Consider the following 230,686-nt stretch of genomic DNA (forward strand, 5'->3'; position numbering starts at 1 on the left):
AGGACGGTTACCACGGTGTGATTCATGACTGGGGTGAAGTCGTAACAAGGTAGCCGTAGGGGAACCTGCGGCTGGATCACCTCCTTAATCGACGACACAGCCACCCATAAGCACCCACACGAATTGCTTGATTCCTTGTAAAAGACGATAGAAGCAGCTTCAAGCGGTCAGCTTTAAGCTACAAGCTCGAAATTGGGTCTGTAGCTCAGTTGGTTAGAGCGCACCCCTGATAAGGGTGAGGTCGGCAGTTCGAATCTGCCCAGACCCACCAATTTTGTGTGGGAATGCCTGTAGAGATACGGGGCCATAGCTCAGCTGGGAGAGCGCCTGCCTTGCACGCAGGAGGTCAGCGGTTCGATCCCGCTTGGCTCCACCATTCCTGTTCTGCTTCTGCTGTTTAAAGCTTAGAAATGAGCATTCCACCGACACGGTGCCTGAATGTTGATTTCTGGTCTTTGACTGGATCGTTCTTTAAAAATTTGGGTATGTGATAGAAAGTTAGACTGAATAGCACTTTCACTGGTGTTTATTCAGGCTAAGGTAAAATTTGTGAGCTGTTCCTAGAACAGAAGTGCGAATTTTCGGCGAATGTTGTCTTCACAACCGTAATCCCGAGATTGCTTGGGGTTATATGGTCAAGTGAATAAGCGCATACGGTGGATGCCTTGGCAGTCAGAGGCGATGAAAGACGTGGTAGCCTGCGATAAGCTTCGGGGAGTCGGCAAACAGACTTTGATCCGGAGATCTCTGAATGGGGGAACCCACTCAGCATAAGCTGGGTATCTTGTACTGAATCCATAGGTGCAAGAGGCGAACCAGGGGAACTGAAACATCTAAGTACCCTGAGGAAAAGAAATCAACCGAGATTCCCTTAGTAGTGGCGAGCGAACGGGGACCAGCCCTTAAGTTGGTTTGAGATTAGCGGAACGCTCTGGAAAGTGCGGCCATAGTGGGTGATAGCCCTGTACGCGAAAATCTCTTGTCAATGAAATCGAGTAGGACGGAGCACGAGAAACTTTGTCTGAACATGGGGGGACCATCCTCCAAGGCTAAATACTACTGACTGACCGATAGTGAACCAGTACCGTGAGGGAAAGGCGAAAAGAACCCCGGAGAGGGGAGTGAAATAGAACCTGAAACCGTATGCGTACAAGCAGTGGGAGCAGACTTGTTCTGTGACTGCGTACCTTTTGTATAATGGGTCAGCGACTTATATTCAGTGGCGAGCTTAACCGAATAGGGGAGGCGTAGCGAAAGCGAGTCTTAATAGGGCGTTTAGTCGCTGGGTATAGACCCGAAACCGGGCGATCTATCCATGGGCAGGTTGAAGGTTAGGTAACACTGACTGGAGGACCGAACCGACTACCGTTGAAAAGTTAGCGGATGACCTGTGGATCGGAGTGAAAGGCTAATCAAGCTCGGAGATAGCTGGTTCTCCTCGAAAGCTATTTAGGTAGCGCCTCATGTATCACTGTAGGGGGTAGAGCACTGTTTCGGCTAGGGGGTCATCCCGACTTACCAAACCGATGCAAACTCCGAATACCTACAAGTGCCGAGCATGGGAGACACACGGCGGGTGCTAACGTCCGTCGTGAAAAGGGAAACAACCCAGACCGTCAGCTAAGGTCCCAAAGTTATGGTTAAGTGGGAAACGATGTGGGAAGGCTTAGACAGCTAGGAGGTTGGCTTAGAAGCAGCCACCCTTTAAAGAAAGCGTAATAGCTCACTAGTCGAGTCGGCCTGCGCGGAAGATGTAACGGGGCTCAAACCATACACCGAAGCTACGGGTGTCACGCAAGTGACGCGGTAGAGGAGCGTTCTGTAAGCCTGTGAAGGTCAGTTGAGAAGCTGGCTGGAGGTATCAGAAGTGCGAATGCTGACATGAGTAACGACAATGCGAGTGAAAAACTCGCACGCCGAAAAACCAAGGTTTCCTGCGCAACGTTAATCGACGCAGGGTTAGTCGGTCCCTAAGGCGAGGCTGAAAAGCGTAGTCGATGGAAAACAGGTTAATATTCCTGTACTTCTGGTTACTGCGATGGAGGGACGGAGAAGGCTAGGCCAGCTTGGCGTTGGTTGTCCAAGTTTAAGGTGGTAGGCTGAGATCTTAGGTAAATCCGGGATCTTAAGGCCGAGAGCTGATGACGAGTGTCCTTAGGACATGAAGTGGTCGATGCCATGCTTCCAGGAAAAGCTTCTAAGCTTCAGGTAACCAGGAACCGTACCCCAAACCGACACAGGTGGTTGGGTAGAGAATACCAAGGCGCTTGAGAGAACTCGGGTGAAGGAACTAGGCAAAATGGCACCGTAACTTCGGGAGAAGGTGCGCCGGCGAAGGTGAAGGGTTTACCCCGTAAGCTTTTGCCGGTCGAAGATACCAGGCCGCTGCGACTGTTTATTAAAAACACAGCACTCTGCAAACACGAAAGTGGACGTATAGGGTGTGACGCCTGCCCGGTGCCGGAAGGTTAATTGATGGGGTTAGCGCAAGCGAAGCTCTTGATCGAAGCCCCGGTAAACGGCGGCCGTAACTATAACGGTCCTAAGGTAGCGAAATTCCTTGTCGGGTAAGTTCCGACCTGCACGAATGGCGTAACGATGGCGGCGCTGTCTCCACCCGAGACTCAGTGAAATTGAAATCGCTGTGAAGATGCAGTGTATCCGCGGCTAGACGGAAAGACCCCGTGAACCTTTACTATAGCTTTGCACTGGACTTTGAGCTTGCTTGTGTAGGATAGGTGGGAGGCTTTGAAGCGTGGACGCCAGTCTGCGTGGAGCCAACCTTGAAATACCACCCTGGCAACCTTGAGGTTCTAACTCAGGTCCGTTATCCGGATCGAGGACAGTGTATGGTGGGTAGTTTGACTGGGGCGGTCTCCTCCCAAAGAGTAACGGAGGAGTACGAAGGTGCGCTCAGACCGGTCGGAAATCGGTCGTAGAGTATAAAGGCAAAAGCGCGCTTGACTGCGAGACAGACACGTCGAGCAGGTACGAAAGTAGGTCTTAGTGATCCGGTGGTTCTGTATGGAAGGGCCATCGCTCAACGGATAAAAGGTACTCCGGGGATAACAGGCTGATACCGCCCAAGAGTTCATATCGACGGCGGTGTTTGGCACCTCGATGTCGGCTCATCACATCCTGGGGCTGAAGCCGGTCCCAAGGGTATGGCTGTTCGCCATTTAAAGTGGTACGCGAGCTGGGTTTAGAACGTCGTGAGACAGTTCGGTCCCTATCTGCCGTGGACGTTTGAGATTTGAGAGGGGCTGCTCCTAGTACGAGAGGACCGGAGTGGACGAACCTCTGGTGTTCCGGTTGTCACGCCAGTGGCATTGCCGGGTAGCTATGTTCGGAAGAGATAACCGCTGAAAGCATCTAAGCGGGAAACTTGCCTCAAGATGAGATCTCACTGGAGCCTTGAGCTCCCTGAAGGGCCGTCGAAGACTACGACGTTGATAGGTGGGGTGTGTAAGCGCTGTGAGGCGTTGAGCTAACCCATACTAATTGCCCGTGAGGCTTGACCATATAACACCCAAGCAATCTGTGCCTGCACAGAGCGCGGTGGTGAAGACGCATCCGAAAAGACGCACACTCACACATCACATACCCAGATCTGCAGCCGCGTGAACACGAGGCCGCAACCCGAATTTCTTGACGACCATAGAGCATTGGAACCACCTGATCCCATCCCGAACTCAGTAGTGAAACGATGCATCGCCGATGGTAGTGTGGGGTTTCCCCATGTGAGAGTAGGTCATCGTCAAGATTCAAACCCAAAACCCCTGGTCGCCCTGCGATCAGGGGTTTTGTCTTTTCAGGCCGTTTCAAATACGCCACGCATGCCACCCTGCCACCCTGCCACCTTGCGACCTCCCGCCAGTAATGGCATGGTCAGCCTCTTTCTTGATACTGAGCTACACAATGTCTGCAACAGCGTCCATCACACCAGGGTTCATGGTTATCCATGGAAATCGGCCAGATGACCTGAGAAGCCTGGTGGTGGAGTGGATGCGTCTGTATCCCTTGCTCCCCCTGCAAAACGAAGTGGCGCTGGTGCAAAGTAATGGCATTGCCCAGTGGCTCAAGATGGCGCTGGCCGAGGACCGTGATGAAGGCGGCTGCGGTATTGCGGCGGCCATTGACGTGCAATTGCCAGGTACCTTCATGTGGCAGTTGTACCGGGCAGTGCTCGGCAAAAACGAAATTCCCGAAACGTCCCCCTTGGACAAAACACCGCTTACCTGGCGGTTGATGCGCTTGCTGCCCACGGTTATCGGCCAGCCGACCTTCGAACCCCTGGCACGTTTCCTGGGTGACGACATAGACATGCGCAAGCGCTACCAACTGGCTCAGCGCTTGGCCGACCTGTACGACCAATACCAGGTATACCGCGCCGACTGGCTGGAAGACTGGGCCAATGGCACGTTCCAGTTACGCAGTGCGCGTGGCGACATGAGGCCCTTGCCAGAAGGCAACTGCTGGCAGGCGGCGTTATGGCAGGCATTGCTGGAAGACGTGGGTGCGGAGGGCATGGCCCAAAGCCGAGCCGGGGTACACCAGCGCTATATGGATGTGATCATGGAGGCCGAAACAGCGCCCTCCAACCTGCCTGAGCGCGTGATCGTGTTCGGTATCTCTTCACTGCCAGCCCAAGCCCTGCACGCCCTGGCAGGCCTGGCCCGGTTTACCCAAGTGCTGCTGTGTGTGCACAACCCCTGTCGCCACCACTGGGCAGACATCGTGGCCGACAAAGACCTGCTGCGCAGGGAGTACCGTCGCCAACAGCGTAAGGCAGGCATGCCGGCCGAGATGGACATCGAAAGCCTTCACCAACATGCGCACCCGTTGTTGGCCGCTTGGGGTAAACAGGGGCGAGATTACATCAGCCTGCTGGATGAGTTTGACAAGCCCGACAGCTATCGCGGGGCCTTCAGCGACGGCAAGATCGACCTCTACAGTGACGATGAAAGCCCAACACTGTTGAGCCAGCTGCAGAATGACATTCTTGAGCTTCGGCCGATGCAGGAAACCCGGGAGTTATGGCCCGCAGTTGATCCCCTTCAGGATACGTCCATACGCTTTCATATTGCACACAGCCCACAGCGCGAAGTTGAAATTCTCCATGACCAACTGTTGCAACGCTTCTCGGCCAATTCCCAACTTCGGTCCCGAGATATCATCGTCATGGTCCCCGACATCAACGCGTATGCGCCCTCCATTCGGGCTGTGTTCGGGCAGGTGCCTCGTGAGGATGCCCGGCACATCCCCTTCACCCTGAACGACCAAGGGCAACGAGGGCGTGATCCGCTGTTGATCGCCCTTGAACACCTGCTTCAATTGCCAGACAGCCGCTTTGCCGTGGGTGAGATTCTAGACCTGCTGGATGTACCGGCACTGCGCGCCCGGTTTGGCATTCCCGAGCAGTCTTTGGCCATTCTTCATGGTTGGATAGAAGGCGCCGGCATTCGCTGGGGCCTTGATGCAGGCCAGCGCACCACCCTTGGCCTACCCAGCGGCATGGAGCAAAACAGTTGGCGCTTCGGCCTACGGCGCATGTTGCTAGGCTATGCCGTGGGTGGCGGGGCAGGGTTCGACGGCATTGAACCCTATGACGAGGTAGGCGGGCTTGATGCATCCTTGGTAGGGCCCCTGTACGCGCTGATTGACCGACTCGACCATTGGTACCAAGCCTTGGCCACGCCGGCGTCGCCTCAGGTTTGGGGTGAGCGCTTGCAGCAATTGCTGGCAGACCTCTTCCTTGCACAGGACGAACACGCCGAATACCTGTTGATCCAGCTGGATGAATTGCGCGACCAATGGCTGCAGGCCTGTGAACGGGTAGATCTCAACGAAGCGTTGCCGCTGACCGTGGTGCGTGAGGCCTGGTTGGCAGGGCTTGACCAGGGCAGCCTGAACCAGCGCTTCCTGGCCGGCTCGGTAAACTTCTGCACCCTGATGCCCATGCGGGCCATTCCGTTCGATGTGGTGTGCCTGCTCGGCATGAACGATGGAGATTACCCCCGCGCCCAACCCCCCTTGGACTTCGACCTCATGGCCGTGGACTACCGCCCCGGTGACCGGTCGCGGCGTGAAGACGACCGCTACCTGTTACTTGAGGCGGTGCTGTCTGCACGCGATCAGCTGTATATAAGCTGGGTAGGCCGCAGTATTCGTGATAACACCGAGCGCCCGCCCTCGGTGCTGATTGGTCAGCTTCGGGACCACCTTTCGAGCGGCTGGCGGCTAACGGGTACCGAACAGTACGACCACCACCTGATCGAAGCCCTGACCCTGGAGCACCCGCTGCAACCCTTCAGTGCGCGCTACTTCGAAGCCGGTAACCCTGATGTGTTCAGCTACGCCCGAGAGTGGCAGCGGGTACACGAAACCGCTTCCACAGTCGCGCCTTCGCCAGCGTTACCTGCTCAGGCCCCAGACGCCCCTATTGGGCTTGAGGTGTTGGCCAATTTTCTGCGCAACCCCGTGAAGCACTTCTATACCCAGCGCCTAAAGGTCTATTTCGAAGACGTGCAGGGTGCCCTTGAAGAGGCTGAGCCTTTTACCCTCGACGGTTTGCAGCACTACGGGTTGAGCAAGCATCTGCTAGAGGCAGCAGTGCAAGGAGAGGCGGACGGCCTTGAGGCCTTGCTGCAGAATGAGGCGCAGCGCCTGCAGGCGGCAGGCCGGCTACCCATGGCTGGCTTTGGGGCACTGCTGCAGGCCGAGCTGATCGCCCCGTTGCCAGACCTGGTGACGCGGTACCAGGCCTTGCTGATACGCTGGCCTCACCCTCAGCAAAGCGCATTGCCTCTGCAGTTCGAAGCCCATGGCATCACGGTTGAAGGCTGGCTTGGCGGCGTACATGAAGGCGAAGGCGGCTCGCTTCTGGCCGTTACCCTGGTCGCAAACGCTATCAATACCCGAGGCGGGCGCAAATGGTCACGGCTTATCGACAGTTGGGTACAACACCTGGTGGCCTGCGCCGAAGGCCTGCCCCTGCACACGGCCATTGTCGCCACAGACACCTCCTTGTTGCTCGCACCTGTTGAAAGAAGCACCGCCACTGCAGCGCTCGCCGACCTCCTGAAGGCCTGGCAACTGGGCATGTGCCAACCGTTGCCCGTAGCGCCACGTACCGCCTTTGCCTTCCTGGCGGCAAAAGACCGTGAGAGCGGTTTGAAAGCCGCCCAAACCACATACGATGGCAGCGATTTCGGCGCGGCCGGCGAGCGCACCCGAGACATGGCGCTGGCCAGGCAGTACCCGGATTTCACGGCCCTGAGCCGGGATGAAACCTTCGAAGGCTGGGTGGCGACCTTGTATGAACCACTGTTCAAAGCCCCCTGGGTTGACCTTGCACAGGAGGCTACACAATGAGCCGCCCCCTAGCCCTCACCTTCCCCCTGCACGGCAGCCAGTTGATCGAGGCCAGTGCCGGCACGGGCAAAACCTTCACCATCTCGGCGCTTTACTTGCGCCTGGTATTGGGCCATGGAGAAGAAGACAGCGGTTTTGGCCGTGAGCTGCTGCCGCCTCAAATCCTTGTGGTCACCTTTACGGACGCGGCTACTAAAGAGCTGCGCGATCGCATTCGTACCCGCCTGGCACAGGCCGCGCAGTTTTTTCGGGACGAGCTGCCTGCACCTGATGAACTGGTAAGGCAGCTGCGCGAGGACTACCCCCCGGCCCAATGGCCGCTGTGTGCGAGCAAGCTGGATGCCGCAGCACAATGGATGGACGAGGCGGCGGTATCTACCATTCATGGCTGGTGCCAGCGCATGCTGCGCGAACATGCATTCGACAGCGGCAGCCTGTTTACCCAAAGCCTGGAGACAGACCACAGCGAACTGCTGGGCGAGGTGGTTCGCGACTATTGGCGGCAATACTGCTATGGCATGGCAGGTGAAACCCTGGCGTGGGTACGCGACAACTGGAAATCCCCTGCCAGCCTGCTACTGCGGGTGAGGTCACTGTTGGGCGCCGCCGAGCCTGTTGAGGAAGGTAGCCACCCTGGCCACCACATCGAAACGGGGCTACAGCGTCGGCTGGATGAACTGACACGGCTCAAACAGCCTTGGGGCGACTGGGTCGAACAGGTGCGTGGCCTGCTGCTGCAAGGTATCGCCGACAAAACCGTGGATGCGCGCAAGCTCCAAGCGCGTTATGTGGAGCCTTGGTTGCAGGGGATTGCCCAATGGCACGCCGACCCCCATGCGCACCACCTCGACATCGGCAAAGGCTTCGAGCGGCTTACCCCCGAGGGCATTGCTGAAGCCTGGAAAGGTACGCCCCCCACCCATGAGGCGTTCGACGCCATGGTGACCCTGCGCGAGCAGCTCAACGCCTTGCCAGACCCTGGCGCCGAGGCCCTGCAGCACGCGGCGGCCTGGGTGGCGCAGCGCTTTGAAACGGAAAAGCGCCGGCGTGCGGAAATGGGCTTCGACGACATGCTGCTGCGCTTGAATGCCGCCCTGCGGGGCGAGTCTGGTGAAGCCTTGGCGCACATCATCCGCGAGCAGTTTCCCGTGGCGCTGATCGATGAATTCCAAGACACCGACCCCATTCAATACAGTATTTTCGAACGCATCTACCAGATCGGTGACAACCGCAGCGACCTGGGCATTTTCCTGATCGGCGACCCCAAGCAAGCCATTTACGCCTTCCGCGGCGCGGACATTCATACCTACCTGCGCGCACGCCGGGCCAGTGCAGGTCGCCTGCACAGCCTGGGCACCAACTTCCGTTCCACCCAGGCCATGGTGGCCGGCGTGAACCGGGTATTCGAGCAGGCCGAGGGCCGAGAGCAGGGGCGGGGTGCGTTTCTGTTCCGAGAAGCAGACGACAACCCTGTACCCTTTCTGCCCGTGGCCGCTCAAGGGCGAAAGGATCGGTTTCAGGTGGCCGGCAGCGACCAGCCGGCCTTGACCTTCTGGGCCTTGGCCAGCGACAAGCCGGTCGCCAACGGTAATTACCGGGATCACTTGGCCCCAGCCTGCGCGAGCGAAATTGTGCGGTTGCTGGCGCTGGCCAAGGAAGGCCGGTGTGGGTTTACCAGCGAAGCGGGGGACACTCGGCCACTGGCCCCGGCCGATATCGCGATTCTGGTGCGCGATGGCGGCGAAGCACGGGCCATACGCACGCAATTGCGGGCACGGGGCGTGCGCAGTGTGTACCTGTCAGACAAAGAGTCCGTGTTTCGCAGCCAGGAAGCGCTGGATGTGCTGGCATGGCTACGCGCCTGCGCCGAACCGGACGCCGACCGCTTGCTGCGGGCTGCGCTGGCCAGCGTGACCCTGGCCCGGCCATTGAGTGAGCTGGAAGCGTTGAACCGTAACGAACTCACCTGGGAAGCACGGGTGATGCAGTTCCGCGAATACCGCACGCTCTGGCGCACCCAGGGCGTGCTCAGCATGCTGCGCCGCCTTCTGCACGATTTCGACCTGCCCTTGCAGCTCACCGACCGCCCGGAAGGTGAGCGTATTCTCACCAACCTGCTGCACCTGACCGAATTGCTGCAGCAGGCCTCTGCCGAACTGGACGGTGAACAGGCCTTGGTGCGTTACCTGGCCGAACGCCTTACCAGCACCCAGGACGGCGGCGAGGAGCAAGTGGTACGCCTGGAAAGCGATGAGCAACTGGTCAAGGTGGTGACCATTCACAAGTCCAAGGGCCTGGAATACCCCTTGGTGTTTCTGCCCTTCGTGTGCAGCGCACGGCCTGTAGACGGCAGCCGGTTGCCAGTGACCTGGCATGGCCCCCAAGGCGAAGTGCGTGTGTCCATGTCACCCGATGAGGCTGCCATTGCCGCTGCCGATGATGAACGCCTGGGGGAAGACTTGCGTTTGCTCTACGTCGCCCTCACCCGTGCCCAATACGCGTGCTGGCTGGGTGTTGCAGACCTCAAGCGAGGGCGCGAGAGCAAGTCTGCCTTGCACCGGTCTGCGCTGGGTTACCTGCTGGGCGGCGGTTCGCCTCTGGCCGAATCCGAACAGCTCAACCAGTGGCTTGCCAACGTACAAGGCGGAAACCCGGCGTTGGCGGTCGTTCCCGTGCCCCAGGTTACCGAACAGGCCTACGTGCCGCCCAAGCGCGACCAACAGTTACAACCGGCGCGTGTGCCTGTTCGGCGGGCCGCGGAGCACTGGTGGATCGCCTCGTACAGTGCGTTGCGCATCGCTGAAAACGTGGACGGTGGCGGCCTGGCCCCCGACAGCTTGCGCGCGCAGAACCTGCTGGACGACGAACCGCTCAGTAGTGCTGCGGCCCTGTTCCCTTTGCAGGGCTCGATCCATCAGTTTCCCCGTGGCCCGCACCCAGGCACGTTTCTCCATGGCTTGCTGGAATGGGCCGGGCGCGAAGGCTTTGGGGCCTTGGCCGCCCACCCTCAGCAGTTGCGCGATACCCTGGCCCGGCGCTGTGCCACCCGGGGCTGGAGTGGGTGGATTCCCACCCTGGAACAGTGGCTCAATGGCCTGCTGCAGGTGCCCCTGCCACTGGCTGAAGGGCACGCGGTACGCCTGGTAGACCTGAACACCTACCGCTACGAAATGGAGTTCTGGTTTGCCAGCCGCCAGGTGGATGTGCACCGGCTCGATACCCTGGTGCGTCAGAACACCCATAACGGTGCCCCACGTGCCGCCGCGGAAGGCTATCGGCTCAACGGGCTGTTCAAAGGCTTTATCGACCTGTGCTTCGAATACGAAGGCCGCTACTACGTGGCCGACTACAAGTCCAATTGGCTGGGGGCAGACGACGCCAGTTATTCACCGGCTGCCATGGAAGTCTCGATTCTTGAGCACCGCTACGACCTTCAATACGTGCTGTACCTGCTGGCCCTTCACCGCCAACTGCAGGCCCGGCTCCCGGACTATGACTACGACCAGCACATGGGGGGCGCTTTGTTCATTTACTTGCGAGGGTTGAGCGCCCGTACCCGTGGCGTGTATTTCAGCCGCCCGCCCCGTGCCCTGATCGAACAGCTGGACCTGCTGTTCCAAGGCAAGCTGGAGCAGCGCGACACCGATGCACAGGCTGACCTGTTCGGGGGCGCACCCGTATGACCGACCTGTTTTCTACCGAGCCGGACACTGAGCTGGACAAGCCCAACCCCCTGGCCACTACCATAGGCCTGTTCGAGCTGCTCAAGCAATGGGTCGCCCGGGGCTGGCTTCGGCCACTGGACGAAGCACTGGTACGGTTCTTTGCCGAGCGCGTGGCCACGGCTCACCCATTGGTACTGCTGGCCACGGCGCTGACCAGCCACCAACTGGGCCATGGCCACGTGTGCCTGGACCTTGAGCAAACGCTGCTGGAACCTGACTTCGCCTTATCCTTGCCTCCAGAAGGGGATGCGACCCTGAACAGCGAAGTGCTGCCATCCAAAGTGCTGGCCCACTTGGACCTGGCCGGGTGGCAGCACGCCTTGCGCGCCGCCTCACTGGTGGCCGAAGGTGCGCAGGGAAGCGCGGAGTGCCCACTGGTGCTCAGCGGCAACAGGCTGTACCTGCGCCGCTACTGGAATTACGAGCGTGCCGTAGACACCGCCATGCGCCACCGCCTGGCTGCCCCGGCCGATGTACCTGGCGACCTTGCAGAGCGGCTGGCGGCCCTGTTCCCAAATGCAGGCGGCGAGCGCATCGATTGGCAAAAGCTGGCCTGCGCCCTGGCCACACGTGCAGCGTTCAGCATCATTACCGGCGGCCCCGGCACCGGCAAAACCACCACCGTGGTACGCCTGCTGGCGCTGTTGCAGGGCCCGAGGGTAGAGGCCAATCGGCCCTTGCGCATTCGGTTGGCGGCACCCACTGGCAAAGCTGCGGCGCGGCTAACCGAATCCATTGGTGTACAGGTGCAGGGCCTGGACGTGGCCGACGCCATCAAGGCCCGTATACCCACGGAAGTGACCACGGTGCACCGCTTGCTGGGCAGCCGGCCAGGTACCCGGCACTTCCGCCACCACCGGGGCAATCCTTTGCCGCTGGACGTGCTCGTGGTGGACGAAGCGTCCATGATCGACCTGGAAATGATGGCCAACCTACTGGAGGCCCTGCCACCCCATGCGCGCTTGATTCTGCTGGGTGACAAGGACCAGTTGGCCTCTGTGGAGGCCGGCGCAGTGCTGGGGGACCTGTGCCGCGATGCCGAACTGGGTTACTACTCCCAGGCCACCCGCGCCTGGCTCGAAGCCGTGGCTGGCCAAAGCCTGGCCGCCGCCCAATTGCACGAGGGCGATGCGCAAACCCATGCCCTGGCACAGCAACTGGTAATGTTGCGCCACTCCCGCCGGTTCGGTGAAGGCAGCGGTATCGGTGAGCTGGCCCGCTGCGTGAACCAGCAGCGGCCCGAGGACGCCCGCCGTCTATTGGGGGACCGTAGCTTCCAGGACATTGCCACCGTTCGGCTGCAAGGCGAGCAGGATCAAGCCCTGGAGCGCCTGTTGCAAAACGGCGTGGCCCGGGGCAGCGGGAACAAGAATGGCCCACATGGCTATCGGTATTACCTCACCCTGCTGAACACTCACCGGCCCGTCGCCGGTACGCCCTTGGAAGCACATGATTGGCTGGCCTGGGCGGCGCAGGTGCTGGCCGCTTTCGACCGCTTCCGCCTGCTGTGTGCCGTGCGTAAAGGCCCCTGGGGTGTCGAGGCCGTCAACCAGCGCGCTACCAAAGCCTTGTATGCCGCTGGCCTGATCGAAAGTGACCACAGCTGGTACGAAGGCCGCCCTGTGTTGATGACCCGTAACGACTATGGCTTGGGCCTGATGAACGGGGACATCGGCATCGCCTTGCGCCTGCCCGAAGCCGAGGGCTCGTCCACCCTCACGTTGCGCGTGGCCTTCCCGCGCAACGACGGCCAGGGCGGTGTGCGTTTCGTGTTACCCAGCCGGCTTACCGACGTGGAAACCGTCTACGCCATGACGGTGCACAAATCCCAAGGCTCCGAATTCGAACACACAGCGCTGGTGCTGCCGGATGCACTGAACCCTGTGCTTACCAAAGAATTGATCTACACCGGCATCACGCGCGCGCGCGATTGGTTCAGCCTGATCGAACCACGGCCCGGCATCTTCGAAGAGGCCGTGAAGCGCCGGGTAAGGCGCTTGAGTGGGCTGATGCTTGAGCAGGCGGGTTGACCCAGGTAGGTAGTGGTCCTAGCGCTTAAGGTATCTCGAAGATTCCTACAGAAGCTTCGGACGCGGTCCGACATACAGGGCCGGCGCTCATGGTTAACCTTGGTCCGACTTCGTTGAAAGGCTCGGATCATGGACACGTGCAGTACCAGCCTGATGCACTGCCTGCAGGCAATCGCCCGCTTTCACCAATGCCAGGTAAAAGCACCGGCTAATCCAAGCGTCACATGGCCTGGGCTGCTCAAGGAGGCAAAGGCCTATGGCTTGGTGGGTCGCTACCACCCATGCGCTGCCCACACGCTGCCCACGGAGGCACTGCCGGCCATCGCGCTGGGCGTGGACGGGAAGGGCTTCATCCTGGCCGCCACTCGAAAAAACGAAGTGCTGGTGCATTACCCGGCCACTGGGCGTTCTGAAACCTGGTCGCTGGCACGGCTAAGCGAACAGTGGTCAGGCCAATTGCTGGTGCTGCGCGGCGGGCAGGCGAGCACGGGTAGCCTGGCTCGTTTTAACTTCACCTGGTTCGTTCCCGCATTGGTCGAACACCGCAAGTGGCTGGGGCAAATCCTGCTGGCCGCCTGCGCGCTGCAGGTGTTCGCGCTGGCTTCTCCGCTGTTTTTCCAGGCGGTAATGGACAAAGTGCTGCTGCACCACAGCCTCCATACGCTGGAGGTACTGGTGCTGGCCCTTATCAGTGTGGCGGTTCTGGAAAGTAGCTTGAGCGCTATCCGTACCTACCTGCTGGAACACACAGCCGCCCGCATCGACGCCAAATTGGGTAGCCAGCTGTATCGTCACTTGCTGGCGCTTCCCCTTCCTTACTTTCAAGCTCGCCGCTGTGGGCATATTGCTGCTCGCCTGGGCGAGGTTGAAACCCTTCGGCATTTTCTCTCCGCTCAAACCCTTGGTGCTCTGGTCGATACCGTGTTTTTCGCCGTTTTCACGGCCGTTCTTTTCTACCTCAGCCCCACCCTGGCCGCTGTGGTGTTCTGCTCGCTTCCACTTTACGTCTTGCTGGCGGTGTGGCTTACGCCACATTTGCGTCAACGGCTGGAACAACAGGCCAACAAAGGCGCAGAACAGCAGGCTTTTCTGCTGGAAACCCTGCGAGGCATGGACACACTCAAAACACTGGCTGCCGAGCCCCAGTTGAAACAACGCTGGGCCCGCTTGCAGGCACATACCTCTTTGGCAGGGCTACGCGCCGGCAATGTCTCCACCCTTATGCAAGAAGCCGTAAGCCTGGTCGGCAAGCTCACCACAGCGGCCGTACTGGGTATTGGCGCCTGGCTGGTGATCGCCTCCTCACTCACCCTAGGGCAACTCATTGCCTTCAACCTTATTGCTACCCGCGTCGCCCAGCCCGTACAACGGCTTGCACAGCTGTGGGTGCAATTCCAGCAAGCCGGTATCGCTATGCACCGCCTGGCGGACGTACTGGATACCCCACGCGAAGACCACGACACCTCGCTGGTGGCACTGCCTGACGTGGCTGGGCATATCGAATTTCGTGACATTACGTTCCGCTACAGCCCAGGCCAGCCCCCTGTGCTCGAACACTTCAACCTCGTAGTGCAGGCGGGGGAAGTGGTGGGCATTCAAGGGCCTTCCGGCTGCGGCAAAAGCACGCTGGCCCTGCTGCTTCAGAAACTCTACGTGCCCGAGCAAGGGCAAGTATTGATCGACGGTATCGACCTCGCCGGCCTACAGCCGCTCTCGATCCGGGAACGCGTTGGGGTTGTTGTTCAGGAGAGCGTACTGCTCAGCCGCACCGTGCGCGAAAACATCGCCCTCAACGACCCTGGCGCGCCGTTGGATACGATTGTGGCTGCCGCCCAACTCGCTGGCGCGCACGGCTTCATCCTCACGTTACCCCGCGGCTACGACACCCTGTTGCAGGAAGGCGGCAGCTCCCTGTCAGGCGGGCAACGGCAACGTATCGCACTGGCACGAACGCTATTTACCAACCCGAAAATATTGATCATGGACGAAGCCACTAGCGCGCTGGATGCCGAGGCCGAACAACACATTCTTAGCAACATGCCGGAAATAGTTAAGGGCAGAACGGTGCTGATTATTGCCCATAAGGCACAGGCGTTGAAGGCGGTGGATCGGGTTGTGGTGTTTGAATAACAAAAGTTAGTTATGGGTTCGTGATTTTCCGCGTAGCGACGTTAAAGGATTTTTAAAATGAGCCGGGTAGCTAAATGCTTTGCCGCTTTCGGTAGAAATTTTGAGTTTCTCACCAGAAAAGAAATGCGCCTGCTTTTTATTGGTACGGCAACTCTATTTTTTTTCACGTTTTTTTCTCCGGCACGTTTGTCAGCTTTATTCGGATGGCCAGATAGTAGAACGCCGATGGGAAAATGGGTTGATCATTCCAGAGCACGCTCCAGTTATTGCGGTGTGTTTGGGCGGTATGTTTATGATTTTCCGAGAAATATATTAAGGTGGACTGTTGAATACGAGGGTGAACCTTCTTGGGGAGGTGAAAGGGACTGGAGGATTAAAGGTTGTTCTGATCGCTTTAAAAGGGCTGGTTTTGATTTCAAGCTTCCGAACGTTTCTTTAGCACAGCAGCCAAACCATGTGGAAAATAACCTGAAAGTCAGCGTTAGCCTATCCCAAAGTAATAATCCCCATGCGACTAGGGACATGGTAAGCCACTATCGAGGTTTGAAAGTAGGTGGGATACCATCTGGCGCTTTCGATATAGATGTAGGATTGCACTATTTCGATGTTGATTTGGGCTTTCGCTATCTGAATATGGAAAGCATTTCCCGGAATAGAATATTTTGGGGTTTGGACAACCCCTCAGAAGATGATGTTTATATTTCCTGCTCTATAGATGCGCTTGTTCCCCAATGTAGCTTTCATTCCGCTAGCTCAAAGCTGGGGGCAAGTTTGGTTATCTCTATGGCGATGAATCATTTGTCCGATTGGAAGATGATAAAAGATAGAGGCGAAGCACAGCTTTTACCCTACAAAGTTCAATAAAAAGAAGGAGTTAGTAAGTGAATATAACAATAAAAGATTTGGACGAGGCCGATGCGCTGCTTCGTGCCCATGGCCCGGCAGCAGCTTACGACTTTCTTACTCAGAAAGGTTCCAAATACGCTGTTTTGGCAAATGGGGTAGCGAAGGCTGACACATTAGCTGGTGTTTCTGCGATTTCGTATATGAAGGAGCGATATTTTGAGGGCCAAGTTGTTGAAATGCTCGATAGTCTTTTAATTGAAGTAAAGGGTAGGAGAGCTCCTGATGAAGAAAGGCCTATTCGTGCTGCTAGTTGTCGTTGTGATGGTTGCTATCCGATTGACTTACCATCCAGAGCTGTTGCTTTTCCTAAATCATGATGGGAAAAGTGAATACCATATTTCAGAAGCGCGGATAGATTCAGGTTATATCTGCGGCACGATCGGGGATTGGGTTTATCGCTTTCCGAAGGAAATATTCGGACCAATAGCGCAGTACGTAGGTGACGATCCTTGGGGAGGAGATTTTCCGAATCCTAACCGTGGGTACGCCGACCAACTGACTGGACTCATATTTCGTATGTGTATGCCAGGGTATGAATTGGTGAATTTCGACGTAAGGTCAAACAAGGACTGCTTTGTAAGAGGCGGTATTTCGCTGACAAATAATAAACGTTATTTAGAGGACTTAGTGGCCATTCGAAGGGCGTATAGATTGGATGCGAGCAAGGAAGATAGTTATGAAAAGAATTTGAGATTATTTAGGTTTGACGTAAAAAATGGTTGGGCTGAACGCATATTTTGGAAGCCTGGTTCCAAAGAAAATCCCTATATTTTTGGTAGATGCAGTATTGGTTTACCATTCCCACAATGTAGTTTTGAAATGTATAGCCAAAGGCTTAGTGCGTCAGTAGATGTAGGGTTTTCAATGGAGCATATTGAAAGGTGGTGGGAGTATCTGTCTTTGGCGGAATCCCAGTTGAATCACTATAAGTATGCAAGACTTAGGGGTAAGCAGATATGAAATTTGTATCTTGGCTTTCGCCAGGGTAATAGCTTGATTTAAGCAATGGTTTTCTACAGTGGGCTATTTTTCTACTGCTGTTACTCGGTTTTCTTGCGCCCGTTAGGGGCTAAAGTCTGGCGCCAATGCGCCTGCGGTTTCCAGTTTAAAGGCAAAGAAAATTGAAAGTGCGGATGGGCCCAATTTAGAGTGGGGCGGCGAATGGGCAAATTGACTACTTTGATGTTGGGGCTTGTTCCTGTGCTGATCTGGCTTGGCTGGTGGGAAGGCAAGTATTTCATGGACGCAGAAATCTGCACGTTTTATCAGCGCCCTAATCGAGCGGTTGCAAGTATAGCGGTTAGTAAAGAGGAGTGCTCTCTTATAGAATTTGACGGAGGCGGGTACATAAATATTTTTCTCGACGTCCGTACAGGTAGGCTGCTTCCAGAAAAGAGAGGCCCTGATGTAATACGGGTATTGGTTAGCCTAAATTATGAGTTATCTAGTAATAGGCCAGTGGTTAAAAAAACCAAGAGGTTTCTAGAGAATCCGCCGTTTCCAGATATTCATAAAGAAAGTTTTGAATGTTTGGGAAGTGACGGCGAGCTGCTATCTGCTGCTTCATATCCAGCAGGCTGGGCTGTGCGTAGAAGATATAAAGATATAACGCTTCGTTACTCATACGGGTATAACGTTGCGCCTATAGAGTATGTTGACAGGGTTGTTCTTAATTTTTTCAAAAAAATGAATAAGCTAGGAGCTTTTAATGAAAATTTCTTTGACTGAACAGCAGATTGGCGAAATAAAAAGGCTGCAGGACGGTGTTCGTTATCCTGAGATGTATGGCTATCTTGGTAGTTTGGTTGCTACTGCCGCAGAAGCGGCCGAAAGTTCCGAGGCGAGAGAGGACCACCTGCGGCTGTATACCTGGCTGGGTACTGCAAAATCAATTAATGCGAATGACAAAAGTTTACTAAGCGAGGTGGTAAGAGGATCAATGCAATCCGCGTCCCTTCACCAAGGTCTGGTTCTGACTGAGGCTGGCTTCCAAAGTGCATCAGATAAGCTTGCTCAAGAGGTTGGGTCCATGATATTGAGTAATGGTTTTATACCTCCGGCCGGAGAGATTATAGCTACGGATGTTAGGCAGGCAGTTAATGGTTTGAATCTTGAGGCATGGCAGTGGGCAGGCACAGCAGGTGACCTGTTACCTCCACCATTTGGTCTAGGTAAAGACTATCAAAGTTTTCCGTTGGACATTGATTTTCCAAAAACTGTGATAAAGGCAGTTTTACAGAATATAGGAGGGCTTAGGAAGTATTTTCGAGAGTTGCTGCCGGATGTAATGGGGCAGCAAGATGCCTATGGCCAGATTGCCTTGGATACTATAGTTGGGTTGCTTACTATCCCCCTCGATACAGAAAAGTCAAAAACATCACTCTCGATAGAAATCAATACCAATCCTGCACCTAAAATTGAAATTACGGACGAAAGCGCTGCTGCACAAAATGTGCAACAAGGCTTCGTATTCCAGTCCGCTACAGATTCTATTGCACTAAAGCAAGGCGAGCTGGACAGTACCGCTTTCTTCGCTTCCCAAGCTGCCAGCCTGGCCACCGGCGGCATTCGCCCAGGCGAAACACAAATCGATCCAAACGTCCGCCCCAGTGAATACCTTCAGCAGTCCTTTATCGATAAGGGCGAGGCCTGTACGCCGACCGAACGGCTGCAGAACAGCCTTCTCCTGAACAACCTCGGTGCTAACACCACCCATAACGTTTATGTAGACCCGTTGTTGCTGGACCTTACAGGCAATGGCGTAACCATGACCTCGATCACACAGGGCACCGTTTTTGATATCGACAACAGTGGCGCTGTGAAACGTACCGGGTGGGTGGGGGCAGGTACTGGCGTGCTCGTAGTGGATGATGGCGATGGCCTTATTCGGCACGGTGGCGAGTTGGTGTCTGAGTATATGGGAGGTGCCACCGGCCAGAACGGCCAGGCCGGGGAGGTGAGGTTCACGGATGCGTTTGCTGCACTGGCCACGTTCGACAGCAATGCAGACGGCGCTATAACCGCAGCTGATGAAAAGTGGCAAGCATTAAAAGTATGGTCAGATGAAAACGGAAATGGCAGCAGTGAGGCCGGTGAGCTCAAAACCCTAGATGAGTGGTCCATCACTGAAATAAGCCTGGCAACACAGCCCGCGAATACCGTCGATGCCACCGGTAATACCGTACGCGCCGCAGGCAACTTTACTGTGGCCGGCCAACAGCGCCAGGCCTTGGCGGTCAATTTTCTCAGCGATGCTGTGAGCCATGTGGTCACGGCTGACGAAGCAGGCCAGCGTATCGAAAGCGCGGTGCTCGACACCAAGCGTACAAGCTACGTAACGCTCAACGATGCGGGAGTAATCCTTGATGCTCAGGCATTGGGCGTGCAAACGGTCCAGGGCGGCTTGGGTGATGACACGCTGAAAGCTTCCCCCGGAGGTAGTTGGCTTGTCGGGGGCGGAGGTAATAACCGCTATGAGGGCGCGGCAGGCGACGATGTGTTCCTGATCAGTGCCAGCGATGATACGTCCCATATCACCGGCGGCGGTGGCCGAGATGCAGTCATTGTGATGGGTGACGGTGCTGTGTCAATTAACCTGGGCAAAGCAGGTGTACTCATGGCGCAGGGTGGGCGTGGCCATGATGTGTTTGTGAGCGGCAGCGAGCACGGCGTATTCATCAAGGGTGGCGAAGCAGGTAGCACGATCTTTGGCGGGGGCGGTGAGGATGTGCTGGTGGGCGGCAAAGGTCGCAACACAATTATTGGTGGTTCGGGTAAGTCCGTTATCTATGCCGGGCCAGGCAATGACCTCATCTATGGCTCGATACAGGGCAGCATCATCTACGCAGGCGCTGGCAACGCCACCATTACCGGCCGCGACGCCGACGACGTGATTGAAGCAGGCAAGGGCAATGCCACCATCGACGGGGGCGGGGGTACCAACCTGGTCACCCTTCATGGCGATCATGGGGACTACGTGATCACGCCCATCGACAACGGTTACCGCATCGAAGACAAGGTCGCTGGCCGCGACGGCACCCTTACCCTGACGCGCATCCAGAAACTCAACTTTGCTGATATATCCGCCGTGAACCTTGGCGGGCCGAATGCAATGCCGGTCACGGATACGGTACGCACGGATGCCGCAGGCGCGCCCTTGACGCGAAGGGAGGGCGCACGCGTGATTGCGGCAGCCGCTTTGTTAGCAAACGATCAGCCTATGGGCAGCCAAGGCCCGTTGCGCATCAGCGAAGTCAGCGATGGGCTAGGCGGCACGGCTGTGCTGAATGAACAGGGCGATGTGGTGTTCACCCCCAACCCTGCCAGCCAGGGCGCCATGGGCTTCAAGTACGCCTTGGTGGACGCCGCGGGCAACCCGGCCATGAATGTGGTCAGCCTTAAGACGGGCGAAATGGCGCCCATGCGTGGCGAGGTGCACCTGCTGACTGACCAGGCCCCCACTGACCCGCTGGCGGCTCGCCAATGGTACTTGGGGGATGTGGGTGTATTGCCGGTGTGGGAGCAGTACAGCGGGAAAGGCGTACGCGTCGGTATTTTCGAGCCGGGGGGAGAGTTCGCGGTAGAGCCTGAAACCTTCGACATCCACCATCCAGACCTGGCACCCAATGTTGACCCAGGGTGGCTGGCCGCCCAACGCAAAGCAGGTACCTTGCCAACGCAGTTCTCCAACCATGCGACCCAGGTAGCAGGCGTAGTGGCCGCCGCGCGGGACGGCCAGGGTGCGGTGGGGGTGGCACCTGGCGTTACCCTCGGCGGGCATTACTTGGCCAACCGGGGCGATGACCTTACCAGCCTGTCCAATACGTCCCATTACGACGTGGCCAATAACAGCTGGGGCTTTACCACAGACTTTGCCCTGACCAACCTCACCAGCGGCAGCATCACCACCGAAACGGCCTTGATGCTCAATGCCCAGTACGCGGCACGCAATGGCCGCGGTGGCTTGGGCACTGTGATGGTGACGGCAGGTGGCAACGCGCGGGCCAGCGGCGGTAGCGCACAGGGTTCGCTCACCAATAGCCATCGCCACGCCATCCAGGTAGGCGCCATCAATGCTCAAGGGGACCTATCAACCTTGCAAGTGGGTGCTGCGCCGTTTTCCAACCCAGGCACAAGCCTGTTGGTGTCCGCCCCCGGCAGCAACGTGCTGTCTACCAGCCGCAAACTGGACACGGAGCGCGGCTCGGTATTTGGCAGTGATTACAGCGCCACGCAAGGCACCAGTTTCGCAGCGCCGATCGTGTCGGGCATCGCCGCGTTGATGCTTGAAGCTAACCCCTCCCTAGGTTACCGGGATGTGCAACGCATCCTGGCGCTGTCTGCCACGTATGTGGCCGATCCCACCACGCACTGGGCCTACAACGGTGCGAAGGCCGTAAACGGGGGTGGCCTGCATAAGAGTGATGACTATGGCTTCGGCAAGGTCGATGCCCGTGCCGCGGTAAGGATGGCGGAAAGCTGGTCTGCCAGCAGTACCTTGGCCAATGAGCAGAGCGTAGGTGTGGTGAATACGCCCGTTAATCTGGCCATTGGCGCTGGTCAATCGGTTCGGTCCGAGCATGTGCTCACGGCAGGTGTGAAGGTTGAACACATTGAAGTGGACATCTACAGCGAGGTCGGCCAGCTGGGTGACTTGCAATTGCGGCTTACCTCACCGGCAGGTACGCAAAGCCTGTTGCTGGACCGTGCGGGCAAGAAACGCTCTGGGGAAGGCGCCGGCGACGCTGACCGTGGCAGCGACCGAGCCGGCGCCTTCAACTATACGTTCACCTCAACCCAGCATTGGGGTGAATACAGCCAGGGTGCGTGGACGCTGGAAGCCGTAAATGCCGCCGACGGCAAACCCATCACACTCACGAGCTGGGGGATGCGCGCGTATGGCGAAGCGGCCTCTGCCGATGACCATTACGTGTACACGGATGAGTTTGCCACCTTGGCCATGGAACCGGGCCGGGCCGTGCTGGACGATGCCGTCAACGGAACACCTGGCGGCGACAACACGCTCAACGCCGCCGCGCTTTCAGGGGACGCACGCATCGACCTTCAACAGGGCAGCGCCACCTTGGCGGGCCAGGCCTTGAGCATTGTGTCACCCGCTAGCATGGCCCATGTGATCACAGGCGACGGTAACGACACCTTGATCGCTTCTAGCCAGGGCACGGTACTGGAGGGTGGGCGAGGCGCCAATACGCTGGTTGGCGGGGCTGGGAAAGATCTGTTCGTGGTGCGCCAGCGTGCGGGCGGCCAGGACAGGCTTGAAGGCTTCGAGGCTGCCAGGGGCGAATTGATCAACCTCAGTGGCGTGGGCGTTACTGCTTTCACGGAACTGGCCGTTACTCAAGCCGACGCGGACACACTGGTCAGCCTGCCCAACGGGCAGCGCATCACCTTGGCTAATACCCAAGCCGCCAGTGTGTCGGCTGACCACTTCCGTTTCGACCGGCAGGTAAAGCGGCCTGAGGGGTACTTCGCGGGTGAAGCGCCGGTACCGCCTGTGCCGCCGGCAGCAGGGGTGGGGGAGGTTGTGCTGAGCGGTGGTGGGAAAGGGGTAGGGCTTAACTTTGGCCCCAGTGGCGCCGAAGCGAAGCTGTTGGGAACCGTGTACGAGCGCAGTGGGCCGGGGCCCGCGACGTTCATAGCGGCGCGTCAGGAAGGCGAAACCGAGCTACGAAACACCCTACGTGGCTTCAACCCTTCAACTGACAAGATCGACCTTGCCCAGTTGGGGATTTCGAATTGGGGTGAGTTGGTGCTTGAGAAGCGAGAGCGCATTGTCATCAACGGCTTGCCGCTGGCTAACGGCACGTCGATCAAGACAGCCCCCAATGCTGAAGGCAAGTTCATTGACGTGATGTACATCGACGGCCTGGACCCTAGCCAGCTGGCCGAGCAGCACTTTGTGTTTGCGCCTGCTGGCAGTGCTCCCTATTTGCCAGACCCCAAGCCTGCCATGGCGCAAGCCTTGGTCAGTGCGGCCGAGCCCGCTGAAAGCATTGCCGCCTTGGCGCCTGCTTCGCTTGTTCAGGCGATAGCAGCGTTTGCACCGGAAGCCGCCGGCAGCACAGGCCTGCCCTGGGACCTGCGCCAGTCGGCCAACGTGCCGCTGATGGCCCAAGTCGCGTGACACGCCTCCTCACTTAACGCGCCGCTGTTTACACACGGCGCCTTTCACCTGGTTTTTCTCATGAACAGTCATCCTGCTATTGAGCATGGGGTGGATACAGCGCTGTGGGCGTTGGTTCAGCTGGCTCGCCATTACCGCATCCCCGCCTGTGCCACCCAGCTTGCGCACGAACAGGGTGAGCACGGCCACGCACTGAATGATGACCAGCTGCAGTTGGCTGCCCGGTCACTAGGGTTTGATACACGCATCTTGCACAGCACTCGCCCTGTGCGCCGGTTGCCTTTGCCCGCCATAGGGCGTGATCGCCGTAACCACGCCTATATCCTGTGGCGGCAAGTAGGCGACAAAGTATGGATTCAAGGCGCCAATGATCCTGAGCCCTTTGCAGTGAGCCATACAGGTTGGCGCAGCCGCAGTAACGGCCGGGTGCTGTTGGCTCGGCCTGTCGCCACGCAAACGGTGGCCTCGTCCCAAAACGGTTTTCAATGGTGTTGGCCAGTCCTGCGCAAGTACCGCCACCACGTGCTGCGCGTGCTGGTTGCCGGGGTCGGCCTGCTGGCCTTTTCAATGGTCACGCCGCTTTTTTTCCAAGTGGTTATGGATAACGTACTGGTCCACAACAACCTGTCCACGCTCCAGGTTGTAATGCTTGGGTTGGTGGCGACCCTGCTGTTCGAAACGGCATTCAGCGCAGCCCGATACGGCGTGTTTGCTTACCCGCTGGCGCATATAGACGCTGAGTTGAAGGCCGCTTTGTTTAACCACGTAGTGGCCCTTGCCCCTGGTTTTTTCTCAGTAAGGCCTATTGGAGATATTGCCTCGCGCTTGCGTGAACTGGACACCGTTAGGGATTTTCTCACCCATCACTGCCTGGCCGTGGTGCTCGATGGCCTGTTTTCCTTTGTCTTTCTGGCCATCATGTTTGCCTACAGCCCAGCGTTGACGGCCGTGGTAGCAGCCTCATTAGTGGCCTATGGCGCCATTGCGCTGGTGTGGGGGCCTGCCTTGCACAGGCAAGCCACCGGCGCTCAGGCCTTGTCGGCGGATAACCAGGCCTTTCTTGTTGAAAGCGTCAATGCTGTGCGCACCCTGAAAGGCTTGGCCGCTGAACGCTGGAGCGCGGCGCAGTGGGACGACCGGCTGACCCAGGCCACCCTGGCGCAGCGGCGCTTGGGCTTGTCCGCTGCGTCGGCCCAAGAAACCATTGGGCTGGTGGGCAAGCTCGTGACTGCAGCAACGCTGTGGTGGGGCGCGCAGGCGGTGATGTCCGGCGCCCTGACCGTTGGAAGCTTCATTGCATTCAACCTGTATGCGGCACGGGTAGCACAGCCCGCCCTGCGTATGGGCCAGGTGTGGGGGCAGTACCAGCAAACCAGGGTTGCCCTCCAACGCCTTTCGGTGATTCTGCAAGCACCTGTGCAAGTGGCGCCCGGCGCAGTACCTGTACCTGCACTTAGCGGCCGCATTGACGTGGATTCCGTGTGTTTTCGCCATGAGGCAGATGGGCCCTATGTACTGAACCACCTTAGTTTTTCGGTCCCTGCGGGCCAATGCATCGGCATCACGGGGCCTTCCGGCTCTGGCAAAAGTACCGTGCTCAAGCTGCTGCTAGGGTTTGCCTCGACTGCCAAAGGCCATATCCGTATGGACGGCTACGACATCGCACTGGCGGACATTGCAAGCGTGCGCCGGCAAGTGGGTGTTGTGATGCAGCACCCCTTTCTGTTCCAGGGCACCGTGCATGAAAACATTGCGCTAAGCCTGCCGGGCGCGAGCAGGGCACGGGTGATACAGGCGGCGCAGTTGGCAGGTGCTCATGGTTTTATCCAGCGGCTGCCCCAGGGGTATGACACGCGCCTGGCCGAAGCAGGTAGCAACCTCTCAGGCGGCCAGCGGCAGCGCTTGGCCATCGCCCGGGCCTTACTGCCTGAGCCGCCTGTTCTGATTTTCGACGAAGCCACCAGCGCGCTGGACAGTGAAGCCCAAGCGCACCTGCAATCCGCGCTGCCCGCTATTTGCCAGGGCCGGACGGTGATCATGATCGCCCACCGCCTCGAAACCCTCCAGGGGTGTGATCAGTTACTGGTACTTGATAAGGGGCAGGTGGTAGAGCAGGGAAGGCCGAGCGATTTGGCGCTGTTACCCCAAGGGCATTATGCGCGCCTGTTACGGCTGCAGCAGGAGGCCGGGGCATGAGGCGTTGGCGAACCAGGTTGCAACGCTATAGGTCGGCCTGTCGCGGTGCCTGGCAGCACCGGCGCCCTGCCAATATTGGGCACACCCCCGAGTGGGCGTTCATGGCCCCTGTGCTTGCCTTGCAACACCGGCCGCCGCCCGCGTTTCCCCGCTTGCTGCAGGGGCTGATCCTGACGGTTCTGGTGGGTGCAGTGGTGTGGGCAAGCGTCAGCCACATTGATGTGGTTGCCAGCGCTACAGGGAAAATCGTGCCTAACGGGCGAAGCAAAGTCATTCAGCCCAGCGAGACGGCTGTGGTCAAGGCCATTCACGTTCAGGACGGGCAAACGGTTGTCAAAGGCCAGGTGCTGATCGAGCTGGAGGCCCGTGGCACTGCAGCTGACCTGGCACGGCTTGAAGCGGACTTGTTATCTGCACAGATCGATGCTGCCCGTGCAGCCGCCATGATCGCCAGTGTGGACCACGTGCAACCGCCAGCCCTGCCTGTTGAGGCGTTGGCAGGGGCTGACGCGTTGAAACGGCAAGCCGTTCAGCGCTGGCTGGAGGGCCAGTACCTTGAGCTGCGCAGCCAGCTGGACCAGGCCGACGCAGACATTGCGCGCGCGGGGTTTGAGCGGGATTCCTTGGCTGTCTCCATCCGGGCTTTGCAGGAGGCGATTCCCATCGCCCGGGAGCTGGCCGAAGACTACGCGGCGCTTCTGGCCGAGCAGGCCGTTGCAAAGCACCACTACCTCCAACGCAAGCAGGAATACCTGCAACAGCAGCGGGAGCTGGAACAGTTACGGGCCCGTCGCAAGGAAATTGCCGCCGCCCTGCAAGCGACCACGCACCGGCGCATGAGCATCCTGGCGCAGCACCGCCGCAGCATGCTGGATTTACAGCAGGACGCGGCGTTGCGGGCAAATGCTGCAGAACAGGAGTTGAAAAAAGCCCACCTGCGGCACGGCCTTCGCACCCTGGTAGCGCCCGTGGACGGCACCGTGCAGCAGTTGGCTGTCCACACCCAAGGCGGTGTGGTGACCGAAGCGCAGGCCTTGATGGTGATCGTGCCGGCAGACCAGCTCATGGAGGTGGAAGCCTTCCTGCCCAACAAAGACATCGGTTTCGTGCAAGCGGGGCAGCCAGCACAGGTGAAGGTCGAGACGTTCAGCTACACCCGCTATGGGCTGGTAAAGGGCGTGGTTAGCAGCGTTTCACACGATGCCATCGAGGACCCGCAGCGTGGCCTCACGTATGCCGTGCGTATCAGGCTGGACAGCCACCTGCTTGAGCGCAGCGGCGCACCACCCCTTGCCTTGGCCCCCGGCATGGCCGTCACCGCCGAAATCACCACTCGGCAACGCAGGCTGATCAGCTATTTCCTTACGCCGTTGGAAGTTATGGTTCGTGAAAGCCTTCATGAGCGTTAGTAATTGCGCTATAGGCGGCCAAAGCTCGCTCCCATTACTCGCCCATCAAAAACCCCCGCCTGGCCTCCGTCTCCGCCCGGATGTAATCCCACAGCAGGGTAATCCGCTTGAGCTTGCGCAAATCCTCCCGGCAGTACATCCAGAACGACAAGAAATTCAGGTTAACCCAATGAATACGGGGGCTAACCGCCATGAACACCCTTGCAGAGCATCGTCCTGTTACAAGTACTGTCACAAGATTTGCCGTGTGCCTGAGGCCGACAACGAGGCTCGCTAAGCCCTACCACTACAGACGCAATGGCATCTACTACCTGCGCCTCAGGTCAACGGGTAGTGCGGTTGAGGCTGCATCGGTTCCGCTTAAGACCAGTAACAGACGGGCCGCTATGGACGCATCTGAGCTGCTTTCGGGGCTCGTCCGGGCTTTCCATATGGATAACCCTGATTCTCCATGGAGCGAGCTGAAGGAGTATTTCCGCGTAGTATCGGTGGAGTTGCTTGCATCCACGCACGCTGACAGTTCAAGTCATTTGTGGGGCGGATTGCACGCTGATGCGACCAATCGGACCCTTGACCATATAAGTCACTCGGCAGGTCCCGTGAATTACCTGAGAGACGGTTTCCGGTCTCAATCGGTTGTGGAGCCACCACTGGTCTTTGAGAATCTTTCGAGCCTCTATTTGGCCGACCGTGCCGGAGAACAGAAGCCCACCACGCTCAGCTCCACCAAGTTCATCCACGGGGTCCTAAGCGAAGTACTGGGGCAATTGGACCTCAGGACGCACAGTCGTGAGGACCTCGTAGCCTTGAGGGAACAACTGGCAGCCACACGTAAGCCATCAACGGTAAATCAGATGCTGATGAAGCTGTCGGCGGTTTTGAAGTGGGCATTGGAGAACGGGCACATCGAGAAGTCTTTCGACAAGAAGCTGAAGTTCACCAAAGGTCTTGAGTCGAGTCGTAAGGTGTTCTCTCACGCTCAGGTGGGTAAGTTGATGAGCTACGCTAACAACCTCCCAGAGACCTTATGGAAGCGTTGGTTGCTTAGTCTCGGGATCATCACTGGCGGGCGACTCAATGAAATCTCACAATTGAGCGTTGGTGACGTCCAGACCCTTGAATCAGGTGTAACCGTCATCCACATAAATGAATCAGGTGAGGGGAAGTCGATCAAGAATAAACGCAGTGAGCGGATGGTGCCGTTAACAGACGGAGCTTACGGATTCGACCTCGCTGCATTCTTGAGGTACGTCGATGTGTGCTGTCGCAGCGGGCGTGGATCGTTGGCACAGATCGGGTACAGACCATCAGGCGAGTGGGTCAACCAGCAGGCAATCCCAGCGGCTCTCGTGGATTCCTATGAACGAGGTTTGGTGTTTCACTCATTGCGTCACTCGCTGGCGTCACTGATGCAGGTCAAAGGTGTCCCGACGACTCACGCTCAGGCTGTTATGGGGCAGGCTTCAGGTACGATTACCTTTGACACTTATGGCTCTGGAGTACCCGTAGAAACCATCGCAAAGCTGCTCAAGGAGCTTTTCGCGGCAACAGTAGGTTGAGACCGCTCCGCCAGCTAACAGCCGTAGCTGGGTAGTTGCTTTCCCACGGCTTTTCTTTCGGCATTCCTTGATCTAGTCAACCTGAGCCCTCTCAGACATAATCACGATAGTCGCCCTTAGCCATAAGGAAATGGGGTGTGACTGATGGATGTCGAGGTTGATGTGGTAGCGATTTCTGTAAGCTTGATCAATATGAAAGGCGGGGTGGGCAAAACTACTCTTGCTGCACAATTGGCTCATGCTGCCGATAGGAAGAATCTTAGAACTCTCGCGATTGATTTGGACCCTCAGTCAAATCTAAGTCAAGCTATAATGGGGGCAAGAGGTTATGTCGAGCATCTTAATAAAAAAAGGCCGACAGTAGTTAATTTGTTTGAGCAGTACCTTCCGCCTACTATCAGTTCGCCTAGTCCTAAGAAAGTTAGTATTGATGACGTCATCATCAAAGAGGCGGGCTACTGGAATGGGACAACACTTGACCTTATTCCCAGTCGTCTAGAGTTATCAAACACTCTGAAAAATCCCACTGGTAAAGAGCGAAAACTCGCTAAAGCTCTAGCGTCGGTTAGTGATAATTACGACCTGATACTTATTGATTGTGCACCAACTGAATCCATTCTCACGGATGCTGCATATCATGCTAGTCGTTATGCGCTTGTTCCTGTAAAGCCTGAGTTTTTGGCTACCATTGGTCTACCATTGCTTGCTAATTCGGTTGTTCAGTTCAAAGAAGAAAATAGTGATCATGCTTTGGATATATGTGGGATAGTGTTTAATCATTCCTCATCTTACTCGGATGGTCCAGAAACCAATGAGTCAGTCGCGGAGGTAATGGAGGAGGCGGTTAAACATTCTTGGCACGTTTATGGAACCCATGTTAGATATTCGCGGTCTTACGCTAAGGCGGCTCGTGAAGGCACTCCAATTGGGTCTACGAGCTATGTAAGAGGAAATGTTCAACAGCAGTTTGCCTCTTTTTCTGACGAGTTTTTCAAATCGATAGGTTTTAAATAAAATGACAGCCAAAGAGCTCGTAGATATTGATGTTAGTTTGATTCTGCTCAGGTATGGCAGGGCGGCTGTTTTGAACGCAATAGCTCATCGGGTTGGCGTGTCTGAAGAAGAGTTGGTTGGAGAGATAGAGAGACTTCGTGTTGCGAAGGAAGTTTCGATAGCTAAAAAGAAAAAGTTGGGTGGTAGGTTTAATTTGGAGCCTATTCTTGTTGGGAATAATGAGAAGGCTGAGTGCCTTAATAACCTTTCGGAGCGATTTGATAATCGAACTTTTCTTCCTGAGCTAAAAGATTTGAAGCGTTTTTTTGAGCGGCATGGAAGTTCTGCATCAAGTATTAAGTCTCGTGCAAGTGCTCAAACTAAGCTTTTCAGGATGTTGGCTACATTCAGCAAACGGGACCTTGAGAAAATTTTGGCTGAAGCGCCCGATAGGCCTAGGGTTTCTTCCTTGGGGCTGATTTCTGATGAGATACTGGGACGTAGTAGGAAAAGCGGGCCTCAAAAAGAAGATGTTACAGATAAATGACATTTCGCACGGGTGTCAAATGCGTCGTCGTAGGAATTATGATGTGAGAGTGATTGAGGTTTAGTAAATTCTTGCCCCCGCGCCGCGAGAGTCATGTACTTTTTTGGGGGGGGTGATTCAACTCCGGGAAAAATAACGATTGGGGAAGGTGGTTTTGCTAGTGCTATCAAGTGGCGAATAGCGGCCTCAGTCTGAGCCGCCCAAAGGGGAACCAAAAATAAGTTGGTCCAATGCTACCCCAATCGTGATGATGCGTGATGGCGAGCCTCAGGCGGCTTGTAGTGTTGGGGTTTAACCGTTGCGACGTAATAGGTGCAGATGTCACACGATGTCCCAAGAGCAGAAACGACATCAGACTGTCTCTGTTTCTCGCTTTATCCGGTAAACGGTAGCAACGCCACAGTCAGCTAGCTTGGCAAGCTGATCAGCAGACATGGTTGGATGCTTCCGCATCAGCGCCTGTACCTCAGCCCACTTGGCAGCGTTCCTGCCTTTGCCTGCTGGCTTCCATTCAGGATCAGCAGCCTTCTTGTTTTCCAACCCTTGTTTGATGCGTTCCACACGCTTCTCTTGATCCAGTCGTGCCATGGTTGCCATCAGATCAATCAACATGTTGTTAATCACATCCATGATTTGCCCAGTGATCCCTTTCGCTTCAACCAGCATATGACTGGTGGGCAGGTCAGCCACAACCAAACGAAGTCCTTTGGCCTTGATCGTGCCCTTTAGAGTGTCCCAGTCAGCTTGTGAGAGGCGGCTCAGGCGGTCTACAGACTCAACCAATAGCACGTCCCCACTTTCGGCAGTACCCAGCAGAGCAAGCAACTCAGGACGGTTGAGCTTGGTGCCACTGATGCTTTCTGCATACACGCCAACGATGTTCAAACCCTTCTCTACAACGAACGCTTCCAAGGACGCCTTGGCACGATTGGCATCTTGGTCTTTGGTCGAGGCTCGGAGGTAAAGGTGGGCATTCATGGCGGACTATCCTTTGCTATTGAATTCGATAGAACAATGATAGTTTAATCGTATATCTATCCACAATAGGTATTTGATAGCGACTCATGAGCGGCTACGGGACTACGGGATAGGTCTACTTTTTTGATAGCGATTATTGCCGAAGCTTTTGGATTTTCGGCCTAGATGACTTCGGTGTTTGAGTCCACTGATTCCAAGGCTGAGGCGACGCTTTCGTTGGCGTCTACCGAATCTCCTGCCTTTTTCATCACGCTGGACACTTGATGTGGTTGCAGGTAGCGTCAGCTCACTTAGTCGAGATGACAGGAATACAATCATGGCAGATAGGCACCCGTACTCCGGTATTGCAGGGCTGACACAGACCGTTACTCAGCTCAGAAAATCGTTCCCTGTCCAATTTGGCGCAGACACGATGAAAAAACTAGGGATAGCACCTAACAACGAAAGCTATGTATTGAACACGCTGCGATTTCTTGGTGTGCTCGATGAGGATGGGAAAAAGGGGCAAAAAGTTGGTTCCGTCTTCAGTCAGCACGAAGATGATGAGTTTCAGCGAGGTTTCTCGGAAATCGTCTCTTCAGCTTATAGCGAGCTTTTTGAGTTGCACGGAGAGGGCGCTTGGACGCTACCGTTGCCCAAGTTAATCGCTTACTTCAGGCATACAGACAACACTAGCGACATTGTAGGAAAGAAGCAGGCCGCGACATTCCAAGCACTTGGTGTGCTCTCCGGTAAATTGGATGGGAACGTACGGACGCCCACACCTAAATCGAAGACGAGCGACACATCCGCTCCTACTCGTACAGTACGCCCTAAGCCTGCTAAAGCTACTCCGCAACTACCTAAAGCCGAAATCCCCTTGCCCATTCAATCAGCTACTCCGGTACCTCAGTCTTCCGCCATGGCGCTTACCGTTAGGGTAGAAATTAACCTACCCGCTGGTGGTGACCAAGAGACCTACGACCGCATCTTCAAAAGCATTAGAGAGAATCTGCTGAATGGCAACATATCTTAATCTCTTCGAAGAAATAGTCCGCAGGACGACAGGGGCGTCTTGCGGCGAAAGTGAGGTCCAAAATATTTTCCTGCATCCATTTGAGCTAAGAAATATTCATCAAGCTCTTTATGGGAAGGTCAAAAAGCTTTTCGACAATGGTCACTGTGCAGAGTCTACCTTCGAGGCATTTAAGCTTATAGATAAGCTTGTGCAGCGATTATGCCAAGTGGATGAGTCGGGCTTTAAGCTCATGATGAATGCCTTTAATGATAGTAAGCCACTACTCACTCTTGCCGACTTATCGACCGCAAGTGGCCGAGATGAGCAGAAAGGTTACAGCTTTCTTTTCAGTGGAGCAGTGATGGCCATTCGAAACCCCAGAGGGCATGAGATAAACCTCAGTGACGATCCAGACACCTGCTTAGATCATCTTGCATTCGCCTCTCTGTTGCTTAGAAGGCTGGAGCAGAGTGGTTTTTCCTGAGTGCAAAGACCACTTATTTCCAGCAGCACATGCTGCGTAAGTCCAGCACCTCAACCCGGCAACCGCCGCTCGATCAATTCTCTTCCAGAGATCGTTCAAACTCAGCGACCAATTCTGCCAGACCAATGCCGAGAACCTTGCACAAATCGCGGAGCTGAACAATATCCAACCGGCGTGTCCCGCTTTCAACGTCACTCATGAACGACTGTGGACGCCCCAGAGCCTTTGAGCACTGTACTTGAGTTAGTCCAGCCGCCTTCCTGTGTTTCTTCAGTAGGGTCAGCAGGACTGCGTGTTCGGGTTTGTAGATCGTCTTAGGCATGGTTGGCACTGCGAGATGAGCAGCTTCCAACCTATATCTGGTTTTCAGATATCTGAATTTGGGATATTGTTGTCGCTACCTGCCATACCCAAGGAACGCTTGATGAACACCTTTACTCGCTTGGTGTGCCTGCTGCCCGTGATCTCATCTCCAGCAATGGCCGACACCTACCCCAAAACGGACACTCGTCGCAGGCTCAATGGTCTGCTTCAAGGCTGGTGACTGGACTAAGATGGTGGAAGCGTCGCTTGATCAAGATGAGGATGAGGCTGGCCGCCTGATTGAGTCAGGTAAGTGCAGAACAATCTCAACTGCAACCAAGGTGAATTTCATCGAAGGTCCCAAGGACGGAGACAAGTCAGCATTGATTCAGCTACCAAGCGGCAAGACTGCCATGACAGCCAATGGTTGGTTGCGTTGATTTCTGTCCGAGAACTGACCTGAATCAACCACCTCGCTCCAATCGAATTGAACAAGGACGAACACGAACGATCAGCTCTACTATCTGACCAGTCAAAAGAGAAAGACCAATCACATCTTGCACCTACTGCTTTGCATTCCGACTTGCGGTCTGTGGATATTCATCTGGGGCATAACCATGCGTAGCAATGATTGGCACAACAGAAAGATTGACAAACAAATCAAGCAGATGATGAGCAAACGGTAAGGTTGGAACTCATTAAATTCAGTCTGTTGTACAAGAGAATAGGAGCGAAAGCTGTGCACGCTATCGCTCCTTTGCTAGCTAGTGTTGATACTGGAACGTAGAAATCATCGCGTCAGCATTGGACCGAAGTCGATCAGCGTACTTAATCAGTGCTCGTACAACACGGAGATCAGGCGCAATCTCTCGCAGGTAATCACGAAGATGATCGTCAATCACATCAGCTTTCATTCTCTGCCAGTCGCAGTGGGCTTCCAGTGCACCTGTTCTCCATTCTCCGATGTGGCTCGAACCCTTATGCATTACCTCAGCTTGGAATCCGCCACCAAACATAGTTACACCCGGATACCCTGATCGAGGTGTTTCTCTCCGCCATCGCACTGCCATATTAATGGTCGGAGGTACGAAGCAGCAGGTATCGGGGCTGTAGACTCTGTTACCCAGTACAAGAATATCTTTGTCCAACTGGTAGGCGATGATAGAGTTCTGGTCAAACCAGACCTTGAAGTCAGAATACCTATGCCAGCACGGCGCTACGGTGCAATCAGTGTAGGTTGCACGAGACCTTGTTGAGTTTTCGTTATAGCAACGATCAAGCATTCCTTCCCAAACGTTGTACGACCAATCGTTTGTATCCGGATCGCCTGTAAAGTCATCTATGCCCACACCGAACAACAAATCACTTTTCAATTTGTTGGAGACTGGTTTTGGTATCGTAAAGGCTATTGGTGCGTAGTCTGGGGTTCGTGATCTTGAACCCTTACCACGAGAAGGAAGGGTTTCTGTTGCTTGTGTTTCGTATGTTATGAACATATGGACTCCTTGTTGTATTGTGGGTGTTATTCCTCTTTTGTTTGATTGAGGCATGTTCGACATGCCCACCGAAAGGTCTTTCTATATTAATAGAGGTCTTTGTTAATAGGGCTTTTCACAAGCCCTTGTATTACGTGGCTTGCAGGCGACTTCTTGCGTAGTTTTTTCTAAAAAGTTACGTGAAGCTACGCTGCGATCCTGAACGTAGTCTTGGCAGAATTAGGCTTGTCGGTTGCAAGATTCAGATACCAGTGCTTCATGTACCGCTCCTGCGCGTGACCATCGCCCCGGAAGATCAACCTAGGATTAATCGCTAGCTTGATCTCGCCCTTGCGAATATCACCTTTCCTTGATGTGCTGATCCGTACCATATTGGCATCGACCAATGTGTTCAGCTTCTTCATCAGATTCGATTCTGTCGTGCTCAGTGCTTTCGCCAAATCAGCTTGAGGCATGATGATGACGTTATGGTACTGAACCAGTTCATGCAGGGTGCTGAGGGTGTTCATCATCGGCAGCGTGATACGACAATCCACGCCTGTACGGCGCCACACGCCGTGGGCAATGTCTTGTGCGTCGATCAGTGGGTGCAGCGTATGTGAAGGCAGCTTGCGTCGGTCAACGTGCTTCAAAAACGCATTGAGATCGTCAGCACTCCGACACTTGCTCAGTCCAGGCTGGTGATCAGGGCGTTCGTAGAAAACCGAGCACTTGTCGTCGTAGCCGAAGATTTCGCCGGTTGTTGGACTGATCAACAGTCCATCGACGTGAAGGAAGGGTGTTGCGGTAAAAGCAGGGCAGTCGAGTGCCATTGTTCATTCTCCTGTTCAAGTTCGTTTTGATAGGCGTTACCTCGGGTATTGCCGGTTTGGTTTGGTAAATCACAGGTGTTAAAAAGCCCCCTTGCAAGGCACCTGTTCGGTGGTCGCGACGGAGGCTTCTACGATGTCTGTCTACCTGCTGGGTAGGGCGAGGAGTATACACGATTTCGATGATCGGTCAAGATCAGCTATTGACTTTTGCGACGGCCCGTTTTCAAAAAAACTGTTTTCCAAAGCGGAGAACGGGCATTGCTTAGTCCAGACCACTCATTCGCTCCGTAAACGTTGGTTTGAAATGAAGAGTAGCTGGACAGCATCGGTTTGAAGGCAAGTCTGAACCGGGGTTTATCGATGGTTATTAGGGGTTATTGAATGTGCGTCAACGCCTCGGCCATCGCTTTGATTGGAGCCCTACTCCGTAGATGCCAAAGGTGACAGAGCTGTCTTCATGGCCCACCAATCGCTTGATCAATGCATCTTGGACGCCATTATCACGGAGGTCATCGAAGCGAATGTCCTCCGGTGTTACAAATCGTGTATCAACCCCCGTCACAAAAGTTGGCAACGACCCGCTACCTCGTTACGATGGGCCACCCTGATTTCTTGTCGGACAGATCACTCAGCAAACCTCATCTCCCGCGTTTGCCCCATCAACAACCCTTGGTTCTGCTCCGTCACCTCACGGATGTAATCCCACAACAACGTAATCCGCTTCAACTTGCGCAAATCCTCCCGGCAATACATCCAGAACTGCCGCGTGACCGACACCTGCTCGGGCAGTACCGGCACCAGCTCAGGCGCTTCACACGCCAGGAAGCAGGGCAGTATGGCCAACCCATGCCCCTGGCGCGCTGCGATCATCTGGGCCACAACGCTGGTACTGCGCAGCCGTGCGTTGGCCGTAGGCAGCAGGTGGCTCAGGTACAGCAGCTCGGCGCTGAAGGCCAGGTCGTCCACGTAGCTTACAAAGGGGTGCCCGGCCAATTGCGACACGTCAGTGATAGGCGGGTGGCGGGCCAGGTAGTCAGCAGTGGCGTACAGTTGCAACCGGTAGTCGGTGAGTTTGCAGCACACATAAGGGCCATGTTCGGGCCGCTCCAGGGCAATCACGATATCGGCCTCGCGTTTGCTCAGGCTGATGAAGTGGGGCAGCGGCAGAATGTCGATGGAAATGGCCGGGTAGGCCTCCACAAAGCGGCTAAGCACGGGCGTGATAAAGAAACTGCCAAACCCTTCGGTACACCCCATGCGCACATGCCCGGACAACGCCAGGCCCGAGCCGGTCACTTGCTCGCAGGCCATGTGCAGCGTGCTTTCAATGGACTCGGCATACCCCAGCAACCGCTGCCCTTCTGCTGTGAGGCTGAAACCGTTGGTGCGGGACTTCTCGAACAGCAACGTGCCCAGGGAGGCCTCAAGGGCGGTAATTCGGCGCGACACCGTGGTGTAGTCGACCCCCAACCGCTTGGCCGCGCTGCTGGCTTTGCGCAGGCGTGCCACTTCCAGGAAAAACTTGAGGTCGTCCCAGTTCAGGCTTGCCAGTGACGTGATGTGTTTCTGCATGATGGTCTGGCTTATATCTGCGTTCTTGTTGGAATTTTGCCTACCTATACTGGACCTAGGCTGCCAGTGCCACCCCTACCAAGGGCGTATGCCCTAGGCTGCGTACGAAAAGTCCTGACACTCGGTGATGCTGCGTTGAAAGCAGGTGGGGCCGCCTAGGCTCGGAATGCTCATTTACAATCAGTAAACCCGAGTGCGGGCCCAGTCCGCTTCCTCGCCTGTTTTCGCCTTGCCTGCGCGGCCCGGCCTGACCTTCGCGTCAAAACTTTTCGTACGCAGCCTAATAACAACAATGACGATGGAGGTTTACATGAATGCGTCCCTACCAGGCGACGGTGCACGGGTTGAGACAGTCAAGCTGCTGATCGACGGGCAATGGGTAGATTCCCAAAGTGGCGATTGGCAAAACGTGGTCAACCCCGCCACCCAAGAAGTGCTGGCTCGGGTGCCTTTCGCCACCCCTGCGGAAGTCGATGCCGCCGTAAGCGCCGCGCAAGCGGCCTTTGCCACCTGGCGCACCACGCCCATTGGCGCCCGCATGCGCATCATGCTCAAGCTGCAGGCGCTGATCCGCGAGCACAGCAAACGCATTGCCGCGGTATTGAGTGCCGAGCAGGGCAAGACCCTGGCCGACGCCGAAGGCGATATTTTCCGGGGCCTTGAAGTAGTGGAGCACGCCTGTTCGGTCGGCAGCCTGCAGTTGGGTGAATTTGCCGAGAATGTGGCTGGCGGTGTGGACACCTACACCCTGCGCCAACCCATCGGTGTGTGTGCCGGTATCACGCCCTTTAACTTCCCGGCCATGATTCCGCTGTGGATGTTCCCCATGGCCATCGTGTGCGGCAATACCTTTGTGCTCAAGCCCTCCGAGCAGGACCCGCTCTCCACCCTGCTGCTGGTGGAGCTGGCCCTGGAAGCCGGTGTGCCGGCAGGGGTACTGAGCGTGGTCCACGGCGGCAAGGAGGTGGTAGACGCCCTGTGCACCCACCCCACCATCAAAGCCGTGTCGTTCGTAGGCTCAACGGCCGTGGGCACCCATGTGTACAACTTGGCGGGCCAGCACGGCAAGCGCGTGCAAGCCATGATGGGGGCGAAAAACCACGCGGTAGTGTTGCCAGACGCGAACCGTGAGCAAACCCTCAATGCCTTGGTAGGCGCGGCGTTTGGCGCGGCTGGGCAACGTTGCATGGCGACGTCGGTGGCGGTCATGGTGGGCAATACCCGTGAATGGATACCGGACCTGAAGGCACTGGCGCAGCAATTGAAGGTAAACGCCGGCAGCGAGCCGGGCACGGACGTAGGGCCGGTGATCTCGACCCGGGCCAAGGCACGAGTCGAAGCCTTGATCGAAAGCGGCGTACAGGAAGGCGCCACGCTGGAGCTGGACGGGCGTGGCGTGCAGGTGCCGGGCTTCGAGCAGGGCAATTTCGTGGGGCCCACGCTGTTCAGCGGCGTGACCACGGACATGCGTATCTACACCGAAGAGATTTTCGGGCCCGTGCTGGTGGTGCTGGAGGTGGCCACCCTGGACGAGGCCATCGCCTTGGTGAACCGTAACCCCTTTGGCAATGGCACAGGGCTGTTCACGCAAAGTGGCGCGGCAGCGCGCAAGTTCCAGAGTGAAATCGACGTGGGCCAAGTAGGCATCAACATCCCCATCCCAGTACCGGTGCCGTTCTTCAGCTTTACGGGTTCACGTGGGTCCAAGCTGGGCGACCTGGGGCCTTACGGCAAGCAAGTGGTGCAGTTCTACACCCAGACCAAAACCGTCACGGCCCGCTGGTTCGACGATGCCAGCGTGAACACGGGCGTTAACACCACCATTCATTTGCGCTAAGGGGTTGTCATGAAAATCGCCTTTATCGGCCTGGGCAATATGGGCGCGCCCATGGCCCGCAACCTGATCAATGCCGGCCACAGCCTGGTGCTGTTCGACCTCAACCAGAGCGTGCTAGGCGAGCTGGGCCAGTTGGGCGCCGAGGTGGCAACGTCCCCCCGCCAGGCTGCCCAGCAGGCAGAACTGGTGATCACCATGCTGCCCGCGGCCGCCCACGTACGTGCCGTGTTCCAGCAGGAAGATGGCGTGCTGGGGGGTGTTCGTGCCGGTACGCCGGTGGTGGATTGCAGCACCATCGACCCGCAGACGTCCCGCGACCTGCACGCTGCGGCGGCGAAGCAGGGCGTGGACTTTGCCGATGCACCGGTGTCAGGCGGCACCGGTGGGGCCCAGGCGGGCACTCTGACATTCATGGTAGGCGCCAGCCCGGCATTGTTCGCCACCTTGCAGCCGGTGCTGGCGCAGATGGGCAAGAACATTGTGCATTGCGGGGAGGTGGGCACGGGGCAGGTGGCGAAAATCTGCAACAACATGCTGCTGGGCATTTCCATGATTGCCGTGTCCGAAGCCATGGCCTTGGGTAACGCCTTGGGCATTGATACGCAGGTGCTGGCCGGGGTAATCAACAGTTCCACCGGCCGGTGCTGGAGTTCTGAAGCCTATAACCCCTGGCCAGGCATTGTGGCCACAGCGCCTGCCAGCCGGGGCTACACCGGCGGTTTCGGTGCGCAGTTGATGCTCAAGGACTTGGGCCTGGCCACAGAGGCCGCGCGCCAGGCCAAGCAGCCCGTAGTGATGGGGGCGCTGGCCCAGCAGCTGTACCAGGCCATGAACCTGCGGGGTGATGGTGGGCTGGATTTCTCCGCCATCGTGCAGGGGTATCAGGCCGCTGAGTGAGTGGAAGAGGCTGGGCTGAGCATGCGAATGGTCTGAACCTTCAGGTCCTGCTCCAAGTAGTCCATGCGCTGCTCGGCGAAGGCTGTCATGTGGGGCAAGGCGGCATGCACGTCCAGCGCGGCCTTGCTGGCCCACACTTCATAGAAGATGAACAGGGTTGGGTCCTGTTCATCCTGCAGCATGTGGTACTCGATACAACCAGGCTCTTCGCGGCTGGCCGCTACATACCCTTCGAACAGTGCCTTGAAGGCTTCTGCTTTTTCAGGGCGGGTTTTGGCGGTGAGGATGAATGCATAGGGGGTGCTCATAAGGTGCCTCCAATGAAGAGATGGTTAGCCTGGCGCAACAATACCTAAAACATTCGTGCATCGGCGGAACAAGCCAATTGCGTGAACCTGCCTTTTTCCAAGCGCTCATGGCCGTTAACCTGCGCCCATTCGAAACGATTGAGGTGCAGTACATGAACGTGCTTTTACTGAATGGCGGCAAGCGATTTGCCCACTCCGATGGCCGCTACAACGAAACCTTGCATGAAGCCGCCCTGGCCTGGCTACGCCAAGCGGGCCACACCGTGAACGATACCTTTATCGACGGTGGTTATGACACCGCCGCTGAAGTGGAGAAGTACCTGTGGGCAGATGTGATCATCTACCAGATGCCCGGCTGGTGGATGGGCGCGCCCTGGACGGTCAAGCAGTACCTGGACGAGGTCTTCACCCAAGGCCACGGCAGCCTGTATGCAAACGATGGCCGCACCCGCTCCGATGCGTCTCAACGGTACGGGAGTGGGGGGTTGCTGCAGGGCAAGCGCTACATGATTTCCGCCACCTGGAATGCGCCGCAGCAGGCCTTTGACGACCCGGCGGACTTCTTTGAAGGCAAAGGCGTGGATGCCGTGTATTTCCCCTTCCACAAGGCCAATGAGTTTCTGGGCCTGGCTGCCTTGCCCACCTTCCTGGCTGTGGATGTGATGAAGCGGCCCAACATCGAAGCCGACGTGGCGCGCTATCAACAGCACCTGGAGACTGTGCTAAAAGGGCTGTGAACCACAACAGAGCCACCTATGTGAAAGCCCGGTCCGACGAACTCCAGCTGTTTATCGCAGTGATCGAAAGCGGCTCCCTGTCAGCCGCCGCCGAACAGGCCGGGCAGTCGCCCTCAGCGGTAAGCCGAACCCTGGCGCGGCTGGAAGGCAAGCTGGGCACCACCCTGATCAACCGCACCACCCGGCGCATGAGCCTGACCGAGGAGGGCAAGTACTTCTTCGAGCGGGCCAAGGCCATTCTTCAGGACATGGAAGCGTTAGAGGAACACCTTGCCCTGCGTCAGCAGGCACCGTCTGGCCGGCTGCGTATCAACGCGGCGTCACCCTTCATGCTGCATGCCGTGGTGCCCCACGTGGCCGAGTTCCGGCAGCGCTACCCCGATATCGTCCTTGAGCTGAACACCAACGACCTGATCATCGACCTGCTGGAGGAGAACACCGACGTGGCGATTCGCATCGGTGCGTTGGCGGACTCGACCCTCCGCGCCCGCTACCTGGGCAGCAGCCCGCGCAATGTCCTGGCCAGCCCGGCGTACCTGAAGCGCCAGGGCGTGCCTGTTGAAGTGGACGACCTGGCAAGGCATTCCTTGCTGGGCTTCACCCGTAACGAAGGCCTCAACCAATGGCCTTTGCACCACGCCGGGGGCGACCGCTTGCCCATCAACCCGGCGGTGTCGGCCTCCAGCGGCGACACCCTGCGCGAGCTGGCGCTGGCGGGAGAGGGCATCGTATGCCTGTCCCACTTCATGACCCACCACGACATTCAGCAGGGCCGTCTGCGCGTGCTGTTGGCCGAACACAACAGTGGCTACCCGCAGCCCATTCATGCGGTGTACTACCGCAATACGCAGCTGGCGCTACGCATACAGTGCTTCCTGGACTTCATGCAGGACAAGCTCAGGGCATACGCCCGGTAAAAAGCCCCCGCTATGGAAATTGCGGCACTGCTTTGCCCCTGCGCCGTTTATAAGCCTTAATGGGAGAAGGATTTCCCACACAAGGACAACCCATGCGTCTTGTACTGTGCAAAACCCTGCTGTCCACAGCAGTGCTTGTTGTGTCTTCCACTACCTGGGCCAGCGTGCTGCCCGCTGGCGCAGTCGCCTCCCCAGACCGCTACGGCGCGGAAGTGGCCGAGGCCATTCTCAAGCAAGGCGGCAACGCCGTGGATGCGGCGGTCGCGACGGCCTTTACCTTGGCCGTCACCTACCCTGAGGCCGGCAACCTGGGCGGTGGTGGCTTCATGACCTTGTTCGTAAAGGGTAAGCCTTACTTCCTGGATTACCGGGAAACAGCCCCCAAGGCCGCCACCAAGACCATGTACCTGGACGACAAGGGCGAGGTGGTGCCTAACATGAGCCTAGTGGGGGCCAAGGCGGCGGGTGTACCCGGCACGGTCATGGGCCTGTGGGAAGCGCATCAGCGTTTCGGCAAGTTGCCTTGGCGTGACTTATTGATCCCGGCCATCGGCTATGCCAGGCGTGGCTTTATTGTGGCTGAAACCCAGTACCAATACCGTGAAGACGCGTTGGGGCTGTTCAACGGCAGCACCAACTTTGGCGACTATTTCGGCAACCTGAAAACCGGCGAGCGCTTCAAGCAACCGGAGCTGTCGCAAACCCTGCAGCGCATTGCCGACCATGGCGTGAGCGAGTTCTACCAGGGCACCACCGCCAAGCTGCTGGTCGCGCAAATGCAGCACGACAAGGGCCTGATTACAGCAACCGACCTGCGGGGCTACAAGGCCCACTGGCGCGAACCCCTGGCCATCGACTGGCGCGGCAACACAGTGTACACCGCGCCGTTGCCCAGTTCGGGCGGCATCGCCCTGGCCCAGTTGCTGGGTATCAAGGAACGCCGCAGCGAGGACTTCAAAGGCGTGCCGCTGAATTCCGCGCGCTACATTCACCTGCTGGCCGAGATCGAAAAGCGCGTGTTTGCTGACCGTGCCGACTACCTGGGCGACCCGGACTTTAACAAGGTGCCCGTGGCTATGCTTACCGCACCGGCTTACCTGGACCGCCGTGCCGCGGAGGTCAACCCTACCGCCATTTCGCCTACCGACAAGGTGCGCCCTGGCCTGGAAACCCACCAGACCACGCACTTCTCCGTGATCGACAAGGACGGTAACGCGGTGAGCAACACCTACACCTTGAACTTCGACTACGGCAGTGGCGTGGTGGTGAAGGGCGCAGGCTTCCTGATGAACGATGAAATGGACGACTTCAGTTCCAAGCCTGGCGTGGCCAATGGTTTCGGCGTGGTAGGCAGCGATGCCAACGCCATTGCCCCAGGCAAGCGCATGCTGTCGTCCATGAGCCCTACCATTGTCACGCGCGATGGCAAGGTCACCTTGGTGGTGGGCACGCCAGGGGGCTCTCGTATTTTCACAACGGTGTTCCAAGTGCTGAACAACCTGTACGACTATCACCTGTCGCTGGTGGAAGCCGTGACCGTGCAGCGGGTGCACCACCAGTTGCTGCCCAAGGACACGATCTACTACGACGCCATGGCCCCCTTGAAAGGGCCGGCAGCGGACGAACTCAACGCAATGGGCTACACCCTGAAAGACCAGGGCTGGCTGATGGGGAACGTACAGGCCATACGGGTGGATAACGGCACGGTTGAAACCGCGTCAGACCCACGTGGGCGGGGAGAGGGGCGTATCGTTAAGTAGGAGCAGGGTGGCTGCCCCGAAAGGCGGCCACCCGTTCAGCTCAGCTCAGCGCTCAGGCGATGGGCTGGGTGCTCCACTCGCCGTTCACCAGGCGCTGCAGGCCCAATGGGTTGGCGTTTTGCAGGGCTTCAGGCAACAGCGCATCAGGGTAGTTCTGGAAGCAGATCGGGCGCAGGTAGCGGTCGATCGCTAAAGTACCTACCGAAGTGCCGCGTGCATCAGAGGTGGCCGGGAATGGGCCACCATGCACCATAGCTTCACACACTTCCACACCGGTCGGGTAACCGTTCACCAGAATGCGGCCTACCTTGTGCTCCAGAATCGGCACCAGCCACTGGTAAGTGCTCAGGTCCGACTGCTCACCAATCAAGGTTGCCGTCAGCTGGCCACGCAGGCCCAGCAGGGCTTGCTTGAGCTCAGCATCATCCGCCACTTCCACCACCACGGTGGTAGGGCCGAACACCTCTTCCTGCAACAGGGCATCGCCATTGAGCAACAGCGACACGTCAGCCTTGAACAGCTGAGCCTGCGCCTGGTTGCCTTCCTGGGCGTTACCGGCCAAGTGGGTAATGCCAGGGTGGCCGTGCAGGTGTGCCACGCCGCCGCTGTAGCTCTTCAGACCGCCCGCGTTGAGCATGGTCTGTGCCGCCTGGCCGCCGATCTCGGTTTTCAGCGCGTCCAGGAAGGTGGTGAATTCGGCAGATTTAACACCGATCACCAGGCCTGGGTTGGTGCAGAACTGGCCCGCACCCATGCACACCGAACCGGCCAGTTCCTTGGCGACAGTTGCGCCACGGGCTTTCAGGGCCTCCGGCAGCAGAATCACCGGGTTGATGCTGGACATCTCGGCAAACACCGGGATGGGCTCGGGGCGCTCGGCGGCCATCTTGCACAGCGCCGTACCGCCGCCCAGGGAACCGGTAAAGCCCACGGCCTTGATAGCCGGGTGCTTGACTAGGGTTTCGCCTACGCGGTTACCGAAGATCATGTTGAACACGCCCTTGGGCATGCCGGTTTTTTCGGCAGCACGGGTAATGGCGGTACCAACCAGGTCAGCCGTGGCCATGTGGCCGCTGTGGGCTTTTACCACCACCGGGCAGCCGGCTGCGAACGCCGAGGCGGTGTCACCACCGGCCGTGGAGAAGGCCAGGGGGAAGTTGCTGGCACCGAACACAGCCACTGGGCCCACACCAATGCGGTACTGGCGCAGGTCCAGGCGTGGCAGAGGCTTGCGGTCCGGCAGCGGCAGGTCGATGCGGGCACCCAGGTAGTCCCCACGGCGCAGCACTTTGGCGAACAGGCGCATCTGGCCACTGGTACGGCCACGCTCACCCTGGATACGGGCAGCAGGCAAGGCCGTTTCACGGCACACGATGGCCACGAACTCGTCGCCAAGGGCGTCCAGTTCATCGGCTACAGCGTCCAGGAACTCGGCGCGGCGGGCCGGGCTCAGCTGGCGGAATTCTGGGTAAGCGGCGTCTGCGGCTTTGGCAGCAGCGTCCACTTCAGCGTCTGTGGCTTGGCAGAACGCATAAGGCAGGGCCTCGCCGCTGCTAGCGTCTATGCTTTGAAGGCTGGCTTGGCCGGCGGCGCTACGGGCACCGTTGATAAAGTTGTGTCCGAGAACGTCAGGCATTGTTGTCTCCTTGTTCGGTTAACGGTAAGAAGCTTAGGCAATGCCAAGGTAAACGCCCTCAGGCATGGCCGCTTCTAGAGGTGTTGCCGGACATCATACAACTGCAGGGGCTGATGTCCAAGCCGATGCTATAAAGGCCAGCGTGTGTAGTGAAGCACGCATGGCAGTTTTTACCTGTAATCGCTACACATGCACCAAAGCGCTGGCGCGGTGCCGCCGCTCTGTTTACAGTGCCGCAAGCCTCTACCTGCAGGGCCTTTAACGGGACTAACTCTCAATGGCTGTTGTACCTCTGCTGATTTGTGATGATTCAAACATGGCGCGCAAGCAATTGCTGCGCGCTTTGCCCGAAGGGCTTGAGCTGTCCGTGACCCAGGCCGAAAACGGCCAGCAGGGCCTGGATGCCATTCGACAGGGGCTGGGCAAGGTCGTGCTGCTCGACCTTACCATGCCTGAAATGGACGGGTATGAAGTGCTGGCGGCCATCCGCAAGGAAGGGCTGCAGGCGCAAGTGATCGTGGTGTCCGGCGATGTGCAGGATGAAGCCGTACGCCGGGTGCTGGCCCTGGGGGCAACGGCGTTCCTGAAAAAGCCTGCCAATGCCGACGAGCTTCGCGCAGCCTTGGCCCGGTGTGGCCTGCATAGCCAGGGCCAAGGCATCGCCGGGCAATTCGGCGCGGACATGTCCGTGAACTTCAATGACGCGTTCCGGGAAACCGTCAACGTGGCCATGGGCCGGGCTGCCGCCTTGCTGGCCAAAGTGCTCAATGTGTTTATTGAGCTGCCCATTCCCAACGTGAACGTGCTGGAGGTGGGGGAGCTGCACATGGCCCTGGCCGACGCGCAGCGCGGCAACCAGCTTACGGCCATCTGCCAGGGCTACCTTGGTGAAGGCATCGCGGGCGAGGCGCTGCTGATGTTCCACGACAGCAATCTGGCAGACATGGCTCGTTTGATGCGCCAGGACTATCAGGAAAGCACCGCGTCCGAAATGGTGCTGGACCTGTCAGCCCTGCTGATCGGCGCCTGCCTGAGCGGCATCGGCGAGCAGATCGACGTAGGGTTTTCCTTCAGCCACCCGCAATTGCTGGGCGAGCACGCCCGCATCGAAGACCTGATCAGCCTGAACCGGCACCGCTGGAGGCAGACCCTGGCCGTGGAAATCAGCTACAGCGTGGAGGGGCACGACGTTCATTTCGACCTGCTGCTGCTGTTTACCGAAACCTCGTTGCCTAGACTCAAGGGCAAGCTTGAGTACATGATGAACTGACATGAACAGAACACTCGACATCACCGAGCTCCACTGGCTGCTGGCAATTGCCCAGACCATCGACGTGGGCGTGGTTGTCTTCAACCGCTCCTACAACGTTTCCGTGTGGAACACGTTCATTGAAAACCATTCGGGCGTGCCCGCACGTGAAGCCCAGGGCAAGTCCTTCTTCGACCTGTTCGAAGAAGTGGACCGGGCCTGGTTTACCCGCAAGGTGGACAGCGTGGTCACTCTGGGGTCGCCTACCTTCACCATCTGGGAACAGCGCCCTTACCTGCTCAAGTTCGACACCTACAGGCCCATCACCGGCTCCGAGCCGTTCATGTACCAGAACACCTCGCTGTTCCCCCTGCGCTCCATCAACAACCAGGTGGAGCACATTTGCCTGGTGGTATACGACGTGACCGAAGTGGCCACCAACCGCCGCCAGTTGCAGGCCGTGAACGCCCAGCTGCAGAAGCTTTCCAGTACAGACAGGCTCACGGGGCTGTACAACCGGGGCCATTGGGAAGAGGCCCTCAAACACGAGTACGCCCGGCACAGCCGCTACGGCAACGACTGCACCATGATCATGTTCGACATCGACCACTTCAAGCAGGTGAACGACACCTACGGGCACCCTGCCGGGGACCGGGTGATCCAGCGCGTGGCGGATGTGGTGCGCGAGCATGTGCGGGATTCGGACATTTGCGGGCGCTACGGCGGCGAAGAATTTGCGCTGCTGCTGCCAGACACAAACAAGGAGGGTGGGCAAATCCTTGCAGAGCGGCTGCGTGCGTCCATCGAAGAGCTGGTGGTCACCCACGACAACCAAGCCATTCGGTTCACCATCAGCCTGGGCGTGGCAGACCTGCGCCGCCCCGTGGCGGACTACCAAGAGCTGATCGAACGCGCCGACCAGGCCCTGTATACCTCCAAGCGCAGCGGCCGAAACCGGGTAACGGTGTTCGCGTAAACGGTGCGGTGGTCACAGCGATCAAACTTTCCGCGCAGGGTGGGGGTCCACAAAAGACCTGAACGCACCTTGAGGAAACATTGATGAGCTTCTTTAAAGACATCCTGAGCAAGCTGGGCATCGGCCACGACGACACCCAGCCCACCACCGCCTCTACCGCGCCTACTCCTACTGGTACTGCACCCGTCAGCGTAGACGGTGGTGTTCCGCCTATGACCGGCACTACCACCCCACGTACCGACAGCGCAGTAGACGTCGGCGCCAAGCTGGACGGCCTGGCCCAGGCTCACACTGCTGAGAAGCTGAACTGGCGCACCTCAGTGGTCGACCTGTTGAAACTGCTGGGTATCGACAGCAGCCTGGAACACCGCAAAGAGCTGGCCAACGAACTGGGCTGCCCTGCGGACAAGCTGGGCGATTCTGCTGAAATGAATATGTGGCTGCACAAAGCCATTCTGCAGAAAGTATCCACCAACGGCGGTACGGTCCCTGCCGACCTCCTGTAAGGAGCACGACCATGGCTGTGAAAATTCAAAAGCTCGAAGGGCGTGACATTCCTTGCGAAGCCCAGCGGAAAGACAAGTCGGTGGCCTTCAAGATCACTGACGAGGCTGGACACAACGAGTACCGCTACGACGACGTCGAAGCGGCCAAGCGCGTTGTTGAACTCAGCGAGCGCGACCGCACCGAATCTCGCAGCCGCGGCTAATTGCACGAAATACCCTGTAGGAGCGGCCATAGGCCGCGAACTTGACCACCGGTAACGCCCAAATTCGCGGCCCTTGGCCGCTCCTACAGCAGTACGCTCAAAGATTGCTTGCATACCCTGTAGGAGCGGGCAGAGCCCGCGAACTTAGCGCCCAGTGACGCCCAAGTTCGCGGCCTATGGCCGCTCCTACAGTAGTACGCCCCACCCCTCAACTATCCCCCAATCCGATCCCCACCCAGTGCATCCCGCTGCATGGATTCCAAATTCTTCTCGATGGTCTCGCAAATCTTCTCCATCTGAATCTGGTGCTCGCTGGATTTGAACGGGCTTTGCAAATCGGTACCAATCCGCTCGATGGCCAGCAGCATAAAGCCCACCACCGTCGACGCCGCCGGCGTAAACCAGCCCAGCGACTCCACCAGCCCCACCGGCACAATCACACAAAACAGCGAAATGAACAGCCGCGGGAAGTACACGTACGGGTAAGGCAATGGCGTATTGGCAATTCGCTCCATACCGCCCTGGCTGTTGGACAACTCCACCAACGTGGACTCGATCCGCGACAGGCGAATGCTGTCCAGGCGCCCGGCCTTGTATTCTTGTGCCAGCAACGCCGCCGAACCATTGAGAATGTCATTGGCAAAGTTATTGGTGGCGCCACTGCGCGCAAACTCATCCGCCGGGATAAATGCCCGCACTTCCTCTGGGCACTTCTGGCCTTGCAAGTGGGCCGCCAGGCAGTTCACGTAGGCCACATGCCGCCGCAGCAGCTTGGCCTTTATAGGGTTGGCCTCACCCTGCGGGTCATCCAGGAAGGTCAACACCTGGCGGGCAAAACTGCGCGAGTTGTTCACCATGGCGCCCCACAAGGTACGCGCCTCCCACCAGCGGTTATATGCGCTGCTGTTACGAAAGCTGATCAACACAATCAATGCCGAACCCAACAGGGTCAGCGGCATCAGCGGCAAATTAAGCTTGCTGTCCAGGAACAGCATAAAGTCCACGGTAACGGCCACGTCCCAGAGCAACAGCCAGAACAACGCCCAGCCCACATAGCCCATGGTTTTGATAATCAATCGGTACTTCTTGGCGATAGCGTCTTTCAAATCAGCACCTCACAACAAACGTAAAAACGTGCCTAGCTCCGACGCTCAAGGGCAGAGAAAGGTCCGGGTAAGGGCAGAGGAATAATTACAAGACGTAAATCGATTCAGCGATTTCTTGTGTATCAGGAGGGTTTAACGGGAGCTGTAGGCGCCAAGCTCCGCTTGCGCCCGTCATCGCCAGGCGCAAGCAGACCTCATACGGTTACTTCTTCTCAACAATCTTGTACAGCGTGGTTTCCAACGCAGGCTTCTGCTTAGGGTCAAAGAAACTCATGTCCGGAATGCGCGAGTCCGTCACGTACACCGTACCGTCTGGCCCTTGGGTAAAGGTGTCTGGCCAGCGCATGTCCTTGTCCTGCAGCAGCACCTTCACGTCACTGCCATTGCGCACCTTGATGGAATGGTCTTCCACCGAGCTGATGTACAGCGTGCCCTTGGCGTCCATCAACAGGCCATCAGCCGGGCCATTCTCGCCCACCTTCTGCACCTTGCCTGGCAGGTCCGCCAGGGTGGCCGTCTGCAACGCGCTGGTAGGCACGCTGTACAAGGTATTACCCTTCACCGCCTGCCAGTACAGGGTGTCGCCCGCTGGCGACAGCGCGATGCCGTCTGCGGAGAACTGCACACCGCGCCCGTCTGGCCGCATGAGCGGCTTGCCGTCCGCCTTCACCATCACGCCTTTCTCGAACTGGGTACTCGGCGCACCGTCCAGGGCGCGGCGAGCCTTGCCGGTCTCCAGGTTCACCACCACGATCGCGCCGCTGGTGCCTGAGTCCGTGATGTAGGCGAACTTACCGTCGGGGCTAAGGCGCACGTCATTCAGGTAGCTGCCCTGGGGCGCCACGTCCAACCCAAAGGGGTACACCTTGGCCACGGCATTGGTGGCCAGGTCGATCTTCACCAGCTTTGGTGCACCGGCTACTACTTGCGCCTGGGCCGGCGCGCCTGCGTCGATTACCCACAGGCTGCCTTTCTTGTCCGCCACTACGGACTGCACACACACCCAATGGTCGCCCGCGCTCATGCTGTCCGCCTTGGCATTACGCCAGGCGTTCCAGTTGGCATCCGGGAAGCTTTTAAGGTCACCGTTGGGCATCAGCTCCGCCACGGACACTGCCGAGTCTTCGGTCCAGCGCGGGAAGTTGACGAACATGCGGCCGGTTTCACTGGCCGTAACACCCGTGACCTGGTGATCGAAACTGGCCACCTTCTTCAGGCTGTAGCTTGGGTCCGCCACGGCGCCTTGGGCGAAGGCCAGGCCAGACATCAGGGCAAAAAGGGCAGTAGGGGCAAAGTTGGCGCGTCGAATCATAAAGGCTCCAAGAACATGCAGGAAAAGTCTGTTGATTGGTGGAGCCTGCGCGCCCTGGCTTGGTTCCTATTTTCGTAGGGGCTGGGGGGTTATAACGCTTCCAGCCGCGCCTGCACCGCGTCGTCGAACAGGATGTACATGGCTTCCACTTGCGGGCCGCGGAGTTTCTTGGCGGCCACCTGGGCCTGCACGAATTCGATCTGGATCTCGGCCTCGCGGTTGACCTCGGCCTTGTCAGCAGCTTCGTCCAAGGCCCGCATCAGCCGCTCGATGGGCGTGCGCAGGTCCTTAGGGATGCGGAGGGTGTCGAGTTGGTCAGTGAGGGACATGTGGGGCTCTGAGGTAAAGGAATGTACGGGGTTGGACAGTGGAATGGGGCGTTTGATGGGGCGGGTTTGGGGGCTGCCTTGGAATGGGTAACCTAGTAGGGAAGCCTGCAAATCTTCAGGTTTTTGATACGTTGCGATCATGGAGGACCCAGGAATGTTTACGTACCAAGATGCACTGAAAAAAGCGCAAGAATATCTCGATGACTCAGAGATACCCTTACAGATAACGGAAGAAGGGGAGTTTGCTGGCGGATGGTTTTTTTGCTTCCAGTCAGCGGAGTTTTTGAGAACAGGAGATCCCTCGGACCAGTTGGCAGGAAATGGCCCATTTCTAATTGATCGGAATACCGGGGAGCTGGTTGAGGTGGGTACTGCTGAGCCGCTTGAGAGCTATTTAGAGCGCTACATGACTCTTAGGTCGGCGCCTCTACCAAAGGGATCTGCGGAGTAACAGGCCAGAAGGGCAGTCATGACAGACCGCTATGAGATGCTCGCCCAGCGCTGGGCGATGGTTGGGCAGGACAGTGCTGCCCAACCGGGGCTTGGCAGGTGGAAGCTTTAGGCTGAGGCTGAATGCTGTACGTGCAAGGCTGCGTCCAGCTTGATTCGGGCCATGTCGATCAGGTGCACGACGGCGAAGGCATGGTCTCGAGGAGCGCCTTGCTGATGATCGGCGGTTTCGTAGGCAGTGGCTTTTGCGCAGCGAAGCAGCTCGTCCGTGTCGTTGAGGAGTTGTTCGAGGGTGGGGGTGGAGATTGTGTTGTGCATGATGGGGCTCCCAGAGTTGGTGACGCTGCCACGGGCCTTCCTACGGGCTTTGGGTGGCAACTGTACGCGGGGTAGGAATACCGGAACTCTAGGCAACCGGCCACGCGCGAGCGTGCCCGCGCACAGCTGCCATAACGAACGCAGAGGCGGGTGACCGCTTGCGGTTGATACGGTGGGCACGTGCGCGCCTAGTTTTGTTCCGGGTTCCTACGCCCGACCGCTGAGGTGCAGCGGCGGGGGTAAGGGTAGCGGGGGGTGGGGTTAGGGGCAATAGGATAAATACATCAGGGTACTGGGGCTTGTAGCAGACCCGCCTTCGCAGAAAGCGGCCAAAAGTGCTGTGGTGTTTGCTTTGGGATCCGTTTTCGGGCAAATTGCCAGCAGTTGCCTAACAATTGAAGTGTCTGCTGGCCTTTTATTGGCTAAGGACCATATCGATTGCCAGGCATTTCTACGGTGGGTAGTACATCCACCCGGCCAGCGTGTCATAGGTGCCCAACTCAATGTTCAGCAGGCCTCCAGCAAGTTCAAACACTGCTTTTATCAAGCGCCAGTCTTCAAGCCTATGCTTCCAATTGATTGTGATGACCAAGTTCTGGATAGATGCATGCCCCCGCGACACTCTTCACAGCACGGATCGAAAATCTTCGCGCAATTATCATTTTCGATAGCAGTGTAATCCTCAGCGCCTATACCTGCTTTTTGAGCACTCCTCACGCAGGCTGCACTTTTTGTCGTAATCATTGAGCAGGGAATGCCCGTTTTATGCCTCCACTTCCTCCACCCCAAGGCCTGATATTCGATCTTGAGGTGGTGCCACCCAAGAACAATCAACTTACCCAGATCTTGATGGTAGGCGCTTTTCGACCTGACTCGGGAGCGGAGCTAGAACTAAAGGTTTCCGGAAACCCATCTTCGGCATTGCAGCAGTTGGACGCATTGTCCGAAGGGGCGAGTTTCGTGCTAGGACACAACATCATCGACCATGATCTGCCTATCCTGCATGAACACCTGCCCGGTATGGCTTTGCATACGCTACCTGTGATCGACACGCTGCGCCTGTCGCCGCTGGCATTTCCTCAAAACCCTTATCACCGGCTGGTTAAGGATTACAAGCTTATCCGCGATAGCCTTAACTCGCCGCTGTCCGATTGTCGTTCGACACTCGTTCTTTTTCAGGACCAGCGCCAGGCTTTCACGCAGTTGAACGAGACCAGCCAGGCGGAGCTTCTCTGCTATCAAGCGTTGCTGGCGCCGAACATGAAAGGCGATCTGGGAGCCTTCTTCGCGTCTTTGACTGGGCAGCCTTCGGTATCTCTATCTGAACTCCGAGCGCGGCTTCCACAATTGCTTCAGGAAACAGACCCTTCGCAACCGCGGAACTTGAAGGTATGCCGCGCAAGGCTTGAACAACTCCTAGAGAAGGATTTAAACCTGGAGGATCAGCATTGGCCTTTGGCGTACGCACTGGCCTGGCTTCGGGTCTCTGGCGGTAATTCGGTCCTAGCGCCTTGGGTTCGTCATCAGTTCCCAGAGGTTAGGCGACTAATCGCCGAGCTGCGTGATGTGCCTTGCGAGCGCGAGGATTGCCAGTACTGCCAGACGACTCATGACCCACGCCATGAGCTGCAGCGTTATTTCGGCTTCCCTGACTTCCGCTACGAGCGGCCTGGGGAGAGCCTTCAACACGACATTGTGCTGGCCGGCATGCGTGGCCAACATGTACTGGCCATTCTAGCGACCGGCGGGGGTAAGTCGCTATGTTATCAACTGCCGGCCTTGAACCGTTTCCACCGGAACGGCAGCCTTACTATCATCGTTTCGCCGTTGCAGTCGCTTATGAAGGATCAAGTTGACGGACTGCTGGAGCGCAACGTCCAGTGCGCCGCAGCGCTGAATGGCCTACTGACCATGCCGGAGCGTGCCGAGATACTGGAGAAAATCCAGATGGGTGATGTCGGCATTTTGCTGGTATCGCCTGAGCAATTCCGCAATAAGGCTTTCCGGCGAGCGATCCTCCAGCGCCAGATCGGTGCTTGGATTTTCGATGAAGCGCACTGCCTGTCGAAATGGGGTAGCGATTTTCGGCCAGATTACCTTTATGTGTCCCGTGTCATTCGTGAATACACGGGTGGTCAAGAGTTGGCCCAGATCGGTTGCTTTACCGCAACAGCCAAACCCGATGTGCTTGCGGATATCCAGAGCCACTTCAGGGAAAGCCTGGGTATTGAATTTAAAGTATTCCCAGGGGGCCACGAACGAACCAATCTGCATTTTGACGTCCTGCCCTGCATCAAAGCAGAGAAGTGGTCGCGCACGGATGGGCTATTGCATGAGCACTTGAACGCAAAAGAGGGCGGTGCAGTCGTTTTTGTTTCGAGCCGCAAGAATGCTGAAGACCTGTCCGATTTTCTGATTGGCCAAGGCTGGCCTTGCAAACATTTCCACGCCGGTCTTGAGCCCAACGCCAAGACGGATATTCAAGACGATTTCAAAGCTGGCCATTTGAGAATCATCGTTGCCACCAACGCTTTCGGGATGGGCGTGGACAAGGCTGATATCCGTCTTGTCGTACATGCTGACATACCGGGTTCGCTTGAGAACTATTTGCAGGAGGCTGGTAGGGCAGGGCGTGATCAGAATGATGCGCGCTGTGTGCTGTTATATGACCCGCAAGACATCGAAACTCAGTTCGGCATGAGTGAGCGCTCGAAGCTTAGCATTCGCGACATCCAGCAAATCCTGCGTAAGTTGCGTAGCGAGAGCAATCGACGCAAGGGTGGCAAGCTAGTTATCACAGCAGGCGAAATCCTGTTAGACGATGAGGTTGAAACCAGCTTTTCCGCGGACGAACGTGATGCCGAAACCAAAGTCGTTACAGCGGTTGCCTGGCTAGAGCGGGGTGATTATCTCAAACGTGAAGAGAACCATACGCAGATTTTCCCGGCACGGCTGGATGTCAATGAGGAGGAGGCTGAGAAACGCTTACTCAAAGCCAAGCTGCCGCAACGCCGACTGGAAGAATTCAGGGCCATTCTGCGATTTCTTTATAGCGCCAATGCCGATGAACGGGTGAACACCGACCAATTGATGCAACTGACCAGCTTGGAGTCAGAAGAGGTTGCTAGCGCACTCAAGCAGTTAGAGGAGATGGGGCTGTTAGTTAATGACTCGCAGATCACTTTGTATGTGCGCCATGGTGTGACCGGGGCTTCCAACCAACGGCTACAAAACTCTTTGGCTTTGGAGAGAGCATTGTTGAAGTGCTTACCAGAGCAAGCACCAGATGCCGAGCAGGGAGGCTGGCAAGATCTGAACCTTCCAGCACTGGCCGCTGAGCTCAAGGCCGCTACCAAGCAAGAGAATCTCCTGCCACTCCAGGTGCTGCGCTTGTTACGCAGTTTGGCCGACGATCACGATGCCAATAGCCAGCAGCGTAGTAGCTTCGAGCTCAGGCAATTCAATCGCGATTACCTAAAGTTGCGCATCAAGGGTGGCCACTCCTGGCGACAGATCGAACGTTTTGGTGAAAAGCGCCGCGCCCTGGCCGGCGTATTAATGGAGTTTTTGATCGGTAAGCTCCCACCTGGCTCGCGCAATAAGGATCTGCTGGTTGAGACGAGTTTCGGCGAGCTGGTTAAGGCATTGGAGTGTGATATTGAACTGCCTCATCTCATTGCGCCAAATCAGCGACGCAAAGCCGTTGAGCATGTTCTGCTCTATCTGCATCGACAGGACATTTTGACCCTTAACCATGGCATGACGGTCATGCGCCGGGCTATGACCGTAGAGGTTAAGAAGGAAGACAAGCGCAAGACCTTCCTCAAGGAAGACTACTTACGACTCGATGAGCACTACCGCGAAAAGCGCATCCAGGTCCATGTGATGCGTGAGTATGCAGAGGTAGCGCTGAAGGAAATGGCCGAAGCGTTGCGCTTGGTTTTGGATTACTTCACCAACTCCAAACAGGCGTTTATCAAGCGGCATTTTAATGGGCGTGAGGACGTACTTAAGCTGGCAACCAGCGAGGATTCATGGAAGTCGATCATTGAGTCGTTGAGTACCACCCAAAAGCTGATCGTCGCCGACGATGATGACATCAACCGGCTAGTACTTGCTGGGCCGGGCTCTGGTAAGACGCGTGTGATCGTACACCGCATCGCTTACCTATTGCGGGTGCGGCGAGTGCCAGCAACCAGCATCGTGGCGCTGACCTTCAACCGTCATGCTGCGAACGAGATCCGCAAACGGCTGTTGGCTTTGGTCGGAGCCGACGCCTACGGTGTCAGTGTTCTGACCTATCACAGCATGGCTATGCGCTTGACCGGCACCCGGTTCGAGCGAGGTATGACGGTCGACGAGCAAGCGCTCAAGCAGGTATTAAGCGGCGCCGTCGAGTTGCTGGAGGGTAAGCGCAATGTCGAGGGCGAGGACGACCTCCGTGAACAGCTACTGCGCGGATACCGTTACATCTTGGTTGACGAATACCAAGATATCGACGATGTGCAATACCGTTTAGTCAGTGCGCTGGCTGGACGGCATGCCGAAGAAGACGGTCGGCTATGCATTATGGCGGTAGGTGACGATGACCAGAATATCTATGCCTGGCGTGAAACCAATAACCGTTATATCGAGCGCTTTCGTGAGGACTATGAAGCGTCGATTAGCTTTTTGATCGACAACTATCGTTCTTCCCTAAGCATCATCGAGGCGGCTAACCAGCTGATTGGCCAGAATCCAGCCCGCCTGAAAGAGGCTAATCCCATCCGAATCGACAGAGCTCGGCAGGAGCAGCCTGCAGGGGGAGCATGGGAGGAACAGGACAAGCAGCGCAAGGGTCGAGTACTACGATTACTGATCGACCCAAGTGACAGTGAGCGTGGCAATCTACAGGCTCAGGCGGCCATGGCAGAGTTGGAGCGGTTGCTTGCGCTTGAACAGAGAAGTTGGAACGGCTGTGCAGTTCTGGCACGTACTCATCGGTTTCTATGGCCGATCCAGGCCTGGTGCGAGCAACGCAATATTCCTTATTTCTTGGCAGCAGATAAGGAAACGACGTTACCCATCACTCGGCAGCGCGGCTTTGTGGCTGTAATAGACCATCTACGAGAAACAGAAAGCGCTTCGTGCGCAGCTGATGCATGGGAGCGTTTGTCGGGTAGCAATCAGTTAGCAGACTGTGAGTGGATGAGTTTTTTCCAAATCGCCTTTGAGCAAATGCGAGGCGAGCTGGGCGACTGCCAACTGGGTAGAGGGGCCTTAATAGACTGGCTGTACGACTACGCCCGAGAATTACGTCAGCAGCCAAAGGATGGGCTTTATCTAGGCACCGTACATTCGGCCAAAGGGCTAGAGTTCCGCCACGTTGCCTTACTAGATGGCGGCTGGAATGCCCAGGCTAATACCCTGGCCGATGAGCGGCGGTTGTACTACGTGGGTATGACGCGAGCTGAACAAACCCTGACACTGTGCGAGTTCACTGATGACAATCCATTCAGCCGCAGCCTAATGACAGACGTTCAGCAATACGTTTTCCAGGGCAGACATCTTCCCGAGCTGGAGGCGCGCTTTCAGCAACTTACGCTGAAGGAGATCGACATTGGTTATGCCGGTCGTCAACCACCGCATGCCCAGATACATAAAGCGATTGAGGGCCTGCGCGAGGGCGATCCGCTGACATTGAAAAAGGAAGGGACCTGCTATCGACTGCTCGATAAGCAAGGCAACGTGGTCGGGCGAACAGCCAAGTCATTCCAGCCAAAGATTGGTTTCGATCAATACGAAGTCGCGGCCATCACGGTACGGTTTGCCGAGGATAGTGAGGCGCAATATAGGGATTTGAATAAGTGTGATCGATGGGAGGTGGTTGTGCCAAGAGGTCGAGGGTAACGGGGGTAGGTAAATCGGGCTGACTCTATTTCTCTTTGAATTTGCCCAAACTAAATTTATATGCTTTACGCTCAAAAAATACCGGGGTGCGCCTGTGAGTGATCTGCAAGGAAACCTGTTCAAGGCCTGGTTAGTCGATACCGGTAAATCACCTAATACGGCCAACAGCTATCGCTCCGGCATCAATACCGTCAGCAGGCACCTTGGCCGTGACGTGCTGCTGATAACTGATGTTGAAGAGCTAGAGGCCCTGTTCAAGCAGTACGGCCCCGGCGGGCAATTCGCGGCGCTTGGCGAGAGCAATAGCTACAACGTGCAGAACGGGCTGAGGCAGTGGCTTGAGTACCAACGGCAGCTCAAATACGGGGCAATCCCCAAGTATGCCGATGAACGTGTATTACAGCTGATGAGCAAGGGCACGCCTGAGGATCAAGCTTGGGCCTGGACGTTATTGAAATGCTTTAAACACCGATACCTTCAGGCGGACCATTGGACAGTCAATACCACGCCAGTGGAGATCCGAATTGGCGTGCGTGAGCAAGGCAGCCTCAAGGGAAAGCCTGCCTTTATGCTGTATTGGTACGGCGGTGAAATAGGGTGTTCAGTTCGCGACCTAGCTGACCACCATGCATTGATAGAAGCGCAGGGGAAAAGGTGGGAAATCACTGCCCAACGCTGCCCGACTCAAGCAGACATGGAAGCCTGGCTGAGCACAGTCGAGCAGGTGCTTGAGGGTAAGACATTACCGCTCAATGGTAGAGGCTTAGTACCTAGGGACTATGGCCAAACTGAACAGGAAGGACCAGACGCCGTGATCGACTTGCCAGCCACCCAGCCACCGCTTAACCAAATCCTGTTTGGCCCACCCGGTACTGGCAAAACCTACGCCACTATCAACCAGGCCTTGGCAATTCTCGCGCCTGAGTTTCTGGCCCAAAACAAAGATAACTCTCCTGAAACCCGCCAGCGATTGAAAGCTGAATTTGAACGCTTTGCCTCCGATGGCCGCGTGCGCTTTGTGACCTTCCACCAAAGCTTCAGTTATGAGGATTTCGTTGAAGTCATTCGCGCGGACTCCGATAGTGAAACGGGGCAGTTGCGCTACCCCATTGAAGCGGGGGTGTTCAAGCGTATATGTGATGACGCAAAGACGCAGCCGGTCGCAGACCTGGGCATTCGCCCAAACGCCGCGATCTGGAAGGTCTCAATCGACGGTTCAGGCATGTCACCCAGCAAAAGCTACTGCTTGACGCACGGTGAAGCACGCATTGGGTGGGGCCAAAGCGGGGACCTGCGCGAAGACTACGAGGCCAACGCGTTTTACCAAGGTTTAGGAAAGGGAGATAAAGGCACGCTCCATTATTTTTCCGAGCAAATGGCCGTCGGAGATATCGTGTTGTGCATCCAGTCGGCCGACACAATCGGCTCCATCGGGGTGGTCACGAGTGAGTACCGTTTCGAGCCAAAAGTACCTGCGGGGTTGAACTCAAACTATCAACACGTAAGGTCAGTGCGTTGGCTGTATCAGAACATCAATCTCTCCATCTTGCCCATCAACGACGGCCGGCAGTTCACATTGAAAACGGTTTATGCCATGAACCGCTTCAGTTGGGCGGACTTGCTCACGTACCTGCAGCATGAAGGCGTAAAGCCTGTCGAGCCTTCGGCCTTATCTACGCCTACAGATTTGCCCTACGTGCTCATTATCGATGAGATCAACCGCGGCAATGTGTCGCGTATTTTCGGAGAGCTGATCACCCTGATCGAACCCTCCAAGCGCGAAGGTGCAGATGAGGCGCTGAGCGTGCAACTCCCGTATTCAAAAAAACCATTCAGCGTGCCTAGGTGCGTGTACCTCATTGGTACCATGAATACCGCAGACCGTTCGTTGGCTGGGTTGGACATCGCGCTACGTCGCCGCTTTGTGTTCAGGGAAATGTTGCCTGAACCAAAGTTACTTGATGGCATAACCGTGGAAGGCGTACGGATTGGCGAACTGTTGAGGGTAATGAACCAGCGCATCGAGGTTCTGATGGACCGTGAGCACTGCCTGGGGCATGCGTACTTCATGCCGTTGGTGAACAGCGGTAGCCTGGCGCACTTAGAGATCATTTTCCGCAATCAAGTGCTGCCGCTGTTGCAGGAGTACTTCTTCGAAGACTGGGAGCGCATTCGGTGGGTATTAAATGACCACCGCAAGCCGCGTGAAGACCGCTTCATCGTACGCGAAAAACAAGATCATACGGCCCTGTTTGGCAAAGATGTGCCGGAACAGGATCAAGCCCAGGTATGGCGTATCAACAGGTCAGCGTTCAGCCGGCCGACAGCTTACGCCGGTGTGATCGCCAGTAATGCCACTGCTACGAATGAGATCGCTTTCGAGGAGCAAGGGGTTTGAGCACCCATGTGGTTGTCCGGGAATACGCCAAACTCACCACGGCGGTTGTGCCGGCGGGGAATCTGGATTGCGCGCATATCTCGGAAACCGCCTTCGACTGGCTGTGTGAATTAAGCGCGAGCTTTAACAAGGCTGGCGCTAGGTTGCTGCAGGTGGAGGGTAGACGGTCGCTGAAGTGGGACAGCTATGTAGGCGTGATCGAAACCTCGTGTGGTACCCGGCTGGAGATACTGCCCAAGCATTTTGAGCAAGATGACTGCTTGCTGAAAAGCCGAGCGCTACTGTGCAAGCTGATTCAGGCGGCACTGTCGTTAAAACCAAGGCAGGTATCGGTCACGTCGCTAGAGGTATTCAAGGCTCCGCTTACCGAATGGGTGATGGCGCAGTTCCTAAGCGAGCTGGATGTATTGGTGAAACGTGGCATCCGCTTCGACTATAAGCGCGTTGAGGAGCAGCAGCGTTACCTGCGCGGTCAGCTCAATGTGGTAGCCCAGCTTCGCCAGCCTCCAGGGCGACAGCATCACTTCCAGGTTCGCCATGATGTGTACCTTCCCAACCGACCAGAAAACCGCTTGCTGAAATTTGCGCTGGAGCAAGTTTGTAAAGCTACTAAAGAACCTACCAATTGGCGCCTTGCCAATGAGCTACGCATATTGCTGGGCGAGATACCTGCCACCCAAGACACGACACAGGACTTGCGCCTTTGGAGCAATGACCGCCTGATGGCGCATTATCAAGCCGTCAAACCCTGGTGCGAACTGATCCTGAACCAGCAAATGCCGATTGCGGTTAAAGGGGCTAGGCGAGGCATAAGCATGCTGTTCCCGATGGAGCGGCTGTTTGAGCGTTATGTGGAGCAGTGGCTTAGCAAACACTTAGCGCCGGGTGCCAAGCTGACAAGGCAAGCCGCCACGGCGGATCTGTGTAGTCATAGAGGGCAAGGGATGTTCCGCCTGAAGCCGGACATGCTGGTTGATACCCCCCAGCACCGTTGGGTGCTGGACACGAAATGGAAACGCATTGAGCAACGTGGCTTGAAGCAGGGTTATGACCTTAGCCAAAGTGATTTCTACCAACTGTTTGCGTATGGGCATAAGTATCGCAAAGGTGACGGTATGCCGATGCTGGTGCTGATTTATCCACGTTGGGCGGGGCTTCAGCGGGCATTGCCGGTGTTTGATTATGGGGGCGGAATGCGGCTGTGGGTTTTGCCGTTTGATTTGGAGGAAGAAGGGTTGATGGGTGCGGATTTGGCGGGTGTAGTGTTCAGGAGGAGCGATATGGCGTGGGGCGGTATGGGATTTGAAGACGCTTCGCCCACAAAGGATGCACGGATGTGACTGCGCCGGGGGAGATGAAAATATGCCGTAGCAGTCTGTTTTTGTTGGCTAAAAATCAATCAGATAAATAGCTTGGAATACCAGATAAAATGCCGGGTTGATCTGGCTTTCGATGGAATGGTGCTTTTTGAACTCAGCCGAGCGACTCGTCAAAGTAATCACTGTCGAGCCTAGGCACCTTGTAAAGCTGCGAGCTGACACCGACCTCGTGATCCAACATCAGATTAACCAAGCGTTTACCGTCGACCAGCACCAGCCCCTCGACCGAGCGAGCGAAGTCAACGGCCTGGACGGTGTAGCCGGAAGTGGTGATGAATACACCGCGTTTGGCCTTCTGCCCGGCCAGGGCGCCATAAAACGCCTGCAGGTCGGGGCGGCCCACGGTGCTCTGCCAGCGCTTGGCCTGCACGTAGACCTTCTCCAGCCCCAGCGCGTCGAGCGAGATCACGCCGTCAATGCCTCCGTCGCCACTACCGCCGACTTGCTGCAGCGCTTGACGGTTCGCTCCGTAGCCCAAGCTGTGTAGGACGTCGAGAACGATGTGCTCGAAGCGCGTCGGGCTCGCTTGCAACAGATTGTCTAGCAGGTCGCCCGCGACGCTGGTGCGCAACTCGAGGATGGCTTGGTTTAAGCGCTCCTGCGGGCTGCTAGTGGCGAGGTCGGTCTTGGCAATTGACGTCGAAGTGTCGCTGTTTTCATCCAACGAGGCGGCATCCGGTGCTGTCTTTAGCTTCACGCTCATGAAGTTCACAGCTAGATGCTCGACTAGTTCTGTGCTCAATGGGGTAGGGTTGGCCTGAGCGAATGCGCGGCCGGTGTCGGTCAGCTGCCAGTAGCCACGCTTTGCGCTGCTGGAATAGCCGGCGCGCTTCAGCCGATCATGCGCCCAGCCTGAACGATTCTTATAGGTGGCCTGGCCGCAGGCGATGGTCTCCTGCCGCTGTGCCTCGCTTAGGCTAAGCGTGACGGCGGCCGCTTCGTGGGCCTCGCCCGCAGTGGCGCCTTCCGGATGGGCTGAGAGAAAACGCAGGACGGGCTCGATGAACTGGTCGTAGGTCGGGACAGACATGGTTGTTTCTATTCCTGGTAAAGGCTTAGCTCAACGTAACGGCTCGGCGACCGCGCTTTGCCTTAGGCGCGATGGCGCGTTGTGCCTTGATGCGATCCAGCAGCACGCTGGCCGGTTCATCATTCGAGTCCTGGGGCACCAGTTCGCCTCGGAAGGCCTTGGCTAGGATGCTTTGGGTCAGGCGGTCGATGCTCGTCTGGGCTACTTTGACGCGGGCTTCGAGTTGGTCGGCGAGGAGGAAGAGCTGCTTGACGCGGCGGACAATTTCGGTTTGCTCGGCCTTTGTTGGAACCGGGATCAATAGGTCACTTACGTCACCGACCCTGTAATGCTTAACTCCCGTGCCGACGGCAAGCTTCTCAGAACGCGCCTTGAATTTCGGGTCGCGAAGAGCTAGCAGAACGAACTCTGTTGAGGTGCATTTTTCAATACATCTAATAAGCATGGTCCGCTGACCTAGGCAGATTATTTTACCTTCTGGGATTATTGCCGCCTCGCCCATAGGGGCCTCTCTGGTGAATACAATGTCTCCCGGCTCTGGAACGCAGCGGCGAGACCAAGATCTATAGGTTTCTTCATTTACATAGCGAAGGTCTGTCCATTGAAAACTGCCATCGCGAATATTGCTTGTTCTTATTAGTGGGATACCTTCTTTCTCATATGGTGCAGTTTTGTTATGGCAGTCAACTATAAGAAGTGATACATCTTCGAGTTCTGCCCAACACCAAGAGACAGGAAGATCAGTCTGTTCCAATTTTTTTTTCGCGAACTCAGACAGACGTTTCTTTACACGCGCTACTTCGTTATGCGATTTATTGCTCTCAGACCAATCGCTCTTGAGGTCAGCTGTTTCTGCCATCAGCTGGATTCCCGTCTCGCGCGGCCCAAGATTTTTTGATCGCCACTCTTCCGTCAACTGCCCGGAAACTGCAGCGGCGAGGACGGATTGGCGGAAGCGTTTGAGCAGCGCAGGGATGCCGTCGATACGGGTTTTCAGGGTATCGACCTGGGCCAGTAGTTCGTCGAGCTTGGCGGCGATGCGGGTTTGTTCGTTGAGTGGCGGTAATCTAAACGGCGCGCCTTTGGCTTGCTGGGTGCCAAGACGTGGCATCCGCATTCCATGAGATGCGTCATTTACATAATCAATAAAGTTCGGAGATCGTATCGAGAAAAAAAGATAGCTTGGGTCGAGCAAGCCTGGTGATATGGCGATTATTTCGCTAGAGCAAAAACCGCTTTTCTCGGCTTTAACAACTTTATTAAGGTAAGGTCGCAGCTTTCCATAAAGTACGTCCCCGGCACGGAATCGATTCTTAGAGCTTTTTGGGAGTCGCTCTCCCACAGTTTTCCATTCCAGTACTTTGCCCGTGTCGCGCTGGATGTCTTCCAATTCTAGAAGCCAAGCCTCAGGCGGCATGTCGGTTGGGTCAACAGTTTCGTTATCTGCATAGTTAACAACCTGTCCCAGAGTGGTTGAAATCCACCCTTCTGGTAACTCACTCATCCCCATTCTCCTGAGCCACTTCCAACCCCATCACTGCTGCCATCAATTGCCTCTGCGCCATCACTTCATCCCCCGCCCCCAGTGCCTTCATCAGCTCTTCCAGCTCACGCAGTGCTTCGGTCAATTCAGCCATCGCCTCACCGGCCAGGACTTCTGGAGCGGGCAGGTCGGCGGCATCCAGGCGGCTGTCGTCCTTTAGCCAACTGATATCCAGCGAGTCACTACGCTCGTTGCGGATATAATCGCGGGTAAAGCAGCGGAAACGACTGTTTTCACCGATACCTTCAACGTTCTCTGCGCGTGGGCTCTCTCCATCGGGCGTGTCGCCATAGGCTTCCTCGAACGGTTTGAGGTGCGTGGGGCCGAATGGCGTGCGCTTGCCGAAACTGGGCATATTACTGCGCAGGTCATAGATCCAAACGCGCTTAGTGCAACCTTCCTCCTGCCGCGGGTTTTCCACGGTGCCCTTCTGAAAAAACAGCACGTTGGTCTTCACGCCCTGTGCGTAGAAAATACCGGTGGGCAGGCGCAGGATGGTGTGCAGGTTGCACTTGTCCATCAGGTCGCGACGCACGTCGGTGCCAACGCCGGCCTCGAACAGCACGTTGTCCGGCAGCACCACGGCGGCGCGGCCGCCCGGCTTGAGGGCACGGTAGATGTGTTGGAGAAAGGCCAACTGCTTGTTACTGGTGCGGTAGGTGAGGTCATCACGAGTCGGGCCACCGCCACCCTTGGCCGTGCCGAACGGTGGGTTGGAGAGGATGACGTCGACCTTGGGTAAGTTGGCCCCGGTCTGACCTAGGGCGTTGCCCAGGTGCACCACGCCTTCTTCGTCGCCTTCCATGCCATGCAGCAGTGTGTTCATTAGTGCCAGACGGCGAGTGCCGGGCACCAGTTCTACACCGACAAAGGCACGATTGCGCTGGAATGCCTGGGCTTTGGCGTCGAGGTCGTAGTAATCGTCGGTTTGACTTTTGATATAGGCGTCAGCAGCGATCAAAAAGCCCGCAGTACCGGCGGCCGGGTCTTGGACGGTCTCGCCCGGCTGCGGCTTGATGCAGCGGATGATGCTGTCGATCAGCGGGCGCGGGGTGAAGTACTGGCCGGCGCCGGACTTGGTCTCGCTGGCGTTCTTTTCCAGCAGGCCTTCATAAAGATCGCCGAGGCCGTCTTGGCGGGCGCTGAACCAGTCGATGCCGTCGAGGCTTGTGATCAAATGCTCGAGGTGGCGCGGTTCCTTGAGGCGCGTCTGGGCGTCGGCGTAGATGGCGGCGATCAGAGGGTCAGGGTTTTTGCCAAGGTCCAGCAGCATCTGCCGGTAGTGATCGAGCAGGTTAACGCCGGACTTGCCAGCCAGGTCTGGCCAGCGCGCGCCTTCGGGCAGCTTGTGGCCGAAGCTGTCGTTGTTCTGCACCTGTTCGTATTCCATCTTGATGAACAGCAGAAGCACGAGCTCGGTGACGTAGTCGCTGTAGTTGATGCCATCGTCGCGCAGGACGTCGCAGAGGTTCCAGAGTTTCTGGACGATATCGGAGTTGGTCATGAAGTACCTTTGGCGAAATGTGTAAAGCGCCAGAGTGCGCTGGCCCAAAGACGTGGTTGTCTGGGCTCAGTCGTCTGACGAGCGTTGTTTGGCTTTTAGCGTCTTGCCGACCGCAGTCAGGCGATAGCGTTGTTTACTGCTGTTGGGCTTGTCTGGAATGGTCATCTCGACCACGCCAAGCGCCAGCAGTGGGCCCAGAACCTGATCGCGAAACTTGGTGCGGTTGTTCCGCCCAACGAAAGCCATCAGCTCTGGCACCGTATGTTCATTGGTGATGCTGCGTATCAGCGTTACCTGCTCTGGCTGCAAAGATATACCTTCTAGCGCCGGTTTAGTCCCCACTTGGTCCCTACTTGGTCCCGACTTAGTCCCTACTTGGTCCCCGCTTAGGCCCTCAAGAGGCCCGCTTTCAACAGCGCGCTGAATCACCACCTTGAACTGATTACTCTGCCGGTCGTCCTCAAGCCGGATCATTGGCCAGGCATCTATAGCACGCGGGATGCCTGTACCTAACCCGCGATAGGGGAGAATGTGCACTGCATGGGAGGTGAGCGTCGGATTACGACGGTTGGACAGGCCGAATCGAATTTTCTCGGTATCGAGCACGTCAGGCAGGTGCCCGGGGCTGATCAATTCGATGCGATCGGCGAAGATCATGATCCGGATGGAGGCGCTGACGAAGTAGTCGCGGTGGATCAGAGCATTCACCAGCAACTCCTCGAACACCTCCTCCGGCACTTCCAACTGCCCAAGGGTATTGAAGCCCTGCCCGCGCTGCACATGGCGTAGGTTGCGCTTGATGAAGGCAAGGCTGCGTCGGTATTGCTCCAGCAGGTTACCGTCGATGTCTTCACTATCGAGGTAATGACGGTCATGTAGCACTGTTCCGGGAAACGCAACCGCTTTTATGTCGAACGCCGGGCGCAGCCGCTGTGGGGCCTGGCCGAACAGCAGCAGGCCAGCCAAATTGGGTGTGTTGTTACTGGCGAGCCCAAGATTTTCCAAGATGCGGATGGTTTCCAAACCTGTCTGTTCGGGGCTTTGCCGAAAGCGCCTTTGGAAGTAGTCGCCAAGCGCTTTGATGTCGATATCGGCCTCGCTGCTACCCCTGACCGGTACAGCATCGGCGCACACCAGGCCTGCCTGTTGAAATAAGCGTTGCAGCTCTTCACGGGCGGTGACCCGGCGCTTATCGGCACCGCTTTTCACCCAAATGCGTCCTTGGCTATCAACATAAGGCTTGTTCAGCCCCTGCTCGACACTCACCACCATGACCAGCCCTTGCTCGGTATGGAGATTGCTGGTCAGCGGATTAATCGCCGGGCGAACATTCTGCGACGCCGCATTCGAGAGCAACTGATTAAGCCGTGATATATCGTCGCTGCTCAGCCCGCTAACCGCGCCAGAGTCGTCTACACCGATCAGCAGATAGCCACCGGACGTGTTGGCAAACGCTACCAACTCGGCTGCCAAAGCATCGATATTGGTGAAGTCGCGCTTGAACTGATGGCGACTGTCCTCACCTCGGGCAAGGGTTTGATGAAGCTCGGCAAGAGTCATGAAGCGTCTCTAAGTATCGCGGGCAACTGAGTGTATAGCGGGGGGATTATCCCTTATAGACGAGCCCCGTGGCTAACTTAGCGCGCGTGGTTGGCCTCACCCCGTTTGAGCCCACAGGTTGTCATTCAGGGCCTCCAATACCACGGTGAGGTTGCCACCGAGCATCTTGTCTAGCCGAGTGCTACCGCCATCGCTTCTGAACGCTTCGCCAATCTGTTTTTCGTCAATAACGACCTCGTGAACCAGTTGCTTGGCCAGGCGGTCCAGCCACTTACGCTGGACAGGCGTCCAAGGGTGCAGGCTGTAGATCGCCACCATCGCCTTGGCAACGCGCTGCTCGAATGGCAGCAAGGCTTCCCCAAGGGCTGCGCGCCGGATAAAACCGACAATGCTGGCCGCAATTTCTTGGTTGGTTTGGTTACGCCAGGCGCTCTGCAAGTTCACCTCGCTGTATCCGTGGCCGTCGAGCAGCAGGCGTACCTCGCGCAGTTGCTCGCGGGTGAGGTCTTGTGGGCGGTTGACTACTACGCCAAGGGCCACCGATTGGTTCAACTGGTTCTTGATGAAGTCGTTGAAGCTTTCCAAATAGTCGGCGGGCTTCTGGTAATCGCCGTAACTCTGCTCACGAACCATCAAAGCGTCCGTATGCTGGGAGATCACCGGGTAGTTCAGTGACCCCAATAGGGTATTGACCATAGCGAGCTGATTGAGCAATTGAGAATGTTGTTGGATGAACTGGGCAGCTTGCTGCGGGCCGAGTTGGTGCAGATGCTGATGCAGTTTATCGGGGGCCACGCCCCAGGTGGTTTCTAGCTCAGCAAGTTTTTCCTTGAGAAGCGGCTTTTGCTCGGCTTTATGGGTAGCCTTGCGCAGAATACGCATAACCCGCTGGCTGAGCTGGTCAAGCACATCGTGGGCATGGCTGGTATCGGGCTGGTTGCCCGGGGCATCAAAGCTTGCGGGGTTATTCAGGTCATCAACCAGTTGTTCCAAGCTGATGCTCGGATCCTTCACCAGCGGCTTCATCGTATCGACAGGCTCGAGAGCCGCGTACAGGTCAACTGGGTCGTAGATCTTGAATACCGTTTTGCCGATGTCATCACAGCGGCGAGTTGCACGCCCTTTCATTTGTTCGTAGAGGATGCGTGAACGAACCCGGCGCATGAATACCAAATGGCAGATTCGGGGTACATCGATACCGGTGGTCAGCAAGTCGACTGTAATGGCGATGCTCGGGTAGCGCTCGTTCTTGTACTGGCGAATCAGCTGTTTAACCTTGTCACTTTGCCCGGTGATGATCTGTACAGCAGCTTGGTTGTAATCCTCGCCATGAACGTCTTTAAAGGCTTCGTCGAGGAGGTTTTTGACTCGCTCGGCGTGGGCTTGGTTAACACAAAAGATCATCGTCTTTTCGTCGCCCGACGGGTCGAGCTCTTGCGCCAGTTGCTCGCAAATGACCTTATCGAAGCCAGGTGTAATCACGCGGCGGTTGAAGGACTCGATCTCGAAGTCGAGCTCGTCTTCTAGCTCCGCAACATCTACTTCGCCACTGCTGGTATCAACGACGTTGACTTTCTCGCCTTTGGCAAAGTGGATGCCTCTCTGGCTGAGCAGGGTCTGGTAACGAACCGGCGGCTCGTGATCGATCAGCCAGTCGTCAGCCACGGCTTCCCGGTAGCTGTACGTGAATATCGGTGCACCGAATACTTCACTGGTGTGCTTTGCCGGTGTGGCGGTGAGCCCGATGCGGCAGGCGTCGAAATAGTCGAGCACTCGGCGGTACTGTGATAAGTACTGGTTAAAGTCGCGTATCGCCAGCTCGCCCTTGGTCATGTCCTGGTCGAGGGTGTAACCGCGGTGAGCCTCGTCGACGATGATGCAGTCGAAGGCATCAATAGGTGGCGGAGTGTCCGACTGGAAGATGCGCTTGACCATGGCCTGCACAGTGGCGACCTGGACCCGCGTTTCAGCTTCGGCAGCCATGTCACCTAATTCTTTGATGTCGTAGATCTGCGCCAGCGTGTGGTTCTGTTCCAGCGTCGCCTCATTGAAGGCTTCGATGGCCTGTTCCCCCAAAGCGCTACGATCGACCAGGAAAAGAATGCGGCGAAAGCGCTCGGCCTTTAGCAGGCGGTACATCAAGCCAATGATAGTGCGCGTTTTACCGGTTCCGGTCGCCATGGCCAGCAGGCAGTTGCGGCGGTTGTCGGCCAGAGCCAGCTCGACGGCACGTATGGCGTTTTCTTGGTAATTACGTAGTTTGAGGTAGGCGAAGCCTTCCTTTTGAAGCGCCGCCTCGGCTTCTTCGCGGCTGCGCTTGAGCAGGTCGAGTAGGCCACTCGGCGTGTGGAAGTCCTGCAGTGCTCGGCGCAGGTTGGCTGGGCTGCGCAGGTCGCGAAACCATATGCCAGACAGCTCTGCGAGCTGCTTTATGAAGGGGCGGCCATTGCAGGCAAAGGCAAACGGAACCTTGAAATGACCGCCTTGGCCGTCTGGCCAGCCTGCAGTAGGGCCGGCTAGTTGGAAATCGTTGGTAATGACCAGTTGCCGTGAATAGCGCTCTGCTTGAGGGATGCGGTTCGCTATGTTGACGCGCTTGCGTTTGGCTTCGACGATGGCAACAGGCACAAGGCCGGCGAACAGTACATAATCAGCATCCTCTTTAGGCTTGCTGGTTGGCCACTCGGCGATGGCCTTGTTCTTGCCCTTCTCTGGCCGCGCGCCCTTACCGTAGGTAAGCTCGAGCGAATCAGCCTCCCAGCCGGCATCGTTCAATTGTTGATCGATGAGAATACGGGTGAGGTCTTCGTTAAGGTCAAACTGGCTGCTTGCTTGCTGAGTTTTGCTGGTGACCTGCTTGACGGCTTGGGGCTGATTTTCAAGCTGTTGCTGCAGCACTGTCTGCCGCGCTTCGAAATCGGCTCGCGCTTTGGATAGTTCTGCTTCACGTTCCAGAGCAATCAGCTCGTAGACGCGTGCCTCCTCGTTCATCTGCCCGGCAAGGCTGGCATATGCTTGCTTTTCTTTCGCCAGCAGTTCGGCTAATTGCTGGTTGCTCTCCAATTGCTGGCGACTGTCACCTAACTCCGCGCGAAGCTTTTCGATCTGCCCCTGTAGCTCACGCAGAGGCTCGCTCGGATCTGCGGGAACCATGAAAGGCCCAGGTTTGAAAGTGCTGCCTGCCTTGCCGAATGACTGGTGATACCAGATCGCCAAGGCGCGGGCGACTCTGAGCCCGTCCAAGGCCCCGCGATGCTGGGTTCGGAATTCGTGGGTGGCCTTGTTGCCTTCGACGCGCAGCGTATGGAACAGGTTGCGGATATTGCCGTCGAGCTGGATTTCACGACTCAGGCGGAACAGCAAGTCAGCTTGGGATGTGGTGGCGTCGAACTCGATGCCCGCTCTAACCGCTAGATCTTGGGCGAGCGCTTCGCCCAACTGGCGCAGTTTGATCAGCGTCGTGTTGGGGTCGCTGGAAAAAACGCGCTCGGCTGCAGTGGCGAGTTGGAAGAACACTGGATCGTGCTCTTTGAAAAAGGCGAAGTTGCTGTTCTCTGCCATGTTCCATCCCTTGAGTTTGTCGCCGGCCATCTCGAGAGTTGCGGCGCTATAACGGCATAATGCCAGACGAAGGGTGGCTCGGGTATAACCTAATGCCGGTGGTGCGCAGTGATCAGCTACTTGCCGAGGTCTAGGTATTACGCTTAGATGTGATGAGACAGCGGTAGGTCGAGTTCGCACAGAACACCGCAACAGGCGCTGCCGGTTGCAACACTGGCATTGCCAGTGCTGCGCTTACCCGGCATGGTCAAGGTCGGGTTCGAAGCGGTAGCCGTGTCATCATTGAGCGACGCAGCGCGGCCCCTGAGTTGCTGGCAACGTTCGCAAGCGTAGACTGCGCGCAGTTAAAGAAAGCCTTTGAGCCTACACCGATGCAGAATATCGCGGGCGCGAAGCATCCTTGGCTCCAAAAATATACGTAGCTTTCGCGATTTTCACATAATCCAGATGGATGATTGGGCTAGCGCATTGAACCAGAAAGATCCAAGGTTCGTCGAGATTTCCTTGATTGTTGGGTACAAATCCGGGATTGCAGCATTAATCAAGTAGATCGAAATCAACATGTACAGCAGCAAGCAAATCAACCACGTTCGCCAGAAAACTCTGCGTCCGGCGCGAATCTGGTGCTCCACCAATTTCTTCCAGTCACTATCTGAGAGAAAGCTATAAAGCTTGTTGCGCCAATCCTTTCGGCTCAAGTCTGCCAGATGATTGAAACGGCACGCCGACCAGCCACTCATCAAAACACTGAGCAACAGCAGCAGAGCGGTGGCCAGATAGATGGGGCGAATAACACTGGTCTCCAACCCCACAATTCCTGGTGTTTTCAGCACTAACAGTACGCCCGCAATCGCGAAGTCTCGCCATACAGCTGAGATGAGATCTCGTGACGACGTCTGCGTTTTCGCCACCTCTTCCTGCAAGCCTTTACGCAAGTCACCCAGGCCTTTGACCGCTTCTTTGCTCTGATCCAAAAGATGGAATGCGAAGGCCTCCTTAGCGCCGATCAGGCTGTTTTCGAGCACCTTGCGCGCGCCTTCTGGCCAGGTCTGCCCAATTTCCCAGTTCACCGCGATGTGGTTATTCAACAGAAGGAATTTGGTTTCGGCCTCGCGCGGCGTGCCGTACACCCAGTGGCATGCCTCGGAAAACAGCACATAATCGGTCAGCGTATAGGTGATATCTGCAATCTTTAGCGGTATTGTCCTGCCGCCCTTGAACAAAGCCTCGAATTCACCGTCGCCTGCTCGCACCTCGGCCGGCAAGCAAAATGCCAATTGCTTGGCTGCCTGTATCCGCCACGCATCATAGGCGTCACACGGGTCTAAGGGTGGTTCCCCTAAGAGCAGCCAGGGCGCCAGGGAAGTAGGAGTTTTCTTGTGGGTCAGATCACGTACCAACTTCCAGGGCTTTTCGGGGAGGACTGCGACATTGGGCAGCTCCCTGTCGGCCCCAAAGGACTTGACCGTAAACAAGTAGGTGGAGAATGTTTCCACAGGTTGCGCGATCCAGACACATTGCCGTGGCGGAGGTTGATTCTTATCAGCTCCAAGCTTCGCCAACCAGCCCTCAAACCCGGCGACTGACAAGAAATAGCGCCACTCTGGCGTCAAGTTTTTCTTGACGATCACCCGGATGGGCTCATCCTCAATGTCCGTATGTTCAACAGCGGCGAGATTGAATGGGCTGGACTGAAACTGGCCATGAATCTCGAGAGTGCCCAGCGCATGCTCCGTAAGGTAATGCTTGAGTGCCCGCGCCTGGACGAGAAAATCAGATACCAAACCATTCGCTCCGTCCACACGAATCTGCTCTGGAGTCTCGGAAAATTTCCCTTGCGTCGCAGCCCACTCCTGAGAAAAAAAATCCCGCAGCTGGCTCCCATCATTGATGCTCATAGGTAGTCGAGGTGCTCAGTGCGGATGATTATCTCAGTGCCGTCCTCATTGATGTCATACCACTGCTCTGCGCCGGCTGCGATATGCACTGTAATTCCCTCACGCGTGCGTAACCGGGTCAGCCCGCCAACTGGGAGAGCATCAGGGACATAGGTAAATACCTCACCTCCCAAACCGTTTTTTTCCAAGTGTGCGGTGAAGGTTTCGCGGACCTTTGCATCTCCTGACGCGCCAAAAAACTGGTCAAAAAAAACCGTCTCATTGAAATCATTCTGCTTTTCGGCAATGGCACGGACCGTATCCGCCGCCTTATAACCCAAGGCGCTGGGCAGCGTCTCAGCATGCTGGCTGACGGTCTGTTTGACCGCTTTTAGTAGCGATTTTGTCAGCTCGGCTTCTTCCCGGGAGCGCTCGACGCCGAGAAATTTTTTAAAAATATCACTGATGCCTGCACGCTTTTGCACGTCGATAATAGCGATGTTGTGGCTTCGCTCGGAAAGGTCGATCAACGCGGACTTCTGCAGCGCCTTGGGCGAGTCCGTGAAATTCTGGTTGATCTCCTGCAGCACCGCTTTCGCCCCTTTTCGTGCAAAGGCCACCACGCGACTAGAGTCATACTTGACCAATGAATAAAAGGTGTGTGCGCCAGACGTTAGCAGCATCACAATGAGCACGCCTGGCGTGTTGCGCTTGTCGCCCAAACCGTGAAAATGCCGGGCTAGGTCCTTCGACATATCGACGAACGACAGCTTTTTGGCCTCCCATTTTTTCAATGTAGCCCGCACTTGCGACACGGCTGTAAAATCAAATTTGTTTCCCCTAAGTGTTTCCTTTATGCGCTCGATGAAGAAGTCTTCGAACCCATCGAGCGAGACCTCATCAAAAAGTCCAGGGGCCTGCTCGCCATGATGGACGACGTGAAAAATGAAGTGCTTGATCTGCAGGTTGGCGATTTGTTCAGCGGTCAGTGTGGTCAAAGTGTCGTCTCATCTCGCACGCGCTGGCATAGCGCAATGACATCGGACGAATATAATCACTTTTGGATCGCATTTCCAAGGCCGTTCTCTAGCACTATACTGTATGTATAGCCAGTAATCAAGCTCTATGCCTCTTCAAGGTAGGTTGCTCACATGTGATGGAGACCTGGTAAGCGGACATCCTTGCGTCACTTGAGTAGCTGAGCACCTGACATTGATCCTGGGCGGGTATTGTTTACACTTTCAGAGCGCTACTCAGCATAAGGTGGGGCGAGGGCAGCTATCAGCCGGAAGCAGTCGGTGCCAAGGCACACTGAAGGTAAAGGATGCAGCTACCACTCAGTCCAAGGCAGCCAATACGGCAGCCGAATTCTCCGGCAGAGGCTGTGGCGATATCGTTTCAAACAGAGCATGAGTCGGCGTGTTAACTGTCACGACAATGTGCCAATGGATCGGCTATTTCGTAGTTTGAAAACTAATGGATACCGACGGTGGGCTACATGAGCGCTGCGCTGGCGAAGCAGGACATCGGTCGGTGCCTCATGCAGCAGTACAACTGGCGGCGATCGCATCAGTTCAATGACGGATTAGCGCCTTCGGTCTTTGAGGAAAAAACTTAACTCAGTGTCCGGGATCAGTTGACCACTACAAACCAAGCATAGGTGTGCCTTGTTTGATACGGCCTTTTGTATTTTACTCAAGTCTCTTAACCCCCTCATGCATATGGATGATGCGACGATCACTGTAGCCAGAAATTTCTGGCCTTCTGCCGAAAAGCTGTCATAAAGTTATAATTTTGCCGAGGAATCTACTGTGCGCATGGCAATGAAGGTTAGTAAAACGGAGCAAATTCGCCCTGTATTTGGAGATCTGGCGGTAATTATGGCTATAAGCCTGCCATACGCTTATCTTTTGGGATTCATAGAAATGGTAGACTTTTTTCATCGTCTAGAGGCGCCGTGGGTTAACTCGCTTATTCAGCCGTCTGATATATTGTCACATAGTTTAGTAATGATGTTCTCCATAGCTATGTTTACTATTATGCTTCTTTATCTTTCATTTTATGCTGAAAAAGCTTTTTTGTGGATGGAGAGAATTGTTATTCCTATGGGCATTACACCTATGACTTTTAATACCGCCGGACAAGCTGGTACGGATTTTTTTGATGGGGTAAAATGGCTACCTGTGAGCTACGTAAATAATGCTGTCTTTGCTGTTAGTATTTCCGTGATTTCTATATGTCTTGCAGTAATTGCTCGCGCATGGTTTTATCCGGCTAAAAGGCTATCACGGTCTTGGGGTGTTTTTGTGATAGGCTTTTTTGTTCTCGATTCACTTGCTATGCCGCAATATTATGCTGCAATGAGAATAAGCAAGATAATCGAACAGGAAAAATCTCAGAACATCTTCATATCAGACAAGGATGAGCTTGATAAACGTTTATTAATTGATAAGGTTGGTGGAAGTTATTTGGTTCGCATAGAGTCTCCCGAAAATAAAAAGGGATTCGCAGTAATGTCTAATCTAGACGGGTATACTCTTAAATAGCCGATCTCTTATTTCATAAGAAAAGGCCATTGTAGCTTTCATTCCAGCTTCATTATCAGCGGTAGGAAGCCAGCGCCCGTACACCAGCGCGATCATCGTCCAGTGGCGTTCAGCCGTCCGAACTCTGCGGCGTGCGTCGCAACCAGCTGATCGTAAGCATGGGCCGCTTCTTGAGGGGTGATGAAGTATCCGCGCTTTCTACCGGTACCGCAGACGGTGAGTCGGGCGTACCATTTGCCTCTCTGGGCATTCCAGAAAACGCCCTTGTACCCAGAGCTGTTGGTCGACGAGCGATCACGGTTCAGACTGTTTTGAGTCCTAGTGGCTACACGCAGATTGCTTCTGAGATTGTTGAGACCATTCCCATCTCGGTGATCGACGTCCATTCCTTCGGGAAAGCCCATCAGAAGTCGATGGAGATAGTGTTTCGGCTTCCGCGCTGCCCCGGTTCCTTTTTCTTGTGCCCGAACGTACCAAGTACTGCCGCGTCGGTCCGCTACCAAGCTGTACTTTTCTACCGCCCAGGCATCCTGGTCATCCAACAGCAGGATCAGATCTCCCCTTAACTTTATTTCCATCATCTGTTTTTGCACTCCAAAGCTCTTCTGCTTTATTGCCCGCACTGACGTCCGCTGAAGGCATCCAGCGTCCGTACACACGGCCAATCATTAGCCAGTCGGTATGCCCCATTTGCTTGGCCACCCACATAGGGTGCTCGCCTGCCGACAGCATCATTGACGCGTATGTGTGCCGCGTTTGGTATGGCCGGCGATACCGGACACCAGCCTTTTTCATTGCTGGCACCCAGATCGTTTTACGAATTGGTCCGTCTCTAGCCCAGCGCTCAAGCGTGCGCGGGTTCTGGAAAACCTCTGCATCCGCCAAAAATGTGTGCGCTTTCTGAGCCTTCAACGCTTCCGTCGCTGGCCGCAGCAGCTTCACACTGCGTCGCCCCGCTGCCGTCTTGGTCATCTCAGCCTTCCCTCGGGCTGCCTGGATCATTGCGCGGGATACGAGCACCTCTTCTCGCAGCCAGTCGATATCGCCCCAGTCCAGGGCCACTAGTTCGCTAGTGCGCAGGCCTGTCCACAGCGCGAACTGCATCATGTTGCGTGCCTGGCCGGAGAGGGCACCTAGAACCGCTTGCTGCTCTTCAGGGGTGAAGGGATCGACGTCATCCTCCCTCGGCGGCGCCTCCTTCCTCGAGTACGTCCAGCCGGCAAGCGGGTTGATATCAATCAGCTCTTCCTCGGCAGCATCACTGAGGGCGGAGCGGAGACAGCTCTGTATGTTGCTCAGCGTCTTGTTGCCGATCTGCAGGGTGTCTAGCCAGTCGCGCACGGTCTTGCGTTTCAAGTCGATCAGCATGTGGTCGCCCAGGGCAGGTATCAGGCGCTGCTGGACAATCTTGCGATAACCTTCGAACGTGCTGCTGGCTACGTGCTTCTGCTTCCCCTCCAGCCACCTAGTCAGGAATCCATTTACGGTCTCCCGCGAGGCCTCCGGCGCAAACTTCGCCGCCCGGGCGGATCGCGGGAAGGTCACCGCATAGTCGAAGGCCCCAAGCGAAATTGCATGCTCGATCGCTGCCTTGTGCTGCTCGGCCTTCTTCAGATTAGTGGCGGTGGGCTTGAGCGCGATACGCTCCCGGCACCGGACGCCCCGATACATGAACGTGATTTCGATACTCGTATCGGAGACAGCCCGAACTCCCCGCCCATCTCTACCCATCTTTCATACCCTTCTACGTCGATTAGGGTCCGGCCATCCGGCGCCCTGTTCCATATCTCACCGAGCCGCCAGATACCATCACGGATCTTCGAGCGGATCGCGTCCTCTGTATAGCCAGACTCAGTGGCGAATTTCCTGACGGTCATGTAGCGCATTGGTGCTGCTCCTGGCTACGCCTCGAATGTAAACAGCGCTAGGGCACGCTGGCAGTTGGAGTGATCAGCCAGCACCTGGCGTCTGCCTAGCCCATATTTGGCTGACATGCTAAGCACGTATCTAAAGGTGGTTTCGCATCGCAGCAGGGTTGCTTACAGAGCTAGCAGTTTCTGAAAAAGGGAAGGGCGGTCCATGGCTGCGTCTGAATGGCAGCCGATACTCAATGGCTGAATGGTGCGTACGTGCAGGGCGTCCCGCCAGCAACTATTTGTCCCAAGCTTGCTTTTATCGGGCCCCATGAGATGTACGCATTTGTGCTGGTAGGCGTGACTGAATTTTAAACACGTCAAGCTTCATGCTTGCAGAGGACGCATTGGAAGAGGGTTGTGAGGTCGTAAATCCCCCCCTGCGGTTGATGACGTGATCGAGAGGGATGAGCGAGGGCTTTTCGGGACCGTCTTCGACAATCACGACAGCTGCAACATGGGCGCATCAGAAATGCTCAGCCTGGATACAACACCGGCTAGGGCGTTAGGCTTTGGAGGGGCGTCGCGATTTTGGGCCTTGTTCGCGGGCTTTGCCCGCTCCTACATGCCAAAACCGGCGGCATGGATTAAATCGCAGGCACAAAAAAAGACGTCCGTGGACGTCCTTTTTTGATCATTTGGTGGAGCCGGGGGGATTTGAACCCCCGTCCGCCAGTACTCCGCTGTCGGTACTACATGCTTAGCCCGTTCTACTAAGTTAACCCGCGGCCGCCCGAGGGGCAGGGTGCGTTGGGCGAGTCGTGTAAGTTTTAGCCGCGTCGTCCACGACGTACTAGGCGGCGATCCTGTTCTATCTGACAGTCGTTTCGGGTTTACAGGCATCCCCTAGCGACTGCTGGTACCGAAGTAGCCAGAAGCTCAGGTTCTAGTCGTCGCAATTAAGCGGCGAGTGCGAATTCCTGGCCGTAGGTTTCGTCATTGGCAACTATAAAAGTTGCAACAGTGGATTTACGAGTTCTGTTACCAACTCGGCATGCACCTAAAGTTTCATCACCGGCGTCGAATCCTGATCGGCCCCGAACCTGCTGCCAGCGGCGGCAGGTGAGTGAATCATACGCGCTTTGGTCGGGGAAGTCGACCACCTGCGCAAAAGCGGTGCATCAGTTACCAGCTGCGCCGCCTTTCTTGGTGTAGTTGTCCAGCTCGGTCAGGATCTTGCCGGTGGTGGCAATGCAGTCCTCGGTTTTATTTTTGGCTTGTTCAGCCTTGGCGGCGTCGATCTGGCCGCGCATGGTTTTTTCCAGGGCAGGGTTGGTGCCCTTTACGGTGGTCATGGTGTCGTTGATTTTCTGCAGGTTGGCTGCACACAGGTCATCGGCAGCGAATGCCTGACCAGCCAGCAAAGCCGAAGCGCAGAAGGCAAGGGCAGGGATAAGGGTACGGGTCATGGGCATATCTCCTTGAAAGAAGTCGCGCATTGGCCAATGCCAGGGCGCCAGAATCGCCCATGCGCTGGGCTTAAACCATTGACCTGCACAACTGCCTGGAGGTTCTATTTTTTGTACACGAATTACCCGCGCACGTTGCCTAATCGATAGCCGCGTGTTCGCCTCCTTTTGGGGCAGTATCCCAGCCGGTAGCGTGCACGGTTTTGGGGCGGGATACGCGGTCTACCAGGTACACCAAGCTGTGGTAATCCAAGCCACTGTGCTCGCTCAAGCCCACCTCACAGGTGCGGCTGGTGGAAATGCCTTCGCTGCAATGCTGTACGGCCCTTCGCAAGGTACGCAGGGCATGGGCGTTCAGTTCGGGCTGAGTAAAGCCCTTGTCGCCTGCAAAGCCGCAGCAGTGAATCCCTTCCGGCACCACCACCTGCTGGCTACAGCGCTTGGCAATCTCCAACAGTGCCTGGCTTTGGCCTAGGTGCTGGGTGCTGCAGGTTACGTGAACGGCTACAGATGCGGCTTGTGGGGTGATGTCCAGTTTGTCCAAGAGGTGGCTGTGGATAAATGCCACGGGGTCGTACAGGTTCAGGCGAGTGTCGGTAGTGTTTTCCACCAATCGCAACGTGCAGGGGCTGGTGTCGCAGTACACCGGGTCCAGGCCGCCCCGGCTGGCTTTCAACAGCGCGGCCATCAGTGCCTCCCGCTTGGCGTTGCCTTGGGTGGCATAGCCTTTGGAGGTGAAGGGCTGGCCGCAGCACAGGGCCTCCAGGCCTTCGGGGAATATCACTTGGTAGCCGGCTTTCTCCAGTAGCTGGCAGGTTTTTTCCACAAGGGGCGTCTGCTCGCGGTCCGTGGCCGCTGGCCCCATGGCACGGGCCACGCAGGCGGCCAGGTATACCACCCGGGGGCGGGTACTCTGGCTCGCATTGGGTTCGGGCAGGGGCGTGGCCGGTTGAGGCATTGCCAGGGGCCAGTGGGGCAGGGCGCCTTTGCTCAAGGTGCGCAGGCGCGCTGCGTAGCGGGCTATCCGAGGCGCACCCAGCAGCCGTTGGGCGCCGTCGATCAGGCGCAACCCCATGCGTGCACCGGCCAGGGCGGTTGTGAAGTGGTCGGCGGCCCAAGTGGCGACGCGTGGGTGCCGGGCGGTGGCGCCGCGCAGTTGCCGGATAAGGTCCCCGGTGTTGATGCCGACCGGGCAGCGTTCGGCGCACAGGCCGGTGGCGGCGCAGGTGTCAATGCCCTGGTACTGGAACTGATGTTCGAGGCGGCTGACGTCTTGTCCGTCGCGGCGGCGTACCTGAATGTCTCGCCACACCACAATGCGCTGGCGGGGGCTGAGGGTAAGCCCGCGGGACGGGCACACCGGTTCGCAGAAGCCGCATTCAATGCATTTATCCACAAGCGTATCGGCGGCGGGCATGGGCTTGAGGTGTTTCAGGTGGACTTGTGGGTCTTCGCTCAGCACCACGTTCGGGTTGAGGATGCCGAGCGGGTCCAGCAGGCGTTTGAGGGTCCACATCAGCTGGTAGGCCTGGGTGCCCCATTCCAGTTCCACGAAGGGCGCCATGTTGCGGCCGGTGCCATGCTCGGCTTTTAACGAACCGCCGAATTCCACGGCCACCAACTGCGCCACGTCGGCCATCAGGGCTTCATAGCGGGCGACCTCTTCTGGCTGGCTGAAGCCTTGGGTGAACACGAAGTGCAGGTTGCCCTCCAGGGCGTGGCCGAACAGGATGGCTTCGTCGTAGCGGTGGGTGTCGAGCAGAGCCAGCAAGCGGTTAACGCCTTCGGCCAGGCGCTCTACGGGAAAGGTCACATCCTCGATGATGACCGTGGTGCCTGTTTCACGCACGGCGCCCACGGCGGGGAAGGTGCCTTTGCGGATGGCCCACAGTTGCGCGTATTCAACAGGGTCGGTTGTGAAGGCAATGGATTGTTCCACCTCGAAAGCCGCGAGGGTGGCCATTACCTCCGCCACATGAGTGTGCACGCCTTCTACAGACGTGGCTGCGCATTCGATCAGCAGGGCGCAGGCGCCTGGGGATAAGTCTTTGACGAAAGCGGGCATGCCGGGTTTGTGCTGCACCGAGCGCAGGCTGCGGCGGTCCAGCAGCTCCACGGCCTCCACCGGGCAGCAGCGCAGGGCAGTTACAGCAGTGCAGCAGACCTCGACGCTGGGAAATACCACCAGGGCTGTGGCCTTGTGGGGCAGGTCCACCACAGTGTTGTAGGTGACGGCGCTGATAAACCCCAGGGTGCCTTCAGAGCCCACCAGCAGGTGGCTCAAGATATCCACAGGGTCGTGGTAATCCACCAGGGCGTTGAGGCTCAGGCCGGTGGTGTTTTTAAGCCGGTACTTGTGGCGAATGCGTGAAGCCAGGGCGTGGTCGGCACGTACCTGCTCGCCCAGCTGTTGCAGGGTGGCGAGCAGCGGGGCGTGGCTCTGCCGAAAAGCCGACACGCTGGGCGGGTGTTCCGTGTCCACGCAGGCGCCATCGGCCAGGACCATCCGCAGCCCGGCCAGGGTGTGGTAGGTGTTGTGGGCGGTGCCGCAGCACATGCCGCTGGCGTTGTTGGCCACGATACCGCCTACCTTGCAGGCGTTGAGGGAGGCTGGGTCTGGCCCTAGCTTGCGGCCATAGGGCTTGAGCCAGGCATTGGCCTGGGCGCCGATCACGCCGGGTTGCAGTCGGATCTGCTCGCCTTGGTGGCGAATGCTGTGGCCGTTCCAGTGATCACCCAGCACCAGCAGCACTGAATCGCTCACGGCCTGCCCCGACAGGCTGGTGCCCGCGGCCCGGAAGGTGACGGCCACGCGCTCGGCAGCTGCTGCCCGCAGCAGGTCGATCACTTCGGCCTCGTATTCAACGCGGATCACCAGCTTGGGCAGCAGCCGATAGAAACTGGCGTCGGTGCCGTAGGCCAGCAGGGCCATGGGGTCGGTAAAGCGGCGTGCCACGGGAATCAGCCGTTCAACCATGGCCATGAATGCGGCTGGCAGGCTCATGCATCCTCCAGAATCAATACCACCAGGTCTTTCGGCCCGTGGGCGCCGTAGGCCAGGACCTGTTCGATGTCGGCGGTTTTCGACGGGCCGGACACCAGCAGCGCGTTCGTGGGCATTTGAGTAGCCCAGTTGAAGCGCTGCATCACCTCATACAGGTTGCTGTGGATCTCACTAGCCTTCAGCAGGGCGAAATGCACCGGGGGCACCAGGCTCATCAGCCGGGGCTCGTCGGCGGTGGGCCACAGGATCAGGCTGCCCGTGGCGGCAATGGCACCCAGGGTGCCGGTGAGGCTGGCCGGGGTGTCGTTGAACAGCTTGGCTTTCCACTGTTCGATGGGCCGGTCGTAGGCGTGGGTGTGTGGGGCGTCGGGCAGGTCTTCCCAGGCGCAGAGCAATTGGCGGCCATGGGCGGTGGCGGGCGCAATAAGCAAGCTGTCCACCGCCTTGGTGTGCATCAGTTGGGCGAGCAACAGGGGCCAGCGGCCGGTGGTGGTGAGGTGGGTTTCGGTGTGCACCGTTTCCATCAGTTGACGCAGGCGAGCGATACGTTCTTCGGGTGGGTAGGTCCAGGGTGCAGTCACCAAGGCGGCATCGAAGTTATCCACAATGGGGGTGGTGCCCTGCAGGCTGGCGCGCAGTGTGTTGAGGATGCTGTTCCGCGCACTCATGGCGTTTTCCTGTTCAGGTGCTCGGCCGCCAGCTCATGCAGGGACCGGGGCGCAGGCGTTGGCGCGCTGTGGTGCTGCGTCCAGGGGCCTGCGGCGGCAGGGGCCAGTGCGCGCAGGCGCGTGGTCATTTTCAGGAAGGCGCGGTACAGCCGTGGCGAGCTGTTAAGCCGCGCCCAGGTGTTCCAGGCCAGGCGCTCCTTGCGTGAGTATTTGCTCCCTTGCCCGCGCAGCAGCGGTGCACCTTCGGTAGGCGCTTTGACGTTCTCTTCTCGCAGGCGGCGCAGCAAGGCCGGGATGGGAATCTTGACCGGGCACACTTCGCCGCAGGCACCGCACAGGGACGAGGCGCTGGGGTGGTCGGGGGCATTTTCCAGGCCCACCATGTGGGGGGTGATGATTTTGCCGATGGGGCCAGGGTACACCTGGCCATAGGTATGGCCACCCACGCGGGTGTACACCGGGCAATGGTTCATGCAGGCGCCGCAGCGGATGCAGTTGAGGGTCTGGCGCAGTTCGCCGTCGGCAAAGGCCTGGCTGCGGCCGTTGTCCAGCAGCACCAGGTGCACTTCCTCGGGGCCGTCCAGCTCCCCGGTCTTGCGCGGGCTGGAGATCATGTTGACGTAGGTGGTGATAGGAATGCCCAGCGCCGAGCGTGTGAGCAGGGACAGCAGCGGCACCACGTCGCGCAGGTTTTCCACCACCTTCTCGATGCCGGTGACCGCGATATGTACCGGGGGCACGCTGGTGACCATGCGGCCGTTGCCTTCGTTTTCCACCAGCAGCAGCGTGCCGGTTTCGGCGACAGCGAAGTTCACGCCAGACACGCCGATATCCGCCTCGAAGAACTTCTGCCGCAGCACGCGCCGGCCGATCTGGATCAGCGCATCTACGTCCTGGGTGTACTCCACCCCCAGCTTGCGCTCGAACAGGGACGCGACCTGGCCGGCATTCTTGTGGATGGCGGGCATGATGATGTGGGAGGGTTTTTCGTGGTCCAGCTGCACGATGAATTCGCCCATGTCCGCTTCCAGGCATTCGATGCCTTGGGCGGCCAGCACGTCGTTCATCTCCATTTCCTCGCTGACCATGGACTTGCCCTTGATCACCTGGCGCGCTTCATGGGTGGCTACAATGCCCAGCACAATCTCGTTGGCCTGTTCCACCGTTTCGGCCCAATGCACCTGAATGCCTTGGCGGGTGAGGTTGCGTTCCAGGGCTTCCAGCAGGTCGGGCAGCTTAGAGAGCGCGCGCGCACGAATAGCGTTACCCAAGGTGCGCAGTTGCTCCCGTTCCTCGGCGTCGGCGAAGGCTAGGGCGCGCTTGGTCATGAGTGAATCCATGGCTGTGCGGAAGTTGCTGCGCAGTTGGCTATCGCCTAGGGCTACATGGGCGCGCTCACGAAAGGTGCTGGGTAGTTCCTGGGCGGGAATACGGGTGGCGGTGCTCATTGGGCACCCCCGGTGCGTTGCCACAGAAAGCTGGCCAGGTGTTGCCCGCGCAGGGGCTGCTGCTGTTTCTCCAGGGCACCGTTGATGTTCATCAGGCAGCCGCAATCGGCGCTGATGACCTGGTCGGCGCCGGAGTCCATCAGGTAGCGGGTTTTGTCGGCGACCATGGCGCCGGAAATGTCCGGCATGCGTACGCTGAACGTGCCGCCGAACCCGCAGCATTCGCTTTCGTGGCTGTGGTCCACTCGCTCCACCTTGCTCAATTGGGCCAGCAGCGCGCGGCCGTGCAGGTGCGTGTTCATTTCGCGGCGGGCCGAGCAGGAGGTGTGCAGCGCGACCTTGAGGGGGGCACCTTGGTCGTTCAGGGTGACCTGGCACACGTGCAGCAGGAACTCCGCCAGCTCATAGGTACGGTCGGCCAGGGCCAGGGCCTGTTCACGCCGTACCGGGTCGCCCTTGAACAAGGTAGGGTAGTGCTCGCGAAACATGCCCGCGCAGGAGCCGGACGGCACCACCACCGGCCAGGGTTCGGCAAACAGCGCCAACTGTGCGGCGGCCACGGTACGGGCCTGGTCGGTGTAGCCACTGGTGTAGGCCGGCTGGCCGCAGCAGCTTTGGTTTTGGGGGTAGTCGACAGCGATGCCTTCGCGCTCCAGCAGCCGGATAGCGTCCAGGCCGGCACTGGGGAAGAAAATATCCACTACACAGGTGCCGAACAGGTACACCCGGGCGGGTTTGGCCGTGGGGTACGTTCGTGTGGGTGCTACAGGAGCGGCCACGCGGGTCGCGTTAGGCGCGGCGTTGTAATAGAGCTCGCTCATCAGGTGTGTGCTCCGCAAGGGCCCGGTTTGTTATAGGTAGGCGCGGGCGCGTTTGGCTCGAATGGGGCTGCCCATTCACACGTGCTGATATGAGGTTAGTTCGACCTTGTGCGGCGTTCTAGTGAGATTGCGAGGATAGACCGCTGTAGGAGCGTGCGAAGCGCGCGAAAGCGTGTTCGCAGGCTGTCGCCAGCTCCCACAGAGCACGTGTGTAGCGCGCGAAAGCGATATTCGCGCGCATACGAAAACATGCGCGAAGGGCTATTCGTCGCCCTTGCCCTTGTTGCGCACGGCGCGCTGGATCTCGCGGGCGGAATCGCGTTCGCGCTCGGTGTCGCGCTTGTCGTATTCCTTCTTGCCCTTGCCCAGTGCTATTTCGCACTTGATCAAGTGCTTGCTCCAGTACAGCGCGGTACACACGGCAGCGTAACCTTTCTGCTGTACCGAGGAATGCAGGCGCTCCAGCTCTTTCTTGTTGAGCAGCAGCTTGCGCGTACGGGTAGGGTCCGCAATCACGTGGGTGCTGGCGGCGGTGAGCGGCGTAAAGTGCGAGCCGAACAGCCAGGCTTCGCCGTCCTTGAGCAGCACATAGCTGTCGACCAGCTGCGCCTTGCCAGCCCGCAGGCTTTTGACTTCCCAACCGGCAAGTACCAGCCCCGCTTCGAAGCGGTGCTCGATGAAATAGTCGTGCCGCGCTTTCTTGTTCAGCGCGATTGTCCCCGTAGGGTGCTTCTTTTGCTTGGCCATAGGGCGCGCATTATAGGGGCAAGTTTGACGCTCGGCTACGGTTTGTGCGCGTTTCAAAGGCACTACGAGCGGTTGAGCCGCCACGACGAATCCCGGACAATGCGCGCTCATTTTTGTTCAGGGGCAGTAAACGGATGTCGAGTGAAAAGGTATCCGTCCATGGAAGCTGGGCCAGCCGCTGGGTATTCATCCTGGCAGCTACCGGTTCTGCGGTCGGGCTGGGTAGCATCTGGAAATTCCCTTACATGGTGGGCGAGTACGGCGGCGGTGCGTTCGTGCTGGTGTTTCTGGCGTGTATTGCGTTGATCGGTGTGCCGGTGATGCTGGCTGAAACCCTGATCGGCCGCCGTGCCCGGCAAAGCCCGGCCAATGCCCTGGCGTCCCTGGCGCGGGATGTGGGCCAGCCTGCCGCTTGGTCCTGGGCGGCCTTTGCCGGCATGCTCACGGCCTTGCTGATCCTGTCCTTCTATAGCGTGGTGGGCGGGTGGTCGTTCGACTACATTTTGGACATGGCCAAAGGGGACTTCCAAGGCGTCACGCCCGATCAGGTGGGTGCCTATTTCGGCAATGTCATCGGCGATCCGCTACGGCTGATCTTCTGGCACAGCGTGTTCATGTTCACCTCCGCCGTGGTGATTGCCAAAGGCGTGGTAGGTGGCTTGGAGCGCAGCCTGCGCATCATGATGCCGCTGCTGTTTGTGCTGTTGGTGGTGCTGCTGGGTTACAGCATGACCACCGGGCACTTCATGCAGGGCCTGCATTTCATGTTCGACTTTGACGCCAGCAAGGTGCTGGACGGGTTGCTGCCCGCCATGGGCCATGCGTTCTTCTCCCTAAGCGTGGGCGTGGGCTCGATCATGATCTACGGGGCCTACATGCCCAAGAGCGCGTCCATTGGCGGCACCATCGTTTCCGTGGCCCTGCTGGACACCTTCGTGTCGCTGCTGGCAGGTGTGGCGCTGTTCCCCATCGTGTTCGCGGCCGGGCTTAACCCCAGCGAAGGGCCAGGCCTAATGTTCGTGACCCTGCCTTATGCCTTCGGCAGCGTTCCCTTCGGCCAGGTGATGGGTGTGGTGTTCTTTATTCTGGTAGGGGTCGCTGCCTGGAGCTCAGCCATTTCGCTGCTCGAACCCATGGTGGCGTACCTGGTGGAGCGGCACAAAATCTCCCGCGCCTGGGTCTCCACCTGGCTGGCGCTGGCCTGCTGGCTGTTCGGCCTGGGCACCGTGTTTTCCTTCAACCTGTGGAAGGAAGCCAAATTTTTCGTGAACGATGCCGCCGGCTTTCACCTCTATCAATGGGGAGCCCAGGCAGGCCTGGACTTCTTTGGGGTGGTGGATTTCTTCACCTCACGAATCATGCTTCCGCTCGGCGGGCTGTGCTTTGCGGTATTCGCCGGCTGGGTGATGGGGCGCGCTGCGGTGCGCGACGAGCTGGCCATGCGGCATCCGCTGGCCTTCGAGGCGACCTTCTTTTTGATGCGCTATGTGGCGCCGTGCGGCATCCTCATCGTATTTGCTGCCCAGCTTTGGAAATGACGCGTCCATGACAACCCATATTCAACGTTCCGCCCTGCTTCCTTATCCCGCCCAGGCCCTGTACGACCTGGTGAACGACGTTGCGCGCTACCCGGAATTCCTGCCGTGGTGTTCGTCCACCAAGGTGCTGGACAGTACACCAACGTCCATGCGCGCCAGCTTGGAAGTGGCCAAGGGTGGCCTGAGCCAGCGCCTGGTGACCCGCAATGAGCTGGTACCAGGCGAGCGCATCGAGATGAACCTGGAGGAGGGGCCTTTCACCCAGTTGCATGGCATCTGGGTATTCAAGCCCTTGGGTGAGAAAGCCTGCAAGATCAGCCTGGACCTGGCCTTCGACTATGACGGCCCCATTGTGCGCGCCACCTTGGGGCCACTGTTCAACCAGGCGGCCAACACGCTGGTGGATGCGTTCTGCCAGCGCGCCAAACAGCTCAATGGCTGACGCCAGTCGTCGGCAAAGCGAAGGCAAAAAAAAGCCCGGTGCATGAGCCCGGGCTTTTTTTTGCAGGTGCATGTTACCGCGGCGAGCTTTCGATCGGCTGCGGGCTAGGCACGGGAATCGGCTTGGCCTGGTCCACATCACGCTGGATGTCTTCAAGCAGCGACCCTGGCTGGGGCGGTGTTTCTGGCTGCTGCTGTGGCTGGGCAGGTGCCTGGTCGGCAGGGGCGGCGCTGTCCTTGCCCAGAATGGCGTCGTCGCGGCTCACACCTGGCATGAAGTCACCCGACAGGCTGGCCAGCTGGTCGTTGCCATTGAAGAACACGCTCACGCGCTCCTGCTGCCGACGGGCGCCACCTTGCTGCATGCTGTACAGGTAATCCCAGCGGTTGGGATGGAAGGTGTCCACCAACAGGGGGTTGCCCATGATAAACCGCACTTGCCGCCGGGTCATTCCAGGCCTCAACTGGTCTATCATGTCCTGCGTGACGACATTGCCCTGCTGGATGTCGATCTTATAAACCCCGGGGAACGAACAACCGGCGAGTGCGAGCAGGCTCACGAGGGTGAGGCTGGTAAGCAAGTGCTTGGTGTTTTGCATCGGTGGGCGACTTCCACTATCTTGGCTGGGTCAACAAAGCCCCGATCATACCCGCATTGAATCAAGCTGCGAAGCAGCATCGGCGAGAAAGCTGACCATGGTTGAAAACAACGAATTACGAAAAGCAGGCCTCAAGGTGACCCTTCCACGGGTCAAGATCCTGCAAATGCTTGACTCGGCCGAGCAGCGCCACATGAGCGCTGAGGACGTGTACAAGGCCCTCATGGAAGCGGGAGAAGATGTTGGCCTGGCCACGGTGTACCGTGTACTGACCCAATTCGAAGCTGCCGGGCTCGTGGTTCGCCATAACTTCGATGGTGGCCATGCAGTGTTCGAACTTGCCGATGGCGGCCACCATGACCACATGGTAGACGTGGAGTCGGGCGAGGTGATCGAGTTCTTCGACAGTGAAATCGAGAAGCGCCAGAAGGAGATTGTGGCCGAGCACGGCTTCGACCTGATGGACCACAACCTGGTGCTGTACGTGCGTAAGCGCAAGTCGCTAGGTTGACCAACAAACCCCGCTTTCAATGCGGGGTTTTTGTTTGGCGAGAGGCTGGCTTCTGCCAACAGCCGTAGGTATTTACAGGCAAATAGCGTGCACAAGGTTCCGGGGCTACGCCTTCGGCTACGACCGGTCCCACAGCAAGCAAGCGGCTTAAAGCACAGCTTTGCTGATCAACCCTTGGCGCTGACCACCATTTTCTTGGCATGGGCAATGGATTCCTTGGTCAGGTCCACCCCACCCAGCATGCGCGCCACTTCCTCGATACGCTCGGCCTTGGCCAGGCTGCGAACGGCGGTGCGTGTTTCGTCGCTGCCACGCAGTTTGTGCACGAACAGGTGATGGTGCCCTTGAGCGGCTACCTGGGGCAGGTGCGTCACGGTCAGTACCTGGCCGCGATCACCCAGCCGGCGCAGCAACTGGCCTACGATCTCTGCGGTAGGGCCGCCGATGCCCACGTCCACTTCGTCGAACACCAGGGTAGGGGTGCGCGAAGTTTGAGCAGTGATCACCTGGATGGCCAGGCTGATACGCGACAGCTCACCCCCCGACGCGACCTTGGCCAGGGACTTGATAGGCTGGCCGGGGTTGGCGCTTACCATCAGTTCCGTGCTTTCCAGGCCATTGGGGTGCAGGTCCTTGCCGTCATGGGGTTTCAATTCGATACGGAAGCGGCCACCCGGCATGCCCAGCCGGTGAATTTCTTCCTCTACCGCCCCTGCCAACCGTTGCGCCGCTTCGGTGCGCAGAGCGCTGAGCTCGGCCGCCTTTTCCTGATAGTGCCGGGCAAAGGCCGCCAACTCGCCTTCCAGGCGCTCGATAGACTCGTCGCACGCTGCCAGGCTTTCCACTTCGTCGAACAGCTTTTGTTGCAGGGCCGCGACCTCGGCCGGCTGAATGCGGTGCTTGCGCGCCAAGGTATAAATAGTGTCCAGGCGCTCTTCGACCAGTTGCAGGCGCGCAGGGTCGGCTTCGAAGTTGTCTACGAAGCGGTTCAGTTCACCCACTGCTTCTTCGACCTGAATCTGAGCCGAGGCCAGCATGTTCGCCGCTTCCTGCAAGGCGCGAGGCGGGTTGTCCACTGAGGTAAGCCGGTTCAGGCAGGCACTGAGTGCGTCCATGATGTTGCCCGCGTCGCTTTCCGAGCACTGCTCCACCACTTGCCGGCTGGTGGCGAATAGCCCCTCGGCATTGGCCAGGTTTTTCTGGGCGTCTTCAAGTTCCTGCAGTTCGTTTTCGCCCAGCGCCAGGTTTTCCAGTTCTTCCAACTGGTAGCTGAGCAACTGATGGCGGGCACGTTGTTCATCGCTGGTGCTGGATAAACGGTGAATTTCCTGGCGGGTTTGCCGCCACCGCTGGGCTGCCAGCATTACCTGCCGGGCCAGGTCGCTGGCGCCGGCGAATTCGTCCAGCAGGCGGCGGTGCGTGTCTGGCTTGAGCAAGGTCTGGTGCTCGTGCTGGCCATGGATGTCGATCAGCAGCTCACCCAACGCCTTGAGGTCACTTAACGGGCTGGGCGTGCCATTAATGTAGGCACGGGAACGGCCTTCGCTGGTGATCACCCGGCGCAGAATGCAGTGGGCGTCGGTTTCCAGGTCCCGCTCGGCCAGCCAAGTGCGCGCATCGGGGATGTCGGTCACGTCGAAGGTGGCCAGCACATCCGCCTTGTCAGCACCAGGGCGCACTACGCCGCTGTCTGCACGGGCGCCAAGCGTGAGGCTCAGGGCATCGAGCATGATGGACTTGCCGGCACCCGTTTCACCGGTGATTACGCTCATCCCGCGTTCCAGTTCAAGGTCCAGGTGTTCGACGATGGCGTAGTTGTGAACGGACAGGTGTACCAGCATGGTCACGATCCCCAAGGCGTGAAGGTCTGGTTATTTATACAGTGCTATTGGGGCGCCTGACAATCCCATCTGCAAGGCGATCCGATAGCCGTTCAGCGCCTGACTGAGAATTTGCTCACGCCTTAGCCCTTGAACCTCGCAATCACGGCCCCCATATAGCCGGCATCCAGCGAGGTATTGCTCGCCGACGTACTCAAAGGAGAATTCCATGGCTGAAGAAAAGACTCTGGACGAACAGAACCCGGACCTCACCCCGGCACCAGAAGCCACGGGCGATGACCTCGCTGCACAGGTGCAGGCGCTCGAAGAGCAACTGGCCGCCGAGAAGGACAAGGCACTGCGCGTTGCCGCTGATGTGCAGAACATCCGCCGCCGTGCCGAGCAGGACGTGGAAAAGGCGCACAAGTTTGCGCTAGAGAAGTTTGCCGGTGACCTGCTGCCTATCGTTGATAGCCTTGAGCGCGGCCTGGAGCTGTCCAGCGGTGAAGACGAAGCCCTGCGCCCCATGCGCGAAGGCATGCAACTGACCCTGAAAATGTTCGCTGATACCCTCAAGCGCTACGGCGCCGAGTCGGTAGACCCGCACGGCGAGCCGTTCAACGCCGAACACCATCAGGCCATGGCCATGCAGGAAAGCGCCGACGTCGAGCCCAACACCGTACTCAAGGTGTTCCAGAAGGGTTACCAGCTCAACGGCCGCCTGCTGCGCCCGGCCATGGTTGTGGTCAGCAAGCCTGTGGCACCGGCCACGCCTTCGATCAACGAGAAGGCTTGAAATCCGTAAAGCGGCCCCCATCTAGTCGTCAAGCGTTCGAGTGCTACCGCGTACAGCCACCACTGGCGCGGCAACCTAATTCAAAGTTTCGGGAGAGTTTCATACATGGGCAAGATTATCGGTATTGACCTGGGGACAACCAACTCCTGTGTCTCCGTGCTGGAAAACGGCAAAGCCAAAGTTATCGAAAACGCGGAAGGCGCGCGTACCACGCCGTCCATCATTGCGTACGCCAACGACGGCGAAGTGCTGGTAGGGCAGTCGGCCAAGCGCCAGGCGGTCACCAACCCGCACAACACCCTCTATGCAGTAAAGCGCCTGATCGGCCGCAAGTTCGAAGAAGAAGTCGTTCAGAAAGACATCAAGATGGTGCCGTACAAGATCGCCAAGGCTGACAACGGCGATGCGTGGGTCGAGGTGAACAGCCAGAAGATGGCACCGCCACAGATCTCGGCTGAAGTGCTGAAAAAAATGAAGAAGACCGCCGAAGACTACCTCGGTGAGTCCGTGACCGAAGCGGTCATCACCGTGCCGGCCTACTTCAACGACAGCCAGCGCCAAGCTACCAAGGACGCCGGCCGTATCGCGGGCCTGGACGTCAAGCGCATCATCAACGAGCCAACTGCAGCAGCCCTGGCCTACGGCATGGACAAAGCGCGCGGCGACCACACCGTTATCGTCTATGACCTGGGCGGCGGTACCTTCGACGTGTCCGTGATCGAAATCGCGGAAGTGGACGGCGAGCATCAGTTCGAAGTACTGGCCACCAACGGTGACACCTTCCTGGGTGGTGAAGACTTCGACATCCGCTTGATCGACTACCTGGTAGACGAATTCAAGAAAGAAAGCGGCATGAACCTCAAGGGCGACCCGCTGGCCATGCAGCGCCTGAAAGAAGCCGCTGAAAAAGCCAAGATCGAGCTGTCTTCGTCTCAGTCCACCGACGTGAACCTGCCGTACATCACGGCCGATGCCACCGGGCCGAAGCACCTGAACGTGAAAATCTCCCGCGCCAAGCTTGAAGCGCTGGTGGAAGACCTGGTTCAGCGCACCATCGAGCCTTGCCGCATTGCTTTGAAAGATGCTGGTATCGACGTGGGCTCCATCCACGACGTGATCCTGGTAGGCGGCCAGACCCGCATGCCACTGGTCCAGAAACTGGTAAGCGACTTCTTCGGCAAAGAAGCACGCAAGGACGTGAACCCGGACGAAGCCGTTGCCATGGGTGCTGCTATCCAGGGCGCCGTACTGGCTGGTGACGTGAAGGACGTGCTGCTGCTGGACGTCAGCCCGCTGACCCTGGGTATCGAAACCATGGGTGGCGTGATGACGCCGCTGATCGAGAAGAACACCACCATCCCGACCAAGAAGTCTCAGGTGTTCTCTACCGCCGACGACAACCAGAGCGCTGTGACCATTCACGTGCTGCAGGGCGAGCGTAAGCAGGCGACGTCTAACAAGTCCCTGGGCAAGTTTGACCTGAGCGAGATTCCACCAGCACCGCGCGGTGTTCCTCAGATCGAAGTGACCTTCGACATCGACGCCAACGGCATTCTGCACGTAGGCGCCAAAGACAAGGCCACTGGCAAGCAGCAGTCCATCGTGATCAAGGCCAACTCTGGCTTGTCCGAGGAAGAGATTCAGCAGATGGTGCGTGATGCCGAGGCCAACGCCGAGGAAGATCGCAAGTTCGAAGAACTGGCCTCTGCTCGCAACCAAGGTGACGCGCTGGTGCACTCTACCCGCAAGATGGTCAGCGAAGCCGGCGACAAGGTAACCGCTGAAGAGAAAACCGCCATTGAAACGGCTGTTGCCGCACTGGAAACAGCAGTGAAGGGTGACGACAAGGCGGCCATCGAAGCGCGTATCGAAGAGCTGTCCAAGGTGACTGCACCTGTTGCTCAGAAGATGTACGCCGACGCCGGTCAGGAAGCCCCTGCCCAGCCCGCCGGTGAAGAGCCGAAGAAGCACGACGACGTAGTCGATGCCGAGTTCGAAGAAGTGAAAGACAACAAGTAAGTACTGCTTGTGATCGGCCGGTTTCCTGCATACGTGTGGTGACTGGTAGCATGTCGCCGCGCGGGGGCCTTGGCTCCCGCGTTGGCGTGTCTGGGGTACAGGAATTTCAAGGTTCCCCAAAGCCGCCTGTAGGCGCCAAGCTTTGCGCCTGCATGGTGAGTACGTAAGGAACCTGCCTGCCCGCTCGCACAGCGGGCATTGGCGAAATCTATTCAAGGTGTGAACAACCATATGGCTAAGCGTGACTATTACGAGGTACTGGGGGTAGAGCGGGGCGCAAGCGAAGCCGAGCTTAAGAAAGCCTATCGCCGAGTAGCGATGAAGCTTCACCCGGATCGCAACCCGGGTGACAAAGCGGCAGAAGAAAGCTTCAAGGAGGCCAACGAGGCCTATGAAGTGCTGTCCGATGCCAGCAAGCGCGCTGCCTACGACCAGTACGGTCATGCTGGGGTAGATCCCCAGATGGGTGGCGGTGGTCAAGGCTTTGGCGGTGCTAACTTCTCCGACATCTTTGGCGACGTGTTCAGTGACTTCTTCGGCGCTGGCGGGCGTGGGGGTGGCCGTGGCGGCGCGCAGCGTGGCAGCGACCTGCGTTACACCCTGGAGCTGGACCTCGAAGAAGCCGTGCGCGGCACCACCGTCAGTATCCGTGTTCCCACTTTGGTCAACTGCAAGGTCTGCGACGGCAATGGCGCCAAGAAGGGTTCCTCGCCCATCAGCTGCCCTACCTGTGCCGGCATTGGCCAGGTGCGCATGCAGCAGGGCTTCTTCTCGGTGCAGCAGACCTGCCCGCGCTGCCATGGCCAGGGCAAGATCATTTCCGACCCGTGCGACGCTTGCCATGGCGAAGGGCGTGTCGAGGAATTCAAGACCCTTTCCGTAAAAGTACCGCCAGGGGTCGATACAGGCGACCGTATTCGCTTGTCCGGTGAGGGCGAGGCGGGCGCGCAGGGTGGCCCTACCGGCGACCTGTATGTGGTGATCAACGTGCGCGAGCACGCGATCTTCCAGCGCGACGGCAAGAACCTGTTCTGCGAAGTGCCCATCAGCTTTACCGATGCCGCCTTGGGTGGAGAGCTGGAAGTGCCTACGCTCGACGGTCGAGTGAAGCTCAAGATCCCGGATGGCACGCAAACCGGTAAGCAGTTCCGCCTGCGTGGCAAGGGTGTGGCGCCAGTGCGTGGCGGCTCGCCAGGTGACCTGCTGTGCCGTGTAGCGGTGGAAACGCCGGTCAACCTGGATCGCCGTCAGCGCGAGTTGCTGGAAGAGTTCCGGGCATCCCTGGAAGGCAACACCACGCATTCGCCCAAGGCCAGCGGCTGGTTCGAAGGTATGAAGCGCTTCTTTGGCGACCTCTGAAGCCAACGATCAAAAGGATTCACTGATGCGACGTATAGCTGTGATGGGGGCCGCTGGCCGTATGGGGAAAACCCTGGTCGAGGCCGTGCAGCAGGCGCCTGGCGCCGGGCTCACTGCCGCCATCGACCGGGCGGACAGCACCCTGGTAGGCGCTGATGCGGGTGAGCTGGCTGCGCTGGGGCGGATCGGCGTGCCGATTTCCGGTGATCTGGCCCGCGTGGCGGAAGAGTTCGATGTACTGATCGACTTCACCCACCCCACGGTCACCCTGAAAAACCTGGCCTTCTGCCGCAAGGCGGGCAAGGCCATGGTTATTGGCACCACAGGGTTCAGTACCGAGGAAAAGGAACGCCTGGCCGAGGCGGGCAAAGATATCCCCATCGTGTTCGCCGCTAACTTCAGCATCGGCGTGAACCTGTGCCTGAAGCTGCTGGACACCGCCGCCCGTGTACTGGGCGATGACGTGGACATCGAGATTCTGGAAGCCCATCACCGCCACAAGGTGGATGCCCCTTCAGGTACAGCTGTCCGCATGGGAGAAGTGGTGGCCAAGGCCTTGGGCCGGGACCTGGAAAAAGTGGCCGTGTACGGCCGCGAAGGCCAGACCGGTGCGCGCAAGCGCGAGACCATCGGCTTTGCCACCGTGCGCGCCGGGGATGTGGTGGGGGACCATACCGTGCTGTTCGCTGCCGAGGGCGAGCGTGTGGAAATCACCCACAAGGCCTCTAGCCGCATGACGTTTGCCAAAGGGGCCGTTCGTGCTGCCCTGTGGCTGGATGGGCGCGCACCAGGGTTGTACGACATGCAGGATGTGCTGGACCTGCATTGAAGAAGGGCCGGTATTCAGTCAATTCAAGTGGTGCAACCTGGCATTTTTGTCAGGTTCACCCAGTGGCCTTACATGCTTTAATTGAAGCGTGAACGACACTGGAGTGCTCTGATGCGTCAGTACAGCCCGCAAGCCGCATTGCTAGCGACCGACATAGCCCAATCCGTGACTAGGCGTGGGCAAGCGCTTCGGGTCTATACGCCTTTTGGTTATGTACCTAGCCAACGAGGCGAAGCTGGGTTTGCGGGGCAATTGAACGAGTCCTCCCTCTATATGTTAGGTAATGGCTACCGAGCCTACCTCCCTACGCTGGGGCGTTTTGTTTCCCCAGACGCGGTTAGCCCTTTTGGGCAAGGTGGGCTGAACGCATATGCCTATTGTGATGACGACCCTGTAAACAGGCGGGACAACGAAGGAGACAGCTGGCGTTTCCTCCTGGGCAAATTTGTCTCGAAATCGAAATCCGTCAAGTCAGTCTATAGTGCTCTTGAGTTACGCTATGCTGGCCCAGGCCCAGGCAAGGTGCTGCGTTTCGCTACCAGTGAAGTGATGGATCCCACGCTGATGTACAAAGCCCTGGGTACTCACCTCTCCGGTTCTCAGGGCGGCTTTGGTGTAATGATGCGTAACGCTGAACGCGTCAAAGCCAGTGCCAAAGGCTTCGAGGCAATTCCAGGGTATGCGCCCTTGCGTGATCCCTCATTGTTCGAGCAGGCTATCGAGCGGCAACATGCATCGGTGTGGGGTAATGAAGCGATCAAGCCCGTTGGCCCAGGTGATTGGCCTGCGTTACGGCAAGGGCCGCTTGATCTTGACGATGGCGATGCGCGACGTGTTGTGCTGAGTTACCTGTATTACCAGGAGCTGGCCAATCCACAGATTGTTAAAATACGTGGCAGGGTTGATCCGTGGAGCAATGGCAGAGCCTGAGGGGTCCTATAATTAAACGCGCCCAGTGGGTGGACCAAAATGTCGCTTTTCTGTAAGCTACAGCTTTAGTGTGTCCACTAAAAGCGCGCAGATAATTCGATGAAGAAGCGGGGCGACGTGTCTATACGTCTCTCCGCTTTTTTACAACCTGCGATCGCCCCTTCAGGCTAGATTTATCGGAGGTCTTCTTGACTAAGCCAGCCATACTCGCCCTTGCCGACGGCAGCATCTTTCGCGGTGAAGCGATTGGAGCCGACGGCCAGACCGTCGGAGAGGTGGTCTTCAACACGGCCATGACCGGCTATCAGGAAATCCTCACAGACCCTTCCTACGCCCAGCAGATCGTCACGCTCACCTACCCCCACATCGGCAACACCGGCACCACGGCGCTGGACGCCGAAGCCGACCGCGTATGGTCTGCGGGCCTGGTGATCCGCGACCTTCCGCTGATTGCGAGCAACTGGCGCAACACCCAGTCGCTGTCCGACTACCTCAAAGCCAACAACGTGGTGGCCATCGCCGGCATCGACACCCGTCGGCTCACGCGCATTCTGCGGGAGAAGGGCGCCCAGAACGGTTGCATCCTGGCCGGTGACGACATCACTGAAGAGGCGGCCATCGCTGCCGCGCGCGGCTTCCCAGGCCTGAAGGGCATGGACCTAGCCAAAGAGGTCAGCACCAAGAAAACCTACCCGTGGCGTGAAGGTGTATGGGCATTGGCGACCGACAGCCATGCTCAGCCTAAGGATGAAGAGCTGCCTTACCACGTAGTGGCCTACGACTACGGTGTGAAGCTGAACATCCTGCGCATGCTGGTGGCTCGCGGCTGCCGCCTTACGGTAGTACCTGCCCAGACCCCGGCCAGCGAAGTGCTGGCACTCAAGCCAGACGGCGTGTTTCTCTCCAACGGCCCTGGGGACCCGGAGCCGTGCGACTACGCCATCAAGGCCATCCAGGACGTGTTGGAAACCGACACGCCGGTGTTCGGCATTTGCCTGGGTCACCAGTTGCTGGCGCTGGCAGCAGGCGCGCGCACCGTCAAGATGGACACTGGCCACCATGGTGCCAACCACCCGGTCCAGGACCTGGACACCGGTGTGGTGATGATCACTAGCCAGAACCACGGGTTTGCGGTGGACGAAAGCACATTGCCCAGCAACGTGCGCGCCATCCACAAGTCGCTGTTCGATGGCACCTTGCAAGGCATCGAGATTACCGGCAAGGACGCGTTCAGCTTCCAGGGGCACCCGGAAGCCAGCCCTGGCCCGACCGACGTTGCGCCATTGTTCGATCGCTTCATCGAGTCGATGGCCAAGCGCCGCTAACTGCTGCACGCCCTGGCCGCCCCACACCTGTGCGGGCCGGCCCGGTGCCGCCCATGATTGTTCGAGGCAGCCTGTTCACCCGGGCCTGCCGACCGAAATGCGGAATTGAGTGACCACCATGCCAAAACGTACAGACATCAAAAGCATCCTGATCCTCGGCGCGGGGCCTATCGTTATCGGCCAGGCCTGTGAGTTCGACTACTCTGGCGCCCAGGCCTGCAAGGCCCTGCGCGAAGAGGGCTACCGGGTGATCCTGGTGAACTCCAACCCGGCCACCATCATGACCGACCCGGCCATGGCGGACGCGACCTACATCGAGCCGATCAAATGGCAGACCGTTGCCAAGATCATCGAAGCCGAGCGCCCAGACGCACTGCTGCCGACCATGGGCGGCCAGACCGCACTCAACTGTGCGCTGGACCTGGAGCGCGAAGGCGTTCTGGAGAAATTCGGTGTGGAAATGATCGGCGCCAATGCCGACACCATCGACAAGGCCGAAGACCGTTCGCGCTTTGACAAGGCCATGAAAGCCATCGGCCTGGAATGCCCGCGTTCCGGCATCGCCCATAACATGGAAGAAGCCAACGCCACCCTTGAGCGCCTGGGCTTCCCGTGCATCATCCGCCCTTCGTTCACCATGGGCGGGACCGGCGGCGGTATTGCCTACAACCGCGAAGAGTTCGAAGAAATTTGCGCCCGTGGCCTGGACCTGTCGCCCACCAAGGAACTGCTGATCGACGAATCGCTGATCGGGTGGAAAGAGTATGAAATGGAAGTTGTCCGCGACAAGAAGGACAACTGCATCATCGTCTGCTCCATCGAGAACTTCGACCCCATGGGCGTCCATACAGGTGACTCGATCACCGTGGCCCCAGCGCAGACGCTGACCGACAAGGAATACCAGATCATGCGCAACGCCTCGCTGGCGGTGCTGCGTGAGATCGGCGTGGAAACCGGTGGTTCGAACGTGCAGTTCGGTATCTGCCCAGATACCGGCCGTATGGTTGTGATCGAAATGAACCCGCGTGTTTCCCGCTCCTCGGCGCTGGCCTCCAAGGCCACCGGCTTCCCGATCGCCAAGGTCGCCGCCAAGCTGGCCGTGGGGTACACCCTGGACGAACTGCAGAACGACATCACCGGCGGCAAAACCCCGGCCTCGTTCGAGCCGTCCATCGACTATGTGGTCACCAAGCTGCCACGCTTTGCGTTCGAAAAATTCCCCAAAGCCGACGCCCGCCTCACCACCCAGATGAAGTCTGTAGGTGAAGTTATGGCCATCGGCCGTACCTTCCAGGAGTCGTTGCAGAAAGCCTTGCGCGGGCTGGAAGTGGGCGTCTGTGGTCTGGACCCTAAGGTAGAACCCAGCAACCCCGAGTTCCACAGCATCCTCAAGCGTGAGCTGACTGTGCCGGGCGCCGAGCGTATCTGGTATGTGGCCGATGCATTCCGCGCGGGCATGACCTGTGACGAAATCTTTGCCCTTACCAGCATCGACCATTGGTTCCTGGTGCAGATCGAAGACCTGATCAAGGACGAAGAGAAGGTAAAAACCCTCGGCCTGGCCGATATCGACAAGCAGTTGATGTTCCGCCTCAAGCGCAAAGGCTTCTCGGACCAGCGCCTGGCCAAGTTGCTGGGTGTGACCGACAAGAACCTGCGCCGCCACCGTCACAAGCTGGAGATCTTCCCAGTCTACAAGCGCGTGGACACCTGTGCTGCCGAGTTCGCCACCGATACCGCCTACCTGTACTCCACGTACGAGGAAGAGTGTGAGGCCAACCCGTCTACCCGCGACAAAATCATGATCCTGGGTGGCGGCCCCAACCGTATCGGCCAGGGCATCGAGTTCGACTATTGCTGCGTACACGCGGCACTGGCGCTGCGTGACGACGGTTATGAAACCATCATGGTCAACTGCAACCCGGAAACCGTGTCCACCGACTACGATACTTCGGATCGCTTGTACTTCGAGCCGCTGACCCTCGAGGACGTGCTGGAAGTGGTGCGGGTCGAGAAGCCCAAGGGCGTGATCGTGCAGTACGGTGGCCAAACCCCACTGAAGCTGGCCCGTGCCTTGGAAGAGGCAGGTGTGCCCATTATCGGTACCAGCCCGGATGCCATCGACCGTGCCGAAGACCGCGAGCGCTTCCAGCAAATGGTGCAGCGGCTGAACCTGCTGCAACCGCCGAATGCTACGGTTCGCAGCGAAGAAGAAGCCATTCGGGCCGCAGGCGTTATTGGTTACCCACTGGTGGTTCGCCCATCCTATGTGTTGGGTGGCCGCGCCATGGAGATCGTCTACGAGCTGGACGAGCTCAAGCGCTACTTGCGCGACGCGGTTCAAGTGTCCAATGACAGCCCTGTGCTGCTCGACCACTTCCTCAATTGCGCCATCGAAATGGATGTGGATGCCGTATGCGACGGTACGGATGTGGTAATCGGCGCCATCATGCAGCACATCGAGCAGGCCGGTGTTCACTCCGGTGACTCGGCGTGCTCGCTGCCGCCGTACTCCCTGCCGGCTCATGTACAGGACGAAGTACGCGAGCAAGTGAAGAAGATGGCACTGGAGCTGGGCGTGGTTGGCCTGATGAACGTGCAGCTGGCCTTGCAGGGTGACAAGATCTACGTGATCGAAGTAAACCCACGTGCTTCGCGTACCGTGCCGTTCGTGTCCAAGTGCATCGGCACCTCGCTGGCCATGATCGCCGCCCGCGTGATGGCAGGCAAAACCCTCAAGGAACTGGGCTTCACCCAGGAAATCATCCCCAACTTCTACAGTGTGAAAGAGGCAGTGTTCCCCTTCGCCAAATTCCCTGGCGTGGACCCGATCCTTGGGCCAGAGATGAAATCTACTGGTGAAGTGATGGGTGTGGGTGACACCTTTGGCGAAGCCTTCGCCAAGGCACAGATGGGCGCCAGCGAAGTATTGCCCACCGGTGGTACCGCCTTCATCAGCGTTCGCGATGATGACAAGCCTTTCGTAGCCAGCGTTGCTGGGCAATTGATCGACCTGGGCTTCCAGGTGGTAGCCACTGCGGGCACTGCGAAGGTCATCGAGGAAGCAGGCCTGAACGTGCGCCGGGTAAACAAAGTGACTGAAGGCCGCCCGCATATCGTGGACATGATCAAGAATGACGAAGTAACCTTGATCATCAACACGACCGAAGGGCGCCAGTCGATTGCCGACTCGTACTCCATCCGTCGCAATGCCTTGCAGCACAAGATCTATTGCACCACCACGATCGCTGCCGGTGAAGCCATCTGCCAGGCGCTCAAATTCGGCCCTGAGAAGACCGTACGGCGCTTGCAGGATCTACACGCAGGACTCAACGCATGACCAAATACCCCATGACCGTCCAAGGCGCTCGCGCCTTGGAAGAAGAGCATTTGCACCTGACCAAGGTCGTTCGCCCCAAGCTCAGCCATGACATTGGTGTGGCGCGGGAATTGGGCGACCTGAAGGAAAACGCCGAGTACCATGCGGCCCGCGAGCAGCAGGGCATGGTAGAAGCGCGTATTCGTGACATCGAGGGTCGCCTGCAGAATGCGGTGATCATCGACGTCACCACCATCGAGCCCACCGGCAAGGTGATTTTCGGTACTACCGTGGAAATCGCCAACACCGAAACGGACGAGCGCGTGGTCTACCAGATCGTGGGCGAGGACGAAGCCGACATCAAGGCGCGGAAGATTTCCAGCGGCTCACCTATCGCCAAGGCGCTGATCGCCAAGGAGGAGGGTGACATCGTGGTAGTGAAAACCCCGAGCGGTACTGTCGAGTACGAAATTATCGAGGTACGGCACATCTGACCTTGCCCGCCGGCTATGCCGGGCTCCTGTAGGAGCCGGCCCAGCCGGCGAAGCCTGGTCAGGCGAAACGATGTATGTTTGAAAGCTGCTTGTTCGGCTGCGGATTGCGGCGGTACACCAGGGCCATCTTGCCGATGACCTGAACCAGGTCTGCGCGGCCTGCGGTGCACAGGCTGTTGATCATGCCCAGGCGCTCTTCGCGATCCAGGATGTTGACCTTTACCTTGATCAGCTCGTGATCAGCCAATGCACGTTCCAACTCTGCCGCGACGCCTTCCGTCACGCCATTCTCAGCTACGATCAATACCGGCTTGAGGTGGTGACCGATGGATTTGTACTGCTTTTTCTGCTCTGGTTTGAGCGGCATAACCTGACCCTTTGATTGAAACTGTATGAAAATGGCGGCCATTTTACCCGAGCGCACGGTGCTACGCACAGCGACACGCAACGCCGCCCTACTTCGAGGTGCCCAGTGGCCCGTTCCAAGACAAGCCATAATTGGCTGAAAGAACATTTTAACGACCCGTATGTGAAGATGGCGCAGAAGGACGGCTACCGTTCGCGCGCCAGTTACAAGCTGCTGGAGATCCAGGAAAAGGACAGGCTCATCCGCCCTGGCATGTCAGTAATTGACCTGGGCGCAGCGCCCGGTGGCTGGTCCCAGGTCACCAGCCGGCTGATCGGCGGGCAGGGCCGGCTGATCGCTTCGGACATCCTGGAAATGGACAGTATTCCCGATGTCACCTTCATCCAGGGGGACTTCACCCACGATGCAGTGCTGCAGCAGATTCTGGAAGCTGCAGGTGGCAACCCGTTCGACCTTGTTATTTCCGACATGGCCCCCAATATGAGTGGATTGAGCGCAGTGGACATGCCCCGTGCAATGTTTCTGTGTGAGCTGGCGCTGGACCTGGCCGGCCGGGTACTCAAGCCAGGCGGGGATTTTCTGATCAAGATTTTCCAGGGGGAAGGGTTCGACACCTACCTCAAGACCGTTCGGCAGCAATTCGACAAGGTTCAAATGCGTAAACCGCTGTCGTCACGGGACCGTTCTCGCGAACAATACCTTCTGGCGCGCGGCTTCAAGGGCTGACAGCTACACTCATGGCAGCTTCGTGGTGGCCGATAGCTTTTTTCAAATGGTGATTGCTACGGAGCATAAGCGAGCATTGCGCAGTCAAAAGTTTCACAAAGCGTTACAAGCAGCCTCTGCGCATGCCTAGGGTTGTGTAGTAAGTTAGGCCGATGGACATCATACGAAGCCTGGCGCTAGGTCCCAGAGACTGGCTTCAGAGGGTAGCGAATTGAACGATATGGCAAAGAATCTCATACTGTGGCTGATCATCGCCGCCGTTCTCGTGACGGTGATGAACAATTTCTCAAGCCCAAACGAACCGCAAACCCTCAATTATTCCGACTTCATCCAGCAAGTGAAGGATGGCAAGATTGAGCGCGTGCAGGTAGACGGCTACGTCATTACCGGCAAGCGCAACGACGGCGACAACTTCAAGACCATCCGCCCCGCTATTCAGGACAACGGCCTGATTGGCGACCTGGTGGACAACAAGGTCGTGGTCGAAGGCAAGCAGCCTGAGCAGCAAAGCATCTGGACCCAGCTATTGGTCGCCAGCTTCCCTATTCTTGTGATCATCGCCGTGTTCATGTTCTTCATGCGGCAGATGCAAGGGGGGGCGGGCGGTAAAGGCGGGCCTATGAGCTTTGGTAAAAGCAAGGCACGCTTGCTCTCCGAAGACCAGGTCAAAACCACCTTGGCAGATGTGGCTGGGTGTGACGAGGCCAAGGAGGAAGTTGGTGAGCTGGTGGAGTTCCTGCGTGACCCAGGCAAGTTCCAGCGCTTGGGCGGTCGTATCCCCCGTGGGGTGCTGATGGTAGGCCCGCCTGGTACAGGTAAAACCCTGTTGGCCAAGGCCATCGCTGGCGAGGCTAAAGTCCCGTTCTTCACCATTTCCGGTTCGGACTTTGTGGAAATGTTCGTGGGGGTGGGCGCCAGCCGCGTACGCGACATGTTCGAGCAGGCTAAGAAGCATGCGCCTTGCATTATCTTCATCGACGAAATCGATGCGGTAGGTCGCCACCGTGGCGCCGGTATGGGCGGCGGTCATGACGAGCGCGAGCAGACGCTCAACCAGTTGCTGGTGGAGATGGACGGCTTTGAAGTGAACGATGGCATCATCGTGATCGCTGCCACCAACCGTCCCGATGTGCTGGACCCGGCATTGCTGCGCCCTGGCCGTTTCGACCGCCAGGTGGTAGTAGGCCTGCCGGATATCCGCGGGCGTGAGCAGATCCTGAAAGTGCATATGCGCAAAGTGCCGGCTGGCGAAAACGTCGACCCGGCTGTAATTGCACGCGGTACACCAGGGTTCTCGGGTGCAGACCTGGCAAACCTTGTGAACGAAGCGTCCCTGTTCGCCGCTCGTTCAGGCAAGCGAATCGTGGAAATGCGCGAGTTCGAGCTGGCCAAGGACAAGATCATGATGGGCGCAGAGCGCAAAACCATGGTCATGTCCGAGAAAGAGAAGCGCAACACGGCATACCACGAAGCCGGCCATGCCATTGTGGGTCGCATCGTTCCCGAGCATGACCCAGTGTACAAGGTGTCTATCATTCCTCGTGGCCGTGCCTTGGGTGTAACCATGTTCCTGCCCGAGGAAGACCGTTACAGCTTGTCCAAGCGTGCGCTGATCAGCCAGATCTGCTCGCTGTACGGCGGTCGTATCGCGGAGGAAATGACACTGGGCTTCGATGGTGTGACTACAGGTGCCTCGAACGACATCATGCGCGCCAGCCAGATCGCTCGGAATATGGTCACCAAGTGGGGCCTGTCCGAGAAAATGGGGCCTCTGATGTATGCCGAAGACGAGGGTGAGTCCTACCTGGGTCGTGGCGGCGGTGGCCAGAATGGCAGCCTGTCGGGCGAGACAGCTAAAATGATCGACTCTGAAGTGCGTAGCATCATCGACCATTGCTACACCACGGCCGGCCAGATCCTTACGGATAACCGCGACAAGCTGGACGTTATGGCCGAAGCGTTGATGAAGTACGAAACCATCGATGCCGATCAGATCGAGGACATCATGGCCGGAAGGCCTGTGCGTGAACCTCGTGACTGGACAGGTGGTTCTGGCTCTTCAGGCACTGCAGCCAAAGGTAACGAGCGCCCAGAGGCGCCGATTGGTGGCCCAGCCGCACAACACTAAGGCTTTACATGAGCTCTACGCTGCACTCGACCCGGTTGCCTTGCGGCAACCGGGTTCTTGATTTATCCCATACCCATGTCATGGGTATCCTCAATGTCACGCCGGACTCGTTTTCGGACGGCGGCCGCTTCAAGGGGCGGGACCGCGCCCTTGAACATGCCCGTGAAATGGTCGAGGCGGGCGCTGCGCTTATAGACGTAGGTGGGGAGTCCACTCGCCCTGGCGCTTCTCCCGTGTCCGTTCAGGAAGAGCTCGATCGGGTATGCCCTGTGGTAGAAGCCATTGTGGCCGAGCTGGATGTGATCGTTTCGGTGGACACCTCTACCCCTGAGGTCATCACGCAGGCCGCACAGCTGGGCATGGGGCTGGTCAATGACGTACGGGCGTTGCGTCGCCCTGGCGCCTTGGAGGCGGCCGCCAGTACTCAAGCTGCGGTGTGCCTGATGCATATGCGAGGCGAGCCTGGGGATATGCAGGATGCGCCTGCCTACACCGACCTGGTGGGCGAAGTTGTCGATTTTCTCGCGGATCGGTTGCTGGCCTGTCAGAATGTGGGCATAGACGCGTCCCGGGTTGTGCTGGACCCAGGCTTTGGCTTTGCCAAAACCCATGCCCACAACCTTAGCCTGTTCAAGGCGCTTGATCGCCTAGGTACGCTTGGCCGGCCATTGCTAGTGGGGGTGTCCCGCAAAAGCATCGTTGGCCAGGCGCTGGGTAAACCCGTTGATGGCCGGCTGTTCGGCAGCCTAGCGCTGGCTGCCCTGGCCATGGTCAAGGGGGCGAAAATTCTCCGTGTGCATGACGTGGCGGAAACCCTGGACGTGGTGCGCATGATCGCAGCGGTCAACGCAGCGAAATAAGAACGAACGGAGCACCTATGAGCAAAAAGTTTTTTGGCACCGACGGCATCCGTGGCCGAGTCGGCCAGTACCCCATTACGCCAGACTTCATGCTCAAGCTGGGCTGGGCTGCGGGCATGGCATTCCGCAAGCTGGGTGCCTGCCGCGTACTGGTAGGCAAAGACACACGCATTTCCGGTTACATGTTCGAGTCGGCACTGGAGGCAGGCCTGTCGGCCGCAGGTGCGGATGTGATGTTGCTAGGGCCCATGCCTACACCTGCCATCGCCTACCTCACGCGTACCTTCCATGCCGAAGCAGGCATCGTAATCAGTGCGTCTCATAATCCCCACCACGATAACGGCATCAAGTTCTTCTCCGGGCAAGGTACCAAACTGCCCGACGATATCGAATTGATGATCGAGGAGTTGATGGAGCAGCCCATGACAGTGGCTGAGTCCGGCAGTCTTGGGAAGGTATCGCGCATCAACGATGCGGCGGGGCGCTATATCGAGTTCTGCAAGAGCAGCGTGCCCAGCAGTACGGACTTCGCCGGGCTCAAGCTGGTAGTGGATTGCGCTCATGGCGCTACCTACAAGGTGGCGCCCAACGTTTTCCGGGAGCTTGGGGCTCAGGTTACCGTTATCTCGGCGCAACCCGACGGCCTTAACATCAACGAGAACTGCGGTTCCACGCACATGGAAGCCCTCCAGGCTGCGGTATTGCTCGGGCATGCGGACATGGGCATTGCCTTCGATGGAGACGGAGACCGGGTGCTGATGGTTGACCATACCGGTGCCATCGTAGACGGAGACGAGCTGCTGTTCATCATTGCACGAGACCTCAAGGCGCGCGGGCGGCTGGAAGGTGGCGTGGTCGGTACCCTGATGAGTAACCTGGGGCTGGAGCTAGCCCTGCAGGACCAAGATATTCCGTTCACGCGAGCGAACGTCGGCGACCGCTACGTGATTGCGGAAATGGCAGAGCGCGGCTGGCCACTGGGTGGTGAAAACTCTGGCCACATCGTGTGCTCCCAGCACACCACCACGGGGGATGCCATTATCGCCTCGCTGCAAGTCCTGCTTGCCCTCAAGCGCCGGGGAGAAACCCTTTCTCAAGCGCGCCACGGGTTGCGCAAATGCCCTCAGGTGTTGATCAACGTACGTTACGCTGGCAGCGACCAAAACCCTGTAGGCCATCCTTCGGTCGAGCAGGCGTGCGAGCGTGTCACCCAGGCCATGGCCGGGCGGGGCAGGGTACTGTTGCGCAAATCCGGGACCGAGCCTTTGGTGCGGGTCATGGTTGAGGGCGACGAAGAAGCGCAGGTACGGCGGTATGCAGAAGAGTTGGCCGGGGTTGTGGCAGAAGTTTGTGCATAATGCGGTGTTGAAGGCTTGCCACTCGCGGTTGTTCTGGGTAACATCTGCGCCCACTTTGACCGACGGAGTAAAGCATGCGTCGCTTGATGGTAGCTGGTAACTGGAAAATGAACGGTACCCGCGCCAGCGTGGCGGAGCTGCTCAAGGGGTTGAAAAGTCAGGAGTTTTCAGCGACAGTAGAGGTCGCGATTTTCCCGACGTTCCTCCATGTGAACGAAGCGGTCGAGGCGCTGCAGGGTACCTCTGTAAAGGTAGGTGCGCAGAACCTTGCAACACAGTCCGAGCCTGGTGCTCTGACAGGTGAGGTTTCAGCCAGCCAGCTGACGGACGCCGGTTGCAGCCTTGTGCTGATCGGGCACTCGGAACGCAGGCAGCTCCTCGGCGAAGCAGAAAGTGTGCTGGTGGAGAAGTTCAAGGCGGCACAGGATGCAGGGCTGGTTCCCGTACTCTGTGTCGGCGAAACACTGGCAGAGCGTGAGGCCGACCAAACATTCGATGTGGTAGGCGCCCAGCTCGACAGCATCATGGATTCGCTCGGTGTAGAAGTATTCTCCCGTGCAGTCATCGCTTATGAGCCGGTATGGGCGATTGGTACAGGTTTAACGGCTACGCCAGAACAGGCGCAGGATGTGCACAGCGCCATCCGGGCCAGGCTGGCAGCCAGGAATGCCGAAGTCGCACAAGGCGTGCGGCTTTTGTACGGCGGCAGCGTAAAGGCGGCCAATGCGGCTGAGCTATTCCGCATGCCGGATATCGACGGGGGGCTGATTGGTGGTGCTTCCCTGAATGCAGATGAGTTCGGTGCGATCTGTCGCGCCGCGGGAAACTGACAACATGCTGGAAAATGTCGTTGTAGTGTTTCATCTGTTGGGTGCACTGGGTGTAGTCGTGCTCGTGCTATTGCAACAGGGGAAAGGTGCAGAAGCAGGCGCATCTTTCGGCGCAGGTGCTTCAAATACTGTGTTCGGAAGCCAAGGTTCCTCTACCTTTCTGAGCAAGTTTACTGGTATACTCGCGGCATGTTTCTTCATTACCAGCTTGGGTTTAGGGTTCTTTGCTAAAGAAAAAGCTCACCAGTTGAGCCAGGCAGGCCTCCCGGATCCAGCAGTAATTGAAGCGCCGAAGCAGAAGCCGGCTACAGATGATGTTCCGGTGCTCCAAGAGCAAAAAAGCGGTTCGAACACTACTGATGTTCCTCCGGCTCAAGAGCAGAAGTAACAGATTTAAAAGTTTTGCCGAGGTGGTGGAATTGGTAGACACGCAACCTTGAGGTGGTTGTGCCCATAGGGTGTAGGGGTTCGAGTCCCCTTCTCGGTACCATATACAAGAGGCCCGCATTTTGCGGGCTTTCTTGTTCCAGAGCTGTTGATTGACCGTTCGAAGCTGAGCCCGTATACTTTGCGGCCAGTTATGTCGCGGGGTGGAGCAGTCCGGTAGCTCGTCGGGCTCATAACCCGAAGGTCGTTGGTTCAAATCCAGCCCCCGCAACCAGTTTCAGCGGAGCCCCTGTTCAGGGGCTTTTTGTTAGCTGATCAGCACATGCGTCGCGTTCTTGCGGCGTTTCCAGTGTGGGCGTTTCGCCCATTTTTTTATTTTAAAAGCATGCACGAGGGGGTTCAGGTGTCGAGCAAGCTAGAACAGTTGCAGGCCTTGCTGGCCCCGGTGGTCGAGGCGCTTGGCTACCAATGCTGGGGTATCGAATACATTTCCCAGGGCCGTCACTCACTGCTACGTATTTTTATCGATAAGGAAGGCGGCGTCCTCGTTGAAGACTGCGAGGCTGTCAGCCGTCAGGTCAGTGGGGTTCTGGATGTAGAAGACCCCATCGCTGTCGAATACACGCTTGAAGTGTCCTCTCCAGGCATGGATCGCCCGTTGTTTACGCTGGAGCAGTTTGCTGCCCATGCAGGCGATCAGGTAAAGATCAAGTTGCGTACCGCCTTCGAAGGCCGTCGCAATTTCCAGGGCCTGCTTCGCGGTGTGGAAGAACAGGATGTGGTGGTCCAGGTCGATGACCATGAATTCTTGTTGCCGATCGATGACATCGATAAAGCAAACATTATTCCCAGTTTTGACTGAGACGTTTCGGGTTGCGCGCATTCGCGCAACCCAAAGGCTTGCGAAAGGCGAGGCGTACGATGAGTAAAGAAGTACTGCTGGTTGTTGAATCGGTATCCAATGAAAAAGGCGTACCGGCCGGAGTCATATTTGAAGCATTGGAAATCGCCCTGGCGACTGCTACCAAAAAGCGGTTCGAGGACGAAGTAGACCTGCGCGTTGAAATCAACCGTCACACAGGCAGCTACGAAACCTTCCGGCGCTGGGCTGTTGTCGAAGATGAAAACTTTGACGACCCGGCCATCCAGCTGGCAGTCGACCAGGCCCAGGCTCGCAAGCCGGACTCGGTCGCTGGCGACATCATCGAAGAAAAGATCGATTCGATCGAATTCGGCCGTATTGCCGCGCAAACCGCCAAGCAGGTTATCGTGCAGAAAGTGCGCGAGGCCGAGCGTGCCCAAGTGGTCGATGCCTACCGTGAACGGGTAGGCGAGATCATCTCCGGCACCGTCAAAAAGGTCACCCGCGACAACGTGATCGTGGACCTGGGTAACAATGCCGAAGCCTTGCTGGCCCGTGAAGACATCATCTCGCGGGAAACCTTCCGGGTAGGTGTGCGCCTGCGTGCGCTGCTCAAGGAAATCCGCAGTGAAAACCGCGGCCCGCAACTGATCCTGTCCCGTACGGCGCCGGAAATGCTCATCGAGCTGTTCCGCATCGAAGTCCCGGAAATCGCCGAAGGCCTGATCGAAGTCATGGCGGCCTCTCGCGATCCAGGCTCTCGTGCAAAAATTGCCGTTCGCTCCAAAGACAAACGCATCGACCCTCAGGGCGCCTGCATCGGTATGCGCGGCTCCCGCGTACAAGCCGTGTCTGGCGAGCTGGGTGGCGAGCGTGTCGACATCGTCCTGTGGGACGACAACCCTGCACAGTTCGTCATCAATGCCATGTCGCCTGCTGAAGTAGCGGCGATCATCGTTGATGAAGACGCGCATGCCATGGATATCGCCGTGGGTGCTGACAACCTTGCCCAGGCCATCGGCCGGGGCGGGCAGAACGTTCGCCTTGCCAGTCAACTGACCGGCTGGACGCTCAATGTCATGACCGAGTCCGATATCCAGGCAAAACAACAGGCCGAAACCGGCGACATCCTGCGCAATTTCGTCGAGCAACTGGAAGTTGACGAGGAGCTTGCCCAGGTATTGGTGGACGAAGGTTTCACCAGCCTGGAAGAAATCGCCTACGTGCCTTTGGAAGAAATGCTCAACATCGATGGGTTCGATGAGGAGATCGTCAATGAGCTTCGTGCTCGGGCCAAGGATCGCCTGTTGACTGCAGCCATCGCTTCCGAAGAGAAGCTGGCGGACGCCCAACCGGCGGACGACCTGCTTTCCCTGGAAGGCATGGACGCAGACCTAGCGAAGGAATTGGCGGTACGCGGCGTAATCAACCGCGAAGACCTGGCCGAGCAGTCTATTGACGATTTGCTCGACATCGACGGCATCGACCAAGAGCGTGCCGGCAAGTTGATCATGGCCGCCCGAGCCCATTGGTTCGAGTAACTGGCGCGGCCTGAGGAGAGAAGTGCATGACGCAAGTCACGGTGAAAGAACTGGCCCAAGAGGTCGCCGCACCGGTGGAGCGCCTGTTGCAACAGATGCGTGAGGCGGGGCTACCACATACCGACGCCGGCCAGGTTGTGACCGATACCGAAAAACAAGCGCTGTTGGCGCACCTGAAAAGCAGTCACAAGGCAAAAGTGGAAGAACCCCGCAAAATTACCCTGCAGCGCAAGACTACCAGCACACTTCGTGTGGCTGGCAGCAAGACCATCAGTGTCGAGGTCCGCAAGAAGAAGACCTTCGTCAAGCAAAGCCCTGAAGAGATCGAGGCCGCACAGCGCCGCGAACTCGAAGAGCGCCGTGCGACTGAAAATGCTGCTCGCGATAAGCTGAACGACCAGGTTCGCCTGCGCGCCGAGGAAGAGGCTCGCAAGGCTGCGCCCGCGGCAAATGCCAGCCAGCCTGAGCCTGCCGCAGTGGTCGAGGCACCGGCTCCGCGTGCTGCGGAGCCTGCGCCTGAGCGTGCGCCTCAGCCGGCAATGGTTGCTGAAGTTCGCAAGCGCGACGACGCACGTCGCCCTGACAAACCCAAGGCAACTACCGCTGACGACGACCGCCGTGGCGGCGACCGCAAGAATCAGCCACACCGCGCAACCGTCAAGGAAAAAGCGCCTACCCCGCGTGCTGCACCACGCACCACTGAGGAGGAAAGCGATGGCTTCCGCCGTGGTGGCCGTGGCAAGTCCAAGCTCAAGAAGCGCAACATGCATGGCTTCCAGAGCCCGACTGGCCCGTTGGTCCGTGATGTGGTGATTGGCGAGACCATCACCGTGTCGGACCTGGCGCAGCAGATGTCCGTGAAGGGCGCTGAAGTCGTCAAGTTCATGTTCAAGCTGGGCACTCCGGTCACCATCAACCAGGTGCTGGACCAGGACACTGCGCAACTGATCGCCGAAGAGCTGGGCCACAAGGTCAAGCTGGTCAGCGACAACGCGCTGGAAGAGTCGCTGGCCGAGTCCCTGCGGTATGAAGGTGAAACGGTCGCTCGTGCACCGGTTGTTACCGTCATGGGTCACGTTGACCACGGTAAAACCTCGCTGCTCGACTACATCCGTCGTGCCAAGGTGGCAGCTGGCGAAGCCGGCGGCATTACCCAGCACATCGGTGCGTACCACGTTGAAACCGACCGTGGCATGGTTACCTTCTTGGATACCCCAGGTCACGCCGCGTTTACCGCCATGCGTGCCCGTGGTGCCAAGGCGACCGACATCGTCATCCTGGTGGTTGCAGCAGATGACGGCGTGATGCCGCAAACCATCGAAGCGGTCCAGCATGCCAAGGCGGCAGGCGTTCCTCTGGTTGTGGCGGTGAACAAGATCGACAAGCCGGGTGCTGACCTTGATCGCATTCGTAGCGAGCTGTCGGTGCAGGGCGTTACGTCCGAAGAGTGGGGGGGTGACACGCCCTTCGTTTCGGTCTCCGCGAAAATGGGTACCGGCGTTGACGAACTGCTCGAAGCGGTACTGCTTCAGGCCGAAGTGCTTGAGCTCAAGGCCAGCCCAGCTGCGCCAGGCCGCGGCGTCGTCGTTGAATCTCGCCTGGACAAGGGCCGTGGCCCCGTCGCGACCGTGCTGGTTCAGGACGGTACGCTGCGCCAGGGCGACATGGTACTGGTCGGCTCGAACTTCGGTCGTATCCGCGCCATGCTTGATGAGAACGGCAAGAACGTCAAAGAAGCCGGCCCATCCATCCCTGTCGAGATTCTTGGCCTGGATGGTACCCCAGACGCTGGCGACGAAATGAGCGTGCTGGCTGACGAGAAGAAGGCACGTGAAGTTGCCCTGTTCCGTCAAGGCAAGTTCCGCGAGGTCAAGCTCGCCCGTGCACATGCTGGCAAACTCGAGAACATCTTCGAGAGCATGGGCCAGGAAGAGAAGAAAACCCTCAACATCGTACTCAAGTCCGATGTGCGCGGTTCGCTCGAAGCCCTCCAAGGCGCCTTGGGCGGCCTGGGCAACGATGAAGTGCAGGTACGTGTCGTGGCAGGCGGTGTAGGTGGTATCACGGAAAGTGACGCCAACCTGGCCCTGGCTTCCAACGCAGTCGTGTTCGGCTTCAACGTGCGTGCCGATGCCGGTGCTCGCAAGATCGTCGAGCAGGAAGGCCTGGACATGCGTTACTACAACGTGATCTACGACATCATCGAAGACGTCAAGAAGGCCCTCACCGGCATGCTTGGCAGCGATGTCCGCGAGAACATCCTGGGCATTGCCGAGGTACGTGACGTGTTCCGCTCGCCGAAGTTTGGCGCGGTCGCTGGCTGCATGGTGCTTGAAGGTATCGTCCACCGTAATCGCCCGATTCGCGTACTGCGCGAAGACGTGGTGATCTTCGAAGGCGAACTCGAATCGCTGCGCCGCTTCAAGGACGACATGTCCGAAGTGCGTGCAGGCATGGAGTGCGGTATTGGCGTCAAGAGCTACAACGACGTCAAGGTCGGCGACAAGATCGAGGTCTTCGAGAAGGTCCAGGTCGCTCGTACCCTCTAAGCTGTTCAGGGCGTTTTGCGCGCCCTTCACGCAACGCCCGGTCCGGCCTACGCCGTGCCGGGCGTTTGCCGCTTTCAAGCTGCCTGCGGTGCGGGCGGTCGATACAGGTAGTGTGCAATGGCAAAAGAATACAGCCGTACCCAACGCATTGGTGACCAGATCCAGCGGGAGCTGGCGCAGTTGATTCGCCGCGAAGTGAAAGACCCTCGTGTGGGCCTGGTAACCATCACGGCCGTGGACGTGACCCGCGATGTGGGCCATGCCAAGGTGTACATCACCGTGATGGGTGATGATGGTGGTGAGCAGGTCAAGCAAAGCGTCAAGGTGCTCAATGCGGCAGGCAGCTTCCTGCGTACCCAGTTGGGCCGTGAAATGAAGTTGCGCAGTGTGCCGCAGCTGCATTTCCACTATGACGAAAGCGTGGCGCGTGGCGCGCACCTGTCGGCACTTATCGAGCGTGCCGTTGCCGAGGACAGCCAGCATGAGCCGGCGACTCCGCAGCCCAAAAGCGCGGACGAGGGCTGAGCCGTGGCCCAGGTCAAGCGTATCCGCCGCAATGTCAGCGGTATCATTCTGCTAGACAAGCCGCTGGGCTTTACGTCCAACGCCGCGCTTCAGAAAGTGCGTTGGCTGCTCAATGCCGAGAAGGCCGGGCACACGGGCAGCCTCGACCCCTTGGCAACCGGCGTGCTGCCATTGTGCTTTGGCGAAGCCACCAAGTTTTCCCAATACCTGCTCGACTCTGACAAAGGCTACGAGACGGTGATGCAGCTAGGCGTGACCACGACCACGGCCGATGCCGAAGGCGACGTGCTGCAGGAGCGCCAGGTGACGGCCGGTCGTGCCGAGCTCGAAGCCGTATTGCCTGATTTCCGTGGCCCTATCCAGCAGGTTCCGCCCATGTACTCGGCTCTCAAGCGAGACGGGCAGCCGCTTTACAAGCTGGCGCGTGCAGGGGAAGTAGTGGAGCGGGAGGCCCGTTCTGTTACTATTGGCAGCCTTGAGCTGGTGGCGGTAGAAGGTACACGCGCTACGCTTGCAGTGCAGTGCACCAAAGGCACTTACATCCGAACCCTGGTCGAGGACATCGGCGAGCGGCTTGGGTGTGGTGCTCATGTGGCGAAACTGCGCCGTACCCAAGCGGGCCCGTTCGTGCTGGCACAAACGGTAACGCTTGAAGCATTGGAGCAGGCGCACGCCGAGGGTGGCAATGAAGCACTGGACCAGTTCCTGATGCCTGCCGACAGCGGCCTGCAGGATTGGCCCCTGTTGCAGTTCTCGGAGCACAGTGCGTTCTACTGGCTGCATGGGCAACCCGTACGTGCCCCCGAAGCTCCGGCGTTCGGAATGGTACGGGTACAGGATCATAATGGCCGCTTCATTGGTATCGGTGAAGTGAGCGAAGACGGGCGCATTGCGCCACGTCGACTGATTCGGTCTGAATGACCGAACGAGGGTGGCTGTCAATAGGCGCGGTCATTCCTCTTATATAACGACAGGGTTCATGCCCTGGCCTATTGGAACCGTTCGCGGTTCCCTGAAATGGAGAACGCCTCATGGCACTCAGCGCTGAAGACAAAGCTCGTATCGTTGGTGAATATCAGCAAGCCGCCGGTGACACTGGTAGCCCGGAAGTCCAGGTAGCCCTGCTGACCTTCAACATCAACAAGCTGCAGGACCACTTCAAGGCCAACGGCAAAGACCACCACTCTCGTCGTGGCCTGATCCGTATGGTTAACCAGCGTCGCAAGCTGCTGGATTACCTGAAGGGCAAGGACGTCACTCGCTACAGCGCCCTGATCGGTCGCCTGGGCCTGCGTCGCTGATAGCGGCCTGGCCAGTAGTGTGCACAGGCCATGGCAGGGGTTGCGCTTTATGCGCCGCCTTTGCCGGCACTGTGCAACTCAATGAGGTTGGCGGTCTGTCTTCTTCGAGCCTAGTGCTCGCGGGGGCAGGCCCCCAGCCTCAAGTTTTATCTGGACGTGGCACGGGCCGAATCCCGTCGGCGCCCAAGGATTCGTAGCACAAGCAGCTGCATTGAAGATTTCCCCAAGAGCAAATGGAAGGTAGGAAACCGTGAACCCGGTAATCAAGCAATTTCAGTTCGGTCAATCGACCGTAACCCTCGAGACTGGCCGTATCGCCCGTCAGGCCTCCGGCGCTGTGCTGGTCACCGTCGACAACGACGTTACCGTGCTGGTAACCGTAGTGGGCGCCAAGCAGGCCGACCCAGGCAAGGGCTTCTTCCCTCTGTCTGTTCACTACCAGGAAAAGACCTACGCCGCTGGCAAGATCCCTGGTGGCTTCTTCAAGCGTGAAGGCCGCCCTTCCGAGAAGGAAACCCTGACCTCGCGCTTGATCGATCGCCCGATCCGCCCGCTGTTCCCTGAAGGGTTCATGAACGAAGTGCAGGTCGTTTGCACCGTCGTGTCCACCAGCAAGAAAACCGATCCGGACATCGCGGCGATGATCGGCACCTCGGCGGCCCTGGCCATTTCCGGCATCCCGTTCGATGGCCCGATTGGCGCTGCGCGTGTAGCTTTCCATGAAAGCACCGGCTACCTGCTCAACCCTACTTATGAGCAACTGGCAGCGTCCAGCCTGGACATGGTTGTGGCTGGTACGTCCGACGCCGTGCTCATGGTTGAGTCCGAAGCCAAGGAGCTGACTGAAGACCAGATGCTGGGCGCTGTACTGTTCGCCCACGACGAATTCCAGTCGGTGATCACCGCTGTGAAGGAACTGGCTGCCGAAGCAGCCAAGCCAACCTGGAACTGGGCTGCCAAGGCGCAGAATACCGAACTGTTGAACGCCATTCGTGGTGAGTTCGGTGCCGCGGTATCCGACGCCTATACCATTACTGTCAAGGCCGACCGTTATGCGCGCCTGGGCGAGCTGCGTGACCAGGTGGTCGCCAAGTTCTCCGGCGAAGAAGGCCAGCCGTCTTCGGCTGAAGTGAAGGAAGTGTTCGGCGAAATCGAATACCGCACCGTTCGCGAAAACATCGTCAACGGCAAGCCACGTATCGACGGCCGTGACACCAAGACTGTTCGCCCCCTGAATATCGAAGTGGGCGTATTGCCAAAAACCCACGGTTCGGCACTGTTTACCCGGGGTGAAACCCAGGCGCTGGTGGTTGCAACCCTGGGTACTGCCCGTGATGCACAACTGCTGGATACCCTGGAAGGCGAGAAGAAAGACCCCTTCATGCTGCACTACAACTTCCCACCGTTCTCGGTAGGCGAGTGTGGCCGCATGGGTGGTGCAGGCCGTCGTGAAATCGGCCATGGCCGCCTGGCGCGCCGTTCGGTTCAAGCCATGCTGCCGGCCGCCGACGTGTTCCCTTACACCATTCGCGTGGTGTCGGAAATCACCGAGTCCAACGGTTCCAGCTCCATGGCTTCGGTGTGCGGCGCTTCCCTGGCCCTGATGGACGCCGGTGTTCCTATGAAGGCACCGGTAGCCGGTATCGCTATGGGCCTTGTGAAAGAGGGCGAGAAGTTCGCCATCTTGACCGACATCCTGGGTGACGAAGACCACCTGGGCGACATGGACTTCAAGGTTGCCGGTACCGCCAAGGGGGTGACCGCGCTGCAGATGGACATCAAGATCAACGGCATCACCGAAGAGATCATGGAAATCGCCCTGGGCCAAGCCCTGGAAGCGCGCCTGAACATCCTCGGCCAGATGAACCAGATCATTGGTACTTCGCGTACCGAGCTGTCGGCCAACGCACCGACCATGATCGCCATGAAGATCGACACTGACAAGATCCGTGACGTGATCGGTAAAGGCGGCGCGACCATTCGTGCCATCTGCGAAGAGACCAAGGCGTCCATCGATATCGAAGACGACGGCTCTATCAAGATCTTCGGCGAAAGCAAGGAAGCAGCAGAAGCAGCTCGCCAGCGCGTACTGGGTATCACTGCAGAAGCCGAGATCGGCAAGATCTACGTAGGCAAGGTTGAGCGCATCGTAGATTTCGGCGCTTTCGTGAACATCCTGCCTGGCAAAGACGGCCTGGTGCATATCTCCATGCTCAGCGACTCGCGCGTTGAAAAGGTGACCGATGTGCTGAAAGAAGGCCAGGAAGTAAAAGTACTGGTCATGGACGTGGACAACCGCGGCCGTATCAAGCTGTCGATCAAAGATGTACCGGCCGCTGAAGCTTCGGGCGTTTAATTTGCGCTGAAAGCTGGCTTGAAGAAGAGCCCCGCCCTGGCGGGGCTTTTTTCATGGGATAAAAAGTTATACCGGCGAAAAGGCGATTCATGTCCCTGCAACTTGCACGCAAATTTTCACGCTGGATTGCAGGTTGCACGATGGCGTTTAGGAGCCCTTTTGACTAACTGCCTGATTTCATTAGGGTAGAGGCCAAGCGAGACGTTGGCACGGGTACTGCAACAGTACTGTCACTCAGTGGCCAACAGGCTACGGGATTCCCAAAAGAACAGGAGTGTCTCCCATGAAAAAACTCGCTATCGCTGCTGCCGCTGCTTCCGTACTGGCCATGGGCCTGACCAACGCCGCCTTTGCCCAGACCACTCAAGCCCCTATGACGCTGGCCGCTGGCGAAGTAGAGCATGCTAAAGAAGCCACTTCCGACACCTGGATCACCACCAAGGTCAAATCTGACCTGGTCACCGAAAAAGGCATTCCAGGCACCGACATCAAAGTCGAAACCAACAAGGGCGTCGTTTCCCTGTCGTCCACTGTTGCGCTGAGCGAAGCTCAGAAGAACACCGCTGTAGCGATCACCAAAAAGATCAAAGGCGTGCATGCTGTTTCGGCTGATGGCCTGAAAACCAACTAAGTTTACCCACTTGGTTGTAAAGAACCCCCGCCTAGTGCGGGGGTTTTTGTTTTCACAAGGCCTGATGTCTTAGGACCAGCGCCAAGGGCGAGTATCAGGCACCAAGTTCGCCTGGAAACCGCTTCAAGGCGCCACATCCAAGTGCAGCAAGCTGGTCACTCTTCCGTTCGGCCCAGGGGATTCAAGCCGGGCATCAATCAAGTAGATGCGTTCATCCGCTAATTTGCCCTGGCTGACAAGGAAGTCCTTGATGCTTGCAGCGCGTGACTGGCCCAAGGTGCGGAGAAGGGCGTTACTGTCACGCCATGAATCGATCACGGCGGTCTGAAGCTTCTCACGCCGGGCATCGGTAGCCAGGCGTTGCCAGTCAGCAGGCGGTTGCTGTTTGAGGCGAGTACGGTAAATCCCTTCCAGCAGTGCAGGTTTTTCGGCATCCGGTACGGTGACCTGCGAGGCCTGGGCCGGCACTTTGTCGCCCCTGCGCTGAAGTACTTTGTACCACATGGCCTGGTATTCTCGCTCCAAGCGCTGAGCGGCGATCAGCGGCCCGTCGCTTTCGGCTGCGCTGGCCCCTTCCACTTCAAGCCTCAGCTCCGGCTTCTGATTCAGCGCAGTGGCTACTTTCAGCAGATCTGCCTGCGCCTGGGCATCCAGGTCACTGCTGCCTGCTGCGAAGGTGATGGTGCCCAGGTCTTCGGCGTTGCCGCCCTGTACCAAGTTGCCCAGCAGCTTGAAAGGCGCCTGGGCAGTGCGCAGCAGCAGGTTGCGCAAGGTTTGCCACACCACAGGCATTACGCTGAACTGCGGGTTGTTCAAATCACCGGCTACCGGCAGTGCAATTGAAATGCGGCCATGGGTGTCTTTAAGCAGAGCAATGGCCAGCTTGATGGGCAGGTTCACTGCATCCGGGCTGTTTACCTTGTCGCCCAGCTCCAGTTGCTCGACCACCACCTTGTTGTCCGCTTTCAGTTGGCCCTTGGTGATCTGATAGTGCAGGTCCAGGTCCAGGCGGCCTTTGCGGATGCGGTAACCGGCAAACTTGCCGGAGTAGGGCGTCAACGTGGTCAGCTCCACCCGTTGAAAGTGAGTGGCAATGTCCAGGCTGCTCATGGGGTCGAATGGAATGAGGCTGCCTTCGATGGTTACAGGGGCATAGCGGTCCACACGCCCTTTTACATCCACCTTCGCTGCTAGGGGCTTTTGGTTGTCCAGGGTGCCTATGGTGCCGTTGAGCTGTTGAATGGCTGTACCGAAGTTGGGGGTCAGGCTGAAATCAGCGAAGTTGGCCGAGCCGTCTGTAAAGGCAATGGCACCGATACGAATAGGCAACGGTGGGCTTTTCTCTGCTGCCTTGGGTGTTGCCTGTGCAGGTGCTGTTTGCGGCTGGGGCACCAGCAGGTCATCGATATTGGTGCTGTGGTCTTCGTTGATCATGAAACGTGCATAGGGCTGCGTCAGGGTCACCTTGTCGATGTTCAACCCTTCGTTGTGACGATAACGGATGCCGTCCAGGCCCAGCGTTGCCCAGCGCACGAAGTCACGGGACTTGAGGGTATCCAGGGTATGCAGCTGGTTGACCTGAGCTTTACCCTCCACTGAGAACGCCAAGGGGGCGGTACTGGCCAATGCAACGGCCAGGTCGCTGTCCAGCATGCCGCTGCGCAGCTCCAGGCGGATAAAGGGCGTGATATAGGGCTGAGCAATACGCAGGTCGATGTCGCGCGTGGTGACGGCCAGGCGGGCTGATACCGGGCTGAGGTTTACCTCGCCTTTGGCCTGTAGCCTGCCTTGGCGGCCTATCCCGCTGTCCAGTTCCAGTTGGAAAGGCTTGGCATTGAGTGTGTCGTAGCCGGCCAAGTGAACGTTCAGCGGGGCAAGGTCTAGGCTGACAGGCTCAGGGCCGGCCTTGTCGGCCAGATGCACCTTGGCATCGCTCAGGCGCGCGTCGGCTACCTTCACGCCCCATGGCTGGGCCGCTTGTTCCGGCGAAGGGGATGGGGAGGGCGCTGGCTTGCTGGAAGGGGAGGCGAACAACTGCTGCCAGTCCAGCTGGCCGTCGGCGTTGCGCGTGGCCCAGGTTTCCAGTTGGCGCACGGCAACCTTGCCCACTGTCACCTGCCGCTTGGCCAGGTCCAGGGCGGTATCACTGACCTCAAGCCCCTCCAGCTGCACTAGGGGCCGCCCATCCATGGCGGTCATTGCAAACGGCGAAAGGCGGACCGTAGCGTTGGTTACCTTGACCTGTGCCGTCTTGGACAGGTCGAGGGTGTAATCCAGCGTGGCGCTTGCCTTGCCACGCTCGAGCTTGAGGGGTGCCGCAGCCTGCACATAGGGCCACCAGGTCTGCAGAGGCGCATTCTGAAGGGTCAGGTGGCCCTGGGAGGTAAACGGGAACAGCGAGAAACGACCGGACCAGGCCACGTCGCCTACCAAAGGGCCACGCGCAGACAATTCCATTTCTGCATCACCCTTGGGCAAGGTGGTGAGATGGCGCAACTGGAAGTCCAGGGCATCGTAGGTAAACTCCACCGGCGCCTTGCCACGCGCATCACGAAAATGCACGAAGCCGTCGCTAAGGGTGAGCTGGTCAATGGTGACAGGGAATGGCGTTGCATCGGGGTCGGCCGGTGCCTGCGGCGTCGGTGACGGCTTAAACAGTTCACCGAGGTTGAGCATACCTTTAGGTGAAATCAGCACCTGTACCTTGGGCTGTGCAAGGTCCAGGCGAGCCAGGTGGACCTGCCGGCGCCACAGGCTGTCCACCTGCAGGTTAGCTGCCAGGTGCTCGAAGCCCAACTGTTCCGAACCGGGCGCGCCAATGTGCAGGCCGAAGATTTCCAGTTCAAAGGTAAACGGGTTGAACCGGATCTGGTCCAGGCGTGCCGGTACTGCTGCCAGCTTGGCCAACTGGTCGTTGGCAATACGCAGCGCCACGACAGGGGCTATCCAGAACCCTATCAGCGCATAAAGGCCGACAGCGATCGACACGCCGGCCCCGACGCGTATCAGTTTGTTGGGCATGTCGGCTTCGCTTATTCAGTGAAAGGTGCGTTTGAGCCTGATAACGGTAACAGGGTTCCCGGCTTGCACAAGCCGGGAGGTTGCCTTTAGGGGCGCTCGATCGCCAACGCGACGCCTTGGCCCCCGCCAATGCACAGTGTGGCTAAGCCTTTTTTTACATCGCGGTGAATCATTTCGTACAACAAGGTCACCAGCACGCGGCAGCCTGACGCGCCAATAGGGTGCCCTAGCGCGATAGCACCGCCGTTCACATTTACCTTGTCCATGTCCCAGCCCAGTTCGTGGGACACCGCCAGGGCCTGTGCAGCAAAGGCCTCGTTGGCCTCGAACAGGTCGACGTCTTCCAGTGCCCAGCCTGCCTTTTCAAGGCAGCGGCGGGTGGCACTGACCGGGCCAATACCCATGATCGCCGGGTCTACCCCCGCGTTGGCATAACCAGCAATACGCGCCAGCACCGGCAGGCCCAGCTCGGCGGCCTTGTCGGCGCTCATGAGTATGACGGCAGCGGCGCCGTCATTGAGCGAAGAGGCATTACCCGCCGTCACGGTGCCGTCTTTCTTGAACGCAGGCTTGAGCTTGGCCAGGGCCTCTGCAGTTGTCCCGGCTCGTGGCGACTCGTCATCGATCACCTGCACCGGGTCGCCCTTTCGCTGAGGAATGCTCACCGGCGTGATTTCATTCTGGAAACGCCTGGTTTCGATAGCGGCTGCTGCTTTGCGTTGGGAGGCGGCGGCGTAGGCATCCTGGTCTTCCCGGCTGATGCTGTATTTGTCGACCAGGTTTTCGGCAGTGATGCCCATGTGGTAATCGTTGAAGGCGTCCCATAGGCCGTCGCTGATCAGCGTGTCCACCAGGGGCGCATGGCCCATGCGCAAACCCGTGCGTGCACCGGGCATGACATAGTTGGCCAGGCTCATGCTCTCCTGGCCGCCGGCAATAATCACGTCGGCATCGCCGCAACGAATGGCCTGGGTAGCCAGGTGCAGGGCTTTGAGGCCAGAGCCACAGACCTTGTTGAGGGTCATCGCAGGAACGGCGACGGGCAGGCCGGCCTTGAGCGCGGCCTGCCGGGCAGGGTTCTGGCCTGCGCCTGCCGTCAGCACCTGGCCAAGGATGACTTCGTCTACGTGCTCAGGGGGCAGCCCGGTATCCGTCAGCAGCCGGCGGATCACGGTAGCGCCCAATTCAACCGCCGGAATGGCAGACAGCGCACCCTGGAAACTGCCAACCGGGGTGCGAGTGGCGGCGACGATAACGACCTCTTTCATGGGTGTGTGCCCTCATTGTTATTCATGTATGCCGTAGCTTAACGGACTGCGCTCGCCAGGTGGCGAGCGCAGGTCCATCGGTGCAAGCGGCCAGGCCGCCGGGTGGTGCAGTCAGCCGCGGTGGCGGCTACGGAAGAAGTTGATCAGCCCTTGGGTGGACGCATCTTCGGCTGGCTCTTCCACATCGCCTATCAGGCGCTGGTACACGTTCTTGCCCAGCTCCTTGCCCAGCTCCACGCCCCACTGGTCGAAGGCATTGATGCCCCAGATGACGCTCTGCACAAACACCTTGTGCTCATACATGGCCACCAACGCACCCAGGCGGCGAGGGCTGATGCGCTCCACTACCAGGGTATTGCTGGGGCGGTTGCCTGGAATCACCTTGTGCGGCGCCAGGCGTTCCACCTCGGCTTCAGGCATCCCTTTATGGCGCAGTTCAGCCTCGGCCTCGGCCCTGGTCTTGCCCAGCATCAGTGCCTGGCTCTGGGACAGGCAGTTGGCGAACAGCCACTGGTGATGGTCAGCCACCGGGTTATAGCTCACCACAGGCACGATGAAGTCTGCCGGGATCAGTTCGGTGCCTTGGTGCAGCAACTGGTGGTAGGCGTGCTGCCCGTTGGCGCCCACGCCACCCCAGATGACCGGGCCCGTATTGGTGGTGACAGGTGAGCCGTCCTGGCGCACGCTTTTGCCGTTGGACTCCATGTCCAGCTGTTGCAGGTGCTTGGTGATATTACGCAAGTAATGGTCGTACGGCAGGATCGCATGGCTTTGGGCATTCCAGAAATTGCCGTACCACACACCCAGCAGGGCCAGTATCACTGGCATGTTTTCAGCAAAGGGCGCCGTAAGGAAATGCTGGTCCATGGTGTAGGCACCGGACAGCAGCTCCTTGAAGTTGGCCGTGCCGATGGACAGGGCAATTGGCAAACCAATGGCCGACCACAGCGAGTAGCGGCCGCCTACCCAGTCCCACATGGGGAAGATGTTTTCTTCACGAATGCCGAAGGCGACAGCTGCGGCGTTGTTGCTGGACACTGCAATGAAGTGGCGATGCAATTCGGCTTCCGAGCCGCCTTGTGCCAGGTACCAGGCACGCGCCGCCTGGGCGTTTTTCAAGGTTTCCAGCGTACCGAAGGATTTGGACGACACGATGAACAGTGTGGTCTCGGCCCTGAGCTTTGCCGAAAGCTCATGGAATTCGCTACCGTCGATATTTGCCAGGTAGTGGCAGCGCACACCTTTCTGGCTGTACGGCAGCAAGGCCTCGGAGACCAGCTGTGGGCCCAGGAAGGAGCCGCCGATACCAATGTTCACCACATCGGTAATGGGCTTCTCGGTATAGCCACGCCACAGGCCGTCGTGGATGCGGGTCACCAGCTCGGTGATCTGCCCAAGCACCTTGTGCACTTCGGGCATGATGTTGGTCCCGCCCACTTTCAACTTGTCGCCTATGGGGCGGCGCAGTGCGGTATGCAGGGCAGGGCGGCCTTCGGACGCGTTGAGAATCTCGCCGTCGAACATGGCCTTGATGGCCTCGGACAGCTTCACCTCATCGGCCAGCTTTACCAGCAAGTCGCGGGTTTCAGTGGTGATCAGGTTCTTGGAGTAGTCGAGGAACAGGCCACAGGTGCTGAGCGAAAAATTATCGAAACGCTGGGGGTCGGCATTGAAGGCCTCGCGCATGCTGAAGCCCTGCATGGCGGCACGGTGTTCTTCAAGGGCCTGCCACGCAGGCAGTGCAGTCACGTTGTGAGGAGTGCGGTAGTACGCCATCTCTGCAAGTTTCCTTTTACTTGGTCAGCCTTTTGGACACTGTCGGGCCCGGCCGGGTTGCTTCATTTTTTCAGCCACCACAGCACAAGGCAGCGCGTGTCCAGCCTGCCCACGGTACTGCGTGTGCAGCAGGCTGTCTGCGCCTGTGGCCAATCCTTTTCGATACTATCTTATGTTGCGCAACGCCAGGTGACGGTTGACTCAGGCAACCGGGCCCCGTGTAACACGCAGGTTATCGATCAAGCGGGTACTGCCCAGGTAGGCGGCTACCAGGATTACCAGTTCGTGATCAGCCTCGGTTGCCGCACGCAAGGTATCGGCATGGCGCACCTCCAGGTAGTCCACACGCAGGCCGTTGTCGGTGATCTGCTTGCGGTGCATGGCCAGCAAGGCTTGCACATTGCGCTCGCCACCCTGGAGCGCAGCCGCGATGGCCTGGAGGCTGCGATACAGGGCCGGCGCCATGGCGCGCTCGCTTGGGCTCAAGTAGCCGTTGCGAGACGACAGGGCCAGGCCATCGTCGGCGCGCACGGTGGGCTCACCGATCACCTGAACCGGCACGTTGAGGTCCTTCACCATGGCCCGGATCACCGCAAGCTGCTGGTAATCCTTCTGGCCGAAAACGGCGAGGTCGGGCTGTACCAGGTTGAACAACTTGCTCACCACCGTTGCCACCCCTTCGAAATGCCCCGGCCGGCTGGCGCCGCACAGTTCCTGAGACAGCTCCGGTACGGTTACACGGGTTTGCAGTGTGGCCCCGCCGGGATACATCTCGCTCACAGTGGGGGCAAACAAAAGCGCGCAACCTGCCTGTTGAAGCTTTTCCTGGTCTGCTACCAAGGTGCGCGGATAGCTGTCCAGGTCTTCGTTGGGGCCAAACTGCAACGGGTTGACGAAAATGCTGGCCACCACGAAATCTGCCTGCTGGCAGGCCCTGGTGACCAGTGCCACATGGCCGCTATGGAGGTTGCCCATGGTGGGGACAAAACCGATGCGCTTGCCTTCAGCACGTGCACGCGCAACTGCGGCACGCAGCTCTACTATTGTGTTGACCGTGTTCATGCATTGAACCCATGTTCGCTGGCAGGGAAGCTACCGTTCTTCACAGCACTGACGTAGGCACGCAGCGCCGAATGGATATCTGGCTGGCCGGCCATGAAGTTCTTTACGAACTTGGGCACGCGGCCGTTCAGGGAGAGGCCCAGCATGTCATGCAATACCAGCACCTGGCCGTCGGTAGAAGGGCCGGCGCCTATGCCGATTACCGGGACACGCAGCGCCTGGGCAATCTCGGCGCCCAGCGCGCTGGGAACGCATTCGAGCAAGATCATGGCCGCCCCAGCATCCTGCAGTGCGATGGCATCGCACAGCATCTGCCGGGCCTGGCTTTCCAGCCTGCCTTGCACCTTGTAACCGCCCAACACGTTCACGGATTGTGGGGTAAGGCCCAGGTGCGCGCATACCGGTACACCGCGCTCGGCCAGCAGGCGAATGGTTTCGCTCAGCCAGCCAGCACCTTCGACTTTGACCATATGGGCGCCAGCCTGCATTAAGGCTGCACTGTTGGCAAAGGCTTGCTCCAGGGTAGCGCAGGCCATGAAGGGCAGGTCGGCAAGCACCAGCGCGCCGGCATTGCCGCGCTTTACACAGGCGGTGTGATACGCCATGTCCGCGTTGGTTACCGGCAGGGTGCTGTCGTGGCCTTGGAGAACCATACCCAGTGAGTCGCCGATCAGCAGTATTTCGACCCCCGCTTCGCTGGCTGCACGGGCGAAGGTCGCGTCGTAGCAGGTCAGCATTGTTATTTTTTCACCCTTGGCCTTCAGGCCATCAAGGGTGGTCAGGGTGATCTGTGACATGAACGTTAATCCTCGGTCAGCTTCGCCACGTGGGCGAAACAACGCGTGTATCACGGTAGCAGAGGGGAAATCGCTGGGCGCGACGGCATGGGCAGCCCTGGCTCGTTACCGGTTAATGCCGGCCGGGATGCCGGCAGGCGGCCTATAGTCGTGAGCCGCCGAGGGGAAGTCAATCCAGGGTTGCGTGCTGGCGGTGTTACCGGTGTTACCGCTTCGCTCAGGGCAGGTCGTGCAGGCGTTCCAACCCTTCGAAAGGGCAGGCCTGCAGCAGGCTTTTCAGGTCCCTGCCGTCGGGCAGCCTGAAACCTTCGTCAACCAGCTCGGCCAGGGGATAAAGGACGAAAGGTCGCGCGTGCAAGTGGTAGTGAGGAATGCAAAGCCTGGGCTCGTCCAGTACGCGCTGGCCAAACAGAATGATGTCCAGGTCCAGGGTGCGCGGCCCCCAGCGCTCGGCACGTACGCGGCCTTGTTCGTTTTCGATGTGCTGAAGCGCATCTAGCAGGGCGACAGGTTGCAGGCAGGTATCTAGCGCCACGACGGCGTTGCTGTAGCGCGGTTGCCCCGGCAGTAGCGAGTCGCTGACGTACAGGCCTGAAGCGCCCACCCAGGTGCAGCCAGGCAGGGCCTGCAAGCTGGCCAGGGCTTGGCGAACCTGTTCGGCAGGAGCCTGCAGGTTGCTACCCAGCCCCACGAATACGCGCTCTTTAGCCGTCATTCTCCGGCGCTGTCACTTTTGCGCCGGGTATTGCTACGCCGTTTCTTGCGAACAGGCGCGCCGGTAGCCGTATTGTCTTCCCGGCTACCCAGGTTGCGGATCATGGTGCGGCGGTCGCTGTCGTGGGCGTCCTGGTACTCGGTCCACCATTGGCCAAGGCCGTCGGTTTCCTCACCGGCTGTTTCCCGTAGCAGCAAGAAGTCGTAGCCTGCGCGGAACCGCGGGTTATCCAGCAAGGCATCGGCACGCTTGCCGCTGCGGCGTGGCAGCCGCTCCTGCATGTCCCATATTTCCTTAATGGGCAGGGTAAAGCGCTTGGGGATAGCGATGTATTGGCATTGCTCGGCTATCACGCTGTGTGCGGCTTCTTGCATCGCTGGAATGGGCGCCATGCCTTTGGCTTGCAGTTGAAGCGCACGGGCGGGCAGGGCGGGCCATAGCAGGGCAGCGAACAGGAACGCGGGGGTAACCGGTTTGCCCTGCTGCACGCGGAGGTCGGTGTTGACCAACGCATTGCGGATCAGCGTATGGGTGTAGGTAGGGTTGTGCTCCAGCGCATCGGCACTGGCCGGGAACATCTGCTCGAACAGGTTAAGGTCAACCAGCATTTCGAAGGTGTCGGCGGCCTGGCCTGACAGGAACAGCTTGAGCACTTCCTCGAACAGCCGGGCACCTGGAATACCTTGCAGCAGGTCGGCCATTTCGCGAATGGGCAGCATGGTATTGCGCTCGATGCCGAAGTCCAGCTTGGCAGCGAAACGGACGGCACGCAGCATGCGCACCGGGTCTTCCTGGTAGCGTTGGCTGGGCTCGCCGATCAGGCGCACCAGGCGGTTGCGCACATCATGCACACCATTGGCATAGTCCAGAATGCGATCGCTGACCGGGTCGTAATACAGCGCATTGATGGTGAAGTCCCGCCGCTGCGCGTCTTCTTCCAGGGTGCCGTACACGTTGTCGCGCAGGATAAGCCCACTTTCGTTACGCGAGGAGTGATTGCTGGTTTCCTCATCGTCTTCGGGATGGTTGGCGCGGAACGTAGCGACCTCAATGATTTCCCGGCCGAAATGAATATGCACCAGCCTGAAGCGCCGGCCAATGATCCGCGCATTGCGGAATTCGGCGCGCACCTGTTCCGGCGTGGCGCTGGTGGCGACGTCGAAATCCTTGGGCGTGATGTTCAGCAGCAGGTCGCGCACGCAGCCACCTACCAGGTACGCCTGGTAACCGGCCTGTTGCAGGCGCTCGACGATACCGACCGCTTGACGGCTGAACTGGTGGCGCTGCAACGAATGGGCGCCGCTATTGAGCACTTCGGGCGTGCTGCGTTGATGGTGGACCTGACGGGCCGGGGGACGAAAAGACTGGAACAGCTTCTTCAGCATGGGATGCACTGTATGAAGGGATGATCGGTCATACCAGGAGTGACCGCATGATGGGCGGGGATTCTAGCATTTAGTGACGGGATGGTGTAGGAGGCCGCGAAAAGGGCTGTAAGAGAAACGACAAGGGGAGCCGAAGCTCCCCTGCAAAGTCGTTACTTGCTCGTTTTTATTCTTGCGTGGGCTTCTTGTTTTTGTTGAGCGCCCAGCCCTTCAGGTGTTTTACCTGGGGCTTCTCCCAAATGGGGAGCCAAGAGCAAACGGATTGCTTTGAACGCCGCATTGCATTGGCCCTAAGGCCCAACCAGTTCAGGCACTGCTGTCTCGCAGTTTTTGTTGTTCTCGGCCTGGTCGCGGGAAACCCGAAACAATACCTCTCCAAAAGAATCAGTTAGCTACGCCTCATGCCGTCTTGTTCTTGTTATGCGTGAGCCGATTCGTATTGTTTTTATTGTCTGTCTTAGCGCTTGTTGTTGTTCTTGTATCGTAGATATAGCAGGTGCTGTGCCAACTTTTGAAAACCCTTTAAATTCAAGGGCTTGAGTAAAAAAGTAGTGAAACTCGCGGGGCGCTACATGAAGAAATCGTTACCGTATACCCCGGATCTGTTACGCCATGTGCGCAGCGGTAACACCTGCTCAGCCCTCATTGGCCACGCTGGATTTGCGCCGCGGGATACCCAGGCGCTGGCGCCGCTCCCACAGGCATTTGCGGCTTACGCCTAGCTTGCGCGCAAGCTCGGTTTCGGTCATGTGATCCTGGTGTTCAAGCACAAAATGCTGGAAGTAGTCCTCCAGGGAAAGGTCCTCAGTCGGCTCATGGTTGGCCGAGGGGGTGACTGAAACCAGGCCTGAGAAATCCTCGTCTTCGTCCAGGCTACCCAGTTCAATATCGATACCCAGAAGGTCGGCAGAGATCTGTGAACTCTCGCTCAGAATAACGGCACGCTCCACCGCATTTTCCAGCTCGCGTACGTTGCCCGGCCAGCCATAGTGGCGGATAGCGCTTTCAGCGTCAGGGCCGAACCGCAGCCCTTCTCGGCCCAGGCGCTTGCTCTGCCGTGCGAGAAACACATTGGCGATTTCCAGCACGTCACTACCGCGTTCACGCAGTGGGGGCAGCTTGAGGGCAATCACGTGCAGCCTGTAGTAAAGGTCTTCCCGGAACTGCCCTACCTTGGCCAGGCTTTTGAGGTCGCGGTGAGTGGCCGCGATAAGGCGCACGTCCACTTTTTGTGATTGCACAGACCCCACTCGGCGAATTTCACCCTCCTGCAATACCCGCAGCAACCGGGCCTGGGCTTCCAGTGGCAGCTCGCCAATTTCATCCAGGAACAGGGTGCCCCCATCCGCCGCTTCCACCAGGCCTGCACGCCCAGCGCTGGCGCCTGTGAAGGCGCCTTTTTCGTGCCCGAACAATTCGGACTCTATGAGGGTTTCAGGGATTGCGGCGCAATTCACCGAAATCATGGTGGCCTTGGCACGGCGCGAGAGGTTGTGCAGCGCGCGGGCTACCAGTTCCTTGCCCGTCCCGGACTCACCTTGCACCAGCACATTGGAATCGGTAGGGGCCACCTTGCGGATTTTCCCGTACAGGTCCTGCATGGGCGCACAGGAACCAATGATGCCGATTTCCCCATTGGGGTTAGCTGCTGGTTTCTCCATACCCCGGCTGCTCACTTTCGCAGGCTCGCCGGCAGCAGGGGGCACATTGCGTTCGCGCAGGATACGCGCCACCGCCTGAAGCATTTCATCGTGGTCGAACGGCTTGGCAATGTAGTCCACGGCACCCATTTTCATGGAGTCCACGGCTGAGCGCAGGCTGGCATAGCTGGTCATGATGAGGACCGGCCGGCCTTCGCCAAGCCTGATCAGTTCCGTACCAGGCGCGCCGGGCAGGCGCAGGTCGCTGACAATCAGGTCGAACGAGGGGATGGTGAAGCGCTCCTGTGCTTCTTGCACGGAGCCCGCCTCGCTGACCTGATACTGATTGCGTTCCAGCAGGCGACGCAAGGCAGAGCGAATGATCGTTTCGTCTTCGACGATGAGAATATGCGGCATAGGGTTCGGTTCTCTCGACGGTCTCAGTTAACGGCGGACGTCGCTTTAACGTGGCGGGGCAGCGTCACCCGGATACGGGTACCACGCTGTCGTTCTACGTCAGCCGGGCTGTCGATGGTGATTTGCCCATAATGCTCCTCCACAATGGAATAGACCAGCGCAAGGCCCAGGCCGGTCCCCTCGCCGGGGTCCTTGGTGGTGAAAAAGGGCTCGAACAGCCGGTCCATGATGCTCTTGGGAATACCGCTGCCTTCGTCTTCCACAATAAGGCCTACGGTATGCTCGTTCGCTTCGGTGCGTACCCTGATGGCGCTGCCTGCCGGGGAAGCATCCCGGGCGTTGGACAGCAGGTTGATCAGCACCTGAGCCAGCCGCTGCGGGTCGCCTTCTGCCCAATGGCCGGGGTCGCACAGGTTGTAGAACTGCACTTCGAAATTGCGCCTGTTCAAGGCCAGCAAGCCAATTGCATCCTGTGCCACTTCGGCCAGGTTCACGGGTTCCTCGCTGTGCTGGTGCGTGCCGGCATGGGCGAAGCTCATCAGCGACTGCACAATACGTGACACCCGTTTGGTCTGTTCCAGGATCTGGCTGGACAGCTCGGTGATCTCCCCGTCTTCCTCGCGCTCCTCTCGAAGGTTCTGGGCGAGGCAGGCGATGCCGGTGATGGGGTTGCCAATCTCGTGCGCCACCCCTGCTGCCAGGCGACCGATGCTGGCCAGGCGCTCGGAGTGAACCAGCTTGTCCTCCAGCATCTGTGTGTCGGTCAGATCTTCAACCAGCAGCACCAGGCCGCTGCTACCGGGCGCCAGGGGTTCGTCGATGGCGGCCTTGTGGAGGTTCAGCCAGCGGGTCTGGCCATCCAACGCCAGGCGCTGCTTATGCAGGTGCTCGTCGGCACCTTCGATAAAGCTTTGCAGCAGTTCCCGCCAGGGCTCGCCAATGGTCATCAGCCGGGACCCCACCACGCGCAAGGCAGGAATACCTGTCAGCTCTTCCATGGCCTTGTTCCACATGAGGATTTCCCGATCTTTGGCCAGGGAGCAGACCCCCATGGGCAATTCCTGCAGGGTTTGCCGATGGTAGCGACGCAAGGCGTCCAGCTCGGCGGCCAGGCCAGTAAGGCGGGAGTGGTAATCCTCCAGCCGGCTTTCTATGAAGTGGATGTCCTCGGTCACGTAGGTTTCCCCGCCCGCTTTGTACGGCAGGAAGGTTTCCACGATATCCTGTGCCACGCTGGGGCCCATCAAGCCGGACAGGTTGGCTTCGATGCGGTCCCTTAGGCGTCGCAGCGCGTAAGGGCGCCGCTCATCGAACGGCAGGTAAAGGTCACGCAGGGCCTGTTCCACTTCTTTCTGTGCCGCCCGAGCACCCAATGGTTTGGCCAGTTGGGTGGCGAACTCTTGTGCCGACACCGCGTGCAGCTCTCGCCGCTGCGGGCGCCGCACGTTGTCCACGGCACAGGCTTCGGCGGCACTGGTTTCCTCGGTGCTTGCGTCGGTAAACAGGGACACCAGGGTAAACAGCAAGACGTTGGCTGCCAGGGAAGCGATTGCCGCCATGTGCCAACTGGTGTCATCCAGTACGTAGATCATGTCCAGTACCGGAATATAGAAGCCGTCTACGTCGCCGATCAGCGGCCCCAGCATGGTGACAGACCACACGGCAACCCCGGCCAGCAGCCCGGCGATAAAGCCGCGCCGGTTGGCCGTGGGCCAATACAGGACCGACAGCACGCCGGGCAGGAACTGCAAGGTGGCCACGAAGGCAACGATGCCCAAATGGGCCAGGCCTTGTCGGGTACCTAACATGAGGTAGAAGCCATACCCGGCCAGGATAATGGCGACGATCAGGCCGCGGCGCGTCCACTTCAGCCACCGATAGATGCTGCCCCCGGCCGGTGGCTGATACAGCGGCAGCACCAAGTGATTGAGCGCCATGCCCGACAGGGCCAGCGTGGTCACGATGATCAACCCACTGGACGCCGACAGCCCGCCTATATAAGCAAGCAACGCCAGAGGTTTGTTGTTCGCAGCAATCCCGATGCCCAGCGTGAAGTATTCAGGCGGTGTGGTGGCGCCCAACTGCAGGCCGGCCCAGAGGATCAGGGGAACGGCCAGGCTCATCAACAGCAAGAACAGTGGCAACCCCCAGCTGGCGCTGACCAGCGCGCGCGGGTTCAGGTTTTCGGTAAAGGCCATGTGGTACATATGGGGCATCACAATGGCCGAGGCGAAAAACACCAGCAGCAAGGTGCGCCATGGCCCTTCCTGCAAGGGTGTGTGCAGTGCCGCCAGGGCCATCTGGTTCTGCAGCAACCACAGTTCCAGCTGATGCGGCCCCCCAAATACCCCATACAGAGCATAGAGCCCTATACCCCCGAGCGCGACCAGTTTGATCACTGATTCGAACGCAATGGCGAACACCAGGCCTTCGTGCTTTTCGCGCGTGGCCATGTGGCGGGAGCCGAAGAAGAGGGTGAAGAGCGTGATAAGGGCGCAGAAACCCAGGGCGATACGGTCTTTGACCGGCTCCTGGGTCAGGATACTGATCGAATCTGACACTGCCTGGATCTGCAGCGCCAGCAAGGGCAGCACCCCTACCAGCATGAACAGCGTGGTCAGGGCACCGGCCCAGGTGCTGCGAAACCGAAAGGCGATCAGGTCTGCCAGGGAGGACAACTGATACGTGCGTGTGATCTTGAGGATCGGGTACAGCAACACGGGGGCCAGTAGGAAAGCGCCTGATACGCCCAGGTAGCAGGCCAGAAACCCATAGCCGTACTCATAGGCCAACCCTACGGTGCCATAGAATGCCCAGGCACTGGCATACACCCCCAGCGACAGGGTGTACGTAATTGGGTGGCGGATGATCGCGCGCGGTATCAGGCCCCGTTCGCTGACCCATGCCACGCCAAAAAGCACCAGCAGGTAGGCGGCGCTGACAAGCAGCATCTGGGCAAGGCTAAAGCTCATCGGCGTCTCGCTGGCTTTGCAGAATGAAGGTCACCACGATGAGAATCAGCCATAGCAGGTAGGGGCGATACCAGGCGCCGGTAGGTTCTATCCACCAATCCATGATGGCCGGGGAAAACAGATAGATGCCGACCACCAGCAGCAACACCAAACGATAGATATACATGCTGGCCTCACTGCCTTAAGTGGTGGAGGGGAACAGCCCTGCAGGGCAGCCGGATGGTAGCCCAAGCACGTCAGGCTGCCTACCAGCGTTCAAAAGCAGGGTTTCAAGGTAGGGTGGCCTCAGCCAGGCACTGGGCCTTGGGTATCGCCTCGGCCCGCCAGTGCTTGACCGCCCAGTGAAGGATCTCGCGGGGCAAGGCGGTTGCCAGGCCTGCCGTCGGTCCCTGGCCCAGGGTGCGCAAGGCACGCAGCAGCAATTGGCTGGCCTCCTTTTCGTTCAAGGGTGCCGAACGATAGCGTTTGCCTAGCTTGTGGCCATCGGGTTGGACGATCAGCGGAACGTGCAGGTAGGAGGGCGAGGGTAGCCCTAGCAGTTCTTGCAGGTACAGCTGGCGAGGCGTTGAGTCCAAAAGGTCAGCGCCACGTACTACATCGGTAACCCCTTGGGCACCGTCGTCCAGCACCACAGCCAGTTGATAGGCATATAACCCATCGCGGCGGCGGATGATGAAATCGCCCACTTCACGTCCCAGGTGCTGCTCGAACCGCCCTTGCACGTGGTCATCGAAACCGTAGCGCAGCTCAGGCACCCTGAGCCTGATGGCTGCCCCATCGGGTGAGTGCCCGGCGTTGCGACAGAAGCCTGGGTATACGCTGCCATAGGGCTCTAGGGTTTTACGTGAACACGTGCAGGCATAGGCCAACCCTTGCTGGAACCAGTGGTCGATGACGGCCTGGTAGTGTGTATGGCGCTCGCTTTGGTAGACAACTGGCCCATCCCACTCAAACCCGTAGGCTTCCAGCGTGGCCACTATGGCCGCCTTGGCGCCAGGGATTTCTCTGGGAGGGTCCAGGTCTTCCATGCGAAGCAGCCATTGGCCGCCGTTGGCCCGAGCGTCGGCGAAGGAGGCGACAGCGGCTACCAGCGAGCCGAAGTGAAGCAACCCACTGGGTGTAGGCGCGAAACGACCGATGCGGGGGGTATTCATGAGCGGCTGGCCATGGCTATGCCGGGCCAGGCCGGCAGGGCGGGGGGCGCAGTGTGAGCGCCCCTGCACAGATCATTTGCCGATCTGCTTTTCCTTGATTTCGGCGAGGGTCTTGCAATCGATGCACTGGTCGGCGGTAGGGCGCGCTTCCAGGCGACGAATGCCAATCTCGATACCGCAAGACTCGCACCAGCCGTATTCTTCGTCTTCAATGAGTTGAAGGGTTTTGTCGATTTTCTTGATCAGCTTGCGTTCGCGATCACGAGCACGCAGCTCAAGGCTGAATTCCTCTTCCTGGCTGGCACGGTCTGCCGGGTCGGGGAAGTTGGCGGCTTCGTCTTTCATGTGATCAACGGTGCGGTCGACTTCCTGCATCAGCTCCTGCTTCCACTGATTCAGGATTTTGGTGAAGTGAGCTCGCATCGCAACGCTCATGTACTCCTCACCCTTTTGTTCCTTATAGGGTGTGAAGCCGCGAACTAGCTCAGTGCTGTGTTGCTGGTTTTCATTGGTGGGCATGAATGACCGCCTCTCGCTCTTCTAATCCACTGCGCGGAATGATCCATCTCCGGCGCCCGCCGGCCCCGCGACTGCAAGCGGGCGAACTTACCAGATAGAATCAGGGTGCGCTACTCCCGGTTATCCAGCCTGATTGCCTTGCGCAACGGGTTTGGACAGCCGGCATAGCAGATCATTCAACAGTGCCCCAAAACCGCTCATTTGCAGGGTTTGTACCGTAGAATCGAGCTTTGCCAGGCAATACGAGACCCGCTCATGGCCAAGCCTTACAGCGCCCGCAGCCGCGCGATAGAACCTTTTCATGTAATGGCCCTGCTGGCCCGTGCGAACGAATTGCAGGCGGCCGGCCATGACGTGATACATCTTGAAATCGGCGAACCGGATTTCGTGACGGCAGCGCCTGTCATTGCTGCGGGGCAGGCGGCACTTGCCATGGGCCATACGGGCTATACGGCTGCCCGTGGCCTGCCGGCCTTGCGCCAGGCGATTGCCGGGTTCTATGGCCAGCGGTATGGCCTGGACATCGACCCGGCACGCATCATGATCACCCCTGGCGGATCTGGCGCCTTGCTGTTGACCAGCGCGTTGCTGGTAGACCCCGGCCAGCACTGGCTGCTGGCAGACCCTGGCTACCCTTGCAACCGGCATTTCCTGCGGCTGATCGAAGGCGAGGCAAAGCTGGTGCCGGTAGGGCCAAGGGAGCAGTACCAGCTCAATGCGCAGTTGATAGCTGAACATTGGGATGCCCAGTCGGCCGGTGCACTGGTGGCTTCCCCGGCCAACCCAACCGGTGCCGTGCTGGGGCTCGATGCGTTGCAGGCGCTTGGTGATGCGATTAAAGCCCGGGATGGCCATTTGGTAGTGGATGAGATCTACCATGGACTGACCTACGGGATGGACGCCCGTAGTGTGCTTGAAGTGAATGATGAAGCGTTTGTGCTCAACAGCTTTTCCAAATATTTCGGCATGACGGGCTGGCGGCTGGGTTGGCTGGTAGCCCCGCCGCAAGCCATACCGGAGCTGGAAAAGCTGGCCCAGAACCTGTACATCAGTGCGCCCAGCATTGCTCAGCACGCAGCCCTGGCCTGTTTTGAGCCGGCCACGCTGGAAATACTCGAGCAGCGCCGCGAAGCCTTTCGTGAGCGGCGGGACTTTCTCTTGCCAGCTTTACGCGGGCTGGGTTTCGACATTGCCGTAGAACCTGAGGGCGCGTTCTACCTTTATGCAGACATCAGCCGCTTTGGTGGGGATGCCTTTGCGTTTTCTCAGTTCTTCCTTGAACAGGAGTATGTGGCGTTTACCCCAGGGCTGGATTTTGGTCGTCACCTTGCTCGCCAGCATGTGCGTTTTGCCTACACCCAGGCTCTGCCACGCCTGGAACAGGCCGTTGAGCGCATTGCCCAGGGCCTGCAGCGGTGGCAAGGCTGATGCGCTTCGATCCTTCCCTTGAGCCTGCCACGCTGTTGAAACGTTACAAGCGCTTTCTGGCTGACATAGAGCTGGCCGATGGTAGCCAATTGACGGTCCATTGCCCCAACACCGGCTCGATGCTCAATTGCATGGCGCCGGGCTGCCGGGTATGGGTCAGCCGCACTGATGACCCCAAGCGCAAGCTGCCGGGCACCTGGGAAATTGTAGAGACGCCCCAGGGGCGCTTGGCCTGTATCAATACAGGGCGGGCCAATCGCGTGGTCGAAGAAGCATTGCTGGCAGGGGCCATTCCGGAGCTGGCCGGGTTTACGCAGCTGCGCCGGGAAGTCCGCTATGGCCAGGAAAACAGCCGGGTAGACTTTCACCTCATATACCCCGATGGCGAAGCCTATGTTGAAGTGAAAAGCGTAACCCTGGGCTTTGACGGCAGTGTGGTAGCGGCCTTCCCGGACGCCGTGACCCAGCGCGGTGTGCGGCACCTGCGTGAACTGGCCGCGCTGGCTTCCCGTGGTACGCGTGCCATTCAGCTGTTTTGCGTGAACCTTGTTGGGGTGGAGGCTGTACGACCAGCATGGGAGATTGATGACGCCTATGCCCAAGCGTTACGGTGGGCCGCAGGCCAGGGTGTTGAAGTGCCGGCGTATGGGGTGTACCTGAGCACGGAAGAGATCTTTATCGACCGGCGCCTGGCCCTTCACTGGGAGGGCTGATGCCTGGCGAGTACGCTGGGCAAAAAAAGACCCGGCATGCGCCGGGTCAATAACCGTGATTAGCCTGATGAGGAGATAAGGTCAGTCCGAACCACCGGGCTGCTTATCAACTGATCTCGCGACCAGCTGTGCTAATAATAACTATTCACATTTGAGAGTCAAGTGCATTCTCGAAATTCATTGCCCTTCAGGGCCCGCATGTGTGAGCTGCTGATTTAAGCTATTGATTTTTCTGGCCATGCTTTCGATGAGGCTGTGTGCAATTTTTGGGTTAGCCTGTGTCATCGCCATGAATTGGTCTTTGGGGACCACAATGACAGTGCAGGCGGTACTCGCAATAACGGTGGCCGTGCGCTTCTCATCCGTAAATACAGACATGGCGCCGAAGATCTCTTCCTTCGCGACATCGCCGACTTTCATACCATCCACGAACGCTTCGGCATGCCCCTCCATAATGATGAACACGTGATCTGGCTCATCACCTTGCCGTATCAGCACCTCACCTGCTGGCACATGCTTGAAACCATTCGTACCTCGGTATTCTGGCTGCGTAGCCTGTGCAACTGCCTGCGCGAGCAACCAGGCGTGGCCTCCCAGGTAGTCTGCTAGCGCCTGCACCTGGCCTTGAGCACCTATGTGCAGAAAGATGGCTTCCCGTTCGTAAGGCACCAGGCTCACGGGCGCCACGGTATGGGCTTGTGGGGTAAAGCCTTCAGGCACATCCGCCAAGCCAAGCAGGTCGCCTTCGCCAAGGTAGAACAGGGCACGGCCACCCACGCTGATATGCACCAAGCCCGCCTCTATCAGGTAGACACAATTGGGCTGTATATGAGAAGCCAAGGGTGTGTTTGCCGGCAACGCCAGTGCAGCGTCGCAGGGCTGGGCCCCAGCCAGAAGGCGGTGCGGCAGACTTTGTAAGCGGTTGATCCATTGTTCGGTGTAAGCCGACGGCTCGCCAATCAGGTACATAGGAGTAGCCTCAAGCCTGCGCAGTGCAAGGCGGGTCAGGGGGTGCGACGGCCCGAAGGCTGTGCGTCCAGCGCATTGTTCAGGGCCTGCTTGCGATCAGCGGGAAGCTCATTCCAATGAATACCCAGCAGGGCGCCTTCAATGGCGTAGAGCAATACCTTGGAGGCGCGGAAACCACGGGCTTTTACAGCACGATAGGCATTGACGGCCCCAAGGCGGCGCAGGTCTGCTGCGCTATGAATGCCTACGGCATGTAGCCATTGGGCAGAGGTTTTCCCTAGGTTGCGCAGTTCCTGCAGCTCGTCGTTCATCCACGCTCCTTGATGGCCTTGTCCTGGTACGGTGCTTAACAGCGCCGTCTCATTTGGTGCGGTAGCGCAGCCGTGTACCGAAATTGACCGACATAAGAATTTCATCAGCGCTCAACTCGGGAGGAAAGTACGCGCCTGAAATCTGCGCATGGGCCAAAGACGCCCCTTCAAGCCGGGAGCCCCTGAAGTCGATGCCTCGCAGGTCGGCAGAACGGAAGTAAGCGTCGCTCAGGTCAACGCCTTCGGCGTCTAGGTTACGCAAGTCCAAACCGCGGAAGTCGGCCCCGGTAAAGTCCACTGTACCTTCGCGGCGTTTTTCCTCGTTGAAGGCATCGATTTTTTCGTCTTTGAGAAGCGCAAACAGGGGCGAGTCGATCTGCTTTGGAAGGGTCATGGCTACAGCTCCGTGGGAAAGGTGGCGCCATCATAATGGCACCACCCTGAAACCGAAGGTGTGGACTGGTTCACGCGCCGCTCAGATCACAGGCCCGGCAATCGTTGGCGAATGGCATCAATCACCGCATCGACGCTGCTGGCGTCATGTGTGGTAACGCTTTTGGCAGCCAGTAGTTGCTCCCCGGACAAGGGCTCGCGGGTACGTTGCTGGGTCTCGATCACGTCCAAGGTGGCATCGGAAGGGTCCTGCTGCCGCTGCGCCTGGCGTTGGATCAGCCAGCTTTCGATCACCGCCTGTGGTGCGCTGCAATCCAGGATGAAAAACGGCACCGCCTGATCCTGTGCGATGGCCTGGGCATCGGCACGCTGGGCCTGCTTGAGATAGGTAGCATCCAGCACTACCGGCAGGCCAGCGCTGAGCACGGTGGCGGCCAGCTGGTGCAGGCGCGCATACGTTGCTTCACTGGCATAGTCGCTGTACAGCGCCTGCTCGTCCTCGGCAAACAACCGTTTGCGCTCCACGTCCGAGCGCAGGCGTACAGCGCCCAAGGCCTCAACCAGGCGCAGGGCAACGTGGCTCTTGCCCACCGCGGAAACCCCGCAGGTAATCGCTAGGAAATGCGACGGGATAGCGCTATAACGCTCTGCCAGGGTGGCGTAGTTGCGGTACTGGCGCAGCGAGGTGGCGCGCTGCAGGCCGTCGGCGTTGGCAGGCAGGGTGAACAGCGCGACCTTGGCCCGGACCATGGCCCGGTAGGCTTTGTAGAAACTGAGCAGTGGCAGGCCAGCATAGTCGCCCGTCAGCTCCAGGTAGCGGGTAACCAGGCGGCGTGACAAGCCTTTAAGCCCGCGGTCCTCCAGGTCCATGGCCAGAAAGCCCAAGTCGGCGTAGACGTCGGTGAAACGGAAGGGTTCGTTGAATTCGATACAGTCGAAAATCACCACGTTGCCATCGATCAAGGTGGCATTGCCCAGGTGGATGTCACCGTGGCATTCGCGAATAAAGCCATCGGCCTTGCGTTGTTCCAGCAAGGGTAGCAAGCGGTTGTACTCGGCGCGCGCCCACGCATCCAGCGCATCGAGCTGGGCAAGGTCGGCGCTCTCGGACAGGAACGGCTTGATCTGTTCGAAATTCTGTACCACGGGTGCCATGACGCTTTCTGGCGTGCCCTCGGCGCGTTCGCTGGGCACATGGGGTGCTGAGAGGTGGAAGCGGGCGATCTGCTCAGCCATGGAGTCCACATGGGCGCTGGTAAGCTCGCCATTGGCCTGCAAAGTGCCTAACAGTTGGCTTTGAGGGAATTGACGCATCTTCAGCGCGTACTCGATGGCCGGGCCATCACCGCCAAGCACCGGAGCACTTTCGGTGCCGCTGATGTTCACCACCTCAAGGTACAGGCCTTCGGTCAGGCGCTGGTTCAGGCGCAGTTCTTCTTGGCAGAAGTGCTGGCGGGCAGCGAGCGTAGTGAAGTCCAGGAAGCCGAAGTTCATCGGCTTTTTGATCTTGTAGGCGTACGGCCCGGTAAGAATGACCCAGGAAATGTGGGTTTCGATGAGCTCGAAGGCGTCGACCGGGTGAGGGTAGAGCGCTGGGTTCTGCAGCGCGGCGATGAGGGCTTGGCTCACGGAAAATCCTTGTGCGGGCGAGGGGCATTGCTGATCATTATGGCGGCTTGGGCCAGTGCTGCAAACTGCAACAAGGTTTCTGTTTGCAGGTGTGCAAACTGCGTATAATGCGCCGCCATGACACGTAGCCGATCCCCCCGTAAACCTTCTCGTTCCTCCTCGAATCGCACCCGTACCTGGCTTGGTTGGGCGTTCAAGCTCGCCCTTGTAGGCCTTGTAGCGCTAGCTGGCGTAGCCGTTTACCTGGATGCCGTGGTGCAGGAAAAATTCTCCGGCAAGCGCTGGACCATCCCTGCAAAGGTCTACGCCCGGCCGCTTGAGCTGTTCGTTGGGCAAAAATTGGAGCTCAAGGATTTCCTTACCGAGCTTGATGCCTTGGGCTACCGGCGTGTACCAACCGTGGACGGCCCTGGCCAGGTGGCCGTGAACGGCAGCACCGTATCGCTCAATACACGCGGCTTCCAGTTCTACGAGGGGCTGGAGCAGGCCCGCCCGGTGCGTGTGCGTTTCAATGGGGACTATGTGGGCGAATTGAGCGGTGGTGGCGATAAATTGCCCGTGGTGCGGCTGGAGCCGCTCATGATCGGCGGTATCTACCCCAAAAACCTCGAAGACCGCATTCTGATCAAGCTGGACCAGGTACCGCCGTACTTGATCGACACCTTGGTGACGGTCGAAGACCGCGATTTCTATCACCACTTTGGGGTGTCCCCCAAGTCCATCGCGCGCGCGGTGTACGTGAACGCATCCAAAGGCCAGATGCGCCAGGGCGGCAGTACCCTCACGCAACAGTTGGTCAAGAATTTCTACCTCACGAATGAGCGTAGCCTCAGCCGCAAGCTCACCGAAGCGATGATGGCGGTATTGCTGGAACTGCATTACAGCAAGCAGGAAATTCTTGAGGCCTACCTCAACGAAGTATTCATCGGCCAGGACGGGCAGCGGGCTGTCCATGGTTTTGGGTTGGCGAGCCAGTTCTTCTTCAGCCAGCCACTGTCGGAGCTGCGCCTTCACCAGGTGGCTTTGCTGGTGGGGATGGTCAAGGGGCCGTCCTATTACAACCCACGTCGCTACCCGGACCGTGCGCTGGAGCGCCGCAACCTGGTACTGGACCTGCTCCAGGAACAGGGTGTGGCAACGCCTGAAGCTGTGGCGGCTGCGAAGAAAATGCCACTGGGTGTGACCCAGCGGGGCAGCCTGGCAGAGAGCTCCTTCCCCGGCTTCCTGGACCTGGTAAAGCGCCAGTTGCGCGAGGACTATCGCGAAGAAGACCTCACCGGCGAAGGCCTGCGGATTTTCACCAGTTTCGACCCTATCCTGCAAATGAAGGCCGAGGCAGCCGTGAGCGAAAGCTTCAAGCGTTTCTCGGCCCGCAAGGGCGGCGATGCCATGGAAACCGCCATGGTGGTGACCAACCCTGAAAGCGGCGAAGTGCAGGCGCTGGTGGGCAGCCGCCAGGCAGGCTTCGCAGGCTTCAACCGGGCGTTGGACGCCGTGCGCCCAATTGGCTCGCTGGTCAAGCCCGCCATTTACCTCACGGCACTGGAAAAGCCCAGCCAATACACCCTCACCAGTTGGATCAAGGACGAACCGTTCTCGGTGAAAGGTGGAGATGGCCAAGTGTGGTCACCCCAAAACTACGAGCGCGGCTCCAATGGCACGATTTTCCTGTATCAGGGCCTGGCGCACTCCTACAACCTGTCCAGCGCCCGGCTGGGCCTGGACCTGGGCATACCGAACGTGTTCAAAACCCTCGGCAAGCTGGGGGTAGACGTGGATTGGCCGGCGTACCCGTCCATGCTGCTGGGTGCCGGCGCACTGACGCCCATGCAAGTGGCCACGGTGTACCAGACCCTCGCCAACGGCGGCTACAACACACCCATGCGTGGTATCCGCAGCGTGCTGACTGCAGAAGGCCAGCCACTCAAGCGTTATCCGTTCCAGATCCAACAGCGCTTCGATCCTGGCAGCATCTACCTTATTCAGACGGCCATGCAGCGGGTGATGCGTGAAGGGACCGGGCGGTCGGCATACAGCGTATTGCCGTCTACCTTGAACCTGGCGGGCAAGACCGGCACCACCAACGACTCCCGTGACAGCTGGTTCGCAGGCTTTAGCCAAGACCTGCTGGCGGTGGTGTGGATGGGGCGTGACGATAATGGGAAAACCCCTTATACCGGCGCTACAGGGGCCCTGCAGGTATGGACCAACTTCATGCGCAAGGCCGACCCGCTGCCATTGAACATGGCTGTGCCGGATAACGTCACGCTGGCCTGGGTCGATGCCCAGACCGGCCAGGGGTCGGCTGAAGGCTGCCCCAATGCCGTACAGATGCCTTATATTCGAGGCAGCGAGCCCGTGCCAGGCACGGCCTGTAATGCTGCCCAGGACACGCCCGCCGCTCCGGTAATGGACTGGATCAAAGGCTGGCTGAATTGATTGAGGAACTGACGTGAACAAGTGGTTGTTATCAATGCTCGGCGCTGCGGCCCTGTTGCAAGGGTGTGCCAGCGTACCGCGCGGTTCGATTCCGGTGGTCGATCAAGGGTCGGCCGTGTCCAATAGCGAGCGGGTGTCGGCAAACCGTAACACGGCTTATCGGCCACCGGTTGCCAGGGCGCCTGTGCAGGCTGCGCCGGAAGACAGTGGCGTGCAGGTCATGGTGCCTACCTCCAGCGCGCCCATTCAGGCCAGTGCCGCACCTATCAGCACTACACCTATCACACCTGGCCCTGTCACCAACGGCCCGGCCTACACTGCGCCGGCGCCTGTGCCGCCTACTACCCAATACAGTGCGCCAGCAGCGCCCAGCGGCATTCCCTCAGCCAGCCAGGCCAGTGGTGGTTTGTCCGCAGACGAGCAACTGGATGGCCCGGTGCTGGCACTGCTGACGACCGCGCAGCAGCAGCAAGGCGGCGGGGACCTCAATGGAGCCTCTTCCAGCCTGGAGCGAGCTCAGCGTATCGCCCCTCGCGAGCCCCAGGTGCTGTTCCGTCTGGCCCAGGTCCGGCTTGCCCAGGGTGATGCCGCCCAAGCCGAGCAGTTCGCCCGCCGTGGCTTGAGCTATGCCAGCGGTCGCCCAGACCTGCAGGCGAGGCTGTGGGAAACGGTTGCCCAAGCTCGCGAAAAACAAGGCGACGCCGCCGGCGCGGCCTTGGCTCGCAAGAACGCCCGGGGTTGATGATGGACAGCCGAATGCCCGCCATTGCCGACCAACTGCTGTTGATCGAGCGCGCCCTGCGCCAGGCTGGTTGGTGGAGTAGCGAACCGCCCGACGTTCAAGCGCTTGCCAGCCCGGAGCCTTTCTGTGTCGATACGCTCAGTTTCGAGCAATGGCTGCAATGGATCTTCCTGCCTCGAATGAAGCTGATCATAGAGCAGGGCCAGCCATTGCCCAACGCCTCGGGCATTCTGGCCATGGCTGAAATGGTGTACGCGGGCCAGCAGGGGCCCGCGTATGAACTCATGGTGTCGCTGAAACAGTTCGACGCGCTGATCGCCAACCAGGCTTGATGCTGCGCAAAGCGCGCAGGCTTAGTGGCACTGCTCGGCGATGGCCTTGCGAGTGTCACTGATCTGCGTTTGCCGCTCCTGCTCGGTCAGCCGCCTGAGCTCCCCGTCCACCTCTTGCCGTACCCGAGGGTTGTTGTTCAACTGGGCTAGGTTAGTCCGTGCCTGATCACAAAAATCCTTCGTTTTCTCTGCCTCTTCAGCCACCTGCTCTTTCACCTTGGCATCGGCTGCCTTCTGTTCAGGGTCATTGTCCACGTCGTCATTATCGCCTTCAGCGCTTTTTGGCGGGCTGGAGGGTGGCGGTGCGTGTGTATCGATCGGTGTGGCGGCTTGCCCAATCGGAGGCTTGGCGTCGAAGTGTGTCACACCATTACTGTCCACCCACTTGTACACCTGAGCGGCGTGCAGCGATCCCATCGAAACCAGCATCAGGCTGGCGACCAGGCATGTAAGGCGCATGTCCTCTCCGTCGTTCTAAACAAGGCTTGGATCAAAACTACCACAGAAGCATAAAGTCAACAGAGCGCTTGACTTGGGAGGGGCTATTTACAACAATCCAAAGTCCGCTGTGAAGGGAATGCCAGAAGCAGACCCGCTCAGCAGATCATGAGGCGCACATCCGCGCCGACCCGCTACACCCGCAACGCGTTACCTCGCGCTGGGTGGGAAACCCCCGCAACACTTGGGGAACTCCCAATACTTGCTCAGTCAGTGCTGACGTAGTCGGCGACTACCGTCGCTCATGCTCTGCTTGGCAGTAAACCTAATGGACCCGCTTCCCAGCGGTATTCTGGCGTTTTAGAGGTGAACAACGTGGAGCTCTTGTCCGGCGGTGAGATGATCGTCCGCTTCTTGCGTGACGAAGGTGTCAAACACATCTATGGGTACCCTGGTGGTGCTCTCCTTCATGTTTACGATGCCCTGTTCAAGGAACCGGCTGTCTCGCACATACTGGTTCGTCACGAGCAGGCGGCTACCCATATGGCCGACGGCTATGCCCGTGCGACTGGCAAGGCTGGCGTCGTGCTGGTGACCTCCGGGCCAGGTGCAACCAACGCTATTACCGGTATCGCCACGGCCTATATGGATTCAATTCCAATGGTGGTGCTGTCTGGCCAGGTGCCTAGCACCATGGTGGGTACCGACGCGTTCCAAGAAACCGACATGATCGGTATTTCCCGGCCTATCGTGAAGCACAGTTTCATGATCAAGCACCCGTCGGAAATACCTGAGGTGCTGAAAAAGGCCTTCTACCTGGCTGAGTCCGGTCGCCCGGGCCCCGTGGTAGTCGATATCCCGAAGGACATGACTAACCCGGCGGAAAAGTTCGAATACGTCTACCCCAAAAAGGTCAAGCTGCGCTCGTATTCGCCAGCTGTGCGCGGCCATTCCGGGCAGATTCGCAAAGCCGCAGAAATGCTCGTTGCCGCACGCCGGCCCGTGATCTACGCTGGCGGCGGCGTGATTCTCGGCGGCGCCTCCAGCCCGCTTACCGAGCTGGCCCGCCTGCTGAACGCCCCTGTGACCAACACGCTCATGGGGCTGGGTGCCTACCCTGGCACTGACCGTCAGTTTGTGGGCATGCTGGGCATGCATGGCAGCTATACCGCCAACCTCACCATGCACCACGCTGATGTGATTTTCGCGGTGGGTGCGCGTTTCGATGACCGCGTGATCAACGGCGCAGCCAAGTTCTGCCCTAATGCCAAGATCATTCATGTGGATATCGACCCGGCCTCCATTTCCAAGACCATCAAGGCTGATGTCCCTATCGTTGGGCCGGTCGAGAGCGTTTTGACAGAAATGGTCGCAGCTTACAAAGAGCTGGGCCAGGTGCCAGACAAAGACGCTGTCGCCGCCTGGTGGAAACAGATTGACGAGTGGCGTGGTGATCGTGGCTTGTTCCCTTACGAGCAGGGCGACGGCCCATTGATCAAGCCGCAAACTGTCATCCGCACGTTGTTCGAAGTAACCGAGGGTGATGCGTTCATCACCTCCGATGTGGGCCAGCATCAGATGTTCGCCGCCCAGTACTACCCCTTCGACAAGCCCAACCGCTGGATCAACTCCGGTGGCCTGGGCACCATGGGCTTTGGCTTCCCCTCGGCCATGGGGGTGAAGCTGAATTTCCCGGATAATGATGTTGCTTGTGTGACGGGGGAGGGGAGTATTCAGATGAATATCCAAGAGCTCTCCACCTGCATGCAGTACGGTTTGCCGGTGAAGATCGTCAACCTGAACAATGGCGTGCTGGGTATGGTTCGCCAATGGCAGGACATGAACTACAGCAGCCGCCATTCCCATTCGTACATGGAGTCGCTGCCAGACTTCGTGAAGCTGGCCGAGGCTTATGGCCATGTGGGAATGCGCATCACCGACCTGAAAGACCTGAAGCCGATGATGGCCGAAGCCTTCGCCATGAAGGACCGCCTTGTCTTCCTGGACATTCAGGTCGATACCAGCGAGCACGTCTATCCGATGCAGATCAAGGACGGCGCGATGCGTGACATGTGGCTGAGCAAGACGGAGCGGACCTGACCATGCGGCATATCATTTCCTTGTTGCTGGAAAACGAACCGGGCGCACTGTCCCGCGTCGTCGGCCTGTTTTCGCAACGCAACTACAATATTGAAAGCCTGACCGTCGCAGCGACCGAAGACCCGACGCTGTCGCGCCTTACCTTGACGACCATCGGCCACGATGAGGTCATCGAGCAGATCACCAAGAACCTCAACAAGCTGGTAGAGGTGGTGAAGCTGGTAGACCTGTCGGAAAGCGCGCATATCGAGCGCGAGCTGATGCTGGTCAAGATCAAGGCCACGGGTGCCCAGCGTGCTGAAGTGAAGCGCACCACGGACATCTTCCGGGGGCAGATCGTCGATGTCACCAGCAGCGTCTATACCGTGCAGCTGACAGGTACCACCGACAAGCTCGACAGCTTCATCCAGGCCGTTGGCACCACGTCGATTCTTGAGACGGTACGCAGCGGCGTGACCGGCATCGCACGTGGCGACAAAGTACTCAGCATCTAATCAATCGTTTTGCAGATGGCCTATGGGCCAGGATAACCAGGGGAATTTCATGAAAGTTTATTACGACAAAGACTGCGACCTTTCCATCATCCAGGGCAAGAAGGTCGCCATCATCGGTTACGGTTCCCAGGGGCATGCCCAGGCGTGCAACCTGAAAGACTCCGGTGTTGATGTTGTCGTGGGCCTGCGCAAGGGTTCTGCTACCGTTGCCAAGGCTGAAGCTCATGGCCTGAAAGTAACCGACGTTGCCAGTGCCGTGGCTTCTGCTGACCTGGTGATGATTCTGACGCCGGACGAATTCCAGTCCGTTCTGTACAAGAACGAAGTTGAGCCCAACCTCAAACAGGGCGCTACCCTGGCCTTCTCCCACGGCTTCGCCATCCACTACAACCAGGTTGTTCCTCGCAGCGACCTGGACGTGATCATGATCGCCCCTAAAGCGCCTGGTCACACGGTGCGTTCCGAGTTCGTAAAAGGCGGCGGCATTCCTGACCTGATCGCGATCTATCAAGATGCCTCGGGCAATGCCAAGAACGTTGCCCTGTCCTATGCCGCTGGCGTAGGTGGCGGCCGTACCGGCATCATCGAAACCACCTTCAAGGACGAAACCGAAACCGACTTGTTCGGCGAACAGGCCGTTCTGTGCGGTGGTGCGGTCGAGCTGGTAAAGGCTGGCTTCGAGACTCTCGTAGAAGCAGGTTATGCACCAGAAATGGCCTACTTCGAATGCCTGCATGAGCTCAAGCTGATCGTGGACCTCATGTATGAAGGCGGTATCGCCAACATGAACTACTCCATCTCCAACAATGCCGAGTACGGCGAGTACGTCACCGGCCCTGAGGTGATCAACGCTGAATCTCGCCAAGCCATGCGCAATGCACTCAAGCGCATCCAGGATGGCGAATACGCCAAGATGTTCATTGCAGAAGGCGCAGCCAATTATCCGTCCATGACTGCCAAGCGCCGTAACAATGCGGCTCATGGCATTGAAGTGATCGGTGAGCAACTGCGCTCCATGATGCCTTGGATCTCGGCCAACAAGATCGTTGATAAAGCCAAGAACTGATTCTGAGCGGTAACCTTAAGAAACGCGGCCCTGGCCGCGTTTCTTCGTTTCTGGCCCAGCCTTCTGGTATAAAGCTGCAACGTTTGCGTGCGAACCCTCGCTCCAGGCGCCTGTCGAAATTTTTCACACGTAGCAAGGTACCGTTTTATGAGCGAACGCCCCGAAGAGCCGAACATGGCCCCCGACGCCGATAGCCTGCTCCCTGTAGACGAGCATGTTGAAGAGGGCCAGGACGCTGAAGGTCGCAGGGTGCGCCATCGTGGCATCTACCTGCTGCCCAACCTATTCACTACTGCCAACCTGTTCGCCGGTTTCTACTCGATCATCAACTCGATCACAGCCCAAAGCGCGCTCAGTGCAGGCAACACCACCGAAGCGTTGAAGTATTATTCGTTTGCAGCCATCGCCATCTTCGTGGCCATGGTGCTTGACGGCCTAGACGGTCGTGTAGCGCGAATGACCAATACCCAAAGCGCATTTGGTGCAGAGTACGACTCGCTGTCAGACATGATTGCCTTTGGTATGGCGCCTGCGCTGCTGGCCTTTGTCTGGGCCCTCGGCGCCATGGGCAAAGTGGGCTGGATGGTGGCCTTCATCTATGTGGCAGGGGCTGCATTGCGCCTTGCGCGCTTCAATACCCAGGTCGGCAAAGCTGACAAACGCTACTTTATCGGCCTGGCAAGCCCTGCTGCCGCGGGGGTAGTGGCGGGCACAGTATGGGCGCTGAGTGATTTTGAAATACCTGGCGCCAAGCTGTCCTTCCTTATCGCCATTCTGGTAGCCGGCGCGGGCATGCTGATGGTCAGTAATATCAAGTACAACAGCTTCAAGGAGCTCGATCTCAAAGGGCGTGTGCCTTTTGTAGCTATTCTTGCGGTTGTGCTGGTATTTGCGGTTGTGTTTATAGACCCACCCCGCATTCTGCTGCTCATCTTCCTCATCTATGCGGCGTCTGGCCCTGTTCAACACTTGTTGCGGATGCGTCGGCACAAGTGAAATAAATCAGGGCACACTCCGTCTTACGGTTTCTAACGCGTCATGGAGTGTGCCCCGTGCTCATCAAGGTCCCCCCGGCGTCGGCTTGTCATGAGTCAGACGTCACCCCCCAAAGTACTTATTTCTCTCGGCGTGCTGTGATGGCAGGCGGTGCGGCGCTTGCTGCAAGCGCTGCGCTGCCCGCCTGGGCCGCGTCAACCTATGACGGCGTCGATCCTGGCAATGTGCCGGAATGGCTCAAGGCCAAACTGGGTGATACCCATTGGCAAGCAGTGAACGTTGCAGGCGAAGCCATCACGCCTTTCAAGGATGCTACCCACTACAACAACTTTTACGAATTCGGCACTGACAAAGGTGACCCCGCGCAAAATGCCGGTAGCCTGAAAACCGACCCCTGGTCTGTGATGGTCGATGGTGAAGTGGGCAAGCCGGGTAAGTACGCCTTGGAGGACTTCGTAAAGCCACACCAGCTGGAAGAGCGAATCTACCGCATGCGCTGTGTGGAGGCCTGGTCCATGGTCATCCCCTGGCTGGGCATCCCGTTGGCAAGCATCCTCAAACAGGTGGAGCCTACCTCCAAGGCACGCTATGTTCGATTCGAAACGCTGCAGGACCCAACCAGCATGCCTGGGCAGCGTTCCAGCTTCTCCTATATAGAGTGGCCCTATCAGGAAGGGCTACGACTGGATGAGGCTATGCACCCGCTTACCATTTTGGCCGTAGGGATGTATGGCCGAGAGCTGCCAAACCAGAACGGCGCGCCGTTGCGGTTGGTGGTGCCGTGGAAATATGGCTTCAAAGGCATCAAGTCCATTGTGCGGATAAGCCTGGTCGGCGAACAGCCGAAAACCACGTGGCAGGGTATCGCGCCGACAGAATACGGGTTCTTCGCCAACGTTAACCCCCATGTGGATCATCCACGCTGGACGCAGGCCAGGGAGCGTCGGCTGCCCGGTACGCTGTTCGCACCTAATGTGCGCGAAACACAAATGTTCAACGGCTACGTGGACGAAGTAGCCTCGCTCTACACTGGAATGGATTTGAAGGTAAATTACTGATGCGTTATCCCTGGTTTCGTTTGGGCGTGTTCGTAGTGATAGCGGTATGGCCTGTGTGGTGGGTGTATCAGGCGTGGATTTTTGCGCTGGGGCCGGATCCGGGCAAAGTCTTGCTGCTGCGGTTCGGCCTGGGAGCCTTGGTAATGTTGTTGATTGCACTAAGCATGACCCCTCTCCAGCGTTTGACAGGGTGGAGCGGTTGGCTGGTGGTCCGGCGTCAATTGGGGTTGTGGTGTTTTGCCTATGCTGCTCTGCATTTAGCGGCTTACCTGTTCTTTGTAGTGGGCCTGGATCTCAGCCAGTTAGGTGTAGAGCTGCGCAAGCGGCCTTACATTATCGTTGGCGCCATAGCCTGGGTGCTGCTACTGGCATTGGCTGTCACGTCCAACCGCGCCAGCCAGCGCAAGCTTGGCAAAAAATGGCGCATCTTGCATAAGGCGGCTTACCCGGCACTTGGCTTGGCCTTGCTGCATTTTCTCTGGATTGTGCGAGCAGATTGGGCTGAGTGGGCGATCTATGCGGGCATAGGTATGGTGCTTATGCTCATGCGTGTGCCGCCCGTAGCCCAGTTGATGAAGCGCAAATCAAATAAACAGGCTAATTTGAAAAGAAGCGCTTGACGCGCTTTCGAATCCCCTTATAATGCGCCCCACTTCCAGCGACAACGGAACGGCAAACTTCTTGAGAATCAAGGGTTTACAGTTTCAGAGGTGCTGGAAGTGCTTCGGTCTCCGGATCGGATGCGGTGAAAAAGGGAGTTGACAGCAAGTTGTAATGCTGTAGAATTCGCCTCCCGCTTCGAGAGGTTGGTGAAGCGGTCAAGTGTTTGAAGTTGAACGAGAAATTCTGAAAACTTCGCAAAATAAACGCTTGACAAGATGTACAGGCAGCGTAGAATGCGCGCCTCGGTTGAAGCGAAACACTTCAGCCACCGCTCTTTAACAAATGAATCAAGCAATTCGTGTGGGTGCTTGTGAGTTGGACTGATTGTCACAATGATTATCAGCATCACAAGTAACTCAGCGAAGAAATTCGAATGAGTGGCTTCCTTCGGGAAGTCTTGCGATTGCTGAGCCAAGTTTAGGGTTTTCTCAAAACCCAAGCAGTATTGAACTGAAGAGTTTGATCATGGCTCAGATTGAACGCTGGCGGCAGGCCTAACACATGCAAGTCGAGCGGCAGCACGGGAGCTTGCTCCTGGTGGCGAGCGGCGGACGGGTGAGTAATGCCTAGGAATCTGCCTGATAGTGGGGGATAACAACCGGAAACGGTTGCTAATACCGCATACGTCCTACGGGAGAAAGTGGGGGACCCTCGGGCCTCACGCTATCAGATGAGCCTAGGTCGGATTAGCTAGTTGGTAGGGTAAAGGCCTACCAAGGCGACGATCCGTAACTGGTCTGAGAGGATGATCAGTCACACTGGAACTGAGACACGGTCCAGACTCCTACGGGAGGCAGCAGTGGGGAATATTGGACAATGGGCGAAAGCCTGATCCAGCCATGCCGCGTGTGTGAAGAAGGTCTTCGGATTGTAAAGCACTTTAAGTTGGGAGGAAGGGCAGCTAGCGAATACCTGGTTGTCTTGACGTTACCGACAGAATAAGCACCGGCTAACTCTGTGCCAGCAGCCGCGGTAATACAGAGGGTGCAAGCGTTAATCGGAATTACTGGGCGTAAAGCGCGCGTAGGCGGTTTGTCAAGTCGAATGTGAAATCCCCGGGCTCAACCTGGGAACTGCATCCGAAACTGGCAAGCTAGAGTATGGTAGAGGGTGGTGGAATTTCCTGTGTAGCGGTGAAATGCGTAGATATAGGAAGGAACATCAGTGGCGAAGGCGACCACCTGGACCAATACTGACGCTGAGGTGCGAAAGCGTGGGGAGCAAACAGGATTAGATACCCTGGTAGTCCACGCCGTAAACGATGTCAACTAGCCGTTGGGATCCTTGAGATCTTAGTGGCGCAGCTAACGCATTAAGTTGACCGCCTGGGGAGTACGGCCGCAAGGTTAAAACTCAAATGAATTGACGGGGGCCCGCACAAGCGGTGGAGCATGTGGTTTAATTCGAAGCAACGCGAAGAACCTTACCAGGCCTTGACATCCAATGAACTTTCCAGAGATGGATTGGTGCCTTCGGGAACATTGAGACAGGTGCTGCATGGCTGTCGTCAGCTCGTGTCGTGAGATGTTGGGTTAAGTCCCGTAACGAGCGCAACCCTTGTCCTTAGTTACCAGCACGTTATGGTGGGCACTCTAAGGAGACTGCCGGTGACAAACCGGAGGAAGGTGGGGATGACGTCAAGTCATCATGGCCCTTACGGCCTGGGCTACACACGTGCTACAATGGTCGGTACAGAGGGTTGCCAAGCCGCGAGGTGGAGCTAATCTCACAAAACCGATCGTAGTCCGGATCGCAGTCTGCAACTCGACTGCGTGAAGTCGGAATCGCTAGTAATCGCGAATCAGAACGTCGCGGTGAATACGTTCCCGGGCCTTGTACACACCGCCCGTCACACCATGGGAGTGGGTTGCACCAGAAGTAGCTAGTCTAACCTTCGGGAGGACGGTTACCACGGTGTGATTCATGACTGGGGTGAAGTCGTAACAAGGTAGCCGTAGGGGAACCTGCGGCTGGATCACCTCCTTAATCGACGACACAGCCACCCATAAGCACCCACACGAATTGCTTGATTCCTTGTAAAGACGATTAGGTGAAACGCCTCACGTCGGTCTGTAGCTCAGTTGGTTAGAGCGCACCCCATGCTTTGTGGTAAAGAGCAGGGTGAGGTCGGCATGCAGCGACCCAGTATTTGGGTCTGTAGCTCAGTTGGTTAGAGCGCACCCCTGATAAGGGTGAGGTCGGCAGTTCGAATCTGCCCAGACCCACCAGTTGTTTGGGGCCATAGCTCAGCTGGGAGAGCGCCTGCCTTGCACGCAGGAGGTCAGCGGTTCGATCCCGCTTGGCTCCACCACCTACATCATCGGTCAAAAGCTTAGAAATGAGCATTCCCTCAAGGCGAGGTTGAATGTTGATTTCTGGTCTTTTCCAGAATCGTTCTTTAAAAATTTGGGTATGTGATAGAAAGTTAGACTGAATAGCACTTTCACTGGTGTTTATTCAGGCTAAGGTAAAATTTGTGAGCTGTTCCTAGAACAGAAGTGCGAATTTTCGGCGAATGTTGTCTTCACAACCGTAATCCCGAGATTGCTTGGGGTTATATGGTCAAGTGAATAAGCGCATACGGTGGATGCCTTGGCAGTCAGAGGCGATGAAAGACGTGGTAGCCTGCGATAAGCTTCGGGGAGTCGGCAAACAGACTTTGATCCGGAGATCTCTGAATGGGGGAACCCACTCAGCATAAGCTGGGTATCTTGTACTGAATCCATAGGTGCAAGAGGCGAACCAGGGGAACTGAAACATCTAAGTACCCTGAGGAAAAGAAATCAACCGAGATTCCCTTAGTAGTGGCGAGCGAACGGGGACCAGCCCTTAAGTTGGTTTGAGATTAGCGGAACGCTCTGGAAAGTGCGGCCATAGTGGGTGATAGCCCTGTACGCGAAAATCTCTTGTCAATGAAATCGAGTAGGACGGAGCACGAGAAACTTTGTCTGAACATGGGGGGACCATCCTCCAAGGCTAAATACTACTGACTGACCGATAGTGAACCAGTACCGTGAGGGAAAGGCGAAAAGAACCCCGGAGAGGGGAGTGAAATAGAACCTGAAACCGTATGCGTACAAGCAGTGGGAGCAGACTTGTTCTGTGACTGCGTACCTTTTGTATAATGGGTCAGCGACTTATATTCAGTGGCGAGCTTAACCGAATAGGGGAGGCGTAGCGAAAGCGAGTCTTAATAGGGCGTTTAGTCGCTGGGTATAGACCCGAAACCGGGCGATCTATCCATGGGCAGGTTGAAGGTTAGGTAACACTGACTGGAGGACCGAACCGACTACCGTTGAAAAGTTAGCGGATGACCTGTGGATCGGAGTGAAAGGCTAATCAAGCTCGGAGATAGCTGGTTCTCCTCGAAAGCTATTTAGGTAGCGCCTCATGTATCACTGTAGGGGGTAGAGCACTGTTTCGGCTAGGGGGTCATCCCGACTTACCAAACCGATGCAAACTCCGAATACCTACAAGTGCCGAGCATGGGAGACACACGGCGGGTGCTAACGTCCGTCGTGAAAAGGGAAACAACCCAGACCGTCAGCTAAGGTCCCAAAGTTATGGTTAAGTGGGAAACGATGTGGGAAGGCTTAGACAGCTAGGAGGTTGGCTTAGAAGCAGCCACCCTTTAAAGAAAGCGTAATAGCTCACTAGTCGAGTCGGCCTGCGCGGAAGATGTAACGGGGCTCAAACCATACACCGAAGCTACGGGTGTCACGCAAGTGACGCGGTAGAGGAGCGTTCTGTAAGCCTGTGAAGGTCAGTTGAGAAGCTGGCTGGAGGTATCAGAAGTGCGAATGCTGACATGAGTAACGACAATGCGAGTGAAAAACTCGCACGCCGAAAAACCAAGGTTTCCTGCGCAACGTTAATCGACGCAGGGTTAGTCGGTCCCTAAGGCGAGGCTGAAAAGCGTAGTCGATGGAAAACAGGTTAATATTCCTGTACTTCTGGTTACTGCGATGGAGGGACGGAGAAGGCTAGGCCAGCTTGGCGTTGGTTGTCCAAGTTTAAGGTGGTAGGCTGAGATCTTAGGTAAATCCGGGATCTTAAGGCCGAGAGCTGATGACGAGTGTCCTTAGGACATGAAGTGGTCGATGCCATGCTTCCAGGAAAAGCTTCTAAGCTTCAGGTAACCAGGAACCGTACCCCAAACCGACACAGGTGGTTGGGTAGAGAATACCAAGGCGCTTGAGAGAACTCGGGTGAAGGAACTAGGCAAAATGGCACCGTAACTTCGGGAGAAGGTGCGCCGGCGAAGGTGAAGGGTTTACCCCGTAAGCTTTTGCCGGTCGAAGATACCAGGCCGCTGCGACTGTTTATTAAAAACACAGCACTCTGCAAACACGAAAGTGGACGTATAGGGTGTGACGCCTGCCCGGTGCCGGAAGGTTAATTGATGGGGTTAGCGCAAGCGAAGCTCTTGATCGAAGCCCCGGTAAACGGCGGCCGTAACTATAACGGTCCTAAGGTAGCGAAATTCCTTGTCGGGTAAGTTCCGACCTGCACGAATGGCGTAACGATGGCGGCGCTGTCTCCACCCGAGACTCAGTGAAATTGAAATCGCTGTGAAGATGCAGTGTATCCGCGGCTAGACGGAAAGACCCCGTGAACCTTTACTATAGCTTTGCACTGGACTTTGAGCTTGCTTGTGTAGGATAGGTGGGAGGCTTTGAAGCGTGGACGCCAGTCTGCGTGGAGCCAACCTTGAAATACCACCCTGGCAACCTTGAGGTTCTAACTCAGGTCCGTTATCCGGATCGAGGACAGTGTATGGTGGGTAGTTTGACTGGGGCGGTCTCCTCCCAAAGAGTAACGGAGGAGTACGAAGGTGCGCTCAGACCGGTCGGAAATCGGTCGTAGAGTATAAAGGCAAAAGCGCGCTTGACTGCGAGACAGACACGTCGAGCAGGTACGAAAGTAGGTCTTAGTGATCCGGTGGTTCTGTATGGAAGGGCCATCGCTCAACGGATAAAAGGTACTCCGGGGATAACAGGCTGATACCGCCCAAGAGTTCATATCGACGGCGGTGTTTGGCACCTCGATGTCGGCTCATCACATCCTGGGGCTGAAGCCGGTCCCAAGGGTATGGCTGTTCGCCATTTAAAGTGGTACGCGAGCTGGGTTTAGAACGTCGTGAGACAGTTCGGTCCCTATCTGCCGTGGACGTTTGAGATTTGAGAGGGGCTGCTCCTAGTACGAGAGGACCGGAGTGGACGAACCTCTGGTGTTCCGGTTGTCACGCCAGTGGCATTGCCGGGTAGCTATGTTCGGAAGAGATAACCGCTGAAAGCATCTAAGCGGGAAACTTGCCTCAAGATGAGATCTCACTGGAGCCTTGAGCTCCCTGAAGGGCCGTCGAAGACTACGACGTTGATAGGTGGGGTGTGTAAGCGCTGTGAGGCGTTGAGCTAACCCATACTAATTGCCCGTGAGGCTTGACCATATAACACCCAAGCAATCTGTGCCTGCACAGAGCGCGGTGGTGAAGACGCATCCGAAAAGACGCACACTCACACATCACATACCCAGATCTGCAGCCGCGTGAACACGAGGCCGCAACCCGAATTTCTTGACGACCATAGAGCATTGGAACCACCTGATCCCATCCCGAACTCAGTAGTGAAACGATGCATCGCCGATGGTAGTGTGGGGTTTCCCCATGTGAGAGTAGGTCATCGTCAAGATTCAAACCCAAAACCCCTGGTCGCCCTGCGATCAGGGGTTTTGTCTTTTCAGCGTTTGATACAGCGCGCTCATGCAGCGCAAAGCAATTGCCACCTACCTAGCAAACATACCGCCCTGTTGTTGGCTCAACAGGGCGGCAGGGCGCCGTGCTGGGTTGCTTTAAGCGGTTGCCTCAGCCGCCTTGTCCAGTTTTGCCAAAACCTCGTCGTGCCGGCGAATGTACTTCCAGTCAGCCTCGTCTACGTAAATGCCATCAGGGCCGCTACCGCCTTCCAGGTCAATGGCTACATGTGCAGACACCTGCGGTTTTACTGAGGCAAGAATAGGGGTAAAGCCCAGCTGCTGACTGGTTTCAAGCAACGCCATCTGGTTACGCTCATCGATGTCAGCGGCTTCGTCCAAGTAGTAAGGGAGGCGAATGCGGCCGGCACGCTCGCGGTCCATCAAATGAAGCAGCAGGTACATGTTGGTCAGCGCCTTAATGGTCATGGTGGTGCCATTAGACGCTGCGCCGTCAATATCGGTATGCATCCTGGGCTCACCGTTGACCTTGGTGATTTCAAAAGCCAGTTCGAACAAGTCTTTAAGGCCCAGCTGGTTATGGTTGGCGGCAACCAGCCTTGCCAAGTACTCTTTAGCTTCCTCATTCTTATTGTCTTGTTCGGTCGTACGGCTCAGGTCGAACACTGAAAGGGTTTCGCCCTCTTCGTATTGGCCAGCGCTATGGATGATCTGGTCGATATGCTTGAGCGCTTCCTTGTTAGGCGCCAATACAATACGGAAGCTCTCAAGGTTGGAGACCTGACGACGATTGATCTCGCGGTTGAACAGGTTCAACTGGTGTTCAAGGCTGTCGTAGTCGCTACGGATATTACGCAGCGTACGCGCTATATCAGTCACCGCTGCCCGGCGAGCCTTGGCCAGGGTCAGGGCTTCGTCCTGGCGATGGGCATACGCATTGATCAGCAATTGCAGCCGGCGCTCTGGGTTTTCTTCGTTGTCGAACTTGGCTACCCCCTTGAGGCGGACTTGAGCGTACAAGGCCTCGATCTGGCCCTCTATCCTTAGCAGCGATTGCCAGCTGTCCTGGTAGTCGTTAAGCAGGGGTAGCAGGTTGTCCATGGCATCCTCTACGGGCTCCATGTAGGGCGTGCCAAATGGCATGTCAGCTGGCAGCAGTTGCCGGCGCCGCAAGGTGTCGTCCAGCGTACGCTGCTGCGACTCAAGGTCCCCTAGCTGCCGGCTCACCAGTTGCAGTTTTGCAGACAACTGCTGAACACGTTCGGCAAAGCTGTCGCTGGAGCGCTTCAGTTCATCTTGTGCTGCCTCCAGCTGCGCCAGTTGTTCAAGGCGATCGGGTTCATCCTGGCTCAGGGCACCTAAGCGACGAAAATCTTCCAGGGCCTTTTGCGCATCCACCACCTGCTGATACAAGGCATCGGCCTGCGCTTTACTCGCCGTGCGATCAGCAGTCACCGATTGCTGCGTCTTCAACTGCCGCAGCTCTTTATCGAGGCGATCTCGTTGATCACGTAATACAGCACGGTCAGCCAGCGCCTGTAGGGCAGGGGGCTCTATGGAAGAGAGGTCTACGCCAAGGCCTGGCACTTCAAAACGTTCGCCGTTGATACAGCCCAGCACGGCCTCCAGGCTTTTTACCCAAGCCCCGTTTTCATCAAGTGCTATACCCTTCGGCCCCAGAGGAAGGCTGAAGAGCGCGCCGTTGAATACACGCATCAGGCGCTCCACGTCCTGCTGAGAGAACTCTTCGCGTAAGCGCGCATAACTGTTGTTATCCGCATGATCCAGCTGCTGCTTCACCGTTTTAAGACGGCTCTCCAACTCGCGTACACGCGCATCAAGGTCGCCGGTAGTGAATTGCCTGGCATGGGCCAGGGCGCCCGCCAACTCGTCATGGGCATCCTTGGCCACTAACAGTTGCTGTTCCAGCACATGAGCATCTTCGACCAAGGCAAACCGATGGCGCAGGGCAGACAATTCCCCCAGCCAACGCTGGATACCGCTGATTTCCCGCTCCAGGCGCATCAGCTCCTGAGTAGTGCCACGCTGATCGTTCTGCAAGGCATCCTGCTGGCTACGGTAATGTTCCCCCTGAACGAGCAGTTCTTCCTTCCGATCACCTGCATAGGCCTGCCAAGCGCCTAGTAGACTGTCCAGCAAGGGCGAAAGCCTGTGAAGTTTGCCGCGAAGCTGGTCCCGCTGGCGAACGCCATTAGCCAATGCTTCCACCAAGGGCCCTGCCGTCACTAGGGCGTTATAGTCCTGCTCCATTCGGCGAACGTCGCGGAAGGCTTCTTCGCAGGCAGCGATGTAGTCCACACTGCCGGAGCGCAGGCTGTGTTCGAAAGCGTCCAGAAACAGTTGCTTGAGCTTGGCTGCAGTGATTTCGCGCATGTGCAGCAGGTTGATAAACAAAGCGCGGAAGGTTTTGAGGCTCTGTTCGCTGGTCGAGCGTAGCGGAATCAGTGTCAGGTCCAAGGGGACTGAGGTATGCCCCCCTACCAACAAACGACGCAGTTCGTCAGGTTTAACTTCATACGCCTTGATACCTGCACGGTCGAGCTTGGCAAACAGGGCTTTCTGACGCAGGCAGGTCTCGTTTTCTTGGTAGTGGGCCAGGTCCAGAGCCCCCGCATAAGCGAAGAACTGGTGCCCGAACCCTCCACCTGGCCCACGGCCTACCACGCCAATCACGTGAGGGCCGTGGGGCAGCATCACTTCGCACAGGATATAGCTGGTATCACTGGCAAAATAGAACTTCCGGGATTGCTCCAGGCTGTATTTGCCGAAGCTCATGTCGGACATACGGGCCAGGATAGGAAATTGAAGGGCGTTGATCGAGGCGCTCTTGCCCAAGTTGTTCGCGCCATACACCGATAAAGGCTGTTCCAATGGGAACAGCCCCAAGCTATAGCCGGCCGTATTGAGCAAGGCAAACCGGCGAATACCAAAACGTTCCTGGCTCATGTGTCCATCTCCTGTCGCTCTTCGGCCATGGCGTGTGCCAGTGCATCCTCTTGCGCCTCGTCTGCCTCGTCATCGGCCAGTGCAGGCGATGGCAAAGGCAACGTACTGTGCAGGGTGGCCGCAAGGTCCCGATCCTGTTGCACAGAAAGGCACACATCCAGAAAGCGGTGCATTGGGGCCAGAAAACGGTAAATACCGGGTTCTTCGTGGGTAAAGCCCAGCTGGGTCATGCGCCGTAGAATCTTTTCTTCCAGCTCTTCGGGTGTCTGCACGTCTGCCTGGCTGAACAGGTCGCGGTATTTTTCCAATAGGGCAGGCAGCTCATCTCGGCCAAGGCTACCGCCGTCCAACACACTGATCGGATCGCGGCCCTGGTCGGCCAAGTGCTCTACCAGAATGAAGGTGAACAGCGAAAGGCGTTGAGCCGTCTTGTTCACTTGCGCTGCAGCCTGTTCAGGCACGAAGTAATAGAACCCACGGGTGTCGCACACCAGCTCGAAGCCGAGTGCGCGAAACAGGGTGCGGTAGGCGTCCTGGCAGTTGGACAGTTGGGCATACAGCTCTGGATCGCGACGGCTTATGTGAAAGCCTTTAAGCAGCTCTCGAAAAATGGGTGCCAGTTGCGTCAGTTCAGCTAGGTCAAGGTTCATGGGCGGGGGCTCGCAGAAGACAGGCCGCTTGGGTCGCCAGGCGTATCGCCGGGAGAAAGCAAGGCAAAGGAATGCAGGCTTACCACGTGATCTCGGGTGCGGTAGTCCTGTCGGTGAAGGCGCTGTCGAATAAATCGCTTGTCGCGGGAAAGACGGGAAAACCAGTACAGCAGGTCATCGGTTTCACCGGTCTGTTCCTGCTCCAGCAACCACTGCATCAAATCAGGCAGTGGCAGTGACTGCTCGCAGCGTTCGAGCATTTCGCGCGCTGTACGCGGTGCCCGGGAGGTGGATGGCCGGTCGGCTTTTTCCGGGCGAGGGAAGCGGGCCGGTGTAGGCTCAAACCGCGCCAGCGCATAGACATAGGCTTCCACCTGGCTGGCTGTACCCAGAAAATTGCTTTGTGGCCGTGTAAACAGGGGAAGTGCGGCTTGCGGTACAGCGTCCAACCCCTTGCGCCGAATGGCTGCCAGTGCCAGCGCCGCGCCGCGGGTCACGGCATTGTGTCGGCGGGCCTCTTCGCGCAATGGCAACAGCAGCTCCCGGGCATGGCGTAGGGTAAGCTGTGCGCTGGTCTGCATTTCCAGGATGCGGGCATGGGTACGCAACAGCCGGTCGTCATCGATAAGCTGGCCTAGCCGCTGTTGTTCGCCCAGCAGGTGCAGCAGTACGTTCTCTACCTTGCGCACCCCTTGTTCAAAGGCGCCATCGGCGTTGACCAACTGGATCATGGGTTCTACGTATTTGTCCCAGGTCGCAAGCACTTCGGCGTACCGCTGGCGCAAAGGGATCTGCCGATCACTGGTCTTGGCGCGTTCGGCAACCGCCACCAGAGCCTGTTCGTCGTTGTCCAGCTTCTTCAGCACATCACGTACACGCATGTCCAGCACGCGCAGTTGCCGTGCGAGGTCGTTCCCATCTCGAATGTCGAAGGCCTCCTGAATATGCACGGCCAGGCGCTCCAGGTGACGCAGGTAGGCTTCGATCTCCAGGCACAAACCCAGGCGATGTTCCCGGCGCAGGTACGCCAGAAAATCATGAATCTGAGCGTTAAGCTCGAAACGGTTGGGGCTTTTGGCAACGGGCACCAGAATATCCAGGCGAATCCACGTGTCCAACAGCCCGGTAATGTCCTGAGGGGTGCCTTCGGGCAGGAAGGTCGCCAGTTGAAGGCGCAGTTCTGCCAGGCCCAATGTGCCCTGATCAAAGCGCTCACATAAAGGTTCGAGCAACGCCCAGTGTTCAGCAAGGGCGCGCAATACGCGCTTGGGTTCGATCATGAAACGACCGCCTGGTTGCCAGAAAAAGGCCGGATTGTATCGCATCCTTTTGGCATGCACCGCTTCGCTGGTCGCTCGGCCGGCCCTGGTGTTTGGCGGTCGTGAATTACCCGCAGGCAAGGTAGAATCGCCCTCCTGCCCTTACGCCACGAGTTACCTGTGCTGACTGAAACCCGACGCCGCGCTTACCTGGACGCCATGCAAGTGGTCCAGTGGCTGCCACGTGCCGAGCTGCCTTTCAGTGCGCCCTCGCGTGCCGAGTTGCTCGCTTGGGTCGAACCCAGCGCGGCACCGGAACCCCTGGCCCCTACCATGCCGCCTGTAGGTGCGCCTGCAGCAGCACCGCCCGTTGTTCGCCCGGCGGCGCCGTCTATCCGGCCGCGCCCCGAGCTACCGCGCCCTGCTGCCGCAAAGGTGGCACCACCTGCGCAAGAGAAGCCGGTCCCAGCTCACACGCCCAAAGTGGCCGCTGTAGCGCCCCGCTTTGCCCTGCAACTGATGCGGGCCGGTACCTGCCTGGTATTGGCTGAGTTGCCTACGGGCGACAGCTTCCAATCGCGTGACCCTGGCTACCTCTTGCTCAAGGACATGCTGCGCGCAGCGGGCTTGCCTGACAGCCCCCAGTTGATAGGGGAGCCCGTACGCTGGCCCTTGCTGGCCAAAGGCAGCCTTGATCAAGGGCCAGAGGCCGCCAGGGATTTCGTGCAAGGCTTTGTGGCCGCACAATTGGAGACCGCCCCTTGCGCCTGCCTATGGCTCGTGGGCCTACCTGCCCTGCGCTTTGCGGGTGATGTGGACGAGTCCGCCTACTGTACCGACTTCCCAATAGACGGCCTGTGCGAGGGCTGGGCGCTGCCCGGTCTCGAAGCACTGATGGAAGAGCCCGCACGAAAGGCAGACGTCTGGCAGGCAATGCGCCGATTGATGACTCGCTGGAAACCCGCTGAATGAAAAACGCAGTAACGTTTCGCCTAATGACCGAAGCAGACCTGGACGCTGTACTCAAAGTCGAATACGCCGCCTACACCCACCCTTGGACGCGCGGTATTTTCCTCGATGGGCTCAAGAGCTATGAAATCTGGTTGATGTTCGAGGGGCAGCAACTGGTCGGCCACGGCGTCATCAATGTAATCATTGACGAGGCACATTTGCTCAACATCACGGTGAAGCCTGAGAACCAAGGGCGCGGCCTGGGCCTTAAACTGCTGGAGCAGCTTATGGATCGCGCTATGGCACTCAATGGGCGCGAGTGCTTCCTGGAAGTGAGGGCGAGCAATCAGTCAGCCTACCGCCTGTACGAGCGCTTTGGCTTCAATGAAATTGGCCGCAGGCGGGATTACTACCCCGCCGCGGGAGGGCGCGAAGATGCCTTGGTAATGGCGTGCGCCCTGCTATAGCGAAAGCCGTTACTCGGCCTCGCCGTCCCAGCGTTTGCCATCGAGTGGGTCCAGGCGCGCCAGCTCGGCCTCATCCAGGCCATCACCGCCGCCAATCTCGTCTTCGTCCACGGGGTTGAGCTGCAGGTCTGCCGGGGCGCTGCTCTCTTCGGACTCTTCGTAAGACTCGGAGCCATCATCGCGCAGCAGTGTTTCCGGGCTCAAATCATCCATCGTCTGGTGATGGTCCAAGGTAGAAGCCCCGGTCAGGCCTGCTTCCTGTACACGCTCAGGCGAAGCCTCATAGTCGGTGCCCAGGCCGTCACCGGTGAAGCCCGCCGGGCCTTCGCCATCCGGGTCGTTGAAATCCAGCGGGTGTACTGAGCCGCTGCGGTCTTCCGTGGTATCGATCTCGGCAGGCTGTGGCGCACCGTAGGGGCGTTGTGTCGGTTCCATGGTATCTCCTCCGGTTCATGGGCCAATGAAAAATGGACTCGCGGCAGTGCCCAAGATTCAATGAAACACGCCGGCGCGGCGTGACCTTCGCAGTATGTGCACAGTCATACTGGCGCACCCTTCTGGAGGCTCTGCCATGAACGACCTGCAAGATTTGATCGACAACAATGCCCGCTGGGCGGACGCCATCACCCAGCGCGACCCGGATTTCTTTGCCAAACTGGCACGTCAGCAAACCCCTGAATTTCTATGGATCGGCTGCTCAGATGCGCGGGTCCCTGCCAACGAAATCGTAGGCATGCTGCCAGGTGACCTGTTTGTTCATCGCAACGTGGCCAATGTGGTGCTGCACACAGACCTCAATTGCCTGTCGGTGATCCAGTACGCGGTGGACGTATTGAAGGTCAAACATATTCTGGTGACCGGCCATTACGGCTGCGGCGGTGTTCGCGCGGCCATGCAGGATCGCCAGCTTGGGCTGATCGATGGGTGGTTGCGCTCCATCCGAGACCTGTACTACGAACAACGTCATGTTTTGGCGGCACTGCCCACAGAAGAGGCACAAGTAGACCGCTTATGTGAGCTTAACGTGATTCAGCAGGTAGCCAACGTGGGCCATACGAGCATCGTTCAGAATGCCTGGCATCGCGGGCAGAGCCTGTCCATTCACGGGTGCATCTATGGCATCAAGGACGGGCGCTGGAAAAGCCTCGATACGACAATCAGTGGTTTTGAACAGTTGCCACCGCAGTATCGCCTGCGCCCGCTGACATGATTTGCTACCAAACCAGGCGAACCTTTGAATGCAAAGTTTACTAACGTGAATACTATGTACCTGGGTAACCTGGAGGCAGTATGAAGGCATATGGATGGTTGGCAGCGCTTTTGGCGGTCAGCAGTGTAGGGGCTCACGCGGCGAGTAAAAGCGTAACCCTGAACCTGGCTATGGCAGAGGGCACTGCCCAGGCAGTGGGCGAAGTGAAGGTGGAGGAGACACCTTACGGTCTGCTGTTCACACCGGACCTCAAGGGGCTACCTGCTGGCACGCACGGGTTCCATGTGCACCAGAACGGCAGCTGCGCCCCTGCGATGAAGGACGGCAAGATGTCACCCGCCGAAGCGGCTGGCGGGCACCTGGACCCTGCCAAGACCGGCAAGCACCTGGGCCCTTACGCGGACGGCCACTTGGGCGACCTGCCGGCCCTGTATGTCAATGCCGACGGCACCGCTACCAACCCGGTGCTGGCACCGCGCATCAAGGCGCTGAGCGAAATAGAGGGGCATGCGCTGATGGTTCACGCCGGTGGCGACAACCATGCTGATGCGCCCCTGCCTTTGGGCGGAGGCGGTGCGCGCATGGCGTGTGGTGTGCTGTAAGCCTCGGCGCACCGGTTTCAGGGGACAGGCGTTAGCACCGGGCGCCCGGCGAAATAAGCCAACAGGTTTTGCGTTACCAGCTCTACCGTGGCCCTGACCGCATCGGGTGACAGGCCAGCTACGTGAGGCGTGAGTACTACGTTGGGCAGCGCCTTCAAGCTGTCAGGCACGTTAGGCTCATCATCGAACACGTCCAGCCCGGCTCCAGCCAACTGCCCCTTGGCAAGGGCGTCTACCAGTGCGGCTGTGTCTACCACGCTGCCGCGCGCCACGTTTACTATAAAGCCCTCGGCGCCCAGCGCCTTGATCACACGGGCGTCGACCAGTTGCCGGGTACCATCCCCCCCCGGCGTGGCGATCACCAGAATGTCACTGTGCTCAGCCAGGCTGAGCGGGTCGGTGTACCAGGTGTACTCCACGTCACCCCGGGGATGCCGGCTGTGGTAGCTGACGGCCATTCCAAACCCCAGAGCTGCACGCCTGGCAATGGCCAGCCCAACCGCGCCCAGGCCAAGAACGCCCAGGCGCTTTCCGCCCAGGGACGGCCGCATGACCTTGCTCCATTCACCACGGCGAACCGATGCGTCAGCCCTTGGGATATCACGAACCAGTGCCAGCAACAGGGCCATGGCGTGATCGGCTACGGCAGGGGCGTTAACGCCAGCCCCGTTGGTCACCACAATGCCACGTTGGCGCGCCGCAGGCAGGTCGACGCGTTCATAACCTGCGCCAATCACTGTAATGATGCGCAACCTGGGTAGCGCATCCATTTCCCTAGCCGACAGGCCGAGTGGGCCGCGGGTCAGTACGGCGTCCACTGCCCCTCCGTGGGTCTTGATAGCGCTGCTGCGTGCCGCTGGCGTGGTTGCCAGGATCAGGTTGAACCCTGCTTTCTCCAGCATTGGTAGATAATCACCAATGGTTTCTACCAATACCAGTACGGTTGCGCTCATGTCCCTCTTCCTTAGGCCCTTGTTCCTGAGCACTTTACCGCGCTGCGCTTGCTACGTGGAGAAAATACCCGCGCCACGGGGTCACAGTTGCTCCAGGTATAACCCTTACGGGAGAAAGCGATGGCATGGGTTGCAGACCCGACGCTATGGGCGGCGCTGCTACAGATTGTTGTATTGGACCTGCTGCTGGGGGGCGACAACGCTGTAGTGATCGCCATGGCCTGCCGACAGTTGCCTGTCGCGCAGCGGCGCAAGGCTATCTGGGGTGGCATGGCAGGCGCCATTGTGCTGCGAATAGCCCTGTTGTTTTTCGCCATGCAATTGCTGGAGCTGCCCTGGCTCAAGCTCGTGGCAGGGCTGTTGCTGGTGTGGATAGGCGTTCGCCTGGCTGCCTCCTCGGAAGAGGCGCCTACCGAGGTGGCTGGCAGCGCGCACCTGATGGCGGCCATCAAGACCATTATCGTGGCCGACGCGGTCATGTCGCTGGATAACGTATTAGCCGTCGCGGCGGCAGGGCAGGGCAACGTGTACCTGGTGGGCGCAGGGGTAGTGCTCAGTATTCCGCTGATCGTATTCGGCAGCCGGCTGGTACTGGCGTTGATGGAGCGGTTCCCGGTCGTCGTCACTCTGGGCGGCGGGCTGATCGGCTGGATTGCCGCTGGGCTGATCGTGTCGGACCCAGTACTGGCACCTTGGGTGCCTGCCGCAGGCTCAAGCGCGCGTTATCTGGCTGCAGCGTGCGGCGCAGTATTGGTCATGGCCGTAGGGGCCGGGATATCTCGCTACCGTACGCGGCAGCGAGTGGTTTCCAGCTAATCATGCCTCGAAGGCCAATGCGTTGGTCAGGTCCCCTAAAAGCGGCTGTCCCCTTGCGGCCATGGCCTCATCCCGTGCCTTTAAGCCATTGAGCGTTTCCAGGCCGAATACCCGGGTGATAAGGCGCAGGATCGACGCCGTGTCATAGGGTGTGTGGTCCACAAGCCCCTTGCGTGCGAAGGGCGAGACAACCAGCGCAGGGACGCGCGAGCCCGGGCCCCACCGGTCACCTTTGGGCGGCGCGACCGGGTCCCACCAGCCGCCGTTCTCATCCACCGTAATGACCACCACCATGTTGTTCCACTGCGGGCTTTCCTGAAGGGTTCGAACAATGCGTGCGATGTGTCGATCCCCTGAGGTCACGTCCGCATAGCCTGCGTGCATGTTCAAGTTGCCTTGAGGCTTGTAGAAGGTGACTGCAGGCAATACGCCCGCTGCCGCATCGGCCAGGAAACGGTTAGTGCTTGGGTCTTCGCCCAGGCCACCATCACGTAGCCGACGCTGGCGTTCTTGCGGATGCTCAGGCCCCTGCTGCTGGAAATAGTTGAAGGGCTGGTGGTGGTACTGGAAGTTGGGAATCTTCGGAATGCCTGGCGAATCCTTGAACTGATCCAGCGTGGCCTGCCAGCCACCGGCATACCAGGCCCAGTCCACGCCTTTGCGCGATAACTTGTCGCCGATGTGTTCATGGTGCTGGGGCACCAGCACGTTAGGCAGGTCCGGTTTGGAATAGTCGGGGCGGTCCGGGTCCCGCATCAGGGTGGGCCAGTAGGGCGGAACCATAGTATTCACGGCATAGCCATCGGGTGTGATCGCACTAGGCCCAAACTGTGGCGGTCCTTGCATGGCGCTGGCGGGGGAGGCAGGCAACGGCTTTAGCCGTGTATCGGTGGGGTCGTCACTCATCAGTGTGGCGATCTGCGATTTCGCCGGTGAGGCGCTGGCGTTCGGGTAGATCGGTGCCGTGGCGCTGATCAGGTACTGATGGTTCAGGAAGGAACCACCGAAGGCGCCTTGGAAGAAGTTGTCACACAGTACGAACTCCTTGGCCAGGTCCCATAAGCGCAGCGCATACCGGCTTTGCGGATAATAGCCCATGGTCAGGCCACCCGAGTCAGCCCAGGCCACGAATTGGTCATTGCGCCCACCGTTGATCTGCATCTGGTTCTGGTAGAACACATGCCACAGGTCACGGGTCACCAGGCCCAAGGGCAAGTCTTCGCCGTGTGGCCCTTTCAGTGGATAAGGCGCATTGGGCAGGTGCTCTTGGTATTGCACACCACTGGGGTAGGTAATGCCTTCTAGCGTCTGGGGCCCCAGTTGCAGTACGCCGCCCCAGGCCGGTGGCAATGTGCTCAACAGGCTGCCGTCCCGGTCCCGCTGTTGGTACGTCTCAGGTTTAAGCGTCGATAGCGGCTGCTGTGTACCTGGGAAGTCAGCGAACAGGTTGGTAAAGCTACGGTTCTCTGCGTAGATCACCACCACTGTTTTCACCTTCGCCTGCAAGGCTTTGTCCAGTTGGCTGCCGGTCAGCGAAGCCGGCTGGCCTGGTGACGTGCTAGCAGGTGCGCACCCACCCAGTGCGGTACTGGCGCCAACCACAGCCATACCCCCCAGAAAACGCCGGCGGGTAGACGCTAGGGGAGGTACTTCTACATCAGAAGGGCCTTCAGGCTGATCGCTCATGGCATTCCCACAGGTGTGTCTAAATGTTGCGGGCAACCTAGCAATGGAAGATGACGAGGCGATGACAGCACGAGGAGGACGTGAACGGTAGGCGCATGCAAAGCATGCGGATAGGGAGGGCGCGAGCCTATAGAAAATCAGCGCACACAAAAAAAACCCGCACAAGGCGGGCTTCTTTGTAGCTTCAAGGTTGCCGCAAAGCGACCTTGAAGCAGTACTTGGTGGCTACACAGGGACTTGAACCCCGGACCCCAGCATTATGAATGCTATGCTCTAACCAACTGAGCTATGTAGCCAAGTGGCGCGCATTATTCGCGGAAGGCGGCACAGTGTCAAGCATTGGCTTACACTTTTTTTCACATAACGCTTTCGTAAGCAGTTGATCTGTCAGGCATTGAACCAGCCCAGCTTGATCACGAACAGCACCGACAGGATGACCAGCGCCGGGTTCAGGTCCCGCAGGCGACCGGAGGCCAGCTTTACGGCGGTCCAGGTGATAAAGCCGAAGGCGATGCCATTGGCGATGGAGTAGGTGAGGGGCATGGCCAGGGCCGTGACCACCACGGGTGCGGCTTCGGTGATGTCGTCCCAGTTGATTTCTGCCAGGCCCGAGGCCATGAGCACGGCCACGAACAGCAGGGCCGGGGCAGTGGCGTAGGCCGGTACGCTACCGGCCAGCGGTGCGAAGAACAGCGCCAGCAGGAACAGCACGCCTACCACGATGGAGGTAAGGCCTGTACGCCCGCCAGCACTCACGCCTGCCGCCGACTCGATGTAGCTGGTGGTAGTGGAGGTGCCCAGCAGGGACCCGGCCATGGCCGCAGTGCTGTCAGCGATCAGCGCACGGCCCATCTTGGGCATGTGGCCGTCCTTGCCCATGAGCCCTGCACGCTTGGCCACCCCGATCAGGGTGCCGGAGTTGTCGAACAGGTCCACGAACAGGAAGGCGAAGATCACGCTCACCAGGCCGATGTTCAAGGCACCGGCAATATCCAGTTGCAGGAAGGTGGGGGCCAGTGAGGGCGGCATGGACACCAGGCCACCAAAGGCGCTGAAGCCGAACAGGATCGAGACCACCGTCACGGCCAGGATGCCGATCAGCACGGCACCGCGTACCTTGAGGGCCTCCAGGCCGATGATCAGCACAAAGCCCAGGGCTGCCAGAATGGCGCCTGGCTGCTTGAGGTCGCCCAGGCCCACGAGGGTAGCGGGGTTGTCTACCACGATGCCGGCGTTCTGCAGGGCGATCAGGGCCAGGAACAGGCCGATGCCGGCGGCGATGGCGCTGCGCAAGGGCAGGGGGATGCTGTTCACGATCCATTCGCGGATGCGGAAGATGGACAGCAGGAAGAAGCACACGGCCGAGATGAACACGGCGCCCAGTGCCACTTGCCAGGAGTGGCCCATGTGCAGCACCACGGTGTAGGTGAAGAAGGCGTTCAGGCCCATGCCGGGGGCCAGTGCGATGGGGTAGTTGGCGATCAGGCCCATGATGGCCGAGCCGATGGCAGCGGCCAGGCAGGTGGCCACGAATACGGCGCCTTTGTCCATGCCGGTGGCGCCCAGGATACTGGGGTTCACGAACAGGATATAGGCCATGGCCAGGAAGGTGGTGACCCCCGCCAGGATTTCCGTGCGCACGTTGGTATCGTGGGCCCTGAGTTTGAATAACGCTTCCAGCATGTGCTTCCCCAAGTGTTAAAAATCAACCGATTGGTCAGTTTCTCGGCAGGGCCTGAAGCACATTCCGGGCCAGCCGTCGCCAGTTGGCTACTGGCGCTATGCTAGCGGTATGAAACTTGCCTCTCATTAGGCTTACCCCGGCATGCCGGGCGCGTTTGTTGTCCAGGAGTGCTTTCGGACATGTCTACACTACTTTCCCCCGGCATCCGCCTGCTTGGCCGGTTCACGTTCGCAGGCAAATTTCTCCTCCTGTTTCTGTTGTTTGTAGTGCCCTTGATTGTCAGCCTGGGCTTGTTAGGGAGTGGCTACCGCGATCGCCTGAACCTGATTGCTCAAGAGCGCCAAGGCGTAACGCAACTGCTGGCCCTAGAGCCTGTGGACGGTGCGCTGAGTCTGCAACGGTCGCTGGCGGCACGCTGGAAGGCTGTGGACATTCTTCGTGAACCTACACCCGCCGCCAAGGCCGCGATCAGTGCCCTGGAAACCACCGCGCCACAGCTGCAGCAAGCCCTGACCGAGTTGGGGCAAACCCTGAGTGATACCGGTGCAAGCGCAGAGGTAATGAACCGTTACCAGACGCTACAGCAAGCCACCGCAGGCCTGGACCTGAAGAGCCTGCGCACCTTGGGCTGGTGGCCTGATGGCTATGACAAGTTCACGGCTGCCATCAGCGCGCTGCAGCTCCTGCGCGAGCAAATAGCGACAGACAGCGGGTTGATCCTTGACCCATGGCTGGATACTTACCTGCTGATGGAAATTGCAACGCAGCGCGCCCCGGACGTCTATGAGCGCATAGGGCGCCTGGCAGCCGCTGGCGAAAGCTCGGTAGCGTCCGGGCAATTCAGTCTGCAAAGCCGGTTGCAGATGCGCGACCTGCGCAGCCGTATTGGCGATGCCCGCGAACAATTGGTGAAAAGCGGTACTACCCTCGGTGATCGCCTACCAAGCGATAGCCCATGGGCGCAGCAGTACACGCAAAGCATAACGCTGCTCGACAGCACTCTGAAAATGCTGGACGAAAAGCTGTTCGGGGGGACCGTAAACCTGAACGGTGAGGCCTTCGATAGTTCAGTGGATACACTGTCCCACGCCATTGAAGCCCTTCGCCAGCAGGCGTTGGGATCGCTGGACCAGCAACTGGCCAACTACCGTAGGCAAACCCTTGCAGAGGGCGTACCGGTGGCCATTGGTTTCGGCGTGCTGCTGCTGATTTCCCTGTACCTGTTCATCTGCTTGCAAGCCTCTATCCGGCGCAGCGCTGCAGGTATTACCACCCTGGCCGAATCCCTGCGCGACGGGGACCTGCGCGTTCAGGTCGAGGTGGCCGGTCGTGATGAGCTGGCGGCTATCTCCCGAGCGCTCAACAGTGCCGTGGGCCAGTTGCGCATCAGCCTGGCTGCCGTGGACAAGGAAAGCACTACGGTAAGTGGTGCTGTGAACACGCTGACGGCCCAGGCCGGTGGTACCTTGCAGGAAGTGGAGCAGCAACAGCTGCAGATCAGCCAGATCGCCACGGCGGCGACACAATTGGCTGCCACGTCGCAAAGCGTTGCGAAAAGCTGCGAACAAGCGTCTGAAAGCGCACGCCACACCCAGCAGATTGCCATGGACAGCAGCCGCCAGAGCGAGCTCACTACACGCAATATCCAGCAGCTCAACCAGCGGCTGACCGCCAGTGCCCAGGCGCTGGGCAAAGTGAGTGAGCAAGGCCAGCAGATCCAGTCTGTGGTGGATGTGATCGGTGGCATCGCAGGGCAGACCAACCTGCTGGCTCTGAACGCCGCTATCGAAGCCGCCCGGGCCGGAGAACAGGGGCGGGGTTTTGCAGTGGTAGCAGATGAAGTGCGTAGCCTGTCCCAGCGGACCCAGGCCTCTACCGCGCAGATCGCTGCTACGGTCGACAGCTTGCGCGGCACCGTACAGCAGGCTGTAGAACTGATGCAGGCGGCGTGTTCTCAAGCCGAGGGGGATGCGGTAGCCGTGACTGGGCTTGGCGCAAGCCTGGGCTCGATTGCCAGCGCAGTCCAGACGGTGAACGATACCTTGGCGCAGATCGCGACGGCGGTGGAGCAGCAGGCTGCCACTGCCGATGAAGTCAGCGGCAACATTCAACAGGTAGATCAGGCCGCCTTACGCTTGCTTGAGGGCGCACGGGAAGTAAACGGGGCGGCCGACCGGCTCAATGCAGGCAGCCATGCATTGCGCGCGACCACTGCCCGATTTGAAACGGCTTAAGGTTTGAATGGTAGAAAGTGCTACAAAATGTCACAGTGGCGCACCTGAACAGTGCGTCCTTGACCAGCAGGTGATTCATGTCCGTTGCTTCAGCCGGTGCCTCTACCGCCTCTTCGCCTTCTACACCCGCCACTGCCAGCCCTCTGGTGATGAAAGTCATCGGGGCCTGCGCATTGGCTCATTTGATCAATGACCTGATCCAGTCCGTATTGCCTTCGATCTATCCCATGCTCAAGGCCAACTATGGGCTGAGCTTTACACAGGTCGGGTTGATTACCCTCACGTTCCAAATTACCGCCTCGCTGTTGCAACCCTGGATCGGGTTTTACACTGACCGTCACCCCAAGCCTTTCCTGTTGCCTGCTGGCATGGTCTGTACGCTGGTCGGCGTGCTGATGTTGGCCATGGTGGGCAGTTTCGAGATGATCCTGTTGGCGTCTGCGCTGATTGGCGTCGGTTCATCCACCTTCCACCCGGAAACGTCACGTGTGGCTCGGTTGGCCTCAGGGGGGCGCTTTGGTTTGGCGCAGTCCAGCTTCCAGGTCGGTGGCAATGCGGGTTCGGCCTTTGGCCCATTATTAGCTGCCGCCATCGTTATTCCGTTTGGTCAAGGGCACGTAGCCTGGTTTGGCGTATTTGCCGTGTTTGCCATTGGTGTGCAATACGGCCTCAGCCGCTGGTATCGCCATCACCTCAACACCTTTTCAGCTAAGCGCGGGCGTGAAGCGTCCCATGGCCTGTCTCGCAGGCGCATTATCGGTGCACTGGTGGTGCTGGCGTTGCTGGTCTTTTCCAAGTATTTCTACATGGCCAGCTTCACCAGTTACTACACCTTCTTTCTGATCGAAAAGTTCGGCCTGTCTGTGGCCAGCTCTCAACTGCACCTGTTTCTGTTCCTGGGTGCGGTTGCCGCAGGCACCTTCTTTGGCGGGCCAATCGGTGACCGTATTGGGCGTAAGGCCGTTATCTGGTTTTCCATCCTAGGCGCTGCGCCTTTCACCCTGATGCTGCCCTACGTGGACCTGTTCTGGACCAGCGTGCTCAGCGTAGTGATCGGCTTTGTACTGGCCTCGGCTTTCTCGGCCATCGTGGTGTATGCACAGGAATTGCTGCCCGGTAACGTGGGCATGATCGCCGGCGTGTTCTTTGGCCTGATGTTCGGGTTCGGTGGCATTGGCGCAGCATTGCTGGGGCAACTGGCGGATGTGCACGGTATCGAGTTTGTGTACAGGCTGTGCTCGTACCTGCCACTGCTGGGCATCCTCACGGTGCTGCTGCCTTCGACCAAAGCCAAGGCATAGGGCTGGCCGCGCGAAACCGGTCGGCTAGATCTGCGCCAGCAACCACTGGCGAAACGCACGCAGGGACGGCAAGGCTTCGTTGCGCTGCGGGTACACCAGGTAGTAGCTGCGCTTGCTGAACACCGGCTGGCCATCGCTGGCCAGCTCACCGCTGGCCAGTTCGTCCTCCACCAGCACCCGTGGCACCAGCCCTATGCCAATACCGGCGTGCACGGCTTGGATCAGGTGCGACGTAAGCTCAAAGCGAGGCCCCAGGCGCATGCTGCGGTGGGGCAGGCCATGGTGGCTGAACCATTCCGCCCAGGCATTGGGGTTGCTGGCCACAGAGAGCAAGGTTTGGCTGGCGATACGCTCAGGTGCCAGCGTACCCAGCGCTTGCGCACCTTCGGCCCCTAGAATCACCACCAGTTGCTCGGCTTGCAGCCGATGGCTGACCAACCCTGGAAGTTCGTGCGTGCCTACGCTGATCGCCGCATCGATCTCGCTGGCGGCGAAGTCGATGGCCTCGATGCGTGAGTGGATGTGCACGGTCATGCCAGGGTGGGCGCGGTAGAAGTCTTGAAGGCGCGGCAACAGCCACTTGGACCCAAAGGTGGGCAGCGTAGCCAGCCGTAGCGTGCCTACCCCGGACTGGAACGCCAGCGCTTGCAAGGTAGCACTGCGGATGTGGCCCAAGGCTTCGCTCAATTCCCGCTGATACAGCCGCCCCACATCCGTAAGCTGTACCTGCCGGCCTGCACGGCGAAATAGCGTAAGCCCCAGTAGCGCTTCCAGCGCCTGTACTTGGCGGCTCACCGCGCTTTGGGTGAGGGACAACTCCTGTGCCGCACGGGTGTAACTCTCATGGCGTGCGGCCGCTTCGAACGCCAGCAATAAGGACATGGAAGGGGTAAGGCGACGGTGATTCATTCGAAAAAGTCATCAGTTGGTGGCGGAATATCCGTTTGCGCGCAAGGCGCTGCCCGGTGAATATGATGCAACTGCCATGCATCCCTGCATCGAGCGCACGCTATTTCAAAGAGGCATCACCCATGATCGCCCAGTTGCACCCGGCCACCGTGAAGGCCAGCTATCAGGATTTTCTCGTCGCCCTGCAGGCCAACGGCTTCAAAGGCGAAATCAGTGCTGACTATGCCAGCCGCACCGTACTGGCGACAGACAATTCCATCTACCAGCGCCTGCCCCAGGCCGCCGTGTTTCCACACGATGCTCGTGATGTGGCTTGTATTGCCCGGCTGATGGCCGAGCCCGCTTATGTGGGGATCAAGCTCACGCCCCGTGGTGGCGGTACAGGCACCAATGGCCAGTCGCTTACGGACGGCATTGTGGTGGACCTGTCGCGGCACATGAACCGTATCCTGGAAATTGACGTGGAAGGGCGTTGGGTGCGTGTCCAGGCCGGTGTCGTGAAAGATCAGCTCAACGCCGCCCTCAAGCCCCACGGGCTGTTCTTCGCCCCGGAGTTGTCCACCTCCAACCGCGCCACGATCGGCGGCATGATCAATACCGATGCCAGCGGCCAAGGCAGTTGCACCTACGGCAAAACACGAGACCACGTACTCGAACTGCACACCCTGTTGCTGGGGGGCGAAACTGTCCACAGCCTGGCCCTGGACGAAGAGGAACTGGAGCATCAGTGCGCCCGTCAGGACAGGGTGGGCCAGGTGTACCGGACGGCACGTGATATCAATGCCACACAGGCTGAGCTGATCGAGGCGGTGTTCCCCAAGCTCAACCGCTGCCTTACGGGCTATGACCTGGCACACCTGCGCGAAGCCGACGGCCGCTTCAACCTCAACAGCGTGCTATGTGGCGCCGAAGGCTCCCTGGGGTTTGTAGTGGAGGCCAAGCTCAATGTGCTGCCTATCCCGAAATATTCGGTGCTGGTCAATGTGCGCTATGGCAGCTTCATGGACGCCCTGCGCGATGCCCGCGCCCTGATCCAACACACCCCGCTGTCTATCGAAACCGTAGACTCCCGTGTACTCATGCTCGCGATGAAGGACATCGTGTGGCACAGCGTGGCCGAGTACTTCCCGGCCGACCCCGGTCGCGACACCTTGGGTATCAACATTGTCGAGTTCAGCGGGGACGAGGCCGAAGACGTTGACGCCCGAGTGGCTGCTTTCACGGCCCACCTGCAGGCCGACCTCAGTGTGGAGCGCCTGGGCCATACCCTTGCCGTTGGCCATGACGCAGTGACCCGGGTGTACACCATGCGAAAGCGCTCCGTGGGCCTGCTGGGCAACGTGGACGGTGAGATTCGCCCGCAACCTTTTGTGGAAGATACGGCTGTGCCGCCTGAGCAACTGGCGGATTACATCGCCGAGTTCCGTGCCCTGCTAGACGGTTACGGCTTGACCTACGGCATGTTCGGCCATGTGGATGCAGGTGTGCTGCATGTACGGCCCGCCCTGGACATGAAAGACCCCGCTCAGGCCGCGCTGGTACGGCCTATCTCCGATGCCGTGGCCGCGCTGACGCAAAAGTACGGCGGCCTGCTGTGGGGCGAGCACGGCAAGGGTGTGCGTTCCGAATACGTGCCGGCTTTCTTTGGGGAGCTGTACCCGTCGTTACAGGCACTGAAGACGGCATTTGATCCCAATAACCAATTCAACCCCGGCAAAATCTGCACGCCGCTGGACAGTAGCGAGCCCTTGCTGCGGGTAGATGAGGTGCAGTTGCGGGGCGACCTGGACCGTACCATCGACGAGCGCGTATGGAAAAGCTACGGCACGGCCATGCACTGCAACGGCAACGGCGCTTGCTACAACTATGACCCTGATGACGCCATGTGCCCGTCCTGGAAAGCGACCCGTGAACGCGCACAGTCGCCCAAGGGCCGTGCGTCTTTGGTGCGTGAATGGCTGCGGCTGCAGGGGGCGGCGGGCGTCGACGTGCTGTCGCCGGCCAGGCGTGAGCCGGGCTTCTGGCAAACCCTGCCACAACGCTGGCGCAACAGCCGTGAGCGCAAAGCAGGCCAGCAGGACTTCTCCCATGAAGTGTATGACGCCATGGCGGGCTGCCTGGCGTGCAAGTCCTGCGCAGGGCAGTGCCCGGTGAAGGTGAACGTGCCTGAGTTCCGTTCCCGTTTCCTGGAGCTTTACCACACCCGCTACCTGCGCCCGGCCAGGGACTACCTGATCGGCTCGCTGGAATTTACCGTTCCCTACCTGGCCCGGCTGCCAGGGGTGTACAACGGCCTTATGAAAGCGCCTGTGGTCGAGAAGCTGCTGGCTCGCCAGGTCGGCATGGTGGACAGCCCCCTGCTGAGCCGCTTCAACTTCCACGCGAGCTTGAGGCGTTGGAACGTACAACCCGCCACGGCCGCACAGTTGATCGGGTTGACCGAGGCGGAGCGGGCTCGCAGCGTGATCCTGGTGCAGGATGCGTTCACGCGCTATTTCGAAACGCCTTTGCTGGCCAACCTCATCGAGTTGATCACACGGCTGGGCTATCGCGTGTATCTGGCGCCTTTCTTCCCCAACGGCAAGCCTTTGCACGTGCAGGGTTTTCTGCGTGCCTTCAACAAAGCTGCCATTCGCAACGCTAGCCAGTTGCAAGCCTTGAGTGCCTTCGGCGTGCGCATGGCGGGCCTGGACCCGGCCATGACCCTGGTCTACCGCCAGGAATATGCCAAGGTGCCAGGGATTGCACAGTTGCCCAAGGTGGAGCTGCTGCAGGAATGGTTGCTGGAGGCTTTGCCCGAAACACTCAAGGCCACCGCTCCGACCCGTTACCGGTTGCTGGCCCATTGCACGGAAAAAACCAATGCGCCGGCCAGCACAAAACAATGGGAGACCTTGTTCGCCCGCGTTGGGCTGGTGCTGGCTACCCAAGCCACAGGCTGCTGTGGCATGTCAGGCACCTATGGCCATGAAGCCCGCAACCAGGCCACTTCCCGTACTATCTTCGACCAGTCATGGGCTGCACAGGTCGCGGCCTCGGCGGATGAGCAGGGTGAAGCGCTGGCCACCGGGTATTCATGCCGCAGCCAGACCAAGCGACTGGCGGGCCGGGAGCTGCGCCACCCCTTGGAAGTGCTCTTGGAGGTGCAGCGCGCCAAGGGGTGAGGGCGTTCTGGATTGATAGCCTGAGGCGTTTCGCTGTCCACAAGGTATCCCTTGTGTCAGGAGCGCCCCGTGGCCCATTCCGAAAACGGCTTCATTCATCCCCTGGACGTGCCCCTGGCCGTTGGCAACCTGCCCATGCGGGCAGACGGTACCCTGGCCGTGGTCGAAGCGGTTCAACTAGGCCGTAACGGCTGGGTGCCTAATCATCCGCACCTGCCGGTCATTCTCTACCGCCAGGTGCTGTCCCAGATCAGCGACCCGGCAACGGCCTTCGAGCAACTGCTGGGCGTGAATCATTGGCCTGCTCAGTGGCGAGATGGCGTGTTCGAGTACCATCACTACCACTCTACAGCCCACGAAGTGCTGGGCATTGCCGAAGGAAATGCACGCCTGGTAATAGGCGGGCCCGGCGGCCATGAACTGGACGTGCAGGCCGGTGACGTGCTGTTGCTGCCTGCAGGTACCGGGCACTGCAGGCTTGGCGCCAGCAAGAACTTCCTGGTAGTAGGTGCCTACCCGGCTAACGCGCGTTTTGATATCTGCCGGGAAGCGCCTACCCCTGAGCAGTCCCACGCCATTGCCAAGGCCACGTACCCACCGTCCGACCCGGTATTTGGCGCCCAAGGGCCATTCCACGTGCTATGGGGGGTTGCATCATGAGTACAGGGCGCCTGGGTTTTGCCTGCATGTACCGCCATTCCCACCGTAGCTTGGCAGTCAAAGAGCTGGAGGCCATCGAAAAGGCCTTCAACCCGCGCACGACCACCCTACGCTGGATCAGCAATGCCACGGTAGAGGCGGCCGAGACGAAGCTGTTGCAGTTGATCGAACACAACCTTGAGGCGCAGCTGAGGTTGCTGGCGTATGTGGCCGAATTGCCGAAGGAACTGCACATGCTGCGGCTGAGCAGTGACCTGCTGCCGCTGTACAGCCACCCCAGCGTGGCCGCTTTCTACCAGACGTCCACGTTGCAGGCCTACCTCCAGGAACGCTTTAGCGAAATAGGCGAGTATGCCCGGCGGGCTGGCATCCGCCTGTCATTCCACCCCGGCCAATACTGCGTGCTAGGGTCGGACCGCCCGGAAGTCGTGGAAAACAGCTTGGCAGAATTTGAATACCATGCCGACATGATTCGCATGATGGGGTATGGCCAGCAGTTTCAAGACTTCAAGTGCAACGTGCACATTGCCGGGCGGTCGGGCGTCGCGGGTGTAAGGGCCGTCTGGCCGCGGCTTTCGGACGTGGCACGCAATACCATCACCTTCGAAAACGAAGAGAAAACCTACGGCGTGAATGACTGCCTGGAAATGGCAGACCTCGCACCTGTGGTGCTGGACATCCACCATTGCTGGATCAATGAGGGCGACTATATCGACCCCCACGGTGACCGCGTGCAGCGCATTATCGAAAGCTGGCGTGGCGTGCGCCCGGCCATGCATTACTCCCAGCCCCCTGAGCACCTGCAGGCCCTGGGTTTCGCCCCCGGTGCCCCACTGGAAATGCCGGCCCTACTGGAAAAGGTCAATAAACGCGACCTGTACCTGCACAGTGCGCGCATGTGGAACCAGGCCACCAATGACTACGCACTCCAGTTTCTCGACCGCTTTGACATCATGTTCGAGGCCAAGGAAAAGAACCTGGCCACTCTGGAGTTCTATCAGCGCTACCTGATGAATAGGTGAGCATGGGAATAAAATATTAGGTACCGGATGCCTGTCTGAGCCAAGCTGTAGTAGGGTAAAGCAGGCATATGCCTTGCATAGGCCTAGGGGGCTCGTTATGATGCTTGCAAAAGGTGGGGGGCAGGATATGCGAACAGTCTCGATTTTTAAAAATGGTAAAAACCAAGCCATACGTTTGCCAGCTGATATGGCCTATACAGATGTAGGCGAGCTGGAAATCACGCGCCATGGGGATACCATTACACTTCGGCCTGTACGGCCCAGCTGGCTCTCATTGGGTCAGTTGACCAAAGCAAAAGATGACTTTCTTAACGAGCGCCCAGTCGTCATAGATGATGAGGGCAGGTTTTCGCTGTGATCACGTATATGCTCGATACGTGTATCTGTTCCTTCATCATGCGTGAACACCCAGAAGCCGTGCTGCTGCGCCTTTCACATGAAGCCAGCCAAAACAACCGCATAGTGATTTCTGCCATTACCTATGCGGAGATGCGCTATGGCCAGGTAGGGAAAAAAGCATCTTCAAGGCACAAGGTATTGGTTGATGAGTTCGTAAAGCGGCTTGACGATATCTTGCCTTGGGACCTGTACGCAGTAGACCAGACGATTTTAGTAAAAAGCCAGCTGAGCAAGGCTGGCACAGTGATTGGACCAAACGATACGGCGATTGCGGGGCACGCCATTGCCGCCGGTTGTACTCTGGTAACCAACAACGTGCGGGAGTTCAGCCGTGTGCAACGTCTGAAATTCGAAGACTGGGTGGCCTAGCAGCCGGCACGAGATTCAAAGGAACTTCCGTTTCCCCACAAGGCTCCTCTTCTAGGTATTCATTTCTATCAGAGGAGCCCCTGATGCCTGATTCAAACGGCAAGATCCGCTATGGCGTAGTAGCTGGTGGATGGATTTCCCAAGGCGCTTTCATGCCTGGCGTTGGTCAGACAGACAATTCGGTAATGACCGCGTTGGTCACGGGCGACCCCGTCAAGGCCGATCAGTTGGCCAAACAGTACGGGCTCAAGAGCTACAGCTATGAGCAATTCCCTGACCTGCTGAAGTCTGGCGAAGTAGACGCCGTGTACGTTGCCACGCCTAACTTCTATCACCGGGAGTTTGTGGTGGCTGCACTGGAAGCCGGCATCCATGTGCTGCTGGAAAAACCCATGGCGACGACGGAAGCGGATTGCAAGGCGATGATCGAGGCAGCAGACAAGTCTGGCGCCAAGTTGATGATTGCCTACCGCCTGCACTCCGAGCCAGGTACGGTAGAGATGATTCAGCGGGTGCATGCCGGCGATTTCGGCGACCCACGGCTATTCACGTCAACCTTCACTCAAACCGTGAAGCCCAGTAACCATCGCATGAAGAATGGCTTTGCTGCCGGGCCTGTGTTCGATATGGGGCCTTACCCGCTGAACATGGTGCGCCAACTGTTTGGGGCTGAGCCCATCGAGGTCAGTGCGGTGGGCATCAAGACGCCAGGTAGCGAAATGGATAGCTGGGACACGGTCACGGTCTCGCTACGTTTCCCTGAAGAGCGCTTGGCTCAGTTCACCGTCAGCTGCACCTTGCCAAGCGCTGAGCGATTCCAGTTGCTGGGGACAAAGGGTGAGATTGAGGCGTCGCCGTGCTTTGGTTTTGGCGAAGGCGTAGCCATCAGTTACCGCGCGACCCTGGACGGTGAGACCCAGGAAACCACCCATCCCGTGGTCGATCAGTTCGCAGGCGAAACGGCTTACTTCTCCGACTGCATCCTCAAAAACCTCGAGGTGGAACCGGATGGTGACGAAGGCTGGCGCGATGTACGTGTGATCACCGCCATCGAGGAGGCATTGAAAACAGGGCAGGCCCAGAAATTAGAGCCGCTGCCACCCAAGCGTACGGTTAAACAGGACCAGCAACGGCAGTTCCAATTGGCCGAGGTGCCTGAGTTTATCAATACTGAATTGCCGGTGGGGTAAGCCCTCCTTAAAGCCATAAACCACAAAAAAGCCCTTGTAGCGTTCACTGCAAGGGCTTTTTCATTATGGGGTAACGATTAGACGTTAAACCGGAAATGCATCACATCGCCGTCTTTGACGATGTATTCCTTGCCTTCCAAGCGCCATTTGCCGGCTTCCTTGGCACCGCTTTCGCCGTTGTACTGGATGAAGTCGTCATAGCCGACCACTTCGGCACGGATAAAGCCTTTCTCGAAGTCCGTGTGGATCACTGCAGCAGCCTGGGGGGCCGTGGCGCCAATGCGCACGGTCCATGCACGTACTTCCTTCACGCCAGCGGTGAAGTAGGTTTGCAGGTTGAGCAGTGAGTACCCTGCGCGGATCACGCGGTTCAGGCCAGGTTCTTCCAGCCCCAGGGATTCCAGGAACATATCCTTCTCTTCGCCGTCGTCCAGCTCGGCGATTTCGGCTTCGATCTTGTTGCACACCGGCACCACCAGTGCGCCTTCTTCTTCGGCAATGGCCTTGACCACGTCCAGGTGCGGGTTGTTCTCGAAACCGTCTTCGGCCACGTTGGCGATGTACATCACAGGCTTGCTGGTAAGCAAGTGGAAGGCACGGATCACCTGCTTTTCATCCACACTCATGGTTTTCATGAGGCTGCGGGCTGGCTTACCTTCGGTGAAGTGAGGGATCAGGCGCTCAAGCACAGCCTTCTGTGCCAGTGCATCCTTGTCACCGCCTTTGGCATTACGCGTAACCTTCTGCAGTTGCTTCTCGCAGCTGTCCAAGTCGGCAAAGATCAACTCCAGGTCGATGATCTCGATGTCCCGCTTGGGGTTTACGCTGTTGGAAACGTGAATCACGTTTTCGTCTTCAAAGCAGCGCACCACATGAGCAATGGCATCGGTTTCCCGGATATTGGCCAGGAACTTGTTGCCCAGGCCTTCGCCCTTGGAGGCACCGGCCACCAGGCCTGCAATGTCCACGAACTCCATGGTGGTGGGGATCACGCGCTCAGGCTTTACGATCGCTGCCAGCGCATCAAGGCGAGCGTCGGGCATCGGCACGATACCGCTGTTGGGCTCGATGGTGCAGAACGGGAAGTTTTCCGCGGCGATACCGGATTTGGTCAGCGCGTTGAACAGGGTGGACTTGCCCACGTTAGGCAGGCCGACGATGCCGCAATTGAAACCCATGGTACAACCCTCTGTGTGAAGTCAGGCCTTTTGGCTGTGCAGCGTTCTCATTGCCCGGGGCCAATCCCCGGCAAGGATGTCTGGCAACACGCCGAGGGCGAAGTCGATACTGGCGTCGAGTTTCTCCTGCTCGGCGCGAGGTGCGCGCCCTAGCACGAAGCCCGATACCTTGCTGGCATCTCCTGGGTGGCCGATGCCAAGCCGCAGGCGATGAAAGCCGTTCTGGTTACCCAGCTGGGCAATGATGTCGCGCAAGCCGTTGTGCCCGCCGTGGCCGCCGCCCTGTTTGAGCTTGGCCACACCAGGCGGAATGTCGAGTTCGTCGTGAGCCACCAGGATCGATTCCAGCGGAATGCGATAGAAACCAGCCAGCGCGGCAACAGCCTGCCCGCTACGGTTCATGTAGGTGGTGGGGATCAACAGGCGAACATCCTGGCCCTTGTGGCTGAAACGCCCTGCAAGGCCAAAGAATTTGCGCTCGGGAACCAGGCTGATGTTCTGGTCACGCGCAATACGCTCAACGAAAAAAGCCCCTGCGTTATGCCGGGTCTGTTCGTATTCGGGGCCGGGGTTTCCCAGGCCGACGATCAACTGGATGGCGGTCACGTCAGGGGCTCTTCTCTGAATGCGTGCATAGCGTATGAGGAAGGGCGGGGCACCTAAGTACCTTACCCTTCCGCAAGGGCTTGGCTGATTACTCGGCCGAAGCTTCGCCTTCTGCTTCTTCCTGAACGCGCGGCAGGTGAACGTTGGCAACAGCCAGGTCGTTACCGTGCGCCAGTGCAACGAATTCAACACCAGCAGGCGCTTTCACGTCCGACAGGTGAATGATGGTACCGACTTCGGCGTTGGCCAGGTCGACTTCGATGAACTCAGGCAGGTCTGCTGGCAGGCAGCTGATTTCCAGTTCGGAAACAACGTGCGAGATTTCGCCGCCTTTCTTCACTGCTGCTTCCTGGTTCATGAAGTGGATCGCTACAGTGGCGGTCAGCTTCTGGCCAGCAACTACACGGACGAAGTCAGCGTGCAGTACGTGGCCTTTGGCAGGGTGACGCTGCAGGGCCTTGATCAGAACGTTCTGCTTGGTGCCACCAACATTCAGCTCGATCACGTGAGCGTAGGCCGCTTCGTTTTCCAGCAGTTTTGCAATTTCCTTGGCCATCAGGCTGATGGATTCAGGGGCTTGCTCGCCGCCGTAGATAACGGCAGGTACTTGTGCAGCGAGGCGACGCAGGCGGCGGCTCGCACCTTTCCCCAGGTCGGAACGCGATTCGGCATTCAAAGTGAAATCAGTCATGTTGTCTCTCCAATTGGCCCTTGAGCTACCCGACACTTGCGACCAGTGCGGGGAGGGTAGGGCAAAAAAGCCCCGCCCTGACAGGTGTCGGGGCGGGGCGTGTTCGTCAGCAGGGCGTTCGCAAGGCCTGAGCCTTAACGGAACATCGCGCTGATCGATTCTTCATTGCTGATGCGACGCATCGCTTCGGCAACGACAGGTGCGATATCCAACTGGCGGATACGCGAGCATGCTTGCGCCGCGGCGGACAACGGAATGGTGTTGGTCACCACCAGTTCGTCCAGCACGGAGTTTTCGATATTCTCGATGGCACGGCCCGAGAGCACCGGGTGGGTGCTGTAGGCATAGACCATGGCAGCGCCGTGGTCCTTCAGGGCCTTGGCCGCATGGCACAAGGTGCCGGCGGTATCGACCATGTCATCGACCAGGATGCAGGTACGGCCTTCCACGTCCCCGATGATGTGCATCACCTCGGAGTGGTTGGCTTTCTCGCGACGCTTGTCGATGATGCCCAGATCGACGCCCAGTGACTTGGCAACAGCACGCGCACGCACTACACCGCCAATGTCAGGGGAGACGATCATCAGGTTTTCGAAACGTTGGTCTTCGATGTCATCGACCAGTACGGGCGAGCCGTAGATGTTGTCGACGGGAATATCGAAGAAACCCTGAATCTGGTCGGCGTGAAGGTCCACAGTGAGTACGCGGTCGATGCCGACCACAGTCAGCATGTCTGCAACCACTTTGGCACTGATCGCTACCCGGGCCGAGCGAGGACGGCGGTCCTGGCGGGCATAGCCGAAGTAGGGGATCACTGCTGTGATACGCGACGCAGAAGAACGGCGGAAGGCATCTGCCATCACGACCAGTTCCATCAGGTTGTCGTTGGTAGGGGCGCAGGTGGGCTGAATAATGAACACGTCTTTACCACGAACGTTTTCATTGATCTCAGTACTGATTTCGCCATCGGAGAACTTGCCGACGGAAACGTCACCTAGCGGGATATGCAGCTGACGTACAACACGCCGAGCCAGATCGGGGTTAGCATTCCCCGTAAAGACCATCATCTTGGACACGCGCAGTACCTGCCGGCTGGGGTATACCTGGATGAGTATAGAAAATGGCAGGGGCGGCTGGATTCGAACCAACGCATGGCAGGATCAAAACCTGCTGCCTTACCGCTTGGCGACGCCCCTGTAGCGGATCATCGAGTGCCGAGCACTCGCTTCTTTAGAACAGTGTTTCCAGCTTGCGATGCAACATCGAAACGTTGCTTCCTTTCGCTACAAACCCTGTGATGGTATCTGTCAGAAGGGCCAGAACTTTATCAGCTTCAGCTTTGTTTGGGAAGGCCCCAAACACACAACTTCCAGTACCGGTGAGTCTAGCTGAAGTAAATTTACTTAGCAAACTCAAAGCGTTACGAACATCTGGGTAACGCTGCTCTACTATGGGTTGGCAGTCATTTCTGCTGTTTCCCCTGAGAACGGAGCGCACTTTAATGGGGGGAGAGTCTCGTGTCAACAACGGATCTGAAAAAATTTCTGCTGTACTTACAGCCACTTGCGGAACAAGCACCAGGTACCAGGGTTCTGGCGGGTTTACAGGCGTCAGCTTTTCACCGATACCCTCCGCAAATGCGGCTCTGCCGCGTATGAATACCGGTACATCGGCCCCTAGCGCCAGCCCCAGTTCCGCCAGGCGATCTTCGCTCCAGTGCGCCTTCCACAGGTGGTTAAGCGCTACCAGCGTAGTTGCCGCGTCCGAGCTGCCGCCACCTATTCCGCCGCCCATAGGCAACACCTTCCGCAGCCAGATATCAGCACCAAGGCCTATGCCGGCCTCCGCCTGCAGCCGACGGGCGGCTTTGACGATCAGGTTGCTGTCGGCCGGTACGCCTTGGAGTTCGCCATGTAACTGAATGACGCCGTCCTCGCGTACTGCAAATTCCAGCTCATCGCCATGGTCCAGAAACTGGAACAAGGTCTGTAACTCATGATAGCCGTCGGTACGGCGCCCCAGAATGTGCAGCATCAGGTTGAGCTTGGCAGGCGCGGGCAGGGTCAGGCGAGGCTGTGACATTCAGCGGCCCAGCTGGCGTGGCTGCCAGTCCTTGATTACCAGGGTCACGTCCAGGTCCGGGCCATGCACTTTCATGCGCTCGGGCAGCCAGTAGGCGCCTTGCTGGCTGTAGCGGGTGTACTCCACTGTCCAGCCGTCCTGTTCAAGGCGTGCCAGGCGGCTATCGCCATCGAGTGTCAGGCTGCTTTTGCCTTCTGGCGCTGGCAAGCCGCGTACCCAGTACACCAGGTTGCCGACAGGCAGGCGCCAGCCCAGTTGCTGCTGGAGCAGGTCTTCAGGGGTAGCGGCCTGGTAGCGCCCTTGGTTGGCCACTTCCAGGCTTGCATCACCAGGGTGGCCCGTCAGCCGCGCAGCGCCACGGCCCAAGGGGCCGGACAGGCGAATGTCGTAATAGTCCTGGCGCTGCAGCCAGTACAAAGTGCCGCTGCCCGAGTCATTGGGCGCACGAATGCCGACTTTGCCGGAAATTTCCCAGCCATCAATGGCAGCAACTTCAGTTTTGTGAGCCCGCCAGCCCTGTGCCGTACCTTGCCCTTGCACAGCTTCCTGCGGGCCAAGGCCGGCACAGCCAGCGAGTAAAGTAACGAGCAAAAGGGCACAGCAATTACGCAACAGCATGGGTCAGGGCTTCTCGGAACCGGTGAGGCGCAGCAATGTACTGCGCAAGGTAGGGCTGTCTGGCTGGTCTTTGAGGGCATTACCCCATACCTGACGCGCTTCGCGTTGTTTCCCGCGAACCCAGAGCACTTCGCCGAGGTGAGCGGCGACCTCGTGATCGGGGAACTGGGCCAGGGCCTGGCGCAACAGGGTTTCTGCGGCTTCAAGGTTGCCCAGGCGATAATTCACCCACCCCAAGCTATCCAGCACAGCGGGGTCGTCCGGGTTGAGTTGGTGGGCTTTTTCGATGAGCGTTTTGGCTTCGGCAATGCGGTCGGTACGGTCCGACAGGGTGTAGCCCAAGGCATTGAGTGCCATGGCATTGTCGGGTTCGCGTTGCAGAATGGTACGCAGGTCCGTCTCAAGCTGGCCAAGGTCACCGCGCTTTTCTGCCAGCATGGCACGCGTGTAGAGCAGGTTGGAATCGCTAGGGAATTTCCCGAGGGCTGTTTGCAGTACTGCCCACGCCTGGTCGTTCCTGTTGTTGTCGGCCAGGGTTTCGGCCTCCACCAGGTACAGTTGTGCCGCATAGTCCGGGTTGGCAGCGCGTTGTGCGGCCAGGCGACGGGAGGCTTCTGCGGCTTGGCCGTTGGCTGTAAGTATGTCGGCCTGTCGCAACTGGGCGGGAAGGTAGTCAGTACCTGGCCCCACTAGCGCGTATTGGCTGAGGGCTTGCTGGGGGTTGTTGCGTTCCTCGGCGACCCTGCCCAGGTTCAGGTGGGCAGAATCTACGTGGGCGCCGCGTGTTACCAAGTCGTTCAGGTAGCCCTCGGCCTCATCCCAGGCTTTCGCTTCCAGGCACACCAGTGCCAGGGAATAGCGCAACTCATCGTCGTCTGGGTTCTGCTGTAGCAATACCTGGAACTGGACCTTGGCGTCTTCGATGCGGTTCTGTTCAACCAAAGTACGGGCCAGTGCAAGGCGCAGGCGTTTGTCCTCAGGTGCCTTGCGTACCGCCTTGTCCAGCAAGGGAACCGCTTCGCTCCCGCGGTCAAGGTTTTGCAGGAGGCGGGCGCGCAACAGCACCGGGGCGATTTCCTCGTCCTTGGGCGGGTTGCGTTCCAGCAGGGTCAAGGCTTCCTGAGCCTTGCCATCTTGCTGCAGCAACAGGGCCTTGCCAAAAATCAGTTGGCCGTTACCTGGGTACTTGGCCAGCAGCCGTTCAAAGCCATGAAGCAGGCCGTCTCGCGTAGCCTGGTCGGTCTCGGCCGCCGACAGCGCCAGAAAGTCAAAGTGTGTATCGCCTTTGCCCTGGAGCACTCTCTCCATATAGGCCATGGACTCGTCGTAGCGGCCCGCCCGCGCCAAGGCAATGGCGGCTGCCCGTTGTGCGTCAAGGTCTGCTGGCGCGGTGCGGGCCCATATGAGTGATGTTTGAAGGGCAGACTGGTCCGCACCCATGTACTCGGCGATCCGGAAGGCACGTTCGGCCACGGCCGGGTCCTGGGTTTTCTGAGCCTGGGTAACGTAATTGTCCAGCGCAATGTCGAAGCGGTTTCGCTGGCCTGCCAGCTCGGCAGTGAGCAGGCTATAAAGCGTTTCTTCGGTGAACGAGCCATACACCACCGGCGGAGCGGGTGGCGCAGTGGGGGCCTCGGCAGCGGCAGGGGCCGCAGTTCCGTGGGTGGCAGCCCAGTTTTGGCAGCCGCCTAGCATGGCGAGAGCGAGAAGCAACGCGGGGGATTTTTTCATAGGGGGGGAATCGAGCGGCTTACCTGCAGTGGTGGGCATCATGACACAAGCCGGACGGCAATACCCATACAGGCGGCTTTATGTCATCCGTCTATTGGGACAATAGAGTACGGTGGTTGTTCTGAGCTTGATGAAGTAGGACAATTGCCGGCTCAGAATCCCTTCAGCGACAGTGCATGGCCTTCATCGCCCTCGGTATCAACCACAAGACCGCCTCGGTAGACGTGCGCGAGCGCGTGGCATTCACGCCTGAGCAGCTGGTTGGGGCGTTGCAGCAGCTGTGCCAGCGTACCGGCAGCCGCGAAGCCGCGATTCTGTCTACGTGCAATCGCAGCGAGCTGTACATCGAACAGTCAAGCGCCGAAGCCGAAGCGGTATTGGCCTGGCTCGCCGAGTACCATCAGCTCAGCGAAGCCGAGTTGCGGGCCTGTGCCTACGTGCACGAAGATGCCGACGCCGTGCGCCATATGATGCGTGTGGCAGCCGGGCTGGACTCGCTGGTGCTGGGTGAACCGCAAATCCTGGGCCAGATGAAGTCCGCCTATGCGGTAGCACGTGAAGCTGGCACCGTTGGGCCATTGTTGGGTCGGCTGTTCCAGGCCACCTTCAATGCCGCCAAGCAAGTGCGTACCGATACGGCCATTGGTGAAAACCCGGTGTCCGTGGCGTTTGCGGCGGTCAGCCTGGCGCGGCAGATCTTTTCGGACCTCCAGCGTAGCCAGGCACTGCTGATCGGCGCGGGAGAAACCATTACGCTGGTCGCCCGGCACCTTCACGAGCAGGGTGTAAAACGCATCGTGGTCGCCAATCGCACCTTGGAGCGGGCCAAGGTACTGGCCGAGGAGTTCGGTGCCCATGCTGTGCTGCTGGCCGATATACCCCAGGAACTGGTCAATAGCGATATCGTGATCAGCTCCACTGCCAGCCAATTGCCAATCCTGGGCAAGGGCGCTGTGGAAAGCGCCTTGAAGTTGCGTCGGCACAAGCCCATTTTCATGGTGGATATCGCGGTACCCCGTGACATCGAGCCTGAAGTGGGTGAACTGGACGACGTGTACCTGTACACCGTGGACGACCTGCACGACGTAGTGGCCGAAAACCTCAAGAGCCGGCAGGGCGCTGCCCAGGCTGCTGAAGAGATGGTGACCGAAGGGGTGACCGACTTCATGGCCCGGCTGCGCGAACTGGCCGCGGTAGATGTGCTTCGGGCCTACCGGCAGCAGGGTGAACGCCTGCGTGACGAAGAGCTCCAAAAGGCCCAGCGGTTGCTGGCCAACGGGGGTAATGCTGAAGAGGTACTGGCGCAGTTGGCGCGAGGCCTGACCAACAAGCTGTTGCATGCCCCGAGCGTACAGCTCAAGAAACTCTCCGCCGAAGGCCGCCTCGATGCACTGGCCATGGCTCAAGAATTGTTTGCCCTCGATGAGGGCGCTACGGACAGACCTCTGTAATGAAAGCGTCTTTGCTGAACAAACTGGATATCCTCCAGGAGCGCTACGAAGAAGTGACTGCGCTGCTAGGGGATGCCGAAATCATTTCCGACCAAACGCGATTCCGTAGCTTTTCCCGTGAGTACGCGGAACTGGAACCGGTGGTTGCGGCGTTCCGCCAGTGGCGCAAGGTTCAGGAAGACCTTGAAGGTGCACAAGCGCTGCTCAAGGACAACGACCCGGACCTTCGTGAAATGGCCGTTGAAGAGGTGCGCGAAGGCAAGCAGCAGTTGGCTGACCTGGAGCATACCCTTCAGCGCATGCTGTTGCCCAAGGACCCGAACGACAGCCGTAACGTCTTCCTTGAGATACGCGCCGGCACCGGCGGCGACGAAGCGGCGATCTTCTCTGGGGACCTGTTCCGCATGTATTCGCGCTACGCCGAAAAGCGCGGTTGGCGGGTGGAGGTGCTGTCCGAGAACGAAGGTGAGCACGGCGGCTATAAAGAAGTGATTGCCCGCGTAGAGGGTGACAACGTCTACGCCAAGCTCAAGTTCGAATCCGGCGCACATCGCGTACAGCGTGTGCCGGAAACCGAATCCCAGGGGCGTATCCATACGTCAGCCTGTACCGTAGCGGTGCTGGCCGAGCCTGATGAGCAGGTGGCGATCGAGATCAACCCGGCCGACCTACGCGTAGACACCTACCGCGCTTCGGGCGCGGGTGGGCAGCACATCAACAAGACCGACTCGGCTATTCGTATCACACACTTGCCTACGGGTATCGTTGTGGAGTGCCAGGAAGAACGCTCCCAGCACAAGAACCGCGCCCGTGCCATGGGCTGGCTGTCCGCTAAGCTCAACGACATCCAGACCAGCGCCGCGCAGAACGCCATTGCCAGTGAGCGCAAGCTGCTGGTGGGCTCGGGGGATCGCTCGGAACGTATTCGTACCTACAATTTTCCTCAAGGGCGGGTAACCGACCACCGTGTCAACCTTACCCTGTATTCCCTTGACGACATCCTGGCAGGCGGCGTGGATGCGGTGATCGAGCCCCTGTTGGCCGAATACCAGGCAGACCAACTGGCGGCCCTGGGTGAATAAATGACTATTATTGCCAGCCTGCTGCGTGAAGCGCAGCTTCCCGATTCGCCCACCGCACGCCTGGATGCCGAGCTGCTCCTGGCTGCGGCTTTGGGTAAAAGCCGCAGCTACCTGCGTACCTGGCCAGAGCGCATCGTGGGCAGCGAGGCTGCCCAGGTTTTCCAAAGCTATGTGGCACGCCGCCGTGAAGGCGAGCCGGTAGCCTACATTCTGGGCCAGCAAGGCTTCTGGTCGCTGGACCTGGAAGTGGCGCCTCATACACTGATTCCGCGGCCGGAAACCGAGCTGCTGGTGGAACTGGCCCTGCATTGCCTACCGGTCGAGCAGGGGCGTGTGCTGGACCTGGGCACCGGCACCGGGGCCATCGCCCTGGCATTGGCATGCGAGCGCGGGGCCTGGGACGTGGTGGCAGTAGACCGGGTCCCCGAGGCAGTGGCCTTGGCCGAACGCAACCGGGCCCGCCTTGGGTTGGCCAATGTGAGCGTGCGCATCAGCCACTGGTTCAGTGCGCTGGCCGGTGAGCGTTTCGATATGATCGTGAGCAATCCGCCTTATATCCGTACCCAGGATCCTCACCTGAGTGCAGGAGACGTGCGCTTCGAACCTGCCAGCGCGCTGGTATCGGGCAACGATGGCCTGGACGACATCCGTCACATCGTGGCCTCTGCGCCTGAACACCTGACGCCCGGTGGCTGGCTGATGCTGGAACATGGGTATGACCAGGCGGCGCAGGTACGGGAATTACTGGCACGCCAGGGCTTTGAGCAGATCGAGAGCCGCATCGACCTGGGTAACCACGAACGCGTGACCCTGGGGCGCCTGGCGTGCTAAGCGATGAGGAGCTGCTGCGCTATAGCCGGCAGATATTACTGGCCCAGGTCGATGTAGCCGGCCAGCTCAAGCTCAAGGCCAGCCGTGTACTGATCGTTGGGCTTGGCGGGTTGGGCTCACCCGTGGCCTTGTACCTGGCGGCTGCGGGCATTGGCGAGCTTCACCTGGCAGATTTCGACACGGTGGACCTCACGAACCTGCAGCGGCAGGTGCTTCATGGCACCGAAGCAGTAGGGCAGCCGAAGGTGGTATCGGCCATGGCACGCCTGCGCAGCATCAACCCTGGGATAGCGCTGGTGCCCCATGTGCAGGCACTGGACGCTGATAGCTTGAGAGGCGCCATAGCGGCTGTAGACCTCGTTTTGGACTGTTCCGACAATTTCGCCACCCGCAGCGCGGTAAACGCCGCCTGTTTTGAGCAGGGCAAGCCATTGGTGAGCGGTGCTGCCATTCGCCTGGAAGGGCAACTGTCGGTATTTGACCCGCGCTTGGCCAGTAGCCCCTGCTACCACTGCCTGTATGGCCATGGCAGTGACACCGAGCTTACGTGCAGCGAGGCCGGGGTACTGGGGCCAGTCGTTGGAATGGTGGGTAGCCTTCAGGCGCTTGAGGCGCTCAAGGTGCTGGCCGGCTTCGGAGAGCCGCTGATAGGGCGCCTGCTGTTGATCGATGGGTTCACATCGCGCTTCCGCGAGTTACGGCTCAAGCGTGACCCGCAGTGCCCAGTCTGTCAGGTGCGCGGTGGTTGAACGTGCAGGCGCGCCGGTGGGCGTGTTCGACTCCGGCGTAGGGGGGCTTTCCGTTTTAACGGAAATCACCAGGCTGCTTCCCAACGAATCGCTACTGTATGTCGGCGATTGTGGCCACATGCCCTATGGCGAGAAGAGCCCTGAGTTCATCCGCAGCCGGTGCATTGCCATTGCCGAGTTCTTCCGCGCCCAGGGCGCCAAGGCGCTTGTGATTGCGTGCAACACAGCGACTGCAGCAGCAGCGGCAGACCTTAGGCAGCGCTACCCAGGCTGGCCCATCATTGGGATGGAGCCTGCAGTCAAACCTGCTGCACAGGCAACCCGCAATGGCATTGTCGGGGTGTTGGCCACTACAGGCACCTTGCAGAGTGCGCGCTTTGCCGCGCTGCTCGATCGTTTTGCAATGAGCGTGACCGTTGTAACTCAACCTTGCCCAGGGCTGGTAGAGCTGATCGAGCAAGGCGACTTGCACAGCCCTGCCTTGCGGGCGCTGCTGATGCATTACTTGACCCCCCTTCTGGCTGCAGGGTGCGACACGCTGATCCTTGGGTGTACCCACTACCCTTTCCTCAGGCCGTTATTGGCAGAGCTTCTTCCTGAAGATATAGCGTTGGTGGACACTGGCGCAGCCGTGGCGCGACAGCTGCACAGGCTACTGGCAAACGAGGCTCAATTGAGCACCACAGCCCCAGCGCCTGTTCAGTACTGGACGTCCGGGAACGTGCTGCATTTCCATAAAGTCTTGCAGGCATTCGGCATGGGCAGTGATGGCGTACACATCTTCGAAACATGAAAGAACGTGCGCGATTGGTTGGCCGTAGGCTAGCCCTGCCTTGGCAGATTCTTGAAGGCTGACAGTGCCCGCCTGCGGCTTTCGCCCAGGTCCACGATGGGGACAGGGTATGCTAGGTCACCGGGGAGGGGGTGGCCATGCGCCGGAGCATGCACGTGCTTGGGGCTAAGCGGTTTCAGTTCAGGGACCCACGCCTTGATGAACACGCCCTGGCTATCAAATCGCGCCGATTGGCTAACAGGGTTGAACACCCTGAAATAAGGCACTGAATCCGTACCCGTGGACGCGCTCCACTGCCACCCCCCGTTATTGGCTGCCAGCTCTCCGTCGATCAAGTGCTGCATGAAGTATTGCTCGCCTAGGCGCCAATCAATCAACAGGTTTTTGCTCAGGAACATGGCGGCAATCATGCGTAAGCGGTTGTGCATCCAGCCAATGGTCTTCAGTTGGCGCATGGCGGCATCGATGATAGGGATGCCTGTACGGCCTTCCTGCCAGGCCGCGAAGTCCTCAGGCGCATTTCGCCAGGGCAACGCTTCTGTGTGCTGACGGAAAGCCCTATGGCGAGAGACCCGGGGGTAGCCCACCAGGATGTGCTTGTAGAATTCCCGCCATAGCAATTCGCCTATCCAGGTAGTGGCGCCGACGCTGCCGCTATCCAACTCGCCTTGGTTGCTTAATAGCGCTGCAGCCAAGCATTGGCGTACCGAAAGGGCGCCTGCATTCAAATAAGCTGACAGTTCACTGGTGCCCGGTCGCGAGGGCAGGTCCCGTGCAATGTGATAGTCGTGGATGGCCTCATCTGTAAAAGCCGCCAGCCGCCGCTGAGCTTCGCCCTGCGTGGCAGGCCAGTGCTCCTGAATACGTTTGGAGGGTGCTGTGAAGCCTGTTACCTGGCTAGGTAATGCATCACTGTGAACCTTGATCGCCGCTTGCTTGCGTGGTGTACCACCCGTCGAAGGCGTGCCCAACCGCAGCTGCTCCAGGCAAGCGCGCTTGAACTGGCCGAATACCTGGTAATAGTTGCCTGTTTTCGTAAGTACGGTGCCGGGTGCGAACAAGCTTTGGTCAAGGTAACTGTTGAAGCTTATCCCCGCCTTTTCCAGGTAGGTGGCCGTGGCTGTATCCCGCTCCCGCTCATTGAAGCCGTACTCTTCATTGCAATGAACGCCTTGTATGTTCTGCTCTTGGCAGAGTTTGCCCAAGGCGGCTGGAACATCACGCCAATGAGGAATCGTGCGAATCAGCAAAGGAATGTTTACCGCTGCCAGCTGACGCTCCAGAGTAGCTAATAGCCGCAACCAGAAATCCACTTTACAGCTGGCGTCATCATGGGACGCCCATTGCGCGGGGCTGACTACAAACAGCGCTAAGGTAGGCCCCCGGCTGCTGGCTTCGAGCAAGGCAGTATTGTCTTCGAAGCGCAGGTCTGTGCGCAGCCAGACAAGCTGGCGCGGTGCGTCGTGGGGCATGGTAATCCTTCGATGATCGTGCAAAAGCCTTACGGAAAAGGTTAGAGCAGGTTGCGTTGACGCAGGGCGAGTTGCGCAGCCAGAGGGTCATTGGCCAACATCACGTCGCGCATTGCTTCGTGCTCCTGCAGGGCCTGACCGTGAATGACAACAGCAGGGCCTGCCAGCAGCACCGGGCATGGACAGTCCTCCAACTGACGAGCCAACATGTCCACCTGCAGGGGGCGGCTGGCATAAACGACCAATGCACGGGCAGACAGGCGTTCTACGGCCAGCATCAGCTCCCCTGCCGGCAGCGACCAATCCAGTACTTCAACCAAGCAATCAGCGCTGCTTGCAAGCCATGCCGTTAGCCACAGCTCCGGGTCGAAAGGCACTTCGCTGTACTTGACCAGCAACAACGGCGCACCGCTGAGTTGGCGATTATTGTGGTACAGCCGCGTACCCAGCTTGCTCCGCAGCCATCCATAGAAGAAAGCACGCTCAAGGTTCGCGCCGAATTGCTGCTGCCACCGTACATTCAGATCGGCCAACAGCGGGAGCAGCAAGCGCTCGCACAGCGTAGCCGGTGGGTACAGTGCCATTGCCTGGTTGAACTGCTCGTCCAGGCGCCGCTCAGCCAGCCCAGCAATGGCTTGCATCAGGCTTTCCCGTAATGGGACCCAGTCGCTGACAGCGGGAGCCTGGAAGCGCTGCTGGGGTGTATCCAGTAGCGCTTTGATCTGGCTAACCGAAACACCTCGGTTCAGCCAAGTGATAACGCGCTGGATACGCTCAAGATGCGCGGGCGAATACAAGCGGTGCCCTTTTGGGGTACGGTGGGGAACGATAAGGCCATAGCGCCGCTCCCAGGCGCGCAGGGTCACAGGGTTAACGCCTGTTCGCCTGGACACTTCACGGATAGGCAGCCAGCCTTGGGCTATGGCATTGTCTGGCAACACATCGCTGGCGGCGTTTTCCTCGAGATAGGGAGATTCGGGAAGGGCTCTCATGATTCAAATCGCATTGCGAAGGCTCAATTTTTCCGGATGCGGTTGCAGGTACACCTGTGCCGCAATGTAGGGATGAGGATTAAGGCGGAATAAATGCTTGATTAGGGTAAGCGGTACCACCAATGGGACGATACCCTCCCGGTACTGCGTAATAAGGCCTTGTAGCTCTTGGCGACCAGCGCCATCGAGCACCCCATTAAGGTAACCGGCGATGTGCTGCAACACATTGGTGTGCGTGCCGCGGGTCGCGCACCGGCGCAATGCCGCCATTAGCTGGCTGAAGTATTGAGGAGCGACCTCTTCAAGGTCCATCTGCCCCATGGACCCTAACAGGTGACCTAGCGCCTTGTATTGTTCAGGGTTGTTGGCCATCAACTGGTATTTGTACCGCGCATGGAAGGCCAGCAGCCGGCCCTTGGTCAACCCACCTTTTATTAAATGCTGCCAATGGGCGTAGGCGTAAACTCGAACCAAAAAGTTTTCCCTAAGTACGGGGTCGCACAGGCGCCCGTCTTCTTCGACGGGGAGGTCAGGGCGCGCCGCACAGAACGCCTGAGCAAATAGACCTCGACCTCCTTGCATCTGCGTAACGCCGTTTTCGCGGTACACCTTGACACGCTCAAGGCCGCAAGACGGTGACTTGTGCATGAAGATATAGCCAGAAATATCGCCCAGCTCAGTTGCCATCTGCTCGCCGTAGCGCAACAACGGCTCTGTGACGTCCAGAGACGGGTTGACACTGCCCAAGGCTTTTGGAGCGTCTGGATCACCTACAAGCCGGATAGGCTCGCGAGGCACACCCAGGCCCACGGCCATTTCCGGGCATACAGGTGCAAAGTCGACGTATTCGCCCAATACTTGAGTACAGTACCTGGAGGTCTTATGGCCACCGTTATAGCGGACCTCCTCCCCGACCAGGCACGCACTGATGCCGAGCTTTGGGCGAAAGCCTTCAGGCAAGGGTGGAAGGTCAGTAGAGAAATCCCGCATAGCAACCTCTAAAAATTGTACAGGCTATAAAGTTTGTACAGTTAGCCGATCATAGGTTCCCTGTAAAAAGAAGCCAACAGCGCTCAACTGACGATTGCCCACTGGTTAATCCAGCTGTTCTAGCAAACGACGGGCAGCTTCCTGCCCACTCAACCACGCACCTTCTACTCGCCCAGACAAGCACCAGTCACCGCAAACATAGATCCCAAGGCTCGCATCGGCCAGTACGCCCCATTCGTGATTGCCCGCCGGGCGTGCATAAAGCCAGCGTTGGGCCTGTGAAAAGACAGGTGCAGGTACTGAGCAATTGATCAGTTCGGCAAAAGCGCCATGCAGCCGTTCCACTACCGTGGCAGGCTCAAGGTCAAGGTGCTGGCGGCTCCATTCACTGGTAGCGTGCAGTACCCAAGTGTCTGCCAAGCTGTGACGCCCCGGCTTGCTATGGTCCTGCGCGAACCAATCCAGGGCGCTGTCTTGCACGAAACAGCCCTGCAGGCGAGTTTCCAAAGGCGTCTCAAACGCCAGTGCCACAGCCCAGGTAGGGTTCATCGTCACACCGGCTACAGCGGCAGCAAGCTTGGGTACGGTTGCCAGCAACGCAGTGGCCTGGGGGGCTGGCAGAGCGCATATCACATGGCTGAACGGCCCATGGCTGGTGCCTTCGGCATCCAGCACATGCCAATAGTCCTGGCCCCGGAAAACCTCGCTGACCCGGCAGCGGTAGGTGGCAGGTATATCCTGCGCCATGGTGCGCGTGATGGCGCTCATGCGAGGCGTGCCTACCCATCGCGTCTGTTCGTCGGGGGAAGGGGTCAATTGCCCGGCGCGTGCGTGGTACATCTGTGGCTGCCATTCGGCAATACAGCCCTGAGCTTGCCATTGCTGCACTTGGGCCACAAAGCGGCGGTCTCGCGCTGTAAAGTATTGCGCGCCCATGTCTAGCGAACCTACCTCACTGCGCTTGCTGGCCATACGGCCGCCAGGGCCTTTGGCTTTTTCAAACAGATGAACAGGCTTGCCTGCTTTCATCAGCGCATTGGCGGCCGACAGCCCGGCGATGCCAGCACCGATAATGGCGATGGGTACAGTCATAGTGTCCTCTTTACTGGTTTCCGTGAGTCAGGCGTTGTGTGTCAAAGCCTGTACAATCGCGAAAGCGAGTATAAGTACGCGTTAGCGGTCTTTTCTCTGCATGTCCTCGATTATTCTGAGACCAGCCTCAGTCATTAGTGCCTTGTCTGAACAAAAATAGACCCACTGCCAGAGGGTCTGGTGAACAGGAGAGACACCCTTATGCATATTCTGCTGACAGGTGGTACCGGCTTGATCGGCACTCACGCGTGCCGTCATTGGCTTAGCCAAGGGCATCGGCTGACGGTGTGGAGCCGTCATCCTGAGCGGGTGCCTGAGCTGTGTGGCGCAGGTGTTCGAGGCATTGCCACGCTTGAAGCTCTCCAGGGCGAACCCGTGGACGCCGTGCTCAACCTTGCTGGCGCACCCATTGCTCAGCGGCCCTGGACTCGCCATCGGCGCGAAGTGCTTTGGGCCAGCCGCATCACCCTCACAGAACAGCTGGTGGCATGGCTGGCGTCACAGCAGCAACGGCCACGTGTGTTGATTTCCGGCTCTGCAGTAGGCTGGTATGGCGACGGGGGGGAGCGACAGCTGGATGAAGAAGCCTCTCCAGCCAAGGAGGACTTTGCCAGCCGGTTGTGCACCGCCTGGGAAGAAACCGCCCTGGGCGCCGAAGCCTTGGGCATGCGGGTGGTGCTGCTACGTACGGGGCTGGTACTCAGTGCCGATGGCGGGATGCTGGCACAGTTGCTCAGGCCGTTCCGCCTGGGGCTGGGTGGGCCCATAGGCAACGGCCGGCAATGGATGCCGTGGGTTCACATGGCTGACCATATCGCCTCGATTGATTTCTTGTTGAACAACGAAGCCGCCAGCGGTCCTTATAATGCGTGCGCGCCTCACCCTGTGCGCAACCGTGAGTTTGCCAAGCAGTTGGGCAGGGCGCTGCACCGGCCAGCCGTCGTTCCGCTACCTGCGTTTGTGCTCAAAGCAGGCCTGGGCGAGATGTCTGGGCTGCTGCTGGGCGGGCAGCGGGCGGTGCCTGCCAGGCTGCAGCGCGCCGGTTTCACTTTTGGTTTCCAGGCGCTGCCAAGCGCCCTGGATGATCTGCTTCACCGCTCTTGAATCAGGACCCCGCATGACCAACCACGCATTGTTGCTTATCAACCTGGGCTCACCGGCGTCTCCTGAAAAGGAGGCTGTGCGGCGCTACCTCAATCAGTTTCTGATGGACCCCTATGTGATCGACGTGCCCTGGCCACTGCGCCGCCTGATCGTATCACTGGTGCTGATCAAGCGACCGGAACAGTCTGCTCATGCGTATGCCTCTATCTGGTGGGACGAAGGCTCCCCGCTGGTAGAACTGACGCGGCGGTTGCAGGCACAGGTCGCGCCCCGCTGGTCCCATGGCCCAGTGGAGATCGCCATGCGCTACGGAGAGCCTTCGATCGACAAGGTGCTTCGGGGTCTTGCCCAGCAGGGTGTGAAAACCGTCACGCTGGCTCCGCTGTACCCACAGTTCGCCGACAGCACCATCACTACGGCGGTGGAGCGAGCACAGCAGGTGGTCAAAGAGGATAACCTGGGCCTTGAGCTCAAGTTGCTGCCTCCGTTCTATGATCAGCCAGCCTACATTGACGCGCTGGTGGCCAGCGCACAGCCATGGCTGGAACACGACTTCGACCACTTGTTGCTTAGCTTCCACGGGTTGCCAGAAAGCCATATCAGAAAGCTGCTGCCTAAAGGTAGCCGGCACGACCTCAGGGCGGAAGACTGCTGCCGTAACGCCTCTGCTCAGGAGCGGGCAGTGTGCTACCGCGGCCAGTGCATCCACACTGCCCGCGCCTTTGCACACCGGATGGGGCTACCCGAGGGCAAGTGGTCGGTCTCGTTCCAGTCTCGCCTGGGCAAAAACAAATGGATCGAACCCTACACTGAGCCTGTGCTCGATGCCCTGGCGGCCAAGGGTGTTAAACGCTTGTTGGTCATGTGCCCGGCGTTTGTAGCGGACTGCATCGAGACACTGGAGGAAATCGGCATTCGCGGCGCCGAGCAGTTCCGTGAGGCAGGGGGCGAGGAACTGGTACTGGTGCCTTGTCTGAACGATAACCCGCAATGGGCCGATACATTGACTGGGCTATGCGAGCGGTTGGCCCGATAACCCTAAGTACAGGGTGGCTTTCCTGCTGTGATGGGTAGGGGGCCACGCTTCAGCATGCAGCGTCCCTTACCCGAAAGGATGCACCCATGACTGACGAAGTGACCCCTGCACTGCAAAGCACCTATGCCTTGGATCAGCTGACGCGCGTGGCGGGTGCATCAAGCGACCTGTCCTTTGCGCAAGTGATGCTTCCTGTGTTCGAAGGCAATCTACCTGTTCTTCTGTTCAAGGCATTGCGCACCGCCTTGTTGAACGCACAGGTGGCCAATCCTGCCCTGCACGTTACTCAGTTAGAGGCGGGCCTGGCTGATTACGATTATGAAACCCGTACCCTGCGGGTGTCGCAGGTTGGCCTCGACGAAGCAGTGGCAGACCCTGCAAAGACCACGGGGCTGTTGCTTGCCATGATCGAAGCATTCGGCCACCACGTTGACAACATTTTGCGCCATGATTTTGCCGATGCATTGCCGGACCCAGACGTTGCATTTACAGCAACGCCGACCGAACTAGGCGGACGGTATGCCGCCAGCGTGACGTTCATGGACGCAATTCCTAAAGATGGCGTGAGTTTTGGCCACTACACAACGGGTAATTTCGACGGGCCGCTATCGCTGAAATTGCCAGCGCTGGTGCCTGTCAAGGAGGCCGCAAAGGGGCAGCGCTCGCGTCGAAACAAACGCTTTGCCGAAGGGCACGGCAATCCGTCGGAAGGCGAATTTGGCCATGCTTCCATAGAGCGTGCCCCACTGCTGGCAGTGGGCTTCACAGAAGAGCAGTGCGAGCGGATCTATTTTGGCAACTGGCTGCGGGATCACTCGCAACTAGTGGACCCAAAATTGGTACGGGCACCCGGCGCTCCCTGTAGCTTTCCGGCGTTACTGTCCCGGGATGCACTTACGCGGGTAGTTGACGTACTGGCGGCCAAGGAATTTCATGCACTGGAAGCGGATGAGGCAGGTCGAGCGGAGTACACCGTTACCCCGGACATCCTTTTAGTCTATCGCCCACGGGAGCATATCGATAACCCGCTCAGTCTCGATAAAGATGCTGTTGACCCTCGAACCATCGATCCTGATTTTGACCCGCTGATCAAGCCTGGCGACCCACTTGACGGCATTCATACCAAGTACTCACTTCCCCTTCATTTCAAGTTCGCAATCAGTTACATGCGTCGTAAGCTAAGGGCTGCACAGGCTGAGGGCATGACGCCGGCTGGGTTTCGTTATTTTGGCGAGGCGCTTCATGTGCTTGAAGATCTGTTTGCGCATTCCAATTATGCAGAACTATGCCTGCGCAAGTTGGGGCATGCCGATATAGCGGTCTGGACCGTCCCCAAGGAGGATACGGCCCACAAGCTACCACTGATAACTGGCATGTTTGGCGGTACTGATGTGGTCTCAAGCGTTGCCGAGCCATTAGCCAAGGCATTGTTTCCCTTGGACGGGCTGGATTACCAAGGCATTGAACCTGGGTACCGCAGTGACACTGAAAAGATGCTGTTGATTATGCTCAAGGATATGGGTGAGCACAAAGCGCATGCAGCCTTGGAGCAAGCCCTGGAGCAGCGGGACAAGGCTGTGGAAAATCCTTTGTTCCAAGCCGTACATAGGGCCTCATGGATAGCTAAGCTACCGCTCAATGCCCTCAGCTACGCCAAAAACCTGGTAATGCAACCGTTGCTCAGGTGGGTCGGGGACAACCTGGGTTACTGGACAATGGATGCCGATCCAAACCAAGTAGCCGGGGTGCCTGCCACGCACACTCAACTTGCCAAGGACCACGGGACCCACCCCCTTCACGGGTTGACAGTAGCACTGGCACAAAGCGCGGTCGAAAGGGTAGGGCGTGCAATGTTCGAAGCCTGGCACAGAAACCCGTTGCGCCGGCCTGACTACCTGGCTGCAAGCTACTTTGTGCATCCTCACACCCCAAGCGTTAGCTGGTACATCCCGATTGTTCAGGCATGGGTGGAGGCCAACCCGGACAAATTGGCTCAGGCGGGCCAATACCTGAAGGTCCTTCAAATTCGCCTCGATGAACTCAATGAGGCCAGGGCTCGGCTGAAAGCGTTGGGCAATGACGATACCCACAAGATCAAGGAGTACTCTGAATCGCTAGCGATGTTGGGCTTTAGCTGATCGGCTAAATCCCCCAGCGCAGCCTGCGGCTGCGCTGGGGGATTCACTTCAGGGCATCGACTTGGGTAGCAGCAGGTTCAACAACATAGCCACTACTGCACAGAGTGCAATGCCTTTCAAACCGAAGTCACCAGGTCCCGCCCCAGTGCCTACCAGTACCCCGCCAATCCCGAATACCAGCGTTACGGACACGATTACCAGGTTGCGTGCTTCGCTTAGGTCTACCTGATGACGGATCAAGGTGTTCATGCCAACGGCTGCGATAGACCCGAACAGCAGGCACAGGATGCCGCCCATGACGGGTACTGGAATGCTTTCCAGCAATGCACCGAACTTGCCTATGAAGGCGAGAGTAATGGCAAATACCGCCGCCCAAGTCATGATTTTCGGGTTGTAGTTCTTGGTCAGCATCACGGCGCCGGTCACTTCGGCATAGGTTGTATTGGGCGGCCCGCCGAACAAACCAGCCGCCGTGGTCGCAATACCATCACCCAGTAATGTGCGGTGCAGCCCAGGCGTGCGCAGGTAGTCGCGCCCCGTCACGCTGCCTACCGCAATCACGCCGCCAATGTGTTCAATGGCAGGTGCCAGCGCCACAGGCACGATAAACAGGATGGCCTGAAGGTTGAAGGCCGGTGCAGTGAAGTGCGGCAGCGCCAGCCAAGGGGCTTGCGCAATACGAGTAGTGTCCACCACCCCAAACCAGAGGGCCAGGGAGAACCCTACGATCACACCCGCCAGAATAGGCACCAGGCGGAAAATCCCTTTGCCGAACACCGCCACAACCAGTGTGGTCAACAGAGCTGGCATGGAAATCAGCATGGCGGTGCGGTACGGGATCAGTTCCGCCCCTTCGCCGCTCTTGCCCATAGCCATGTTGGCCGCAATGGGTGCCATGGCCAGACCAATGGCAATGATGACCGGGCCTATCACCACAGGTGGCAGCAGGCGGTCGATAAAACCGGTGCCTTTGATTTTTACGGCCAGCCCTAGAAAGGTGTATACAAACCCGGCCGCCATAACGCCGCCCATGGTAGCTGCTACCCCGAACTGTCCCTTGGCCAGGATGATAGGCGTAATAAACGCAAAGCTTGATGCCAGAAACACCGGCACCTGCCGGCCCGTGACCACTTGGAACAGCAGGGTGCCCAACCCGGCGGTGAACAAGGCAACGTTTGGGTCCAGCCCGGTGATCAGCGGCATCAGTACCAATGCGCCAAACGCCACGAACAGCATCTGCGCACCGCTGATCACCTGTCGCCAGAGCGGGTCCTTGAGCTCGTCCTGCATATTCAGGCGTCCTTCTGCTTGGTGCCGAAGATCTTGTCGCCCGCATCGCCCAGGCCGGGAATAATATAGCCGTGCTCGTTCAGCCGCTCATCGATCGAAGCGGTATAGATCTGCACATCAGGATGGGCCTGCTCAACGGCTGCAATACCTTCGGGTGCCGCCACCAGCACCATGGCGCGGATGTCACGGCACCCGGCTTTTTTCAGCAAGTCGATGGTCGCCACCATGGAGCTGCCTGTGGCCAGCATCGGGTCGATGATCATGGCCAGGCGGGCCTCGATGCCTGTGACCAGTTTTTCCAGGTAGGTGTGGGCTTCCAAGGTTTCTTCGTTGCGGGCAACCCCAACCGCACTGACCTTGGCTCCGGGGATCAGGCTGAGCACGCCGTCCAGCATGCCAATGCCGGCCCGAAGAATCGGCACCACGGTGATTTTCTTGCCCGCGATCTTTTCAACTTGGACAGGACCGCACCAGCCCTCGATTTCGTAGGTTTCCAGCGGCAGGTCCTTGGTGGCCTCGTAGGTCAGCAAAGCACCGACTTCTTGCGCAAGCTCCCGAAAGTTCTTTGTGCTGATATCGGCACGGCGCATCAAGCCCAGCTTGTGGCGGATTAACGGGTGGCGGATTTCACGAGTGGGCATGGGAAAATGTCTCCGGAGCGGTCAGAAAAATGCGCGGTAGAGTAATCTATCCACCGCCTGCTGTCTGGACGTTAGTCCAGAAACGCTTGATTCGTTCCGTCCGGGTGCGTACCTTTGCCGCCTTTTACCCGCAGCCCCCTGGAGAGCGCCATGCCCGCTGATCTCGAACACATCCGTCAAGTGATGCGCGAGGCCGATTGCCTGTACACCGAAGCCGAGCTCGAAGCTGCAATCGCACGCGTGGGCAAGGAGATCTGCGCTACGCTGGCTGACCGTAACCCTGTCGTGTTCTGCGTCATGAACGGCGGCCTGATTTTCGCGGGCAAGCTGCTTACCCACCTGAATTTTCCGCTGGAAGCCAGCTACCTGCACGCCACCCGCTACCGTAACGAAACCCGTGGTGGCGACCTGTTCTGGAAGGCCAAGCCAGAGATCTCGTTTATTGATCGCGATGTACTGATCATCGACGACATCCTGGACGAAGGCCACACCCTCAGCGCAATCATGGACTTCTGCCATCATGCAGGCGCCTCGGCCGTTCATACGGCGGTATTGATCGACAAGCAGCATGACCGCAAGGCCAGCCCGGATCTGAAAGCCGACTTCGTGGGCCTGCCCTGTATCGATCGGTTCATTTTCGGTTATGGCATGGATTACAAGGGTTACTGGCGCAACGCTGCCGGCATCTATGCCGTGAAAGGGCTATAGCCCCTACCGCACAACCTGTACGGCCGGTTGTTTTACCAGCGATGGTGTACAGTGGCAGGCCCGGTTCCGGAGCCTGCCATGCGCCTCGTATTCCCTGCTGTGATCCTGCTTGCCTGCGCGCTACCCCTGGCCGCCGAACCTATGCACAGCCAGTACCTTCCGCCTGACGAACAGGGGCTCCGCGCCGAAGTACCGGAACAACAGCAATTGTTCCAGGTAACGGAATTTTCCGTGGTGGCCGGCAACCAGCGGTTGTCCAACCAACAGCCTATTCCTGTCACCGCCCCTGTCACCCTGCGGCTCAAGGGTAAACCGTTAGTCAAAGGCGGCACCCTTACTCAAGTCATCGTCAGCTTCGATGCTGAAAGCAAAAGCCTGAAACGGCCAACCCTGGACGAAAACAGCCATACGCTGCTGCTGGCCTACCCGTTGGCCCAGTACCGGGTGCTGATGGACATGCTGCGAAACGATCAGGTCTACGTGCAGTTCCTGGCCTACCCCAACGGCCATGTGTGGGCGGATTTGCACACAGGCAGCGTGAAGGCGCGTTGAGTGCTGGCAATGGCGCGGAGTAAACTGCTGCTCTAGGGTTATCCACAAGGTGAAAAACGCAATGCGCAAAGACAAGAAACAGGTGATCGGCGACGAGATTGCGGACGAGCAGATCAAGCTGTTCCTGGCGGTAGAGCCTGCCGATGACACGCCGCCAGCCCTGCACAAGCTGGTGAAAGCCTACCGCGGGTTGCGCGTGGATGACTTTGAGCGGTTCATAGGTTTTTTCGTGGAAGCGGGCTATGACCTTAACGCCAAAGATGCGCAGGGCCACGACTTCGTTGCGCAGATCCAGGATCAGCGCAACGCAGAGGATTACATCGACATTGTGCGCAAGGCCGCCAACGCTTGACGGCCTGTAGGGTGATGCGCCTGTTTCAGGCGTAGCGCTCGCCGCCAGCTGGCCCGGCAGGTACCAGCCCAAGCTGGGCATTGTTGCGATCGAATACCTCCCGGTACAGCACCGCGTCAGTGGCTAGCGCCTTTTCGCGCGCGGGGAACATGGCCTGAAGCTTTGTCGTCCAGGCGGGCGAACGGTACTGCTCAGGGAAGCAGCGCTCGATCAGTTCCAGCATGATCGATACCGTCACCGAAGCACCCGGCGAGGCACCCAGCAAAGCCGCCAGCGAACCGTCCTTGGCGGATACCAGCTCGGTGCCGAACTGCAGCACGCCACCTTTTTTCGGGTCCTTCTTGATGATCTGCACACGTTGCCCGGCCACTTCCAGGCGCCAGTCCTCAGCCCTGGCCTGGGGGTAGAAGCGGCGCAGAGATTCCAGGCGCTGCTCCATCGACTGCCTTACTTCGCTGACCAGGTAACGGGTGAGGTCCATGTTGTCGCGGGCCACTGCCAGCATCGGGCCAATGTTCCCTGCACGCACCGACAAAGGCAGGTCCAGCAGTGAGCCGTGCTTGAGGAACTTGGTGGTAAAGCCTGCATACGGGCCAAACAACAGGGACTTCTTACCGTCCACGACGCGGGTGTCCAAGTGAGGCACTGACATGGGCGGCGAGCCTACGGCCGCCTGGCTATACACCTTGGCCTGGTGCCGGTTGACGATATCGGGGTTATCGCAGCGTAGCCACTGCCCGCTTACCGGGAAGCCTCCAAAGCCTTTGCTTTCTTCGATGCCAGACATCTGCAGCAACGGCAGGGCAGCACCCCCTGCGCCAAGAAATACAAAACGCGCTTCCAGCTGGCGCGTATGGCCGCTGCGCACATCCTTCACATCGACAGTCCAGCCTCCGGCGTGGCGGTCAAGCCCAGTGACCTTGCTGGCGTACCTGACCTGGGCCTCGGCTGTTGTAGCCAGGTACCCCAGCAGCAGGTTGGTCAGCGCGCCGAAATTCACGTCCGTGCCTTTGGCCACGCGGGTAGCCGCCAGCCGTTCGCTGGCAGGGCGCCCATCCATCATCAAGGGCATCCACTCCACAAGCTTGGCGTGGTCCTCGGTGTATTCCATGTCGGCAAAGGCGTGGTGCGGCTTGAGGCTCTCAAAGCGCTTCTTCAAAAAGCCAATGCCACCTTCAGCCACATAGCTCAGGTGCGGCACCGGGCTGATGAACGCCTTGGGTGAAGCAATAGCGCCTTTGGCTGCGAGGTAGGCCCAGAACTGTTTGGAGACTTCGAACTGGGTATTGATCTGCACGGCTTTTTTGATATCGATCGAGCCGTCTGCTGCTTGTGGTGTGTAATTGAGCTCGCACAACCCTGCATGCCCGGTACCTGCGTTGTTCCAGGGGTTGGAACTCTCCGCAGCGCCAGAATCCATTGCCTCGACCACTTCGACCCGCAATGAAGGGTCAAGCTCCTTGAGCAATACCGCCAGGGTAGCGCTCATGATGCCGGCCCCAACCAGGACCACGTCGACTGCTTCGTTCTGCGTCATTAACGCATCTCCAAAATCTTCTGCATCAAATAGACAGCCAGGGCACCGGGTTGCTCCGCGCGACCTGCACACAGGCCGCAAACAGGCATGACTGGATCGCCGCGGCCGATTTTTCTGCGCTCATGCCGCTGTCAGCCACCAGGCCTGTACTGCCTCCATGAACGCATGTGTGCGGCCGCAGAGCAATAGACCAATAGTCGAGGGCAGGGCAGTGAGAGAGGGTCACCGGCAGTGATAGCTCCGATGCAATGACTGGAACGGGGGCATTAGGGCTGTGCTTGCTGACGCAATGTTGTTCATTATTTGCTCGCCACACTCTCGTGAAGTTGTGAAAACCGGTGTTTTTCACGCTCTTTTGGAGTCGTAAACCTCAAAGCAAGGTCCGCCGCAGTTGAAGGTGGCGAAGCCCGAGGGCCAACCCTAGGCGTACAGGCACGCCCTATTGCTGACCCGAGTGGAGGCCTCTCTGTGGGGCGCGGCTGGAGGCGCACGATGTGCACGAAGGCGGCAGGGCCCGATCAGGAGACATCCTTATAATCGGGGCAAGATTATAACGGCCAAACGGAATAAAATGCGCCTGGAACCGGCAATTCTTGCGCGATGTCCGAACAGCATTGCATGACCGCTCGTGCGGTGAGCTGCTAGCGGCGTTCCGATATACTGCCGCCTTGTCTTTATTCTGGAGAGCTTCGCATGTTGCCACGCCTGTTGTTCGGTTTGATCGCCGCGTCTGCCCTGGCCCTGACGGGCTGCGCCAACAGCCCTCAGCAACTCAACCCGCAGCCGAAAATCACTGAGCAGCTGGCGCCAGTGGGCCATGGCCAGCCGGTAGTGGTCCGCGTTGTTGATGGTCGCCCTTCGCCCACATTAGGCACACGTGGCGGGCTGTACCCGGAAACCAGCGCTGTGTCGGTCAATGGTGCCGATGTGCTACCCAAGCTTCAAGCGCAGGCTGAAGCGGCCGTACGCCTGCTGGGTTTTACCCCCAGCGCCGGCGCGTATAATGCCCCTCAGCTCACCATCACCCTGGCAGACTTGAAATACCAGACTCCCAAAGACAAGGTATACGCCACTGAAGCTACCATTAGCGCAACCTTCCGCGCCGATGTGCAGAACAGCAGTGGGCGCTACAGCGGGCGTTACAGTGCGTCCTTGGACCAGCGTTTCGGCATGGCGCCTAACCAGGAGACCAATACCAAGCTGGTCAGCGACGTGCTCAGCGATTCGCTGACGCGCCTGTTCAAGGATGCAACCATCGGGCAGAAGCTCGGGCAGTAAAGCTGGCAGGGAGCAACACGATCCTGCTCATGAGTGCTGGGCCACCGGCAGTTCAATGGGCCAGTCCAGTAGGCTGATTCCAGTGGCCGGATCTGTATCCGGCCACTGCACGTGCTGGTGCCCACCCAGGGCGCAATACACCAGCCAACCATGATCCTGCACATTCACCGCCAGCCCGCCAACCAGGGCCTCCTGATCTTCGCTAGGGGTGATGAGGTAAAGGCGGTCCTGATTATGGGCGTGTAGCATGGGAGGCTCCGTCAAGCTGTGCAGGGAAGTGGGCGCACAGCCTGACGGGCCTGGATGACCGCTGTATGACAGCGGCCGGTTTATAGGTCCAGTGGTAGCCCAGCCTTTACCCGGTACTGGTTGCGCACAGGGCAGGCATATTGGGCAATCAGCCACGGCCGGTGTTCTTCAGGGCAGGCCTGCAACCGTCGCTGCCACTCGATCTGCGCCTTATCCAGTTCATCGGAGCCAAAAAGCCGCGCAGCCGCAGGCACGTTCAAGCTGGCGTCGGCGCCGTCCCATTGGGCATAGGCCAGGTAATGCACGGGGAACAAGCGGTACCCGGCCAGTACGCAGCGGTCGATCTCGGCCGCCAGCTGCCGTGGGTCGTCGAACCCTTCCGTCAACGGCGGAGTGAAGTTGATATGCACTCGCCCCTTGTAGCCGGTGATGCCCAAGGCAATGCTCACGTCGTCTTCCCCTGGCGCTTTCACATATTCCCCGGTGGTCGCCCGGATATACAGCTCGCGCGCCTTGGCCAGGTCACAAGGGTCATATTCGTAACTAATGGAGACGGGCGTAAGGTTGAGCGACCGAATGACCTCGGAGAAGGGCTCGTCCTTGCGGCTCATGTGGAACATTTTGAGGATGGCCGGATCGGTGCGGTCGTCGCCGTCTTTGGCACGGCCTTCGGCCTGGGCAATCCATATCGATTGGCAGTCGTTACGGATGGAGTGGTTGATGTACGCAGACAGCAACTGGTAAGCGGCAAGCTTCTCTCGCCGGCCAGTGATGTTGCGGTACACGATAAAGCTTTTGTTCAGGCGCATCAGGTCGCTGACAAAGGGCTTTTGCAGCAGGTTGTCGCCAATGGCGATGCGGGGCGTAGGCAGGCCTGCATGGTACACGGCATAGTTGACGAACGCTGGGTCCATCACGATATCCCGGTGGTTGGCCAACAGCAGGTAGGCCGTACCACGCCGCAGTTGCTCGACGCCGGTATAGGTCACGCCGTCAGTGGCGCGCTCGATCGTGTGGTCCACATAGACTTCAATCTTGTCCTGAAGGGCCGCTACGCTTTCGATGCCCGTGAATTCGCCACGCAGCTTGCGGGCGATCAAAGGGCGAAGTGCCCAGCCGAGCGGCCCGGCGAAGCGCGGGAAGCGAAAGCGGGTAAGAATGTCGAGGAAAGCCGGGTCTGCCAGCAAGCGTTTGAGAACGGCCTTGACCTCGGAATCATCGTAGGGCCGGATGGTATCGAATTCGCCCATATGCTCTCTTGTTGGAAACGGCTAGGGTTATAAACAGACGCTGTATTATACGCATAACTTGTAGAGGTGGCCTGATGCTGGAGACCGAGCGTTACCAATGCCCTTGCTGCGGCGAACCGGTGGAGGCTGTACTCGACCTGTCTGGCGGTGACCAGCACTATATAGAGGATTGCCCGGTGTGCTGCAGGCCGCTGAATTTCAGCCTGTACACCGATGGCACCGAATGGTCACTGGATGTTCGCAGTGAGAATGAATGATGCGTCGCGTCTATGAGCCGGAAAGCCTGCTGGAGGCCGAACTGCTGATCAGCATGCTGGGCAGCGAAGGCATCGCTGCGCACTTGAGTGGCCGTCATCTGGTGGGTGGGGTAGGGGAGTTGCCTGCGCTGGGGCTGCTGGCCCTGTTGATCGAGGATGCACAGGCAGAACGGGCACGTGCCCTGATCGATGCGTACAATGCTGCGTTTGTGCTGCCGGCCGACGCGCCGGACAGTTACCCTGGCAGTTTGCTGTGTTGAGCTGGAGCCTTCTCCATGTGTGGTCGTTATGCGTTGTTCCGTTGGGCACCGGCCTTTGCGGCGTTGCCAGGCTTTCCTGCCGGGCACCGTGCGCAATGGAACATATCGCCCGGCCAGCGGGTACTGATCGAGCGCCAGGCCGGCGAAGGTCGCCAGCTTGATATGGCACGCTGGGGCCTTACCCCGCCTTGGCTCACCGACCTGTCTCGTACCCCCGCCCACGCCCGCGCCGAAACCTTGGTGGAACAGCCGATGTTCAAGGACACGTTTGCGTCTCGTCGCTGCCTTGTCCCAGCCAATGGATTCTACGAATGGCGCGGGGATGTACGTAAGCGCCCTTACTGGCTCACACCGGCGCAGGGGTCGTTCCTGTATTTCGCGGCGATCTGGGAAGCGTTCCCTGTGCAGGAACAGGTATGGCTGAGCATGGCCATCGTGACCCAGGCCGCCGCCAGCCAACGCCGCCCGCTAATGCTCGATGCCGCAGGGCAGGCTGCCTGGCTCAACCTTGAAACACCTCTGCCGGTGTTGCATTCGCTGCTGGCCCAGCCGCCCACCGCGTTGATGGAGCGCCCTTTGGCACACCTGGTGAACGACCCCGCCCTCAATGCGCCGGAGTGCCTTACGCCTGCATGACCTAACGATAGCAAGCTTGGCGGTTAGCGGCGCCTCGCCCTTGTGTCCGGCTCGATACATAACTGCTAGCATTGCTGGCCTGCCCCTTACAGGAAGCCTCCAATGCGTAAGCCGTTTGCCACTTTGGCCTTGAGCAGCACCTTGCTGCTAGGTGCATGCCAAGCCGTCAACACCACCAGCGGTGACGCCGTAGGTGTGGAGCGCAAGCAGTACATGTTCAGCATGCTGTCCACTGCGCAGGTGAACGAGATGTATGCACAGTCTTATCAGCAAACCTTGACCGAGGCGTCCAGCAAAGGCGTATTGGAAAAGAGCAGTGCCGAGGCCAAGCGGGTCCAGGGTATTGCCGACCGGCTGATCGCCCAAGCACCGAAACTTCGCCCAGACTCTGCCCAGTGGGACTGGCAGGTAAACGTGATCAAAAGCGATGAGCTCAATGCCAACTGCGGCCCTGGCGGAAAGATCATCGTCTATACGGGCATTATCGATACGCTGAAGCTAACCGATGATGAACTGGCTGCCGTAATGGGCCATGAGATTGCCCATGCCTTGCGTGAACACGGGCGCGAAGCCATGTCCAAGGCCTATGGCGTTCAGATGGCGAGAACAGGTGCGGGCGCACTGTTAGGGTTGGGGCAGGACAGCCTGGCATTGGCCGATACAGTGGTGCAATACAGCCTTACCCTCCCCAACAGCCGTGCCAACGAGAACGAAGCCGACCTGATCGGCCTGGAGCTTGCCGCGCGGGCCGGTTTCGATCCCAATGCGGCGATCACGTTGTGGAAGAAGATGTCCGCCGCCGAAGCCGGCAACGCACCGCCTGAGTTCACCAGCACTCACCCTTCCAGTGGCAACCGTATCGCCGCCTTGCAAGCTGCCATTCCCAAGGTAGAACCCCTGTACCAGGCGGCAAAGAAAGGTTGAGAAACTGCCTCATCGCAGCGCCTCCAGGTTCCCGGCCTTGTAGCAGGTCATAGCCTCGGCCCGGTTCCGTGTAGGAGTTCGCGTAGCGGACGAACGTTGTCAGCCACCTAACCGCATGCACCCAGGTTCCCGGCCTTCGCCTTGGCTACGACCGGTCCCACAGCAGGTCATGGCCTCGGCATGGTCCGGTGTGGAAGTTCGCGCAGTGCGGGCGCAGCGGACGAACTGTTACACCCACCCACTGACCTTCATTGCCTCATACACCGCGAAGGCGGCCAGTACAAAGAATGACAGGGCGGCCAGCCGACGGATAAGCGCGAGCGGAAGTTTTTCGGCGGCGAAGTTGCCAGCCAGTACCACAGGGACGTTGGCTGCCAGCATGCCCAAGGTGGTACCCAGGATCACCAGTAGCAGGTGTGGGTATTGGGCGGCCAGCATCACCGTTGCGACCTGGGTCTTGTCGCCGATTTCGGCCAGGAAGAAGGCGATCAATGTGGTCACGAACGCACCGTGTACTTTGCCGGTACGGGTTTCGTCATCATCGATCTTGTCGGGCACGAGGGTCCAGAGCGCCGTAGCGGTGAAGCTCGCTGCAAGAATCCAATGCAGCACGGTATCGGACAAATAGCTGCTGACCAGTGCGCCTACGGCACCCGCAGCGGCATGGTTGGCCAGGGTGGCAGCCACAATGCCAGCGATGATGGGCCAAGGCTTGCGGAAACGCGCGGCAAGAATGAGGGCAAGCAGTTGGGTCTTGTCACCGATTTCGGCTAGGGCCACTACACCGGTGGGGACAAGCAGGGATTCGAGCATCAGGCTTCCTACAGGGGCGGGTCAACACGGCTATGACACGTACTACCTTCCCGCCCCGGGTGAGGTGAACGTGTCATAGGTCTTGTCAAACCGGCCGGTGCCGCAGGTGGGCACGGGGGTCGCAGCGCCATGGCCTGAGGGCCAAGTATGTTGACGCATGCCAGTGAGCATGAGCTCGCGGAGACTACTCCCCTAGGACGGAGCGGATTCTGCCTTCCTTGACGGCTGTTCGCAAGCCTTACCGTACGGCCCGGTACACTCTGAAACCATTATCCTCTGCCATCACCGTGCAATCACGCAGGTGGGCTTCAATCAGAGGCTGGTAACGCAGGAAGCTATTGGCCACCAAGCGTATTTCGCCCCCTTGGGCCAAGTGCTGCACAGCGCGTTCGAGCAGTGCCTGGCTGGCCCTGTAGTCGGTATGCACACCTGTATGGAAGGGCGGGTTGCTGATGATAGCGCTCAGGCCGTGGGGGGCTGCATCAATGCCATCAGCACAGATCAGTTGCCCCTCCAGCCCGTTGGCCGCCAGTGTCAGCTTGGCACTCTCGATGGCGAAAGCGTCCACATCCAGTAACGTGACGGCGGCCTGTGGGTAGCGTTGCTTGATCACAGCGCCCAGAATGCCGGCACCGCAGCCGAAATCCAGCAGGTGAGCGGGTTTGAGGTTGTGTAGGTGATCCAGCAGCACGCGCGTGCCACGGTCCAGCCTGCCGTGGCTGAAGACGCCAGGCAGGCTGACCACTTCAAGCGATGTGGTGCCGTCTACCTCCAAGGTGAAGCGCTGGGCGAGGCTGTGCAGATCGGGCCTGGCGGGCGCCTGCTCCACATCAACCTGCCATAGCTGGCAGTGGCGTGCGCTGTCCAGCTTGCGTGCGCGCCCGAATGCCCCTAGCTGGCGTGCCGCGCCTTCGATACCGCCGCGCTTTTCGCCCACGAGAAACAGGGGTCGCCCTTCCAGCCCGCTGGCCAGGGTATTCAACACATAAGCGCTGAGCTCACGGGCCTTGGGCAGGAACAGCACGGCGGCACTGAAGTCGCCTTCAGGGGGATGAACGCCGAAACCTGTACGTTCAGCGTAACGGGTAGCCAGGCCGGCATGGTCGGCGGCGTTCCAGCTCCAGCCCGTGGCGTGGGGCAATTTATCGAGCAGGCCATCAGCCGGCAAGCCAGCCAGCAACACACGGCCTTCGAACAAATGGGCCTGGCGAAGCAGCACTTCACTGCGCGGGTCCATGGCGTACTCCTGAGCAAAGACGCCGAGTTTACCAGAGCCGGGTGGGTTACCCGACCACCCGCAGCGGTGTACCCGCGAAGTAGGCTGTGGCGTTTTCACTCAGTTGCCGGATAATCCGCTGCCGCGCTTCCCGGCTGCCCCATGCACTGTGAGGCGTCACAATCAAGCGGGGGATGCTGGCATCCAGCAGGACATTGCCCTCCACAGGCGGCTCTACCGTGAGTACATCAGTCGCCGCTCCGCCCAAGTGCCCGCTGCGCAGTGCGGCCGCCAGTGCCTGCTCGTCAACAATGCCGCCGCGCGCGGTATTCACCAGCAGGGCGCCTGGTTTGAGCAGCGCCAGTTCAGGCGCGCCAATCAGGTTCCGGGTATGGTCGGTGAGTGGGCAGTGCAAGGTAAGGGCATCTATCTGCGGCAGCAGCGCTTGAAGCGGGAGGCGGTCGGGTCGAGCCGGGCGCCCCGGCAGTTGCCCCACCAGCACCCGCATGCCAAAGGCCTGGGCCAGTTTCGCCACGGCGCTGCCCAACTCACCATGCCCTAGCAGCCCTAGGGTTTTACCCTCCAGTTCCATGATGGGGTAATCAAGCAGGCAGAATTGCGTAGAACGCTGCCATTGGCCATCGGCTACTGCGCGTTCGTAGTCAGGCAGGCGTGTGGCCAGGGCGAGCAATAGCATCAGGGTGTGCTGGGCCACAGAAGGGGTGCCGTAGCCTTGGCAATTGCAGACCGTGATGCCATGGGCCAAGGCTGCGGCAAGGTCCACGTTGTTGACCCCTGTTGCACTCACCAGTATCAGCTTCAGGTCAGGGCAGCGGGCCAGCGTAGCGGCGTCCAGTGTCACCTTGTTGGTGATTGCGACCTGAGCACCTGCCAGTCGGCTGGCAACGTCGTGTGGCGTTGTGCCGGGGTGCAGCGTGAGCGCGTCGAACGCTTGGTGAAGCGGCGCAACGTCGAGGTCGTCCAGGCCCAACGCTTGGTGGTCAAGGAAAACAGCACGGCGGGAAAGGGTCATCAGAGGCCTCTAGGCAAGTAAGTGGCTGTCAGGTCGAGCATCGAAACGTTAAGGTAACCGCTGTATCGGCTCGTTACATCTTTTAAAGGGAGTGCACATGTACTGGAGCGAGTTTCTGGCGGTAGCTGCCATCCACCTGCTGGCGGTTGCCAGCCCAGGCCCGGATTTTGCCGTGGTGGTACGCGAAAGCGTCACCCATGGCCGCCGTGCGGGAACATGGACGGCGCTTGGCGTAGGGTCGGCCATCTTTCTGCATGTGGGCTATTCATTGCTGGGCATCGGCCTGATCGTTTCTCAATCGATTGTGCTGTTCAACGTGCTCAAGTGGCTCGCTGCCGCCTACTTGCTGTACATCGGCTTCAAGGCATTGCGCGCTGGCCCGGCCGCTGAAGGGCAGGCCAAGGTGCAGGCCGCCACCCAGGTACGCACGCCTCGGGAGGCTTATGTTGCTGGCTTCATGACCAACGGCCTGAACCCGAAGGCCACATTGTTCTTTCTGTCGTTGTTCACCGTAGTGATCAACCCTCATACCCCTTTGATCGTGCAAGCCGCCTACGGCGTATACCTGGCCATTGCCACTGCTGCCTGGTTCTGCATGGTGGCGCGCCTGTTCAGCTACGACCGCGTCCGTGCAGGCTTCGCCCGTATCGGGCACTGGTTTGACCGTGTCATGGGGGCGGTGCTGATTGCGCTGGGCGTCAAGATCGCACTCAGTGAAGTGCACTGATCCTTTACGCTTTGCACCCCTTGCCCTGTTGCCGCCGGGTATACCGATGCACTAACCCAGCCGGCGTAACAGGCGCCTTACTCAAGGAGTAGCCGTGTCAATGATTCCCTTCCGTTTCTTCTGGCAGCGGGGCAGGCTGCCACTGGCGGTCGGCCTTGCCTCGTCCTTTGCTACCCCTGTGTTGGCGGTCAGCTTCAACATCGGTGAAGTCGAAGGTCAGTTTGACTCTTCGCTTTCAGTCAGCACCGCCTGGTCCACCGCCAACCCGGACAAACACTTGATAGGTGCCAGCAACGGTGGGCGAGGGCTTTCGCAATGGTCTGACGATGGGCGGCTCAACTTCAAGCGAGGCGATGCCTTCTCGAAGCGCTTGGAGGGTATTCATGGCCTTGAGCTCAAGTATGGCGATACCGGGGTGTTTCTACGCGGCAAATACTGGTACGACTTCGAACTCAAGGATGAAGACCGGCCTTTCAAACCCATCAGTGATTCAGGGCGCAAGGCAGCGGCCAGGTCCTCGGGCACCCAACTGCTGGACGCTTTTGTCTATCACAACTACAGCGTGGGTGACTTGCCCGGTACCGTTCGCGTGGGCAGGCAGGTGGTCAGTTGGGGTGAAAGCACATTCATCGGCAATGGCATCGACAGCATCAACCCCATCGACGTCTCCGCCTTCCGCCGGCCAGGCATAGAGATCAAGCAGGGGCTGGTCCCGGCGAACCTGTTCTACCTGTCTCAGAACCTGACCGACAACCTGTCCGCTGAAGGCTTCTATCAGTTGGAGTGGGACCAGAGCGTTGTGGATAACTGCGGCACGTTCTTCTCCCAGTCGGACGTGTTGGCAGACGGCTGTAGCAATAATCTGGTGGTGCCAGGTACTTCAGCCGGCCTGAACCGCTCTGTGGCCAGCAACGAAGGCGTTTTGGTGCACCGCGGTGCAGACCGCGACGCGCGTGACAGTGGCCAGTTCGGCCTGGCCCTGCACTACACCTTCGAACCGCTGAACACCGAGTTTGGTGCCTATTACATGAACTACCACAGCCGCCAGCCTATCTTCAGCGGCCGCGCAGGCGGCGACACTGGCAGCTATTACGTAGAGTACCCGGAAGACATTCACCTCTACGGGCTGAGCTTCTCGACCACGCTACCCACGGGCACGGCCTGGCGTGGTGAACTCAGCTACCGGCCCAACGCGCCGGTACAGGTCAATACCACAGACATCCTCTATGCAGGCTTGGCCCCAGCCCAGGGCTCGCCTGATGGAGACCAGCCTGGCTATCGGCGCAAGGAGATCACCCAGTTCCAGACAACCCTCACCCAAGTGTTCGATCAAGTAATGGGGGCCGATCGCTTTACCCTGGTAGGCGAAGTGGGCTGGACCCATGTCGGGGGGTTGGAGAGTACTTCGGCGCAGCGTTATGGTCGTGACCCCAGCTATGGGTTCGGCCCACTGCCCAATGGTCAGTGCCAGGCACTTAATGCCGGCCTGCTGGGCGGTGCAGCACTTGGCAATGTGGGCCGCTACTGTGAGAGCGATGGCTTCACCACAGCCAATGCCTGGGGTTACCGGGTTCGAGGCACCTGGGACTTCAACAACGCCATCGCTGGCATTAACCTCAAGCCCAGCGTGGCGTGGTCACAGGACGTAGACGGCTACTCGCCTGGCCCCGGGGGCAACTTTGAGGAGGGTCGCAAGGCCATCAGCGTAGGCCTGGAGGCCAACTACCTCAGCACCTATACCGCCAGCCTGTACTACACCAATTTCTTTGATGGCAAGTACAGCACCGTAGACGATCGGGACTTTGTAGCCATGGGTGTGGGCATGCAGTTCTGACCGCCTGACTACCTGCAAATAGTGTCTATACCCCGGCCAGTTTCGGTAGCCGCTCAAGGCCGGGCAAGGCAATGTCCTATTGCCACGTTTTAAAGAGATTGTCATCAAAAGGTCACATTCAAAGCTTTAAATCAGCACGGCCAACTCCCGTGGAATGACTCCACGGACCCCAACAGAGGTGTTGCCGTGAAACTGCTGACCAAAAATCGCCTAACGATTTTGCTGGCTTCGATGTGCCTTTCGGGCATTGCCCATGCGACAGACATCACGGGCGCGGGGTCCAGCTTCGTCTTCCCTGTGCTGTCCAAGTGGAGCCAGGACTACGCCAAGGCCAGCCCTAACCGGGTGAACTATCAATCGATCGGTTCAGGTGGCGGTATCGCGCAGATCAAAGCAGCCACAGTGGATTTCGGTGCCTCCGACGCGCCCATGAGTGCTGACGACCTCAAAGCCGGCGGCCTGGGCCAGTTCCCCGTGGTCATCGGTGGCATCGTGCCTGTCATCAACGTGGAAGGCATTGAGGAAGGCAAGCTGAAACTGGATGGCGACACCTTGGCCAAGATCTTCCAGGGCACCATCAAAACCTGGAATGACCCTGCCATTGCTTCCCTCAACCCAGGGGTAAACCTGCCGGCCACCAACATTACGGTGGTCCACCGTTCGGATGGCTCGGGTACCTCCTTCAACTTCACCAACTACCTGCAGAAAGCCAGCGGTGAGTGGAAAGCCGGTGCTGGCAGCACCGTGCAGTGGCCGGTAGGCGTGGGCGGCAAGGGTAACGAAGGCGTTGCAGCCTACGTGAAGCAGATCAAGGGGTCGATCGGCTACGTGGAATACGCGTACGCCAAGACCAACAAGATGAACTACACCCAACTGAAAAACGCCGCAGGCAAGTTCGTGTCCCCTGACATGAAAACCTTCCAGGCCGCTGCCGATACGGCTGACTGGGCTAGCGCACAAGACTTCAACCTGCTGATGGTCAACGCCCCAGGTGACAACGCCTGGCCGATCGCTGCTACCACCTGGGTCATCATGTACAAGCAGCCGAAGAACGCTGAGCAGAGCAAAGCAGCCTTCGACTTCTTCAAGTGGAGCCTGGACAAAGGCCAGGAGCAGGCCGCTTCCCTGGACTACGTCGCACTGCCAGAAGGCCTAGTGAAACGCATCGAAGGCTACTGGCAGTCCGAGTTCGCCAAGTAACCGCAACCCGAAGCCATCCCTCGATCCGCTTCTGGCGGTTCGGGGGATTTGCCATGAGTGGCCCTACCGATGACCGACAATTCTCACGTGCTCACCAACATGACCGCCGACCGCCACAGCGAAAGCGAGGCCCGTGCGGCACGGGATCAACGCCACGACCTATGGTTCCGCCGCACCGTGCGCGGCGCCGCCATGCTGGTGTTGTTCCTGTTGGCCAGCATCGCCGGTTCAACCCTGTGGGGCGGCAGTGAAGCCTTCAGAACCTTTGGCCTGGATTTTCTGACTACCACGGATTGGGATGCCGTCGCGGGCAAGTTTGGCGCAGTAGTCCCTGTATACGGAACACTAGTCACCTCCTTTCTGGCGCTGCTGATCGCTGTACCGGTGAGCTTTGGCATAGCCATCTTTCTAACCGAAGTAGCGCCGCCCTGGCTGCGCATGCCCATTGCCTCAGCCATCGAACTGCTGGCTGGCATTCCTTCGATCATCTACGGCATGTGGGGGCTGTTCGTGTTCGCCCCCTTCATGGCCGAACACCTGGCGCCGTGGATCAATGACAACCTGGGCGCTATTCCCGGCATAGGCCTGCTGTTCCAAGGGCCGCCTTTGGGTATCGGTACGCTGACGGCGGGTATCGTGCTGGCCATCATGATCATTCCTTTTATTACCTCGGTCATGAATGAGGTATTCCGCACCGTGCCAGTGGCCCTGAAGGAGTCGGCCTACGCCTTGGGTGGCACCACCTGGGAAGTGGTCTGGGACATCGTGCTGCCTTATACCCGTACCGCCGTTGTGGGCGGGGTATTCCTGGGCCTGGGGCGCGCTTTGGGCGAAACCATGGCCGTTACGTTCGTGCTGGGTAACGCCCACCAGCTGTCGGCCTCGCTGCTAATGCCCAGCAGCTCCATCGCCTCGGTCATCGCCAACGAATTCAGTGAGGCCTATACCGACCTGCACCGTTCTTCGCTGATCGGCTTGGGCTTTTTGCTGTTTGTCGTAACCTTCATTGTGCTGGCCATTGCCCGCCTGATGCTGATGCGCCTGTCGCGCAAGGAGGGCCTGTGAGTACGTCCAACGAAAACCTGTACCGGATGCGTGCCTTCAAGAACCGGCTCGCCATGGTGCTCAGTTGTGGCGCTACGCTGTTCGGGCTGTTGTGGTTGGTGTGGATTCTATTCACAACCTTGGCCAACGGTTTCCAGGCCCTGGGCACCGCCCTGTTTACCCAAATGACACCGCCGCCAGGCAGCCCAGGCGGCTTGGCCAACGCCTTCTACGGCAGCGCCTTGATGTCGTTGATTGCATTGGCCATCGGTACGCCCATTGGCCTGATGGCAGGTGTGTGGCTGGCCGAATTTGCGCGCCATACCCGCCTAGGCATCGCCGTACGCTTCATTAATGACATCTTGTTGTCGGCGCCTTCGATTGTGCTGGGGCTGTTCGTGTACACCGCGTTCATTCTGCCGGTGAGCGCCTTGACCAACCACCGGGTAGGGTTCTCGGCCCTGGCAGGTGCGCTCACCCTGGCGTTGCTGGTGATCCCGGTAGTGGTGCGCACCACAGATGAAATGCTTCAACTGCAACCCTCCACCATGCGTGAAGCGGCGTTGGCGCTGGGCGTTCCCCAGTGGAAGCTCACGCTGCAGATCGTATTGCGCGCGGCCCGCGCCGGTGTGGTTACAGGTGTGCTGCTGGCATTGGCCCGCATCACGGGAGAAACCGCGCCCTTGCTGTTCACCGCCTTTGGTAACCAGTTCTGGAGCAGCGATATCTTGAAGCCCATGGCCAGTGTGCCGGTGGTGATTTTCCAGTACGCCATGAGCCCCTTTGACGACTGGCATGCCTTGGCGTGGGCCGGCGCACTGGTGCTGACTATGTTCGTGCTGATGCTTAGCTTGATTTCCCGCCTTATCCTTTTGCGCGACAGGTCCAACTGATGAACAATCTCGCCCCGAAACGAACCAAGATCCAGGTGCGCGACCTCGAGTTTTTCTATGGCGACAACCGCTCGCTCAAGTCCATCAACATGGACATTCCTGAAAAGCACGTAACGGCCATCATCGGCCCATCCGGTTGCGGCAAATCCACCTTGCTGCGCGTGTTCAACCGCATCTATGCCATGTACCCCAAGCAGGAAGCACGCGGCGAAGTGCTGCTCAATGGCGAGAATATCCTGGCGCCCAACTATTCTATGAACCGCCTGCGCAGCCACGTAGGCATGGTGTTCCAGAAGCCTGTGCCGTTCCCCATGTCGATTTTCGACAACATCGCCTATGCCGTGAAGCACCATGAGCGGCTGAACCGGCGGGAAATGGAAGAGCGGGTAGAGCAGGCGCTGCGAGGCGCTGCGCTGTGGGACGAGGTGAAAGATAAGCTCAAGCAAAGCGCGCAAAGCCTGTCCGGTGGTCAGCAACAGCGCTTGTGTATCGCCCGTACCATTGCCCTCCGCCCGCAGGTGCTGTTACTGGACGAGCCGACCTCAGCCCTGGACCCGATCTCCACCGGGCGCATCGAGCAGCTCATCACCGAACTCAAGGAACAGTTCACGGTGATCATCGTGACCCACAACATGCAACAGGCAGCGCGCTGTTCGGACTACACCGCGTTCATGTTCATGGGCGAACTGATCGAGCACGGCGACACGGATACCATTTTTACCAAGCCCAACAAGCGGCAGACCGAGGATTATATTACCGGTCGGTTTGGTTAGTGCTTTGGATGCAGGGCCATTAAAGGCATGTTGTGTGGCAAAAGCGCCAGGCCCGCATTCTTTTAAACGGTTTTAGCGGGCTGTTCGCGGGCTTTGCCCGCTTCATACAGGGGAGCAGCCAGCAAGCGGTCCGTCAAAGGTGGCTGACGTCCAGCCGCGTGTAGGTCACTTTTCCGCCCTCGGTCGTTGAACCCACGTTGTCCAGTGTGTACACCCCTGCCTTGAAATAGAACGCGTACCCGTACCAGCTCGGCGCCAACTGGAATTGCGAGCCGATGTTGTTGATCAGTACCGTCAGTTTGCCTTGCTTGTTCATCTGAATGGCGTAGGCGAAGGCTTTGTTCAAGGGCACATTGGGCAGGGTATAGGCCACCGGGCTTTTGACATCGCCAGGGTTTACCCGGTACTCAAGGTCGATATTGCCGGTGCCGTTGGCATAGCGGTACACCACCTTAAGCAAAGGCGCCGTAGCGTTTTTAGCGTGGATCTGTGCCACCACCACACGGCCTGTAGACGGCACCTGGTTGACCGACAGCGTACCTTTAAGGGTGTTGGTTCCGCTGCTGTACAGCCAATTCTTGGCCTTGCCGTCAATGGACGTTTCCCGCAGCTCGGTACGCGGGAAATCACTGTTGCCAGCATGGGAGCCTGTGACCGGCGCCCAGAACACGATCTTGTCACCGGTGTTGGTGAAATAGGAGGTCTGCAAGCGCGGCAGGGCTGCCGTGGCAATAGTCAGTGCAGGTGTCTCGATTGGAAGCGTAAGGTTCCAGAGGGTCAGGTCGATCATGGTAGAAGCTCGTAAGGGCCGACCCTCGTGCAGGAGGTGTTTCAGCCAGCAGGCGTAGCAGTATCGTGCCGTCCATTGGCGCTACGGTCTGGTTAACGGCACGGTCCGGTAAGGCTTGATGGCATTCTGATAAGCGGCACGGCCGTCGAAGAAAGACGGTGAAACAAATGTCATTGGAATTCATCCCCGCCTTTGCGCTCAAATTGGCCTACGCCGCTTGTTTTTGTTCATGTTTCCAGGAGTTCGCCATGCTTACCCCCAGCCGCCTGATCATCGCCGCCACCACCCTTGCCCTGCTGTCAGGGTGTGCCGGCCAAAACCCCTATGCAGAACAGGGGCAGGCCAGCCAGGGGCAGGTTGGCCAAGGCGTCAGCAACACTACTAAGTATGGCGGCTTGGGTGCGCTGGCAGGTGCAGTAGCAGGCGCGGCCATCGATCACAATCACCGTGGCAAGGGCGCACTGATCGGCGCAGCGGTGGTGGGTGCGGCGTCGGCAGGCTATGGCTATTACGCTGACCGTCAGGAAAAAGCCTTGCGTGAAAGCATGGCCAATACAGGCGTTGAAGTGCAGCGCCAAGGGGATCAGATCAAGCTGATCATGCCGGGTAACATCACTTTCGGTACGGACTCTTCGGCTATTGCCCCAAGTTTCTACGCACCGCTGAATAACTTGGCCGGTTCATTCAAGCAGTTCAATGAGAACACTATTGAAATCGTGGGTTATACGGACAGCACCGGTGCGCGACAGCACAACATGGACCTGTCCCTGCAACGGGCCCAGGCCGTGAGCACGTACCTCAGCTCCCAGGGCGTGGACGCTTCACGCCTGAGTGTGCGGGGTGCCGGGCCGGATCAGCCTATCGCTAGCAACGCCGACGCCAATGGCCGTGCTCAGAACCGCCGGGTAGAAGTGAACCTCAAGCCCATCCCGGGCCAGCAGTATCAGCAACCGGCCCAGTAACCGCACAGCCAGCCTGGATCAACTGTCCAGGCTGCGGCTGGCCTGGATGGCGGTCAAAGCAATCGTATAAACGATATCGTCGACCTGTGCGCCCCTCGGCAGGTCATTCACGGGCTTGCGCAGCCCTTGAAGCATGGGCCCCAGGCTTACGCAATCGGCGCTGCGCTGCACCGCCTTGTGGGTCGTATTGCCGCTGTTCAGGTCTGGGAACACGAACACCGTGGCGCGACCTGCGACCTCACTGTCAGGCGCCAGCTGTCGGGCCACGGTTTCATTGGCGGCCGCGTCGTACTGCAGCGGGCCATCAATCAGCAGGTCGCGTTGTTGCTCGCGCGCAAGCAGGGTGGCTTCTCGTACCTTTTCCACCTCATCGCTTGTGCCGGACTGCCCATTGGAATAGCCCAGCATGGCGACCCTCGGGGCAATGCCCAGCGCCTGTGCCGAATCAGCGCTTTGCAGAGCAATCTGCGCCAGCTCAGCAGCGTCCGGGTGGGGGTTCATGACGCAATCGCCATACATTACCACCTGGTCCGGGAACAGCATGAAGAACACCGAAGACACCAGGCTCCAACCAGGTGCGGTTTTTATCAATTGAAGGGCAGGGCGAATGGTGTTGGCAGTGGAGTGCACCAGGCCGGACACCATCCCGTCCACTTCGTCCAGCGCTAGCATCATAGTGGCAATGACCACCGGGTCTTCAAGCTGCTGTTCAGCCATGGGCGCATTCAGGTTCTTGCTGTTGCGCAACTCCACCATGGGTGACACGTACCGTGCCCGGATGTCATCGGGGTCCAGTATTTCAAGCCCTGCTGGCAGCTCGATACCTTGGGCACGTGCCACCGCCTCTACGTCCGCTGGCTTGGCCAGCAGTACACAGCGTGCAATCCCGCGAGCTTGGCAAACGGCCGCGGCCTGAACGATCATGGGCTCGCTGCCTTCGGGCAGCACAACACGCTTGTTGGCAGCCTGTGCGCGCTGGATCAGCTGATACCGGAATACGGCCGGAGAAAGCCTCAACTCGCGCGGTGTACCGCAGCGCTGGTGCAACCAGGCAGCATCGAGGTGGCTGGCCACAAAATCAGTGATGTGCTCGGCGCGCTCGCGGTCATCTACAGGGATTTCATTGTTCAACTGGTTTAGGCGAGTGGCGGTATCGTAGGAGCCCGTGCTCACCGATAACACGGGCAGGCCGGCTTGCAAGGCGCCTTGGCATAGCTCCATCACGCGTGGGTCCGGGCGGGTATCGCTGGTGAGCAGCACGCCGGCCAAGGGAACGCCATTGAGCGAGGCCAGAGAGGCCGCCAGCAGGATGTCATCACGGTCCCCAGGTGTGACCACAAGTACGCCAGGCTTGAGCAACTGCAAGGTGTTAAGCACGGTGCGTGCGCAGATAATGATCCGTGACATGCGCCGTTGCTCGAAATCACCGGCGTTCAGCACCTGGGCACCCAGCAATTCGGCTATGTCCCGTGTACGTGGCGCATTCAACTCGGGCTGATAGGGGATACAGCCCAGCAGGCGGAAATCGCCACCTCGCAGCAGGGGCGAGTGCTCTCGCAGGCGGCTGGCGAACTGCTCGATGGATTCCTCGGTGCGGACCTTGTTGAGAATCACGCCGATCAGCTTGGGGTCGCTGGCGCCACCGAATAGCCGCGCTTGCAAGTCCACCCGCCCGGAGAGTTCGGCCAGCGCCTCGCTCTCTGGAGCTGATACCAGAATCACATCCGCATCCATGCTCTTGGCCAAGTGCTGGTTCACTCGGGCAGCGTAGCTGGCCTGTCGGGTGGGCACCATGCCTTCCACTACTAGTACATCTTTGCCCACGCCAGCGGCCTGGTACAGGGTGATGATTTCCTCAAGCAGCTCGTCCAGCTGGCCGTCGCCCAGCATCCGTTCTACATGGCCCAAGGCCAAGGGGGCAGGGGGCTTGAGCCCATGGGTACGTGCAACCAGCTCGGTAGAGCGCTCTGGCCCGGTGTCACCAGGGTGCGGTTGGGATACCGGTTTGAAGAAGCCGACCTTCAGGCCTGCACGCTCCAGGGTACGTATCAGCCCCAGGCTGATGGACGTCAGGCCTACACCAAAGTCGGTTGGGGCGATGAAAAAGGTTTGCATGGGCAGTCTCGATCAACGAAACAGGCTACGGTGCAGTACCACCGCTGTGCCAGGAATCGGCCAAGGGTAACGCCAATGGCCTGCGTCATGCACGCTCGACAGCGCCGGCCTGGACAACAGCCCCCAAGCGCCACACAGGCTGCGGCATTCGCAATCGTCACCATGCTTGTTTACACTGAGGCCTTCCTATCTCTGTGTAAAGGTCTCGCCCCATGTCCATTGCCGCCAATAAGGCTGTGTCCATCGACTACACCCTCACCAACGACGCTGGCGAGGTCATCGACAGCTCGTCCGGCGGTGCGCCGCTGGTTTACCTGCACGGCGCCGGCAACATCATCCCGGGCTTGGAAAAAGCCCTGGAAGGCAAACAGGTGGGTGATGAAGTCAAGGTTGCCATTGAGCCAGAAGACGCTTACGGCGAGTACTCGGCTGAGCTGGTAAGCACGTTGAACCGCAGCATGTTCGAAGGCGTAGACGAACTGGAAGTCGGCATGCAGTTCCATGCCTCCGCACCAGACGGCCAGATGCAAATCGTGACCATCCGCGACCTGGATGGCGATGAAGTCACCGTGGACGGTAACCACCCTCTGGCTGGCCAGCGCCTGAACTTCGATGTGAAGGTGATTTCGGTGCGTGATGCCAGCGAAGAGGAAAAGGCACACGGCCACGTTCACGGTGAAGGCGGTCACCACCATTGATTTGCAGCGGGGAGAGGGCATGAGCACATTTCATGACATTCAGGTCACCAGCCTTGATGGCAGTGCACTGTTGCTGGACCGCTTCGTCGATCAGGTTGTTCTGGTCGTCAACGTAGCGTCCCAGTGTGGCCTCACTCCGCAGTACGAGGGCCTGGAGCGCCTGCAACAACGCTTCGGCCCTCGTGGTTTCACTGTGCTGGGCGTGCCTTGCAACCAATTTGCCGGGCAGGAGCCAGGCAGTGAGGCCGAAATCGACGCGTTCTGCACCACCCGCTATGGGGTTACCTTTCCGCTAACGGCCAAGTCGGTCGTAAACGGCGAGGCACGCGACACGCTTTACACCCTGCTTGCAGGGCCAGGTGCAGCCTTCCCTGGAGACATTACCTGGAATTTCGAGAAGTTTCTGGTAGGGAAAGACGGGCAAGTGCTGGCTCGGTTCTCGCCTAAGACCCTTCCTGAGTCGCCTGAGGTAGTGGCTGCGATCGAACGCGCGTTACTGGCGTAATCTGCGGGGGTTCAGCCGAGGCAGGCAGGTTGCCTCGGCCGAACAACGGTCTGGGATGAGTATGGGGCAGCCTGGTTACTGCTAATGCGGGCAAGCAACGGACTCAGACGCTGTCGTAGGCCCTGCCAATCAAATAATAAAAGTCGATAGGCTCGAATGAAGGATGAACCCTGTAGGCATCCTCAAACGTGTCGCCTTGACTGAACACGCCACTGAAAGGGTAACTAGGCGCGTACACCGGTGGTTGGCGTTCGATGATGCTTCGGTACGCTTCACCGAACAGCGATACCGAGGCGGTAATGTGCCCGTCTTCTGAGTCAACAGTGGTAAGGAACAGGCTGTCAGGCGTTATGTCAGGCTCGAAAACGCCTTCATTGGCTATCATTTGAGCCAGCAAGGCTCGCAGGTTGTCTGCGAAGGCAGGGTCATTACGAAAGTCAGTCATAGGCGCTCCTTGGTCATACGCGGCAGTGCGTGACCTGCATTTAAGCGACCTAAAGCGTGCCTCTGGCGCTAATTAAGTCTTTCGCCTGTTCCTGGCCGCTCACGCACCCAGAACACGGTAGCGCCCGCTACGGCGGCAGGCATCATTAACAGGTTGATGACCGGGATCAGTAATACCAGGTAAACGATGCCGCCGAAGCTCAGGCTCGCCCAACGCTTTTTGCGCAGCCAGGCAAGCATGTCCTGCCAGCTCATCTTGTGGTTGTCCGCTGGGTAGTCGATGTATTGGATGGCCATCATCCAGACACCAAATATCAACCACAGCGGTGCCGCGACCAAGTTGACACCGGGAATGAACGACACCACCAGCAGCGCAAGCGCCCGCGGCAGGTAATAGGCCAGCTTGCGCATCTCGCGGCTCAACGTGCGTGGCACCATAGCCACCAGTTCGCCCCAGCTGAACGCAGGAAAGTCATCCTTGCCACGTACCACGATCTCCACTTTTTCGGATAAAAACCCGTTAAAGGGTGCTGCAATGATATTGGCCACCATGGTGAACGTGAAAAACACCATCAGTACCACCAGTACCACGAACAGCGGCCAAAGGAGGTAGTTGAGAAAGCCCAGCCAGGCAGGCAGCTCCGGCATCAGTTGGGTTACCCACAGGCTGAATTCATGGCCGGCGAAGTAGACCAGGCCGGCGAACAGCACCAGGTTGATGGACAACGGCAGCAGCACAAATAGCCGCAGCCCTGGGCTGAGCACCAGTTTCAGCCCCTGGCGAAGGTACTCTGGGCCGGACAATACAGAAGGTGGCATGCAACACGTGCTCCAGAACGTTAAGAGAAGCGAACGGTACCGGCTTTGAGGGCAGGGGAAAAGCCGGGCGCAGCGCGGGAAACATCCAGACAACTTCTTTCACTCAATAGCAAGGGAAGCGCCCGGATAGCGCCCCCCTATCGCTCGAATTGCCAAAGGGTATTTCCCAAGTCGGCTGGTCCTCGTTAAGCTTCACGCACTTTCCTTTACAACCTTCCCTTTTTACTCAAGCCGGTTATACCGGCGCCACGACACGGCACATTTTGCCGGTCGACAGGAGTGTGTCCATGTCTGAGCTTCGTCATTCCCGAGTGATCATCCTGGGGTCCGGCCCTGCCGGCTATAGCGCTGCGGTGTACGCCGCACGCGCTAACCTCAAGCCGCTGTTGATCACTGGCATGCAAGCAGGCGGTCAGTTGACGACCACCACCGAGGTGGACAACTGGCCCGGTGACCCGCATGGTTTGACCGGCCCGGCGCTGATGGAGCGCATGCGCGAGCATGCCGAGCGGTTCGAGACCGAAATTGTGTTCGATCATATCAATGCAGTGGACCTGGCGGCCAAGCCGCTAACCCTGACCGGCGACAGCGGCACTTACACTTGCGATGCGTTGATCGTTGCTACCGGTGCCAGCGCGCGTTACCTGGGCCTGCCGTCAGAAGAAGCCTTCATGGGCAAGGGTGTGTCTGCCTGCGCGACCTGCGATGGTTTTTTCTACCGCAACCGTGACGTTGCGGTAGTGGGCGGAGGTAACACAGCGGTGGAAGAGGCCCTGTACTTGGCCAATATCGCGAAGAAAGTAACCCTGATTCACCGCCGCGAAACCTTCCGTGCAGAAAAGATCCTGATCGATAAGCTGCATGCCCGCGTTGCTGAAGGCAAGATCGAACTCAAGCTCAATGCGGTGCTTGAAGAGGTGCTGGGCGACACGATGGGCGTGACTGGCGCACGCTTGAAGAACAACGATGGTACTGCAGATGAATTGAGCGTGGACGGCGTGTTCATCGCCATCGGCCACACGCCGAACACCTCATTATTCGAGGGCCAGCTTCAGCTCAAGGACGGTTATCTGGTGGTCAAGGGCGGCCGTGAAGGCAATGCGACGGCGACCAACATCGATGGTGTGTTTGCGGCAGGCGATGTGGCGGATCACGTGTACCGCCAGGCCATTACCTCCGCAGGGGCGGGCTGTATGGCCGCACTGGACGCGGAGCGTTACCTGGACGGCCTGCAGAACGCGACCTTCGAATAAGGGTTGGCGTACGGCTGAGGGGCCTAGCGTAGCACGGGCCCCTCCCGCCAGGCCGTTGTTCAACGGTTGATGCTGTTTCGCACCAAAGGCGGCCCGTCAAACGTTACAGCGTTCAGGCCGCCTGCCATAAGCGCTCGGATATTGCCGTGGTCGCTGCCTGCTGGCGAGGCCAGCACGGCGCGGTAGTGTTCCCCGAACGCTTGTAGGGTTTCCAGGTCGCTGAACCCCTCCAACGCTGCCATTGCCAGCACCTTGCAGGACCCTTCGTTCTGGCCAGCGGCGTTATGTACAGGGCCATTGGTGAAGCCTTGCGGGCTATAGGTGTAGTGCTCAGCCACGAATGCCAGCGTGTCGGCAAACAGGTGCTCGCTCGTTTTCAGGCTGTTACGGAAGGCTATCAGGTCAGTCATTAGGCTTACCCTTGGCAAAGGCCGCCGCCTGCTCGGGGCTCGCCTCTTTCTGATAGCGCTGCTTCCATTCGTCGTAAGGCATGCCGTACACCGCTTCCCGTGCCGCGTCCAGGCTAAGGTCTACGCCCTGTTCGTCAGCGGCTGCCTTGTACCATTTCGACAGGCAATTGCGGCAGAAACCTGCCAGGTTCATCAGGTCGATGTTCTGCACATCGGTGCGCTTGCCAAAGTGTTCCACCAAGCGGCGGAAAGCAGCAGCTTCCAGCTCCAGGCGCTGTTGTTGAGTCATGAAAAGGCTCCTGCGGGAAATAGGCGGGGGATGATAAAAGGCTCGGCGCTTTTGAAGCAATCAGAGAAGGCCAGTGAGGCAATGTCTGCCATCATTGGGGCTCCTTCCTTGTGTGAAGGCGCTACCGTGTCTGCGCCGCCGCTTTCGACTCGGGGGCAGGGGCATTGAGCCAGGGCGCCAGCAACCGTGTAGACAATGGAATGAAGATAAACACCATCAGAGGGGTGAGGGCCAGCGTGCTGAGGAGAATACGTGGGGCAAGCGCCAGTTCGTTTAGCCATGGGCCAAACACGGCATTGAACAGCAGCGATACTGGAAAGAACGCCAGCCATATTGCAACGGCCTGCTTCCACCGCGGCGGGCGCGCCAGTTCGCCGCCTGTGGAAACGGCAGCAAACCAACCGTCCATGCCCTGCACCCGGTGCTCGGAGGGGTGAGCAAACAACCCGTTGCCCCGTGACAGCCAGGCCTGCCGAGACGCTGAAAACTCCCATGCATGCAGGGTAGTGGCGTCGGCGAAGCGGAAGATCATCTGGAATTCATCGTCGCCTTGGGGAGGGGCCAGAATGCCCGAACCCAGGTAACCTGGAAAGTCAGTGGCCAAGTGCTCACCTTCCTGTAGCCAAGCGATCAATTCCTGATAGCGCCCTTTGGCGGCTCGACGTGCAACTAGCATGGTGACAGGTGGCGTAGACATGGTTTATCTCCGAACGATAGCGACGCCTAGGGTAAAGGCAGCGCAGCCGTACCCCTGGGTGGTGGGGCACGGCGTTTCCTGCGACGATTATTCCTTATTCTATCGGCGGCGTCTGCGCGGGCTGACCAAAGTGGCTTCTGCACGGTCTAACATGACAAGGGAGGGGACCTAACTGGTTTGCAGACAGTTACAATCTTCGTATCAATACGTAGGTAGCACGGTTTTTCTCAACATGAGCGACAACGAACAGCACACAGCGGCCGACCGCGCTTACACCGAGAAAGAGCTGTTTCCCATTCGTGAGGTTGCGCGCTTGACCGGCGTGAACCCTGTAACCCTGCGCGCCTGGGAACGCCGATACGGGTTGATCCAGCCTACCCGCACAGAGAGCGGGCACCGCCTTTATTCCCTGACTGACGTTGCCGAAGTGCGCGCCATATTGGGCTGGCTGGAGCGCGGCGTGGCGGTGAGCAAGGTAGGCACCTTGATTGCACGTAACCCGGCGCCAGTTGATCCCTCTCCGATTGCTTACCACAAGGGTGACAGCGATTACCGCCACTGGCGAGACCGTATCATAGGCGCAGTGCAGGGCTTCAACGAGGCTACACTCGCTCGCCTGTACGGCGAGGTGTTTTCCACCTATCCAATGGCTACGGCGTTCAATGAGGTGTTTCTGCCCGTTTGGGAGAGGGCCCGGCTGCACCAGGATGTCTTTGGGCAAGCCAGCGAGTGGGCGTTTGTGGATGCCTTTCTAAGAGGGCAGGCCCTCAAGCGGCTTCAGTTTGCACAGCGGGAAACGGCCGAGCATCACGTTCTGCTCTGTGGCATACCTGGGCAGTACCATGAGCTGGAATTGTTGGTCGCAGCGCTGCTGCTTGGCGGTGAGCATGTGTGGGTACAACCTCTGGGCACCGGCCAACCGCTGGAAGAACTGGGGTTGGTGAGTGAGCGTGTCCAACCTCATGCCGTCATATTGTTTTCCAACCATGCCCCGGCTGCAGACGCAGGCCGCCGCTTCATGAAGCTAGGCTTAAACCTCAGTTGCCCTCTGCTGCTGGCAGGGGAGATGAGCGAACTGATTCACGACCAGCTGGTTCACTCGCCCATCGCTTGCCTGGGTGGAAACAGCCAACTGATGCAACGCCGCCTACTCCAGTACATCGCCGGGCACCTCGACACCTGAGGTACTGTGCAGGCCCGGGTGTGCCAGCCGATGCTGTTCGAGAATATAGTGGCGTAACCGCTCGGTTTCATGGGGCGCATGTGCGATCAGGCGATAGGCCATGAACCCGTCAGCAATCTGTCGCTCAAGGCTCCCGCGCAGCGCGATAGGGGTATAACCCTCAGGCGCGAACCAGAGCGAGAATACCTCGGGCGCCTCTGCGCCCGCGCGAACCTGCACGACCACCCCATTGACTGAAACCTCTACCACCTTCAGGTGGGTCAGCGTGCCGTTGCGGTCCTGCAAGGGCACCGGGCTGGGCAATGCCAAGCGCCAAGGGCGAACCATGGGGCCGTCTTCGTAGATAGTGGGCGCCCCCATCTTGATGTGCTGGGCATGAAATTCGTCTTCCACCAGTTGCAGTGGAAAACTGAGCTGCTGGTTCTCGTACTGCGCCTGTATGGTGACGTGCTCATGTGCCACCAGCCGTGTCAGCAATGCCTGCAATTGGCTGCCGCCATTGACCATCAGGCCCGCACTGACGTCGGCGCTGTCCAGTTGCAGGCTATGGTGCATGCTCTGGATAAAATCGATCTCATCCTGAGTCAGCAAAGTATCAGGTTGCATGTCGGAGCTCATTCAGCGTCGCATGGACAGGACAGTAGACAAAACCCACTCATTGCCGTTGTGCAGTCACCGTTTGGGTTTGGTCGCCTGTACGATTTCCTGACGCAAAAGCGCCAGCTCTTGTTCCAGTTGCATTATTCGTTCCTGCGCGACCACTTGGTCCGTGACATCTTTCTGGATACCGATGAAATAACGGCGGCCGTCACCTTCGTTGTC

189 protein-coding genes, 8 tRNA genes, 6 rRNA genes, 1 other RNA gene and 3 pseudogenes (2 of these 207 running past the window's edge) are annotated in these 230,686 nt (G+C 58.6%); 120 read left to right on the top strand and 87 right to left on the bottom strand.

Annotation, left to right across the window (positions count from 1 at the left end):
- The 16 genes from ACSAMW_RS17320 to ACSAMW_RS17395 all read left to right on the top strand — a co-directional run.
- Window positions 1–87 (top strand): 16S ribosomal RNA (locus ACSAMW_RS17320); it begins 1,452 nt to the left of the window's first position.
- 107 nt (window positions 88–194) lie between these two features.
- Window positions 195–271, top strand: a tRNA-Ile gene (locus tag ACSAMW_RS17325).
- Window positions 272–300: 29 nt separating this feature from the next.
- Window positions 301–376: transfer RNA gene (locus ACSAMW_RS17330), tRNA-Ala, on the top strand.
- Between the two features lie 257 nt (window positions 377–633).
- Window positions 634–3,522, top strand: a 23S ribosomal RNA gene (locus ACSAMW_RS17335).
- A gap of 125 nt (window positions 3,523–3,647) precedes the next feature.
- Window positions 3,648–3,763 (top strand): 5S ribosomal RNA (rrf, locus tag ACSAMW_RS17340).
- The 16S, 23S and 5S rRNA genes sit together here with 2 tRNA genes alongside, the layout of an rRNA operon.
- Window positions 3,764–3,918: 155 nt before the next feature.
- On the top strand, window positions 3,919–7,374 hold the full coding sequence (gene recC / locus ACSAMW_RS17345; protein WP_500591345.1) for an exodeoxyribonuclease V subunit gamma: 3,456 nt from the start codon (window positions 3,919–3,921) through the stop codon (window positions 7,372–7,374).
- The gene (gene recB, locus ACSAMW_RS17350; RefSeq protein WP_500591346.1) at window positions 7,371–11,057 is read left to right on the top strand and encodes an exodeoxyribonuclease V subunit beta; all 3,687 of its coding nucleotides are present in this window, start codon (window positions 7,371–7,373) and stop codon (window positions 11,055–11,057) included. The genes recC and recB overlap by 4 nt, the downstream gene beginning before the upstream one ends.
- On the top strand, window positions 11,054–13,129 hold the full coding sequence (gene recD, locus ACSAMW_RS17355; RefSeq protein WP_500591347.1) for an exodeoxyribonuclease V subunit alpha: 2,076 nt from the start codon (window positions 11,054–11,056) through the stop codon (window positions 13,127–13,129). Before recB ends, recD begins: the two co-directional genes overlap by 4 nt.
- Window positions 13,130–13,258: 129 nt before the next feature.
- The gene (locus ACSAMW_RS17360) at window positions 13,259–15,259 is read left to right on the top strand and encodes a peptidase domain-containing ABC transporter (protein ID WP_500591348.1); all 2,001 of its coding nucleotides are present in this window, start codon (window positions 13,259–13,261) and stop codon (window positions 15,257–15,259) included.
- A gap of 57 nt (window positions 15,260–15,316) precedes the next feature.
- Window positions 15,317–16,123, top strand: a complete 807-nt coding sequence (locus ACSAMW_RS17365) for a hypothetical protein (protein ID WP_500591349.1) — start codon at window positions 15,317–15,319, stop codon at window positions 16,121–16,123.
- Between the two features lie 17 nt (window positions 16,124–16,140).
- Window positions 16,141–16,482, top strand: coding sequence for a hypothetical protein (locus ACSAMW_RS17370; protein ID WP_500591350.1), 342 nt, complete (start codon window positions 16,141–16,143; stop codon window positions 16,480–16,482).
- The gene (locus ACSAMW_RS17375) at window positions 16,388–17,125 is read left to right on the top strand and encodes a hypothetical protein (RefSeq protein WP_500591351.1); all 738 of its coding nucleotides are present in this window, start codon (window positions 16,388–16,390) and stop codon (window positions 17,123–17,125) included. The genes ACSAMW_RS17370 and ACSAMW_RS17375 overlap by 95 nt, the downstream gene beginning before the upstream one ends.
- Window positions 17,126–17,326: 201 nt before the next feature.
- A complete protein-coding gene (locus ACSAMW_RS17380; RefSeq protein ID WP_500591352.1) occupies window positions 17,327–17,893 on the top strand; it encodes a hypothetical protein in 567 nt (188 codons plus the stop codon).
- A 724-nt stretch (window positions 17,894–18,617) separates the two neighbouring features.
- Window positions 18,618–23,309 (top strand): SPM autocatalytic domain-containing protein, encoded by a 4,692-nt coding sequence (locus ACSAMW_RS17385; protein ID WP_500591353.1) that lies wholly within the window; start codon window positions 18,618–18,620, stop codon window positions 23,307–23,309.
- A gap of 60 nt (window positions 23,310–23,369) precedes the next feature.
- Window positions 23,370–25,505 carry a peptidase domain-containing ABC transporter gene (locus ACSAMW_RS17390; protein ID WP_500591354.1) on the top strand — a complete coding sequence of 712 codons (2,136 nt, stop codon included), beginning with the start codon at window positions 23,370–23,372 and terminating at the stop codon, window positions 25,503–25,505.
- Window positions 25,502–26,914, top strand: coding sequence for an HlyD family type I secretion periplasmic adaptor subunit (locus ACSAMW_RS17395; RefSeq protein ID WP_500591355.1), 1,413 nt, complete (start codon window positions 25,502–25,504; stop codon window positions 26,912–26,914). The genes ACSAMW_RS17390 and ACSAMW_RS17395 overlap by 4 nt, the downstream gene beginning before the upstream one ends.
- A gap of 34 nt (window positions 26,915–26,948) precedes the next feature.
- On the opposite strand, the pseudogene ACSAMW_RS17400 reads toward ACSAMW_RS17395, so the two are convergent.
- Window positions 26,949–27,059: pseudogene (locus ACSAMW_RS17400) on the bottom strand (LysR family transcriptional regulator); the annotation flags it as partial.
- A 286-nt stretch (window positions 27,060–27,345) separates the two neighbouring features.
- On the opposite strand from ACSAMW_RS17400, the gene ACSAMW_RS17405 reads away from it, so the two are divergent.
- The 3 genes from ACSAMW_RS17405 (at window position 27,346) to ACSAMW_RS17415 (ending at window position 30,013) form a co-directional block, all read left to right on the top strand.
- Window positions 27,346–28,473, top strand: coding sequence for a tyrosine-type recombinase/integrase (locus ACSAMW_RS17405; RefSeq protein WP_500591356.1), 1,128 nt, complete (start codon window positions 27,346–27,348; stop codon window positions 28,471–28,473).
- Between the two features lie 144 nt (window positions 28,474–28,617).
- The gene (locus tag ACSAMW_RS17410) at window positions 28,618–29,487 is read left to right on the top strand and encodes a ParA family protein (RefSeq protein ID WP_500591357.1); all 870 of its coding nucleotides are present in this window, start codon (window positions 28,618–28,620) and stop codon (window positions 29,485–29,487) included.
- 1 nt (window position 29,488) lies between these two features.
- Window positions 29,489–30,013, top strand: coding sequence for a hypothetical protein (locus ACSAMW_RS17415; protein ID WP_500591358.1), 525 nt, complete (start codon window positions 29,489–29,491; stop codon window positions 30,011–30,013).
- A 351-nt stretch (window positions 30,014–30,364) separates the two neighbouring features.
- Here the strand turns inward: ACSAMW_RS17415 and ACSAMW_RS17420 are convergent, their stop codons facing one another.
- On the bottom strand, window positions 30,365–30,991 hold the full coding sequence (locus tag ACSAMW_RS17420; protein WP_500591359.1) for a recombinase family protein: 627 nt from the start codon (window positions 30,989–30,991) through the stop codon (window positions 30,365–30,367).
- 316 nt (window positions 30,992–31,307) lie between these two features.
- Between ACSAMW_RS17420 and ACSAMW_RS17425 the strand changes: the two genes are divergently transcribed.
- Window positions 31,308–32,006, top strand: coding sequence for a hypothetical protein (locus tag ACSAMW_RS17425; protein ID WP_500591360.1), 699 nt, complete (start codon window positions 31,308–31,310; stop codon window positions 32,004–32,006).
- A complete protein-coding gene (locus ACSAMW_RS17430; protein WP_500591361.1) occupies window positions 31,990–32,472 on the top strand; it encodes a TIGR02391 family protein in 483 nt (160 codons plus the stop codon). The genes ACSAMW_RS17425 and ACSAMW_RS17430 overlap by 17 nt, the downstream gene beginning before the upstream one ends.
- Window positions 32,473–32,545: 73 nt before the next feature.
- On the opposite strand, the gene ACSAMW_RS17435 is transcribed toward ACSAMW_RS17430, so the two are convergent.
- The gene (locus ACSAMW_RS17435; RefSeq protein WP_500591362.1) at window positions 32,546–32,794 is read right to left on the bottom strand and encodes a helix-turn-helix domain-containing protein; all 249 of its coding nucleotides are present in this window, start codon (window positions 32,792–32,794) and stop codon (window positions 32,546–32,548) included.
- A gap of 235 nt (window positions 32,795–33,029) precedes the next feature.
- On the opposite strand from ACSAMW_RS17435, the gene ACSAMW_RS17440 reads away from it, so the two are divergent.
- Window positions 33,030–33,215 carry a hypothetical protein gene (locus ACSAMW_RS17440; protein ID WP_500591363.1) on the top strand — a complete coding sequence of 62 codons (186 nt, stop codon included), beginning with the start codon at window positions 33,030–33,032 and terminating at the stop codon, window positions 33,213–33,215.
- Window positions 33,216–33,539: 324 nt separating this feature from the next.
- On the opposite strand, the gene ACSAMW_RS17445 is transcribed toward ACSAMW_RS17440, so the two are convergent.
- From ACSAMW_RS17445 to ACSAMW_RS17460, 4 genes and pseudogenes are all read right to left on the bottom strand, one after another.
- Window positions 33,540–34,271 carry a hypothetical protein gene (locus ACSAMW_RS17445; protein WP_500591364.1) on the bottom strand — a complete coding sequence of 244 codons (732 nt, stop codon included), beginning with the start codon at window positions 34,269–34,271 and terminating at the stop codon, window positions 33,540–33,542.
- A gap of 185 nt (window positions 34,272–34,456) precedes the next feature.
- Window positions 34,457–35,083, bottom strand: a complete 627-nt coding sequence (locus ACSAMW_RS17450; RefSeq protein WP_500591365.1) for a hypothetical protein — start codon at window positions 35,081–35,083, stop codon at window positions 34,457–34,459.
- 374 nt (window positions 35,084–35,457) lie between these two features.
- Window positions 35,458–35,597: pseudogene (locus ACSAMW_RS17455) on the bottom strand (site-specific integrase); the annotation flags it as partial.
- A 110-nt stretch (window positions 35,598–35,707) separates the two neighbouring features.
- On the bottom strand, window positions 35,708–36,655 hold the full coding sequence (locus tag ACSAMW_RS17460; protein WP_500591366.1) for a LysR family transcriptional regulator: 948 nt from the start codon (window positions 36,653–36,655) through the stop codon (window positions 35,708–35,710).
- Between the two features lie 310 nt (window positions 36,656–36,965).
- On the opposite strand from ACSAMW_RS17460, the gene ACSAMW_RS17465 reads away from it, so the two are divergent.
- A complete protein-coding gene (locus ACSAMW_RS17465; RefSeq protein WP_500591367.1) occupies window positions 36,966–38,492 on the top strand; it encodes a CoA-acylating methylmalonate-semialdehyde dehydrogenase in 1,527 nt (508 codons plus the stop codon).
- A gap of 9 nt (window positions 38,493–38,501) precedes the next feature.
- Complete coding sequence (gene mmsB / locus ACSAMW_RS17470; protein WP_500591368.1) at window positions 38,502–39,389, top strand: 3-hydroxyisobutyrate dehydrogenase; 888 nt, start codon at window positions 38,502–38,504, stop codon at window positions 39,387–39,389.
- Here mmsB and ACSAMW_RS17475 read toward each other — a convergent pair.
- Complete coding sequence (locus ACSAMW_RS17475; RefSeq protein ID WP_500591369.1) at window positions 39,374–39,697, bottom strand: putative quinol monooxygenase; 324 nt, start codon at window positions 39,695–39,697, stop codon at window positions 39,374–39,376. The genes mmsB and ACSAMW_RS17475 overlap by 16 nt on opposite strands.
- A 152-nt stretch (window positions 39,698–39,849) precedes the next feature.
- Between ACSAMW_RS17475 and mdaB the strand changes: the two genes are divergently transcribed.
- The 3 genes from mdaB to ggt all read left to right on the top strand — a co-directional run bounded on the left by mdaB (window position 39,850) and on the right by ggt (window position 43,111).
- Complete coding sequence (gene mdaB / locus ACSAMW_RS17480) at window positions 39,850–40,434, top strand: NADPH:quinone oxidoreductase MdaB (RefSeq protein ID WP_500591370.1); 585 nt, start codon at window positions 39,850–39,852, stop codon at window positions 40,432–40,434.
- Window positions 40,435–40,454: 20 nt separating this feature from the next.
- On the top strand, window positions 40,455–41,351 hold the full coding sequence (locus tag ACSAMW_RS17485) for a LysR substrate-binding domain-containing protein (RefSeq protein WP_500591371.1): 897 nt from the start codon (window positions 40,455–40,457) through the stop codon (window positions 41,349–41,351).
- 92 nt (window positions 41,352–41,443) lie between these two features.
- A complete protein-coding gene (gene ggt / locus ACSAMW_RS17490; RefSeq protein ID WP_500591372.1) occupies window positions 41,444–43,111 on the top strand; it encodes a gamma-glutamyltransferase in 1,668 nt (555 codons plus the stop codon).
- A 52-nt stretch (window positions 43,112–43,163) separates the two neighbouring features.
- Here the strand turns inward: ggt and ACSAMW_RS17495 are convergent, their stop codons facing one another.
- Window positions 43,164–44,747, bottom strand: coding sequence for an aldehyde dehydrogenase (NADP(+)) (locus ACSAMW_RS17495; RefSeq protein WP_500591373.1), 1,584 nt, complete (start codon window positions 44,745–44,747; stop codon window positions 43,164–43,166).
- A 277-nt stretch (window positions 44,748–45,024) separates the two neighbouring features.
- Here ACSAMW_RS17495 and ACSAMW_RS17500 point away from each other — a divergent pair, with 277 nt between their 5' ends.
- The 4 genes from ACSAMW_RS17500 (at window position 45,025) to ACSAMW_RS17515 (ending at window position 47,681) form a co-directional block, all read left to right on the top strand.
- On the top strand, window positions 45,025–46,017 hold the full coding sequence (locus tag ACSAMW_RS17500; RefSeq protein WP_500591374.1) for a response regulator: 993 nt from the start codon (window positions 45,025–45,027) through the stop codon (window positions 46,015–46,017).
- Between the two features lies 1 nt (window position 46,018).
- Window positions 46,019–46,972 (top strand): sensor domain-containing diguanylate cyclase, encoded by a 954-nt coding sequence (locus ACSAMW_RS17505; RefSeq protein WP_500591375.1) that lies wholly within the window; start codon window positions 46,019–46,021, stop codon window positions 46,970–46,972.
- 83 nt (window positions 46,973–47,055) lie between these two features.
- Complete coding sequence (locus ACSAMW_RS17510; RefSeq protein WP_168085612.1) at window positions 47,056–47,478, top strand: DUF3597 domain-containing protein; 423 nt, start codon at window positions 47,056–47,058, stop codon at window positions 47,476–47,478.
- Window positions 47,479–47,489: 11 nt separating this feature from the next.
- Complete coding sequence (locus tag ACSAMW_RS17515) at window positions 47,490–47,681, top strand: hypothetical protein (protein ID WP_168085613.1); 192 nt, start codon at window positions 47,490–47,492, stop codon at window positions 47,679–47,681.
- 212 nt (window positions 47,682–47,893) lie between these two features.
- On the opposite strand, the gene ACSAMW_RS17520 is transcribed toward ACSAMW_RS17515, so the two are convergent.
- From ACSAMW_RS17520 to ACSAMW_RS17530, 3 genes are all read right to left on the bottom strand, one after another.
- On the bottom strand, window positions 47,894–48,787 hold the full coding sequence (locus ACSAMW_RS17520) for a bestrophin family protein (RefSeq protein ID WP_500591376.1): 894 nt from the start codon (window positions 48,785–48,787) through the stop codon (window positions 47,894–47,896).
- A 202-nt stretch (window positions 48,788–48,989) separates the two neighbouring features.
- Window positions 48,990–50,099 carry an L-dopachrome tautomerase-related protein gene (locus ACSAMW_RS17525; protein WP_500591377.1) on the bottom strand — a complete coding sequence of 370 codons (1,110 nt, stop codon included), beginning with the start codon at window positions 50,097–50,099 and terminating at the stop codon, window positions 48,990–48,992.
- A gap of 89 nt (window positions 50,100–50,188) precedes the next feature.
- On the bottom strand, window positions 50,189–50,428 hold the full coding sequence (locus ACSAMW_RS17530; protein WP_168085616.1) for a hypothetical protein: 240 nt from the start codon (window positions 50,426–50,428) through the stop codon (window positions 50,189–50,191).
- Window positions 50,429–50,582: 154 nt separating this feature from the next.
- Between ACSAMW_RS17530 and ACSAMW_RS17535 the strand changes: the two genes are divergently transcribed.
- Window positions 50,583–50,879, top strand: a complete 297-nt coding sequence (locus ACSAMW_RS17535; protein ID WP_500591378.1) for a YrhB domain-containing protein — start codon at window positions 50,583–50,585, stop codon at window positions 50,877–50,879.
- Window positions 50,880–50,986: 107 nt separating this feature from the next.
- Here the strand turns inward: ACSAMW_RS17535 and ACSAMW_RS17540 are convergent, their stop codons facing one another.
- On the bottom strand, window positions 50,987–51,196 hold the full coding sequence (locus ACSAMW_RS17540; protein WP_500591379.1) for a DUF6124 family protein: 210 nt from the start codon (window positions 51,194–51,196) through the stop codon (window positions 50,987–50,989).
- A 765-nt stretch (window positions 51,197–51,961) separates the two neighbouring features.
- Here ACSAMW_RS17540 and ACSAMW_RS17545 point away from each other — a divergent pair.
- The 3 genes from ACSAMW_RS17545 to ACSAMW_RS17555 all read left to right on the top strand — a co-directional run bounded on the left by ACSAMW_RS17545 (window position 51,962) and on the right by ACSAMW_RS17555 (window position 60,823).
- Window positions 51,962–57,085 (top strand): RecQ family ATP-dependent DNA helicase, encoded by a 5,124-nt coding sequence (locus ACSAMW_RS17545; protein ID WP_500591380.1) that lies wholly within the window; start codon window positions 51,962–51,964, stop codon window positions 57,083–57,085.
- Between the two features lie 94 nt (window positions 57,086–57,179).
- Window positions 57,180–59,483: a DUF8426 domain-containing protein gene (locus ACSAMW_RS17550; protein ID WP_500591381.1), complete on the top strand. Its 2,304-nt coding sequence runs from the start codon at window positions 57,180–57,182 to the stop codon at window positions 59,481–59,483.
- Window positions 59,480–60,823, top strand: coding sequence for an McrC family protein (locus ACSAMW_RS17555; protein WP_500591382.1), 1,344 nt, complete (start codon window positions 59,480–59,482; stop codon window positions 60,821–60,823). Before ACSAMW_RS17550 ends, ACSAMW_RS17555 begins: the two co-directional genes overlap by 4 nt.
- 133 nt (window positions 60,824–60,956) lie before the next feature.
- Here the strand turns inward: ACSAMW_RS17555 and ACSAMW_RS17560 are convergent, their stop codons facing one another.
- From ACSAMW_RS17560 to ACSAMW_RS17590, 7 genes are all read right to left on the bottom strand, one after another.
- The gene (locus ACSAMW_RS17560) at window positions 60,957–61,892 is read right to left on the bottom strand and encodes a restriction endonuclease (RefSeq protein ID WP_500591383.1); all 936 of its coding nucleotides are present in this window, start codon (window positions 61,890–61,892) and stop codon (window positions 60,957–60,959) included.
- A gap of 25 nt (window positions 61,893–61,917) precedes the next feature.
- Window positions 61,918–63,396 (bottom strand): restriction endonuclease subunit S, encoded by a 1,479-nt coding sequence (locus tag ACSAMW_RS17565; RefSeq protein ID WP_500591384.1) that lies wholly within the window; start codon window positions 63,394–63,396, stop codon window positions 61,918–61,920.
- Window positions 63,389–64,939, bottom strand: coding sequence for a class I SAM-dependent DNA methyltransferase (locus ACSAMW_RS17570; protein WP_500591385.1), 1,551 nt, complete (start codon window positions 64,937–64,939; stop codon window positions 63,389–63,391). Before ACSAMW_RS17570 ends, ACSAMW_RS17565 begins: the two co-directional genes overlap by 8 nt.
- 66 nt (window positions 64,940–65,005) lie before the next feature.
- Window positions 65,006–66,499, bottom strand: a complete 1,494-nt coding sequence (locus tag ACSAMW_RS17575; protein WP_500591386.1) for an RNA/DNA-binding domain-containing protein — start codon at window positions 66,497–66,499, stop codon at window positions 65,006–65,008.
- Window positions 66,500–66,595: 96 nt separating this feature from the next.
- Window positions 66,596–70,060, bottom strand: a complete 3,465-nt coding sequence (gene hsdR, locus ACSAMW_RS17580; RefSeq protein WP_500591387.1) for a type I restriction-modification system endonuclease — start codon at window positions 70,058–70,060, stop codon at window positions 66,596–66,598.
- A 434-nt stretch (window positions 70,061–70,494) separates the two neighbouring features.
- Window positions 70,495–71,958, bottom strand: a complete 1,464-nt coding sequence (locus ACSAMW_RS17585; protein WP_500591388.1) for a hypothetical protein — start codon at window positions 71,956–71,958, stop codon at window positions 70,495–70,497.
- Window positions 71,955–72,935, bottom strand: a complete 981-nt coding sequence (locus tag ACSAMW_RS17590; protein ID WP_500591389.1) for a nucleoid-associated protein — start codon at window positions 72,933–72,935, stop codon at window positions 71,955–71,957. Before ACSAMW_RS17590 ends, ACSAMW_RS17585 begins: the two co-directional genes overlap by 4 nt.
- A gap of 324 nt (window positions 72,936–73,259) precedes the next feature.
- Here ACSAMW_RS17590 and ACSAMW_RS17595 point away from each other — a divergent pair.
- Together ACSAMW_RS17595 and ACSAMW_RS17600 are read left to right on the top strand one after the other, a co-directional pair.
- A pseudogene (locus tag ACSAMW_RS17595) lies at window positions 73,260–73,555 on the top strand (IS3 family transposase); the annotation flags it as partial.
- A gap of 199 nt (window positions 73,556–73,754) precedes the next feature.
- The gene (locus ACSAMW_RS17600) at window positions 73,755–74,483 is read left to right on the top strand and encodes a hypothetical protein (RefSeq protein WP_500591390.1); all 729 of its coding nucleotides are present in this window, start codon (window positions 73,755–73,757) and stop codon (window positions 74,481–74,483) included.
- A 92-nt stretch (window positions 74,484–74,575) separates the two neighbouring features.
- On the opposite strand, the gene ACSAMW_RS17605 is transcribed toward ACSAMW_RS17600, so the two are convergent.
- The 9 genes from ACSAMW_RS17605 to smpB all read right to left on the bottom strand — a co-directional run bounded on the left by ACSAMW_RS17605 (window position 74,576) and on the right by smpB (window position 84,493).
- Window positions 74,576–75,076 (bottom strand): HNH endonuclease, encoded by a 501-nt coding sequence (locus ACSAMW_RS17605; RefSeq protein ID WP_500591391.1) that lies wholly within the window; start codon window positions 75,074–75,076, stop codon window positions 74,576–74,578.
- Window positions 75,018–76,214 (bottom strand): Arm DNA-binding domain-containing protein, encoded by a 1,197-nt coding sequence (locus ACSAMW_RS17610; RefSeq protein WP_500591392.1) that lies wholly within the window; start codon window positions 76,212–76,214, stop codon window positions 75,018–75,020. Before ACSAMW_RS17610 ends, ACSAMW_RS17605 begins: the two co-directional genes overlap by 59 nt.
- 821 nt (window positions 76,215–77,035) lie before the next feature.
- Window positions 77,036–77,435: a transfer-messenger RNA gene (ssrA, locus tag ACSAMW_RS17615) on the bottom strand.
- Window positions 77,436–77,517: 82 nt separating this feature from the next.
- Window positions 77,518–77,805 carry a PA2433 domain-containing protein gene (locus ACSAMW_RS17620; protein WP_500591393.1) on the bottom strand — a complete coding sequence of 96 codons (288 nt, stop codon included), beginning with the start codon at window positions 77,803–77,805 and terminating at the stop codon, window positions 77,518–77,520.
- 139 nt (window positions 77,806–77,944) lie between these two features.
- Complete coding sequence (locus ACSAMW_RS17625) at window positions 77,945–80,809, bottom strand: FAD-binding and (Fe-S)-binding domain-containing protein (RefSeq protein WP_500591394.1); 2,865 nt, start codon at window positions 80,807–80,809, stop codon at window positions 77,945–77,947.
- The gene (locus ACSAMW_RS17630) at window positions 80,806–81,477 is read right to left on the bottom strand and encodes a LutC/YkgG family protein (RefSeq protein WP_500591395.1); all 672 of its coding nucleotides are present in this window, start codon (window positions 81,475–81,477) and stop codon (window positions 80,806–80,808) included. The genes ACSAMW_RS17625 and ACSAMW_RS17630 overlap by 4 nt, the downstream gene beginning before the upstream one ends.
- Complete coding sequence (locus tag ACSAMW_RS17635; RefSeq protein ID WP_500591396.1) at window positions 81,474–82,925, bottom strand: LutB/LldF family L-lactate oxidation iron-sulfur protein; 1,452 nt, start codon at window positions 82,923–82,925, stop codon at window positions 81,474–81,476. Before ACSAMW_RS17635 ends, ACSAMW_RS17630 begins: the two co-directional genes overlap by 4 nt.
- Window positions 82,922–83,746, bottom strand: a complete 825-nt coding sequence (locus tag ACSAMW_RS17640) for a (Fe-S)-binding protein (RefSeq protein ID WP_500591397.1) — start codon at window positions 83,744–83,746, stop codon at window positions 82,922–82,924. The genes ACSAMW_RS17635 and ACSAMW_RS17640 overlap by 4 nt, the downstream gene beginning before the upstream one ends.
- A gap of 261 nt (window positions 83,747–84,007) precedes the next feature.
- Window positions 84,008–84,493, bottom strand: a complete 486-nt coding sequence (gene smpB, locus ACSAMW_RS17645) for an SsrA-binding protein SmpB (protein ID WP_168085630.1) — start codon at window positions 84,491–84,493, stop codon at window positions 84,008–84,010.
- Between the two features lie 134 nt (window positions 84,494–84,627).
- Here smpB and ACSAMW_RS17650 point away from each other — a divergent pair, with 134 nt between their 5' ends.
- Window positions 84,628–86,031, top strand: a complete 1,404-nt coding sequence (locus ACSAMW_RS17650) for a sodium-dependent transporter (RefSeq protein WP_500591398.1) — start codon at window positions 84,628–84,630, stop codon at window positions 86,029–86,031.
- Between the two features lie 7 nt (window positions 86,032–86,038).
- Window positions 86,039–86,473: a type II toxin-antitoxin system RatA family toxin gene (locus tag ACSAMW_RS17655; RefSeq protein ID WP_168085632.1), complete on the top strand. Its 435-nt coding sequence runs from the start codon at window positions 86,039–86,041 to the stop codon at window positions 86,471–86,473.
- A 73-nt stretch (window positions 86,474–86,546) separates the two neighbouring features.
- On the opposite strand, the gene ACSAMW_RS17660 is transcribed toward ACSAMW_RS17655, so the two are convergent.
- Complete coding sequence (locus ACSAMW_RS17660; RefSeq protein WP_500591399.1) at window positions 86,547–87,071, bottom strand: outer membrane protein assembly factor BamE; 525 nt, start codon at window positions 87,069–87,071, stop codon at window positions 86,547–86,549.
- A 97-nt stretch (window positions 87,072–87,168) separates the two neighbouring features.
- Between ACSAMW_RS17660 and fur the strand changes: the two genes are divergently transcribed.
- Complete coding sequence (gene fur / locus ACSAMW_RS17665; RefSeq protein WP_168085634.1) at window positions 87,169–87,582, top strand: ferric iron uptake transcriptional regulator; 414 nt, start codon at window positions 87,169–87,171, stop codon at window positions 87,580–87,582.
- A 167-nt stretch (window positions 87,583–87,749) separates the two neighbouring features.
- Here fur and recN read toward each other — a convergent pair whose 3' ends face one another.
- The gene (recN, locus tag ACSAMW_RS17670; RefSeq protein WP_500591400.1) at window positions 87,750–89,423 is read right to left on the bottom strand and encodes a DNA repair protein RecN; all 1,674 of its coding nucleotides are present in this window, start codon (window positions 89,421–89,423) and stop codon (window positions 87,750–87,752) included.
- Between the two features lie 208 nt (window positions 89,424–89,631).
- Here recN and grpE point away from each other — a divergent pair, with 208 nt between their 5' ends.
- From grpE to greA, 8 genes are all read left to right on the top strand, one after another.
- Window positions 89,632–90,198 (top strand): nucleotide exchange factor GrpE, encoded by a 567-nt coding sequence (grpE, locus tag ACSAMW_RS17675; protein ID WP_500591401.1) that lies wholly within the window; start codon window positions 89,632–89,634, stop codon window positions 90,196–90,198.
- A 105-nt stretch (window positions 90,199–90,303) separates the two neighbouring features.
- Window positions 90,304–92,217, top strand: a complete 1,914-nt coding sequence (dnaK, locus tag ACSAMW_RS17680) for a molecular chaperone DnaK (protein WP_500591402.1) — start codon at window positions 90,304–90,306, stop codon at window positions 92,215–92,217.
- A 231-nt stretch (window positions 92,218–92,448) separates the two neighbouring features.
- Complete coding sequence (dnaJ, locus tag ACSAMW_RS17685) at window positions 92,449–93,576, top strand: molecular chaperone DnaJ (protein WP_168085638.1); 1,128 nt, start codon at window positions 92,449–92,451, stop codon at window positions 93,574–93,576.
- Between the two features lie 25 nt (window positions 93,577–93,601).
- A complete protein-coding gene (gene dapB / locus ACSAMW_RS17690; protein WP_500591403.1) occupies window positions 93,602–94,405 on the top strand; it encodes a 4-hydroxy-tetrahydrodipicolinate reductase in 804 nt (267 codons plus the stop codon).
- A 252-nt stretch (window positions 94,406–94,657) separates the two neighbouring features.
- Window positions 94,658–95,335: an RHS repeat-associated core domain-containing protein gene (locus ACSAMW_RS17695; RefSeq protein ID WP_500591404.1), complete on the top strand. Its 678-nt coding sequence runs from the start codon at window positions 94,658–94,660 to the stop codon at window positions 95,333–95,335.
- A gap of 188 nt (window positions 95,336–95,523) precedes the next feature.
- A complete protein-coding gene (gene carA, locus ACSAMW_RS17700) occupies window positions 95,524–96,660 on the top strand; it encodes a glutamine-hydrolyzing carbamoyl-phosphate synthase small subunit (protein ID WP_168085641.1) in 1,137 nt (378 codons plus the stop codon).
- A 118-nt stretch (window positions 96,661–96,778) separates the two neighbouring features.
- Window positions 96,779–100,000, top strand: a complete 3,222-nt coding sequence (gene carB / locus ACSAMW_RS17705) for a carbamoyl-phosphate synthase large subunit (protein WP_500591405.1) — start codon at window positions 96,779–96,781, stop codon at window positions 99,998–100,000.
- Window positions 99,997–100,473: a transcription elongation factor GreA gene (greA, locus tag ACSAMW_RS17710; RefSeq protein WP_168085643.1), complete on the top strand. Its 477-nt coding sequence runs from the start codon at window positions 99,997–99,999 to the stop codon at window positions 100,471–100,473. Before carB ends, greA begins: the two co-directional genes overlap by 4 nt.
- 58 nt (window positions 100,474–100,531) lie before the next feature.
- Here the strand turns inward: greA and ACSAMW_RS17715 are convergent, their stop codons facing one another.
- Window positions 100,532–100,840, bottom strand: a complete 309-nt coding sequence (locus ACSAMW_RS17715) for a YhbY family RNA-binding protein (RefSeq protein ID WP_168085644.1) — start codon at window positions 100,838–100,840, stop codon at window positions 100,532–100,534.
- Between the two features lie 105 nt (window positions 100,841–100,945).
- Between ACSAMW_RS17715 and rlmE the strand changes: the two genes are divergently transcribed.
- The 16 genes from rlmE to ACSAMW_RS17795 all read left to right on the top strand — a co-directional run bounded on the left by rlmE (window position 100,946) and on the right by ACSAMW_RS17795 (window position 116,894).
- A complete protein-coding gene (gene rlmE / locus ACSAMW_RS17720; RefSeq protein WP_168085645.1) occupies window positions 100,946–101,566 on the top strand; it encodes a 23S rRNA (uridine(2552)-2'-O)-methyltransferase RlmE in 621 nt (206 codons plus the stop codon).
- Between the two features lie 220 nt (window positions 101,567–101,786).
- The gene (gene ftsH, locus ACSAMW_RS17725) at window positions 101,787–103,694 is read left to right on the top strand and encodes an ATP-dependent zinc metalloprotease FtsH (protein WP_500591406.1); all 1,908 of its coding nucleotides are present in this window, start codon (window positions 101,787–101,789) and stop codon (window positions 103,692–103,694) included.
- Between the two features lie 8 nt (window positions 103,695–103,702).
- Window positions 103,703–104,554: a dihydropteroate synthase gene (gene folP, locus ACSAMW_RS17730; RefSeq protein WP_500591407.1), complete on the top strand. Its 852-nt coding sequence runs from the start codon at window positions 103,703–103,705 to the stop codon at window positions 104,552–104,554.
- A gap of 17 nt (window positions 104,555–104,571) precedes the next feature.
- Window positions 104,572–105,912 (top strand): phosphoglucosamine mutase, encoded by a 1,341-nt coding sequence (glmM, locus tag ACSAMW_RS17735; protein WP_500591408.1) that lies wholly within the window; start codon window positions 104,572–104,574, stop codon window positions 105,910–105,912.
- Between the two features lie 74 nt (window positions 105,913–105,986).
- Entirely contained in the window at window positions 105,987–106,742 is a 756-nt protein-coding gene (gene tpiA, locus ACSAMW_RS17740; RefSeq protein ID WP_500591409.1) for a triose-phosphate isomerase, read from the top strand.
- A 4-nt stretch (window positions 106,743–106,746) separates the two neighbouring features.
- Window positions 106,747–107,130 (top strand): preprotein translocase subunit SecG, encoded by a 384-nt coding sequence (gene secG / locus ACSAMW_RS17745; RefSeq protein ID WP_168085650.1) that lies wholly within the window; start codon window positions 106,747–106,749, stop codon window positions 107,128–107,130.
- Window positions 107,131–107,146: 16 nt separating this feature from the next.
- A tRNA-Leu gene (locus ACSAMW_RS17750) sits at window positions 107,147–107,232 on the top strand.
- Between the two features lie 94 nt (window positions 107,233–107,326).
- Window positions 107,327–107,403 (top strand) — tRNA-Met (locus tag ACSAMW_RS17755).
- A gap of 129 nt (window positions 107,404–107,532) precedes the next feature.
- Window positions 107,533–107,991: a ribosome maturation factor RimP gene (gene rimP / locus ACSAMW_RS17760; protein ID WP_500591410.1), complete on the top strand. Its 459-nt coding sequence runs from the start codon at window positions 107,533–107,535 to the stop codon at window positions 107,989–107,991.
- A 59-nt stretch (window positions 107,992–108,050) separates the two neighbouring features.
- Window positions 108,051–109,532, top strand: coding sequence for a transcription termination factor NusA (gene nusA, locus ACSAMW_RS17765; protein WP_168085652.1), 1,482 nt, complete (start codon window positions 108,051–108,053; stop codon window positions 109,530–109,532).
- Window positions 109,533–109,558: 26 nt separating this feature from the next.
- The gene (gene infB, locus ACSAMW_RS17770; protein ID WP_500591411.1) at window positions 109,559–112,081 is read left to right on the top strand and encodes a translation initiation factor IF-2; all 2,523 of its coding nucleotides are present in this window, start codon (window positions 109,559–109,561) and stop codon (window positions 112,079–112,081) included.
- 117 nt (window positions 112,082–112,198) lie between these two features.
- Window positions 112,199–112,606, top strand: coding sequence for a 30S ribosome-binding factor RbfA (rbfA, locus tag ACSAMW_RS17775; protein WP_500591412.1), 408 nt, complete (start codon window positions 112,199–112,201; stop codon window positions 112,604–112,606).
- A gap of 3 nt (window positions 112,607–112,609) precedes the next feature.
- Window positions 112,610–113,527 (top strand): tRNA pseudouridine(55) synthase TruB, encoded by a 918-nt coding sequence (truB, locus tag ACSAMW_RS17780; RefSeq protein WP_500591413.1) that lies wholly within the window; start codon window positions 112,610–112,612, stop codon window positions 113,525–113,527.
- 110 nt (window positions 113,528–113,637) lie between these two features.
- On the top strand, window positions 113,638–113,907 hold the full coding sequence (gene rpsO / locus ACSAMW_RS17785; protein ID WP_168085656.1) for a 30S ribosomal protein S15: 270 nt from the start codon (window positions 113,638–113,640) through the stop codon (window positions 113,905–113,907).
- Between the two features lie 250 nt (window positions 113,908–114,157).
- Entirely contained in the window at window positions 114,158–116,263 is a 2,106-nt protein-coding gene (gene pnp / locus ACSAMW_RS17790) for a polyribonucleotide nucleotidyltransferase (RefSeq protein ID WP_168085657.1), read from the top strand.
- Between the two features lie 283 nt (window positions 116,264–116,546).
- Window positions 116,547–116,894, top strand: coding sequence for a BON domain-containing protein (locus tag ACSAMW_RS17795; RefSeq protein WP_168085658.1), 348 nt, complete (start codon window positions 116,547–116,549; stop codon window positions 116,892–116,894).
- A gap of 123 nt (window positions 116,895–117,017) precedes the next feature.
- On the opposite strand, the gene ACSAMW_RS17800 is transcribed toward ACSAMW_RS17795, so the two are convergent.
- From ACSAMW_RS17800 to dksA, 12 genes are all read right to left on the bottom strand, one after another.
- Entirely contained in the window at window positions 117,018–119,915 is a 2,898-nt protein-coding gene (locus tag ACSAMW_RS17800) for a DUF748 domain-containing protein (RefSeq protein WP_500591414.1), read from the bottom strand.
- An 86-nt stretch (window positions 119,916–120,001) separates the two neighbouring features.
- A complete protein-coding gene (locus ACSAMW_RS17805; protein ID WP_500591415.1) occupies window positions 120,002–121,183 on the bottom strand; it encodes an acetyl-CoA C-acetyltransferase in 1,182 nt (393 codons plus the stop codon).
- Window positions 121,184–121,294: 111 nt separating this feature from the next.
- Window positions 121,295–122,959 (bottom strand): glucose-6-phosphate isomerase, encoded by a 1,665-nt coding sequence (gene pgi, locus ACSAMW_RS17810; RefSeq protein ID WP_500591416.1) that lies wholly within the window; start codon window positions 122,957–122,959, stop codon window positions 121,295–121,297.
- A gap of 201 nt (window positions 122,960–123,160) precedes the next feature.
- Complete coding sequence (gene panC, locus ACSAMW_RS17815; protein WP_500591417.1) at window positions 123,161–124,021, bottom strand: pantoate--beta-alanine ligase; 861 nt, start codon at window positions 124,019–124,021, stop codon at window positions 123,161–123,163.
- Window positions 124,018–124,818, bottom strand: coding sequence for a 3-methyl-2-oxobutanoate hydroxymethyltransferase (gene panB / locus ACSAMW_RS17820; protein WP_500591418.1), 801 nt, complete (start codon window positions 124,816–124,818; stop codon window positions 124,018–124,020). Before panB ends, panC begins: the two co-directional genes overlap by 4 nt.
- 217 nt (window positions 124,819–125,035) lie before the next feature.
- Window positions 125,036–125,533 (bottom strand): 2-amino-4-hydroxy-6-hydroxymethyldihydropteridine diphosphokinase, encoded by a 498-nt coding sequence (gene folK, locus ACSAMW_RS17825; RefSeq protein WP_500591419.1) that lies wholly within the window; start codon window positions 125,531–125,533, stop codon window positions 125,036–125,038.
- Complete coding sequence (locus ACSAMW_RS17830; protein ID WP_500591420.1) at window positions 125,530–126,918, bottom strand: polynucleotide adenylyltransferase PcnB; 1,389 nt, start codon at window positions 126,916–126,918, stop codon at window positions 125,530–125,532. The genes folK and ACSAMW_RS17830 overlap by 4 nt, the downstream gene beginning before the upstream one ends.
- Window positions 126,919–127,553: 635 nt before the next feature.
- A complete protein-coding gene (locus ACSAMW_RS17835; RefSeq protein ID WP_500591421.1) occupies window positions 127,554–128,975 on the bottom strand; it encodes a sigma-54-dependent transcriptional regulator in 1,422 nt (473 codons plus the stop codon).
- A 23-nt stretch (window positions 128,976–128,998) separates the two neighbouring features.
- A complete protein-coding gene (locus ACSAMW_RS17840) occupies window positions 128,999–131,947 on the bottom strand; it encodes a sensor histidine kinase (protein ID WP_500591422.1) in 2,949 nt (982 codons plus the stop codon).
- Window positions 131,937–132,113, bottom strand: coding sequence for a hypothetical protein (locus ACSAMW_RS17845; RefSeq protein ID WP_003250005.1), 177 nt, complete (start codon window positions 132,111–132,113; stop codon window positions 131,937–131,939). Before ACSAMW_RS17845 ends, ACSAMW_RS17840 begins: the two co-directional genes overlap by 11 nt.
- Window positions 132,114–132,216: 103 nt before the next feature.
- On the bottom strand, window positions 132,217–133,101 hold the full coding sequence (gluQRS, locus tag ACSAMW_RS17850; protein WP_500591423.1) for a tRNA glutamyl-Q(34) synthetase GluQRS: 885 nt from the start codon (window positions 133,099–133,101) through the stop codon (window positions 132,217–132,219).
- A gap of 72 nt (window positions 133,102–133,173) precedes the next feature.
- Entirely contained in the window at window positions 133,174–133,620 is a 447-nt protein-coding gene (gene dksA / locus ACSAMW_RS17855) for an RNA polymerase-binding protein DksA (protein ID WP_168085669.1), read from the bottom strand.
- Window positions 133,621–133,875: 255 nt separating this feature from the next.
- Between dksA and ACSAMW_RS17860 the strand changes: the two genes are divergently transcribed.
- Window positions 133,876–135,048, top strand: a complete 1,173-nt coding sequence (locus tag ACSAMW_RS17860; protein WP_500591424.1) for a pyridoxal phosphate-dependent aminotransferase — start codon at window positions 133,876–133,878, stop codon at window positions 135,046–135,048.
- Complete coding sequence (gene sfsA, locus ACSAMW_RS17865) at window positions 135,048–135,761, top strand: DNA/RNA nuclease SfsA (protein WP_500591425.1); 714 nt, start codon at window positions 135,048–135,050, stop codon at window positions 135,759–135,761. Before ACSAMW_RS17860 ends, sfsA begins: the two co-directional genes overlap by 1 nt.
- A gap of 177 nt (window positions 135,762–135,938) precedes the next feature.
- On the opposite strand, the gene ACSAMW_RS17870 is transcribed toward sfsA, so the two are convergent.
- The 4 genes from ACSAMW_RS17870 to ACSAMW_RS17885 form a co-directional block, all read right to left on the bottom strand.
- Complete coding sequence (locus tag ACSAMW_RS17870) at window positions 135,939–136,730, bottom strand: Crp/Fnr family transcriptional regulator (protein WP_500591426.1); 792 nt, start codon at window positions 136,728–136,730, stop codon at window positions 135,939–135,941.
- A 35-nt stretch (window positions 136,731–136,765) separates the two neighbouring features.
- Window positions 136,766–137,041 (bottom strand): TfoX/Sxy family protein, encoded by a 276-nt coding sequence (locus ACSAMW_RS17875; RefSeq protein ID WP_500591427.1) that lies wholly within the window; start codon window positions 137,039–137,041, stop codon window positions 136,766–136,768.
- Between the two features lie 49 nt (window positions 137,042–137,090).
- Window positions 137,091–137,435: a pentapeptide repeat-containing protein gene (locus ACSAMW_RS17880; protein ID WP_500591428.1), complete on the bottom strand. Its 345-nt coding sequence runs from the start codon at window positions 137,433–137,435 to the stop codon at window positions 137,091–137,093.
- Window positions 137,436–137,521: 86 nt separating this feature from the next.
- The gene (locus ACSAMW_RS17885; protein ID WP_500591429.1) at window positions 137,522–139,063 is read right to left on the bottom strand and encodes a bifunctional aminoglycoside phosphotransferase/ATP-binding protein; all 1,542 of its coding nucleotides are present in this window, start codon (window positions 139,061–139,063) and stop codon (window positions 137,522–137,524) included.
- A 117-nt stretch (window positions 139,064–139,180) separates the two neighbouring features.
- Here ACSAMW_RS17885 and mrcB point away from each other — a divergent pair, with 117 nt between their 5' ends.
- The 3 genes from mrcB to ACSAMW_RS17900 are packed head-to-tail and all read left to right on the top strand — an operon-like array spanning window position 139,181 to window position 142,576.
- Complete coding sequence (gene mrcB / locus ACSAMW_RS17890) at window positions 139,181–141,502, top strand: penicillin-binding protein 1B (RefSeq protein WP_500591430.1); 2,322 nt, start codon at window positions 139,181–139,183, stop codon at window positions 141,500–141,502.
- Between the two features lie 13 nt (window positions 141,503–141,515).
- Complete coding sequence (locus tag ACSAMW_RS17895; RefSeq protein ID WP_500591431.1) at window positions 141,516–142,244, top strand: tetratricopeptide repeat protein; 729 nt, start codon at window positions 141,516–141,518, stop codon at window positions 142,242–142,244.
- Window positions 142,245–142,246: 2 nt separating this feature from the next.
- Window positions 142,247–142,576 carry a YqcC family protein gene (locus ACSAMW_RS17900; protein WP_500594068.1) on the top strand — a complete coding sequence of 110 codons (330 nt, stop codon included), beginning with the start codon at window positions 142,247–142,249 and terminating at the stop codon, window positions 142,574–142,576.
- A 21-nt stretch (window positions 142,577–142,597) separates the two neighbouring features.
- Here ACSAMW_RS17900 and ACSAMW_RS17905 read toward each other — a convergent pair whose 3' ends face one another.
- Window positions 142,598–143,035, bottom strand: coding sequence for a DUF4124 domain-containing protein (locus ACSAMW_RS17905; RefSeq protein WP_500591432.1), 438 nt, complete (start codon window positions 143,033–143,035; stop codon window positions 142,598–142,600).
- 354 nt (window positions 143,036–143,389) lie between these two features.
- On the opposite strand from ACSAMW_RS17905, the gene ACSAMW_RS17910 reads away from it, so the two are divergent.
- From ACSAMW_RS17910 to rrf (ACSAMW_RS17960), 11 genes are all read left to right on the top strand, one after another.
- Window positions 143,390–145,114 carry an acetolactate synthase 3 large subunit gene (locus ACSAMW_RS17910; RefSeq protein ID WP_500591433.1) on the top strand — a complete coding sequence of 575 codons (1,725 nt, stop codon included), beginning with the start codon at window positions 143,390–143,392 and terminating at the stop codon, window positions 145,112–145,114.
- 2 nt (window positions 145,115–145,116) lie between these two features.
- Window positions 145,117–145,608, top strand: a complete 492-nt coding sequence (ilvN, locus tag ACSAMW_RS17915) for an acetolactate synthase small subunit (protein WP_500591434.1) — start codon at window positions 145,117–145,119, stop codon at window positions 145,606–145,608.
- 49 nt (window positions 145,609–145,657) lie between these two features.
- A complete protein-coding gene (gene ilvC, locus ACSAMW_RS17920) occupies window positions 145,658–146,674 on the top strand; it encodes a ketol-acid reductoisomerase (protein ID WP_168085681.1) in 1,017 nt (338 codons plus the stop codon).
- A 147-nt stretch (window positions 146,675–146,821) separates the two neighbouring features.
- Entirely contained in the window at window positions 146,822–147,670 is an 849-nt protein-coding gene (pssA, locus tag ACSAMW_RS17925) for a CDP-diacylglycerol--serine O-phosphatidyltransferase (RefSeq protein ID WP_500591435.1), read from the top strand.
- 56 nt (window positions 147,671–147,726) lie between these two features.
- The gene (msrP, locus tag ACSAMW_RS17930; RefSeq protein ID WP_500591436.1) at window positions 147,727–148,728 is read left to right on the top strand and encodes a protein-methionine-sulfoxide reductase catalytic subunit MsrP; all 1,002 of its coding nucleotides are present in this window, start codon (window positions 147,727–147,729) and stop codon (window positions 148,726–148,728) included.
- Window positions 148,728–149,348, top strand: a complete 621-nt coding sequence (gene msrQ / locus ACSAMW_RS17935) for a protein-methionine-sulfoxide reductase heme-binding subunit MsrQ (protein WP_500591437.1) — start codon at window positions 148,728–148,730, stop codon at window positions 149,346–149,348. Before msrP ends, msrQ begins: the two co-directional genes overlap by 1 nt.
- 490 nt (window positions 149,349–149,838) lie before the next feature.
- Window positions 149,839–151,377 (top strand): 16S ribosomal RNA (locus ACSAMW_RS17940).
- A 165-nt stretch (window positions 151,378–151,542) separates the two neighbouring features.
- Window positions 151,543–151,619, top strand: a tRNA-Ile gene (locus tag ACSAMW_RS17945).
- Window positions 151,620–151,626: 7 nt separating this feature from the next.
- Window positions 151,627–151,702: transfer RNA gene (locus ACSAMW_RS17950), tRNA-Ala, on the top strand.
- A gap of 249 nt (window positions 151,703–151,951) precedes the next feature.
- Window positions 151,952–154,840 (top strand): 23S ribosomal RNA (locus ACSAMW_RS17955).
- A 125-nt stretch (window positions 154,841–154,965) separates the two neighbouring features.
- A 5S ribosomal RNA gene (gene rrf / locus ACSAMW_RS17960) occupies window positions 154,966–155,081 on the top strand.
- 160 nt (window positions 155,082–155,241) lie between these two features.
- Here the strand turns inward: rrf (ACSAMW_RS17960) and mksF are convergent.
- The 3 genes from mksF to mksB are packed head-to-tail and all read right to left on the bottom strand — an operon-like array spanning window position 155,242 to window position 160,000.
- Window positions 155,242–158,070 carry an Mks condensin complex protein MksF gene (mksF, locus tag ACSAMW_RS17965; protein ID WP_500591438.1) on the bottom strand — a complete coding sequence of 943 codons (2,829 nt, stop codon included), beginning with the start codon at window positions 158,068–158,070 and terminating at the stop codon, window positions 155,242–155,244.
- Complete coding sequence (gene mksE / locus ACSAMW_RS17970) at window positions 158,067–158,720, bottom strand: Mks condensin complex protein MksE (RefSeq protein ID WP_500591439.1); 654 nt, start codon at window positions 158,718–158,720, stop codon at window positions 158,067–158,069. The genes mksF and mksE overlap by 4 nt, the downstream gene beginning before the upstream one ends.
- Complete coding sequence (gene mksB / locus ACSAMW_RS17975; RefSeq protein WP_500591440.1) at window positions 158,717–160,000, bottom strand: Mks condensin complex protein MksB; 1,284 nt, start codon at window positions 159,998–160,000, stop codon at window positions 158,717–158,719. The genes mksE and mksB overlap by 4 nt, the downstream gene beginning before the upstream one ends.
- 159 nt (window positions 160,001–160,159) lie before the next feature.
- Here mksB and ACSAMW_RS17980 point away from each other — a divergent pair, with 159 nt between their 5' ends.
- Window positions 160,160–160,951, top strand: a complete 792-nt coding sequence (locus ACSAMW_RS17980; RefSeq protein WP_500591441.1) for an energy transducer TonB — start codon at window positions 160,160–160,162, stop codon at window positions 160,949–160,951.
- Window positions 160,948–161,397, top strand: coding sequence for a ribosomal protein S18-alanine N-acetyltransferase (rimI, locus tag ACSAMW_RS17985; RefSeq protein WP_168086155.1), 450 nt, complete (start codon window positions 160,948–160,950; stop codon window positions 161,395–161,397). The genes ACSAMW_RS17980 and rimI overlap by 4 nt, the downstream gene beginning before the upstream one ends.
- Window positions 161,398–161,406: 9 nt before the next feature.
- On the opposite strand, the gene ACSAMW_RS17990 is transcribed toward rimI, so the two are convergent.
- Window positions 161,407–161,832, bottom strand: a complete 426-nt coding sequence (locus tag ACSAMW_RS17990; protein WP_168086154.1) for a serine kinase/phosphatase — start codon at window positions 161,830–161,832, stop codon at window positions 161,407–161,409.
- Window positions 161,833–161,968: 136 nt separating this feature from the next.
- On the opposite strand from ACSAMW_RS17990, the gene can reads away from it, so the two are divergent.
- Window positions 161,969–162,607: a carbonate dehydratase gene (can, locus tag ACSAMW_RS17995; RefSeq protein ID WP_500591442.1), complete on the top strand. Its 639-nt coding sequence runs from the start codon at window positions 161,969–161,971 to the stop codon at window positions 162,605–162,607.
- Between the two features lie 80 nt (window positions 162,608–162,687).
- A complete protein-coding gene (gene sodC, locus ACSAMW_RS18000) occupies window positions 162,688–163,209 on the top strand; it encodes a superoxide dismutase [Cu-Zn] SodC (protein ID WP_500591443.1) in 522 nt (173 codons plus the stop codon).
- A gap of 17 nt (window positions 163,210–163,226) precedes the next feature.
- On the opposite strand, the gene ACSAMW_RS18005 is transcribed toward sodC, so the two are convergent.
- Window positions 163,227–164,162, bottom strand: a complete 936-nt coding sequence (locus ACSAMW_RS18005) for a 2-hydroxyacid dehydrogenase (RefSeq protein ID WP_500591444.1) — start codon at window positions 164,160–164,162, stop codon at window positions 163,227–163,229.
- Between the two features lie 120 nt (window positions 164,163–164,282).
- Here ACSAMW_RS18005 and ACSAMW_RS18010 point away from each other — a divergent pair, with 120 nt between their 5' ends.
- Window positions 164,283–164,978, top strand: a complete 696-nt coding sequence (locus ACSAMW_RS18010; RefSeq protein ID WP_500591445.1) for a TerC family protein — start codon at window positions 164,283–164,285, stop codon at window positions 164,976–164,978.
- Here the strand turns inward: ACSAMW_RS18010 and ACSAMW_RS18015 are convergent, their stop codons facing one another.
- From ACSAMW_RS18015 to ACSAMW_RS18025, 3 genes are all read right to left on the bottom strand, one after another.
- On the bottom strand, window positions 164,979–166,664 hold the full coding sequence (locus ACSAMW_RS18015) for an acid phosphatase (protein WP_500591446.1): 1,686 nt from the start codon (window positions 166,662–166,664) through the stop codon (window positions 164,979–164,981).
- A gap of 219 nt (window positions 166,665–166,883) precedes the next feature.
- A tRNA-Met gene (locus tag ACSAMW_RS18020) sits at window positions 166,884–166,960 on the bottom strand.
- 91 nt (window positions 166,961–167,051) lie between these two features.
- Window positions 167,052–168,347, bottom strand: coding sequence for an NCS2 family permease (locus ACSAMW_RS18025; protein ID WP_500591447.1), 1,296 nt, complete (start codon window positions 168,345–168,347; stop codon window positions 167,052–167,054).
- A 180-nt stretch (window positions 168,348–168,527) separates the two neighbouring features.
- Between ACSAMW_RS18025 and ACSAMW_RS18030 the strand changes: the two genes are divergently transcribed.
- Together ACSAMW_RS18030 and ACSAMW_RS18035 are read left to right on the top strand one after the other, a co-directional pair.
- On the top strand, window positions 168,528–170,582 hold the full coding sequence (locus tag ACSAMW_RS18030) for a methyl-accepting chemotaxis protein (RefSeq protein WP_500591448.1): 2,055 nt from the start codon (window positions 168,528–168,530) through the stop codon (window positions 170,580–170,582).
- Window positions 170,583–170,659: 77 nt separating this feature from the next.
- Window positions 170,660–171,883, top strand: a complete 1,224-nt coding sequence (locus ACSAMW_RS18035) for an MFS transporter (protein ID WP_500591449.1) — start codon at window positions 170,660–170,662, stop codon at window positions 171,881–171,883.
- 24 nt (window positions 171,884–171,907) lie between these two features.
- Here the strand turns inward: ACSAMW_RS18035 and ACSAMW_RS18040 are convergent, their stop codons facing one another.
- Window positions 171,908–172,792, bottom strand: coding sequence for a LysR substrate-binding domain-containing protein (locus ACSAMW_RS18040; RefSeq protein WP_500591450.1), 885 nt, complete (start codon window positions 172,790–172,792; stop codon window positions 171,908–171,910).
- 122 nt (window positions 172,793–172,914) lie between these two features.
- Here ACSAMW_RS18040 and ydiJ point away from each other — a divergent pair, with 122 nt between their 5' ends.
- The 6 genes from ydiJ to ACSAMW_RS18070 all read left to right on the top strand — a co-directional run bounded on the left by ydiJ (window position 172,915) and on the right by ACSAMW_RS18070 (window position 179,596).
- On the top strand, window positions 172,915–175,956 hold the full coding sequence (gene ydiJ / locus ACSAMW_RS18045; protein ID WP_500591451.1) for a D-2-hydroxyglutarate dehydrogenase YdiJ: 3,042 nt from the start codon (window positions 172,915–172,917) through the stop codon (window positions 175,954–175,956).
- 69 nt (window positions 175,957–176,025) lie between these two features.
- Window positions 176,026–176,616, top strand: a complete 591-nt coding sequence (locus ACSAMW_RS18050) for a cupin domain-containing protein (RefSeq protein WP_500591452.1) — start codon at window positions 176,026–176,028, stop codon at window positions 176,614–176,616.
- Entirely contained in the window at window positions 176,613–177,638 is a 1,026-nt protein-coding gene (gene uvsE, locus ACSAMW_RS18055) for a UV DNA damage repair endonuclease UvsE (RefSeq protein WP_500591453.1), read from the top strand. The genes ACSAMW_RS18050 and uvsE overlap by 4 nt, the downstream gene beginning before the upstream one ends.
- A 97-nt stretch (window positions 177,639–177,735) precedes the next feature.
- Window positions 177,736–177,996 (top strand): type II toxin-antitoxin system VapB family antitoxin, encoded by a 261-nt coding sequence (gene vapB, locus ACSAMW_RS18060; RefSeq protein WP_500591454.1) that lies wholly within the window; start codon window positions 177,736–177,738, stop codon window positions 177,994–177,996.
- Window positions 177,993–178,406 carry a type II toxin-antitoxin system VapC family toxin gene (locus ACSAMW_RS18065; protein ID WP_500591455.1) on the top strand — a complete coding sequence of 138 codons (414 nt, stop codon included), beginning with the start codon at window positions 177,993–177,995 and terminating at the stop codon, window positions 178,404–178,406. The genes vapB and ACSAMW_RS18065 overlap by 4 nt, the downstream gene beginning before the upstream one ends.
- A gap of 83 nt (window positions 178,407–178,489) precedes the next feature.
- A complete protein-coding gene (locus ACSAMW_RS18070) occupies window positions 178,490–179,596 on the top strand; it encodes a Gfo/Idh/MocA family protein (RefSeq protein ID WP_500591456.1) in 1,107 nt (368 codons plus the stop codon).
- 77 nt (window positions 179,597–179,673) lie between these two features.
- On the opposite strand, the gene ychF is transcribed toward ACSAMW_RS18070, so the two are convergent.
- From ychF to ACSAMW_RS18110, 8 genes are all read right to left on the bottom strand, one after another.
- Entirely contained in the window at window positions 179,674–180,774 is a 1,101-nt protein-coding gene (gene ychF / locus ACSAMW_RS18075; protein WP_500591457.1) for a redox-regulated ATPase YchF, read from the bottom strand.
- A gap of 21 nt (window positions 180,775–180,795) precedes the next feature.
- A complete protein-coding gene (gene pth / locus ACSAMW_RS18080) occupies window positions 180,796–181,380 on the bottom strand; it encodes an aminoacyl-tRNA hydrolase (protein ID WP_168082626.1) in 585 nt (194 codons plus the stop codon).
- Window positions 181,381–181,468: 88 nt separating this feature from the next.
- A complete protein-coding gene (locus ACSAMW_RS18085; protein WP_500591458.1) occupies window positions 181,469–182,071 on the bottom strand; it encodes a 50S ribosomal protein L25/general stress protein Ctc in 603 nt (200 codons plus the stop codon).
- A 134-nt stretch (window positions 182,072–182,205) separates the two neighbouring features.
- Window positions 182,206–183,147 carry a ribose-phosphate pyrophosphokinase gene (locus tag ACSAMW_RS18090; RefSeq protein ID WP_168082623.1) on the bottom strand — a complete coding sequence of 314 codons (942 nt, stop codon included), beginning with the start codon at window positions 183,145–183,147 and terminating at the stop codon, window positions 182,206–182,208.
- A gap of 45 nt (window positions 183,148–183,192) precedes the next feature.
- Window positions 183,193–183,267 (bottom strand) — tRNA-Gln (locus ACSAMW_RS18095).
- A 34-nt stretch (window positions 183,268–183,301) separates the two neighbouring features.
- Window positions 183,302–184,153 carry a 4-(cytidine 5'-diphospho)-2-C-methyl-D-erythritol kinase gene (gene ispE / locus ACSAMW_RS18100; RefSeq protein ID WP_500591459.1) on the bottom strand — a complete coding sequence of 284 codons (852 nt, stop codon included), beginning with the start codon at window positions 184,151–184,153 and terminating at the stop codon, window positions 183,302–183,304.
- The gene (gene lolB / locus ACSAMW_RS18105; protein WP_500591460.1) at window positions 184,154–184,771 is read right to left on the bottom strand and encodes a lipoprotein insertase outer membrane protein LolB; all 618 of its coding nucleotides are present in this window, start codon (window positions 184,769–184,771) and stop codon (window positions 184,154–184,156) included.
- A 3-nt stretch (window positions 184,772–184,774) separates the two neighbouring features.
- Window positions 184,775–186,502 (bottom strand): tetratricopeptide repeat protein, encoded by a 1,728-nt coding sequence (locus tag ACSAMW_RS18110; protein WP_500591461.1) that lies wholly within the window; start codon window positions 186,500–186,502, stop codon window positions 184,775–184,777.
- 176 nt (window positions 186,503–186,678) lie between these two features.
- On the opposite strand from ACSAMW_RS18110, the gene hemA reads away from it, so the two are divergent.
- The 5 genes from hemA to murI are packed head-to-tail and all read left to right on the top strand — an operon-like array spanning window position 186,679 to window position 191,408.
- Window positions 186,679–187,953, top strand: coding sequence for a glutamyl-tRNA reductase (gene hemA, locus ACSAMW_RS18115; protein WP_500591462.1), 1,275 nt, complete (start codon window positions 186,679–186,681; stop codon window positions 187,951–187,953).
- Window positions 187,953–189,035 (top strand): peptide chain release factor 1, encoded by a 1,083-nt coding sequence (prfA, locus tag ACSAMW_RS18120; protein ID WP_500591463.1) that lies wholly within the window; start codon window positions 187,953–187,955, stop codon window positions 189,033–189,035. The genes hemA and prfA overlap by 1 nt, the downstream gene beginning before the upstream one ends.
- Complete coding sequence (gene prmC / locus ACSAMW_RS18125; RefSeq protein ID WP_500591464.1) at window positions 189,036–189,866, top strand: peptide chain release factor N(5)-glutamine methyltransferase; 831 nt, start codon at window positions 189,036–189,038, stop codon at window positions 189,864–189,866.
- The gene (locus ACSAMW_RS18130; RefSeq protein ID WP_500591465.1) at window positions 189,860–190,615 is read left to right on the top strand and encodes a molybdopterin-synthase adenylyltransferase MoeB; all 756 of its coding nucleotides are present in this window, start codon (window positions 189,860–189,862) and stop codon (window positions 190,613–190,615) included. Before prmC ends, ACSAMW_RS18130 begins: the two co-directional genes overlap by 7 nt.
- Window positions 190,608–191,408 (top strand): glutamate racemase, encoded by an 801-nt coding sequence (gene murI / locus ACSAMW_RS18135; protein ID WP_500591466.1) that lies wholly within the window; start codon window positions 190,608–190,610, stop codon window positions 191,406–191,408. The genes ACSAMW_RS18130 and murI overlap by 8 nt, the downstream gene beginning before the upstream one ends.
- 29 nt (window positions 191,409–191,437) lie before the next feature.
- Here murI and ACSAMW_RS18140 read toward each other — a convergent pair whose 3' ends face one another.
- The 4 genes from ACSAMW_RS18140 to ACSAMW_RS18155 all read right to left on the bottom strand — a co-directional run bounded on the left by ACSAMW_RS18140 (window position 191,438) and on the right by ACSAMW_RS18155 (window position 195,954).
- Window positions 191,438–192,880 (bottom strand): cryptochrome/photolyase family protein, encoded by a 1,443-nt coding sequence (locus tag ACSAMW_RS18140; protein ID WP_500591467.1) that lies wholly within the window; start codon window positions 192,878–192,880, stop codon window positions 191,438–191,440.
- Between the two features lie 41 nt (window positions 192,881–192,921).
- Window positions 192,922–193,872 (bottom strand): MerR family transcriptional regulator, encoded by a 951-nt coding sequence (locus tag ACSAMW_RS18145; protein WP_500591468.1) that lies wholly within the window; start codon window positions 193,870–193,872, stop codon window positions 192,922–192,924.
- Window positions 193,873–193,875: 3 nt separating this feature from the next.
- Complete coding sequence (locus tag ACSAMW_RS18150) at window positions 193,876–194,832, bottom strand: YbgA family protein (protein ID WP_500594069.1); 957 nt, start codon at window positions 194,830–194,832, stop codon at window positions 193,876–193,878.
- 135 nt (window positions 194,833–194,967) lie between these two features.
- Window positions 194,968–195,954: an NAD(P)/FAD-dependent oxidoreductase gene (locus ACSAMW_RS18155; RefSeq protein WP_500591469.1), complete on the bottom strand. Its 987-nt coding sequence runs from the start codon at window positions 195,952–195,954 to the stop codon at window positions 194,968–194,970.
- 201 nt (window positions 195,955–196,155) lie between these two features.
- On the opposite strand from ACSAMW_RS18155, the gene ACSAMW_RS18160 reads away from it, so the two are divergent.
- From ACSAMW_RS18160 to ACSAMW_RS18170, 3 genes are all read left to right on the top strand, one after another.
- A complete protein-coding gene (locus ACSAMW_RS18160) occupies window positions 196,156–197,058 on the top strand; it encodes a TIGR01777 family oxidoreductase (RefSeq protein ID WP_500591470.1) in 903 nt (300 codons plus the stop codon).
- Window positions 197,059–197,071: 13 nt separating this feature from the next.
- Entirely contained in the window at window positions 197,072–198,094 is a 1,023-nt protein-coding gene (locus ACSAMW_RS18165; RefSeq protein ID WP_500591471.1) for a ferrochelatase, read from the top strand.
- Between the two features lie 86 nt (window positions 198,095–198,180).
- Window positions 198,181–200,232: an HET-C-related protein gene (locus ACSAMW_RS18170; protein WP_500591472.1), complete on the top strand. Its 2,052-nt coding sequence runs from the start codon at window positions 198,181–198,183 to the stop codon at window positions 200,230–200,232.
- A gap of 48 nt (window positions 200,233–200,280) precedes the next feature.
- On the opposite strand, the gene ACSAMW_RS18175 is transcribed toward ACSAMW_RS18170, so the two are convergent.
- Both ACSAMW_RS18175 and upp read right to left on the bottom strand, forming a co-directional pair.
- Complete coding sequence (locus tag ACSAMW_RS18175) at window positions 200,281–201,522, bottom strand: uracil-xanthine permease family protein (RefSeq protein WP_500591473.1); 1,242 nt, start codon at window positions 201,520–201,522, stop codon at window positions 200,281–200,283.
- Between the two features lie 2 nt (window positions 201,523–201,524).
- Window positions 201,525–202,163, bottom strand: a complete 639-nt coding sequence (gene upp / locus ACSAMW_RS18180; protein WP_500591474.1) for a uracil phosphoribosyltransferase — start codon at window positions 202,161–202,163, stop codon at window positions 201,525–201,527.
- Between the two features lie 150 nt (window positions 202,164–202,313).
- Between upp and ACSAMW_RS18185 the strand changes: the two genes are divergently transcribed.
- The 3 genes from ACSAMW_RS18185 to ACSAMW_RS18195 all read left to right on the top strand — a co-directional run bounded on the left by ACSAMW_RS18185 (window position 202,314) and on the right by ACSAMW_RS18195 (window position 203,775).
- Window positions 202,314–202,871, top strand: a complete 558-nt coding sequence (locus ACSAMW_RS18185; protein ID WP_500591475.1) for a hypoxanthine-guanine phosphoribosyltransferase — start codon at window positions 202,314–202,316, stop codon at window positions 202,869–202,871.
- Between the two features lie 78 nt (window positions 202,872–202,949).
- Window positions 202,950–203,423, top strand: coding sequence for a hypothetical protein (locus tag ACSAMW_RS18190; RefSeq protein ID WP_500591476.1), 474 nt, complete (start codon window positions 202,950–202,952; stop codon window positions 203,421–203,423).
- A gap of 61 nt (window positions 203,424–203,484) precedes the next feature.
- Complete coding sequence (locus tag ACSAMW_RS18195) at window positions 203,485–203,775, top strand: PA4642 family protein (protein ID WP_500591477.1); 291 nt, start codon at window positions 203,485–203,487, stop codon at window positions 203,773–203,775.
- A 25-nt stretch (window positions 203,776–203,800) separates the two neighbouring features.
- On the opposite strand, the gene mqo is transcribed toward ACSAMW_RS18195, so the two are convergent.
- Complete coding sequence (gene mqo, locus ACSAMW_RS18200) at window positions 203,801–205,312, bottom strand: malate dehydrogenase (quinone) (RefSeq protein WP_500591478.1); 1,512 nt, start codon at window positions 205,310–205,312, stop codon at window positions 203,801–203,803.
- A 693-nt stretch (window positions 205,313–206,005) separates the two neighbouring features.
- Here mqo and ACSAMW_RS18205 point away from each other — a divergent pair.
- Window positions 206,006–206,590, top strand: a complete 585-nt coding sequence (locus ACSAMW_RS18205; RefSeq protein ID WP_168082579.1) for a YajG family lipoprotein — start codon at window positions 206,006–206,008, stop codon at window positions 206,588–206,590.
- Window positions 206,591–206,617: 27 nt separating this feature from the next.
- Here ACSAMW_RS18205 and ACSAMW_RS18210 read toward each other — a convergent pair whose 3' ends face one another.
- Together ACSAMW_RS18210 and ACSAMW_RS18215 are read right to left on the bottom strand one after the other, a co-directional pair.
- A complete protein-coding gene (locus tag ACSAMW_RS18210) occupies window positions 206,618–206,839 on the bottom strand; it encodes a hypothetical protein (protein WP_500591479.1) in 222 nt (73 codons plus the stop codon).
- Window positions 206,840–206,919: 80 nt separating this feature from the next.
- The gene (locus tag ACSAMW_RS18215) at window positions 206,920–208,089 is read right to left on the bottom strand and encodes a 1-acyl-sn-glycerol-3-phosphate acyltransferase (RefSeq protein ID WP_500591480.1); all 1,170 of its coding nucleotides are present in this window, start codon (window positions 208,087–208,089) and stop codon (window positions 206,920–206,922) included.
- Between the two features lie 74 nt (window positions 208,090–208,163).
- Between ACSAMW_RS18215 and ACSAMW_RS18220 the strand changes: the two genes are divergently transcribed.
- The 4 genes from ACSAMW_RS18220 to ACSAMW_RS18235 all read left to right on the top strand — a co-directional run bounded on the left by ACSAMW_RS18220 (window position 208,164) and on the right by ACSAMW_RS18235 (window position 210,166).
- Window positions 208,164–208,346: a CPXCG motif-containing cysteine-rich protein gene (locus ACSAMW_RS18220; protein WP_500591481.1), complete on the top strand. Its 183-nt coding sequence runs from the start codon at window positions 208,164–208,166 to the stop codon at window positions 208,344–208,346.
- A complete protein-coding gene (locus tag ACSAMW_RS18225; protein WP_500594070.1) occupies window positions 208,346–208,606 on the top strand; it encodes a putative signal transducing protein in 261 nt (86 codons plus the stop codon). Before ACSAMW_RS18220 ends, ACSAMW_RS18225 begins: the two co-directional genes overlap by 1 nt.
- A gap of 15 nt (window positions 208,607–208,621) precedes the next feature.
- Window positions 208,622–209,242, top strand: coding sequence for an SOS response-associated peptidase (locus tag ACSAMW_RS18230; protein WP_500591482.1), 621 nt, complete (start codon window positions 208,622–208,624; stop codon window positions 209,240–209,242).
- A gap of 102 nt (window positions 209,243–209,344) precedes the next feature.
- Window positions 209,345–210,166, top strand: a complete 822-nt coding sequence (locus tag ACSAMW_RS18235) for a M48 family metallopeptidase (RefSeq protein WP_500591483.1) — start codon at window positions 209,345–209,347, stop codon at window positions 210,164–210,166.
- A 228-nt stretch (window positions 210,167–210,394) separates the two neighbouring features.
- On the opposite strand, the gene ACSAMW_RS18240 is transcribed toward ACSAMW_RS18235, so the two are convergent.
- The 3 genes from ACSAMW_RS18240 to ACSAMW_RS18250 all read right to left on the bottom strand — a co-directional run bounded on the left by ACSAMW_RS18240 (window position 210,395) and on the right by ACSAMW_RS18250 (window position 213,228).
- Window positions 210,395–210,979: a TMEM165/GDT1 family protein gene (locus ACSAMW_RS18240; RefSeq protein ID WP_168082567.1), complete on the bottom strand. Its 585-nt coding sequence runs from the start codon at window positions 210,977–210,979 to the stop codon at window positions 210,395–210,397.
- 238 nt (window positions 210,980–211,217) lie between these two features.
- A complete protein-coding gene (locus tag ACSAMW_RS18245; protein WP_500591484.1) occupies window positions 211,218–212,216 on the bottom strand; it encodes a methyltransferase in 999 nt (332 codons plus the stop codon).
- 46 nt (window positions 212,217–212,262) lie between these two features.
- On the bottom strand, window positions 212,263–213,228 hold the full coding sequence (locus tag ACSAMW_RS18250; protein ID WP_500591485.1) for a 2-hydroxyacid dehydrogenase: 966 nt from the start codon (window positions 213,226–213,228) through the stop codon (window positions 212,263–212,265).
- A gap of 97 nt (window positions 213,229–213,325) precedes the next feature.
- On the opposite strand from ACSAMW_RS18250, the gene ACSAMW_RS18255 reads away from it, so the two are divergent.
- The 6 genes from ACSAMW_RS18255 (at window position 213,326) to pstB (ending at window position 219,699) form a co-directional block, all read left to right on the top strand.
- Complete coding sequence (locus ACSAMW_RS18255) at window positions 213,326–213,955, top strand: LysE family translocator (protein ID WP_168082561.1); 630 nt, start codon at window positions 213,326–213,328, stop codon at window positions 213,953–213,955.
- A gap of 100 nt (window positions 213,956–214,055) precedes the next feature.
- Entirely contained in the window at window positions 214,056–215,789 is a 1,734-nt protein-coding gene (locus ACSAMW_RS18260) for a DUF1302 domain-containing protein (RefSeq protein ID WP_500594071.1), read from the top strand.
- 186 nt (window positions 215,790–215,975) lie between these two features.
- Window positions 215,976–216,989 (top strand): phosphate ABC transporter substrate-binding protein PstS, encoded by a 1,014-nt coding sequence (pstS, locus tag ACSAMW_RS18265; protein ID WP_500591486.1) that lies wholly within the window; start codon window positions 215,976–215,978, stop codon window positions 216,987–216,989.
- A 69-nt stretch (window positions 216,990–217,058) separates the two neighbouring features.
- A complete protein-coding gene (gene pstC / locus ACSAMW_RS18270) occupies window positions 217,059–218,054 on the top strand; it encodes a phosphate ABC transporter permease subunit PstC (protein WP_500591487.1) in 996 nt (331 codons plus the stop codon).
- A 26-nt stretch (window positions 218,055–218,080) separates the two neighbouring features.
- Window positions 218,081–218,926, top strand: coding sequence for a phosphate ABC transporter permease PstA (pstA, locus tag ACSAMW_RS18275; protein WP_500594072.1), 846 nt, complete (start codon window positions 218,081–218,083; stop codon window positions 218,924–218,926).
- Complete coding sequence (gene pstB / locus ACSAMW_RS18280) at window positions 218,926–219,699, top strand: phosphate ABC transporter ATP-binding protein PstB (protein ID WP_168082553.1); 774 nt, start codon at window positions 218,926–218,928, stop codon at window positions 219,697–219,699. Before pstA ends, pstB begins: the two co-directional genes overlap by 1 nt.
- Before the next feature lie 133 nt (window positions 219,700–219,832).
- On the opposite strand, the gene ACSAMW_RS18285 is transcribed toward pstB, so the two are convergent.
- The gene (locus tag ACSAMW_RS18285) at window positions 219,833–220,489 is read right to left on the bottom strand and encodes a polysaccharide lyase family 7 protein (RefSeq protein ID WP_500591488.1); all 657 of its coding nucleotides are present in this window, start codon (window positions 220,487–220,489) and stop codon (window positions 219,833–219,835) included.
- Window positions 220,490–220,737: 248 nt separating this feature from the next.
- Here ACSAMW_RS18285 and ACSAMW_RS18290 point away from each other — a divergent pair, with 248 nt between their 5' ends.
- Window positions 220,738–221,451: a YiaD family glycine zipper/OmpA-like lipoprotein gene (locus ACSAMW_RS18290; protein WP_500591489.1), complete on the top strand. Its 714-nt coding sequence runs from the start codon at window positions 220,738–220,740 to the stop codon at window positions 221,449–221,451.
- Window positions 221,452–221,469: 18 nt separating this feature from the next.
- On the opposite strand, the gene pta is transcribed toward ACSAMW_RS18290, so the two are convergent.
- On the bottom strand, window positions 221,470–223,566 hold the full coding sequence (gene pta, locus ACSAMW_RS18295; protein WP_500591490.1) for a phosphate acetyltransferase: 2,097 nt from the start codon (window positions 223,564–223,566) through the stop codon (window positions 221,470–221,472).
- Between the two features lie 212 nt (window positions 223,567–223,778).
- On the opposite strand from pta, the gene ACSAMW_RS18300 reads away from it, so the two are divergent.
- Both ACSAMW_RS18300 and ACSAMW_RS18305 read left to right on the top strand, forming a co-directional pair.
- Window positions 223,779–224,264 (top strand): FKBP-type peptidyl-prolyl cis-trans isomerase, encoded by a 486-nt coding sequence (locus ACSAMW_RS18300; protein ID WP_168082545.1) that lies wholly within the window; start codon window positions 223,779–223,781, stop codon window positions 224,262–224,264.
- 19 nt (window positions 224,265–224,283) lie between these two features.
- Window positions 224,284–224,769, top strand: coding sequence for a glutathione peroxidase (locus ACSAMW_RS18305; RefSeq protein WP_500591491.1), 486 nt, complete (start codon window positions 224,284–224,286; stop codon window positions 224,767–224,769).
- A 103-nt stretch (window positions 224,770–224,872) separates the two neighbouring features.
- On the opposite strand, the gene ACSAMW_RS18310 is transcribed toward ACSAMW_RS18305, so the two are convergent.
- Together ACSAMW_RS18310 and cysZ are read right to left on the bottom strand one after the other, a co-directional pair.
- Window positions 224,873–225,214 carry a hypothetical protein gene (locus ACSAMW_RS18310; protein WP_500591492.1) on the bottom strand — a complete coding sequence of 114 codons (342 nt, stop codon included), beginning with the start codon at window positions 225,212–225,214 and terminating at the stop codon, window positions 224,873–224,875.
- 68 nt (window positions 225,215–225,282) lie between these two features.
- Complete coding sequence (gene cysZ / locus ACSAMW_RS18315; protein ID WP_500591493.1) at window positions 225,283–226,032, bottom strand: sulfate transporter CysZ; 750 nt, start codon at window positions 226,030–226,032, stop codon at window positions 225,283–225,285.
- Between the two features lie 287 nt (window positions 226,033–226,319).
- Here cysZ and trxB point away from each other — a divergent pair, with 287 nt between their 5' ends.
- The gene (gene trxB / locus ACSAMW_RS18320) at window positions 226,320–227,285 is read left to right on the top strand and encodes a thioredoxin-disulfide reductase (RefSeq protein WP_500591494.1); all 966 of its coding nucleotides are present in this window, start codon (window positions 226,320–226,322) and stop codon (window positions 227,283–227,285) included.
- Between the two features lie 59 nt (window positions 227,286–227,344).
- Here trxB and ACSAMW_RS18325 read toward each other — a convergent pair whose 3' ends face one another.
- The 3 genes from ACSAMW_RS18325 to ACSAMW_RS18335 all read right to left on the bottom strand — a co-directional run bounded on the left by ACSAMW_RS18325 (window position 227,345) and on the right by ACSAMW_RS18335 (window position 228,681).
- Complete coding sequence (locus ACSAMW_RS18325) at window positions 227,345–227,695, bottom strand: HopJ type III effector protein (RefSeq protein WP_500591495.1); 351 nt, start codon at window positions 227,693–227,695, stop codon at window positions 227,345–227,347.
- Entirely contained in the window at window positions 227,688–227,984 is a 297-nt protein-coding gene (locus tag ACSAMW_RS18330; RefSeq protein ID WP_500591496.1) for a DUF1244 domain-containing protein, read from the bottom strand. Before ACSAMW_RS18330 ends, ACSAMW_RS18325 begins: the two co-directional genes overlap by 8 nt.
- Before the next feature lie 121 nt (window positions 227,985–228,105).
- Window positions 228,106–228,681 carry an antibiotic biosynthesis monooxygenase gene (locus ACSAMW_RS18335; RefSeq protein ID WP_500591497.1) on the bottom strand — a complete coding sequence of 192 codons (576 nt, stop codon included), beginning with the start codon at window positions 228,679–228,681 and terminating at the stop codon, window positions 228,106–228,108.
- A gap of 232 nt (window positions 228,682–228,913) precedes the next feature.
- On the opposite strand from ACSAMW_RS18335, the gene ACSAMW_RS18340 reads away from it, so the two are divergent.
- Window positions 228,914–229,864: a MerR family transcriptional regulator gene (locus ACSAMW_RS18340; RefSeq protein ID WP_500591498.1), complete on the top strand. Its 951-nt coding sequence runs from the start codon at window positions 228,914–228,916 to the stop codon at window positions 229,862–229,864.
- Here the strand turns inward: ACSAMW_RS18340 and ACSAMW_RS18345 are convergent.
- Window positions 229,829–230,470 (bottom strand): hypothetical protein, encoded by a 642-nt coding sequence (locus ACSAMW_RS18345; protein ID WP_500591499.1) that lies wholly within the window; start codon window positions 230,468–230,470, stop codon window positions 229,829–229,831. The two genes, ACSAMW_RS18340 and ACSAMW_RS18345, sit on opposite strands and share 36 nt — an antisense overlap.
- 66 nt (window positions 230,471–230,536) lie before the next feature.
- A protein-coding gene (locus tag ACSAMW_RS18350; RefSeq protein ID WP_500591500.1) for a PAS domain-containing protein crosses the window boundary here: on the bottom strand, window positions 230,537–230,686 show its final stretch. It continues 306 nt past the right edge of the window; only the last 150 of its 456 coding nucleotides appear in the window; its start codon lies beyond the right edge, outside the window — the gene reads right to left on this strand; its stop codon occupies window positions 230,537–230,539.

The sequence above is a fragment of the Pseudomonas sp. AB39(2026) genome, assembly GCF_059831485.1.

Bases quoted from the DNA above. Each gene is read 5' to 3' on its own strand.
- recN (WP_500591400.1), bottom strand. From the start codon at position 89,423: ATGCTGGTACACCTGTCCGTTCACAACTACGCCATCGTCGAACACCTG.
- ACSAMW_RS18190 (WP_500591476.1), top strand. From the start codon at position 202,950: ATGCGCCTCGTATTCCCTGCTGTGATCCTGCTTGCCTGCGCGCTACCC.
- ACSAMW_RS17425 (WP_500591360.1), top strand. From the start codon at position 31,308: ATGGCAGATAGGCACCCGTACTCCGGTATTGCAGGGCTGACACAGACC.
- ggt (WP_500591372.1), top strand. From the start codon at position 41,444: ATGCGTCTTGTACTGTGCAAAACCCTGCTGTCCACAGCAGTGCTTGTT.
- secG (WP_168085650.1), top strand. From the start codon at position 106,747: ATGCTGGAAAATGTCGTTGTAGTGTTTCATCTGTTGGGTGCACTGGGT.
- ACSAMW_RS17575 (WP_500591386.1), bottom strand. From the start codon at position 66,499: ATGACTCTTGCCGAGCTTCATCAAACCCTTGCCCGAGGTGAGGACAGT.
- ACSAMW_RS17360 (WP_500591348.1), top strand. From the start codon at position 13,259: ATGGACACGTGCAGTACCAGCCTGATGCACTGCCTGCAGGCAATCGCC.
- ACSAMW_RS18215 (WP_500591480.1), bottom strand. From the start codon at position 208,089: ATGGGCGAATTCGATACCATCCGGCCCTACGATGATTCCGAGGTCAAG.
- ACSAMW_RS18160 (WP_500591470.1), top strand. From the start codon at position 196,156: ATGCATATTCTGCTGACAGGTGGTACCGGCTTGATCGGCACTCACGCG.
- ACSAMW_RS17495 (WP_500591373.1), bottom strand. From the start codon at position 44,747: ATGCCTGACGTTCTCGGACACAACTTTATCAACGGTGCCCGTAGCGCC.
- ACSAMW_RS18110 (WP_500591461.1), bottom strand. From the start codon at position 186,502: ATGAAAAAATCCCCCGCGTTGCTTCTCGCTCTCGCCATGCTAGGCGGC.
- ACSAMW_RS17415 (WP_500591358.1), top strand. From the start codon at position 29,489: ATGACAGCCAAAGAGCTCGTAGATATTGATGTTAGTTTGATTCTGCTC.
- mqo (WP_500591478.1), bottom strand. From the start codon at position 205,312: ATGACGCAGAACGAAGCAGTCGACGTGGTCCTGGTTGGGGCCGGCATC.
- ACSAMW_RS17655 (WP_168085632.1), top strand. From the start codon at position 86,039: ATGACAACCCATATTCAACGTTCCGCCCTGCTTCCTTATCCCGCCCAG.
- mksF (WP_500591438.1), bottom strand. From the start codon at position 158,070: ATGAGCCAGGAACGTTTTGGTATTCGCCGGTTTGCCTTGCTCAATACG.
- ACSAMW_RS17795 (WP_168085658.1), top strand. From the start codon at position 116,547: ATGAAAAAACTCGCTATCGCTGCTGCCGCTGCTTCCGTACTGGCCATG.
- folP (WP_500591407.1), top strand. From the start codon at position 103,703: ATGAGCTCTACGCTGCACTCGACCCGGTTGCCTTGCGGCAACCGGGTT.
- tpiA (WP_500591409.1), top strand. From the start codon at position 105,987: ATGCGTCGCTTGATGGTAGCTGGTAACTGGAAAATGAACGGTACCCGC.
- ACSAMW_RS17435 (WP_500591362.1), bottom strand. From the start codon at position 32,794: ATGCCTAAGACGATCTACAAACCCGAACACGCAGTCCTGCTGACCCTA.
- pta (WP_500591490.1), bottom strand. From the start codon at position 223,566: ATGCAAACCTTTTTCATCGCCCCAACCGACTTTGGTGTAGGCCTGACG.
- ACSAMW_RS18300 (WP_168082545.1), top strand. From the start codon at position 223,779: ATGTCCATTGCCGCCAATAAGGCTGTGTCCATCGACTACACCCTCACC.
- ACSAMW_RS17905 (WP_500591432.1), bottom strand. From the start codon at position 143,035: ATGCGCCTTACATGCCTGGTCGCCAGCCTGATGCTGGTTTCGATGGGA.
- ACSAMW_RS18170 (WP_500591472.1), top strand. From the start codon at position 198,181: ATGACTGACGAAGTGACCCCTGCACTGCAAAGCACCTATGCCTTGGAT.
- ACSAMW_RS18005 (WP_500591444.1), bottom strand. From the start codon at position 164,162: ATGAGCGCAACCGTACTGGTATTGGTAGAAACCATTGGTGATTATCTA.
- ACSAMW_RS18245 (WP_500591484.1), bottom strand. From the start codon at position 212,216: ATGGACCCGCGCAGTGAAGTGCTGCTTCGCCAGGCCCATTTGTTCGAA.
- ACSAMW_RS17640 (WP_500591397.1), bottom strand. From the start codon at position 83,746: ATGAGCGAGCTCTATTACAACGCCGCGCCTAACGCGACCCGCGTGGCC.
- ACSAMW_RS17600 (WP_500591390.1), top strand. From the start codon at position 73,755: ATGGCAATGAAGGTTAGTAAAACGGAGCAAATTCGCCCTGTATTTGGA.
- ACSAMW_RS17610 (WP_500591392.1), bottom strand. From the start codon at position 76,214: ATGGGTAGAGATGGGCGGGGAGTTCGGGCTGTCTCCGATACGAGTATC.
- folK (WP_500591419.1), bottom strand. From the start codon at position 125,533: ATGACGGCTAAAGAGCGCGTATTCGTGGGGCTGGGTAGCAACCTGCAG.
- ACSAMW_RS17880 (WP_500591428.1), bottom strand. From the start codon at position 137,435: ATGACCCTTCCAAAGCAGATCGACTCGCCCCTGTTTGCGCTTCTCAAA.
- ACSAMW_RS18225 (WP_500594070.1), top strand. From the start codon at position 208,346: ATGCGTCGCGTCTATGAGCCGGAAAGCCTGCTGGAGGCCGAACTGCTG.
- prmC (WP_500591464.1), top strand. From the start codon at position 189,036: ATGACTATTATTGCCAGCCTGCTGCGTGAAGCGCAGCTTCCCGATTCG.
- ACSAMW_RS17565 (WP_500591384.1), bottom strand. From the start codon at position 63,396: ATGAGTGAGTTACCAGAAGGGTGGATTTCAACCACTCTGGGACAGGTT.
- dapB (WP_500591403.1), top strand. From the start codon at position 93,602: ATGCGACGTATAGCTGTGATGGGGGCCGCTGGCCGTATGGGGAAAACC.
- ACSAMW_RS18205 (WP_168082579.1), top strand. From the start codon at position 206,006: ATGTTGCCACGCCTGTTGTTCGGTTTGATCGCCGCGTCTGCCCTGGCC.
- cysZ (WP_500591493.1), bottom strand. From the start codon at position 226,032: ATGCCACCTTCTGTATTGTCCGGCCCAGAGTACCTTCGCCAGGGGCTG.
- ACSAMW_RS17540 (WP_500591379.1), bottom strand. From the start codon at position 51,196: ATGCACAACACAATCTCCACCCCCACCCTCGAACAACTCCTCAACGAC.
- ACSAMW_RS17845 (WP_003250005.1), bottom strand. From the start codon at position 132,113: ATGTATATCTATCGTTTGGTGTTGCTGCTGGTGGTCGGCATCTATCTG.
- ACSAMW_RS17405 (WP_500591356.1), top strand. From the start codon at position 27,346: ATGGATAACCCTGATTCTCCATGGAGCGAGCTGAAGGAGTATTTCCGC.
- glmM (WP_500591408.1), top strand. From the start codon at position 104,572: ATGAGCAAAAAGTTTTTTGGCACCGACGGCATCCGTGGCCGAGTCGGC.
- ACSAMW_RS17505 (WP_500591375.1), top strand. From the start codon at position 46,019: ATGAACAGAACACTCGACATCACCGAGCTCCACTGGCTGCTGGCAATT.
- ACSAMW_RS17620 (WP_500591393.1), bottom strand. From the start codon at position 77,805: ATGACCCGTACCCTTATCCCTGCCCTTGCCTTCTGCGCTTCGGCTTTG.
- pstB (WP_168082553.1), top strand. From the start codon at position 218,926: ATGAACAATCTCGCCCCGAAACGAACCAAGATCCAGGTGCGCGACCTC.
- ACSAMW_RS17380 (WP_500591352.1), top strand. From the start codon at position 17,327: ATGGGCAAATTGACTACTTTGATGTTGGGGCTTGTTCCTGTGCTGATC.
- sodC (WP_500591443.1), top strand. From the start codon at position 162,688: ATGAAGGCATATGGATGGTTGGCAGCGCTTTTGGCGGTCAGCAGTGTA.
- ACSAMW_RS17990 (WP_168086154.1), bottom strand. From the start codon at position 161,832: ATGGAACCGACACAACGCCCCTACGGTGCGCCACAGCCTGCCGAGATC.
- prfA (WP_500591463.1), top strand. From the start codon at position 187,953: ATGAAAGCGTCTTTGCTGAACAAACTGGATATCCTCCAGGAGCGCTAC.
- ACSAMW_RS18235 (WP_500591483.1), top strand. From the start codon at position 209,345: ATGCGTAAGCCGTTTGCCACTTTGGCCTTGAGCAGCACCTTGCTGCTA.
- rbfA (WP_500591412.1), top strand. From the start codon at position 112,199: ATGGCAAAAGAATACAGCCGTACCCAACGCATTGGTGACCAGATCCAG.
- nusA (WP_168085652.1), top strand. From the start codon at position 108,051: ATGAGTAAAGAAGTACTGCTGGTTGTTGAATCGGTATCCAATGAAAAA.
- ACSAMW_RS17800 (WP_500591414.1), bottom strand. From the start codon at position 119,915: ATGCCCAACAAACTGATACGCGTCGGGGCCGGCGTGTCGATCGCTGTC.
- ACSAMW_RS17420 (WP_500591359.1), bottom strand. From the start codon at position 30,991: ATGAATGCCCACCTTTACCTCCGAGCCTCGACCAAAGACCAAGATGCC.
- grpE (WP_500591401.1), top strand. From the start codon at position 89,632: ATGGCTGAAGAAAAGACTCTGGACGAACAGAACCCGGACCTCACCCCG.
- recB (WP_500591346.1), top strand. From the start codon at position 7,371: ATGAGCCGCCCCCTAGCCCTCACCTTCCCCCTGCACGGCAGCCAGTTG.
- ftsH (WP_500591406.1), top strand. From the start codon at position 101,787: ATGGCAAAGAATCTCATACTGTGGCTGATCATCGCCGCCGTTCTCGTG.
- sfsA (WP_500591425.1), top strand. From the start codon at position 135,048: ATGCGCTTCGATCCTTCCCTTGAGCCTGCCACGCTGTTGAAACGTTAC.
- ACSAMW_RS18025 (WP_500591447.1), bottom strand. From the start codon at position 168,347: ATGCTGGAAGCGTTATTCAAACTCAGGGCCCACGATACCAACGTGCGC.
- ACSAMW_RS18310 (WP_500591492.1), bottom strand. From the start codon at position 225,214: ATGACTGACTTTCGTAATGACCCTGCCTTCGCAGACAACCTGCGAGCC.
- ACSAMW_RS17545 (WP_500591380.1), top strand. From the start codon at position 51,962: ATGCCTCCACTTCCTCCACCCCAAGGCCTGATATTCGATCTTGAGGTG.
- ACSAMW_RS18325 (WP_500591495.1), bottom strand. From the start codon at position 227,695: ATGACTGACCTGATAGCCTTCCGTAACAGCCTGAAAACGAGCGAGCAC.
- pstC (WP_500591487.1), top strand. From the start codon at position 217,059: ATGACCGACAATTCTCACGTGCTCACCAACATGACCGCCGACCGCCAC.
- ACSAMW_RS17835 (WP_500591421.1), bottom strand. From the start codon at position 128,975: ATGCCGCATATTCTCATCGTCGAAGACGAAACGATCATTCGCTCTGCC.
- ispE (WP_500591459.1), bottom strand. From the start codon at position 184,153: ATGTCACAGCCTCGCCTGACCCTGCCCGCGCCTGCCAAGCTCAACCTG.
- mdaB (WP_500591370.1), top strand. From the start codon at position 39,850: ATGAACGTGCTTTTACTGAATGGCGGCAAGCGATTTGCCCACTCCGAT.
- ACSAMW_RS18185 (WP_500591475.1), top strand. From the start codon at position 202,314: ATGCCCGCTGATCTCGAACACATCCGTCAAGTGATGCGCGAGGCCGAT.
- ACSAMW_RS17430 (WP_500591361.1), top strand. From the start codon at position 31,990: ATGGCAACATATCTTAATCTCTTCGAAGAAATAGTCCGCAGGACGACA.
- hsdR (WP_500591387.1), bottom strand. From the start codon at position 70,060: ATGGCAGAGAACAGCAACTTCGCCTTTTTCAAAGAGCACGATCCAGTG.
- can (WP_500591442.1), top strand. From the start codon at position 161,969: ATGAACGACCTGCAAGATTTGATCGACAACAATGCCCGCTGGGCGGAC.
- dnaK (WP_500591402.1), top strand. From the start codon at position 90,304: ATGGGCAAGATTATCGGTATTGACCTGGGGACAACCAACTCCTGTGTC.
- ACSAMW_RS17830 (WP_500591420.1), bottom strand. From the start codon at position 126,918: ATGCTGAAGAAGCTGTTCCAGTCTTTTCGTCCCCCGGCCCGTCAGGTC.
- ACSAMW_RS18285 (WP_500591488.1), bottom strand. From the start codon at position 220,489: ATGATCGACCTGACCCTCTGGAACCTTACGCTTCCAATCGAGACACCT.
- smpB (WP_168085630.1), bottom strand. From the start codon at position 84,493: ATGGCCAAGCAAAAGAAGCACCCTACGGGGACAATCGCGCTGAACAAG.
- ACSAMW_RS17535 (WP_500591378.1), top strand. From the start codon at position 50,583: ATGTTTACGTACCAAGATGCACTGAAAAAAGCGCAAGAATATCTCGAT.
- recC (WP_500591345.1), top strand. From the start codon at position 3,919: ATGTCTGCAACAGCGTCCATCACACCAGGGTTCATGGTTATCCATGGA.
- ACSAMW_RS17650 (WP_500591398.1), top strand. From the start codon at position 84,628: ATGTCGAGTGAAAAGGTATCCGTCCATGGAAGCTGGGCCAGCCGCTGG.
- ACSAMW_RS17660 (WP_500591399.1), bottom strand. From the start codon at position 87,071: ATGCAAAACACCAAGCACTTGCTTACCAGCCTCACCCTCGTGAGCCTG.
- ACSAMW_RS17525 (WP_500591377.1), bottom strand. From the start codon at position 50,099: ATGATTCGACGCGCCAACTTTGCCCCTACTGCCCTTTTTGCCCTGATG.
- ACSAMW_RS17715 (WP_168085644.1), bottom strand. From the start codon at position 100,840: ATGCCGCTCAAACCAGAGCAGAAAAAGCAGTACAAATCCATCGGTCAC.
- pstA (WP_500594072.1), top strand. From the start codon at position 218,081: ATGCGTGCCTTCAAGAACCGGCTCGCCATGGTGCTCAGTTGTGGCGCT.
- ACSAMW_RS17585 (WP_500591388.1), bottom strand. From the start codon at position 71,958: ATGAGCATCAATGATGGGAGCCAGCTGCGGGATTTTTTTTCTCAGGAG.
- ACSAMW_RS18345 (WP_500591499.1), bottom strand. From the start codon at position 230,470: ATGCAACCTGATACTTTGCTGACTCAGGATGAGATCGATTTTATCCAG.
- ACSAMW_RS17860 (WP_500591424.1), top strand. From the start codon at position 133,876: ATGGCCAAGCCTTACAGCGCCCGCAGCCGCGCGATAGAACCTTTTCAT.
- ACSAMW_RS17560 (WP_500591383.1), bottom strand. From the start codon at position 61,892: ATGTCTGTCCCGACCTACGACCAGTTCATCGAGCCCGTCCTGCGTTTT.
- ACSAMW_RS17875 (WP_500591427.1), bottom strand. From the start codon at position 137,041: ATGAACGACGAGCTGCAGGAACTGCGCAACCTAGGGAAAACCTCTGCC.
- mksE (WP_500591439.1), bottom strand. From the start codon at position 158,720: ATGAACCTTGACCTAGCTGAACTGACGCAACTGGCACCCATTTTTCGA.
- trxB (WP_500591494.1), top strand. From the start codon at position 226,320: ATGTCTGAGCTTCGTCATTCCCGAGTGATCATCCTGGGGTCCGGCCCT.
- mrcB (WP_500591430.1), top strand. From the start codon at position 139,181: ATGACACGTAGCCGATCCCCCCGTAAACCTTCTCGTTCCTCCTCGAAT.
- ACSAMW_RS18195 (WP_500591477.1), top strand. From the start codon at position 203,485: ATGCGCAAAGACAAGAAACAGGTGATCGGCGACGAGATTGCGGACGAG.
- ACSAMW_RS17635 (WP_500591396.1), bottom strand. From the start codon at position 82,925: ATGAGCACCGCCACCCGTATTCCCGCCCAGGAACTACCCAGCACCTTT.
- panB (WP_500591418.1), bottom strand. From the start codon at position 124,818: ATGTCACAGATCACCCTGACCACCCTTGATGGCCTGAAGGCCAAGGGT.
- lolB (WP_500591460.1), bottom strand. From the start codon at position 184,771: ATGCTGTTGCGTAATTGCTGTGCCCTTTTGCTCGTTACTTTACTCGCT.
- ACSAMW_RS17460 (WP_500591366.1), bottom strand. From the start codon at position 36,655: ATGCAGAAACACATCACGTCACTGGCAAGCCTGAACTGGGACGACCTC.
- ACSAMW_RS17410 (WP_500591357.1), top strand. From the start codon at position 28,618: ATGGATGTCGAGGTTGATGTGGTAGCGATTTCTGTAAGCTTGATCAAT.
- ACSAMW_RS18260 (WP_500594071.1), top strand. From the start codon at position 214,056: ATGATTCCCTTCCGTTTCTTCTGGCAGCGGGGCAGGCTGCCACTGGCG.
- ACSAMW_RS18040 (WP_500591450.1), bottom strand. From the start codon at position 172,792: ATGAATCACCGTCGCCTTACCCCTTCCATGTCCTTATTGCTGGCGTTC.
- ACSAMW_RS18175 (WP_500591473.1), bottom strand. From the start codon at position 201,522: ATGCAGGACGAGCTCAAGGACCCGCTCTGGCGACAGGTGATCAGCGGT.
- dksA (WP_168085669.1), bottom strand. From the start codon at position 133,620: ATGCCCACCAATGAAAACCAGCAACACAGCACTGAGCTAGTTCGCGGC.
- recD (WP_500591347.1), top strand. From the start codon at position 11,054: ATGACCGACCTGTTTTCTACCGAGCCGGACACTGAGCTGGACAAGCCC.
- ACSAMW_RS18155 (WP_500591469.1), bottom strand. From the start codon at position 195,954: ATGACTGTACCCATCGCCATTATCGGTGCTGGCATCGCCGGGCTGTCG.
- ACSAMW_RS18070 (WP_500591456.1), top strand. From the start codon at position 178,490: ATGCCTGATTCAAACGGCAAGATCCGCTATGGCGTAGTAGCTGGTGGA.
- ACSAMW_RS18240 (WP_168082567.1), bottom strand. From the start codon at position 210,979: ATGCTCGAATCCCTGCTTGTCCCCACCGGTGTAGTGGCCCTAGCCGAA.
- ilvN (WP_500591434.1), top strand. From the start codon at position 145,117: ATGCGGCATATCATTTCCTTGTTGCTGGAAAACGAACCGGGCGCACTG.
- ydiJ (WP_500591451.1), top strand. From the start codon at position 172,915: ATGATCGCCCAGTTGCACCCGGCCACCGTGAAGGCCAGCTATCAGGAT.
- ACSAMW_RS18085 (WP_500591458.1), bottom strand. From the start codon at position 182,071: ATGACTGATTTCACTTTGAATGCCGAATCGCGTTCCGACCTGGGGAAA.
- upp (WP_500591474.1), bottom strand. From the start codon at position 202,163: ATGCCCACTCGTGAAATCCGCCACCCGTTAATCCGCCACAAGCTGGGC.
- ACSAMW_RS17530 (WP_168085616.1), bottom strand. From the start codon at position 50,428: ATGTCCCTCACTGACCAACTCGACACCCTCCGCATCCCTAAGGACCTG.
- ACSAMW_RS17450 (WP_500591365.1), bottom strand. From the start codon at position 35,083: ATGGCACTCGACTGCCCTGCTTTTACCGCAACACCCTTCCTTCACGTC.
- ACSAMW_RS18335 (WP_500591497.1), bottom strand. From the start codon at position 228,681: ATGTCTACGCCACCTGTCACCATGCTAGTTGCACGTCGAGCCGCCAAA.
- ACSAMW_RS17900 (WP_500594068.1), top strand. From the start codon at position 142,247: ATGGACAGCCGAATGCCCGCCATTGCCGACCAACTGCTGTTGATCGAG.
- vapB (WP_500591454.1), top strand. From the start codon at position 177,736: ATGATGCTTGCAAAAGGTGGGGGGCAGGATATGCGAACAGTCTCGATT.
- ACSAMW_RS17465 (WP_500591367.1), top strand. From the start codon at position 36,966: ATGAATGCGTCCCTACCAGGCGACGGTGCACGGGTTGAGACAGTCAAG.
- ACSAMW_RS18330 (WP_500591496.1), bottom strand. From the start codon at position 227,984: ATGACTCAACAACAGCGCCTGGAGCTGGAAGCTGCTGCTTTCCGCCGC.
- mmsB (WP_500591368.1), top strand. From the start codon at position 38,502: ATGAAAATCGCCTTTATCGGCCTGGGCAATATGGGCGCGCCCATGGCC.
- uvsE (WP_500591453.1), top strand. From the start codon at position 176,613: ATGAGTACAGGGCGCCTGGGTTTTGCCTGCATGTACCGCCATTCCCAC.
- ACSAMW_RS18250 (WP_500591485.1), bottom strand. From the start codon at position 213,228: ATGACCCTTTCCCGCCGTGCTGTTTTCCTTGACCACCAAGCGTTGGGC.
- ACSAMW_RS18305 (WP_500591491.1), top strand. From the start codon at position 224,284: ATGAGCACATTTCATGACATTCAGGTCACCAGCCTTGATGGCAGTGCA.
- rpsO (WP_168085656.1), top strand. From the start codon at position 113,638: ATGGCACTCAGCGCTGAAGACAAAGCTCGTATCGTTGGTGAATATCAG.
- ACSAMW_RS18015 (WP_500591446.1), bottom strand. From the start codon at position 166,664: ATGAGCGATCAGCCTGAAGGCCCTTCTGATGTAGAAGTACCTCCCCTA.
- ACSAMW_RS17870 (WP_500591426.1), bottom strand. From the start codon at position 136,730: ATGTACCTGATTGGCGAGCCGTCGGCTTACACCGAACAATGGATCAAC.
- ACSAMW_RS17395 (WP_500591355.1), top strand. From the start codon at position 25,502: ATGAGGCGTTGGCGAACCAGGTTGCAACGCTATAGGTCGGCCTGTCGC.
- ACSAMW_RS18035 (WP_500591449.1), top strand. From the start codon at position 170,660: ATGTCCGTTGCTTCAGCCGGTGCCTCTACCGCCTCTTCGCCTTCTACA.
- ACSAMW_RS17805 (WP_500591415.1), bottom strand. From the start codon at position 121,183: ATGAAAGAGGTCGTTATCGTCGCCGCCACTCGCACCCCGGTTGGCAGT.
- ACSAMW_RS18165 (WP_500591471.1), top strand. From the start codon at position 197,072: ATGACCAACCACGCATTGTTGCTTATCAACCTGGGCTCACCGGCGTCT.
- ACSAMW_RS18230 (WP_500591482.1), top strand. From the start codon at position 208,622: ATGTGTGGTCGTTATGCGTTGTTCCGTTGGGCACCGGCCTTTGCGGCG.
- ACSAMW_RS18340 (WP_500591498.1), top strand. From the start codon at position 228,914: ATGAGCGACAACGAACAGCACACAGCGGCCGACCGCGCTTACACCGAG.
- infB (WP_500591411.1), top strand. From the start codon at position 109,559: ATGACGCAAGTCACGGTGAAAGAACTGGCCCAAGAGGTCGCCGCACCG.
- ACSAMW_RS17515 (WP_168085613.1), top strand. From the start codon at position 47,490: ATGGCTGTGAAAATTCAAAAGCTCGAAGGGCGTGACATTCCTTGCGAA.
- ACSAMW_RS18290 (WP_500591489.1), top strand. From the start codon at position 220,738: ATGCTTACCCCCAGCCGCCTGATCATCGCCGCCACCACCCTTGCCCTG.
- ACSAMW_RS17390 (WP_500591354.1), top strand. From the start codon at position 23,370: ATGAACAGTCATCCTGCTATTGAGCATGGGGTGGATACAGCGCTGTGG.
- pgi (WP_500591416.1), bottom strand. From the start codon at position 122,959: ATGGCGTACTACCGCACTCCTCACAACGTGACTGCACTGCCTGCGTGG.
- gluQRS (WP_500591423.1), bottom strand. From the start codon at position 133,101: ATGAATACCCCCCGCATCGGTCGTTTCGCGCCTACACCCAGTGGGTTG.
- ilvC (WP_168085681.1), top strand. From the start codon at position 145,658: ATGAAAGTTTATTACGACAAAGACTGCGACCTTTCCATCATCCAGGGC.
- dnaJ (WP_168085638.1), top strand. From the start codon at position 92,449: ATGGCTAAGCGTGACTATTACGAGGTACTGGGGGTAGAGCGGGGCGCA.
- ACSAMW_RS18145 (WP_500591468.1), bottom strand. From the start codon at position 193,872: ATGAGAGCCCTTCCCGAATCTCCCTATCTCGAGGAAAACGCCGCCAGC.
- ACSAMW_RS17625 (WP_500591394.1), bottom strand. From the start codon at position 80,809: ATGAGCCTGCCAGCCGCATTCATGGCCATGGTTGAACGGCTGATTCCC.
- fur (WP_168085634.1), top strand. From the start codon at position 87,169: ATGGTTGAAAACAACGAATTACGAAAAGCAGGCCTCAAGGTGACCCTT.
- ACSAMW_RS17475 (WP_500591369.1), bottom strand. From the start codon at position 39,697: ATGAGCACCCCCTATGCATTCATCCTCACCGCCAAAACCCGCCCTGAA.
- ACSAMW_RS17630 (WP_500591395.1), bottom strand. From the start codon at position 81,477: ATGAGTGCGCGGAACAGCATCCTCAACACACTGCGCGCCAGCCTGCAG.
- ACSAMW_RS17445 (WP_500591364.1), bottom strand. From the start codon at position 34,271: ATGTTCATAACATACGAAACACAAGCAACAGAAACCCTTCCTTCTCGT.
- rimI (WP_168086155.1), top strand. From the start codon at position 160,948: ATGAAAAACGCAGTAACGTTTCGCCTAATGACCGAAGCAGACCTGGAC.
- ychF (WP_500591457.1), bottom strand. From the start codon at position 180,774: ATGGGTTTCAATTGCGGCATCGTCGGCCTGCCTAACGTGGGCAAGTCC.
- ACSAMW_RS18010 (WP_500591445.1), top strand. From the start codon at position 164,283: ATGGCATGGGTTGCAGACCCGACGCTATGGGCGGCGCTGCTACAGATT.
- ACSAMW_RS18255 (WP_168082561.1), top strand. From the start codon at position 213,326: ATGTACTGGAGCGAGTTTCTGGCGGTAGCTGCCATCCACCTGCTGGCG.
- ACSAMW_RS18030 (WP_500591448.1), top strand. From the start codon at position 168,528: ATGTCTACACTACTTTCCCCCGGCATCCGCCTGCTTGGCCGGTTCACG.
- ACSAMW_RS17840 (WP_500591422.1), bottom strand. From the start codon at position 131,947: ATGAGCTTTAGCCTTGCCCAGATGCTGCTTGTCAGCGCCGCCTACCTG.
- ACSAMW_RS18220 (WP_500591481.1), top strand. From the start codon at position 208,164: ATGCTGGAGACCGAGCGTTACCAATGCCCTTGCTGCGGCGAACCGGTG.
- ACSAMW_RS18140 (WP_500591467.1), bottom strand. From the start codon at position 192,880: ATGCCCCACGACGCACCGCGCCAGCTTGTCTGGCTGCGCACAGACCTG.
- ACSAMW_RS17365 (WP_500591349.1), top strand. From the start codon at position 15,317: ATGAGCCGGGTAGCTAAATGCTTTGCCGCTTTCGGTAGAAATTTTGAG.
- ACSAMW_RS17570 (WP_500591385.1), bottom strand. From the start codon at position 64,939: ATGACCAACTCCGATATCGTCCAGAAACTCTGGAACCTCTGCGACGTC.
- greA (WP_168085643.1), top strand. From the start codon at position 99,997: ATGACCAAATACCCCATGACCGTCCAAGGCGCTCGCGCCTTGGAAGAA.
- msrQ (WP_500591437.1), top strand. From the start codon at position 148,728: ATGCGTTATCCCTGGTTTCGTTTGGGCGTGTTCGTAGTGATAGCGGTA.
- panC (WP_500591417.1), bottom strand. From the start codon at position 124,021: ATGAACACGGTCAACACAATAGTAGAGCTGCGTGCCGCAGTTGCGCGT.
- ACSAMW_RS17500 (WP_500591374.1), top strand. From the start codon at position 45,025: ATGGCTGTTGTACCTCTGCTGATTTGTGATGATTCAAACATGGCGCGC.
- ACSAMW_RS18210 (WP_500591479.1), bottom strand. From the start codon at position 206,839: ATGCTACACGCCCATAATCAGGACCGCCTTTACCTCATCACCCCTAGC.
- ACSAMW_RS17510 (WP_168085612.1), top strand. From the start codon at position 47,056: ATGAGCTTCTTTAAAGACATCCTGAGCAAGCTGGGCATCGGCCACGAC.
- ACSAMW_RS17375 (WP_500591351.1), top strand. From the start codon at position 16,388: ATGAAGAAAGGCCTATTCGTGCTGCTAGTTGTCGTTGTGATGGTTGCT.
- carB (WP_500591405.1), top strand. From the start codon at position 96,779: ATGCCAAAACGTACAGACATCAAAAGCATCCTGATCCTCGGCGCGGGG.
- hemA (WP_500591462.1), top strand. From the start codon at position 186,679: ATGGCCTTCATCGCCCTCGGTATCAACCACAAGACCGCCTCGGTAGAC.
- mksB (WP_500591440.1), bottom strand. From the start codon at position 160,000: ATGATCGAACCCAAGCGCGTATTGCGCGCCCTTGCTGAACACTGGGCG.
- pssA (WP_500591435.1), top strand. From the start codon at position 146,822: ATGAGCGAACGCCCCGAAGAGCCGAACATGGCCCCCGACGCCGATAGC.